The following is a 230686-nucleotide window of genomic DNA, read 5'->3' as shown; positions in this document are numbered from 1 at the left end:
TCAATGATGTGAATTTTCAGTTCATTTTTGGGAAAAATCAAACTCACTTCCCGAGCCGGTTTAGGTTCTGCAAAATGTTTCAATTTCAGTGCATCTTTTGTCGGCAAATCTAAAGTGTGTAAATAGGGAAGCAGTGTAGTACCCAATCCTTCATCGGCCAATTTTATTAAAGTTTCGAAGCTTCCGCTTTCAATTTGAAAATGTGATTTTTCATCATGTCCCAAATTTTTACACAGATTCAGAATTCCGTCTCTGAAACAATGACCATCTTGTAGTAGTAAAATTTCATTTACATTCAAATCACTGACTTCAATTTCTTTTTTGTGAAATGATTGATGGTTTTCCGGAATGTAAGCAACAAAAGGTTCGTAATACAATACAATTTCTTTAATTTTTTCATCTTCCAAAGGCGTTACGGCAATGGCAGCATCCAAATGTCCGTTTTTTAGTTTGGTAATAATCTCCGCTGTGTTTAATTCTTCAATAATCAGTTTGACTTTCGGGTATTTTTTGATGAAATTATTTAAAAACATAGGTAACAAAGTCGGCATTACAGTTGGGATAATCGCTAAGCGGAATTCACCACCGATAAACCCTTTTTGCTGGTCAACTATATCCTGAATTCTATCGGCTTCATTGACAATGTTTTTCGATTGATTAACGATTTTTTGCCCAATTTCAGTAAGTTGAATGGGTTTCTTGGTTCGGTCAAAAATTTGAACGGCTAACTCTTCTTCAATCTTTTGGATTTGCATGCTGAGCGTAGGTTGTGTTACAAAACATTTCTCTGCAGCCAAAGTGAAGTTTTTGTGTTCGGCCACTGCCAAAACATATTTTAATTGCGTAATAGTCATAATATAATGAAATTTGATACAAAGATAAAAACTATAAGTTAAAACTATGGTGATGAAGCCTTTATATTTCCTGATTTTTTGGGTTAAAAATTCTGTTAAAATTTTTATAATAATCGATTTTTGGCTCGAATGAATAACTACTTTTGTAATATGAGATTTATAGCAGGTTTTATATTAGCAATATTTGTCACTTTCCTTTCAACACCAACAGTGGTTACGTTGATAAAGAAAAGCGCTGATATCTCTGTTTTTTATAGTTTTGCTGAAGAAGAAATTCATAAAGACATCAAAGAAGTCAAGGCTTTAAAGCAATGTTTTGATTATCCTTTTACTGAATCAGAGCTCAACTCAGATTCGATAATAATTTCCGAAAACTTGTCTAGACATGACAATGTTTCCGAAGAAATATTCTCTCCGCCGCCCGAGTTGGTTTAATACATCCGTTTGGTTTCGCAAATGCGAGACTTTTTATGTATTAAATTAATTTATTGGTATGACAAAAAAAATCAATCTTTTTGCAAACCTTAAGTCTGATTTCGCATCAGGTTTAGTGGTTTTTCTGGTGGCGTTGCCATTGTGTTTGGGTATTGCTTTGGCCTCAGGTGCTCCGCTTTTTTCAGGTATTATTTCGGGTATAGTCGGCGGAATCGTTGTCGGTTATTTGAGTACTTCTCATTTGAGTGTATCGGGTCCGGCTGCAGGTTTGACCGCAATCGTTTTAACAGCCATAACTGATTTGGGTGCTTTTAATATTTTTTTGACTGCTGTCTTTATAGCCGGTTTGATGCAGTTGGCTTTAGGATTTTTGAAAGCAGGTACAATTTCAAATTATTTTCCCAACAATGTTATCGAAGGGATGTTGGCTGGTATCGGAGTAATCATTTTTCTTAAACAAATTCCTCACGCCTTTGGGTATGACAAGGATTTTGAAGGCGATGAATCATTTGTACAACCTGATGGTCAAAATACTTTTTCAGAACTCTTTTCAATAGTCGACCACATTCAATTGGGATCATTGACTATTACTTTAATTTCTCTTGCCATTTTAATCGGATGGAATAAAGTAGCATTTCTGCAAAAAATAAAGTTAGTTCCGGCTGCTTTGGTCGCTGTTATTGTTGGAATTGTTTTGAATGAGATTTTTATACGAAGTGGAAGTAGTTTGGCGATAGGTGGTGATCATTTAGTCAAACTCCCTGTTCCAAAAACTATTGAAGAATTCCAAAGCATTTTTGTTTTACCTGATTTTACGGCCTTTGCCAATGTCAAGGTTTGGATAGTAGGGGCAACCATAGCTGTTGTTGCATCTATTGAAACCTTATTGTGTATTGAAGCAGCCGACAGGATGGATGTTCAAAAGCGATACACTGATACAAATGTTGAGTTAAAAGCGCAAGGTATTGGGAATGTAGTGAGTTCATTATTAGGTGGTCTGCCTATGACATCGGTTGTAGTGCGTACATCAGCCAATAATGCGGCCGGCGCCAAATCGAAAATGTCTGCCATTATTCATGGAGCACTTTTATTAATCAGTGTTTTGACCATACCGGTTTTGTTGAATAAAATTCCGCTGGCTACTTTGGCAGCAGTCTTGTTGTTGGTTGGCTACAAATTAGCCAATCCCAAAACCATTAAACATTTTTGGAAGAAAGACAAAATATACCAGTTTATTCCTTTTATCCTGACTTTTGTGGCAGTAGTATTTACCGATTTACTAAAAGGTGTTGCTTTGGGAATGATAGTGAACATTATTTTTGTATTAATCGGAAATTCAAAACGCGCCTTCAAATTTGTAAAAGAAGAATATCATGAAGGTGATGTTATTCATATCGAATTGGCTCAAGAAGTTTCTTTCTTGAATAAAGCGGCGATTAAATCAACCTTAAATGAATTACCTGAAAATTCAAAAGTAATTATCAATGCTACAGATACAGTATATATAGCTCACGATATTTTAGACTTAATAAAAGAGTTTAAAGCAACGCGGGCTGTTGACGAAAATATTAAAGTAAAGTTGAAAGGATTCAAAAAAGGGTACCAATTGGAAAATAGTGACAATTTTGCAAATACCGTAACTGTTGAGCAAAAATATGATGCTATGAAGCGTAAAATGATTAACGTAGAAAAATAAAAAATAGAGCAATGAAAACATTAAATAAAGAATTACAAGCATCAATTACACCCAGAAAAGCACTTGAATTATTAAAAAACGGAAATGAGCGATTTGTCAGCAATCTTCGCGCTCACAGAAATTTACTGGAGCAAGTTAATGATACTCGCGACGGTCAGTGGCCGTTTGCTACCATCTTAAGTTGCATCGACAGTAGAACGTCGGCTGAACTTATCTTTGACCAAGGTTTAGGAGATGTTTTTTCGGTAAGAATAGCCGGAAACATTGTCAATACCGACATATTGGGCAGTATGGAGTTTGCTTGTAAAGTAGCCGGTTCCAAACTCATTGTGGTTTTAGGTCACTCTAAATGCGGTGCCGTAAAAGGTGCGTGCGATCATGTTGAAATGGGCAATTTGACCGAACTACTTTCAAAAATTCAGCCTGCGGTTTATCAGGAAAAAGACACTGAACAGAATCGCAATGCGTCTAACCCTTTATTTGTAGAAAATGTTGCTGAAATCAATGTGAAACGCAATGTTAAAAACATCATTGAGCGCAGTTTTATTTTGGAACAAATGATTGAAAACGGCGAAATTGGTATAGTTGGCGCCATGCATAATATTGAAACCGGTGAAGTAACTTTTTATAAAGACAGTCAATACATCAAAGATGAGTTGAATCCAAATTTTTCAGTAGCCGAACTGAGACATTAAAAATCGAAATACTTGGTTAAAATCTTTATAAAAACTATGCTTTTCACTACATTTGATTCAAACTTTTAGAATGGACGATTTTTATAAAAAGATACTGGATAACAATAAAAAATGGGTGGAAACACAGTTGGCCATCGATGCTGATTATTTCAAGGATCTTTCCAAAGGACAAAATCCACCGCTTTTGTGGATAGGATGTTCTGACAGCCGAGTTCCGGCCAACGAGATTATAGGTGCGAAACCCGGAGAAGTATTTGTGCACAGAAATATAGCCAATATGGTTATACACAGTGATATGAATATGCTCAGTGTATTGGATTATGCGGTTAATGTTTTAAAAGTCAAGCATATTATTGTTTGTGGACATTACGGTTGCGGTGGTGTTAAAGCCGCCATGGGTAACCAATCTATCGGGTTGATTGACAATTGGATCAGACACATCAAAGATATTTATCGTTTACATGAAGATTATTTGAATTCTTTTCAAGACGAAGACGAGCGTTTTAACAGATTTGTAGAAATCAATGCGCAGGAGCAAGTTTTCGATTTGGCTAAAACTTCCATAGTTCAAAATGCTTGGAAAAAAGGTCAGGAGTTAACGCTTCACGGTTGGGCTTACGGTTTAAATTCAGGTTACGTTACCGATTTAGGTGTAAACATGACTTCCAGTGACGATTTAGACGAAGTTTATCGATTAAAATTTACCAATTAGTATTTGTCATACTATAATTTAATACCTCAAAAAGCAGCCAGTTTTGGTTGCTTTTTTTTTAATCTTCAATATTCTCATTAAAAGCCGATGGCAACATGGTTGGGATAAATTTTATCAAAATAGGCAAAAGCAAACCACCACCGGGCAAAAGGAATATGGTTAGTGAAGGGATTGTCTTGCAGATATCGAGGATTTGTTTTTTTATTTTTTTCTTTTCCTCTTTGTCTAAATCTTTGTGGGTTGACTTAGCCAAAAGTTGCATTAATTCCTTACTCTGTGAAATCTCTTTCAGTAACCTGGACTTGTTGCGGTTAATCAAAATAGCAACGCTTTCGGTTGTTTGATCGTAAAAGTGTTTTACCGGATTGGAGAAATTGAAATACGGAATTTCATCTTTATATTTTACAATAAAATTATTAATGAAATCAATACTTTCCAAGATAATTTCATCAGGTATTTTTATTATTTCTCCCAACTTAAATAAAAAGTATCGCTCTTCATTTTCCACCTTTTCATCGCTCCACAAGCTTATACCGGCCAAATCAATAACATAGTATTTTTCAAGGCTATTGGAAAGGTAACTTAAATCTAAATCTTCAATAGAAGTAATAGAAGTTGAGCCGAATTTATTGTAGCGAACTGAAGATTCAAACAGTTTGGCCAACAAATCATCATGTTGTGAAATACCCGTTTTGGCTTTTAGCGAAAGCGAAATAATACTGATAACAAGGTCTTCAATTTTGTTGAAATATTTTTCGGGGATATTGTCTTTTTCTAGGTGCTGTTTGAAGGCCAAAACATCTATAAACAGTAATGCATTAGTAATTACATGAGAAAAGTTTTTACTGAACATGTCCTCATTGGTTTGCACTCTGTCGTGGATGATTTTCTCCAATTTGCTCGAAGGTGAACTCGATTCTAAAACTTTTTTCAAAGGATTAAACCCTTTTGGAATCATAGTATTATAAAAGGCAACCGTTTCGTTAATAAAGTCAGCCGCATTGTCATTTTGCTTGGTCAAACGATACATCTGATACAGTGTATTGAGCATACCGATTTTTGACAATTCTTGAGGCAAACGCTCTTCAGTTTCAATCGCAATCGAAGTATCAAAGCCAACCACGTGACCAAAAATAAATCCGGTAGCCCTGGTTCGGATGTAGAAATCCCTTTCGTTTTGCGCAAACGAATGGTTTGACAGCTTTTGCTCTGCAAAGAACTTGTCTATCCAACCGTGAACTGATGGGTTAATCATTTAACTGTTAATTATAGGCACAAAACTAAATCATTTTTATTTGTGATAAGTAATGAATTTGTTACCAAATTTAAAATGTACCTCGTGCTTTGATATTTTTTTCGCAAAGCGATATTATTTCGGCAATACGGGCTTTTCGGGTTTCTTCTCTTTTGGCTTGATTGAGCCAATACAAATAGCTTTTTCTATAAGAAGGACTGAAATTATTGTAGTTGTTGAAGGCAACAGAATTTTGATCAAAAGCCAATTTTAAATCTTCGGGCATGATATGGTTTTCCACATGATCCAGCGATTCCCAGGATCCGTTTTGTTTGGCTATTTCAATTTTGCGCAAGCCACTTTCATGCATCAAATTCTCTGCTATGAGTTTTTCTATATAGGTTTTGTTGAGTTTGCTCCATACACTTTTGTCTTTTCGGGGCGTAAACATTTGGCGCCGGCGTTCATCGTCTAATTTCTTTACTGTAGAATCAATCCAACCGTAACAAATGGCTACTTGCACGGCTTCTTCCCAACGCATGCTTTCGGCTTCGCTGGTTACTTTGTAAAAAATGAGATAAACACCTGTTGAAGAGTGGTGATTATGATGCAACCATTCGCGCCATTCTTGAGCATTTTTAAAGTAAAGATGTTCTTTTTCTTCCAAAGACAATTATTTTATGATAGCCGAACAAGCTAACCTAGCTCCCGCATTTCCGGTAGGTTGAGAGACATAATCATCGGCTTTTTCGTGAACAATTACCGCTTTTCCTAAAATATCTTTTGTAGCATCTCCACAATCTACACACCATTCATTGGTTTTAAATAACACTGTGGCATCGCCATTTTCATTGGCATAAAAGTTATCCATATCCCCTTTGTGATGTTCGGCTTCTGTCCATCGACCGTGTTTTTTAAACGTTGGATTCCAATGTCCGCCGGTTGAAGTCGCATCAGCTGCAGAGCAATCTGACTTTTCATGAATGTGAATGGCATGCACTCCGGGTTTCAAACCACTGAAATTAGCCGTGAAAGTTACTTCCCCTTTTTTCTCTGTGAAAGTACCATTACCTCTAACATTACTGCCGCTTTTAGATTCAAAAATGATATTGACTGTTTTGCTTTTATCATTAGTTGATGAACTTTTACAACCTAAAATCAGCAATCCGACTGCTAAAATTCCTAAGACTATTTTTTTCATAACATTTTCTTTTAAGAGAGATAAAAGTACGCAATTACCAAGCACAATCCCTCTAAAATTAGGTTAAAGTTTATTTAGACTTTTCGCCTACGAAATAATCAGTTTGCGATTTAAATAATACATTGAAAGTAGTTAAACTACCGTAAATACGAGTAATGTATTGTTGCAATTCGACTTTTTCGATTTCTTCTAAGTTGCTGGCATTTATTTTTTGTTCCATCACACGAAGTCTGTCGCGCAGCATCACAATTTTGTGGAAAAAAGTATCAATCGGCACATCTTTGGCGGCTAATCCGGGTTGTCCGGGTTCTAGTTTCATGTTGCCGCCTTTCCATTTGTCGCCAATAGCCACCGGTTCGCCTAAACCGTTCCATTTTTTTAAGATCGATAATAAACTTTGTTCTACATCGTAAAAACTAACGGTGTCCACTTCGTTTTCGGCGTGTTCTATGACTTCAAATTCACTGTCGATGGCAATGGTTTCTAAACCGTTTTCTATAAAAGTTACCCAATAATCCTTGGATGATACATTGGTTACCACACCTTTACCGTATTCGGCGTGGTTGATTCTGGAGCCTATTCCGAGTAGTTTCATAAGATTAAATTTTGAGCCACTAAAATAGCGATTTGCCTTAAATAAAAAAACCATCCGACGAATCAGATGGTTTCAACACAATTAACTTAACTAAAAATCTAAAAACAATAGCTATTTTCCGCCACTAACTTGGCAGTAATAGTTTCTCTTAAGCCCACTATATTAGGCATATTGGTGTATTTAGTGAATCGGCGTAATCCCATGAGCATCATGCGTTGTTCGTCGCCTTCGGCAAAAGAAATAATGCTTTCTTTTCCTTTTTGAGTCACGACGTCTACAGCTTTGTATAAGTATAGTTTAGCCATCGCAATTTGCTCGGTTACTTTGGTTTCACCTTCTTTCTTAGCCAATTTTTCTGTTCTTAAAATGGTACTTTCTGCAATATAAATTTCGATTAACATATCGGCAGCAGCCATTAATAGTTGTTGGTGTGCGTCTAAATCCATACCGTATTTTTGCACCGCAGCTCCGGCTACCATTAAGAAGGCTTTTTTCAATTTGGCCACCATTTCTTTTTCTTCAGAAAATAATTCCGAATAATCAGGAGTGTCGAAGGATGGAATACCCATTAATTCTTCCTGCACTTTCATGGCCGGTCCCAATAAATCCACATGGCCTTTCATGGCTTTTTTGATTAGCATTCCTACCGATAGCATTCGGTTGATTTCATTGGTTCCTTCGTAAATACGGGCTATACGGGCATCACGCCAAGCGCTTTCCATTGGCGTATCTTCAGAGAATCCCATTCCACCATAAATTTGAATGCCTTCGTCAGCACAATTTTGAACGTCTTCAGAAACGGCTACTTTTAGAATCGAACATTCGATAGCGAATTCTTCAACGCCTTTTAATTCGGCTTCTTGATGTGAAGCACCTTCCACTTCGCGAATTTTGATGCGGTTTTCAATGTCTTTTGCAGCGCGATAAGTAGCACTTTCTCCGGCATAAGCGGAAGTAGCCATTTCGGCTAATTTATAACGAATCGCTCCAAAACTGGAGATTGGTGTATTGAACTGTATTCTTTCGTTGGCATAATTTACGGCATTGGAAGTCACACGACGTTGCGCATCCAAACAAGCGGCAGCCAATTTGATACGACCAACATTCAACGCATTCATAGCAATCTTGAAACCTTCGCCACGTCCGGCCAACATATTTTCCACGGGAACTTTAGTGTCCGCAAAGAAAACTTGGCGAGTAGAAGAGGCACGAATGCCTAGTTTGTGTTCTTCTTCGTTCATCGTGATTCCGTTACTTGGGTCATTTTCTACAATGAAACCGGTGATGTTTTTATCGTCTTCGATACGAGCAAAAACGATAAATAGGGAACAAAATCCGGCGTTGGAAATCCACATTTTTTGTCCGGTGATGCTGTAATATTTGCCATCTTCGGAAAGTACGGCTTTGGTCTTTCCTGAGTTGGCATCAGATCCTGCGCCCGGTTCGGTTAAGCAGTAAGCGCCAAACCATTCGCCGGAAGCTAATTTAGGGACGTATTTCTGTTTTTGTTCCTCAGTTCCGTATAGAGTAATTGGCATGGTTCCAATTCCGGTATGCGCACCAAAAGCCGTTGAGAACGAACCGGTAGCGCCCGAAATATAATCGCAAACCAAACAAGTATCCACGAATCCCATGCCCATTCCGCCATAAGCTTCAGGAACGGCTACGCTTAGAAAGCCCATTTCACCTGCTTTGCGCATCATTTCTTCAGTGAAAGCGTAATCTTTCTTTTCGAAACGGTCTTTGTTGGGCCAAATTTCTTTGTCGACGAATTCTTTGACAGAATCACGCATCATGATTTGTTCTTCCGAGAAATCTTCGGGAGTGAAGATGTCTTCGCATTTGGTTTCTTTTACGAGGAATTGACCTCCACGAGTGATATCGCTCATTTTATTATTTTTTAGTTTGTTGATTATAATATTTCATAAATACCCGCTGCACCTTGTCCGGTTCCGACACACATTGATACGATTCCATACTTGTCACCTCGGCGTTTCATTTCGTCAAATAATTGTACAGAAAGTTTGGCACCGGTACAACCAAGCGGATGACCTAAAGCAATGGCGCCACCATTGACGTTTACGATATCTGGATTGATGCCTAATTCTCTTGTAACCGCTAAAGCTTGAGAAGCAAAAGCCTCGTTTAATTCGATTAAATTGATATCATTTAAAGTCAAGCCAGCTTGTTTCAAGGCTTTTGGAATGGCTTTAACCGGACCGATACCCATGATTCTAGGTTCAACACCGGCTGCGGCATAACTTACCATTCGGGCAATAGGAGTAAGGTTTAGTTCTTTAACCATTTCTTCGCTCATGATTAAGACAAAAGCAGCACCATCACTCATTTGAGAAGAGTTACCGGCGGTTACACTTCCATCAGCAGCGAATACCGGGCGCAACTTACCTAAAGCTGCAGCATTGGTATCGGCTCTTGGTCCTTCGTCTTTGGTTACAGTGTATGATTTGGTTTCTTTTTTACCATTTTCATTGATGAACGTTTGTTCGATAGTAATAGGCACAATTTGTTTGTCGAATTTGCCTTCGGCTTGTGCTTTGATGGCTTTTAAGTGCGAATTTAGGGCGAACTCATCTTGGTCTTCACGCGACACATTGAATTGTTTGGCTACAGCTTCTGCCGTTAAACCCATTCCCCAATAGTAATCTTCGTGACCTTCGGCTGCAACACTGTAATCCGGTGTTGGTTTGTAGCCGCCCATCGGAATGAAAGACATGCTTTCGGCACCGCCTGCGATGATGCAATCCGCCATTCCGCTTTGGATTTTGGAAGTTGCCATCGCGATGGTTTCCAGTCCGGAAGCGCAATAACGGTTCACGGTTACACCGGGAACATCGGTCACTTTTAATCCCATTAATGAAATCAAGCGGGCTACGTTTAATCCCTGTTCAGCTTCAGGCATAGCGTTACCCACCATGACGTCGTCTATTCTGGATTTATCGAAATCAGGCAGTTCATTCATCATGTACTGAATGGTTTCTGCGGCTAATTCATCCGGTCTTTTGAAACGGAAAACTCCCTTTGGGGCTTTACCTACCGCGGTTCTGTATGCTTTTACTATATAGGCTGTTTTCATTTGATTAGTTTCTTAAAGGTTTTCCTTTGGTTAACATGAATTGGATACGCTCCAATGTTTTTCTTTCGGTGCAAAGCGATAAAAATGCTTCTCGTTCAATGTCTAACAAGTATTGTTCAGAGACTAAAGTTGGTTCCGATAAATCACCACCAGCCATTACGTAAGCCAATTTATTAGCAATTTTTTGATCGTGTTCCGAAATGTATTTTCCGGCTACCATTTGGTCGGTTCCCACTAAGAACATTCCTAAGGCTTGCTTACCAAGAACTTTTACATCTTTTCTTGGGATAGGTTGGGTGTAACCGGCTTCGGCCATTAGCAAAGCGTGTTTCTTGGCTTCGGCTATTTGACGGTCTTTATTGACCACTACGATGTCTTTTCCTTTTTGCAAAACACCCATATCAAACGCTTCGTAAGCCGATGTGGCTACTTTGGCCATCGCAACGGTTAGGAAATATTCCTGCAAAGTATTCAACTCTACATCGTTTTTTCGGAAGAGGTCGGAAGCGCGTAACGTCATTTCTTTTGAACCACCACCGCCGGGAATCACGCCGACACCGAATTCTACTAAACCAATATAGGTTTCAGCTGCGGCCACTACTTTATCAGCATGCATGGTCATTTCGCAACCACCGCCCAATGTCATGCCATGTGGCGCAACTATAACCGGAATAGCCGAGTAGCGACAACGCATCATGGTGTCTTGGAACATTTTGATGGCCATGTTGAGTTCGTCATATTCTTGTTCAACCGCCATCATGAAGATCATTCCGATATTGGCACCCACAGAGAAATTGGCACCTTGATTTCCAATGACCAATCCGTTGTATTGCTTTTCAGCAAGGTCGATGGCTTTGTTGATTCCGACTAAAACATCACCGCCGATGGTGTTCATTTTCGACTGAAATTCAAGGTTTAAGATACCATCACCTAAATCATGAATTACAGCACCACTGTTGCTCCAAACCTTCTTGCTTTCGCGAATGTTGTTTAGAATAATGAAACTGTCTTGACCCGGAACTTTGGTTTGTGATTTGGTTTGGCTATTGTAATAATAAGTCGCGCCTTCTTTCACTGTATAAAAACTTGTACTGCCTGAAGCCAACATTTCACCAACCCAAGCAGCCGGTTTTAACCCTTCGGCTTCCATGAGTTCAATTCCTTTTTGAACTCCAATAGCGTCCCAGATTTCGAATGGTCCGTTTTCCCAACCGAATCCGGCTTTCATGGCGTCGTCTATTTTGTAGAAATCATCTGTGATTTCTGGAACACGGTTAGAGACATAAGCAAACATGGCTGAGAAATTCTTTCTGTAGAATTCACCGGCTTTGTCTTTACCTTTGACTAAAACCTTGAATCGGTCTATTGGTTTGTCGATGGTTTTAGTCAATTCTAAAGTACCGAAAGCGGCTTTTTTTGCTGCTCTGTATTCTAAAGTATTTAAATCGAGTGACAGAATTTCTTTGCCTTCTTTTTTGTAGAATCCTTGTCCGGTTTTACTACCGAGCCATTTATTTTCCATCATCTTGTTGATGAAATCAGGCAATTTGAATAAGTCGTGTGCTTCGTCGTTTGGACAATTTTCATAGATTCCGTTGGCTACGTGTACCAAAGTATCTAAACCAACGACATCAACGGTACGGAAAGTAGCCGATTTTGGCCGACCAATAACCGGACCGGTTAATTTATCAACTTCTTCTATGGTTAAGTCCATTTCTTTGACCAAATGGAATAAACTTTGAATTCCAAAAATACCGATACGATTTCCAATGAATGCCGGAGTATCTTTGGCTACAACCGAAGTTTTTCCTAAATATTTAGAGCCATAGTCAAACAAGAAGTCTAGCACTTCGTTGGAAGTTTTTGGTCCCGGAATGATTTCGAATAACTTTAAATATCTTGCCGGATTGAAGAAATGTGTTCCGCAAAAATGTGCTTGGAAATCTTCGCTTCGGCCTTCGCTCATAAACTTAATTGGAATACCCGAAGTGTTTGAAGTAACTAAAGTTCCCGGTTTTCTGTATTGGTCTATTTGCTCGAATACTAATTTCTTGATGTCTAAACGTTCCACTACTACTTCGATAATCCAATCATAGTTGGCAATCTTAGCCATGTCATCGGTAGTGTTACCGGTCGTGATTCGGGAAGCAAACTTCTGACTGTAAATAGGCGATGGGTTCGATTTCAAGGCATTGGCTAAATGATCATTTACCAATCGGTTGCGAACCACTTTACTCTCAAGCGTCAATCCTTTCTTTTCTTCGGCTTCGGTTAAAGCATTTGGCACAATGTCCAAAAGCAAAACCTCAACCCCAATGTTAGCAAAATGGCAAGCAATTCCGGAACCCATGATTCCTGAACCAACGACAGCCACTTTTTTGATTATTCGTTTCATTTTAAAACTGTTTATAGTTTGTTGTTTGTTTTTAGAATACTTTTTTCTCCGAAATCAAATCATTAATCGTTTCAGCAACTTCCATAAAGTGTTGGAGCTTTTCCTCGGAAACATTTTGCTTTACTACTTCATTGAACTTTAATACCGTGATTTTGGATTGCTCTCTCATTTGTTTACCTAAATCAGTCAGATAGATGAGTACACCTCGACCGTCTTCAGGATTTTTTTTTCGGATGATTAGTCCTTTATCTTCTAAGGTTTTTAATGTTCTGGTTAAACTGGTAGCTTCCATTCCCATACGTGAACTGATAAAGGTGGAAGGAGTTCCTTCTTCTTTATCGATACTCAGTAGTGCAAAACCTATGGCCATTGAGCCTTCAAACTTCGAGGCTTCTTCATTGTACATGCGGGCAACTGCTTGCCAAGTTGCACGAAGAATATAATCTATAGTTTTATCTTTCATACCTAAAAATTTACTATAACGATTTCAAAGATAATAAAAAATATTATGCACGCATACTAATTATTAAAAAAAATTACATTTTAACAATTTGCTGGATAAACTTAGAAGATGATTTTAGAAGAAACTTATTGCTTCAACGATGTTGTGGTAGGATTCTTTCTCTAATGACTACACTTTCAAAAGACCTCGAAACCCGCGAGCAGCGTAGTAAGACTGAGCACCATTGTGGTATATAAAAATGTGATTGTATCTGAAATCAGCAAAGATCGCTCCGCCTAATTTCCTGATGGCTTCGGGAGTTTGTATCCAACTGGAAGTTTTGGAGTCAAAGTTTCCCAATTGTTGTAAATTGCGGTATTGTTCTTCGGTTAAAAGGCTTATGCCCATAGCGGTAGCCATATCTTGAGCGTTGTGCTTTGGTGGGAAATCTTTTCGATTGACTTGTGCTTCTCGGTCATAACAAGTGCTTCGACGGCCTTTTGGACTTTCTGTCGAGCAGTCAACAAAAAGGAATTCTTGGGTTTCTTTGTCATAGCCAACCACGTCGGGTTCGCCACCGGTATTTTCCATTTCATTTAGTGACCAAAGTTTTTGGGGTTGTTCCAATAGTTTGGTTTGCACTGTTGTCCAATCTAATCCCGCATGGCGGTTTTTGTTTTTCTCAAAACGGGTTTTTAAGGTATTGAGTAATGTCTCTTTTTCCTCTGTTGATAATTTGTATTCGTTACCTGTTTTCATTGGATTTTATTTTTGCTTCAACGAATTGGCTATCATTCCTTCGAGTACTTTAAGGTCAATGTCTTCTAGCTTATTGATATATAAACAACCTACACCGGTTTTATGTTTGCCCAGTTTTTTTAGAGCGGCTGTATGTTCTTTTATGCCAATGCTGATATACAAAGATAAATTGGCTTTACGAGGTGAAAATCCTATGAGTAGCCAATCGACCTCTCTTCCGGTTGTTGGACTTTTGTAGCGCTTGTTGCCAAACCCAATGATAGAATTGCTCCACAAGACCGGTTCTTCACCGCTGGCGGCTTTCATCATTTCTAAAAGTACAAAACTGTCCTTGCGCTTTTGTTCATCGGGAACCGCATTGATAAAATCAGTTACGCTGGCCACGGTAGGTTTGGTTTTGATTTCAACGAGTTTTGATTTTTTTTCTGCCATGATAAAACGTGTTTTAGTCGATTAGGTAGGCTTTTTTGATTAAATCCAATTTAGGATAGGTTTGGTAAAAAAGGTCTCGGTTTCTATACAAATTAGGATTGCTCATCGGCTCTTCGCCGTAGCCGGAGTATAAATCGTCAACTACTTCCATGCCTTTGATTACTTTTCCCAAGGGCGTAAAACCTTTTGCTCCTTCAAAGGTAAGAGTGTCGAGAGAAGTATTGTCTTCCAAATTGATGAAAATTTCCAAATCGCGTGTATCTTTTCCGCTTCGGGCAAAACTTAAGGTGCCACGGGTATTGGAATGTTTTACAGCTTCATCTGGTATGGTAACCGATTTCCATTGTTTCATTTGTTCTGAATCGGTGTTGCCAAATTGGGCTACAAAATTGGGAACTACTCTGTAAAAAATGGCATTGTCATAATAACCGTGTTTGAGCAGTTGGTATAATCTGTCAGCCGCTTTAGGCGACCAACTTCTTTTGATTTCCATTTCAAAGTCGCCTTTGGTGGTTTCGAACTTGGCTTTGAAAATTTCGGGAGCCTGTTCTTGTGTCCAAGCAGTGTTGAATGGTTCTTTCTTGCAGCCCATAGCAATTATTAACAGTAATAACATTAGGACAAACCGCATAAGCTTAGATTGTTGTTTTGATTTGGTAAAGTTATTACAAAAGTTTGTGCTGTTTGATACCACAAAAAAAAACTACTCTTGAGGAAAAGTAGTTTTGTTTTATTAGCAGGTGCTTTTGGGTGCAAACAGTTTTAGAAAGCACTAAGTTTGAACAATGAAAAGAGGTTGTCACATCAAGGTATAACCAATTCAAATAAAATCATTTGGGCAATTACTAATTCTTGAGGACAATATTTCAAGCCTTATGATTTCATAAGTAACCCTTAATTTGACCAACCTCTTTTCAACATTCAAGAACTAAATTTTAAAAGTTGATAACTCCGATATTAGTACTTGCTCCGGCTTCAACAACTATATCTGTTTGAGTTACCGGAAGTAATGGTGATAATGGTGTTATGATAACGGTATAGGTTCCCGGAGGCAAACCTGATATTCTGAAGTTTCCTTCGGCATCAACGGTACTGGTATACACCACTAAACTGTTGGTAGAGGTTGCACTCACAGAAGCCAAAGTACCTACAGGAGCAATGCTACCCGTAATATTTCCGGATATTGCAGCTACTACTGTTCTCAATACCGGTTTCAATTTGTACGTGCCGTTTCCGGTTTGGATTACTGAGGCATTGGCGTCAAAATCTATCAAAATGCTGTTGTCAATATCGGCTACTAAATCTTGGTTAATTAATAATTTCAACCCTGATTGTTCAGCACTTGGTGTGCTGAGCGGATAAGTTTGACCATCAACAACTACGGTGTTGTTCGGTCCTAATATTAATCGGATTTGATTGACTCTTGAATCGGTCAAAGTACTGGTTGCTATTAGCGTATCAGCACCATTGGCATAATCCAGAAGATTGTAAACTCCTGCATTGGTATTTAAAAGTACGGTTTGTCCGTTACTTCCTTTTACTTCAACCGCTTGGATGTCAACATTTACCTCGCTAAATGGTCCCGGATCATCAGTCATGCGAACTTTGTAAGCATAACTTCCTGAGGAAGAATTGTCATTGCTACAAGCGTTAAAAGTAATTGCTGTTGCAATGAGTGTTAGTGCTAAAACGATCTTTTTCATAATAAAGTATTTAAATTAATTTGTAGATTAATATCAATACAAATTTCTATCATTTAAATTGTTTAACTGTTATAGAATATCCATTTTATGTTTCATAATTTTCATTTTTATAAAAGCAAAATCAACAATAGAATAATGATAATAATGGCGCCAACCGAAAGATATACTCCTTGACCGCTGGCTTTAAGGGTTGATTTAATCTCTTTAACTTCTTTTCGCAACGCTCTTTTTTCTACTCTGGTCAGATTGGATTTGTCCATGGCCTTGATTTCTTCCAAACGTCTGATTAGTAATTCTGCTTTTGCTTTGGCTTCTGCATCATTTGCTGGAGAATTGGTTGCTGTAATTGTATTGGTTGGTTCTGTGGTATTTGATAATACCGGTGCAGTAATCGCTAAGGCACATAGTAATAATGCCATTCTGAATTTTGTGATTGTTTTCATGATTTCTAATTGTTATTTAAGATTCGTCTTTGGTGGTTTTGATTAAGTTTATGCCGGGAATAAAAAAGAGTAAGCCTAATGCGGAATATATGATAAGCTCTTTAATATCTCTTGTGCTTCCGTCTTCACTCAAAAACAGTTGTGCAGCATATATCAGACTTGTAATTCCCAGTAGGGTGAGCACCGCCCCAAAAATTCTTTTAAGATTCATAATTTTAAAATTTAAGTTTTTTTAAATTATTATTGAATTCTAATGCAAAACTCTTTTTATAATTTATTTTAACAAAGTTGGCCGTTTTTATTAGCTTTTGCATTACAGAATTTATTTTTTTAATTGTATAATTCACACGCTGTGGAGGTTATTAAAAAAAAAACGCCCGAGAAACAAATCCCGGGCGTTTTTACACTATGAAAATTGAATACTTACATTATTTCATTTTTCCGTTAACTACTGCAATTACGGCACCGACTACTGAAGCAATTACGATTGAAACTAAAACATCTACTGCAACCATTTGCCAGTTAATGGTTTCACTGTACATACTGTAAAAGAAATTCATTGACAGCGACATAAACAAAGCAATTCCAATGGCTAATTTAACACCGGGAACGCATTTGCTGATCCCTTCGCCTTGATTGAAGATGAAAGACATCATAAAACCAAAGCACATGCAGCCTAAGAAAATAAAAGTAATGTTTTCTGCTCCGGCACCTTCAGGTTTAGGAAAGAAGTCTTTCAGAAGCATTCCGTACAATAGCCAACCCATCAGAAAATCGGCAATACCACCAACGATACCTCCGACAATAAAGTTTTTTACATTCATAATTAATAGTTATTGGTTAATACAATAAAAATATTAATATATTGAGAATGTAATAAATTAATAAGGTTTTAATTATCAACTTTTTAACGAAGAGAAATGTTAATAACGTTTTTGGTAATTATTTAACTTTTTTCTTTTGAAAAGTGCCGTTATCAACGTCTTTTAAAAATTGAATAACACCCGGAAAATAGTGTTCTTGGTCATCGTATTGCGAACAGTGACTGCCTTTCGGACAATACAAAAATCTTCCGTTTTGGACTTCATTGGCAATCCATTCCATGTGCTTCGGATCCATAGTATCGTATTGGGCTCCGATAGAAAGTGTTGGAACCGTTAATGTTTTTAGTTTAGTCGTAATGTCCCAATCTTTTAAAGTAGCGTCACCGGTTATGCCGAATTCACTAGGTCCTTGCATATAAACATACACCTTCGGATTTAAATGTTTGAAAGCCCTGTTGATTGACTCAGGCCATTGGGCTACCGGAAATCTTAGGATGTGTTCGGTGTAATAATGATTCAGCAACAACTCCATGTATTTTGGATTGCTGTAGTCTTTGTTTTTTTCGAATTCTTTAATCTGGGTGAATACTTTTGGATCCAATTGCGGTCCGAGGACTTCTTCGGCATACTTATTATAAGCCGGTGCGCTCGCCATCATATTCGATATGATAAGACCTTTTAGGTTTTTTTGGTATTTCAAAGCATATTCCATCGCTAAGATTCCGCCCCAAGATTGTCCTAATAAATAAAAGTTGGTGTTGTCCAGTTTCAAAGCTTTACGTACTTGTTCTACTTCTTCTACAAAGCGTTCTGTAGTCCAAAGTCTGTTGTCGTCGGGTTGGTCGCTGTAATAAGAACCCAATTGGTCATAATAAATGTATTCAATACTTTCCTGTGGAAAATAGCCGTCAAAGCTCTCAAAAAACTCATGTGTTCCGCCCGGACCGCCGTGAAGCAACAGTACTTTTATCTTCGGGTTGTTGCCAACTCTTTTAGTCCAAACCTTAAATTCACCAATAGGAGTAGAGATGGGAATCATTTTGATGCCACCGGTAAATTGGTCGTCTCTTTGTGAAAAATCGAGATAGTTTTCTTTTACAGTATCTACCGTTTTACTTTCCTTACAACCTGAAAATAAAACAATAGTTAATAATAAGCTGAGTAATAGTTTTATCTTCATAGTTGAATAATTTAAAATTAATTATAAATTTTTTGGTACAAGTCTTTGTATTTTTCCATTACAATTTTACGCTTTAATTTGAGCGTAGGCGTAAGGTGACCACCATCAATTGACCAAATATCAGGTGTCAATTCAAAGCGTTTGATTTTTTCCCAATTCCCGAATTTTTCATTGATGGTTTCTACTTCTTTTTCGATACGCGCAATGACCTCAGGATTTGAAGCAATTTCCGCATGGGTTGTGCCAATATTTAAACTCTTTCTTTTGGCCCATTCCTGGATAAAGTCGAAACTAGGTTGGATAAAGGCAGCCGGCATTTTTTCGCCATCACCAATTACCATAATTTGTTCGATGAATAAAGATTGCTTCATGGCATTTTCAATCAACTGTGGCGCAATGTATTTTCCGCCCGAGGTTTTGAACATTTCTTTCTTACGATCGGTGATTCTCAAGAAACCGTCTTTGTCTACCTCACCAATGTCACCGGTGTGGAAATAACCGTCTTTGATGACTTCATCAGTCAATTGTTGGTCTTTATAATAACCCATCATCACATTCGGTCCTTTGCAAAGGATTTCTCCGTCAGCGGCAATTTTGACTTCAACATTATTAATCACTCTACCAACAGTTCCCACTTTAAAACCGCCATTTCGTTGGTCGTTAACCGAAATTACCGGAGAGGTTTCTGTTAGTCCGTAACCTTCCATCACCGGCATTCCTGCGGCGGCAAATACTCTGATTAAGCGGTGTTGTAAAGCGGCACTTCCCGAAACCATTACGTTTAAGTTGCCACCCAATCCTTCTTGCCATTTGCTGAAGATTAATTTTCGCGCTATTTTTAATTGGAATTCATACCACCAACCATTGGCACCGTAAGGTTCGTAACGCAAGCCTAAATCAATCGCCCAGAAGAACAGTTTCTTTTTGATGCCCGTTAAATCTTCTCCTTTGGCAATGATTTTATCATATACTTTTTCCAATAATCTTGGCACCACAGAAAAAACGGTTGGTTTTACTTCTTTGATGTTATCCGATAACTTTTCAATCGATTCTGCGAAGTAAATAGAAACCGAATAATATTGATAGATGTACAAAATTACCCGTTCAAAAATGTGGCAAATTGGTAAGAAACTTAAAGCGACACTAGTGCCTTCTTCAAAAGGAATACGCGGTGAACTGTCGAGTACATTTGAGACGATATTGTTATGCGATAACATAACGCCTTTTGGTTTACCGGTTGTTCCCGAAGTGTAGATTATTGTGGCTAACTCTTCCGGTTTTACATTGTTTTTTCGGTCTTCAACAACATCTTGGTTGCTTTGGTCTTCGCCTAAATCTAACAGCGTTTTCCAGTTTTTGCAGCCTGCAATTTCGTTAAAAGAATAAATGTCTTCCAACAAAGGAATTTCATTTTTAACCGACATTAATTTTTGATAAACTACATCATCTGAAACGAAACAATATTTTGATTCTGAGTGGTTTAATATATAGGCATAATCTTCTGCTGAAATCGTTGGATAAATCGGTACGGTTTGGGCACCAATTTGCAAAACGCCGACATCCATGATGTTCCATTCGGTTCTGTTATTGGAGGAAATAATGGCAATTTTGTCATTCTTTTGTATATTCAATCGCAACAAAGCTCTGGAAACCGCATTGGCTTTGTCAATATATTCTTGTGTAGAAGTGGAAACCCATTGGCCATCGTATTTGGTTACAAGACAATGAGGCATATTGTTCTTTTCGAGCTGGTAGTAAGCAAAATCAAAAAGTCGGGTGATTTTAGTCATTTGTTCATTAATTTGATGCAAATTAAGGATTATTGTTATTAATCACAATATTAATTTAAAATATAGCGGCTCCTACTATTGAATTCTGTAGTTTTGCATCGTTTGAACTTTTTACCGCATGAAAAAATTCCCCAGAATAGCCGAATATAAAGTAATGGCCATTAGAATATTATTGGCTTATCTCTTTTATTTTATTGCCCGAATCTTGTTTTATGTCTACAATCAAAGTTTAATAGAGATAAACAGTGTATTCGATTTTATAAAAATATGTTATCACGGTGTAGCCTTTGATACCACTACAATTTTGTACACCAATGCTTTGTTTATTATAGTATCGGTATTTCCGGCGGTTATCAATACCAAGAAAGCCTATCAAAAAGTATTGTTTTATCTTTACTTTGTGACCAATTTATTGATGTATTCCGCCAATTTTGTCGACTTTATTTATTACCGCTTTACCTTCAGCCGAAGCACCAGAGCGTCCTTGGATACTTTGGAAAACGAAAGCAATAAAATGGCGTTACTCTTCAATTTTATGCTGAATTATTGGCATGTATTCTTCTTGTTTTTTGCCTTGGCTTACCTTTGGATTTTATTGTACAAGCGAACTAAAATTCAACACCACGACCAAAAACCAACCCTTAAATATTTTGCTACTTCTACAGCTGCTTTTTTATTGATTATCACACTTTGTGTTGGTGGAATCAGAGGCGATTTTAAGAAAAGCACCCGACCAATCAATATGTTGGATGCAAGTCGCTATGTACAAAATGCCGGTCAGGCCGATGTGGTTTTGAACACGCCTTTTGCCATCATTCGAACTTGGAATGCCAACACGTTTAAGAAAGTCAATTTTCTTCCCAAAGCAACAGTTGACAGTTTATTAGTGCCAATCAAACAATACAAAAACAATCCTCCGACCAAGCCGAATATTGTGGTGTTTATTTTAGAAAGCTTTGCCCGTGAATACAATGGTGCGTTTAATAAAGACACCAAAATCTCGGACTATGAAAGTTATACGCCCTTTGTAGATTCGTTGGCCCAACATAGTTTAATTTATACCAATGCTTACGCCAATGGCTGGAAGTCCATTCACGGAATGTCTTCGGTTATTGCCGGAATTCCGTCGTTTAAAGATGCTTTTACTTCTTCGCCTTATCCGAAGCAAAAAATAGAATCATTGGTTTCAACCTTAGAAAATCAAGGGTATAATACGTCGTTTTTTCATGGCGCGCCCAACGGTTCGATGGGATTTTTAGGGTTTGCCAATATTTTGGGTTATGATCATTATTATGGAAAGAATGAATACAATAATGACGCCGACTTTGATGGTGTTTGGGGTATTTGGGACGAACCTTTCTTTCAATTTTTTAATAAAACGTTGACACAGAAAAAAGAACCTTTTATGGCAACGTTGTTTTCGGTTTCTTCACACCAACCTTATAAAGTTCCGGAAAAGTTTGAAGGTAAATTTCCTAAAGGAAAAGTCAATATCAACCAGTGCATAGGTTATACTGATTATGCTTTGAAGCGTTTCTTTGCCGAAGCCAAAAAGCAATCTTGGTACAAAAACACCATTTTTGTTTTGGTTGCCGATCACGGAAATACCATTGCTTATGATGAGTATAAAAAGGAGTTTAACAAGCATACGGTTCCGATTTTGTTTTTTACGCCAAGCGAAAAATACGTTGGTGTGAATGACGATTGGGCACAACAAATAGATATTTACCCAACCTTATTGGACATGATTGGTTACCAAAAACCTTTCAGAAGTTGGGGTAGAAGCTTAATCAGCGACAAACAAGTGGCTCCTTTTGCGGTGCGACACAGTGCCAATGTGTACCAATTTATGAGCGGCAATTACATTTGTACGATGGATGATAAGAAAGCCGTAGGGTTTTATGATAAAAATGACAAAGGCATGAAAAAGAATCTCATAGGTAAGCGAAATGCCGAAATGGATGCTTTAGAGTTAAAATGTAAGGCGTTCATTCAAGACTATATGGAAAGAGTAGTAGATAAGCGATTGACAACGGTGAAATAACAAAAAAAGCGACTGAAAAGTCGCTTTTTTTATAATTCATAATTCGTAATTGACAATTCGTAATTCTTTACAACTTGTTCATATTCTCCGCTAAGGTCTCAATAAACTTTGAAATCGGGCCTTTGATCATCATGGCCATCATCGGGTTGAATTCGCCTTCAAAGACCAATTGCACGCCGGTTGAATTATCAGCAACAGCTTCTAAATTTGCTGTTAAAGTGAAAGGCAATTTATCACTGGCAGCAGCCAGGTTTACTTTAGAATGCGGTACGCCTTCTTTCAATCGCAATTTGATTTCGGGCATGCCTTTTAAACCAAAATTGAAAATATCATCACCCAATACTTCAAACTTAGCAATGTTTTCGGGCATTAATTTCTCGAAGTTTTTGACATCGGATAAAGCGTTGTATAAATATTCGGCAGATTTTGCTACCGTAACTTTTGGGCTTTCTAAGTTCATTTGGTTATTCGGTTATTTGGTTATTTGGTAATTCGTAATTCCTAATTCATTTAAACGTTCCACGTAGAAGGACTTTTACGCCATTCTTGTAGTGTTGCCAACTCTTTTTCGGTGATATAGTTTTTGGCCACTGCCAAATGTAATAAATGCTCGTAATCGGCTAAGGTATTTAACGTAACGTTGGCATTTTTGAAATTTTCTACGGCTACATCAAAACCATAAGTAAAGATGGCAACCATTCCTTTAACATGCGCGCCGGATTCTTTTAAAGCTTCTACCGCCAACAAACTGCTGTTTCCTGTACTGATTAAATCTTCGACGACTACTACGTTTTGTCCTTTTTGTAAAAAGCCTTCCACTTGGTTTTGTCTGCCGTGTTTTTTGGGTTCGGGACGCACGTATACAAAGGGCAATCCCATGTATTCGGCCACGAGCATTCCGATGCCAATGGCTCCGGTGGCTACGCCGGCAATGACGTCGGGTTTACCAAATTCTTTTTCAATATGCTTGGAAAATTCTTCGCGCACAAAATTTCTTATCGCCGGAAACGATAGAATTAATCGGTTGTCGCAGTAAATTGGAGAGTGCCATCCTGAAGCCCATGTAAAAGGATTTTTAGGATTCAATTTAATTGCATTTATTTGTAAAAGCAATTCGGCTGTTTTTTCGGCTGTGTCTTTATTAAAAATCATAGTACAAATGTATAAAGTTTTTGTCAACGATAAACCACTTTTTTTAACCAATGAAGTCGCTAAGGAAACCGATTTTCAGTTGTTTTTATTGGAAAGTGTTGATATTGAGCAAGTCATCATCAAAATGTTCCAAAACAAAATTCAGAAAGCCTATTTGTATTATCCCGATGAAAAAGCCATCCTAAAAAAAGTAAAGGAAAAAATTCCCGTTTGCAAAGCCGGTGGCGGATTGGTTTATAACAAAGCCGGAGACGTTTTGTTCATTTTTAGAAACGGAAAATGGGATTTGCCCAAAGGCGGTATCGAAAAAGGAGAGGAGATTGAAGATACGGCTACCCGTGAAGTAGAAGAAGAAACCGGCGTTAACAACTTAAAGATTACCCACAAACTCCAAAAAACCTATCACGTTTTCAAACGCAACGGGAAGTATAAATTAAAAGTGACGCATTGGTTTGAAATGCGCACCGATTTTGTTGGTACCCCAAAACCCCAAGCCAACGAAGGCATCGAAAAAGTAGCGTGGCTCAACCCCGAGCAGATTAAAGAAGCACTGAAAAATTCGTATGAAAATATCAAATTGTTGTTTGAAGAAGAGAAGCTTTTGAAGTAGTGGTCAGTTGGCAGTGGTCAGTGTTCAGTGGTCAGTGTTCAGTGGTCAGTGTTCAGTGGTCAGTGTTCAGTGTTCAGTGATCAGTGTTCAGTGATTTGTTGAGTTCTTCTTGTTTTGCTTTTATAAGTTTTTCTTCCACTTGTAATACGAGTTGTTTTATTTCGTGAGCCATCAAAACAGCTTCGTCGTATTTTGCGGCTTTTTCTTCGGCTTTGTCTTTCATTCTTTTCAGTAGTTCAGGATGCTCTTCTTTTTTGTGGGTATGCTGGTCCAAATAATCGAGTAATTGAAATCTCGCGACCACAAAGGCTTGTTTTTTTTTGATTTTATTAATTTTTCTTTCTATTGTTTGCTTTTGGTAATCATTTTCTTTGAGTAATTTCTCGAGTGTTTCTTTCGTTTTATCTTGTTGTTGGGTGGAAAGCTCATGAACTTTCAATGCTTTGTTGTTTTTGTTTTGTACATGTTCCAGCATTTTACTCATAAGCTCATAGGCATCGGTCGGCAAATTCCTATCGCCTGTTTCGTACATCGACCATTGGCTGGCATTGATGCCCAAGAGTATGGCCATTTCAAGTTGGGTAGCGCCTAATAATTTACTGATGGTGATTTCGTCTTGCATGTTTAAAGCGTTTTAAAGATTTTTAATGCAAGCAAAAATGTTGCCATTATCCTTTGTGTGAATTTTTGTTTGCGTTTATCCTTTCACACGCTTTGGTGTGAATTTTTATTTTGAAGACCATTTTCACACAGCCTAGACATAAAATAGTATGTTCAGCGATTGTTTATTGTGGGAAAAGTGTTAAGTTTGGAATATAGGAATGGTAAGTCGATTGTGGGTTATTATTCTTAATATACAAGTTGGCAGAAATTATGAAAAACGTGGTCGTAAAAGCAATCTTAATTTTGGTTTCCTATTCAGGATATTGCCAAGAAAAGATTTTTTACGAAAAAATTGCTTTTGAATTTTATAAAGATTCGATCATGAATCAATCAAAAGAAAAAATCAAATTGCAGAAGAAATTAGAGCGTGGAGCTTTTGATCCTAATTGGTTTCCTCGTTGCGAAAAAGAAATTAAAATAAAGGAAATTGATACAGTTTTCGATAACCGTTCTAATCAATTTGAATTGCCAAATCTTACAGATAATAAATTCAAGATAAAAAATCGATTTAGAAATACAGAATATGTTTGTTTAGATAAAGCAGTGTTACTTAATAAAACTACTGTGTTAGTTAATATTAATGAAGTTTATAAGCATCGTGGAATTTATTATCATATTTTATTGGATTTAAAAGGTAAAATATTACGATACTGTAAAGGTGGATATACAGAATAACTTTTGCTAACAGCAGTTTGGCACAAAAGCTTGGTAAGTTCTCACCTGAATCCTAGCGGATTCCCCAAAAAAAACCTTTTGTACTCAAAATAATTAATCTTAAATTTATAGTTACTCACACCAAACCACGGCACGTTATGGGCAAGTTAAGAGCAACCTAATTGCTTCAAAATGAAAAATATGTACTTTATAATATTGTTTATAGCATCTCAAATTTCTTATTCACAAAAGGAAATTGAGCAAATAGCTTTTGATTATTTTATTGAAAATATTATTACTACTAATTATCCAAAACTTGGTAAAATTAAATTTAGTGGTTATACACAAACTGACACATCAGGATTATCTGGTGGAGGAGAGTGTTTTACTGATTATGAATTTGACTTTATACACAAAAACGGTTTCAAGCCTGATGACAAAATAATCCAAATTGAAAATGATTCTCAAAAGTTTATTGATTTAAAGCCAAAAAGGGAAAGAAAACAAAAAGTCAAAATATTCGTTTATCAAGGGCTGAAATTAAAAGATGGATATTTTGTTGCAATAAAAACAGAAGATGCTGAAGGAGGCTATCTATATTACTTATTTTTTGACAATAGTCATAATTACATAAAACATTGTAATGAAGGGTTTATAACCTGTCGCTAACTCCATTTTTGTTCAATCGCTTATTTATTTTCTGATTTTATTCAGTAACCCTAAAAACCGGATACTGCAAATGCGCTTTCTCATAAAGCGGGGAGTTTTTGTAAACCCAATCCAGTTGGGCGTCGGGATTTTCGGCAAAGGCTTTGTCTTCTTTTATTTTTTGGGCCAATTGCGCTCTGAGTTCGGGATGTTGCTTTAAGTATTCGGCGGCGGTATCTTCAAACACATAATCGGAATAGCCTTCTTTTTGTTGGAGTATGGTATCAAAGAAATTCCAATTGAAAAAACTGTCCACCGCTTCAGGCTCCAAAGTTTCCAATAAATACTTCACGCCGGCTTGGTTCGTTTGGAACAGGTAATCGCCTTGGCGAAATCGCACTTCATCAATACTCGTCGAAACAACGGTATTGTTGTGGGGATAATGGCCTTCGTAAGCGGTTTTAGCGGTTTTGAAGTCTTCAATTCGGTAGCGTTCTACTTTGATAACCGTGTCTTGGGCGAATCTGGTAAAAGCTAATTTGTTTTCTTTTAATAATTCGATGACTTTCCATTGGCCTTGCGGAATGACATAAGCTTTGGGAATGCTTATGGCTTTGGTTGGTTTATACGTTCCGTAAAACGAAATCTCTTTTTGATACGGTTTGTTTCTATCGTAATACAATCGTTGCCCATTGGTTACCTCACTTTTTTTATAACCGCTTTCGTAACCCAAGAATGTCATTTTTTCAACCTTACTGCTGTCAATAGTCCATCGAATAGGATAGGAGTGATTTGCTTTGTATTGTTCAAGATTTTGCGCTCTTTTGTTTTTGATGCGCGCCACATTTTTATCGGCGTAATTGATGGTTGAAACCATGAAATCATAAGTTACTTTAACCCTTTCTGCATAAGGTTTCAGCATGTGTGTTTCCACTACATAACCGATGGTGTTAAAGAGCGATGTATAACCGGTAGCGTATCGAGGCGTATCGCTGAACTGCGCAAAACCATCAGCCGGAGTGCCGTGCCAAACGTTGACATACGGTGTGCTTTCGACTTTCTTTAGTTGTAAATCTTTCACGATAGCCGGAGTCATTTCGGTTTTGACAAATTCACCTAAATTATTTCCCAATCTTTTGGGTTCGGTCATAATATACGTGAGTTTGTATTGGTAATCGGCGCCATTGCTCACGTGATTGTCGATAAAAATATCGGGACAGAAAAAGTGATGAAAGATTTGGGTAAAAGTTTGGGTATTTCGGGTATCGCTTTTGATGAAGTCGCGATTTAAATCGAAGTTGCGCGCATTTCCCCTGAAACCGTATGTTTCCGGACCGTTTTGGTTGGCTCTCGAGGTTGAATTTCGGTTGAGCAATCCACCAATATTATAAACCGGAATCGCAATAACCACCACATTTTTAGGAACGGTAATTCTCTTTAAGGCCAAATCGCGAAACAATTGCATAGAAGCATCAATCCCATCCGTTTCGCCGGCGTGTATTCCGTTATTGATGAGTAGAAAAATTTTCTCCGATTGGGATTGGTAATCAAAAGTTTTATCGGTGTCAAAGATTACAACACTCAATGGTTCGCCGCTATCGGTTAATCCGAAAGTTTGGGTTTTTATCGTTTCGAAATCGGCATCGAGTTGGTTGTAAAACCGCATGACTTCTGCATAATCGGCCGATTGATTGCCATTGCCTTTTTCAAAAAAAGTCGGATAAGAATTGTTTTTTTGGGCCAAGGAAGTCAACGAAATCAGTAATAAAAGCGAAAGTACTTTCATTACTTTTCTTTTTTAACGACCACACTATCCGGAACCAAAACGGTATAGTCGCCGCCATTTCTAATGACATCGCGTACTATACTCGAGGAAATATAAGAAGTTTTAGAAGCAGTCAGTAAAAAGACCGTTTCTATTTGGGAAAGTTTTCTGTTGGTATGGGCAATGGCTTTTTCGAACTCAAAGTCGGCCGGATTTCTCAACCCACGCAAGATAAACTGTGCGTCTAATTTTCGGCACAAATCTATGGTCAAGCCTTCATAAGTAATCACCGAAACACGGGGTTCGTTTTTAAAAGCTTCTTCAATAAAGCTTTTTCGTTCTTCCAGAGAGAACATGTATTTTTTATCGGCGTTGATACCAATGGCAACCACTACTTCGTCAAAAAGCGAGATACCTCTTTTAATAATATCAAAATGCCCTAACGTTATGGGGTCAAATGAACCGGGAAACACTGCTTTTCTTTTCATTCTTTACGAGTTATGGAGTATATTTCATCTTTATCAAAAAGACGGATAACCTCCTGTTTAGAATATTTTGCTCTTGTATTGGTGTAATTTTCTGGTGTATCAATATCGTCCGTTTCATAAGGAAGATACGCATTATAATCATTGATCGTTACAAAAACACTATCTTTCGTCACCTTATCAATTCGATAAGTGGTGTAATAACCATTCGACATTTTTACATTGTAAACATCGCCTTCGATAGGATTCTCCAAATAAATTTTGGAATTATCTTTACTGTTAAAATAAATATTAATGCCCCAAATTAATGCTCCTGCCAATATAATGCTTCCGGTGTAAGTCCAAAACGGTGCCTTAAAGGTATTCTCTTTTTTTATCTTTTCAATTTCAATTTTGACAGTTGGTTCCAAATGTTTGGGCTCAATCACTTTATCACAATGGTCACAATACGTCAATATTTCTTTGTCTACCGGAAACAATGGAATCAAAGTCACGTAAGTGTATCTTCCATATAAATCATAATTCAAATCAGTGTTGGCGTAGCAAAAGGGACAAATGAAATTATCAATCTTGCCTTGTTTTGATTCATATGATTTTGTACCGAGTATAAAAAGCATTTGTTATTTATTTAGAGCCAATTCCAAAGCGTTTGTAAACAAATCCGTCAATGAAATCCCTGCTTCTTTGGCTTGTTGCGGAATCAAACTTTCGGTGGTTAAACCCGGAATGGTATTCATTTCTAACATGTGCGGTTCTCCGTTTACAATGATAAACTCACTGCGAGAGAAGCCGCTCATTTTTAAAACTTCATAAGCTTTTTTGGCCACAGCCGAAACCTTCTCGGTCATTTCGGGTGAAATTCGGGCCGGCGTGATTTCCTGTGATTTGCCTAAATACTTGGCTTCATAATCAAAGAAATCATTTTCAGAAACGATTTCTGTGATAGGTAGAACGGTTATTTTTCCTTTATAATTAATCACACCTACAGAAACTTCGGTTCCGTCTAAGAAACTTTCTATGATGATTTCGTTGTCTTCTTTATAGGCGTTTACAATAGCGTAAGCCAATTCGTCTTTGGTTTTGACTTTAGAAATACCAAAACTCGACCCCGATTTGTTGGGTTTCACAAAGCAAGGTAAGCCAACGGTTTTTAAAATCGCTTCTTCGTTAATTTCATCGCCTTGATTTAAGTAATAGGAGGTCGCTGTTTTGATGCCATACGGTTTTAATACCGATAATAAATCACGTTTGTTAAAAGTTAAAGCTGCTTGGTAATAATCACATGAACTTTGCGGAATACCGAGTAATTCAAAGTAAGCTTGCATCAAACCGTCTTCTCCGGGCGTACCGTGAATGGCATTGAATACTACATCAAAATTGATTTTTTCACCGTTTACAGTAGTTGAAAAGTCATTTCGGTCTATGGGAAATTCGTTGTCGTTGGCATCTACATACACCCATTTGTCTTTAAAAATATGAATGCGATAGCCTTGGTATTTATTTTGGTCTAAAAATTGATAAACCACATTGCCGCTTTTAAGTGAGATTTGATATTCGCTGGAATATCCGCCCATAATGATGGCTACTTTTTTCATTAGTAGATGGAGTTAGGTTGGTGTTTTAGTGATAACAAAATTATCATTTTTTTCTTAGATACGGCTATGCCTTTAGATTTTTAGACTTCTTAGATTTTTAGATTGTTAGACTTTTAGATTTTATTCTTTCTAACTGTCTAACAGCGAAGCGCTTCTAAACGCCTAAAAGGCGTGTCTAATTATCTAAGAGCTAAGCGTTTCTAAACGCCTGAAAGGCGTATCTAAAAATCTAATAGCGAAGCGTATCTTTTTATATCTTTGCTCAAATAAAATTTTTCTATGAGTTTACGCCAATATTTAACCAGTCGGGTCTTCTTTGCCCAAATGCTCGCCGCCATGGCCATTTTTGCAATTATTGCGTATTTATTTTTCCATTGGATTACTTACACGACTAATCACGGCCAGGAAATCACTGTGCCCGATTTGGGAAAATTGTCAGTAGAACAGGCAGAAGAGAAATTGGATGCCCTGGATTTAGACTATATTATTTTAGATACTGTAGACTTTAAGCCCGAGTTTCCTAAACTTACCATCGTGGAGCAAGAACCTAAAGCCGGAGCAAAGGTAAAAGAAGGCCGAAAGATTTATATTAAAATCAACGCTTCAAAATACACTATGGTAGTTGTTCCCGATTTAATCGAAAAAACGTATCGCCAAGCGGTTCCGACTTTGGAAGCGGTTGGTTTAAAAGAAGGAACGATTACGTATAAACCTTATTTAGGGAAAGACATGGTTTTGGAAATTAGAATGAATGGTAAAAAAATAAAAGCCGGTGATAAAGTGTTGAAATCTTCCAAAATCGACTTGGTTTTAGGAGACGGAAAAGTTGTTTTTGATGATACTACTATTGATTCAACTGCTGTTGATTCTACTGATATAATGCCTGTTGATGAGTAATACCAACGATACTTTCGAATTAGAAGAAGAATTGTTCGAACACCACCGATTTGTTTCTCCCAAAGGACAATCGTTATTGCGTGTCGATAAATTCCTGATGCAATTGATTGAAAATGCCACCCGAAACAAAATACAAAATGCCGCTGAAAAGGGCAATATTTGGGTGAATGATGTACCGGTAAAATCCAATTACCGAGTGAAGCCTTTTGATGTGGTTCGCGTCATGCTGGAACATCCGCCATTTCAAAACCATATTATCCCCGAAGATATTCCGCTGGATATAGTATACGAAGATGATGCTTTATTGGTAATCAATAAACCGCCCGGATTGGTAGTACATCCCGGACATGGCAATTACACCGGAACTTTGGTCAATGCTTTGGCCTTTCATTTTGATAATTTACCGATGAATTCCAGCGAACGTCCAGGATTGGTGCATCGCATTGATAAAAATACTTCCGGTCTTTTGGTGGTTGCCAAAACCGAAGCTGCTATGACACACTTGGCCAAACAGTTTGAAGACAAGACATCGGAACGCGAATATATCGCTTTGGTTTGGGGTAATGTAAAAGAAGAGGAAGGAACGATAGAAGGCAATATTTCCCGTCATTTGAAAGATCGAATGCAGATGGCCGTTTTTCCGGAAGGAGATGTAGGAAAGCATGCCGTAACGCATTATAAGGTTTTGGAACGATTTGGTTACGTAACTTTAGTTTCCTGCAAATTGGAAACCGGAAGAACGCATCAAATTCGTGTACACATGAAATACATTGGTCACACTTTATTCAATGACGCACGTTATGGCGGCGATTTGATTTTGAAAGGAACGACTTTTACCAAGTACAAACAGTTTATAGACAATTGTTTTAAAACCTTGCCAAGACAAGCACTACACGCTAAAACTTTAGGTTTTGAGCATCCGACTACGAAAGAGTTTATGCGTTTTGATACCGAACTTCCAGAGGATATGAAGGAATGCATTGAAAAGTGGCGAAACTACGCTAAGTCACATAACGAAGTCAACGAAGAACAATAAAAAAAGTCCCGATAATTCGGGACTTTTTTATTTATGTTATAAATCATCTTCAATGGGTTTTTCGGCCATAAAGACATAATAAATGCCGACTAAGATAAAAGGAATACTCAACCATTGTCCGGTACTGAAGAGTCCGAAACTTTCTTCAATTCCGCCTTGACTTTCTTTTACATATTCTACCACAAATCTAACAGACCAAAGTAGAATCAGGAAATAACCAAATAGTAAGCCTTGTTTTTCTGCCGTTTTGGTTTTCCAATACAAAAAGAAAAGCAGCAAGAACACAAATACATACAAACCGGCTTCATACAACTGGGTTGGATGTTTTGCGGGAACTTTGTCTAACAAAGCCGCGTATTGCGGATTGTGAACTAACGCATCATATGCTTCATTCACATTGTTAATTTTGGTAGCATTAACTACCTCTTTAGAGGAATAGTAATCTCTTACAAATCGGATTCCGAAAGAAGAATCGGTCACTTTACCTACGATTTCAGAATTGAAAAAATTTCCGATTCTGACAAAAACAGCACCGCAAGCCACCGGAATAACTACGCGGTCTAAAACCCAAAGAATGGGTCTTTTGATGATTTTTTTGCTGTAAAAGTACATGGTGATTATAATCGCAATAGCAGCTCCATGACTGGCTAAACCTCTGAATCCGGTAAATTCAAATTGGGGTTCAAATTTGAATGGCAGTAAAATTTCGGATGGATTATTTTTAAAATATTCCCAATCATAGAAGAAAACCTGACCCAATCTCGCCCCAAGCAAAGTGGCAATGACAGTCCAAATAAACAATGTATCCAGCTTGTCTATAGATTCATTCTCTTTGTTGTAAATGTGCTTCATGATATACCATCCTAAACCGAAGGCAATTACAAACATTAAGCTGTAATAGCGAACAGTAAAAAAGCCTAAATCAATACCTTCTGAGGGATTCCAAATCATAATCGGAAGAATTTTGGGGTTAAGTTATAGGGTAAAAATAGTGAATTGTTTGGAACTGAAAAAAAATTAACTCTTCTTTAGTGCTAGCATTTCTTCTCCGGTACAGGATCATAACCGCTTTTTCCCCAAGGATGGCAACTTGCAATCCTTTTTACACCCAAATAAAATCCGTAAAACGGACCGTGAATTTTTAGGGCTTCTATGAAATAAACGGAGCAAGTGGGTTGAAACCTACAACTCGCCGGCAACAAAGGAGATAAGACAATCTTGTAAAAGTAGATGAGCAATAGGAGTGGCGCTATTACAATTTTTTTCAACATTTTATTGAATGGTAAAACTGGTTCCTTCTTTTCCGTCTTTTAATTGAATTCCTAAGGCCAACAATTGGTCGCGGATTTGGTCAGAAAGGGCAAAGTTTTTATTGGCGCGAGCTTCCAAACGCATAGTGATTAACATTTCTACAACACCTTCTAACTTATCCGAATTATTGGCCACCAGCTTTTCATTTCTGATACCCAATATCTCAAAGACAAAACTGTTTAAGGTGCTTGAAAGTGTTTCTATGTCTTCGGCGTTTAAGCTTTCTTTTCCGTCATTAACCAAATTGACAAACTTTATTCCTTCGAATAAATGGGCAATTAAAATAGGCGTATTGAAATCATCATTCATAGCATCGTAACATTGCTGTTTCCATGTGGCAATATCCAATGTTGATACTGGTTTGGCTTGTAATTCTTTGACTATATCCAAACCTTCCATTAATCGGTTGAACCCTTTTTCAGCGGCTACAATTCCGTCATTGGTAAAATCTAAAATACTGCGGTAATGCGCTTGCATCATAAAGAAACGCGCAACATTAGGGGAAAAAGCTTTGCTCAAAAACGGACTTCCGCCGTTGTATATTTCGTCCGGTAGAATATTGTTTCCGGTTGATTTCGACATCTTTTTGCCATTGAGGGTCAACATATTGGCGTGCATCCAATAGTTCACCGGACTGTGACCGGTACAAGCTTCGTTTTGGGCAATTTCACATTCGTGGTGCGGGAATTTCAAATCCATTCCGCCACCGTGAATATCAAACGTTTCACCTAAATATTTAGTGCTCATGGCTGTACATTCCAAATGCCAACCCGGAAAACCAATGCCCCAAGGCGAAGGCCAACGCATGATATGCTCGGGTTCGGCTTTTTTCCAAAGGGCAAAATCTTGTGGATTTTTCTTGTCGCTTTGACCATCTGTATCACGGGTATTGGCTAACATTTCGTCAATGTTACGACCGCTTAACTTACCGTAATGATTGGTTTCGTTAAATTTTACCACGTCAAAATAGACGGAGCCATTGGTTTCGTAAGCAAATCCTTTGTCAATAATTTGCTTTACAATTTCAATTTGTTCAATGATATGTCCGGTTGCCGTAGGTTCAATGCTTGGCGGTAAAAAGTTGAATTGATTCAAAACATCATGAAAATCAACGGTATAACGCTGTACAATTTCCATGGGTTCCAATTGTTCTACTCGGGCTTTTTTAGCAATCTTATCTTCGCCATCATCTACATCATCCACAATATGTCCAACATCGGTAATGTTGCGAACATAACGAACTTTATAACCTAAATGTAATAAATACCTAAAAATCATATCAAATGACATGAACGTACGCACGTTGCCCAAATGTACATTGCTGTATACGGTAGGTCCGCAAACATACATGCCAACATTACCGGGGTGAACAGGTTTAAAAAGTTCCTTTTCTCCCGAAAGAGAGTTGTATATTTTTAAGGTATGATTTTTATAAAGTTGCATTTTTTTTATTTTTTTGGAGCCCTGCCTGCCGGCAGGCAGGTATTTCCCGCTTTTCGCGCTACATGGTAGCAAGCTGCAATCGGGGCTATTAAAAATTAGTTTCTAATCTGATATAATCTAAAAATTCACGTTTGGTAATTTCATCTTTGAATTTCCCGCCAAACTCTGAAGTTACAGTACTGCTTTCAATATCTCGAATACCTCTGGAGTTTACGCACAAATGTTTGGCATCAATCACACAAGCTACGTCTTCAGTGCCTAACACTTTTTGTAATTCTTGTACAATTTGCATTGTCAAGCGTTCTTGTACTTGTGGTCTTTTAGCAAAATAATCTACTATGCGATTCATTTTAGATAAACCAACAACAGTTCCATTGGAAATGTAGGCCACGTGAGCACGACCAACAATAGGGAGTAAATGGTGTTCACAAGTAGAATAAACAGTGATGTTTTTTTCGACCAACATTTCACCGTATTTGTAATTGTTTTTGAAAGTTGAAGAACTGGGTTTTTTGCTTGGATTCAAGCCACCGAAAATTTCTTTGACAAACATTTTAGCCACTCTGTTCGGAGTGCCTTTTAAACTGTCGTCTGACAAGTCCATACCAAGCGTGATTAGGATACTTTCAACATCTTTTTTGATTAATTCTATCTTTTTATCATCCGGCAAATCAAAGGCATCATTTCTCACCGGATTTTGGGCGCTGGTAGCGATATGATTTTCACCTAAATCGTCGTTAGTCAGTTCGTTATTTGTCATTAATTTCGCTATTAATTGGGGTTAAAAATTGAAGAGACAAAGATAAATAATTATAATTAATTTGTAGCCAATAGTGTTAATATTTGAAAATATTTCACATTTAACACAATTATTTCTTAAAATTATGTAAATTTCGCTCCTAATAAAATAGTCATCTGTAATGAGAAAAAATTACATCTTCCTGCTTCTAATAAGCTTATTTTCAATCAGTACTGCTTTTTCACAAGGAGCTTCATGTGCCGGATCCGATGCCTTTTGTGCCGGTGGTGCGGGATTAACTTTTCAAAATTCAACCGGAACAACAACTGAAACCGGAATTAACTATGAGTGCTTAGGATCTCAACCTAATCCGGCTTGGTTTTACATGCAAATTAGTCAAGCGGGAGATTTGAATTTTTTCATTTCTCAAACTTCAAATGGAGGGAATCCTATTGACGTTGACTTTATTGTTTGGGGTCCATTTCCGGGACCGATTGATCCTTCAGCGCCCTTTCCGTACTGCGGGCCAACGAATCTTAATCCAACCACAAGTGTAGATTGTAGTTTTTCTGCAGCAGCTACAGAAAATTTCGATTTAATCAACGCACAAGTAGGTCAGATATTCGTTGTTTTATTGACTAACTTTAGTGGTCAAGCAGGGCAAATTTCATTAACACAAACCGGTGGAAATGGTGCTACTGATTGTAACATCGTATGTCCGTTATCTCTAGAGGATCAAGTAATATGTGTTGGAGGTCAAGCGATATTAACGGCAACTATTAGTGGCGCAACTACTTACCAATGGTCGGGGCCAAGCGGGCCGATTCCGGGTAATGTTCAATCCATTGTAGTTACGCAACCGGGAACTTATACTGTTGTTGTTAACAAACCGGGCTGTGTAGCCAATGCAACAGCGAGTGCAACAGTTTCTTATTATGCGCCACCGGCTATCAATCCACCTGCTAATTTGGAGGAATGTTCTAATATAACTACGTTCAATTTAAATGATGCGACAGCCAACTTATTTAACGGTACCGGACTAAATCCGGGTGATTTTGAGTTGTCTATACATGATTCAGCGGCTAATGCTCAAGATATTATCAATCCCATAAATAATACAAGTACCTATCCCGGCCCGGCCGGAGGTGCAGGTGCTTGTACAACTTTATATCTTTCGGTAACCGATAATGGTCCAACATCTAGTGGATGTGTATCTGTGTTTCCTTTTACGATTTGTTATATAAGTTGTTCAGCTGACCCTGAGCAACCGGATGACTTAACATTGTGTGAAAGCAGTTTTGGTAGTGGTTCGGCGGTCTTCAATTTTGTGCCTCAAACACCAGTAGTCTTAGGAGCGAATTCTGCGGCAGATTATACTGTAACTTATCATTTATCTCAAAATGATGCCGATTTAGATCAAGGTGCTATAACTCCGATTAACGCTTTTACCGGAACTAACGGGCAAATAATTTATGTTAGAATGGAAGAGAATGCCAACCCACTGACATTCGGAACTACTTCTTTCCAATTGTTTGTTAATCCATTACCAACAGCTACGATATCTGGTACTGCTACGATATGTTCAGGTACTAATACAGTAATTACTTTTAACGGTACACCAAATGCTCAAGTAACTTACACTGTTGATGGTGGAGCAAATCAGAACATCGTTTTGAACGGAGCAGGGACCAATACAGTTACTACTCCCAATCTTACGGCTAATTCGACTTACACCTTAGTAAGTGTGTTGAATCCAGCAACAAACTGTACTCGTAATTTGACGGGTTCTGTAATCGTAACGGTGAGACCTTTGCCAACTGCTACTGTTTCTGGTACTACATCGGTTTGTCAAAATGCTTCAAGTCCGAGTATCACATTTACGGGAGCTAACGGAACATCTCCTTATACCTTTACGTATTCAATAAATAATGTTGTTCAACCGGACATTACAACTGTTGCCGGAAATAGCGTTTCTGTTGTTGCGCCAACCGGAACAACCGGAACTTTTGTTTATTCTTTGATTAACGTTCAAAGTTCAGGTACTCCGGCTTGTTCTCAAAATCAAACGGGTTCTGCAACTATTACAGTCAATCCTTTGCCAACAGCTACTATTACAGGTACAGTGGCTACATGTTTGGATTTTCCTTCCCCACAAGTAGTGTTGACTGGTGCTAATGGTACCGCTCCATACACATTTGTTTATTCTATTAATAATATTCCTCAGCCTGCTGTTCAAACTAGTGGCGGTAATTCAGTTATTATTGATGCTCCGACAGATGTTGCCGGTACTTTTACTTATGAATTAATAAGTGTTCAAGATGGTAGTGCTAATACGTGTTTTCAAGCACAAACGGGTTCTGTTGTGATTACCGTAAATACAGCACCAATTATCAATACACCAACGGATTACGTGGTTTGTGATGATAGTAACAACAATGATGGTTTTTATTGTAATTTCGATTTGAATACTATAATCAACCAAGTGAATGGGGGAAATCCTAATATTGTAGTTACTTTCCATGAAACGTTGACCAATTCACAAACCGGTGCTAATCCATTGGTTAGTCCGTATTGTAATATTGATCCGGGAATTCAAACCATTTATGTAAGAGCTTACAACAACGGTTCGCCGGCATGTTATAGTAATACCACATTTAATTTAATTGTCAACCCACTACCATTAGCCAATCCGGTGATTACGGATTATGAGTTGTGTGATTACGACAATCCCGGTGATGGTCTTGAAGTGTTTACTTTGAATAGTAAAGATGCAGAGATTGCCAATGGTCAGACCAATGTTACCATAGGATATTATTTGACTCAGAGTGATGCTGAGACCCAAACTAGTCCGCTACCGAACTTGTATACTAATATCAGCAATCCACAAGAGATTTGGATAAACATCAGTAATAACACTACCGGTTGTAATACTATTAGTTCGTTTAATTTGGTGGTAAATCCAGTTCCACCGGCAACTACACCGGATACCATTTTCCAATGTAGCAATGGAGTAACAAATCAAGCCTTATTTGATTTAACGATTAATGAAGGAGTTGTTACCAATGGCAATGTTTCAGGGTTAACAATAACTTATTATACTAGTTTACTTGATGCTCAAAATGAAAATAGTGCCAATTCAATACAAGATCCGTTGGCTTATTTAGGAACCGACAATGAGATAGTTTACATCAGAGTTGAAGATAATGATACCGGTTGTTACGCTATAACGACGCAATTATTAAGAGTAACTCAAGGTCCTCTTGCCGTTACTCCACCAGCGTTGCATTATTGTGATCCTAATAATGACGGATTTGGGGTGTTTGATTTAGAAAGTGCCAGTGTGGCGATTATGGGAGGATCTGCTGTTGCAGGAGTTTCTGTTAGTTATTACGAAACCCAGACCGATGCTTTGATAGGCGCAGCACCATCACTTGCGAGTCCTTATGACAATATCAATCCATGGACACAGACGATTTATGTCAGAGTGTTTTATACCTTGACCGGTTGTGCCAATTATGTTGAATTACAATTAATAGTTGACCCAACCCCTGAGGCGACTGAGCCGGATGATTATGCGCTTTGTGATTACACAGGCCAGACTGGTTTTGAGAGTTTTGATTTAACTACAACGATACCACAGGTTTTAGGGTCTATTGATCCTACTACGGTTACGGTTACTTTCCATACGACTTTTGCCAATGCGCAAGACGATGCTAATGCTATTGGCGGTGTGACGAATTACATCAACCAAACGCAGTGGAACCAAACAGTGTATGTTAGAGTAGAATTTAATACCACAGGTTGTTATGACATAGTGGAGTTAGACTTGATAGTGAATCCGCTACCGAATGCTACCCAGCCTAATTATGCTCAATACACTTTGTGTGATTACAATGGCTCGATAGGTTTTGAGACTTTTGATTTGGCTTCTCAAGTAGCTGCTGTTTTATTAGGTCAGACGGGAATGTCGGTAACTTTCTATCCGAGTTTGACAGATGCAGAGAATGATACCAATGCGATCAATGTTTCTCATCCTGATTTACAGTATCCGAACCAAATTATTTATGTACAGACTTTAGGTATTCGTATCACCAATAGCATCACCGGATGTTACAGCATCTCTACGATGGATATCAGAGTAGTTCCATTGCCAACACCAATTCCGCCAACAGCGCCTTTCACGATTTGTGATGAGAATCAAGATGGCTTTTCCGGATTTGATTTGACGAGCTTAACAACGGACATTTTACAAGGTGCACCCTATATTTTGACTTTCCATGAGACCTTAACCGATGCACAACAGGGTAATACCCCAATTGACACGAGTGTTCTTTATAACAATATCAATCCTTTTGTACAAATATTATACGTAAGAGCGGTTGACCCTTTAACGGGATGTTGGAGCGTTATTCCAATAGAACTAAACGTTAACCCAAGTCCAATAGCCCCGGTTGATTTAGATGATATTGTAGTTTGTGATGATGATAACAATACCCAAGATGCCATTACCAGTATTGATTTGACTGTCAATACAGCTAGTATCTTGGCCCAACAACCTTTGGCTGCAAGTAATTATACTGTTGAGTATTACACCTCTCAAACGGCTGCTCAGGATGGAATTGCCCCGATTATCAATGTGACCAATTATACGGCTATGAACAACCAAACTATTTGGGTTAGAGTAGAAGATAATACCACGGGTTGTTTCAATATAGGTTCATTTGATGTTATCATCAATATTCCATTGTTACTAACCACACCTGCACCACTGAGTGTTTGTGATAATGATACCGATCCGAATAATCAATACCACAGTTTTGATTTAACGGTAAAAGATGCTGAGATCACCCAAGGATTATCAGGTTATACAGTAACGTATTACCCATCATTATCAGAAGCCCAAGCCGGAGGAGCAACCACCATAACAGATTTTACGGCTTATACCAATATATTTCCGGCGGTTCAAACCTTAGGCGTTTTGGTAACCAGCGCAGCGGGTTGTCAAAGCATTACGACTTTAGACATTAGAGTATTACCGGTACCAACACCGAACACCGACCCGAATCCTTTAGCACCACTATGTGATGACAACAATCCGGGAGATATGGTTGAAGTTTTTGATGTAACGGTAAATGCGGCTTATATCATTAACGGCGCCACGAATGTTACCTTGACTTACTATACCAATGAGGCAGATGCTCATGCTGCTCAGTTCCCGATAGCCGACCCGACTCAGGCTTTGGTAGGCGATAATGTTTGGATTAGAGTAGAGAACAACCAAGTGGATTATTTGGGTAATAACTGTTATGTATTGGTGGAACAACCCTTAACGGTTAATCCTTTACCTGAAGTCATCCAACCTTTGGCACCATACAGAATGTGTGATGACAATACCGACGGTATTGCACAGTTTGATTTGACCAACCCAATCTTGGCCACCGCCATTTTGGGTGCGAACCAAAGCCCGGCTGATTTTACCATTACGTATTACCTCACGGCAGCAGGAGCCAATCCGTTTACCAATACGGGAGAGACACCACTGGTGTCACCATATACTAATATTACGGCAGATGCTCAAGATATTTACATCAGAGTAGTGAACAATGCTACAGGTTGTGTTAATGCAACGGGAGTACTGACTTTGGCAGTGGAGGAATATGCTACGGCAACAGGAGCGCAAGAGTTTTCACAATGTGATGATTACAACGACCCATATGATGGGGTATTCCAATTGGATTTAACGCAATTCAACACGGCTATTCTCAACGGACAAGACCCGGCTGTTTTCTTGATTAGTTACTACCACAGTCAGGCTGATGCAGAGGCAGGGATTAATGCTATCCCACTGGCGGAAGCACAAGCTTATATTACCCAACCCGATACGGATCAGATTTGGGTTAAGGTAGAGAACAGCAGCAATAGCATTGTACCATTCTGTTATGCACTGACCACTATTGATATAGAGATAGAGCGTTACCCTAATCCGGTTATTGATACCCAGAATGATGTCACTACGATATGTGTTGACTTCACCACGGGAGAAGTGGTAAGACCACTAGTTTTAGAGAGTGGTATTGTCAACGCTTCGGATTATACTTTTGAGTGGTATGAGGATGGCAACTTAATTGTAGGTGCTACGGGTTCAACGTATACGGTAAACACTTCTTCACCAACGGGTGCTACCAGAAACTACCATGTACGAGTGATAAGCAATAGTGATTTATTGTGTGAGACTACCTCGGCAGACTTCCCGGTGATACAATCAGGACAGGCGGTTATAGCATCAGGGACAGTAGGTTATACGGTAACCAATGCCTTTACGGATAGTCAAATTATTACGGTTACTGTTGAAGGTTGGGGAACGTATGAATACAGTTTGGATGACGGCCCAAGACAATCGAGCAATATCTTTGAAGGGGTTTCTTTAGGTGAGCATGTGATACATGTTTGGGATACCGAAGGAGGAGTAGCGTTTAGTTGTGAAGAGCTGACGATAGATCAAGTGATGGTGATAGATTACCCACGTTATTTTACACCAAACGGAGACGGTATCCACGATGCTTGGAATATTGTTGGATTATCAAATTTTGCGGAGCAAACCACGATATACATTTTTGATCGTTACGGTAAGTTGTTGAAACAATTGAGTGCGAGTGACCAAAGCGAAGGATGGGACGGAACTTTTAACGGTAAACCGCTACCATCTACAGATTACTGGTTCACGGTAGATTTTCCTGAAGAAGGCAAGATGAAGCAGTTTAAAGCACACTTCTCTTTGAAACGATAATGATATACTTAATTAAAAAGCCACTCAATAGAGTGGCTTTTTAATTAATGGATTCCCGCATGTGCGGGAATGACAATGGACTGAAGAAAAGGAAGCGTCTAATTAGCCCCGATTGCAGCGGCACCTTGTAGAGCGGAAAGCGGGAGCAGGAGTGTAAGAAAGCAGTATGGTGTGCTCCTGAAAATAAAAAAAAACGCCTCAATAAATTGAAGCGTTTTCTGTGGAGTCGGGGAGAGTGGCTTCGCCCATCTCCGGTATTCCAAAATTGCAAATGCAATTTGCTGCCTTTGTAAGGCAGGCATCTTTAAACCAAAAAATCTGCTCAAGTAAACTTGGCAGATTTTTTAGATTAAAGTTGCGCACAAACTGCGCTTGATGTGGAGTCGGGGAGAGTCGAACTCCCGTCCAAACAAGCAACTAAAGAGCTTTCTACACGTTTAGTCTTTGATTGGGTTTTCGACAGTAGGCTATGCCAAAGACAGCGGCCTAATGCTTAGCTCTATCAGTGTCAGAAAGGATTCAGAACATTACCTTTCCTAGGTTTACTTTTACGGTTCCCCTAAACCAGCCGCCATAAACCAAGGCTTCTGAGGAGAATCCAGCTTTCCGACCTTGTCGGAACTAGGCAAATCTTACTATAATTCAGATTAAGCAGCTAAAGCGTAATTATTTTCGCCGTTTATAAGTTTGTACCCATGGATTTACGAGCAATTGGTACCTTGCTCGACGTGCTTACTGTTCAATTCGACTTGCTGTCAAAACCAGTCGACCCCAGTTTGTTTTCTGATTAACAAAAATCAGACCACAAAAGTAAGTATTTATTCGTCACTATCATTCAACTTGAATGGATAATCCCCAAACAGAGAGGCTAGTTTTTTGGATTGGTAAGTTTTCTTGGTGTATTTGTTGGAAAGGGTGATTATGGTTACTTTTTCTTTTCTCAAATTGATAAAAGAAGAAGTGTTCCCATGCCACCATCCGTTGTGAAAAAAGAAAGGTTCGCCTTCTTCATATTCTACCATTCGTATTCCGAGACCGTAATTTTTGAGTCCTTTGCTTTCGTAACTATAGCCTTTGTAAACTTTTTTAAGTAAATCAGGATTCAAAAAGAAAGGAGCATAGCGAGCGGTGTCAAATTTTAAAATGTCTCTTGGGGTTGAATAAATATTTTTATCGCCATAAATACCGTCTAAATAATCGGTTCCGATTTCAACGTTATTGCCCTTATAGGACGGTACTATATTTTCACGGTCTTTTTCAAATTCACAAACATAGGTATTGGTCATGCCTAAAGGTGCAAAAATCATTTCTTTCATGGCTTCCGGGTATTTTAGACCGGTGACTTTTTCAATAATGAGAGCCAACATGGCATAATTGGTATTACAATAACTAAAATGAGTATCGGTTTTGGTTTCCAAAGGAATCTCTTTTTCCACCATAACTTTGACGATATCTTCATTAGTTAATATTTTTTTTCGGTCCCAATTGTTGTTTTCATATGTAAAATAGGCATAGTTTTTCATGCCGCTTCTATGGTTTAAAAGCGTTTGTACGGTTACGTCCGGATAGGGAAATCCCTCAATTAAAGTCGCTGCTTTTTGGTCTAACTTCAGTTTTTTGGCATCTATTAACATCAATACAGCCGTAGCCGTAAGGACTTTGCTTACAGAGGCAATATGCAAAGGTGTATCTTTGGTGATTTTTTCCTCGGTTTTTTTGTTGGCATACCCCATGTAATTTTCGTAGATGATTTGACCGTTTTTGGCGACTAAGAAACTTACGTTATCATTCTTTTCAGACCAAATTTTTTCAAAAAAACGGGCTGAACCGTATTTCTTATCATTGATGAATGCAGTAGAAAGTTTGGGTAATGGTTCCTGTAACGGTTGCATCACGGGTAATCCTTTCTCGTTAATTTTAATGATGCCTTCCTCTGTTTTCTCTTGTTTTGAACATGAAGTTGTTATCAAAAACAAGGAGTAAAATAGTAGTATATAGTGGGATTTTTTAATTTTCATTTTTGAGACTTATGGAAACACAAATATACTTATTCAAGTCAGTAGAAGCGTTAATTTTTCCCAAAGCTATCAACAGTTTTTTCACAATTTTTATTTTTACTAAAAAGTTTTGAAAACGTTTTCGTTACTACTACTTTTGGGGCAGAAAAATCTACAGCATGAAATTCGGAATTATTAAAGAAAGAAAAAATCCGCCCGACAGAAGAGTTGTTTTTACCCCGGAAGAACTGGTAAGACTAAAAAGAGAGCATCCTGAAGCCATTGTTAAAGTGGAAAGTTCAGAGATTAGGATTTTTAATGATGAAGACTATAAAAAACTCGGAATTGAAGTAGCGGATGACATTTCAGATTGTGATGTTTTCTTTGGAGTAAAGGAAATTCCTGTAGATTATTTGATTCCGAATAAAAAATACTTTTTCTTTTCGCATACGATTAAAAAGCAAGTGCACAATCGCAAATTGTTACAAGCAATTTTGGCCAAGAACATCGAATTATATGACCACGAAACGATTGTAGATTCAAGCAACAGAAGACTAATCGGTTTTGGCCGTTATGCCGGTATTGTTGGTGCTTACAACGGCTTGAGAGCCTTTGGAATCAAATATGAATTGTTTAATTTGCCAAAGGCAGAAACGTTAAACAGTAAAGAAGATTTAATTGTTCGTTTAAAAAGACAAACGTTACCCAATATCAAGATTGTTTTAACCGGCCACGGAAAAGTAGGCATGGGTGCCAAAGAAATTCTCGATGGCATCAAAATCAAACAGGTTTCTGTTGAGGACTTTTTGAACAAAGTTTATTCACAACCGGTGTACACACAGATTGATGTTTTAGATTACAATAAGCGTTTAGACGGACAGGTTTTAGACAACAATGATTTCTATAAAAACCCTCAAGAATATACTTCCGATTTTGAGCGTTTTACTAAGGTTGCCGATGTTTTTATGGCCGGACATTTTCACGGCAACAATGCCCCTGATATATTGACACAAGACATGCTAAAAGCCGCTGATTGCAAAATAAAAGTGGTGGCCGATATTTCTTGCGATGTTGACGGACCGATTGCTTGTACTCTCAAAGCTTCGACTATTGCGGAACCCTTCTTTGGTTATTTGCCATTCGAAAACAAAGAAGTTCCTTATACGCATCCGGGATCTGTTATGGTAATGTCTGTGGATAATTTGCCTTGTGAATTGCCTAAAGATGCCAGCGAAGGTTTTGGTGAAATGTTTATGCAACACGTGATTCCGGCTTTCTTTAATGGTGATAAAGATGGCATACTCCAACGTGCTAAGATTACCGAAAACGGTAAATTGACACCCAGGTTTTCCTATTTGCAAGACTACGTTGACGGAAATTAATTTTTAATTAGTACCAAAAGGCATAAGTTTTTTTATTTTTGGCTGTAAATCTGCTCAAAGTGAGAAATATAATTGCCTTTTTCTTTTTGCTGTACTGTTCTTTTGTCAATGCACAAGAGTTACTGCCTTTTGTAGAAAACTTTACCAAGAGCAATTACAACGGCGATAACCAAGTTTGGAGCATCACTCAAGGCAACGATAACGCATTTTATTTTGCCAATAATCACTATTTACTTCGTTATAACGGTGTTCGTTGGGAAAAATACAGTTTGCCAAACAAAACAATTATCCGTTCTGTTTTTGCCGATGGAGATAAAATTTACTCAGGTTCTTATAACGAATTCGGCTATTGGAAAAGAATCAACGGTTTGTTGCATTATACTTCACTTTCCAAAAACAAGAATTTTTTCACCGGAAAGTCTATCAATGAAGAAATTTGGAAGATTTTCAAACACGATGGTAAAATTTACTTTCAGTCCTTTAATGAACTTTACGTTTTAGAAAAAGGGATAATAAAAAAAATCAGTATTCCTTTTCAAATCTCCTATTGTTTTGTAGTTGACAATATAATTTATGTCGCTTCGGTTAAAGATGGGGTTTTTGTTTTTGAAAATAATCATTTCAGAAAAATTGACGCTTGGCAATTGCTCGAAAATAATATCATTCATTCCATTGATAAGACTAATGGAAAAATGATGTTTTTTACTCAAAAGAATGGCGTTTTTATTGAAGAAAATAAGGTTTTAAAACCTTGGGCACATCCTTTAAATGATTTGCTTAAAAAGGAAATTATTATTTCGGCCAAAGCCATTTCAAATAAAAGTTTAATCATCGGAACAGCATTTCAGGGAGTTTACATTGTTGATTTATCTACTAACAGTTACAACAATGTTTGCCGAAAAAACGCCCTGAAAAACAACTCTGTTCTATGTATTGGTCTTGATAAAGAAAATGATTTGTGGCTTGGATTAGACAATGGTATTTCCCATATTGAAGTCAATTCACCATACCGAATTTTTTCTGATAATTCAGGGGTTTTAGGCTCTGTTTATACCTTAGCGCCTATGAACGACGGTTTATTATTGGGATCGAATCACGGGGTTTTTAAATACCATGATAAATCGTTGACTTTGTTGTCCAATTCTCAAGGACAAGTTTGGGACATGTTGCCCGTTGAAAACAAATGTTTAATTGGTCACAACGACGGAACTTATGTTTACCAAAACGGTGCTTTGACTAAAGTTAATGATGTAAATGGCGGTTGGAAATTCCTCAAAAGTAATTTTCACAACAACTATTTTTTGGCCAATTATTCGGGGATTGTTATTTATGAAAACCCTAATGATTTCAAAAGTTATAAGTATTTTTCAAACCTGACAAAGCCCATAAAAAATATCATTCAAAATAAACCTAATGAACTATGGGCAGTTGACAATTACAGAAGCTTGTATCGAATCCTTTTTGACGATAAGTTTGTGGTTAAGAAAGTTGAAAACGTTACCCGAAAAAACAAAATTCTCAATGATTACGGTATAAAGATGGTCAGCTTTAATAATGAAGCTTTATTTTATATCAACTCAAAATGGTACGGATACAATGCTATTTCAGACAAGCTTGAATTGAATACTTTTTTTAATAAGTCATTTTCTAATATTTCGGAATTAATCACCATCAACGATGAAAATTTTATTGTTTTAAAAGATAAGTCGCTCTACTTAATCAACCGAAACAAAAACAAATTTATTTGGCATCTTATTCCGGAGAAATATTATGAAGGCAAGATCATCAATCAAGACACTAAGGTTTTTAAGAACGGTGATGAATTTTTACTGAATTTAGACGACGGTTTTTTTGCTTTTAAACCTCAAAAATCAAAGTTATTGCCTGAGGTAAAAAGTATCAAAATAGAAGCTTTTGTCGATGGTAATTTTATCAAAAAATCAAGTACTATAGACTATAATAAATCGATTAGTTTAGATGTGATTTCTGCCTACTATGGTTATAACGAATTGGAATTGTTTTACAAACTTGATGAAGCAAACTCTTATATTCCGTTGCAAAGTCCCAATATTATCCTAAGCAATTTGTCAAGCGGCAGTCATGAGTTTGAGGTTTTTTACAATGACGGAGAAAAGTTTTTGCCATTATCTGAGTTTACTTTTAGAGTCGCCATGCCTTGGTATATTTCGTTTTGGATGATACTGATTTATTTGTCGATTATTTCATTGATATTTTACCTGTATTACAAATGGAATAAAATTAGATACATCGAAAAATTAAAGCTCAAGGAGGAAGAACTCAAGCACCAAAAAGAAATCCTGAAGTTAGAAATGGACGCACAAACCAAATTAAAATCTCAGGAATATGACAAACATATCTTGGAAGTACAGATACAGGCAAAGGCTTCTGAAGTTGCCGGAAAGTCGCTATCCATTGCCAAGCAATCGGAAATGATTGAAAGTATACAAAAACTGCTTGAAAAAGACAATGATATTGTTTCGCTTAAAAACAATATTAAGAAAACTATTAAACTTAATTCTATTAATAAAAAGGAATGGGAAACTTTTGAGAACAATCTTTACAAAAGCCATGAAGATTTTATAAAAAGGCTTACCTCAAGGTATCCTAAACTATCTTCTAAAGATATAAAGTTATGTATTTATCTGAAAATGAGTTTGTCATCTAAGGAGATCGCGCCTTTAATGAATATTTCCTTCAGAGGTGTAGAACTTCACCGTTACCGATTAAGGAAAAAGCTTGACTTACAGCAGGATATCAATCTTTCCTCTTTTATGAATATGGTATAATCAAAAGCATTTTTTTTCATTATCTGTATTTTTTTTCTTTATATTTTGCTGATTTGTTATTCGGTGTTACTTCATCAATAGTACATCATTTGCCTTTTTAGTTGAGAAGTTATTTGTATTTTTTTAACTTTTTAATTTATTGAAAAACAATTATTTAAAAAATAAAAATGAAAAAATGATGTAGTTTTGTAGTATTTAATTAACTTCAACTATAACGATGTAATAGATAAATTTGTTGAAGTATTAACTCATCCTAAACAATTTATGAAAAACATTTATGTACTACTCTCGTTACTGTTTTTCCCAATCTTTGCGTTTTCACAAACCATTGAAGGGAAAATAGTTGATGAAAAAGGTATTGCGCTCATTGGAGCCAACATTACCAATACCACCATGAATTCAAGTACGATTTCTGACATGGAAGGTGCATTTAAAATCAAGGCTAATGCCGGTGACAAAATTAATGTCGCCATGATTGGATTTGAAACCAAGACCGTAGAAGCAACTCCTGGGATGCAGGTGACTTTAAAAGAGGAAGTCAGCCAGCTTCAAGATGTTGTAATCATTGGATACGGTACCCGAAAAAAAATCGACAACACTTCGGTTATTACTTCTTTAAAAGCAGATGAGATAACTAAGACTAAGGTTTTAAATGCTTCTCAAGCTATTCAAGGTAAAGCAGCCGGAGTTCAAGTTATTGCCTCAGATTCTCCGGGTTCAACCCCCAGCGTAATTATTCGTGGACTTGGAACAGCAATTGGAGGTAGAACACCGCTTTTTGTGGTTGATGGTATGCCGGCGGATAACATCAACAATATCAATGCAAACGATATTGTATCCTATGAAATTCTAAAAGACGCAACTGCCAAAGCTATATATGGTAACAGAGCAGCCAATGGTGTTATCATCATTGAAACCAAAAAAGGTAAAGTTGGTAAATTGGCCGTTGAAGTCGAAATGTTTACCGGTTTCAGAAGTCCTTTAAGCGTGGTGAAAATGGCAGGTAGTAATAAGTTTTCTTATTATACCAATATGGCATTGGGTTCAACCACATTCTCTCAAGATCAACCGGTTAACACAGATTGGTTTAAAGAAATTACCAGAACAGGTCAATACTCTCAAAGTAATGTTTCCCTTTCGGGAGGAAGTGAAAACATTAAGTACTTTTTCAGTGCTGGTTATTACGACGAAGAAGCCATTCTTAACGGAATGGATTACAGCAGATTAACATTCAGAAACAATAATGAATATAAGATTTCAAACAAAATCAAGTTATCTCAGAATTTCAGTGTATCGTATGCTAAAGTAAATCCTAAACCATTTTCAGCTTTTACCAATGCTTATAAACAATCACCAATCGTTCCGGTTTATTTTCCATCAGGACAATATGGGGTATCTTTTGTAGGCGATGACGGTTTTGCTTCTCCAACAGGTTCTTCATTCAATAATGTTGGTAATCCAGTTGCACAGCTTGATTTCTTTGATGAGCAACAAAAAAGCATAACGCTCCAAGGAGGATTGAAATTAGATATTGATATTATGAAAGGCTTAAAATATTCTTCTGTTTTTAACGGAGAATATTATACTTGGAAAGGTTACAATTATGAAGACACCAAAAATATCTGGTTGGCTGCCGATCCGACACGTGAAGAAGCGGATTATCCATCGACATCAAATGTTAATTTGTTAACCAGATCTAATGATAGTTATTTTAACTGGAACTTGTCTAATTATCTTACTTACAATAAGTTGTTTGACAATGTTCATGATGTTGAATTAACCGGTGGTATTGAAGCCTCAAGCAGAGGACCAAGAAGTTTCAGTAAAGTGGTTAGAAGAAATGTAAATGCTAATTCTAATTATTGGTCATTAAACGGAGTTGATTATGCTTCTAATGTAATAAGTTACAATGATGTTTTATACAATGAGGTAAAATTAGCTTCTTATTTTGGACGTATACAATACAAGTTGATGAATAAATACTTATTGACTGCTACGGTAAGACGTGACGGTTCTTCTCAATTCGGTGAAGATTACCGCTGGGGAACTTTTCCTTCTGTAGGATTAGGTTGGATTATAACCAACGAAGATTTCGCCAAAAATTTGAAAGGGGTTGATTTGTTAAAATTAAGAGGCGGTTGGGGTAAACTCGGTAACCAAAATGTGCCTTTAAACAGTCAGGCTTTTTCTTCTGGTTTAGATTATTATATTCCGAATTACTTAACCGGAATTACAGTTGATTCTCAAGTAGATCCAAGTCTTTCTTGGGAAGTTACCGAAGAAACCTCTGTTGGTTTGGATTTCGGATTTTTAAGCAACAGATTAACCGGAACATTTGATGTTTACAATAAAAACACAAACAACCTAATTCTTTACACAAGACCTTACATCACTGCCGGTTCCAGTCAACAATCGCCGGCTCATGTGGGAGAAGTATCTAACAAAGGATTTGAACTTTCTCTAAAATGGAATGATAAAATAAATGATAATTGGACTTACTATGTAAGTGGTAATTTTTCAAACAACAAAAATGCTCTCGAAAGGTTAAATAGCTCTAATCTTCCTGATATTCAAGGTGGCGGACTCGGTAACGGGCAATACACTAAGTTGTTGGGTGAATCATCAGTAGGAAAACCATTGGGAAGTTTCTATTTGTATGACTATGCAGGATATGATCCAACTAATGGTCAAATGCTATATTACAAAGCCGACGGAACAACCACTACTCAAGGCGGATTGGAAGAAGCAGACAGAAAATATTTTGGCTCTGTTTTGGCGAAATCAATGTACGGATTATCATTAGGTTTTACATATAAAAATTTCGATGTCTCTATGGACAGCTACGGAACTTTAGGGTCTAAAGTGTATAATGGTAAAAAAGCCCAACGTTTTTCAGGGGAAAACATTGAAAACTCTTTGGCCTCTGATTTTTGGACACCGACTAATACGAATGCCGGAAATCCCGGTGCTTTCAATCAAGTTCCTGTGGCATCAACTTACTATCTTGAATCAGGTGATTTCTGGAGAATTAATAACATAACAATCGGATACAAATTACCAAAAACATTCGATGCTATTTCTTCTGCCAGAATTTATTTTAACGCCATTAACCCTTTTATCACTAAAAAATTCTCAGGCTTTTCTCCCGAATTAAACGGAGATGGAAATCCTTACGGAAGCCAAGGCGTAGAGTTAGATGCGTATCCAACGCTTAAATCATTTGTTTTTGGTATTAACCTTAAATTCTAAATTATTATGAAAAAAGTATATTTATCTGTCTTTGTTTTATCGGCGCTGTTTTTCAACGGTTGTTCAGACGACTTTTTGGAGGTAGACCAAACCGAGACCATATCAACAGCAGACTTGGCGCTATTCAATAACGATGAAGGTGCCAAAAGTTTTGTCACTTCAATCTATTCCAAGTTTTTAGATTGGAACATGTCTTCTTTTTCTTGGAACGGAATGTCAAGCATTGCTTCAGATGATGCTGATAAAGGTTCCTCTCCCGGCGATACGGGAACCGATAAGGATTTAATGGATGCATTGACTTACAATGCTTCAAGTCTTTCGGTGCAAGAAGTTTTTGAAGCCTATTATCAAGGAATCAACCGTTGTAATCAGGCTTTGTATTACATTCCGCAATTGAACAATGCGGATGAAAATTTAAGAGCTCGTCTTATCGGAGAAGCCAAATTCTTAAGAGCTTTCATGTATTTTACTTTAGTAAAAAGTTATGGTGGAGTGCCAATCGTTGACCATATTCCGAATCCTTCTTCAGAAGCCGATCGAGTGATGCAACTAACTCGTAAAACTAAGGCCGAAGTCTATGCCTTTATTGAGCAAGATTTAAATGATGCTATTGCTGCTTTACCGGATAGAGGATCTTATGCTCCAAGTGAAAGAAGCAGAGCTTCTGTTGGTGCTGCAAGAGCGCTATTGGCAAAAGTTTCTCTTTACCAAGAAAAATGGCAAGAGGTAATCAACAACTGTGATGCCGTAACCGGATATTCATTGGCTACAGATTATGCCTCTCAATACAGAGTGTCAGGCGAATTTGATAGCGAATCTATTTTCGAAATCTCAGGAATTGGTTCTTCGCCGGCTAAAGGAATTCAAGGATATTCAGCTTCTCAAGGTGCTCGTGGCGCCGGAGGCTGGGGTTGGGGTTTCAACACACCTTCTGAAAGTTTGGCCAACGCCTATGAACCGGGTGATACAAGAAGAGAAGCAACCATTATTTTTGCCGGTGCTACTTTATACGATGGACGCTATGTTCCGTTAACGGTAGAAAATCCAAGATACAATATGAAAGCTTATTCTTCTGCCTTTACTGATGGCTGGGAAACCGATGTCAATATAAAATACCTTCGCTATGCTGAAGTTTTATTGATGAAAGCAGAAGCTTTGAACGAATTGGGACAAACTTCAAATGCGATTCCATTAGTAAACCAAATCAGAAACAGAGCCGGATTAGGTAATACCACTGCTACGTCTCAAGCTGATGTGAGATTGGCAATTTGGAAAGAAAGAAGACTTGAACTGGCTTTTGAGCACGATCGCTTTTTTGATTTGGTAAGAACAGGTCAAGCTGAAGCTGCTTTTGCAGCTGACGGAAAAACGTTTGTGGTAGGAAGACACGAAGTGTTCCCATTACCGCAAAAGTTCATTAATGAAGCTGATGGTTTATCAGCTCAAAATCCTAATTACTAATTATTAAAAAATTAATTATGAAGAATAGAAATAAAATACTGTACTTGTGTCTGTCGGTATTAGCGGCGCAGTTTTTTATCAGTTGTAATCAGGATAGTATTGACGAAACCAATACGGCCATTCCTTATGAACCAATTGGCGGTTATGAGAATTCAGATGATATTGCGGCAGATAACTTGATTGTTAAATGTAGTTTTGAAGACAATATTACCGATTCAAAATCGGGGATAAGTGATGGTAACGGAACCAATGTTACTTATGAAAACGGGGTAAAAGGAAAAGCCTATAAAGGTTCTTCTTCAGCTTTTATCGGATACAATACCGTTTCTCCTGCCTTGGCTAATGTAAAAAGCATTACTGTCTCTGCATGGATTAAAACCGATCCTCATACCGGTGGCGCTCAATGTTTATTTATGTTGCCTAAAACTTCCGATTTTTGGGGTAATATTTTTACCCTTATTGAAGGAACTGGTCCGGCCGATACCATGTTAATTAAAAATCATTTGCAAAAAGATGTGACGCCAAGCATTCCATGGTCTGGCCAATGGTTAGTTCATGATGGTTCCAATGTCTTGACAAACATGTTTGGCAACTGGAAACATTTGGTTTGGACTTACGATGCCGCTACGTCAACTTACAGTATGTACGTTAATGGTCAAAATTTGAATTTACCTAATTCGATAGCCAAAAGATATACCAACGATCCTGCTGCTGGAGGCGTACCTTATGGCGATTTAGCCAATTCTGATGTTTCAAAATTTGTAATAGGCGGATTCCAGCAACATTTAGGAGCGCCTTGGGGTGCTGCCGATGGTTGGATGTTACATTACTCAGGTTTGCTAGATGAATTCAGAATTTATGACAAAGCTTTGTCTGATAACGATGTGCGTTCTTTATATCTTTTAGAGAACGATAACAGATAATATAATTAAATAAAATTGCCCCATCTAAATATACACCCGGTTTAGTGACTGGGTGTATATTTTAAAAAACTAAAATTATGAATAAAAGCATATCGTTTTTTTGGATAGGACTTTTGTTTTGTTGTTGTTCTTCTTCAACACCAAGTGAAAGTTCAACAGGAACACCTTTACCAACAACGACTCAAACACCACTCACGGATACCGAATTGCTTGACAAAGTTCAAAGAGATTCGTTTAAATATTTTTGGGATATGGCTCATCCTGTTTCAAAATTAGCCAGAGAGCGATACTTGGTTGATGATCCAAATTATGATGCCAATATTGTAACTACCGGCGGTTCAGGTTTTGGATTGATGACCATTTTGGTTGGTATAGAAAGAGGTTTTGTACAGCGTTCAGAAGCTGTTTCTCGACTAACCACAGCATTAAATTTTTTAGAAACTGCTGACAGATTTCACGGCGCTTGGCCACATTGGATGGACGGAATTACCGGAAATGTTATTCCTTTCGGGAATGTTGATAATGGCGGCGATTTGGTTGAAACTGCTTTCTTGTGTCAGGGATTAATTTGTATTAGAGAATATTTTAAAAACGGTAATAGCACCGAACAAGCATTGGCTCAGAAAGCCGACTTGCTTTGGAAAGGAGTAGAATGGAATTGGTATACTAAAGGTGAAAATGCTCTTTATTGGCATTGGTCACCCAATTACGGTTGGCAAATGAATTTTAAATTAGAAGGTTACAACGAATGTATACTAACTTATATAATGGCTGCCGCCTCTCCCGATTATACTGTGCCGGCAACAGCTTATCATCAGGCATGGGCCAGAAACGGTCAAATTGTTAATAGCGCTTCCCAGTACGGATATCCGGTTATTTTTAATCACAATGGAGCCAACGGTAATGTTGGACCTTTATTTTGGGCTCATTATTCTTACTTGGGTCTCGACCCCAGAGGTTTGACCGACCAATATGCCAACTATTGGAATCTCAATGTAAATCATTCCAAAATTATTAATAAATATTGTATAGCAAACCCACAAGGTTGGGACGGTTATTCTGAAAAATGTTGGGGATTGACAGCCAGTTATTCCCGAAACAATGATGGTTCTACCGGTTACTCAGCACATCAACCCAATAATGATTTAGGGGTTATTTCACCTACTGCAGCACTTTCCTCATTTCCGTATACACCGGATGAGTCGTTCAAATTTTTACGATACTTGTACAATGAAAAAAGAGATCGTTATGTTGGGCTTGCCGGCCCGTATGATGCTTTTTCGCCTCATCACGATTGGGTAACAAAACGTTATTTAGCCATAGATCAAGGGACAATAGCTCCCATGGTTGAAAATTACAGAACCGGATTGCTTTGGAATTTATTCATGCAAGCGCCGGAAATAAAAACCGGATTGCAAAGCTTAGGTTTTGCTTCCACGCAACACGGATTTTGATATGCATAGTTTTGGTAAAATTTTAATAACGGTATTGGCTATAACTTTTACAATGGTAAGCGATGCTCAGGAAACATCAGGTAGCTTCTCGACGCAAATAACAACAAGCTATACTTATGGTTTTTTGTTGCACAAGCCACAAAATACGAAAATCAAAAAACCATTGATTGTCTTTTTACACGGTTCCGGCGAAAGAGGAAATGATCTTGAAAAGCTAAAAGTTCACGGCCCGTTAAAATATATAAAGAACCATGAATTAGACAGTTATATTTTGGCTCCGCAGTGTGTTGAAAATGGTAATTGGGAAGCAGAATCATTATACCAACTCATTCAAAAAGTGTGTAAAGAAAATGCTATTGACACAAATCGAATATATTTAACCGGACTCAGTATGGGAGGTTGGGGAGCGTGGGATTTAGCATTGGCACATCCTGAGTTTTTTGCTGCATTAGTACCAACGGCAAGTTTTGTGAATCTCATGCAGGAAGATGAAGCTTGTAGGCTAAAAGACATTCCGATTAGAGCATTTCATGGTTTGCAAGATGACGTTGTCAGTTTAGAAACAATTACCGAAGTTTACAAGAAATTAAAAGAATGCAATACCGATGTTAAGTTAACCATTTTTGAAGATGCCGATCACGACAGTTGGTCTAAAGTATACGATAACAAAGAGATTTATGATTGGATGTTACAACAGAATAAAAAATAATACAACCCAAAATGAAAATTAAAGTTACCATAATTATATTACTAATAACAAGTTTAACTTTTGCCCAAAAAACAAAAAAAGGTAAACCCGCAACGATAGCTCCTAAAGAGATATTTATTCCGGAGTTACTAGCCAAAATGACATTAGAGGAAAAGATAGGACAATTAAATTTACCAACCTCCGGTGATATCACAACCGGACAGGCCAACAGCTCTAATATTGCCAAAAAGATAGAAGAAGGTAAAGTCGGCGGATTGTTCAATATTAAATCTGTTCAAAAAATAAAAGAAGTTCAAAAAATTGCCGTAGAAAAAAGCCGTTTAAAAATCCCACTAATCTTCGGTATGGATGTGATTCATGGCTATGAAACTGTTTTTCCTATTCCATTAGGACTTTCCTGCTCTTGGGATATGCCTTTAATCCAACAAACCGCAAGAATTGCCGCTAATGAAGCCACTGCGGATGGTATTAACTGGACCTTTTCACCTATGGTAGATTTGTCAAGAGATCCTCGTTGGGGAAGGGTTTCTGAAGGAAGTGGTGAAGATACTTTTTTAGGCAGCGAAATTGCCAAAGCCATGGTAAATGGTTATCAAAATAACAATCTGAAAGCCAATAATTCTATGTTGGCTTGTGTAAAACATTTTGCCTTATATGGTGCACCAGAAGGCGGTAGAGATTACAACACGGTTGATATGAGTCATATCAGAATGTATAATGAATATTTTCCTCCTTATAAAGCCGCTATTGATGCCGGTGTTGGTTCGGTTATGGCATCTTTTAATGAAGTTGACGGAATTCCGGCTACCGGAAACAAATGGTTGATGACGGATGTACTAAGAAACCAATGGAAATTCGGTGGATTTGTCGTAACCGATTACACAGGAATCAGTGAAATGACTGACCACGGAATGGGTGACTTGCAAAATAGTTCTTCTTTAGCCTTAAAAGCCGGTATCGACATGGATATGGTAAGCGAAGGATTTCTGTCAACCTTAAAAAAATCATATGAGGAAGGTAAAATTTCAATGACTGATATTGACAAGGCTGTGACCCGAATTCTTGAGGCAAAATATGATTTGGGTTTATTTGAAAATCCATATAAAAATTGTGATATTGAATTAGCTAAAAAAGTTATCTTTTCTAAAGAAAGCAGAGATTTTGCCCGTAAGGTAGCCGCTGAATCTATGGTTTTGTTAAAAAATGACAATAACATATTGCCCTTAAAAAAATCAGGTACAATAGCGCTTTTCGGACCGCTTTTCGACAATAAAGCCAACATGCCCGGTACTTGGAGTGTGGCCGCTAATTTCGATAAACCGATAACCATTTTAGAAGGATTGAAAAGTACTGTTGGGAATAGTGTCAACATACTTTCCGCCAGAGGTTGTAATTTCCTTTCAACAGCCGCCGAAGAAAAAATCAATATCAATCCTCATAATCCAAAATCGTATGTTAGAGACAACAGAACCGATGAAGAATTGATAGCGGAAGCGCTTGAAGTAGCCAAAAAATCAGATGTTTTGGTTGCTGTTTTGGGAGAAGGTGCCGAAATGAGTGGCGAATGTAGTAGTCGTACCAGTATTGAATTGCCCATTGTTCAAAAACGATTACTCAACGAATTACTTAAAACAGGAAAACCGGTAGTCTTGGTTTTATTCACCGGAAGACCTCTGGTTTTAGTGGAAGAAAGCCAAAAAGTATCGACCATCTTAAACGTCTGGTTTCCGGGTAGTGAAGCCGGTTTGGCCATTTCGGATGTCCTTTTCGGTGATGTCAACCCTTCCGGGAAATTAACTGCTACTTGGCCAAGAAATGTTGGGCAAATCCCAATCTATTACAACCATAAAAATACCGGTAGACCACTAGCTAACACCGAAGGAAAGTTTGAAAAATTCCGGTCTAATTATTTAGATGTAAGAAATGAACCTTTATATCCGTTCGGTTTCGGATTGAGTTATACTTCTTTTGCGTATTCAAATTTGACAGCTTCATCGTCTCAAATAAAAGCGAATGAAAAACTAATCGTTTCAGTTGATGTTACCAATACAGGCAATTTTGACGGTAAAGAAGTAGTACAATTGTACATCAGAGACTTGGTAGGTTCTGTAACACGACCGGTTAAAGAACTCAAAGGGTTTAAGAAAATATTTCTTAAAAAAGGAGAGAAGCAAACGGTTGTTTTTGAACTTTCTATAGAAGATTTAAAATTCTATAATGCTGATTTAAAACATGCAGCTGAAGCCGGAGAATTTGAAGTTTTCGTAGGAACTAACTCTGACACTACTGATAAAATAAAATTTAATTTGGTTGATTAATTTTTGTGTTTGTTAAACCCTTCGGACGGCTGCTGAAGGGTTTTTTATCTACCAACTAATTCCTATATTTAGCCAAAATATAATCCATGAAAAAATACATAACCATTGCTCTAGTATTGTTGGCTTTTTCGGTAAAAGCACAAACTGTACAATCGCCTTCTAAAGAATTAACACTCGATTTTAAATTGACAGAAAACGGAAGGCCATCTTATACCTTAACTTATAAAACCAAACCCGTAATTTCGAAAAGTCTATTGGGAATTTATCTTAAAGGCGATTCTGATTTGGCCACCAATTTTAAAATTGACAGTATAGGAAATTTTACTTTCAATGAAAGATGGAAACCTGTTCTGGGTGAGCAATCTAGTATAGAAAATCATTATAACCAAATGACAATTGCTTTGTCTCAAACCACCACCAAAAGAAGAGTAAACATCGTTTTCAAGGTTTATGATGAAGGAATGGCATTTAGATATGAATTTCCGAAACAACCCAATTTAAATTATTTCATCATCTCCGATGAGAAGTCGGAATTCAATTTAATCGGAAATCACAAAGCCTTTTGGATTCCCGGAGATTTTGATAGCCAAGAATATACTTATAATGAGACATTATTATCGGAGGTTGATACAGAAAAGCTAGACCTCAATAATGGTATCGGTTTAAAAAGAATTTTTGGTAAGTATGGGGTACAATCGCCATTGATGATGAAAACTTCAGACGGATTGTATTTGAATATTTTTGAAGCTGCGGTGGTAAATTATCCGGTAATGCATTTAGATTTAGATACCAAAACATTCGCTTTAACTTCTCATTTGGTGCCAAACGCTATTGGTGACAAAGCCTATTTACAAGCATCATGTGTTACACCATGGAGAACTGTTATGGTGAGTGATGATGCTCGTGAAATTGTAAGTTCTAAAATGATTTTAAACTTAAATGAACCTTCAAAAATTACTGATACTTCTTGGATTAAACCGATGAAATATGTTGGAGTTTGGTGGGAAATGCATGTAGGAAAATCTACTTGGGATTATGCCGGAAGTCAAAATGCACAAAATACCGAATCTAAAGAGTTAATTGCCAGTGGCAAACACGGAGCCACTACTGAAAATACAAAACGCTATATCGATTTTGCAGCCAAACACGGTTTTGACGGTGTTTTAGTCGAAGGTTGGAACGTTGGTTGGGAAGATTGGTTTGGCAATTGGAAAGAAGACGTGTTCGATTTTACCACACCTTACCCGGATTATAATTTGGCCGAAATTAACGCTTACGCCAAATCCAAAGGTGTTAAGATGATTATGCACCACGAAACTTCAGGTTCGGTAGCCAATTATGAAAGACATTTAGACAGAGCTCTGGAATTAATGAAAAAATATGATTATCCTGCCGCCAAATCGGGCTATGTAGGTAGAATCATCCCGCGTGGTGAATTTCATGATGGACAAACGATGGTCAATCATTTCAACTTTGTTGCTCGAAGATTTGCTGATTATAGAATGATGGTCAACTCACACGAAAGTTCTCGCCCGACAGGTTACCACAGAACTTATCCGAATTATATTGCGGCCGAAGCTGCGCGCGGAAATGAATTCAACGCTTGGAGTAACGGAAATCCGCCAATGCATGAAACCATTTTGCCGTTTACAAGATTATTGGGCGGACCAATGGATTATACTCCCGGTATTTTTGAAATTAAAATGAGCCATTACGACAAAACCAAAAAAGAGCAAGTGCATACTACTTTGGCCAAACAATTGGCTTTGTATGTAACTATGTATTCTCCGTTACAAATGGCCGCCGATTTACCGGAAAACTACGAGAAATATCCGGATGCTTTTCAGTTTATCAAAGACGTAGCCTCCGATTGGCAAGAATCAAAATACCTTGAAGCTGAACCGGGAGATTATTTAACGGTTGCCCGTAAAGACAAAAAATCAGAAAACTGGTTTTTAGGCGCAGTTACCGATGAAAACGCCAGAAATACTGAAATTAAATTGGATTTCCTTTCTCCGAATAAAAAATACAAAGCCATCATTTACCAAGACGGAAAAACGGCTCATTGGGAGAAAAACCCAATCAACTACGAAATCAAAACCATGACGGTGACTTCTAAAACCAGGCTGAAATTAGTTTTGGCTGCCGGTGGCGGAACGGCTGTTAGTTTTGTGCCAATTAATTAAAAAATCACTTTAGATGAAACATCGGATTGCCTTACTATTGCTGTTATTGAGTTCAAATTATGGAATCGCCCAACAAAAAACGTATTGCAATCCGATTAATATTGACTACGGTTATTGCCCTATTCCCAATTTTGTAAACCAAGGAAAACATCGCGCGACTGCCGATCCTGTGATTACTTTCTTCAAAGGCGAATACTATCTTTTTTCGACCAATCAATGGGGTTATTGGCACAGTAAAGACATGTCGGATTGGAAGTTTATATCGAAGAAGTTTCTTCGTCCCGAACACAAAGTTTATGATGAATTGTGTGCACCATCGTTGTCTTATGTCAATGATACTTTATTGGTCGTAGGCTCAACACACGGTAAAGATTTCCCGCTTTGGATGAGTACCAATCCGCAGAAAGGCGAGTGGAAGGAGCTGATTCATAAATCAGAAGCAGCCGCTTGGGATCCGCAGATTTTTTGGGACAAAGAAAAAGACGAAGTCTATGAATATTACGGTTCGAGCAATTTATATCCGTTGTACGGAATGAAACTCAATCGTAAAACTTTCCAACCTGAAGGAGAAAGAATTCCGGTTTTGGCTTTAAACGATGACGAGCATGGCTGGGAAAGGTTTGGTGAATACAACGACAACACTTTTCTGCAACCCTTTACCGAAGGAGCATTTATGACCAAACACAACGGTAAATATTATCTCCAATACGGCGCGCCCGGAACCGAATTTAGCGGTTATGCCGATGGTGTTTATGTTGGGGACCATCCGCTAGGACCTTTTGAATACCAATCGCATAACCCGTTTTCTTATAAACCGGGCGGATTTGCTCGTGGCGCCGGACATGGAGCGACTTTTACAGATGCCAACAATCAGTATTGGCATATTTCTACCATTGGCATTTGTGTCAAGAACAATTTTGAACGCCGTTTAGGGATTTGGCCTGCCGGATTTGATAAAAATGATATTTTGTATTCTAACACTGCTTATGGTGATTATCCAACGTTTTTACCTTCGGAAAATAAAGACCATTTAAGCGAGAGCTTTGCCGGTTGGATGTTGCTGAATTATAACAAACCTGTTCAAGTCTCTTCAACACTGGGTGGATTTCAGGCGAACCTTTCCGTAGATGAAGATATTAAAACCTATTGGTCGGCCAAAACCGCTAATAAAGGAGAATACCTTATTTCGGATTTGGGCGAAAAAAGTACCATTAACGCCATTCAAATTAATTATGCCGATCAGGATGCAGAGATTATGGGCAAACCCGAAACTACATTGGGACACAAATACATCATTTTTACCTCCAATGACGGCAAAAAGTGGAACGTTCTAATCGATAAAAGCAAAAGTACTAAAGATGTGCCGCATGAATATATTGAACTGTCAACTCCGGTTTCAGCTCGTTATTTAAAACTGGAGAATATCGGAATGCCAACGGGCAAATTTGCGATCAGCGGTTTTAGGGTTTTTGGCAAAGGAAATGGAGAAAAGCCAAGTGAAGTAAAAGGATTTGTACCGTTGCGTTCGGGTCCAAAAGTAAAAGGTGAACGCAGAAATGTTTGGTTCAAATGGCAACAAGAACAAAACGCAGACGGTTATGTAATTTACTTTGGCAAATCGGCCGATAAATTATACGGTTCAATTATGGTGTATGGTAAAACTGAATACTACTTCAACGGTTTGGATAAATCCGATGTTTATTATTTCCAGATTGAAGCTTTCAACAATAATGGTATCGGACCCAAGAGCGAAATCAAAAAAGCAGATTAAGTTTAGTTATTAACAAGCGCAAACGTTGTAATTTTCTTGAAAGATTCGCAAAAGTGAGGTTAAGAAAACGATTTCGTTAATAACTAATTTTACAGCCATCATTAGTGTTTTACTTATAAATGTATATTTATCCAATGAAGTAAGGCTTAATTTATCGAAATGATAATTTAACAGCCTTATTTTTATGTAAACAATAACTATTAACAACCAAACCAAAAACTATAATTATGAGTACACAAAATCTAAAGACCAATTGGGCACAGTTTATTCCACTAGTCACCGTATTTTTCTTCTGGGGATTTGTTGCCGCGAGTAACGATATTTTAATTCCCGTTTTTAAGAAAGCTTTTGATTTAACCCAAGGGGAAAGTCAGTTGGTATCTGTAGCTTTTTATGTAGCTTACACTGTTGGGTCTATTATTTATATGATTATTTCGTATTTGACAAAAGGCGACTTGATTAATAGAATTGGATATAAAAATTCTTTGGCATTAGGTCTTGTGATTTCAGCTTTAGGAACATTATTATTTTATCCTGCGGCAAATACCGGTTCGTTTCCATTGATGCTTTCCGGATTATTTATCGTGGCGCTTGGTTTTTCATTACAGCAAACAGTGGCGAATCCTTTGGCTATTGCTTTGGGACCAATAACGACCGGTTCACAACGTTTAACCATGGCAGGAGGAATTAACAATCTTGGGACTACTATTGGACCGCTGATTGTAAGTTTTGCTATTTTTGGTTCGGCCATTTCAGGCGATACTGAAATGAGTATTGAAAGTGTAAAAACTCCTTATTTGGTTCTTGGCGTAGCTTTCTTATTAGTTGCTGTTTTATTAAAGTTTTCTTCCTTACCGGACAAACCGGCAGCGGTTGTTGAAGTTGAAGGAGAAGCGAACAACACCAGAAGTTCGGCTCTTAAATATCCACAATTGATTTTGGGTATGATTGGCATTTTTGTTTATGTTGGAGTAGAAGTTTCTACAGCCAGTAACTTACCTGCATATATGGAAGGCGATTTAGGATTTGCTACCAAAGATATCGCTCCTTTTATTTCGTTGTACTGGGCTAGTTTGATGATTGGTCGTTGGACTGGAGCCGTTGAAGCTTTTACAGATAATATGAATACCCAAAAAATACTGAGATTTATTGCTCCTTATTTGGCTTTTGCTGTTTTCTTAGGAGTAAATAAATTTATGGATCACGATTTAACACCATTCTATGTTTATGCTTTAATTATTTTAGTATTGATATTTGCAGATATGGCGAGTAAAGGAAATCCTGCGAGAATGTTGTTGATTTTCTCTGTTTTAGGTATCGCAGCTTTACTAGTAGGAATGGCTACTGATGGTATGGTAAGTGTTTATGCTTTTACTAGTGTTGGTTTATTCTGCAGTACACTTTGGCCATGTATTTTTACCTTAGCTATTAGTGGTTTAGGAAAACATACCAGTCAAGGAAGTAGTTTCTTGATTATGATGATTATGGGCGGCGGATTGGTAAGTTGGTTACAAGGTTATGTAGCCGATTTAACTACGATTCATGCAAGTTATATAGTAGGTGTTTTGTGCTTTGCTTATTTGGCATTTTATGCATGGAAAGTAAGCGGAATATTAAGAAGCCAAGGAATTGATTTTGATAAAAAAGTGAGTGGTGGACACTAATCCAAACAAATAATTATAAAATCAAAAATCCCGCATCGTGAAAACTTTGCGGGATTTTTTTCATCAAAACCTAACCAAAACAACTAACTATTTATTTTTTATCCTCAATCTTGGCCTTTGTGCCATCAGCTTTGTAGTAGTAATAATCATCATCATTTCTTGGGTTGTTTGTAGCATAATCGTTGTCATAATCATAGTTGTTTTGGTAAACATACCCCTGATTTCTAAAACCTTTAATGCTTCCAACCATGTTTACAATATCACCTCTGCGGTTGTAGATAATACTCATTCCTCCAATTTGTGTTAATGCATATCTGTTGTATCTCATATAAACCGTTCCAATTCGGCTGACTCTGTCTCGGCTGTCGTAGTTGATAAAAGTGTTACCAACTCGTCTTACTCTGCCAAAACTATCATGTTCAATTCGAGTTCCGTAATTTACAGTGCCTCTGGCTGCTGTAGCTTTTGTTCCTCTTTTTCCGGCAGTTCGGTAATAATAATCACCTTCGCTGTCTTGTGGACGAGTGTTAAAATCAAAGTCTCCATTTGGAAAAACAAAAAACTCAATGCCTCTTTCCACAAATGAGATTGGCTCATCAAAGCTAAATCTCGTTCTTACTTCTGTTGCATTCACTACGTTTCCAACCAGTAAAACAGTAGCTACTAAAAGGGTAATTTTTTTCATAATCAATACAAATTTGAGTTTTGCTTACTCTTTCGATTTTCAGCGTCTTCGAACAGTTATTATTGCTGTTGTAAGGTACATTTCAATACGTGTGCCAAAGCCCGTAAATAAATTCTTAAGGTTTGATTAAGATGGTCTAATTGTCATTAATACAAGGCCTTACGAATCATTTATTTGTCTTGCATTTTGTTTTTATACTATTGAATATGTTTAAAATTTTAGTACATTTGCTAACGAATTTTCAAACTAATCAACTTTATTTTATTAAAATTTCAATGAAAAACCTACTATTTTCATTATCCTTTTTGTTCTTAATATCAAATGGCTATGGTCAAACTTATGTGCCTTTTTACGGAACTGTAGTTGAACAAGTTTCAGAAACTAATGTTTTGACCAACCTAACCGAATTTGAAAATTTAGGCATAAAAAGGAGAGGAACAACCGCTTTGCAAAACACACTCGACTGGTTGAAAGCCGAATATTTAAGTTACGGTTATACGGCTGCACAAATACAAGAATACAGCTTTACAAACGCCGGTACGACTTGTAAAAATTTAGTGGTGACTAAAGTGGGAACACTTTATCCCGATAAGTTTGTGATTATTTGCGGACATTATGATACCATAACCGGAAAAGGAACCAATGACAACGGAAGCGGTGTAGTTACTATTTTTGAAGTCGCACGGTTGTTGCAAAATATTCCAACAGAATATTCGATAAAATTTATCAATTTCAGTGGTGAAGAAGATGGTTTGGTGGGAAGCCAAAACTTTGTTTCTTCAGTAGTCAATGCCACGAATCCTAAAATGGATATTCGTTTGGTTTTTAATATTGATGAAGTAGGCGGAAGAGCTGATATGACCAATGATACCATTACTTGTGAGCGAGATACCGGAAGCCCAACGTCCAATAATGCCGCATCCAATGCTTTCACCAACCAGTTGATTACTTGTACCCAATTGTATTCTCCTTTAAACACTTATTTGTCTTATGCTTATGCTTCAGATTATATGCCGTTTGAAGATAACAATGAAGTGATTACCGGTTTTTTTGAAAGAAATGAAACGCCGCATCGCCACACTTCAACCGATTTATTGGTCAATATGGATCCGCATTATGTTTATAACATTGCCAAAGCCGCTACCGGTGCGATGTTGAATTTTGCTGTGGCTTCCACAACATTGGCAACTAATGATTTGTCCAATGAGTATCAAGTGAGTTTTTATCCGAGTCCGGCCAAGGATTTTTTGAATATTAGTTTAGGAACATTAACCGATAGCCATTATACTTTTACATTGGTCGATTTACAAGGAAAAAGTGTTATCAATAAACAAATTGAAAATGCACAACTCATAGAAACTGTTTCTTTAACAGGATTGTCAAAAGGAATATATTTGGCAGTTTTGGAAACAGCGAAGAATAGGATATCCAAAAAAATAATAATAGAATAATCAAAAGCCTTCCGTTGGAAGGCTTTTTTTATAGTTTGTCTTTTAGGTATTCGGCAGTAATTGATTTTTTATTTTTCACAAGCTCTTCCGGAGTTCCGAAGGCCAATAATTGACCACCGTTTTCTCCACCTTCCGGACCTAAATCAATAATCCAATCGGCACATTTGATTAAGTCGAGATTATGCTCAATCACTATAATCGAGTGTCCTTTTTCAATCAAAGCATCAAACGAAGCTAATAGTTTTTTGATGTCATGGAAATGCAATCCGGTCGTGGGTTCGTCAAAAACAAATAATGCTTTTTCTTTGGTTACACCTTTTACTAAAAATGAAGCCAACTTAATACGCTGCGCTTCTCCGCCTGAAAGGGTAGAAGAAGATTGTCCCAATTGTACATAGCCTAAACCAACATCTTGTAAAGGTTGCAGTTTTTGAATGATTTTATTTTGCTTGTGCTCTGAAAAAAATGCAATTGAATCATCGATGGTCATCGTTAGGATATCATCAATGTTTTTGCCTTCAAAAGCAACTTCTAAAACTTCCTTTTTAAAGCGTTTACCACCACAAGTATCACAAGGTAAAGAAACGTCGGCCATGAATACCATTTCTACATTTATAGAACCTTCACCTTTACAAGTTTCACATCTTCCGCCGTCAACATTGAAAGAGAAATGCTTGGCTTGATAACCTCTAACTTTAGAGAGTTTTTCCTTGGCATACAAATCACGAATGTCATCATAAGCCTTGATATAAGTCACCGGATTCGAGCGTGAACTTCTTCCAATTGGGTTTTGGTCTACGTATTCGATGTGTTTAATGTGTGAAAAACTTCCGGTCAATTCGCTGAACTGTCCGGCTTTGTCACCGATGCCTTCCAGCTTTTTTTGCATCGCCGGAAATAAAATCTTTTTGACGAGCGTACTTTTTCCACTTCCTGAAACTCCGGTAATTACCGTTAGACTTTCCAAGGGAAAAGCTACATCAATGTTTTGCAAATTGTTTTCGCGTGCGCCTTTAATTTCGATGAAGTTGTTTGATTTCCTGCGTTTTTTTGGAACCGAAATCTTTAATTGTCCGTTTAAATATTTAGCGGTTAATGAATCTGCGTGCAAGATTTCATCAAAAGTGCCTTCGGCGACCAATTCACCACCAAAAGTTCCGGCTTCCGGACCAATATCGATGATTCTGTCGGCCGCTTTCATGATATCTTCATCGTGTTCAACCACAATAACGGTATTACCTAAATCGCGAAGATTTTTTAATACTTTGATTAATCGCTCTGTGTCTTTTGGGTGCAGACCAATGCTTGGTTCATCTAGAATATACATTGAACCAACCAAACTACTTCCCAGTGAAGTCGCTAAGTTAATTCGTTGTGATTCACCGCCGGAAAGCGTGGCAGAGTTTCTGTTCAAGGTCAAATAATCGAGACCAACATCACTTAAAAAGGCCAATCGGTTATTGATTTCTATTAAAAGCCGTTTAGCGACTTTAGCATCGTAATCCGACAGTTTCAAATCAGAAAAGAATGGTATCAATCTTTTGATAGACATATCAACCAATTCCGAAATTGTTATACCACCTACAGTAATATAATTGGCTTCTTTTCTTAATCTTTTTCCCTTACAGGTACTACATTTAGTTTTTCCACGATAGCGTGAGAGCATGACGCGGTTTTGTATTTTATAATTCTTTTCTTCTAACTCTTGGAAAAAATCATCCAAACCGGTGAAAAAATTATTCCCTTTCCAAACCAAATCTTTTTGTGCTTCAGTCAATTCAAAATAAGGTTTGTGAATAGGAAAATCAAATTTGTAAGCATGGTTAACCAATTGATCACGATACCAACTCATGCTTTCTCCACGCCATGGGAAAATAGCATTTTCAAATATAGAAAGTGAAGTGTTTGGTATAACCAATTCTTCATCGATACCTATAATATTACCATATCCTTCACATGTTGGGCAAGCGCCATATGGATTATTAAAACTAAATAAATGAATGTTAGGCTCTAAAAATGTCATGCCGTCCAACTCAAAATTAGAGCTGAATTCTAAGCGCTTATTGGTTTCCAATTCTTGCAAATAGCAAATTCCTTTACCCTCAAAAAAAGCAGTTTGAACGGCATCGGCCAAACGATTATAAAAGTCTTCATCTTCAGAAGTTTCAGCACTAAGCACAATCCTGTCGATGATTAGTAAAATGTCTTTATTGTCTAAAGAATGTTGGTCGATTTGATCCAAACGAACCATTTCATTATCAACCAAAATACGAGCAAAACCCTGTTGGAGTAATACTTTTAGTTTGTCTTCCAGTTGTCTTCCTTTTTCCAGATGAATAGGAGAAAGCAATAACCATTTGGAGTTTAGATCAAATTGTTTAACAGCATTTACGACATCAGTAACAGTATCTTTTTTGACTTCATTACCAGAAATTGGAGAAAAAGTTTTTCCAATTCTAGCGAAAAGTAATTTCAAATAATCATAAATTTCTGTGGAAGTACCAACGGTAGAACGTGCATTGGTTGTATTTACTTTCTGTTCAATAGCAATTGCAGGAGCAATGCCTTTGATATATTCTACTTTAGGTTTGTCTAATCGGCCTAAAAACTGACGTGCATATGAAGACAAACTTTCTACATATCGACGTTGTCCTTCTGCATAAAGTGTATCAAAGGCTAAACTAGATTTTCCTGAACCTGACAAACCGGTTATAACTACCAATTCATTACGAGGTATGACCACATCTAAATCTTTAAGATTGTGAATTTGAGCACCTTTAATTAGGATGTTTTTCTTGGGTTCTAGTGTAGCAATTTCTGTACTTTTCATAGCAAAAAAAGAATGTTTGCAAAGTTAATCAATTCTGAATTGAGAAATGGCAACGATAGGTTTACATTTTTTTAGTTTTTTATATTGATGGATTAAAAATGAAACGATATTTTTACCTATTGATAATAACCAACTTAATTATATGTTTCAACATAAGGCACCTTTAAAAACAATTTTGATTTCACTACTGTTTGTTATCCAACTCACAGCTCAGGAATTACCTCCAATTGTAAAATATGAATCAACAGTTTATGGTGCTGGTAATCAAAACTGGATGGTTGCTCAGGACCACAATCAGTTTATTTATTTTGCTAACAACGAAGGATTACTTGAATTTAATGGTTCAAATTGGTCTCTTTATAAATCACCAAATGAGACCATTATGCGCTCTGTAAAAGTTGTTAATGATAGAATTTATACCGGTTGCTACATGGAGTTTGGTTTTTGGAAAAGATATGCCAATGGTAATTTGAAGTATACATCATTAAGTAAAAAAATAAAAAGTAAATTAATTGAAGACGAACATTTTTGGAACATTATTAATTTAGATAAATGGGTTTTATTCCAATCGTTTAAACGAATTTATGTTTATAATTCAAAAGACGACAGTTTTCAGTTTATTGACAATCATCACTATATTTTCAAATGTTATAAGATTAACAATTCTGTTTATTTTCAGACTGTTGGTAAAGGATTGTATGAAGTGGTTAATGGCAAAAGTATATTGATATGTGATGATGAGAGGATAAAAACCAATAGAATTGTTGAAATATACAAGCACAAAGACGGATTGCTGTTTCAGACAGAAAGAGCCGGTGTTTTCAAGTTGGAAGATAAAACACTAACTCCTTTTTATTTTGAATCGGATAGCGAATTGAAGCCTAATTCAATTTTTTGTGCCAAAATGTTGTCAGATGGTGGTTTTGCATTGGGAACCATATCAAACGGTATCTATATTCTTGATAAACAAGGTAAAATAAAACACCATATAACGCAGAATAGTGGTTTAGGAAATAATACGATACTATCGTTGAATGAAGATGCTGACAATAATTTATGGTTGGGATTGGATAACGGGATTGATTGTATCAATCTTCAGTCGCCTATTAAAAGTTATAAAGATGATTCTGGATTTTTAGGCACTGTTTACGCTTCAATTAAATTTAAAGATAAGATTTATGTTGGCACCAATCAAGGTTTGTTTTGTAAAAGTGTAGGAATCAATGAAAGCTTTCGTTTGGTTAATGGAACGAAAGGACAAGTTTGGACACTCTTTGAGCATGATAATCAATTATTTTGCGGCCATGATTTAGGTACTTTTTTAATTGGTCCAACAAACATTAGCTTAATTTATAAACAATCTGGGACATGGAAATTTAATAGTCCACCTAATAATCCAAATTTGATTTTACAAGGAAATTATAACGGTATTTCGGTTATAGAGAAAAAAGGGAATAATTGGGTTTTTAGAAATAAAATCGATGGATTTGATATTTCATCGCGCTATTTTGAATTGACAAATAAAAACGAAATCTATGTTGGGCACGAATATAAAGGCGTTATAAGAGTATTGTCAACAGATAATTATTTTAGTGCCAAAAAATTTGATGTATTAAAAACACCAAGTAAAGGTAAACACATTAGTTTAACCAAATATAATGGTACAATATTTTACGGAGGTAGGAGTGGAATATTTAAACTAGATTTAAAAACAGGTCAATTTGTAAAAGACATTAGTTTGAGCAGTGTCTTAAATAATGATGAGTATGTTTCAGGTAAACTCAATGTCGATAAGTCAAATAAAATGTGGTTTTTTACCAAAAACTACATTTACTATTTTACTTCAGGAAATTTTGATAAAGAGCTAAAAAAACACAAAATCCCTATTCCAATTACTATAATCAATCCTATGATTGGATATGAAAATATAACACAAATATCTGATAATGAATATTTTGTTGGAAAAACAGACGGCTATTTTATTATTAACTTGACCGATTTTAAAGTTAAAAGTCATAATATCATAATGACAAGTGTAAGTGTTAATAAATTAGGCGGGTCACTTGTTAATCTTCCCATTTCTCAACCCGGAGAATTGTCACATGATGAAAACAATCTTATTTTCAATTACACTATTCCGCAATACAATCGATTTATTGATGTGGAATACCAATACATGCTTGAAGGGCAACGGGGACAATGGAGTGAATGGAGCACTAAGCCAAGTATCAACTTTAAAAATCTTGAACCTGGAGATTTTGTATTTAAGGTTAGAGCTAAAATTGCCAACTCTTCTCCAGAAAATATTGTAGAATATAGATTTACCGTATTGAAGCCATGGTATTTAACAAATTTGGCTTGGTTCATTTATGCTTTATTGCTTATAGCAATGGCTTATTATATTAATAAAGCTTATAGAAATTACTATAGAAAAAATGAAGAAAAACTTATTGAAGAAAATAATTTGTTATTGGAAATCAATGCTTTAGAAAACGAACAGCAATTAATGAAACTCAAAAACGAGCAACTTTCTCACGATGTAGATTCCAAAAACAGAGAATTAGCTGTTTCTAAAATGAGTTTAATTAAGAAAACAGAATTACTAAATATTATTAAAGAAGATTTGAAGAAATCTTCTGACGAGAATAGTGGTAGAAATATAAAATCTGTAATTTCTACTATTAATAGAAACATTACTCAAGATAATTCTTGGGATGTTTTTAAAGAAGCATTTGATAATGTAGACAATGATTTCCTTAAAAAAATAAAAGCATTACATCCTAGTTTGACACCAAGTGATTTGAAACTTTGTGCCTATTTAAGGATCAATTTATCCTCAAAGGAGATTGCGCCCATTTTGAATATTTCTATACGAAGTATGGAGATAAAACGATATCGTTTGCGTAAAAAACTCAATTTATCGCATGATGAAGGTTTAGCCGACTACATTTTGAGTATTTAACTATATATTATTTAGTTAAAAATACCTTAACATTTCCTTATCAACAACCTTTTCGTAAGCCTTTTGTGAGGCTTTTTTTTGTATAGGTATTAATTTGTTTCAGGCTATTTTGTTGGCTATTTGTCAAATTCATATTTATTAATCTCAAAAATTTCATTATGTATATTTTTTGTTAAGGTTAATTATCTATATGATATTTTTTAAATAAATAATTTAACATCATCTTAAGAAGGCATATAATATGTCTTGTATAATTAACCAAAACCAATATAATATTAATCGCTTATGAATTTAAAGCTATTTTCTGAAAAAAATAGGAAAAACATTTTCCTTTTTTCTATGTTTTTTGCCTTTATTGTATCAGCTCAGGCTCAAAAAACAGTAACCGGAACTGTTAACTCAGGAGGATTACCTTTGCCGGGAGCAAATGTTAAGGCAAAAGGGACATCGGTTGAAACTTCTGCCGATATTGATGGTAAATTTACCATTAATGTATCCAATGATGTGACCACTTTAATAGTGTCATATATTGGTTATACCACCAAAGAAGTTGCTATAACAAGTGGTAACATGATTGTTGAACTTGAAGAGCAAAGTAACAACTTAGAGGAGGTTGTTATCAACGTGGGGTATGGTACCCAAAAGAAAAGTGTAGTAACTGGAGCAATTTCTAAAGTAACAGCCAAAGATTTAGAAAATGTCCCTAATGGTAGAGTTGAGCAAGCTTTACAAGGAAGAACAGCGGGAGTTACCATTGCGATGAACGCCGGACAACCTGGAGCAGGTTCAACAGTTAGAGTAAGAGGTATTACCACGCTTAATGACAATAATCCTTTATGGGTTATTGATGGAGTTGCAGTTGATCCCGGTGCTTTAGGGGCATTGAACCAATCTGACATCGAATCTATTGAAGTTCTAAAAGATGCTGCGAGTGCGGCTATTTATGGAGCACAATCTGCAGCAGGGGTTATATTAGTAACTACTAAAAAAGGAAAGTCTGGGAAACTAACTGTAAATTATAATGGTTTTGAAGGAGTTTCATCCCCTGAAAGAACATTAAATTTGTTAAACGCTACTCAATATGGTGCAATCATGAATGAGCGCTATGTAAATGGAGGCGGAATCGGAAACATACCTTACCCTGATTTGGGTATTTTAGGTAAAGGAACTGATTGGCAAAAAGCCATTTTTAATGATAATGCTCGTCGTTATTTACATGAAGTGAGTTTGTCTGGTGGTGGCGAAGTTTCTAATTATTACTTTTCATTTGGTACGCAAAGTCAAGAAGGTATTGTAATGCCAGAAATTTCAAGCTATCAGAAAAAAAATATTCGTTTAAATTCAACACACAAAGTTAAAGATTGGCTTACTATTGGACAAACCATAGGGTATACACATCAAAAATCTGTGGGTATTGGAAATACGAATAGTGAATATGGAGGGCCTTTGGCTTCAGCTATCAACTTAGATCCAATTACTCCAATTATTGAAACAGATCCAATTTTAGCTAATGGTGTTACATATAGTAATCCTTATGTAATTAGAGATGGAAATGGAAATCCTTATGGAATATCGAGTGTGGTTGGTCAAGAAATGACAAATCCTTTGGCTTATGCAAAAACAAGAGGTGGTCAATACAATTGGTCAGATGATTTCATCGGAAATGTTTTTGCTGAAGTTAAACTAATGAAAGATTTGAAATTAAGATCTACTTTAGGTGCTAAACTAGCTTATTGGGGAGGTCAAGGTTTTACCCCATTATTTTATTTGAGCCCAACAGTTAATAATACGACATTAAACAATATTTCAAGAATTGAAAATAGAGCGTTTAACTGGAATACTGAAAATACTTTAACTTATTCTAAAAGTATAAAAGAACACAACTTCACCGTTTTATTGGGTCAAGGAGCTTATAAAAATAATGAGTTCTACAAAGTAACCAGTGCTACACATTTCGGTTTAAGTACAAACGACTATACTGAAGCTTCTTTTAATGATGGCACTGTAACACAAGATAATAAAGTAGGATATGCTTATGATGTTCCTGCTGTAATTACTACTTCAATATTTGGACGTTTAAGTTATGACTACAAAGAAAAATATTTGTTTAGCGGATTGATTAGAAGAGACGGTTCTTCACAATTTGGCCCTAATAACAAATATGGAACATTCCCATCTCTATCTTTAGGTTGGGTTCCGACTAAAGAAGAATTTTGGAAAGAAAACAAAATTTTAAATTCACTTAAGTTGCGTTTTAGTTATGGTGTAACTGGAAACAGTAGAATTCCAAACTTTGCCTATCAAGCTATAATTGAAGGAGGACGAAACTACAGTTTTGGTAGTAATGGTGTAGTGACATCTGGTTCAACTCCGGGGAGAATTGCTAACCCAGAATTAAAATGGGAGGAAACGACACAAACAAATTTAGGTTTTGACGCCAAATTATTAAACGACTTTACTTTCACGTTTGATTGGTACAAAAAGAAAACTTCAGGTATTCTTCTAGATCCTGAATTACCGGGATATGTTGGAAATGAAGCACCACCATTCCAAAACATCGGAGAAATGAATAATACCGGTTTGGAATTTGAATTGGGCTATAAAAAAAGAATAAAAGATTTCAACTTATCTGTGAATGCCAACTTGGCTACTATTAAAAATGAAGTAGACTATTTAGGACCTGTAGCTTATTATAATGGTCCAGGATTCCAATCAATGGGTCCTGTAACCAGAACTCAAGTGGGTCAAGCTTATAATTCATTTTATGGATATCAAACGGCAGGTATTTTCCAAAATCAAGAAGAAATTAATGCATACACTAATGCATCTGGTGGTTTGATTCAGCCAAATGCTGTTCCCGGTGATTTCAGATGGAAAGATGTTAATGGTGACGGAACCATAACTGCAGATGATAAAAAATTCTTAGGCAGTCCACTACCTAAAATGACTTTTGGTTTTACTGTTAACATGGATTACAAAGGATTTGACATGATGATTTTTGCTCAAGGAGCTGCCGGAAACAAAATTTTCCAAGGATTACGTCGTTTAGATATCGGAAATGCTAACTATTCTACAGAAGTGTTGAGCAGATGGACAGGAGAAGGAACTTCCAATTCATATCCAAGATTATCTAGTAGTGATAATAATGGAAACTTTACAAACATGTCAGATTTTTATTTAGAAGATGGTGATTACCTTAGATTTAAAGTTGTTCAACTCGGATATACTTTACCTGCAACGATGGTCAATAAAATCGGAATGCAAAAAGTTCGCTTATATATTACCGGTGAAAACTTATTAACTTTAACTAAATATACTGGTTATGATCCGGAAATTGGAGGAGATGTTTTTGGTATCGATAGAGGATATTATCCACAAGCTCGTACTTTTATGTTTGGTGCTAACTTACAATTTTAAAAAAAAATAAAATGAAAAGAAATATTAAAATTTTAGCGTTAACTGCTTTAACTTCATTCATGGTTATTTCATGTAGTGAAGAATTTTTAGAGGTAGATCCTAGCGGATTAAATGTTGAAGCCAATTATTATAGAAATGAAACTGAAGCTTTTGCAGGTTTAGTTGGTGTCTATGATATGGTAAGAAAAAATTCTGGAGGTTTTGAAAATATGATTACCATGTTTAATGCCGGTTCTGATGATCACTATGCTGGTGGTGGTAGTTCATCGGATGGTGCTGGAATTCAGTCCTTCTCTAATTACACCATCAATACCAATACCATTCCAAGAAGTTTTTGGAGTGATTATTATAGAGGTATTTACAGAGCCAATTTAATGTTGGTTAAATTACCGGGTGTTCCGATGGATGAAACAACTAAGGCAAGATTTGCTGCAGAAACTAAAGTATTGAGAGCTTATTATTATTTTAATTTAGTTAGAATGTTTAAAAACATTCCACTTATTTTAGAACCGCTTTCTCCATCACAATATTATTCAGTGACTCAAGCTGATCCTGCAGAGGTATATGCTCAAATAGAATCTGATATTACCAGTTCTATTGCCGACTTGCCTCAAACTGTAAATGCATCAACTGATGGTGGTAGATTGACTCAAGGTTCTGCGCGTGCAATCTTAGGTAAGGTATATCTATATCAAGGTAAAAATTCAGAAGCAGCTGCTGAGTTTGCTCAAGTTAATGGTACTCCGGGCGGAGTTAGTCAATATGGTTATAGTTTGTTGACAAACTACAACGACTTATGGAATTTCTCAAATAAATTCAATGCAGAATCTGTATTTGAAGTTGCCCATTCAGCACAAGGTTCTTATTGGGGAATTTGGGGAGGTAATGCTGACGAAGGTAATACGGTAAATGTTATGGTAGGTCCTAGAAGTTATGTAAGATTGAATAGTGCTTTTGCACCAGATCTTCCATCAGGATGGAGTTTTAATGTATTTACAGAAGATTTCTACACTTTCATGCAAGGTGATCCAAGATTTGATGCAACCGTATTTGATTTAAAAGCTTTACAACAAGCTGGTCATGCAGATTTTATTGGTGGTTATCAAGATACAGGATATTTTCTTAATAAGTTTTTACCAAAACAAGCAGACGTATACTCTGGTCCTGGTGATGCCGTGTTAAATTACAGACAAAACACTTATGCTATCAGATTAGCAGATACTTATTTAATGGAAGTTGAAGCTTTAGGCGCGACAGGAACTAGAGCACAAGCTTTATTGGATGCAGTAAGAGCCAGAGTAGGACTTCCATCAATTCCGGTTTCAATGACTGCTCTTAAAAATGAGAGAAGAAGAGAGTTAGCCGGTGAGGGTCACAGATGGTTTGATCTTGTTCGTTGGGGTGACGCTCCGACAGTTTTAGCCAGTAGAGGATTTGTAGCCGGTAAAAATGAAATTTTACCAATTCCAGCATCAGAATTAGCAGGCACACAAATAGTTCAAAATCCTAATTATGTTAATTAAAATTAAAAATAATATGAAAAAAATAATTTTAAGTTTTACAATCCTATCTCTTTTGGCTGTAACAAGTTGCAGTGTGCCGGATGGTATTGATTCGAATTTATCAGCTTTAAATTCTGCCGGTTCGGCAAATTTTGATAGAATATTTGATATCAGCACTGATAATTCAGGTCTTGTTAAAGTAACTCCTTTAGGTGAAGGTGTTTCTAAATCAATAGTTACATTAGGTCACGGAGATTCTGGTGAGATTACTTTATATCCCGGACAAAGTACTACACATAGTTATCCGGAAGGAAGCTATACTGTGACTATTGTATCTTATGATATTGCAGGGCAAGCAACTACCAATACTTATCCTTTAGAGGTTACTTATGTTGCTCCAATGAATATCAATGCTACGCAAAGTTTTGCAGGTACAACATTAAACTTAACCGCCACCGCAGACTATGCCAACGGAATGTTGGTTACTTGGGGTGATGGTGGTGCTAATGAAGTTCCTACAGTAATGTCAGGAAGTTTAGGAAGTACATTTACAGCTCCTGCGCATACATATGCACCTGGTGTTTATACGCTAACAGTTACTGCTTTGAGCGGTGGTGCAGCGACAACATCGGCCACTTATCCGATTACCGTATTTGCGCCTTATTCACTTCCGATTACTTACGAAAGTCCGATTCAAAATTACAGTATCGGAGGAACTTTTGGAGGTGTTAGTGTAGCTGTTGTTCCCAACCCGTTTCCGGGAGGTCTTAATACCAGTAATACGGTATGGAGATATACAAAACCTTCAGGCGCTGCTTCTTGGAGCGGTACTTGGACGCCTTTGTCAACTCCAAACGGCACTCCAATCAATATAGATAATGGAAACAAAATCAAAGTGTTAGTATATTCAACAGAGGTAGGAAAAAAGCTTAATGTTGAAATTGAGCAAGGATCAAATGGAGTGCCAAATCAAATTTTAAAAGTAGCTTCTACAGTAGCTAATCAATGGGAAGAACTCGTTTTTGATTTTGGACCACTTGGTATTCCAGCCGGTACAACTTTTAACCAATTAGTTTTCCGTTATAATGACGTTGCTGATGGATCTGGTGAAGTTATTTACATTGATAATGTTAGACAAACAAATTAAAAAATTATGAAAAACAATTTTAAATATTTATCAGTAGCTTTTCTTAGTATTGCCTCTTTATTTGTAGGATGTCAAGACGATGATTATTCTATGGGAGATTTAACCGCTCCTACAGGTTTAGCTATTCAAACAGAAGTAGTAGGTCAAGATGCCTCAAATCCTAATGGAGATGGTTCAGGTAAAGTGAATATCACAGTTAGTGCTAACGACGCAATGTCTTTTAAAATTGGTTACAATGAAGTAACCGATTTAATGGCTCCGGTAGAATTTTCAAGTGTACCAAGTACAATTCAAAATAGTATTTCAACCGGTACTATTCAAAAGAAATTCACTTCACTTGGATTACATACTTATAGAATAACTGTTGTTGCTTATGGAAGAGGTGGAACTTCAACCACTGCAACAGCTGATGTAGAAGTAGTGAGTAATTTTGCACCGGATCCTTCAATTGTAACTTATCTAACTAATGATTCATCTAAAGCATGGAAAGTTGACAAAAGTGTTCCGGGTCACTTTGGAGTTGGACCATGGACAGGTGCTGTATCACCAATATGGTGGTCAGCTGCCATAGACGAAAAAGTACTTTGTTGTAACTGTTTCTATACTTCAACTTTTACATTCACAAGAGTAACTTCTTCCAATTCATTTACCATTCAAGCAGCGACACCTGATGGTGCTTTCACTAAAACAGGTTCATTGGCATCTATACCGGGAATTCCGGGCTCAGGTGACGAAGGTTGTTATAGCTATGGTGGCGGAACGACACCGTTTTCATTTATTCCTTCAAGTTCAGGTATTGCTTCAGATACACCATCTACCCAAACCAGTATAATGCTGTCAGGTAGTACGACATTCATTGGTTATGGTTCATTACAGAAAGAGTACGAGATAATGGTTATAACACCTACTTATATGTACTTGAGAGTTCAAGGAACCGAAACAGGAAACGCTTGGTACTTAAAACTTATACCGGCTTTATAATACATCCGGTAATTTATACCAACAGGAATTATTCATGTTTGATTCCTGTTGGTTTCTTAATTCAATTTTATTATTCATTTTTTAATAGTGTCATTTTGAAATATTATCTTCAACCAAAGGGATTTGGTTTTCTATATCGTTTATCTTCCGTTTTAGTTGCTTTCTTTTTTCTCAGTTGTAGTAGTGGAGGAAGCGGAAGTAATGACAATGATACCAAGCCGACAAATTTGGTAATCAATACCGAAATTGTAGGTTCAAATTCTTCGAATCCTAATGGTAACGGTAGCGGATTAGTAAATTTTACAGTTTCTGCAAATAATGCTACCTCTTACAGAATTTTAATTGGTACCGATGTTATTAACACCACTACCGGTGTATTTGACTATACATTTACCCAATCAGGGACCAATAATTACACTATTTATGTGTCTGCCTATAATGGCGCTGAGTTCATATCATCATCAGTTACTATTACAGTTTTTGTTACTACCACTATGGCTTGGTCTGATGAGTTTAATACGGACGGTCCGCCGGATAGCTCAAAATGGAGCTATGAAACCGGTGCCGGGGGTTGGGGCAATAATGAATTACAACATTATACTAATCGCCCCGAAAATGTGATTGTCCAAGGTGGTGTTTTGAAAATTAATCTTATTAAAGAACCTTACAACGGAAGTAATTATACTTCTGCCAGAATTGTTACTAAAAACAAATATGAGTTCAAATACGGGCGAGTAGATATAAGAGCCAAACTTCCTGCAGGTGGTGGCACTTGGCCGGCACTGTGGATGCTGGGCTCTGATATTAATACCAATCCTTGGCCGGCTTGTGGTGAAATTGATATCATGGAGCATGTTGGGAATAATCTCAATAGAATCTATGGTACTTTACATCATCCCGGACATTCGGGTGGTAATGCTGACGGAGGCAACGTACTCATCAGCAATGCGACTACCCAATTCCATATTTATTCTTGTGAATGGTCGGCAAGCACGATTAAATTCTATGTGGATAATGTCTTGTTTTATACATTCAATAATAATAGTGGTTTACCTTTCAACAAACCATTTTTCTTTATTTTCAATTGTGCTATGGGAGGAAATTTTGGCGGAGCTGTTGATCCCAATTTTACTTCGGCTACACTTGAAGTAGATTACGTTCATGTTTATCATTAATATTTTGTTTAGGTTAGAAGTCCATAAATAGCTTCTATTATATTTTTAATAGAAGCTGTAATGGGCGATTTTAAATTTCTTCTATTGGCGATAAACAATTAAAAAAAATATTTCGATTCTATTAAAAGCCCATTGGCAAAATCTGCATAGTCTTTAAAATAATGATAAAACTTACTAAAATAAAAACACTTTTTTTTGCATCGTTTTTGAGCATGCTCACCAGTTGTGCTCAATCTTCGGATGAGTCAACACCAGACGCAGAACCAACACCAACTGTAAACGATGTTACTTTTTGGCTGACAAAAGGAAACGGAACCGTTAAATTAGAAAAGCAAACTACTGTACTCGGGTTTAATACAAGTAATAATATTTATCCGAATATTGAAGTAAATGATGGTCAAATCTTTCAAACCGTTGATGGTTTTGGATATACCTTAACCGGTGGAAGTGTTCAGGTAATTAACCAATTATCTGCTTCTAAAAAACAAGAACTCTTGCAAGAACTATTTGGTTCTTCAGCCAATTCAATTGGAGTCAATTATTTAAGAATAAGTATTGGGGCTTCTGATCTGAACAGCACGGTTTTCTCGTATGATGATATGCCTTCCGGACAAACAGATGTCAATCTGACTAATTTCAGTTTGAGTCCTGATGCTCAGTTAATACAATTATTAAAAGATATATTACAAATCAATTCAAACATTAAAATTATGGCCACACCGTGGTCGCCACCGGTATGGATGAAAGACAACGGAAGTTCCATAGGTGGAAGTTTGCTGCCACAATATTACAGTGTTTATGCCCAATATTTTGTAAAATACATACAAGCTATGCAAGCAGAAGGGATTGTGATTGACGCTATAACACCACAAAATGAACCTTTACACCCGGGAAATAATCCAAGTATGTTAATGTTGGCTACAGAGCAAGCTAATTTCATCAAAAACAATTTGGGTCCAGCGTTTCAAGCCGCCGGAATTACTACTAAAATTGTAGCTTATGACCACAATTGCGATAATCCGCAATATCCTATGACTGTTTTATCAGATTCCGGAGCGAATCCGTTTATTGATGGTTCTGCATTCCATTTATATGCAGGAGATATTTCGGCATTGAGTACGGTTCGCAATGCTTTTCCCAATAAAAACTTGTACTTCACAGAACAATATACCTCTTCAACAGGAAGCTTTGACGGGGATTTAAAATGGCATTTAAAGAATGTTATAGTTGGATCTATGCGCAATTGGAGTAAAACCGCATTGGAATGGAACTTGGCCAATGATGCTACTTTCGGTCCACATACAAATGGTGGCTGTACCACTTGTAAAGGAGCCATAACGGTAACAGGAAATTTTAGTTACGAACGCAATGTGGCTTACTATATCATTGCCCATGCCTCCAAATTTGTCCCGGCAGGTTCGGTCAGAATTGCATCCACACAATCCGGAAGTTTGTACAATGTAGCTTTCAAAACACCTCAAGGGAAAAAAGTTTTAATTGTTTTAAATGACGGTACTTCACCGGCAGTATTTAATATCAAATACAATGCAAAATGGGTTGCCGTATCACTGGAATCCGGTTCTGTTGGAACATTCGTTTGGTAACAAATTAATAAAAAGACATAAAATGAAAAAAATAATATTATTGGTGTTGCTCGTTTCGGTTTCTGCCTTTGCTCAAAAAAAGCAAAAATCAAAACCGCTACCTTTTTCAACAAAAAATAAAACAGTTACTGTCTACACTTCTGCTGACAGTACCAATTTAAGATTATCTATAACCGATAATCTAAAGTTTCAAGAGTTAAAACAACCCCTAGAATCTCAAATTTGCATTTTTGTTAATCCTGATAAAACCTTTCAAACTTTTGTTGGAATTGGAGGAGCTATTACAGATGCCAGTGCTGAAGTATTTGCCAAATTATCCCCTGAAAAACAACAAGAGTTTTTGAACGCTTATTTTTCTAAAGAGAACGGTATCGGTTACACTTTGTTGAGAACCAATATGAACAGTTGTGATTTTAGCTCTGATTCTTATACTTATATTCAAGACGGTGATAAAGATTTAAAGACTTTTGATATTCAGCACGACAAACAATTCAAACTACCATTGATTAAGAAAGCTATGGCAATGATTGGTAGTAAAGCTTCGTTTTATATAAGCCCATGGTCACCGCCGGCTTTTATGAAGGATAACAACAATATGCTGTTCGGTGGAAAATTATTGCCTGAATACCATCAAGCTTGGGCAAATTACTATGTAAAATATATCAATGCTTTACAAAAGGAAGGTATTCCGGTTTGGGGTTTGACAATTCAAAATGAACCAATGGCCAAGCAAATTTGGGAATCATGTATTTTCTCTGCAGAAGATGAAAGAGATTTTCTTAAAAATTATTTGGGACCAACATTACAAAAAGCTGGCTTAGGCGATAAAAAAATCACCGTTTGGGATCATAACAGAGATTTATTACTCCATAGAGCAAATACGATCCTTGAAGACTCTGAAGCCAGTAAATACGTTTGGGGAATTGGTTTTCATTGGTACGAAAGTTGGAGCGGAGGCGAACAGATGTATGAAAATGTTGGTAAGGTAAACGAATTATATCCATCCAAAAAATTAATGTTTACTGAAGGTTGTGTTGAAAAATTTGATGCCAATAAATACCAATTGTGGAAAAACGGACAGCGTTACGGAAAATCAATGATAAACGATTTCAATAACGGAACTGTAGCTTGGACCGACTGGAATATTTTATTAGACCAAAATGGTGGGCCGAATCACGTGAAGAATTTTTGTTTTGCACCAATTCATGGTGATACCAATAGAGGCGAATTAATTTATACACCTAGTTATTTTTTCATCGGACATTTTTCAAAATTTATTGATAAAGGTGCCAAAAGAGTCAGTAGTTCTGCGAGTAGAAGTCAACTTCTAACAACTTCCTTTATCAACAATGACGGTAAGGTTGTTACAGTGGTAATGAATCAAAGTAATTTGAAAATAAAATATAATCTGTGTATTGGAACTTCAGCAACAGAAGTAACTATTTTACCCAATGCAATTCAAACATTGGTCTACTAAATACAAATTTTTCCGTTTAATCATTACAACTAAAAAATGCAATTGTTTAAGAAAATTAGCATCGTCTTTTTATTATTGTCGTTGTCTTCATTTGGTCAGGGATTTTTACACCGGGACGGACAAAAAATAGTAGATGGTCATGGGAATAATATATTACTTCGCGGATTAGGAATAGGCGGATTAATGGTTCAGGAAGGTTATATGCTCAAAACAGCTGATTTTGCTGGACCACAGCATCAAATCAAAGAAAAAATAAACGATTTGATAGGGGCAAAAAACACAGAAGAATTCTATCAAGCTTATAAAAGAAATGGTCTTACCAAAAGAGATGTAGATTCATTAGCCGCATGGGGATTTAATTCTATTAGGTTGCCAATGCATTACGATTTGTATACATTACCGATTGAAAATGAACCTATAGCCGGACTAAATACTTGGTTACTTGAAGGATTTCAAATGACAGATGACTTGTTAAATTGGTGTGAGGCCAATAAAATGTACCTCATATTAGACCTTCACGCGGCTCCGGGCGGACAAGGGAAAGATGCCAATATTTCTGATTATGATGAAACCAAGCCATCGCTTTGGGAAAGTACGGCCAATCAAGATAAGATGGTAGCTTTTTGGAAAAAATTAGCAGAGCGCTATAAAGATAGCTCGTGGATTGGCGGTTATGATATTATCAATGAACCGAATTGGAATTTTTCAGGAACCAATAAAAATGGTTGTGATGAAACCAAAAATGAACCTTTACGAGCGTTGCAAATGCGTATCACTAAAGCCATTCGTGAAGTCGATACCAATCACTTGATTATTATTGAAGGCAACTGTTGGGGCAATAACTACAAAGGAATGTTCCCGCTTTGGGACGACAATATGGCGTTGAGTTTCCACAAATACTGGAGTCATAACGATATGGCAAATATTCAGGAGATTATAAATTATAGAAAAGAATTAAATGTTCCGATTTGGCTAGGTGAAACCGGTGAAAATTCTAATGTTTGGTTCAAAGATGTTATCACTTTGATTGAATCCAATAATATCGGTTGGGCTTTTTGGCCAATGAAAAAAATTGAAAACATCGCCGGAGTTACTTCTGTAAAAGGTACAGAAGGCTATGACAGACTTTTGCAATATTGGAAAGACGGAAAGAATAAACCCTCAGTCGAAGAAGCGAAATATACTTTGATGCAAATTGCTGAGAATTTTAAAATGGAAAATGTTATCGTTAAACCCGATGTCATCGACGCCATGTTTCGACAAATACAAACTAATGAAACTAAAGTCTATAAAAAACATAAATTACCTGGGAAAGTATTCGCATCTGAATATGATTTAGGCCAAATTAACCATGCTTATTACGATAACGATGTCGCCAATTATTGGGTTTCTAATGGTGGAAAAAGAACCGAATGGAACAGCGGAAATCAAATGCGAAATGATGGCGTAGACATTCAAAAATGTGACGACACAGTAACCAATGGATATGCAGTTAGTTATATTGAACAAGGTGAATGGATGCAATATACAATTGTATTAGATAGCACTAAAAGTTTTGAAATTAGCATAAGATATGCTTCAGAAAAAACAGGCGGGAAACTTTATTTATCGGATGAAAAAGGAAACAAACTTTCAAAAGTTATTTCACTTCCGGCTACTGGTGGTAATTCCAAATGGACGACTTTACCACTAGACACTATAAAACTGAAAAAAGGAATCAACAAAGTTAGGGTTTACTTCGAAATGGGAAGCTTTAATTTCAACTATCTGGAATTCAAATAGAAAGAATACAGAGTCCAACAAAAAACTTTATAATGAAAAAAATATTAGTAACGTTATTTTTAGCGGTTTCACTGCTTGGCTATTCCCAACAAAAATCTATTGATCAAAAGGTACAAGAGTTGTTGGAAAAAATGACTTTAGAAGAAAAAATAGGTCAGTTGAACCAATACACAGGTGACAATACTGCAACCGGACCATTAACTATTAATCCAAACAAACAGCAAGAAATTAAAGAAGGAAAAATAGGTTCGATGCTTAATGTTATTGGGTATAATTATACCCGACAATACCAGGAATTAGCTATGCAGTCGCGTTTAAAAATTCCATTGATTTTTGGTATGGATGTCATACACGGACATAAAACAACATTTCCATTACCGCTTGCTGAAGCTGCAAGTTGGGATTTAAAATTGATAGAACTTTCCGCTCGAATTGCCGCCACAGAAGCAGCAGCTTCAGGAATTCATTGGACATTTGCACCAATGGTTGACATTTCGCGTGACCCAAGATGGGGAAGAGTGATGGAGGGCGCAGGAGAAGATACTTTTTTAGGATCGCTTATTGCTTATGCCCGTGTTAAAGGTTTTCAAGGAAACAAAATAGGAGATATAAATTCAGTGATGGCTTGTGCCAAGCATTTCGCAGCCTATGGTGCTGCCGTTGGAGGTAGAGATTACAATTCAGTGGATATGAGCGACAGGATGTTGTGGGAGACTTATTTACCTCCTTTCAAAGCGACCGTTGATGCCGGAGTAGCCACTTTTATGAATTCATTTAACGATATCAATGGCATTCCGGCTACAGCAAATAAATATATTCAGCGCGATATTTTAAAAGGAAAATGGAACTTCAATGGATTTGTAGTATCCGATTGGGGATCAATTGGTGAAATGATTACACATGGCTATTGCAAAGATGACAAAGAAGCTGCAGAGAAAGCTTTGATAGCAGGATGTGATATGGATATGGAAAGTAACACTTATCGTTTTCATTTGGCACAATTAATCAATGAAAATAAAGTTCCAATGAGTATTGTGGATGAAGCTGTGAAACGTATACTTTATAAGAAATTTGAATTAGGCTTATTCGATGACCCTTTTAAATACTGCAATAAAGAACGACAAGATAAAGAACTTAATAATCCTGAGCATACCAGAATAGCCAGAGAAATTGCTGCCAAAAGTATTGTTTTACTTAAAAATGAGAAAAATATTTTACCTTTATCCAAAGACACAAAGACCATAGCAATTATTGGTCCTATGGTAAAACCAAAACGAATTAATCACGGTTTTTGGGCTGTTGACTTAAAAGATGTGGATTCAACTTATATTGTTTCGCAATGGGAAGGATTGAAAAATAAAATAGGAAAAAAAACCAAACTGCTTTATGCCAGAGGTTGTGGTGTAGAGGATACAAGCAAAGCAGGTTTTCAAGAAGCAATTGATGTAGCCAATCAAGCAGATGTGGTGATTTTAAGTATAGGTGAGCGTTGGAATATGAGTGGGGAAGCCAAAAGTCGTAGCAACATAAATTTACCTGGAGTTCAAGAAGATTTGATTAAAGAATTGCAGAAGACGGGCAAGCCTATAGTGGTTTTGATAAACGCCGGAAGACCATTAATTTTCAATTGGACAGCCGATAATATGCCAACTATAGTATACACTTGGTGGCTGGGATCAGAAGCCGGAAATGCGATTGCAGACGTACTTTTCGGAGATTACAATCCATCCGGAAAACTACCAATGACATTTCCGCGAGAAGTTGGACAAATACCAATCTATTACAATCATTTTAACACTGGAAGACCATCGATTAATGAAGATAAAATTTATAAATCGTCTTATATTGATTTGCCAAACACACCTAAGTTTCCTTTTGGTTACGGATTGAGCTATACGACTTTTAAATATGCTGAATTAAAGTTATCTAAGCAAAAAATTAAACTTAATGAGGATATTGAAGTGACAATGACTTTAACCAATACAGGAAAATGCGCTGGAGAAGAAGTGGTTCAGTTGTATCTTCAGGATAAATTTGGCTCTGTAGTTCGACCAATCATTGAATTGAAAGATTTCCAAAAAGTTAAATTGGAAGCTGGTGAAAGCAAAACCTTAAAGTTTGTTATCAATAATGATAAATTATCATTTTACAATCAAGCCTTGGAATTTAAATCAGAACCTGGAGAATTTAATTTAATGATAGGCACTTCTTCAGCGGATATTAGATTAAGGAGTACTTTTGAATTAATTCATTAATCTCTTTTGAAACTCTTAATATCAATTCTACTTTGGTTCTAACTTAGTATTCTTATGCTTTTATGGGAAGAATTGATTTTTTTTACAGTTAATTAATTCGGTAAAGAATTAGTAACAATGTCAAGAGGAATACATCTTGATTTGCTCATAGGTCCATTTTTCAATATCATAATAAAAGGCTCATTTTTTTATGGAATATATTTTTTTTGAGTTAATTTTATTAAAAATAGCCATTTTCCTGTTGGCTTGAATCAAAATACGAGCTGAATTAATACAACATTACCACAACATTTTGTTCTTTTAACATTTGTTGATATCTGATATTTAATAATAAGTATTAACCTTGTAATTAAGTATTTCAATAGATTACGAAAGATTTCTGGCTGTATAGTTTTTATATAGTCACACAAAACTTTTCACTGTGAACATTAAATTAACTTTACAATAAATTTTAAATAAATTAATTATGAAAAAAATTACTTTCCTATTATCTATTCTTTTTTGTTCTTTATCCTTTTCGCAGAATATTGTTACAAATGGAGATTTTAGTAATGGTCTCAATTCTTGGTCAACGTTTGTGGCCGATTGGATTCCTGTAGCGGCTACAATCAATGCAACTAACAATGAGGCAAATATAGTAAACATTACTGGTGCAGGCGGGGCAACTTGGCACGTACAACTTAATCAAGTCTTGACACCTACACAAATTTCTTCACTAACTGTAGGACAATCCTACAAAATTACTTTTGATGCAAGAGGTTCAAGTGCTCGTCAATTAAAATTGTATTTTGGAGAAGATGGTGGTGGTTTTGTTGCTATACATCAGCAAGATTTCAACTTGACAACGACCATGACTAATTATGAAGCAACATTTACATTAGGACAAACTTTTGGAACTATGAAACTAGGTTTTGAAGGAGGTTTAAGTAATGTTGATTTTTTTATAGATAATGTAACTCTACAGCAAGTAGTTACGCCGCCTACACAATTAGATTTAGTGTTAGGATTTGAAACTACAGAAACAGGTGGTATTAATGGCGCTCCTTTTGGAAATGGTCCAGCTCCAGTAGTTCAAACTGGTATAGGTTCTAATACTTCACAAGTGTTAAGAATAGATGGTAATCCTACAGGTGAGCCATGGCAAGGGATTAATTTAACTTTAACTTCATTAGTTAATTTAACTGCAACTAAAACGATGACTATGGATGTGTATTCTGATACTCCAATCACATTTTTAGTAAAAGTGACTGGTGGTGTTGGTGGCCCAGCTGTAGTTGCAGCCTCTGCTTCACATCCGGGTGGTAGTACTTGGCAAACAGTTTCCTTTACATTCAACACGTCGTTGGATGGTCAGCCTGCACCGGCAAATGGTACATATGGCGGTTTTGTAATACATACTTATTGGGCTCCCGGTGCTGTTGGGTTTTTTAATCCAACTGTTCCTACTCCGGCACGCACTTTTTATGTAGATAATATTAGAGGTCCGTTAGGAACTCCACCGGTTATTCCTGCTCCAACTGTTGCTGCACCAACACCACCAAACAGAGCAGCTTCTGACGTAAGATCTATTTTTAGTGATGCCTATGCTCCTGTTACTGCAATTGGCTATACTGGCGATGACAATTCATACAATACTTCATGGTGTCCGGCTACTACTTCTTTGGTACAAGTTGAGGGAAATAATACTAATAGAATTACTGGTCTAGGATGTGAGGGTATCGGATTTTTGGCAGGAAGATTTGATGCTACAGGATTTACTCATTTTCACATGGATATTTGGACACCTACAGCAACTCAAGATAAAGTTTTTAGTTTTAAATTTTCTAACTGGAATGGGACCAACGGAGAAACTAATGCTTGGGAGTACACTGCAACTAATGCCAATGTTTTGACAAGTGGAGCAGAAGGAACATGGATTTCAATAGATTTACCTTTTTCTGCGCCAACTTTTAATTGTGTAAACACACCTCCAGGTAATGCTTGTCCGGGTGTAACTGATTTTGCGCAGTTCGTAATGACGTCAAATTTAGATATCGTTTATTATGATAATCTTTATTTACACAAAAACACTGTTTTATCAACCAATGATTTTGAAACTCCAAAAGCAAGAATATATCCTAATCCTGTGACTGATATTTTAAATATTGAATCAGAAATGGCAATCGAAAAAGTTACAGTGTATAATGTTTTAGGTCAAGAAGTTATTTCAAAATCGCCTAATACTGAGTCAGTAGCTTTGGATGTTGCTAGTCTTCAAGCTGGGGTTTATGTGATAAAAACGGCTATCAATGGAAATATTTCTTCAACAAGATTTATTAAAGAATAATTTTAAGTTAATTAATTTTGAAAGCACGGAATTTATTTCGTGCTTTTCTATTTATAGTAAACTGTTGAAATATTAATTGATTAAAATAATTGTAATTCTCTTAATTAGAATTCGTAATATTGTGTAAATATGACTTCCAAAAAATCATTCAATAATAGATTTTTCACCTTAGCAATACTGGTATTGTTTACCAATTTTATGATTGCTCAAGACTTGCCGCCCATTGTAAAATACAACTCTACAACCTACAGTGCCGGTAATCAAAATTGGATGATTTCACAAGACAAAAATCACTTTGTATATTTTGCAAACAATGAAGGATTACTTGAATTTAATGGTTCGAATTGGGTTCTTTATCAATCACCAAATGAAACCATAATTCGTTCTGTAAAAGTTATTGGAGATAAAATATATACAGGTTGCTACATGGAATTTGGGTATTGGATCAGAGAAAAAAATGGTAGACTTAAGTATACTTCTTTGAGTCATAAAATCAAGTCAAAAATTAATGTAGACGAACAGTTTTGGAACATTTTAAATTATGATCAATGGGTTATTTTTCAGTCCTTAGATCGAATTTATATTTATGACACTGTAACAAGTGCCTTTAAAATAGTAAACCCAAATACCCGTATTTTAAAATCTTTTAAAACTGAAAGTTCAATATATTATCAAACAGTTAACTTTGATTTATTTGAAATTGAAAATGGTACCAGTAAGTTGGTTTCCAATAATTCTATTCTTAAAAACAACAAAATAGTAAACGTGTTTGCTATAGATGAAGGCTTGTTGATTCATACACAGTTTGATGGGTTTTACAAACTGACTAATGGTAATTTGGTCAAGTTTAATACTGAAGCCGATTCAGAAATTGCCGCAAGTAGTGTCTATAGTAGTCAAATGATTGCCAATGGTAGTTTTGCAGTTGGAACCATATCCAATGGTATTTTTATTTTGACAAAAGAAGGTAAAGTAAAATATCATATTACACAAGGAAAGGGATTGAGTAATAATACCGTATTGTCAATATATGAAGATATTGACAATAATCTATGGCTTGGATTAGATAATGGTATCAATTGTATCAATTTAAAATCTCCAATAAAAAGTTTTTCGGATGATTCCGGTAATTTAGGAACTGTTTATGCTTCAATTATTTATAAGGGTTTCTTGTATTTAGGAACTAATCAAGGATTGTTCTATAAAAATTATTTAACTGAAAGTCAGTTTAAATTTGTTAAAGGGACCAAAGGCCAAGTGTGGTCGCTGTTTGTTCATGATGGCGTTTTGTTTTGTGGTCATGATTCTGGGACTTATATCATTGACAATGATAACTCAAAACTTATTTTTTCAGAATCAGGGACATGGAAATTAGATTTAATTCCCAATAAAAAGAATTTATTACTACAGGGGAATTATTATGGAATGTCGGTTTTAGAAAAAGTCAATAACGAATGGAAATTCAGAAATAAGATTTCCGGGTTTAACTATTCTTCTAAATATTTTGTAACAACAAAGTCAAATGAGGTTTATGTGAGTCATGAATACAAAGGGATATTTCGTTTTCAATTAGATTCACAAATACGTAAAGGCTCTGATTTATATACTTACAAGTATCCAAACAAAGGAAAAAATGCTGGGTTATCAAAGTTTAATAATGCCATTTACTATGCATTCAAAGATGGAATTTTTAAGTTAAATCAGAAAACTAAGCAATTTGAAAAAGACGACACATTAAGTCAAGTTTTTAATAATAATGAATACTCTTCAGGGAAGTTAATTATAGATAATTCTAATAAATTATGGCTTTTTTCAAAAAACTACATCAATTATTTCACTGTCAATAAGTTAAATTCTGAACTTAAAAAGAATGTAATTTCAATACCGTCTTCAATTACCAATACGATGCTTGGTTATGAGAATATAACTCAATTGTCCAATTCGGAATATATAATAGGCACTACTGATGGTTATTACACTTTTAATATTGATGAATTGAATTTTAAAAATAATCGAGTTGCAATATCAAATATCAGTATTAACAAATTAAATGGGTTTTTGAAAAACACTTCAATAACAGATTCCGGTGCATTTTCACATGATGAAAATAACATTACATTTAGTTTTACTGTTCCAATATATAATAAATACGTAATTGCTGAATATCAATATTTATTGGAAGGTTTTCAAGACCAATGGAGTGATTGGAGTTCAAAACCCACTATTAATTTCAAAAATCTATCTCCTGGAGATTATAAGTTTAAGGTTAGATCTAAATTAGTTAATTCACAATCAGAAAATGTTGCTGTTTATTCGTTTACTATTTCAAAACCATGGTACAGTACAAACTTCGCTATTATTATTTATTTTCTTTTAATTTGTTTAATGGCCTATTATATCAATAAAGCTTATGTAAACTATTATTCTAAACAAAAGCAAAAACTGATAGATGAGAATAATCTTTTGTTAGAAATAAAAGAATTAGAAAACGAACAGCAATTGATGAAATTAAGAAATGAGCAACTCTCATTAGATGTTAATGAAAAGAGTAGAGAGTTGGCTTTATCTACTATGAGCTTGATTAAGAAAGATGAGTTACTGGCATTAATCAGAGAAGATTTGAAAAAATCATCAGACGAAGCTAGCTCCAGAAGTGTTAAAACGATATTATCTTCAACCATAAACAAAAACGTTTCCGCAGATAAAGCATGGAATGTGTTTAAAGAGGCATTTGATTCAGCTGATAATGATTTTTTAAAGAAAGTAAAACAAGCATATCCGGCATTAACACCAAACGATTTAAGATTATGCGCTTATTTAAGGTTGAATTTATCCTCAAAAGAAATTGCTCCTTTATTGAATATTTCTGTACGAAGTGTTGAAATTAAACGATATCGTTTGCGTAAAAAAATGGATTTGCCACATGAAACGGGTCTTGTGGAGTACATTCTATCCATATAAGAATATTTTAAACAACTTTTTGACTATACATCAACTATACAAAATGCGTTTAATTATTAAATGTTTTTTTGTTACTGCTATATAAATTACTAGTGTTTGCGTAGAAAATCATTTTTTTACTCACAAAATGCACGATGTATAGTTTCTATAATCTTATATTTTTAATTAGAATTATAAAATCAGTAATTTTACTAAATGTCAAATTTTGTCAATTTTTTTATTGATGTAATAATAAAAATCAAGTAAAATTATATAATATGTAATTTAAATAGCTTTACAATATCACTCACTAATTTAAAAAATCAAATTTTCAATTATAACCAAAACAATTATCAAAAATGAAAAACTTAATTTTATTATTAACCATTATGATTTTTTCTCCCTCAGTTTTTTCGCAGGCCAATAAAGTGGTCATCGTTAACAATAGTGATGGGATTAAATTTGTAGTTGATGGTAAAGATTTTATTGTAAATGGAATGAACTGGGACTATTTTCCAATAGGAACTAATTATTCATACAGCCTTTGGAATCAATCGGATGATTTTGTTAAAGAAGCATTGGATGAAGAAATGGGTCTGCTCAAAAATATGGGGGTAAATACCATAAGAGTGTATTCGGGTATGCCCAAAAAGTGGATTGAATATGTTTATGATAATTATGGAATTTTCACCATGTTAAATCATTCATTTGGACGTTATGGTTTAACATTAGATGGTGTTTGGACACCAAATACTGAATATTCAAATCCCAAAACACGCGATTTGTTAATGAAAGAAGTCAAACAAATGGCTTCTGATTATAAAGACACGAGAGGTTTGTTGTTGTTTTTGTTAGGTAACGAGAACAATTATGGTCTTTTTTGGGATGGTGCAGAAACTGAAGATATTCCAATCAAAGACAGAAAGTCTACCATAAGAGCCCAATCGATGTACAAATTATTCAATGAGGCTGGTGTTGCTATGAAATCTATTGATGCTTCACATCCTATCGCGATTTGTAATGGAGATTTATTATTTCTTGATATCGTAGCACAAGAATGTAAAGATATTGACATCTTTGGTACCAATGTTTACAGAGGTGTCTCTTTTGGGGATTTATTTGATCGTGTAAAAAAAGAATACGGAAAGCCGGTATTGTTTACAGAGTTCGGTGCCGATGCCTTCAATGTTCTAAGTAATGAAGAAGATCAAAAAGCTCAATCTTTTTATCTTAAAGGTAACTGGAAAGAAATATATGCCAATGCTTCAGGGCAAGGAAAAGCCGGAAATTCACTGGGTGGTTTTACTTTTCAGTTCAGTGACGGATGGTGGAAATTTGGTCAAACTAAAAATCTAGACTTACATGATTCCAATGCATCATGGTCTAACGGTGGATATCAAAAAGATTTTACTGAAGGTCAAAATAATATGAATGAAGAATGGTTCGGTATTTGTGCCAAAGGGCCAACAGATGAAAAAGGCCATTACCAACTTTACCCACGTGCTGCCTATTATGTTCTAAAAGAAATTCATCAATTGAATCCTTTTGCTGCCGGAACAACATTATCCTCAATTGACAGTCATTTTGATAAATCTCAGATTATGGATGCTGTTTTGAGAGCTAGAGGAGATAAAGCTGCTTTAGGAGGTAATGATAGTGAAGTGCTGAAAATTAGTAATTTAAGAGCAGAATTCACTACTTTTAATACAGGAGGAAGTCTAATTACTACACCTGAGAATGCTGACCCTGATGCAGTTAATTACCCTAATAGATTAGGTTTTGATCACATGCAGTCCTATTTTATTGGTGTTGAAGGTAATCCGGCACCTAACATGAAAGCAAACGTAAACGTCAATGTTTTAGGACGTGTTGCTGAAAACCCAATAAATGAAATATTTTATGAAAACAGAGGGCGTACACAAATTGTTGATACTCCCGAAGGACCGGCATTAATTTCGGATGCCAATAGAGTGCAAGTTTACAATGCCTCTTACAGTTGGAATCAAAAAGATTTTGATTTGAGAGGGTTTTATAGAACAGGGCATTACCATTGGGGTTATGAAGGTGACTTCTTTGCCTTGTATTCAGAAGCAAATTACGGACCTAATTTAGACATTTATAACGGTGAAACCTTAGGTTTTGAACTAGATGGTAAAAGAAGTTTAAGTGGTTTCAAAGCAGCTTTTGGTCCGCAACTATGGTGGGCAGCTAACCCTGCAGTGCTTTTGAAGTACACCAAAAAAATAGGCAAGTTTGATGCTACCGCTGTTTATCATGAGGATATTGCCAATGCTAATAATATCCAAACCTCTATTTTCGTTCCTCAGCCTAAAACCCGCAGAGCTACACTAGCTTTCAAGACAAAATTTGGTGCATTAGGTATTGAATTTGGTGGAATTTGGGGAGGTCAGCCACTTAAAGGTAGAGTTTTCCAATACGCTGTCGAAACCACTCCGGACAATTATACCGTTTATGATGATAAAATAAACTCGAACGATAATTGGGGAGGAAAGGCAAAATTGACTTTTTCAAAAGGTAAATTCAATGTATATACCCAAGGTGCTATAATGGGATTAGTTGCCAATGGAGGAGCAGATAATGTTCAAACGTTCACCGGTTGGAGATTAAAAGATAGTGGAAGTGGAAATCAAATGAACTTTTTAGCCGGTTTTACTTATAATGTTAATTCCAATTTACAAATCGCACCAAACTTTTTATGGCAAAAACCTTTGGTTGATGCTATGCCAAATGGTATCGATGCACCGGGAAGATTGCGTAATATTTTGGAAGATCCATTTATCGTTAGAGCAAACAGAGAAACCGTTGGAGGAGAATTGTTAATCACTTGGGATCCAACTCCGGCAACATGGATGTATGAATGGAATAATGATATGTTAGAAGATGCAAAATTTGCAGTAAGTACAGGTTTCGTATTTAGACACTTACCAACCAATCAAGATGCCGCTATCGGATTTTTAGCTAATCGTACAGCTTTTGCTTTTGAAAGATCTGCACCGGCTCAAGATTTATGGGAATCAAATACCAGAATAGTTTCAAAATTAAGTACTGATTTAGGGTTTATAGCCAATGTCTATTTCGGAAACGGACAAGCAAACGGTGATTCAGACAGAACTATTAACAGAGCAGGAGGTGATTTGAGATTAATTTACAGAAAGGTTAAAGTAACAAGTTCAATCAAGTTCAATGATTGGGGACCATTTGATTATCACCGAGATTTCAACTTGACTTATCCATTACAAACTTCATTGGATATTTCAACTTCTGTCGGAAAACCTAGTTGGTTTATATTACCTGATACCAGAATCGGTATTATGGGTATTTGGCGTTCGCTAAATCAATATTCGCCACGATATTTACCAACCTATGTACCGGCCAATACTTACCCTGCGGTACCGCCAACAAGTCCTGTAGGATTTCCAAATGGTTCAGAGTGGGAAATAAGAACATACATTCACATAAATATTGGAAAATAATTTTAAAAAAAATTAAAAATGAAAAATAGAAAGATTAATTATTTAAAAAAGTCACTGCTATTGTTAATCGTTATGATTACTACGGTTAATTGTGATCGTGAATTATCTGATGATGCAACATTGTCCGGTTTCTCAAAAAACGGAGAAATTTTTACAGATAATTTTATTGGTTTGGGAAGTAATTTCTATTTCCCTTATGGAGATTCTAAATTCACAGCTTTCTCCGTTGATACTGAAGAAGCCTACAAAGGTAATGCTTCTATTCGTTTTGATGTGCCAAATGCTAATGATCCGCAAGGAAGTTATGCCGGTGGTATTTTCAGGATTGATGGTGCCGGTCGTGATTTATCAGGATATGATGCATTAACGTTTTGGGCAAAAGCGTCTCAAGGGGTAACTGTTGCTGAATTTGGTTTTGGCGAAGATTTTTTCCCAAATCAATTCATCACTACTATGAGAAATGTAAGTGTAGGTACTGCTTGGACAAAATATATTATCCCAATTCCTGATGCTTCAAGACTTTTACAAGAGCGTGGTATGTTTAGATACGCAGCCGGATCAAACGGAACTAACGGTGCGGGATATACTATTTGGATTGATGAGTTAAGATTCGAAAAATTAGGCACTATTGCCCACGGACAAGCGTCAATAATGAACGGTAATAATCAAGCGGTTACTACTTTTGTTGGGGTTACTTCTAATGTTGATGGAGTTATTGCCACTTTTAACTTACCAACCGGGGTAGACCAAGCGGTATCAATTAGCCCTTCTTATTTAGAATTTTCTTCTTCAAATCCTGCAGTAGCAACTGTAGATGAAGCAGGAGTAGTTACTTCTTTGAGTGCAGGAACTACTGTAATAACCGCAACTATGAATGGTGTTCCCGCTACAGGTAGTTTAACAATAAATTGTGTTGGAACTTTTGTTCACGCACCTACACCGACAAGAAATCAGGCAAATGTGATATCCATTTTTTCTGATGCTTACACTAATGTTCCTGTAAACTATTATAATGGTTACTGGCAACCTTGGCAAACAACCGTTTCAAATGATTTCTCTGTGTTAGGGGATAATATTTTGAATTATACCATCTTCAATTTTGTTGGAATTGAATTCAGTAATCCTACCATAAATGCCAACAGTATGACTGGTATACATTTAGATGTATTCATTCCAGGACCGATTGCTCCGGGCAGACAATTAAGAGTTATTGTTGTCGATTTTGGTGCCGATGGTGCCTTTGGAGGAGGTAATGATACCAGACATTCAACCACTTTTACAGCTCCAACTTTAGTATCACAAGCTTGGATTCCTATAGAAATTCCTTTTTCCGCCATGCCTCTTTTACAAAGTAGATCACATTTAGCGCAAATTATATTAGAAGGTGGCGATGGTTCGGTTTTATATGCAGACAACATCTATTTCTATAACTAATTAGATTTTATTTAAAAACAATTAAATTTCATATGATGATTAAATTAATAAAAAGAAGTTGTCTTTTAACGGGTATAGCCCTACTGATTATAGGATGTTCAACGGATGAAAAGCAAACTGTAACAACCATGAATCAATTAGTTATGCAAGACGAATTTGACTCAAATGGTGCACCAAATCCTGATTTGTGGAGCTACAACATTGGCACCGGAAATAATGGATGGGGTAATAATGAACTACAGTATTACACGGATAGACCTGAAAATATTGTGGTTGAAAACGGAATGCTGAAAATTACAGCCATTCAAGAGCTATACATGGGCGCCGGTTATACCTCGGCCAGAATTTTGACCAAAGGAAAATTTGAAAAAAAATACGGAAGATTTGAAGCCCGTATCAAATTACCATGGGGTAAAGGAATTTGGCCTGCATTTTGGTTGCTGGGAGCAAATTCTGATACGGTTATATGGCCACAATGTGGTGAAATTGATATCATGGAATATTTAGGCAACAACCCAACAACAGTTTTCGGTACAGTGCACGGACCGGGTTATTCAGGTGCCGAATCCATCTCTAAAAGCTATTCATTACTTAATAACAGGTTTGATAATGACTTTCATGTTTTTGGTATTGAATGGGGCGAAAACTACATCAATTATTATGTGGACGACGTTTTATACAATCAAATCACTCCTGAAGATGTGCCCGGAGAATGGGTTTTTAATGAGCCTTTTTACATTATTCTTAATATGGCAGTAGGTGGAAATTTACCGGGTACTCCAAATAGCCAAACCGTATTTCCTCAAACAATGTTAGTTGATTACATAAGAGTATATGAATAAATCTTATAAAAGCAACTAGACTTTTTATATAAAGGTCTAGTTGTTTTTATTGATGCGATTGGACAAAAAAACAAAGAACTCTTTTTGATTATTATGATTAACAAACAAACCACATTAGGTGATAATGAGATTGATAATAAAAAGGTATCTATGGATATCGTTTTGTTAGATGGGGAAAAATTTTATAAAATAGCCAATAATGATGCCATGCGACCATTCTTCATGAGTGTCGTGAGTGATTCCAATCATTGGTTGTTTATTTCTAGTAATGGTGGTATTTCTGCCGGAAGAAAGAATGCTGAATACGCCTTATTTCCTTATTACACTGATGACAAAATAACAGAATTTGCAGATATTACCGGAAGTAAATCTATTTTCCAAATTCATACTAAAGATCAAACCTATATCTGGGAACCGTTTTCTGAACGATTTAATGACAAGTATAATCTTAGCCGAAATCTCTACAAGAACAGTTACGGAAACAAAATCATTTTTGAAGAAATTCACCTTGATTTACAACTGACTTTCAGATACCAATGGAGTAGTAGCAACTTGTTTGGCTTTGTTAAAACCTCAAAATTAATCAACAATTCAAATACGGATTATACTATTACACTTTTAGATGGTATTCAAAATGTTTTGCCACAAGGAGTTAACAGTGATTTACAAGCAACAACTAGTAATTTAGTAGATGCCTACAAGCGAAATGAACTTCATACTGAAAGCGGATTAGGAATTTTTGCACTAAGTGCTATAATAGTTGATAAAGCCGAACCAAGTGAAGCCTTAAAAGCCAACATCGCTTGGTCATTGGGTTTCGAAAAGCCAACCTATTTACTTTCATCTTTACAACTTGCTGCCTTCAGAAAAGGACAAAATATTAAGCAAGAAACCGATGTGAAAGGTGAAAAAGGCGCTTATTTTATTTCTTCAGATGTCGTTTTACAATCCAATTCGTCCAAAGAATGGAAGATTGTAGCCAACGTTAACCAAAATCAATCGCAAGTAATTGCGCTGGCGGAGGCCATTTGTAATGATGAAAATCTTGATCGCAAAGTGGTTGAAGATGTCCAATTAGGAACGCAAAACTTAATTGCACTTAACGCTACTGCCGACGGATTACAATTTACAGCCGACAATCGCAAAGATACCCGTCATTTTTCTAATGTGTTGTTTAACATTATGCGTGGTGGTATTTTTGATAATAATTACCAAATTGACAAAAGCGATTTTGTAAACTATATCGCCAAAGCCAATAAAACCGTTTCAAAAAATCAAGCTTCTTTTTTAAGTAGTTTACCGGAAACCTTTGGTTATTCTTATCTGCAACAACAAGTCGCATCAAATGAGGATGCCGATTTATTGCGCTTGTGTACCGAGTATCTACCGCTTAAATTCAGCAGACGTCACGGTGATCCAAGTCGCCCATGGAATAAATTTTCTATCAATACAACAAGTGAAATTGATGGTTCAAAAATTCTTGACTACCAAGGAAACTGGCGCGATATTTTTCAGAATTGGGAAGCTTTAGCGTATGCTTATCCTGATTTTATTGATGGAATGATTCACAAATTTCTGAATGCTTCCACATTTGATGGATACAATCCTTATCGGGTAACCAAAGATGGTTTTGATTGGGAAACCATCGAACCTGACAATCCATGGTCTTACATTGGATATTGGGGCGATCATCAAATTATATACCTGTTAAAATTTTTAGAGTTTATCGAGAAATACCAACCCGGTAAATTAAATAGCTATTTTGACAAAGAATGTTTTGTATATGCAGCCGTTCCTTATACGATTAAGTCGTATCAAGAGATTTTGCAAAATCCCAAAGATACCATTTTATTCAACCATGAATGGGATGCCAAAATAAATACCAGAAGAAACCAAAATGGAGCCGATGGCGCTTTGTTAAGAGATAATAATGACGAAATCTATCATGTCAATTTAATCGAAAAGATTTTGGCTACGGTTTTGGCAAAAATGTCCAATTTCATTCCCGAAGCCGGTATTTGGATGAATACCCAACGACCTGAATGGAATGATGCCAATAATGCTTTAGTTGGCAATGGTGTTTCTATGGTAACTTTGTATTACTTGAGAAGATTTTTGAAATTTTTCCAACAATTACTCGAAAACTCTAATCAGGAAACGATCAAAATTTCAAACGAAATGGTTGAGTTTTATCATGCTATTCGAGAAAGCTTGATTGCCTTTCAACCTTTACTGTCTAAGTCTATTGACGACAAAAGCAGAAAACAAATATTAGATGCTTTAGGACAAGCGGCTTCAGATTATCGTTACCAAGTGTACAATAGCGGTTTTTGGGGTAAAAAACGAACCCATTCTATGGATGGTTTGAAGAAGTTTACCCAAGTAAGCATCGATTTTATAGAACATTCTATTAAAGCCAATCAAAGAGAAGACAAATTGTATCATGCTTATAATTTGATGTCAGTAGCAAATGAAGGTGTATCAATTTCCTATTTACCCGAAATGCTCGAAGGACAAGTTGCCGTTTTAAGTTCAGGATTTCTTAATGGTAAAGAATCATTAGAAGTCTTGGACGCTTTGAAAAATAGTGCTTTGTACAGACCTGATCAAAACAGTTATATTTTATATCCTAACAAAGAGCTTCCTAAGTTTTTAGAAAAAAACACCGTTCATAAAGATAAGGTTCAAAAGTCAGTTTTACTGAAAAAACTTTTGGATGATAACAACTTCCAAATCATCAATCAAGACATCAAAGGGAATTACCATTTCAACGGCAATTTTCACAATGCTAATGATGTAAAAGAAGCGCTTATCCAATTAGGAAATCGTCAAGATTATAAATCATTAGTGGATAGTGAAACCGAATTAGTCCTGCAAATTTTTGAAGATGTCTTCAATCACAAAGCATTCACAGGACGTTCAGGTACTTTTTACGGGTATGAAGGTTTAGGTTCTATCTATTGGCATATGGTTTCTAAATTGCATGTTGCTGTATTAGAAGTTATTGAAACAGCTGTGGAGTCTAATGAAAATCAAACCATAATTAAATCATTAATTACCCATTTTGATGCCGTTGGAGCCGGAATCGGTGTGCACAAGTCGCCTCAAGTTTATGGCGCTTTTCCAACCGATCCTTATTCGCATACACCATTTAGCAAAGGAGCACAACAACCGGGAATGACCGGACAAGTGAAAGAAGATATTCTGACCCGAATAGGAGAATTAGGCGTAAAACTGAAAGACGGTCTATTGCATTTCGAACCTAATTTTCTACTTAGAAATGAGTTTTTAACACAAGAAATTGAGGCTACTTTTATTTTAGTCGACGGTACGAAGAAGAATTTAACTATTCCAAAAGACAGTATGGCCTTCACGGTTTGTCAAGTGCCGGTTATTTACAAAATAGCTGCTGCAAATCATATAGAATTGTATAACGCAAATGGTTCAACAGAAAGACTGGATTCGCTAGAATTAAGCAAAGAGCAAAGCACAAAAATATTCCACAGAACTGGTGAGATTTCACAAGTTGTGGTGTATTTGGATGAAAATAATTTGAGATAATGAACAAGTTAATTTACATCATACTACTCTTGTTTATATCATGTAATCAAAAAAACACTAGCAATTTAGTTTCAAACGAAATGACCGCAGAAAAAATATTAGGAAATGTTAAGTACCAAGCTATTTGTTATGGCGGATACCGAACCCAAACAAGGGAAACGCAACCCACAATAGCCGAAATAAAAGAGGATTTAAAGTTGCTTTCGGCTTTAAATATTAAAATTATCAGAACCTACAACGTTCATTATGAAGAGGTTTCTAATGTGTTAAAAGCCATAACTGAGCTAAAAAAGGAGATTGAAGGTTTCGAAATGTATGTCATGTTAGGCGCTTGGATTGATTGTAAAAATGCTTGGACAAATTTGCCTCCAATTCACCACGAAGAAAGCCAGCGCAATGCTGTCGAAATTAAGGAAGCTGTCCGTTTGACCAATCAATATCCTGATATTGTGAAAATTATTGCAGTAGGAAATGAAGCTATGGTAAAATGGGCTACGAGTTATTATGTGACACCTGATATCATTTTAAAATGGGTGAATCATTTACAAAACTTGAAAAAGGAATCTAAATTACCCAAAGACGTTTGGATAACCTCTTCAGACAATTTTGCCTCTTGGGGCGGAGGAGGAAAAGAGTATCATGTTGAAGATTTAAACCAGTTGATTAAAGCGGTTGATTACATTTCGATGCACACTTATCCAATGCATGACACTCATTACAATCCTGTTTTTTGGGGCGTAAAGGAAAGTGAAATGTGTTTGTCTGAAAAAGGAAAAATAGATGCAGCCATGCTTAGAGCGAGAGATTATGCAGTTCAACAATACGATAGTGTGGTCAATTATATGAAATCAATTGGCGTAAATAAACCGGTTCATATTGGTGAAACGGGCTGGGCTTCAATGTCCAATGAGCATTATGGCAATGATGGTTCTAAAGCAACTGATGAGTACAAGTCGGCTCAGTTTTATAATTTAATGCGAGAATGGTCTAATAATAATAAAATCTCGTGTTTCTATTTTGAAGCTTTTGATGAGAATTGGAAAGATAGTGCAAATCCGATGGGTTCAGAAAATCATTTTGGATTAATCAATTTGCAATCGCAAGCCAAGTATGCCCTTTGGAAAGAGGTTGATAAAGGAACTTTCAATGGTTTAACCCGAAATGGAAAACCCATCAAAAAGACCTTCAATGGTGACGAAAAAACATTATGGTTGGAGGTAAAAACACCAACATCGATTTTAAAAAATTAAGCGTGCAAAAGATTCAGTGTAAAATAACCAATGTTAAATTTTTGATACTAGCGTGTAGTATGGCCTTTTCATTGCAAAGCTGTAAAGTAACTGATAAACTAAAGGTAGAAGTCTATGAAACTTCCGCACAAGGTCACTCGTTAAAAAAAATCACTGAATTTACTCAAAATGACAAACCGCTAATTATCAAATTAAATCCGGAAGAAAAATTCCAAACCATCACCGGTTTTGGCGGCTCATTTACTGAAGCTTCGGCCTATTTGTTAAACAAATTAAGTCAAGCCAATCGAAAAAAAATACTCGATGCCTATTTTAGTGAAGAGGGTGCCAATTATTCTTTAACAAGAACACACATTGCTTCTTGTGATTTTTCTTTGAGCAATTATACCTACGCTAAAGTCGAAAACGATTTAAAATTAGAGCATTTTACTATTGAAGACGACAAAGAAGATCTCATTCCGATGATTCTCGATGCTAAAGCCATTTCTAAAGAAGGTTTTAAGATTATCGCTTCGCCTTGGACTTCTCCACCATGGATGAAAGACAATAAAAAATATGTAGGTGGAAAATTATTGCCCGAATTCAATGATGCCTTTGCTTTGTATTTTTCTAAATATTTATATGCTTACAAAAAAGAAGGAATTGATATTTGGGGGGTTACCGTTATCAACGAGCCACACGGCAATGGAAACAACTGGGAAAGCACCCTTTTTTCTCCGGAAGAAATGACTTTGTTTGTCCAAAATCATCTTGGACCAAAATTAGAAAAAGACGGTTGGGCTGACGTTAAAATTTTTGGCTACGATCAAAATAGAGCCGGTTTGCCGGAATGGGTTGATGCCATGTTTAAAAATGAAGCAACCTCAAAGTACTTCGCCGGAACGGCTATACATTGGTATGAAAGTACCTATGAGTATTTCGCCAAAGAACTGCAATACGCCCACAACAAAGCGCCCAACAAATACCTAATCGAAACCGAAGGCTGCGTTGACTCTGAAGTACCACATTGGAACGATGATGCTTGGTATTGGAAAAAAGAAGCTACAGATTGGGGTTGGGATTGGGCCAGTGAAAAAGAAAAATATTTGCATCCGAAATACGCTCCGGTTAACCGCTATGCTAATGATATCATTGGTTGCCTCAATAATTGGGTCGATGGTTGGGTCGATTGGAATATGGTTTTAGACCGTCAAGGCGGCCCCAATTGGTTTAAAAATTGGTGTGTTGCACCGGTGATCGTTGATGATAAAAACGATGAAGTTTATTTCACTCCTTTATATTATGTGATGGCTCATTTCAGTAAGTTCATGCGTCCAGGAGCCGTAAAAATTGGATGTACAATTGACAGCAATGAGGTTGTAGCCACAGCCGTTAAAAATCCTGATGGCTCTATTGCTGTTGCCGTTTTTAATCCAACAGAAACCAAGCAATCAATTGAAATTAATATAAGTAATAAAAATGCTTTAATCTCAATTGATGCAAAAGCATTACAAACTATCATAATCAAGCAAAACTAACCATATAATTTAAAACTATAATTGTTATGTCAAACACTACTTCAACTTCGTCAGGAAAAGTTCCCATGGGTCAAAAAATTGCCTTTGGATTAGGTATGCTTGCCAACCAAATGTTTCCTGCAATGATTGGCATTTTCACAGTTGTATTAGTAGAAAAATTGGGATTTAGTGGTTTGTTACTCGGTTTAACTTATTTTATTCCAAAGTTTTATGACGCTTTATTTGATCTTATAATGGGATATGTTAGCGATAATACAAAATCGAAATGGGGTAGAAGAAGACAATATGTTTTAGCAGGAGCGATTATATTAGGAATTTCATTTGCATTAATGTGGCAATTGTATGCCGAAAACGGCGTTACTTACAATTTTTGGTACTTTTTAGTTATTTCATTGATTTTTTATTCCGGATTGACCATTTTTAGTATTCCTTACGTAGCGATGGGGTACGAAATGAGTGATGATTTCCACGAGCGAACCAATATTATGGCGACTTCACAACTTATCGGTCAGTTAGCTTGGGTAGTTGCACCTTGGTTTTGGGTGATAATGGCAGATCAAACCTTATTTCCATCAAGTGAAATTGCGGTAAGAACTTTGGCGGTGTATGTTGCAATTGGATGTGCGATTTTAGCGGCAATTCCAGCATTTTTTATTCCAAGTAAATCAACACTTAACGAAAATTACAGCCCGATTGATTTTAAAGGAATCTTGGGAAGTTTTGGAGAAATCAAAGAAGGTTTGAAAGCTTCGATAGAAATAAAACCCTTCAGAAAAATTTGTATTGCCACTTTTTTAATATTTAATGCTTTTCAGACTACAGCCGGATTTTCTTACTTCATCATCAAATATTATTTATTTAAAGGAAATGAAGATGGTTTCGGATTATGGCCTACTTTATTTGGTAGTGTAGGTGCTATTATCACTACAATTGCGGTTATTCCTGTCGTGGCAAGAATATCGAGAATAATGGGGAAAAAGAAAGCGTTTTTGATCTCTCAAGGGATTTCTGTAGTGGGTTACATTTTACTTTATTTATTGTTTGTTCCGGGAAAACCGTATCTGTTTCTTTTTGCATTGCCGTTTTTCTCATTCGGAATTGGTAGTTTATTTACCTTAATGATGTCGATGACTTCAGATGTAATTGATATTGATGAACTCAATACCGGTAAAAGAAGAGAAGGAAGTTTAGGCGCAATTTATTGGTGGATGGTAAAATTCGGAACTGCAGTTGCAGGATTATTAAGTGGTTTGATTCTTTCTTTGGTCGCTTTTCAATCTAATGCAGCTACACAAACCGACGACACCATGTTTTGGTTGCGAATTTTCTTTGTCGGAATTCCGATTTTAGGAACATTATCCGCTATTTGGATAATGAAAGATTATGATGTAGATGAAGCCAAAGCCAGAGAAGTGAGAGCTCTTTTGGAAAAAAGAAAAGAAAAACCAAAAATTCAATCTTCCGCATATCTTTCCGGTAAGTTGTCGTCATTACTAAAAAATAATAGTTTAAATACCATTAAAGGAACTGATTTTAGCACGGTAAGTGAGACTGAGATAAAAGAACAATATCAAGAAATTTTAAATAATGGTTTGCATGGCGTTTGCTTTAGTCCGTATACCGATGGGCAGCAAATTGGAGATGTTTTATCGTTCGACCAAATCAAAAGAAGATTAGATATTATTGCTCCTCATACCCAATGGATTCGTTCATTTTCCTGTACGGAAGGTAATGAGTTAATTCCCGAAATCGCTCGCCAAAAAGGTTTAAAAACCATAGTAGGAGCTTGGATTAGTGATGATAAAGACAGAAATGAAAGAGAAATACAATCCTTAATCAAATTGGCAAAAGCCGGTTTAGTGGATATGGCAGCAGTTGGTAACGAAGTGTTACACCGTAATGAAATCTCTGAACAAGAACTAATTTCTTATATAAAAAGGGTAAAGCAAGCATTGCCAAATATTTCTGTGAGTTATGTAGATGCTTATTACCAGTTTTTAGACCGACCTAATCTCGTGTCCAATTGTGATGTGCTTTTGGTTAATTTTTATCCGTTTTGGGAAGGTGCAAACAATGATTATGCAGCTTCTTATTTGCAAAACATGATGGAAGTTACACAATCTGTAGCCAATGGAAAGAAAATTATCATTTCAGAAACCGGTTGGCCAAGTAGAGGGGAAACCGTTGACCAAGCAGTTCCTTCAGAAATGAATGCTGTAAAATATTTTGTGGCATCTCACGAATGGGCTAAAAATAATAATGTTGAATTGTTTTATTTTTCATCCTTTGATGAATCATGGAAAGCCAATCAAGAAGGAACCGTCGGAACAGCCTGGGGAATTTGGGATAAAAACGAAAAATTAAAGTTTGAACTTAAACTAAATTAATATGTCATATAGAGAAGGTCATTATTTTTCTTTAGATAATTTTTCGGAAACGAATCAAAATAGTTACGAACATAAAAGCATCGATTTTTCTGAAATCTCTTTACCAAAATTAAAAAATATTTGGAGAGAAACTTTAGAAAATGGTATGCATGGAATTTGCTTCAGTTTATATGAAGACGGACAAAAACCAGGTGATGTTATTACCGCAGAACAAGTAAATAGACGCATTCAAATTTTAAAACCCTATTCCAAATGGATTCGTTCTTTTTCCTGTATTGAAGGCAACGAACATATTCCAAGAATTGCGCACCAAAACGGGATGCAAACATTGGTTGGAGCTTGGCTTGGTGACGATTTAGAAAAAAATGAAAAGGAAATAGAAGCATTAATAGAATTAGCCAATGAAGGTTGTGTAGATATAGCAGCCGTTGGAAATGAAGTCATGTACAGAGGTGATTTAACGGAAGAACAATTATTGGCCTATATCCATCGCGTCAAGGAAGCCTTACCTAATGTTCCAGTGGGATATGTTGATGCTTACTATGAATTCTCTCATCGACCAAACATAACCGAAGCTTGCGATGTAATTTTAACCAATTGTTATCCCTATTGGGAAGGTTGTCCTATAGAGCATTCATTTCACCACATGGTTAGTATGTTTGAATCGGCTAAGCATGCCGGAAATGGTAAACGTGTAATCATTACTGAAACAGGCTGGCCAAGCGAAGGCGGATTTCTAAAAGGCGCCGTTGCCTCTAATGAAAATGCAATCAAGTATTTCATTGAAACTCAAAATTGGTCAAAACATAATAGCATCGAAATTTTCTATTTTTCCTCATTTGATGAATCTTGGAAAGTCGGTCCGGAAGGCGATGTTGGGGCTTTTTGGGGTTTATGGGATAAAAATGAAAAACTGAAATTTTAAAAATTTGCCCTTTTATAAGGTTAAAAGTTTGATAAGCTTTTTTAAAACTAATCAAAAAAATAGCTAATCATGATATCGAAGATTATTTCATCAGTTCGCCTTTCAGGCTCGGGTCACAAATACCCGAAAAACAATAATAAACACATGAGTAAAAAAAATACTCTATTTCAAATTTTTCTAACTCTTTTTCTCTCTATTCCATTTGGGTATTCACAAGTTGATGTGGTTTATACCAATTTAGTATGGTCGGATGAGTTTGACAATAATGGTGCTGTGAATTCAAGTAAATGGCATCATCAAACTCAGTTACCGGCAGGTGGAAGTTGGTTTAATGGAGAAGTGCAGCATTATACGGATCAATTAACAAACTCTTTTGTCAATAGTGGTTTTCTGAATATAGTAGCTAAAAAAGAGCCATACACAAGCCAGGGAATAACCAAACAATATACTTCAGCCCGTTTAAATTCGAAGTTTTCGTTTTTATATGGTCGTGTTGATGTTAGAGCAAAAATTCCAACCAACCAAGGTACTTGGCCCGCCATTTGGATGCTCGGTAAAAATGTGAATGAAGATGGTGGTTTTTTTGACAGCCAGTTCGGGACTACCAATTGGCCGGCTTGTGGTGAGATTGATATTATGGAACACGGGATAACACCTTCCCAACCTGTTAATTATATTCAGAGCGCATTGCATACACCTTCATCCTTTGGTAATACTACAAATATTGGTGGTACTATAGCGAATAATTTAGGGAATGACTTTCATGTGTATTCTATGAATTGGTCTCCTTTTCAAATTTCTTTTCTGTTGGATGGAGTAGTATTTTACACCTACAATCCTGCAGTGAAAACACCAAGTAATTGGCCGTTTAATGCAGAACAATACCTTTTGTTGAATATTGCTATGGGAGGAGTTGCAGGAGCGATACCCTCAAATTTCACACAAGCGGCAATGGAAATTGATTATGTTAGAGTATATCAAAATACGCTTGTTGACACTCAAGCACCAACCAACTTCACCGCTTCAATAGGTACAGTAACCAGTTCAACAATAGAATTATTATTGAATGCAGAAGACAACTCAGGGAATGTTAATTATAACATTACTTATAGTGGTGGAACAATAGCTTTGGCTAATCCCTCCGGAGTTCCCAGGTCGGTTATAGTTCCTAATTTAATGCCTAATACTAATTATACTTTTTCAGTGACAGCCAGCGATTTGGCAGGGAATACTTTTGTTGCCAATCCAATAGTTCTCAATGCTACTACCTCTGGAGTTATTGGGTGTTCAGGTACGGATACAGAAGCTCAAGCAGGTACTTTCTCTATAGGATATAATTATGCATTTGAAACCATAGGTACCGATGTTAAAATCACTTTTGAAATGTTGGATACCGATAAAGTTGGTGTAGTAGCCTTTTTGTGGAGACAAAGTCCTTTTACAGAATATCAAATGACGAATGTATCAGGAAATATATTTACCAAAACCATCACCGGACAAACTATTGGTTCAACTATTAGTTATGCGGTTAAGTTTGCCTACGCCGGTGGATTGTCTGTCACAAGATTTTTTTCCTATGTGGTGGGAAGTAATTGTGCTTTAGATATACCAACATCCTCTGAATTAAGTCAGTTATGTTATCCTAATCCTGTTGAAGGTATTTTGCATTTGCAGTTGCAGGACCATCATAATCAAATTTCATTGACCGATATTTTAGGAAAAAAGCACTTCGAAATGGTAGTTAGTGCAAGAGAAGACATCAATATGAGTGATTTAAAACCTGGAATTTATTTTCTCAGAATTCAAAACTCTCGTGGAATTCAACATTTAAAAATAGTGAAGAAGTAGCTTCAAAGAACAACTCTAAATATCCTTTTTATAAAAGCGGGATTTAAATCCCTAAATATACCCTTAATTTTTTGAGGGTATTTGCCTATTGGAAATAGTATTCTTCTTTTAAAAACAACTTTTTTTAGTTTTTATTTGTTTTTTAAATAAATTTTATGTTAAATTTGATTTATAATTAACATTCAAAACCGATTTGCCTATACAAAACAATTACTTTTTAGATTAAAAACTCTTTTTTAAACCCTACACTAAAAGGTATTGTTATGGCTAAATCTCAACTTCCTGATGCTATATTAGTTGATAAATACGTTGCCGGCGATGAAAACGCTCTGGCTATTTTAATCAACAGGCACCAATCAAAAATTTATGGGTATATCTATTCCAAAGTTTCGGATAGAGATGTGACAGAAGATATTTTCCAGGAAACCTTCTTCAAAGTGATTCATACACTCAAATCAAAAAAGTATTATAACGAAGAAGGCAAGTTCTTGTCATGGGTTTTGCGTATTGCCAGTAATCTGATTATTGACAAATACCGCAATGACAAAAAAATGCCATTGAATCGCGACACGGATGAACTATTAATTTTCTCCAGAATTACTGATGACTCCTTGAATATCGAACGCAAATTAATTAAAAATCAAGTAGAAATCGATATCAAAACCATCATCGAAAAATTACCTCATGATCAAAAAGAAGTCATCATGATGCGCTATTTTTTAGATATGAGTTTCAAAGAAATAGCTGATTTCACCGGTGTTAGCGTTAATACCACTTTAGGCAGAATGCGTTATGCCATTACGAACATGAGAAAGGTAATTGAAAAAAATAAAATTTATTTACCTTCATAGGCAATAAAAAGTAAATTCTTGCGTTACTATATAAACATCCAAAACAAACTGATTTTTATATATGGCAAAACTTTACTCTAAAAGAAAATTAGCTCCCAAAAAAATGTTACCTAAAAAAGAAACCATACGTTTAATACTTCAATATTCTTGTGCATTGAATATTATTAAAGTAGGCAACATGAACTTCGAATCAATAGCTAATTAAGAAACATCCCGGTATTATTATCGGGATGTTTTTTTATGGTATTCAGCCAAAACCTCTTTTCGACCAATGGTTTTGGTAATGATGTCTTTTTCTAAATCCCAACCGCGAGCCGGTGAATATTCTCTTCCATACCAAATAATTTGCAGATGTAATTCGTTCCACAATTCTTTTGGAAAAATGGCTTTAGCATCTTTTTCGGTTTGTTGTACATTTTTGCCATTTGTTAAATTCCATCGGTACATCAAACGGTGAATATGCGTATCAACCGGAAAAGCAGGTACGCCAAAAGCTTGCGACATAACAACACTGGCAGTTTTGTGACCAACAGCCGGTAATCGTTCTAATGCTTCAAAACTCTGTGGTACTTCACCATGGTGTTCTTCGATTAAAATTTGAGATAAACCGTAAATGCCCTTTGACTTCATCGGCGATAAGCCACAAGGGCGAATGATTTCTTTAATTTCTTCCACCGAAAGTTTTACCATATCATACGGATTATCCGCTTTAGCGAATAGGAGTGGCGTAATTTGATTCACGCGAACATCGGTACATTGTGCCGAAAGCAAAACGGCAATCAGCAAAGTATAAGGATCTTTGTGGTCAAGCGGAATAGGGATTTCGGGGTAAAGTTCTTTTAACGTATTTATAACGAATGTTGCACGTTCTTGTTTGGTCATTTTAACTAAATTTGATTCGTAAAAATACTAAAATAAACTTAGCAACTTTAAAAATGACAACACTACAAAAAGGCGATAAAGCACCCAATTTTTCCGGAAATGACCAAGATGGTAACCAACACAATTTAGCCGATTATAAAGGCCAAAAGTTGGTAGTATTCTTTTACCCAAAAGCTGATACACCGGGCTGCACAGCCGAAGCTTGTGACTTGAGAGATAATTTTGAACGTTTCAAAGCCAATAATTATGCTTTGCTTGGTGTTAGTGCCGATAGTGCTAAAGCCCAGAGTAAATTTAAAAACAAGTATGAATTTCCTTTTCCGCTACTGGCCGATGAAGACAAATCAGTAATTACAGCATTTGGCGTTTGGGGACCCAAAAAGTTCATGGGAAGAGAATATGACGGTATTCACAGAACCACATTTATCATCAATGAAGAAGGTCTAATTGACGAAGTAATCACGGACGTTAAAACTAAAGCTCACGCTTCCCAGATATTGAAGTAACACTATTTAGTTGTTTTTTTTGTAAAACTGAAATAATCTATTTTGAGTGTAGTAATTCAGAGTATCATTGTCTGTTGTTGGTTTATTCAGTTCAATAAAATAAAAATCTGAATAATAGTATAGTATAGACTTGAACCGAACCGTTTCGTTTTTTAGTTTCATTGTAAAATAATAAAGTTCGTCTTTGTCAAACCAACCTTGGTAATACTTGTAACCTTCATTTCGCTTGTGCTCTTCCTCAGCTTCGGCACTGTAGTGATTGTTGATGTCAAAGCTTAGATGAAACCCGAGCTCATTGTTGGTCACAATTCTTTCTGATAGTTTAATTTTTTCATTTTTTATTTTGGGATCACCGGCCAACAACATGCTTACGGTAAAATCAAAATTATTAGTTCCGATTTTAATTTCTTTAGCAATGGCAGCCGCGTGTTCATTTTTGGCAATACAATAGTCGTTTTTGTTGTTTTTAAAATAAATTAATCCCGTTTGATAACTGCCGGTAAAATGCTTTAAAACCGTTAGCTCATTTTTTATTTTTTTAAAACCAACAGAGTCTATTTCGTTTAGAACTTCTTTTTTTCCGGTGGTAATATCGATGATAAAAGCATTGTCAATTTTGTTGCTAAGGTTGTCGTCTTTATCCGTATAATATACTTCTTGGGCAATAAAAAGTTTTTGTTGCTTTTCGTCATAATCCCAGTAAACATCTCGTTCCAACTTAACAGAGTATATTTTTTTTAGTGAACTTGTAAATAAAGCAATACTAACCGAATCAAAAGTTGCTGAATCCTTTACATATTCTACCACCACTTGATTAAATTTCTTACTGGAGTAGAAATTCCTAACATACATACTGTCAATGGGTTTATTGACAAATTTTTCAGCCGAAGTGATGTGAGGAAAAAAAGGTACTTCAGGATACTTGTCTTTCTGAGTAGATTCGTAACCATTGTCAAACATAATGTTTCTAATGATTAAATAAACCGCTAAACAGACAATGGCCATGATTGGTAAGACAATCTTCAAAACTTTTTTCATACAATCAAATATAAAAAAAATCCGAACTGTTTTACAATTCGGATTTTGTAACGTGGGCTACGATTTTTGTATCGCAGTATTTATGCTTTTTCTAAGACTTTGTTAGGATCATAACCAAACAATTGGTGTTGCTTGATTATTTCTGAAATTCCTTTTGGTAATAAGTTTTCCCAACCCGGAGTACCATTGCTAATCATCTTTAATACTTCACGAGAGAAGATTTTTAAGTGGTCTTTGTCAAATTCAGTGATATCAACCACTTTTCCGTTATAGGCAAAGAACTTATATAACTCTTTCATGCGCGGATGCACTTTCAGATTTTGAGAGTTGATGATTTCTCCGTTTTCTCCTTCCATCGGATACAAGAATACTTTTAAATCTCGGTAGAATAATTTACCGAAAGCTTCCAAAATCCCGCCACTTAAATGACGATAGTATTTTTCATCAAAAATATCGACTAAGTTATTCACTCCCATAGCCAATCCCATACGAGCTTTCGTATAGTTGGAGAAATATTCCACCACTTTATAATACTCCTGGAAGTTAGAAATCATTACCGTTTGACCTAATGAACAAAGTAATTCGGCTCTGTCCATAAAATCTCTTTCGTCAATTTCACCTTCAGAACGCAAGTTAGACAGTGTGATTTCAAAAATAACCAACGTATTTTCTTTAGAGACTTTGCTTTCTTCTAGGAACATTTTCAATGATTTCTCATACATGTCCATATTCACCTGCGTTACCGGACGGAAACTTCCTCTAAGCGCTAAAATATTTTTCTTGTAAAGTATAGATGCCGGCAATATATTTTTACCATCAGGACCAAACATCACCGCATCGGTCATGCCGTTTTTAACCAACTGTAAACTCATCAAACGGTTGTCAACGTTGGCAAAACGCGGACCGGAGAAGTTGATGGTATCAATCTCCAATTGGTCTTTGTCTAGATGGTCATACAAATAGCGCAATAACTTTTTCGGGTCATTGTATTTGTAGTAAGCACCATAAATCAAGTTTACACCCAAAACCCCTAAGGTTTCTTGTTGCAAACGGGCATCGGTTTCTTTAAAACGAATATGAAGTGTAATTTCATTATAATCTTCATCCGGTTCTACTTGATACTTTATGCCGACCCAACCGTGACCTTTGAACTGCTTGGCAAAGTCAATAGTAGCAACGGTATTGGCAAAACTGAAGAATATTTTATTAGGATGTTTGTCTCTTTTTAAACGTTTTTCAATCAGTTCTACTTCATGGTTCAACATTTTTTTCAAACGGCTTTCTGTCACATAACGACCATCATCTTCAATACCGTAAATCGCATCACTGAAATCTTTATCGTAGGCCGACATTGCCTTAGCGATAGTACCCGATGAACCTCCGGCTCTGAAAAAATGCCTAACGGTTTCTTGTCCGGCTCCGATTTCTGCAAATGTTCCGTAAATATTTTCATTTAGGTTGATTCGCAATGCCTTATCTTTGATAGCAGGAACTTGTTCGATGGCTTTGTCGCCTTTCAATTTTATAATAGAAACAATATTGTCCATAGTGTAGCGTAAGTATTCTTTGCAAAGTTAGTAAAATAGCTATTTTATAAAAAGATAATTAAGTCTATTTTTGTATTTAATTACTTTTAAAGTCAGATTCAAAAATTACACATCAAAAACCGTGCTATTATGCAAGTTTATTTTCTCGGAACCGGTACTTCTCAAGGCATTCCTGTTATTGGAAGTAATCATCCGGTTTGTAAAAGTGAAGATATTAAAGACAAGCGTTTAAGGGTTTCAGTTTGGATTAGAGTCGATGAGACTTCTTTTGTCATTGATTGTGGTCCCGATTTCAGACAACAAATGCTGACTTCGGGTTGTGTTCAGTTAGATGCCGTATTGTTTACCCATGAACATGCCGATCATACAATGGGTTTAGATGATATTCGCCCTTTTTTCTTCCGACAAAAAAAAGACATTCCGATTTTTGCACATCAAAGGGTTTTAGATAATTTGATAAAGCGTTTCGATTATATTTTTGAAACTGAAAACAAATATCCGGGAGCACCGGGTGTAGAAATATTTGAAGTCAAAAATGATCAAGATTTTTTGGTGAATGATGTCAAAATTACACCCATCAAAGTCAATCACGGAAACCTACCTGTTTTTGGGTATCGAATTCAAGATTTTGTATATTTAACGGATGTGAAAACGATAGATGATGCTGAGATTGAAAAAATTAAAGGCGTAAAAGTATTGGTAGTGAATGCTTTGCGGGAAGAACCACACCATTCGCATTTTAATTTGCAGGAAGCGTTAGATTTTATACATTTGGTACAACCCGAAAAAGCTTATTTGACACACATTAGTCATCTTATGGGATTTCATGAAGAAGTCCAAAAAAAGTTGCCGTCAAATGTGTTTTTAGCCTACGATAATTTGAAAATTACAATCTAAATATTATGAAGAAATCATTGTTTTTATACTTGTTTATCATAGCCGTTTTGATGAATATTTTTACCTATAAATATTTTACTTCAAAAGAAGCTGCCCAAAAGATACCGAAAACAGAGCAAGACAGTAAGAAGCTGAATGATAGTATTACCAAACTGTCAGACCAACTTTATGAGGCCAATTATTTTTCTTTGGAAGCCAATGACAGAGCATTGAATTATTTAAACCAAAATGACATCAAGGCTTTCACCGAGAAAGTAACCCAAGCCCTTTTGGCCTATAACGATGATCCCGCCGGTAATAAGTTTACGGACCAAGTTACTATGGGAGAACAAAAATTCATAATCAATAAAGTAAAATTATTAAACCACAGATGGATTATTGCCAACTACAGCAATGGCAAACTTTGGGGTGAAGTGATGTTGAAGTATTTTGTTAATGATGATCAAACCGTTTCTTTTGAAATCATGAATTCCTACTTATACCCGGAACAATTAAACTAGAAATTAAGGCATGAAAAAACTCTCTATACTCTTAATCGCCTCAATCGTACTGTTTTCTTGTAAGTTAACAGACCAAAATAATAATGAATCGGAGGAAGAAAATCTTCCTTTGGCATCCAAAGATTCTTCGGTAGTGAATGACAAAGATGAACATGGTTGTTTGGCCACTGCCGGTTATATTTGGTCCAAAATGAATAAGGAATGTGTTAAAGGTTATACGGGAATCCAACTCAATCCGGCGGAAAAACCCGAAAATGAAGACGAAACTTTAAGTGCATTTGTACTTTTTAGTGAAGACTTAAATCAGGCGGAAGTCTTTTTACCCAATGAAGCCAATTCTATTGTATTAACCCGATTGGCAGAAGGCAAACCCTGGGTTTTTGAGGATTGGCAACTCGTACCGTGGAAAGGGTATGTTTTGAAAAAAGGTGCCGATGTCAAATTTTCAGGCGATGGGCAAATGGGCAAAAAAATCACCGGAAGCGATACACAAGAATAAAAAAAATCCCGAGAAATCGGGATTTTTTTATTGTGATAACCAATGTTTGAAATCAAAGAAGTTCTGAGGTGCAACTCCGTGACCAACCATGTATTCTTTAAAGACTATTTCTACACCCAACACTTGTAACATCGGTATTGATTTTCGAGCCCATTCTACCGGAATCACTTGGTCTACTGTTCCGTGTGAGGCAAATATTTTCAGCTTACTAAAATCATTTTCGGTATAATCATCTACTGCAATTTCGGGGTTAAAATAACCGCTCATCGCCACAACTCGTTGTACTTTTTCGGGATATGACAAAGCCACTGCATAGCTCAAAATACAACCTTGGCTAAAACCAATAAGGGTTACATCGTCTGAATCAATTGGATATTCGGCAATTAATTCATCAATAAAATTGGCAATAATATCTCTGGATGCTCTGGCTTGACCAATATCAGAAAACTTGTTCTCATCGGCATCAAAATTGATGGCATACCAAGCATAACTACCGTACATCATATCAAATGGTGCGCGGGCCGAAATCACATAATATTCTTCGGGCAATTCGTTAGCAAAGGAAAACAAATCTTCTTCATTACTGCCATAACCGTGAAGTAATAGGAGTAAAGGATTCTTGTCTTTTTTGATTTTTGGTTCTCGGACCAAATGATGCAGTGATAAACTCATTACAAACTTTTAAATGTTTTTTGAAATAAACTCCCAAGAATAGGAAGATTGGTGGTTTTGCCCATAGCGGCAGAGAAGATCCCGTACATTGCTAACACTGAAATGAAAACCCACATCGAAGCGGCAATCATAAAGTTTTCAAAGTGACTGATGGATACGCCCAATAGAATAAAGGTTATGGTTAATCCTAAACCTTGTCTGAGGTGAAATGACGCATAAGGATTCTTATTTTCGCTATTCATAGAAATAGCAATCAGCGGTCCGAAAAGCAAAATATAACTGATAATAGCAATGGTTTTGCCTTCTTTTATGGTTTGATTATCCATGGTTTATAACTAATTTTCCTTGGTTGTAAATTCCTAAAACTTTGCCTTTCATAGCTTGTCCCAAGAACGCGGAATTTTTAGATTTTGACATTATATTTTCTTTGCCAAATGTCCAATTATTATCAATTTGGAATAAACTAAAATTAGCTTTATTGTTTTTATTAATTTCTTGACTTTCAATATTTAAAATAGATTTACCGAAAGTCAATTTTTCAATTATTTTATCCAAAGGTAATACGGTTAACAATGCTCCAAAAGCACTTTCTAAACCAATCGTTCCGCTTTTAGCCAAATCAAATTCCATCTTTTTATGCTCGATGTCCATCGGATTATGGTCAGTCGTAATGCAGTCAATCGTATTGTCTAAAATACCCGCGATTAAAGCTTGTCTGTCGGCTTCGGTTCGCAGTGGAGGTGAAACTTTATAACGGGTATCAAAACCATCCAGTTTTTCATCTGTTAAAACCAAATGATGTACGGCAACGCTACAAGTCACTTTTAAACCTTTCGCTTTAGCTTCTTTGATTAATGCTACTGATTTTGCCGTTGAAATCGTTGGAATGTGTAATTTTCCGGCGGTATATTCAAGTAAAAACAAGTTTCTGGCCACCATCAATTCTTCCGCTAAGTTGGGAATTCCTTTTAAGCCTAATCTTGTCGAGACTATTCCTTCATTGGCCACGCCATTACCTTTTATATTTTCATCTTGAGCAAAAGCAATCACTAAACCGTCAAAATCCTGTACATATTGCAATCCTATTTTCAGCAGATTCGCATTCGCCAAACTTTTACCATAATCCCCGAAAGCTACTGCTCCGGCGTTTTTCATGTCGAACAGTTCGGCTAAATCTTTGCCTTCGCTGTTTTTAGTCAATGCGCCGATTGGAAATAACTCTGTAGCAAAATTAACAGCTTTCTGTTTGACAAAATGAACCTGTGATTGGTTGTCAATTATCGGATTCGAATTGGGTTGCAAAGCGATTCCGGTAAAGCCGCTTTTAGCAGCGACATCCAATCCGTTGGCGATGGTTTCTCTGTCTTCAAATCCCGGTTCGCCAAGGGAAACACTAGTGTCAAACCAACCTTGTGAAAGGTGTAAACCTTCTTGTTGGTATTCTGAATGTGTATCCGAATTAGGAATTGCAGTGCCTATTTCTTCGATGATCCCTTGTGTAATTTTCAGGTCAACGATTTGATGGTGAAACGGACTTTTGGGGTCAACAATTTTGGCTTTTCGGATGATTAGGTTCATTTTACAAATTTTTGAATGAGTAGTTCTAATGCTAAAAAGAATAGTGTAAGCAGCACAAACCATTTCCAGATTTGTGTATCGGTTCGATCGGTTTGAATCGAATTAAAAACCGTTTCTATATCGTCAATTTCTTTGAAACCAACTGCTATGTCTGTATTTACCAAACTCAGATTGCTTTCGGTTCGCGAATAATTAAAACTGATATTTTGTATCGAATTCGTTCCGTTAAAGATACCAAAATTTCCGGCTTCTTGCGGGTTTTCATTAAAACTCATTTTGACTTTGGTATTCAGTAACTGTTGCACCGGAATAAAACTTTCTGTAGTATTTTTGACTGTCAGAATTTCATCTTTCGACAATAAGGCATCGACTACAAACGGTTGATCTTCACCAATAATTAAAGCATTTACGCCTGTTTTCTGACTGTTTTGCGCCATATTGTAAAAGGTGGGTACAATTAAAGGGGAATTCTGAAAATTACTGTTGGTTTTGTTAATCGGTGCTGCAAAAATATAAACGGATGACAAAGGATTTGCAATCGAAGTCAAAAATGCACTTTGGTCTTCGTAACTCAATACGGAGGGCGAATTGCTGTTAATTCCAAAAGCCGCTTTGGTCGACGGATACTGAAAATTATCCACTTTTTTTTCAAAAACATTGCTGAACAACGGATGATTGAAATTAATCTTGGTTACCTTCTTATCGCTATTTGTAATCGCTTTAAATTGAATGGAACCAAAGTTGGCCAAAAACGAATTCACCCCAGTTACATTGCTTTCCTGAGCCGGAATAAGGACAAGGTTTCCGCCTTTGTTTACAAATGATTTCAGTGTAGTTTGTAACGCTTGAGGAATGTCTTTTAGTTCATTCAACACAATGGCGTCCTGCTTTTCTATTAAGTTGTAATCCAAATTGGGTAACGGAAAATTGGTATAAGCAAATTCATCATTGGTATAAATTCTGGTCAAGAAATTGCTTTTATCGGTATTGCCAATACTGATTACATTGGTTTTACTGGGTTTGGAAATACTGAAATAATAAGTATTGTCATAAGCCAAACCTTTATCAGTAATCGAAACATAGCCGTGGAAATCTTCCTTCGGAATGGTAAATTTAATGGTTTCAGTTGTGCTTTTGAAATCGATTAAAGTCTTTGCTGTCAATTTGTTTTGGTTGTACAAGGCAATCGGAACCGCTGGAATATCTTCGTCATTGGCAGATAATTTTACGCCAATTTCATAAAAACTATCTAAAGTTTGCTGAATGTAAACACTGTCAATAGAAACGTTGTTTTTTTGTTCGGCTTCAGGCAAAATAAAGTACACATTATCTTCTTTTTTGAAGCTTTTTGATGCATTGGCATTAATATCGACGGCATCAGTAATTACAATGATATCTTTGTTGAAAGCTGATTTTCTCGCATTGACTTTGGCAATTAAATTGTCCAATCGGAAAGGTGTTGCGCTGTATTTTAGATCTTGTAAATCCTTTTGAATCGATTTGATATCGGTATTCCAATAGGTTTCAGAATTGGTAATCAAAGAAAAATTCTGAGCTTCCGGAGTATGTTCTAATAAATCCTGAACGGCACGCTTAAGCAATTCCCCTTTTTGTCCTTTGGCTTGCATGCTGTAGGAATTGTCTAAGATGATGTACATCTCGTTTGTAGCTTTTAGGCTTTCTTTAGCCGTGAAAAAAGGTTGGGCAAAAGCTAAAATCAAACAGGCGAGAAGTAATAAACGGGTAAAAAGCAACAACCATTTTTTGATGGTGGAACTCTTACGGGTTTGAATGGAAAGCTCTTTTAGGAATTGTACATTGGTGAAGTATTCTTTCTTAAAACGTCGCAATTGAAACAAATGCACTAAAATTGGAATGACCAATAAGAAGAGAAAATATAGAATTTCCGGGTGTTTAAATTGCATTACGAATTACGATTTACCTCATTGGTTTATATACGTTTGGATTCGGTGAATCTACGATTGGTCAAAAATAGTACTTTTTATCATTTGGCGAAGCCGAATTTTAAAGAAATTTAAACACTAAAATTATTTCTTTTTACGCTTTGCCGCTCTGTTTTTAAGAATATTTCTATTGACTGAAGTACCGGTTTTCTTTTTGGTTTTGGATGGTCCGCCTAAGTTTACTTTTTTATTTTTTTCCTTCTTTTCATGGAAAGAAGCGCCACCTTCTAACTTAGGTTTTTTGAGTAAGAATTTCATCTGCTTCTTCTTGTCTTTTTCAAACTCAAGCAATCGTTCCGCAATGACAATGTTTTCCGGCATAGCTAGAAACTTGATTTCTTTTTCCATCAAAACTTCGGCCTCTATCATGACTTCTTCTTCTCTTGGACTGATCAAGCTAATGGCAATCCCCGATTTGTCAGCACGACCGGTTCGACCGATACGGTGAATGTATTGTTCAGGAATTTCTGGAAACTCAACGTTGATAACATGCGTAATGTTTGAAATATCCAAACCTCTAGCCATAACATCGGTAGTTACGATGCCTCGAATTTCTCCGGCTTGAAATGTTGCCATGGTTTGCAAACGGTAATTCTGTGATTTGTTGGAGTGAATGGTTCCGAATTGCCCGGGATAAATTTCCTCTAATTTGTCTGAAAGTAAATCAGCTGTTTTTTTATTGTTAACAAAAAGCAATACGCGTTCGTAAGCTTCGTCTTTTAGCAATTCGATAATCAAATTGACTTTGGTCAAAAAGTTTGGCACTTTGTAACCTAATTGTTCTATTTGTTCCAATGGTGTACCGCTTGGTGCCAAAGAAACTTCTTCCGGAAATTCAAAATATTCTTCGAGCATTTCATCTACTTCATCGGTCATGGTAGCCGAAAATAAGATGTTCTGGCGTTTGGTTTTAATCATTGCCAAAATAGAAGTCACTTGAGCACGGAAACCTAAATTCAGGATTTCGTCAAATTCATCAATTACTAACTTTTGTAAACTGTCAAAACGAATGACATTGTCCAAAGCTAAGTCCATTATTCTTCCCGGCGTACCAACCAAAACATCAATGCCTTGATAGACGGCTGTTTTTTGCGTATTGATATTTACACCACCATAAACGCCAAGGGTTCTTACCGACATGAATTGACTCAATTTTTCGACTTCGGCAGCAACTTGTACAACCAATTCACGCGTTGGCACCAATATGACTACTCGCGGTGTGTCTGTGGCAACAAACTTCCATTGTTTGAGTATCGGCAAAAGATAGGCAAAGGTTTTTCCTGTACCGGTTTGGGCAATTCCCATGACATCACGACCCGACATGATCACCGGGAATGCTCTTTCTTGAATTGGAGTAGGTGTAGTTAATCCTAATTCATCAATAGCTTTTTGTAATGATTTTGGAAGATTAAATTGCTCAAAAGTGCTCATAGCTTGCTTAATTTCGGGCAAAGGTAAGGAATTCTATTTTGGGAATATTTAAGGACACGGATTTTTGCTAATTGACAAATAATCAAACTTTTAGTATTGACTTTCTTACTGCAAGAATATTTTAGTATATTTATAAAAAAATAGACTGCTTTTGATTTAAGATTGCCTCCTCAATTACGCTTTTAGTTTTAACCTACAGCTTTGATTTATTAAGTAACCTGATTACAAAACACAGCTATAGATGTCCAGAATATACATCCATCTTTTCAGTAGATACAATAACTAAGCTGCAAGCCTTGCTTGCGGCTGTTTTTTTGTCTGTAGTAGTAAATATTATTTAACCAATTTAAAAACTAAAAGAATGAAAAAAATGATCTCTTTGAAAGCCCTTTGTATGGTAATGCTTTTCGCTTCGGTCGATATGATGGGCCAAAGTAATGTAAAAATAATTGAAGGTCTTTATGCTGCTTTTGCTGTTGGTGACATTCCGAAAGTTCTTGCCGGTTTGGATGAAAAAGTAGTGTGGAACGAAGCGGAAGGAAATAAGTATGCTGATGGCAATCCGTACATTGGGCCCGAAGCCGTTTTGAATGGCGTTTTTGCCCGAATTGGGGCAGAACATGAGTATTTCAAATTGGCGGATATTCAATTGCATGAAATGGCTAACAATAAAGTCTTGTCTACTTTGCGATACCAAGCCAAGTTAAAAAGTAACGGAGCAACCTATGATGTACAAGTAGCACATCTTTGGACACTAAAAGACGGCAAAGTAATAGCTTTTCAACAGTATTTGGATACTAAGAAAGTGGCTGAGGCAATGGCTAAATAAGCAAGAGATGACTCCAACGATAGACATTTACATTAAAAAAGACAGCAATTTACCATCGCTATCTGATAATACTTTTTTAAGGTATTTCAATTTCATTGCACTCTATTTTGCTCAAGGCATTCCGGAAGGAATGTTGTTTTACGGTATTCCGGCTTGGATGGCGATGAACGGCAAATCTCCCGGAGAAATTGCCGGTTTTGCTGTGGCTTGCGGACTACCATGGAGTTTTAAGTTTATCGTTGCTCCCATGATGGATCGTTATACTTATTTACCAATGGGACGCAAAAGACCTTGGGTTATTTTGGGTCAATTAGGATTAATATGCAGTTGTATATATTTGGCTTATGTGCCCGACCCGTTAAATAATCTAAACCAATTGATGATAGCCGGTTTTGTTGTATCCTTCTTTGGAGCGTTTCAAGATGTTGCTACTGACGGAATGGCAATTGATGTAATTCCGGTTGACCAACAAGCCAGAGCGAATGGTTTGATGTGGGGTTCAAAAATCATTGCTATATCTGTTACACTAGTCTTAGGAACATGGGTGTTAAACCAGTACAATTTTACTGTTTCCATACTTATTCTAGCCTTGATGATAGGTCTTATAATGTTGGTCCCCATTTTTTTAAGAGAAAGAAAAGGGGAAAAATTTGTTCCATGGACTACAGGTTTACCATCCACAGAATCGAAGCAATTACAATTAACCAGTTTTTCATCTATTTTCAAATCACTTATTACTGTTTTTAGTTTGCGTAACTCCCTGATTTTTGCCTTAATGGTATTTATTGAACAAGGAGCTCACAATTACATCGCTACTTTATTACCTATTTTTACGGTTAAGGAATTGGGTTGGTCTAATATAGATTATTCACAATTCTATTCAACTGCTAAATTAATTGGTGGCATAGGCGGGATGCTTTTAGGCGGTATTTTGATTGATAAATTTGGTAAAAAGCCAATGTTAAATATCTATTTTTTCGGTATGGTACTTACCACAGCCGGATTGGCATTTTTAAAATCGTATTGGACAAGCATTACTTTTATCTACAGTTATATGATAATTTATAATGTACTTTATACATTTTCATGCATTGGTGTTTTCGCTATTGCCATGCAATGTTGTTGGAAGAAAGTATCCGCAAGCCAATTCACCTTATACATGACAATTTCAAATATTGGACGGATTTTTTTTGCAGCTTTAATTGGACCAATTAATGAAAATTTTAGTTGGGAAATATCCTTGTTTGCGTTTGCGATAATGATATCGTTTTCTTGGTTTTTATTACAGTTTTTGAATATAAATAAACAAGTTGAAAGTATAGAAAATTTAGAAAAAACAGATTTTAATAATCAAAACCCAGTGTTAAATCATCAATAAAAATTAGTAGCATGAAAAAAAAATTAAACTTAGTATTATTAATTTCTAGCCAATTACTGATTGCTCAAACCTACATTACTAATGTCACGATTGCTGATGTAGAAAGGCAAAAATTAATACCCAATCAAACTGTGGTGATTACCAAAGATTTGATTTCTAACATTCAACCAAGTAAAAAAATTAAAATCCCTGCAAACGCTAATATAATCGATGCAAAGGGAAAATATTTATTTCCGGGATTGGTTGATGCTCATATCCATTTCTTTCAAAATGGAGGTTTATATACTCGTCCTGATGCGATTGATTTCAGAAATGAAAAACCATACAATAAAGAAGTCGATTTGGCTCACCAAACCATGGAAGATAAGTTGAGACGCTATTTGCAAAATGGCATTACAACGGTTATTGATGTTGGAGCTTCTTATAGTTTTTTAAAGCAGAGAAAAGATTTTTCAGAAAAAGATTTTGCACCAACTATTTATATGACTGGGCCTTTAGCTACCACATTTGAGCCAACAGTTTATAATGATTTGAAAGATGAAGAACCATTTAATTTGGTAAAAAGTATTGAGGATGGTATTAAAATGGTCCAAAATCAATTGCCTTTACAACCTGATTTTATCAAAATTTGGTATATAACTGATAGAGATAAAGTGGAAGCCAGTGCCAGAAAAAATTTGCCCATTATTAAAGCAATTATAGATGAAGCCCACAAACATAAACTCAAAGTTGCAGTGCATGCAACCGAGAGAATAACTGCACAACTGTCTGTTGAAAGTGGTTGCGATTTTTTAGTGCATAGTGTTGATGATGAATTATTGAAGGATGATTTTGTACAACTGCTCAAGAAAAAGAAAACCATACTCTGTCCAACTTTAATTGTTCATAATGGTTATATCAATACTTTTGGACAAAAACTTCAATTTACTAACCATGATTTGTTAAAGTCAAACCCGTTTCAATTGGGTTCGCTTCTTGATTTGAGACATCTGCCGGATACTTTAATGATTAATAATTACAAAAGAAGTATCAATAATGCTGAATATATGGCCATTGTAGATAAAGAAAATGCAATTTGCCGTCAAAATCTAAAATTGTTATCAGATGCCGGAGTATTAATAGCCACCGGTACTGATGCTGGTAATATAGGTACTTTGCATGCATCATCATATTTATCAGAATTAAAAGCCATGTCCGCAAGTGGCCTCACAAATTGGCAAATCATACAGGCGTCAACAATTAACGGCGCCAAAGTACTCAATAAAGAAAATGAATTTGGAACTATTGCCATCGGTAAAAAAGCCAACTTGATATTATTGGAAGGGAATCCAATTGAAAATCTGGAATATTTAACCAAAATTAATCAAGTAGTCAATCGAGGTATATTTTTTAGTCCTACTGAAGTAATTCCTGATACTCCGGAAGCATTAGCCCAACGTCAACTAAATGCATACAATTTGAAAAACATTGAAGCATTTTTGGAACCATATGCTGATGATGTTGAAATATATAATTACCCAAATACACTGCAGTCAAAAGGCAAGGAAAACATGCGTAAAGAATATTCAGAGATGTTCGATAAAGTTCCAAACTTGCATTGTCAATTGGTTGAAAGAATTGTTCAAGGCAATATCGTTATTGATAAAGAACGTGTTCAATTTGGAAAACAATTTATTGAAGCTGTAGCGATATACCACATCGAAAACGGTAAAATTAAACGTGTTTATTTTATTCAATAATTGATTTTAATGATTGATGGAAAACAATATTATAATTCCCAATAAATTTTTCATTAATAAATAAAACTGACACTTAGTAATTGCAATATATTTGATTTTATACCTACAATAAAAAATAAACCCTCATTATAACTTAATGAGGGTTTATTATATAAATTAATTTAAAGATTATCTCTTTACTATACGAAGTGTTTTTACTACTTCATCTTGGGTGATGATTACGTTGTAAACACCACTTGGATATTGGTCTCCTAAGAAGCCTTTTTTCAATTCTGTCACTGAAGCGGTTCTTTGATCAACCAATCTTCCAACCATATCATATACTTTTATGCCAACTGTTGACTCGCTTGAAGTCTCTAAAGCTATGCTAAAACTGGTTGTAAACGGATTTGGATAAACCGTAGCTTCAAACTCTGAACCTACCATAGCCGGTGTCGATTTTGCAGCAAATGCCGGAGTGGTCACCGCACAGTCTTTTCCGTATGGTCCAAATTCTCCATTCATTTGAACAGATACTTTAATTACATAAGTCGTCTGTGGTAAAAGGCCTGTAAATTGGTTTAATCTTACATAATTTGCCGGACTGTCTACAAACTCGCTGTATATTGGTACTGCCGGAGTGGCTGACATTTCATCAAACAATTCCAATCGGAAACGGTATTGGGTCGCTCCTGTTACAACATCTGCATAAATGTATTGATTCATCGCAGGCGTAAAGTCTAATAAATTACATTGTGCATCAACTACACCAGTAGTAGGGAATCCAGGTGTATAAACTGAACAGGCTGTTTGACTCCAATCAGACCATTGTTGAGTACCGTAACTATTTACTCTGTAACGAACATCGATACTATACTCTTTGCCTAATCCGATATATAAATTGGTTAACATAGTCAATCTAAAGTATGGTACTATTCTTTGAATGGTCTCTTGAGTAACGGTTACCGGCGCATCGTCAACATTTAGTATACGAGTAACTCTAAATTCATAAAGATTTGCGCTTCCTATACCAACTGTTGAATATACATAAGCATTTATTGAAGCCAATTCTTGACCACATTGTGAACTTACTACTTGAACCAATGGCATGCTTGGCGTTGTTACATCACATTGGGTGCTATAATCTGATCTGATTTCACTTCCATAGCTGTTGTATCCGTAACGCACTCTAACTTTGTATAGGGTACCGTAAGTTACAGGCATAGATAATGAACTCAATCTGAAGTATGGGACATTAGTACTGTAAACCTGTGTATGTGTTAGTACATTGTTTTCATAACGTTCTACTTCAAAATCAACAATCTGTGCATTGTTGTACATCGTGCTGTTGTTGGCATAGATGTATGAATTGATAGTAGCTAAGGTTTGGTTACACTGGGTAGTTACCACTTGAGAAACTAATGGAATAACCGGAGCCGCAGGCGTTGTAAATGTTGCCGTATTACCGTTATATGGTTGCTCTTCTCCGTTAACAATTGCAGTAGCCTGAACTTCATATGTTGCTGAATATGCAGCAATAGACAATTCTGAAATTGCAAATGTGCGCGATGCTCTTTCAAACTCTACAGGTGCAGCAGCCGGTGATGTTCTGGTTACTCTGAATTTGTGTATAACCGAAGCACCTGAATAAGGCGATGTATTAGTTGCTATTGAACATGTAATAGGAGTAGTCATCGCAGCCAAAGCTCCACTTGGAGTGGTAACATTAACTACAACAGGAGCATGACCATCAAATAAATTATTATTACAGTTTTCATCGATACTATTGAAATTGATTTCAGGAGCACTAGGATTAATAGCTGCAACACTATCATTACAATCAGTATTATTAGTTACATAACCCGGTTCTGAGGCATTACAAGATATTATTGAAATAGCTGCATTTCCGTAACCGTCATTATCAGCATCACGATAATAGGTAAGATTATCAACTATTGTAACTGTAGCTGTTCCGGTTTGTAATTGAGAACATGCAGTAGAACTGCTGTCTTGAACACTCACTAAAGTATATGTGAATACACCCGCAGATGTAGTTTGAGCAGTTAAAGTAGCTGTATTTCCTATGCTAACAATGGTTTGGTTAGCACCTCCATTTACTTTATAAGTAAACGTATAAGGCGCAGTTCCATTCGCACCAGTAAATGTTACAGTAGGTGATGCAGAATTTCTACACAATGTCACTGTTCCAGATATACTAGCTGTTGGTAACGGATTTACAATAGCTGATACTGTAGCGCTTGATTTACAACCGTTAGTATTGGTAAGTTCCAAAGTATAAGTGCCAATAGCAGCAGTGGATACATTAGCTATTGATGGATTTTGTACTGAAGAAGTAAAGCCATTTGGTCCTGTCCATGCAAATGAATAAGATGCTGGAATAAATGTGATACTTTGACCATTTGTTAAAGCTGCAGAATTAGATGACACCTGAAGGGCTGAACTTGAACTGTATTGAATTCCTATGGTTGCAGAAGCACCTGAATCATAAGATGTATTACCAAAGATAACATCAGGGTAAACAAAATGTATTTGACCATTTGTTAAATTCAACTGAACTTGGAATGTAATACCACCTGTAGTGAAGTCATTGTGTGTAATATTGGTAAATTGAATGATAAATAAGTTACCAACCGTTTGTGTCTTAATGGTTGGACTGGTTTGAACATCCAAATCATCCCAATATGGGGCTAACAATACATTACCAGCAGTATTTGATGCATTAGGTAATGCAGCGTTTGTAGCAGATATGTCATTTGTTGTTGAACCAAAAACAATTGCTCCGTTTGTTCCAACTCTCGCAGTCGTATAGGCTGTACCATTAAATGTAAATGAAGGAATAGTGATATTATTTTCATTATCATCTGTCAAAGTTCCAATTGAAGTACCGGTAGTTTCAATATCTACAAAACTTACACCGCTATTATTAAACAAACTGTATCCTTGTTGTGGCGCCACAGCTGCGGTTAAATTTAATTGAGCACTCTCACATACCGGTGAATTAGAACTTAATACAGGTGCTGCAGGTAAAGCATTAATTGTTACTGTTGCCGTACCGGATTGTGTTTGAGAACAACCCGTGGTACTTGAGTCTTGAACACTTACCAAGGTGTATATATAAGAACCAACAGTGTTTGTAGGTATGGTTAATGAGACGCTATTGCCACTTGTTGTCGTAATGGTTTGATTAGAACCTCCATTAAGTTTGTATGTAAATGTATATGGAGCTGTACCGGCTGATCCTGTAAATGTTACTGAAGGTGCAGTTGCATTTTGACACAATGAAGTAGTTCCTGAAATACTTGCTGTTGGCAATGGATTAATTGACAATACCGCTTCAGTACTTGTCGTACTTAAAGAGGTACATGTAGAAACTACAACATCATAATTACCGGCGCTTGCTAATGTCAAACCGGTTAATGATAATGTACTAGAAGTCGCTCCAGAGATTCCAGTCCCATTTACTAAGTTGACTCCATTTTTTCTCCATTGGTAAGTCATTGCTGTAGTACTTGTAGCCGATACACTAAACGAAGCTGAACCTCCTTGACATGAAGTTGTAGCTGCTGTTGGTTGTAATGTAATAGTTGGTGAGGCAGTTTGTACATTAACTAATACAGAAGACGTAGCAGTACAACCACTTGCAGAAGTAGCAGTCACATTATAGGTGGTAGCACTAGATGGTGTTGCTGTAGGATTTTGAATGCTAGATGTAAATCCTGATGGTGTAGAAGTCCAAGCATAAGTGATATTACCTAAAGCATTTCCTGATAAGGAAATATTATCTACAGCTGGAGCTGAAAAAGGAGATGCTCCATCAGATTTATACGTAAATACCAAACGAACTGTAGTACCTGATAAAGAATTTGGTAAAGTCACTGATTGCTGTGTATAATTAGCATATGCAGTAGTAGTATTTGAATATACTTGTGTATACCCTGTTGTTGGAGTTGTACCTGCTACAGGTGTTCTTGAAGTAGTGGTAGTATATACATACAAATAATCAAATGTACTGTCAACGATAGCCATTTTTAAGAAAAAGCTCAATGAAATATCTGTCATTCCGGCTGGGATTGCTATATCTCTGTAAAAATGATTTACTGAAGCATTGGCAGTAGCAATATTATTAGTACCAACATATGCAGCATTAGTTCCTGATTGTGTTCCCGCTGCACTTCCAACAAACCAATTGTTGTTTGTACCGTTAACTACAGTCCAGCCATTAAGAGGGAAAGTAGCACCAGACTCAAACCCACCTTCTACAGCTGGATTTATTAAAGATACAATATTGGGAACAACCTGAGTAACAACAGAGTTTAATTGAACGGTACTTCCTGGACAAGAAAGAGCTGTTGCATTAGTAGCCGCAACTGTAATAGTGGCACCCACATTTACAGTAGTAGTAGCTGAATTAGTACATCCAAAAACGTCAGTACCTGTTACAGTATAAGTTGTATTCGTGCTTGGAGTTGCTACAACTGTACTACCGGTTACGGTATCCAAACTACCATTGTTAGGCGACCAAGAATAAGTAGCAGCACCACCAGTTGTTAAAGTCACACCGGTTCCAGGGGAACAATAAATTGCTGATGTAGGGGAAACTGTCACAGTTGGTTGGTTGATTACAATATTTGCAGCACTTGATTCAACATCTGGACATTTATCTAGTCCGCTTCCGGCACCTGTAATGAAGGCTTTGTAGAAATAACTTCCAACAGGAGTTGATGCCGAAGTGGTTACAGCTAAGTTATAATTATTTGCAGAAGGGTTTGTTGCATCATAGGTAGTACCTGCAGGTAAGCTTCCTAATGTGTTCCATGGACCTGTTGCCGATGTTGCATATTTCCATACCAAATTGCTTACATTACCTTGAGTGATAATAGTCAGGTTAGTAGTTGTATTTACTTTACAGAGGTTTATTGGTGCAGTTGCCAAATCTTGTGCAAATGAAACAGGTACATTAACAGTTAATGTTGCTACATTACTATCTAAGAAGAAGTCCAATTGACATTTAAACCTATAACCATTATTAGTAACAGTAATACCAGAAACATTAAGAGTTTTAGCATTCAAATCATCTGGAGCAGCCACATCAAATGTAAGACCGGTTGTGGCGTCAAATCCATCTACAATATCTGTATAACTAGCACCATCATCAGTACTTACTTGCCATTGGATATTGTATGGTTCATCACCCGTTGTTGCAATTGTAAATGAAGTACTTGTAGCACCACATAAGTTTACACTGCTTGGTTGGGTTAAGAAACCTGTATTGGTTACATTTAAAACACCAACTAATGGTGTCAAAGTAGCACATGGTGCTAAACCGGTAACTAAACATCTGTATTGGAAAGTGTCAAATGCAAGTGTAATATTGGTTACAGTTAATATATCGGTGTTTTCACCTGAATAATTTGGATTTACAGCATCAATATTAACCCACCCGTTTATGTTGTCGTTTACTTGCCACTGATAAGTTACTGTTCCGGTAGTTACTACTTCAAAAGTAGTATCTTGACCCGGAGAAACTGTTCTTGAATCTGTAGCAGAAACAATTGTACCCGGTTGGTTTACTGTAACGGTCACTTGTTGTGTACTTTGACAAGCCGGTGTTGTATCATTACTTGTAGCTGTTACATTATAAGTAGTTGTAACAATTGGGCTAACATTTCTTGGATTTCCTGCTAATGTAGCGCCACCACCAACCGGTGACCAAGAATAGGAATTACTTCCTGATGAAACAGCAGTTAATGTTCCTGTTTGACCATTACAAATTGTAATTGGGCTAACAGTAAATGAAGGTAAAGGTGTAATAGTAACGGTTGATGAGCCTACAGATGTACAACCACCATTATTGGCGGTCGCTGTATAGGTAACAGTTGTGCTTGGTGAACTTGGTTTTGCATAAACAGTTGAGAAGGATCCCGATCCAATTAATCCATTAACACCATCATTAACAGATGCTGCAGCAGCAGAAGTGTAAAGATTTCCTGCTGAGGCTGTCCATTCAATAGAAGGACTGCTGTTGTATGTATAATAAACAGTAACTGAAGAACTGTTTAAAGTTCCTGAAATAATAGCAGCATCATCATAAGCCGTTACGGTCCATGCTCCATTAGGAACTGTAAATAGATCCGAGAAAGTTTGTGTAAGATTAGCTCCAAAAGAACTACCTGCAATCAAAGAACCACTTGCAGTAGCATTGGCTTTATAGGTTCCGGTTATAGGAGTTGCTGTAGTAGACAATACTGCAGCATTAGGGTCAGAGGTTATTACTACATTAGAATACACTCCAGTAGTGGTAGGTCCTTGGTCGGCGGCTAATGCAATAACTTTACCGTTTGGTGCTGTCAATACTACTTCCGCATCTTGTAAATAACCATGATTTAGGGTAAACGTCACATCAACTTTGGTAATCGTAGCTCCTACAGGAATACCAGAAATAGTGGAAACTTGAGAAACACCGGTGGTTGAAACATCCGGAATACTTGAATTTGTTGTTGGAGATGTGGCAGAGACAGAAGCTGAGCTATTCACACTTCCACCGATTGCATTTAATGTAACAACAGTACCACTACATATAGTGCTAGTGCTAGGAGAAATAGAAACAGTACTTGGTGTTTCAACAACCGTCACAGTTACTGTACCCTGATTAGCTGTACATCCGTTAGCGTCAGTTCCATTAACCGTGTACACTGTTGTTTGGGTTGGGTTAACGGTTGGTGTAGCAGAAGTTGAAGTGAAACCAACAGGATTTGAGGTCCATGAATATGTAGCTCCACCAGTTGCGTTCAAAGTGGTTCCCGAACCACCGCTACAAATAGTTGATTGTGTAGCAGTAGCAGAAAGAGTCGCCGGAGTGTTGATAGTTACAGTGATTAAGTTAGAATTCGCTGTAGAACTGTCTGTTCCACAAGTAACGCGTAACCAGTAGTAAGAAGTTGTACTAACTACTCCAATAGTCAATGCTGAAGGGCTTACCTGTCCGGAAACGGCTGTTCCTGCATTTGGATAATCAGCAGCCATTGTAGAAGAATACCATTGATAAGTAGTGCCTGAACCTACTGAATAACCGCTGGCAGCAATACTTGGAGTTCCTGAAGTACAGAATTGAGTAGAGCCGGTTGCAGTACCGCCATTTGCAGTAACACAAGCAGGGATAGTGAATTCATCAGCTCCTAAATCAGGAGTAATAAGATTTCTAGTCTCTCCATCAATGTCAGTGGTAACAGTGGCTATAGGCGTTCCCAAATTGTCTAATCCGACACTGGCAGGACTAATATGCAAGTCTGTAGCCGAAGTAAAGACCGGAAGAATATTTACTGAAGCGGCATCTTTACCTGTGGCAGTTTGCCAAGCGGTTAGTGTGGTTTGATCTGCAGTAGTATTATTGGCTAGTACGCTACCAGTACCTCCGCCAACATATAAATCATTGTAATCAGATGTCAATGTTGTTAGTGAGGCAATTGTTCTGAAGGCATAGTGTTTACCTGTTCCGCCATTGCGGGTATTACTTAAAATATTATTTTTAAAGTTAGTGGTTGCAGCAGTAGAATAATAATAAGCTGCAGAATTACTTGCACCTGATACATTACCTGAAACCGATATGGTATTGTTGTAGATGTCAATAACTCTTCCCGAACCAACTTCATCAAAAATTCCATAGGCGGTCAGTGGTGCAATAGCATCAATTGTAATCATGTTATTAGTTATGGTGCCGGTTGGACCTGCAGACAACATATTAACGAGATGTATACCATATACCGTTGATGTAGACGTTGTTTTTAAATCGTAAATTTTGTTAGCATTAAAGGTAAATCCTTCTAAGGTGTTCGTGCGTATACTTATACCGGTAATTGCAGTAGTTTGTGTCGCTACTTCATAAATATTATTTCCGGTATATAAAGCACCGACAGAACCACCACCGTCTCTAATTCCTGTATTAGAAAAATTGAAGATGTTATTATTTGTTATAACAGTCCCCGAATTTTTAGTAGCAGTTGAAGTTGTTGATCCACTATTAAATATACCAACAGCTGTTGCCGTAGCACCCCCGGAGATATCATTATTGTGGATTGTATTATTATCATTACCGGTTGTAACTGCTAAAGCGCCAATCCAAATTACACCATTAGAAGTAGAAGTGCTTACCCCATTTAAAATAGTGTTTTTAATAGTATTGTTAGTTGCGTCTGTATTCAGATATATAACCGCACCTCCGGTATTTGTATTGCTGATGGTCAAATCTTTCGTAGTACCATTAACGGTATTCGAACCATCAATAGTCACATATTTAGCACCATTCAAATTGAATAGGGCAGTGGCATTATTGCCTGTAATGGTTTTTACAACACCATTTCCTGGCTTGATGGTCACAGTATTTGTGGCACTCACTCCGGCAACTGTTCCCATAGTTATTGGGAAGGTTTCGGTAGCCGCATAATCACTTTGTAATTCAAAAACAACAGCACCGCTAACGCCACGAAGCGTTAAATCTGTGTTGGCGGTAGTAAGGGAAGTAAAGTTAGGGAATACTTGTGAGGCTCCAATCAAATAAGTACCAGACATTGGACTAACAATAACTCTGGATCCAGCCGGTGCTGTAACAGATGGTGTACGAGTAATACCATTTACAATTACATTGGTAATTTCTGCATCTGCTACGTTGTTTGTAGTAGCAGCACCTGAAATATCATATGTTAACCAGAAATAACTGGTTCCATTAGGTAAAGCTTGTGATCCGGTAACAGTGTGTGAACCGTTAGGAACTGCAACTGTACTGCCATATTGTGTAGTAGTAGCAAAGGTATTGCTGGTTCCCGTATAGTAAATTTTTGCATTACTGATATCGGCAACATTTGTTGTCCCGTTGGTATCGAATGTTAACGATGTTAAGGTTCCGGTACTTGCTGAAGTAACCACTTGTAAACCAATTACTTGTTGGTTTACAGCACCTGCTAAAACATTGTTTGTATTTTGGGTAACTGTTGATGAAATGTAAGGATCTGTAATAGTTAATGTTCCGGTGATTTCATCGTTTGTACTAATTGAGTCACCTGCTAATTCTGCTTTGGCATAAATAGTGTACGAACCGGCTGTGGCAACTGTAACAGAAGGGAAACTAACCGTGGTTGTGGCCAATGAGCTTAAAGAAGCAACAATAGCAGTTTGGTTGTAAACTTCAGTCAAACCGGCATCAAGAATACGGTAACGAACAGTAACATTAGTTTGGTCAAGTACTCCGGCATTCGAAAATGATGCTTGAGGAATAAAGGCTACACCTACAGTCTTAGAACCGGCATTCAACGGATCAATAAAGGCCGTTGCTGCAAAATCATTGTTCACCGGAACGATGAAGTTGCCTTCATCAGCACCTACATCAGGTGTTGTACCATTTCTGTTATCCCCATCAAAATCGGTAGTGATTCCAGAAATAGGTGTTCCCGTTGATTCAACGTAAGAAGTAAGTGTGGTATTAATATGCAAATCAGTATTGGATACAAATTGCGGATTTTGACTAAATGAGTTAACATCCTTACCGGTGGCTGTTCTCCATGCAGCAATGGTAGTTCTGTCAGAACTTAAATATCCTAAAACTCCTTGTGTTCCACTTACATAATAATCATTGTTATTTATGTTTGCAAAAGCGGTATTGGCTGCGGTACTGTATATAGCATATGACTTAGGAGAATTAGTCGTAGCTGTCTGAGTATTAACTAAAATGTTATTGCGTATATCAAGATTTGCAGCTGAAGCGTTATTAATCATAATAGCTGAAGAGACAGATGTTGGTTTTGTTGCAGCCACAGCATCTCTGTCACCACTCAAATTGATGCTATTATAATAAATGTTGAAACCGGTTCCGGCACTAGTGTAAATACCGGATGCAGAGAATGCGTTACCGCTGGTACCGTTATTTATTATACTATATAAGTTGTTGTTGTCAATAGTAATATTAGCATTGTTTCCAGTGGCTAAACCTATCCCGGAAACTCTGTTGGTTCCATTATTAATCAAATCATGAATTGAGTTTCTCGTGATTCTTGTATTAGTAACACCAGCTCCCAGACTTATTGCATCAAAACTAGAACCTTGCGTTATTCCTAAAACTTCATTCAAAGAAATGGTGGCGGAATTCGCTTGTACAAGATTAATGGCATTCGTATTTATTGCACTTGCAGAAACTAAAGTACCTAGAGTATTTTGAGTAATTAGCAAGTTATCAGTCACGCCAGTTGCATTAGCGCTTGAGAAAATGGCAATATTAGCAAATGTTATTAAATTGTTTTGAATACTGGTATTGTCATTATCATCACCGGCACTACCTGGTGTTGAACCACCTAAAGCAATAGCGTAGCTCGAAGTTTTAGTTCCTGTGTTTATTATAGAATTTTTAATGGTATTGTTAGTAGCACCTGAACCTGTTCCCAAACTGATTAAAGCAATTGCAGTTGGAGAAGTAGTCGAAGTGTTGGTAATTGTCAAACTTCTATCAGTTCCTGTACCTCCAATTGAACCATCAATCGTTATTCTATCAGCACCATTTAACTTGATTAAGGCCGCTGAGTTTAGAGAACCTGAAATTACCCTTGCCGAACCGGTTGGATAAAGTTTTAAAGTATACGGACTAACAAAAGCATTTAAGGCGTTTGCTCCTGTTTCAGCAGTTAAATCACTTCCTATTTGTAATTCTAAATTTCCATTTACAATGGAACTGTTAATGGTTGCAAATGCACCTCCTGCATTGGTTAATGAACTAAAATCACAACCTGAAGCACAAACTGTTTTGACACCAGAAATCCCTGCCAAAGCAGTATAGGTGCTTGGCGTGGTAGGAGGAGTGCTCACGGCTGGTGGATTTGCGGTAAACCCTGTTGCACCTGCCGAAGGGAATACCGATATATTCGGAGTAGAAGCTAAATCTTGAGCCACTACATAATAAGAAACCACATCATTTCCATTGGTGGCAGCAGCTCCAAAAGTAAATGTATATTGGTTAGAACCTATAGACACACCAGTTACAGCAGTATATGCCCCTGAATTAACTTTATAATACAATACCGGCAAACCAATTCCTGAAGTGGCAACACTACTACCTGTATCTGTAATGGTAGCTGTTAATGTTTGATCAGTATTGGTAAAACCATTGCTCAAAGCAGTATATGTAATGATAGGAGAGGCAGCATCTTGTCCGGTAAAGTTTCCGGCATCAGCACCAATATCTACTGGAGTCAAACCTGAACGGGTTTGATTGTCGAAATCCTCAATCACACCAACATCAAATCCATTAGCTTCCGCTAATGTTACAAGAGTTGGATTAATATGTAAGTCATTATTGGCAGTATCTAAAAATTGAGGATCAGTTTCAAAACTAGCGGCATCTTGACCGGTAGCGGTTCTCCAATCAGAAATAGTTGTTCTTGAGACCGCGTTGAATCTTCCTATGGCTCCACCGGTACCATTCACAAAGAAGATGTTGTTATTGGTAGTTAAACCGGTTGGGTTAACAGTTGTTCCACCCACTTGAACAGCAAAATGTGCCCCTGTTCCTGATACATTCGAACGACTGTTTACAAAAATATTATTTCTGTAGGCTCTTGTATTTGTTGTTACAGTACTGTTAAAAGCAAAAGTATTTACAGTTCCTGAGACGACAGCACTTCCGCCAATATAAATACTGTTATGATAAAAATTGTTGTTTCCAAAAGCTTCATTCACTCCATTAATTTGAGCACTATTGGTAAGTCCATTACCCAAAGCAATCATGTTGTTTTGGTATGTAGTGGTTCCTGTTCCTGCATAAATACCACTTATTACAGCTGTATTGGATGGTGAGGATAGTGAATGAATATAGTTCTTGGCTATGATATTGGTACCTGTTGTTGGTCCATTATTTAATATACCGGTAACTAAAACAGCACCAGCATTTGAATTACTCAATGTATGGATAGTGTTGCTTGAGACAATTAGTGGAGTAGTAGTTGAAGTATTTGAAATACCAATTACAGAAGCTGAAGTAGTAGTACCAGTAGCTAAAGCTGCAGTAGATAAGTTCCTTACGGTATTACCTGTAATGGTATTCGTTCCTGCACTTGATTGGACACCAAATACAAAATTACTCGAAACTGATGACGAAGGTAGTTGGGCATTGTTCAGATTGCTAACAGTATTATTCGTAATCGAAATAGTTGCAGAACTGGTGTTGTTGATACCACCTAGTGCTCCAACTGTGGTATTGGTTGAACCTGTGCTTGTTACTATACTTGCTCCTGAAGTACTACCAATAGTGTTATTATTGACAGTACAAGTGGTAGAAGTTACAACTCTAATACCGGTAAACCCTGTAGAAACAGTTGAAGCTGAACCCAATGCTGTAATTGAACCTATAGTGTTATTTGAAATATTATGTACAGAACCACCATCAATAAAAATACCGGTGCTTACACCACTTGAAGAGCTAATAGTTATAGTTATATTATTAGTACCTGTTGTACTACCGATAGTGTTTCCAGTAATATTTCCAACGTTAACATTCCCGGCACCAACATAAATACCACACCATGGACCACCAACTGTAGTTGAACCACTTGTTGAGGCAAAACTAAATCCGGAAATGGTATTACCTTGGATGCTTGAAGCCGCTGTGGTACCTACTGAAACACTGATTCCTCTATAACGGTTAGCTATTGTACCAGCAAGGGTGTAAGTAGCCACTGGAGTTGGACCTCCGGTTAAAGCAGCCACACCACCAATTTGGTTGGAACTAATGTCAAAATTGTTACCACTTGAGTTACTAACATTAATACCAGTATGCGTATTACTAATAGTAAATGTTCTTGTTGCAGTTTGGAAAATACGGTTTCCTGTAATGGTAAAATCCGTATTACTGCTTGAAATCAAAATACCATTGGTAGCTGAACCTGCATTAAAAAAGTCATAGATATTATTGTTGGAAATTGTATTGTTATTGTTTGTATTGGTTGTACCAATAGCATAAATACCATTATATACGGTACCTGAACCATTAATGTTGTTCAATGTAATGGTATTATTATCATTACCGGTTACATTAGGTGTGCCTCCTAAGATATTAACAACACCGGATGTTGTAGAGCCATATGCTGCTTTCAAGTTGGCATATTGAACAGTGTTATTAGTAGCATCATTAATAAATCTAATTGCTGTACCACCGATTGCAGAACTTGTATTTTCTATGGTAAGGTTAGTTGAAGCCAAAGCGCCAGAGCCTCCCGGGCGACCATCAATAATCCAATATTTACCACCATTAATGTCAATGGTAGCAGTTGTATTAGAAGAAGTAATGGTCTTTCCACTAACTCCTGTAGCCGAGCGTATAGTGATAGTGTTTGTAGGATTAGCACCAGGAACTAAACCTAAAACGATAGGATATGAAGCTTCCGTTGTATAACCACTGGCAATCTCTAATATTGTAGGTTGCGAAATTCCACAAGTCATTAAATCTGCAACTGCTGCGTTAATGTTTGTATAAGAAACCCCGGAAACATTAGCAGCTCCATTGATACTTATAATGGCGTTTATACTCGCGCAAGAAGCCGTAGTTGCACTAAATGTAGTGGCAGTGGCACTGTAAACTGGACCTCCACCACAAGAGGTATTGTTATATGAAAACACCCAATAGTAATAAGTAGTATTTGGTGTCAATCCTGTTGATGTCCAAGAACCTGCAGTAGTATTTACATACTCTATATAACCAATGGCATTGCTACCAACGGTATAAGTAGTGGCTGTAACCGGAACCGGTTGAACATTGGTAGTGGTTCTCACTACTAAATACCCTGTCGGCGCTACAGCAGCGGCTGTAAAACTTCCGGGGATGGTATTCAAACCGGGAGTTCCGGCATTGGCAGAAGCTGCCAAAGAAGTTGGAGTAGCACATGCGCCTACTATTCTGAAATTATCCATTCCGACATCAGAAGATGACGACCAGTTACCTCTATTTTCAATACGGACAACTCCTGTTGGAGAAGTTAAATTGCCTAAATCAACAGATCTGGTAGTCCATGTTCCTGAAGTTGTAAACGTTGTTGGAGTTCCAAAAGTAGCGCCACCATCAGTTGATACAGAAATGTATACAACATTGGAAGAAGTTCCATATAAATCTAAAAGAACAGTTTTGGACCCTGTTGCAGAAGAAAAATCAACATAATAATCCATGAATGAGTTCGCTTGACCACCAACAAAAAAGTTATGGAATCTTGCAACACTTCCAGAGTCCGGTGATGAAATTGTAACTGATCCACTTGAATTACTGCCCCATCCATTACCTGCTCCTGACACAACATCGTTTCTTCTAACCGATCTATCTCCATATGAAGGCCAGGTTCTCCAACTTGCTGCACTAGGTAAATCGCCGGTACTGTATCCATTAGCCCAAGAAGCATCAAAATTTTCAGTTACAGGTATTGTAGCATAAGTTGGAGCCGCCAAGGCAGCAAACGGAGTAAAAGTATAGGTTTGTCCTGCTACCGGTGAGCTCGCTGTTGCTGTAGTACTAAAACGCATTGTCAGATTTGATGAAGCTGTACCGGCTGTATTACTAACCGTTGGTGCAGTCCAGGTTGTTGCTGCAATTCCGGATAAATTCTTCCAATCCCAATGAGAAGCACCTCTTAAACCCACTTGAGGAGAAGTAGTTGCAGCAGAAACTGTTGGGGTATTATAAACTAAATTTATGACATTAGTTGTTTGAGTCAAACGTATTTGAAAAGTGATTCGATCTGAACCTGCTTGACCTGTTCTGGCTAAATCAGTATACTGGATAATAAAATCACTACCGGAAGTACCGTAACTGATATCAGGGGCTGCACCGGAAACAGTTGATGCCACCAAATCCATTCCAAAAGCGGAAATAGCTCCATCATAACTGTTTGCTGCAGTGTTACTATCACTAGTTAATGAGATAGGCGTTACATTCCCTGCCGCAGGAGCGTTTGATGCCTGATTGGCAAAGGCAATAAATCCATTGTTAGAGATGTAAAGGCTGGAATAACTTTTGCCATTGTAGGTAAAAGCCCAAGGCAAAGTAATCGCAGTAGAAACCGTATTGGTTGCAATTGCAGTTCCGCTTTGCCAAGAGGTTCCTCCGCTTAAAGGAGTATAACTTCCCGAACTTGCGGCGAAAGTGTAGTTCGCTACTTGGGAATTGGCATTAAAAGCACCAAGCATAATCACCATCATCAACAAGGCTCGATGAACGTGATTTTGCGAAGTTTTTTTTTGGTTAGCAAAACTTGATTTTACATCAAAAAAAGTCACAACAGACTCTACAAACAATGTTAATTTATTGTTTGTACCAGGGTAATTTACATGCATAAAAAAAGTGGTATTTGTGATTAATACGAAATGCGAATGTAACTGATAAGCATTCAGAGGATAAAATTTAAATTTATTTTATCGATGAATGACATCTTTTTTAGGACAAAATTTAAAATTCCAGGGTAATTTTCATTTAATAACAAAAAAAAGACTACATAAAATTTTGTTGATAAGTCAGCTTTTTTGTTAAAATCTTAAAAAGTACATATTTTTTAAAACCCTTCAAAAACGCCTAGACCGAATAGTGCAAAATCGTATTTTACTGGATCGTTTTTATCCAATTTTCTAAGTTCATTGTCAAGTTCGACAACAGCCTTAAAATCGTTTTGTTTGCGTGTGAGTAAACCCAGTTTTCTGGCTACATTTCCGGAGTGTACATCCAGCGGGCAGGAGAGAGCCGACATGGGTATTTTTTTCCATATACCAAGGTCTACACCGTTATTGTCTCTTCGAACCATCCATCTTAAAAACATGTTGATGCGTTTGGCAGCCGAACCTTGTAACGGATCTGAAAGGTGTTTTTTTGACCTTTCAAAATTCGTACATTCAAAAAACTTCTTTTTGAATAAGTGAATGTTGGTTTGAAGATTTAAAATTGACGCCTCATTATGGTTGTAAAATGCGTTTTCTAAGCCGTTATGATTTGTATAAATATGATTTAATCCTACAACAAAAGTTTTAAAATCGGTTCCGTTAAAAGTGCGGTGAACAAATGTTTCCAGATTGTCTAAATGATGCTCTTGATGGCTCATCACAAAATCATACGGAGAATTGCCCATCAAATCCATCATGCGTTTGGCATTGTTGATAATCATTTTGCGGTTTCCCCAAGCTATGGTTGCCGCTAAAAAACCGGCAATTTCAATGTCTTCTTTCAAAGAAAATTGATGCGGAATCTGAATAGGATCACTTTCGATAAAGTTGGGATGGTTGTACAACGCTACCTTTTCATCCAGGAATTCTTTGAGTTCGGCTTTAGTCATTGGCTTTCGTTTTTTTGGCATAAAAACCTTCGCTTAATATCTTGCCACGCAATTGAGGAATGACATGGAAATGGGTTTCAAAATATTCCAATTGTTCTTGATTTACACAAGGTAAAGTTCCGTTTCCGGTTATCCAAAATAAATCAGTTTTGGTAGGCGAGTAGTAGTTGAGATTTTCTTTTGAAACTTTATTATAACCTAGTTTTTCTTTTGTGTTTGGTTTCGGATGAATGACATTCTTTATTTGAAACGTACTGTTTTCGGCTAATAATTTGTTCTGTGTCAAAGCACTGAATGACATTGGCACAAAAATCAAAACAGCAACTAACAGTAAACTCAAACTAAGTAAACCCATGATAAGTTTCTTTTTGGTGACTATAATCGAGAGGAAAATAAGTCCGAAGAAAATCGTGAAATAAACATAAAAGCGATACTGAGGCGAACTAAAAGTAAGTAATATCAATAAGGCAATAAAAGCAAAGTAAACATCACGAATCTTTTGTTTTGGATAATATTTTGAAATGATGAAAGGTGAAATTAGCAACAAGAATACAGTTGTCAATCCAATAATACTGTCAATTCCGTTGTGCAAAAAATATTGCTTGAGGAAGTCTAAAAACGAAGCCTTTTCAAAAGACCCAAATCCCATATAAAACGAATGCATCATTTCTCCTCCAAAAAAATAATTTATGATTTCTAATGGCACCACATAATTTGCTCCTGAATAAGGCAAAACGGTCAACGGATAAAAAGGATAGCCGGTCAGTATACTATTTTTAATAACAAAAAGAAATAAAACCAATCCGCCCAAAAGCCGAATCTGAACAAGTTGGCTTCTCAATACACTCCTATTTTTTATCAAAAGAATGAATGGTAAAACCAATAGTACGACAGCCGTGATTTTGATATAAACCGCAAAGAGCACCAAAACGGTTAAGAGGTTAAACTTTTCTAAAACATTCTCTTTTTGAGAATCCAAATAAATTGAAAACACTATAAATCCAATCAAATAAACCGGTAAATCTGGCGATGGAGCACTAACGAATTGAAATAGAAATACATAAGTTAATGGCAATAAACCAAAAACCAAATCCAATCGATTGCCGTGAGTAAAATAGGAGTGAAGTTTTTGAATTGCCCAAAAGTTTACCACTAGCAACAAATATCCGTTCAAATCATTAAAGTTGTCATACAAAAACGAAAACGAGTAAACGCTTTGTGTGATATGCCAACCGCTGGTTTGTCCGAGAAACAAGTGCAAATTAGCCAAACCGGGAACAAAACCGTATTCGTTGAGCCATTTGATGGTTTGAAGGTAATAAGTTTCGTTGTCTGCAATAAAAGGCAAAGTGGCGCTTTGGGCTAAAATTAAAACACTGCTGAAACTTAAAAGCACTTTTACCAATACTGAAAAATCTGAAAACTGTGTTCGTGTGCTTTTGATAATCTCATTTAAATCGGCTTTAAAATAAAACCCAAGAACCATTGAAGTTATCAGCAAAAAAGTATGAAATGCTATGTTTATCGGACCAAATATTGCCCAAGAGCTTGCTAAAAGCGTCACACCGAATAAGCCCAGAATTCCGGTAATGACTATGCTGAAAGATCTAATCTGAAAAAATTTGGCAAACCCTATTCCTAAAGTGATGGAAGTGAAAAAAACATACAGCCAACTAATTAGAATAAGCGCCATAACATCAAACGATTAAGCCGTCTTTCATGACTAATTTTCTATCGGCCATATTGGCTAATTCTTCGTTGTGCGTCACAATGACAAAGGTTTGCCCAAATTCTTCCCTGAGCTTAAAAAATAATTGGTGCAAATTCTCAGCCGAAACGGTATCCAAATTCCCTGAAGGTTCATCGGCAAAAATTACCGCCGGTTTGTTTATCAAGGCACGAGCAACAGCAACACGTTGTTGTTCACCACCCGAAAGTTCGTTGGGCTTGTGATGACTTCTTTCTGACAAGCCTAAATAATCCAGTAAACGTTTGGCTTCAACTTCGGTTTCCTTCTTTTCTTTGCCTGCGATATAGGCCGGAATACACACATTTTCTAAAGCCGTAAATTCGGGTAATAATTGGTGAAATTGGAAGATAAAACCCAAGTGCAAATTTCTAAACTTAGATAAAGCTTTGTCATTCATTTTCAGGATGTTTTCACCATTAATTTCTAATGAAGTGGCATCAGATTTTGAAGCATTATCCAGCGTTCCGAGGATTTGCAGTAGGGTTGTTTTTCCGGCGCCTGACGCACCAACAATGGAAACAATCTCTCCTTTTTTTATGTGCAAATCCACACCTTTTAAAACGTGTAAACTGTCGTAATATTTATGAATCTTTTTGGCAATTATCATCAAGTGAATTTTTCACAAAGTAACAAAGTATTTTGTTTTAAAAATTGATATCGATTTTTTTTATGCTTGAATAAATGATAAAGTTGTGTTAAGAAAATTATTTTGTTTAATTATTAACTACATTTGTTAAACAAAAAAAATTAATTCTTATGAACACAGCCATTGAAAAAGAATTATTTGAACTGATAGGCGACAATCATCAAATGACTTCTGCAGAAACACCACTTCGTCCTGATGCCTTCGATAAATCAGAAGAAGAAAAGAAAAAAGTCATCGAGCATCATTTCTATCAAATCATGGAGGAAATGGGTTTAGACATGACAGACGATAGTTTGAGAGGAACGCCTCATCGTGTTGCCAAAATGTTTATTGACGAAATTTTCTCCGGACTTAACCCGGCCAACAAACCAAAAATTTCGGTTTTTGACAACTCTTATCAATATGACAAGATGTTGGTGGAAGCCGATATCAGTTTTAATTCCACTTGTGAACACCATTTTTTGCCTATCATAGGCAAAGCCCATATTGGTTATGTTTCCAGCGGTAAAGTAATTGGTTTATCAAAATTGAACCGAATTGTTGATTATTATTCGCGCAGACCACAAGTACAGGAGCGATTAATCATGCAGATTTTTAACGAATTAAAATCGGTTTTAGATACCGATAGTGTAATTGTGGTGATGGAAGCCAAGCATTTATGCGTTTCCAGCAGAGGAATTGAAGACGAAACCAGTTACACTTCTACCATTCAATACGGCGGTATTTTCAATGACAAAGACAATAGAAATGATTTCTTTAATTTAATAAAAGAGAAATAGCATTTTAGTTAAGTTGAGTATTTTGGTAAAAAGTCCTGAGTGTTAATTTACTCGGGGCTTTTTTTATCGGGAACCAAAAAACCCAATCCCATACTTTTCAACATCTTCTTTTCAAAAGCCCAAAAGAAAGTAAACTGCCCGAAAATAAATCCGAAACTAACCAACAAAACCTGATAAATAGGGAAGATGAGAATGATATATAAAGGATAATAAATCCAATTAGAAACATCGCCTTTTACGATGCCGAACAATTCCAAAACCGGTTTGGAAAGATAAGCCGAAGTAGAACCCGTAACCGCAAAAACGACCAAAATAACAAAGACTTGCCAATTTGATTTGATGTTCCAGCGTTCTTTAAAACTTGCCATAGGGTGATTTTCTACAAAGATAAACGATTATTGTTTCGGAACAAATCCGGCCAACTGTTGATTGTAACGGTTTTGAAAGTAAATAAAATAATTGTAAATCAAATAGTTGACTTCGTATCCATAATGAATATTTGGCTCATAATTTATTTGCATTTCGTATAAATTCGGATTGTACTGCATCGGCAACATCGCTCTTCGATTCCATTCTGCTACGTAGATTCGGTTTTTTATTTCAAAATAACTCTCTTCAAAATAACCTCTGGGTCTGGCTCTTCCGGCAAGCCATGAACTAAAACCGGGATCTATAATAATCACTTCATATTCCAAACTGTCATTGGCAATTTTAACCGTATCCGAAACTTTGGCCATGCTATTATCATTCGCACCAACAATTGTTTTAGAACTGTTACAGCCTATAATAACCAATAGTAGAAACCCAATTGATACTAAAGTTTTCATCGCTTCAATTTTTCATAAAATTACACAAAACGCCTCAAACATTGTATTGTCAATATGTTAAAATAAAAAAGCCACACTTTTCAGTATGGCTCCAATTATATTTTTTAGGATTTAAACTTTCTCAGCTTTCAACAAACTAATAATTTGCTCAGCCAATTCGGTTCCGATTCTATCTTGTGCTTCCAAAGTCGCCGCACCAATATGAGGCGTTAACGAAATCTTAGTATGCATAAGGATTTGGATTTCCGGAGTCGGTTCGTTTTCAAAAACGTCTAAACCGGCAAATAATACTTTGTCATTATCCAAAGCTTCTACCAAAGCTACTTCATCAATCACACCACCACGAGCACAGTTTACAATCCCAACGCCGTCTTTCATCAATTCAAATTCTTCTTTACCAATCACATAACCGTCTTGAGCCGGAACGTGAAGTGTAATAAAATCAGAATGTTTGATAACATCTTCCAAAGGCTCGGTTTCAAATTCTACATTGATAAACTGACCATTATAGAAATCAACTTTTACTTCCGCTTTGTCAACAAATTTATCAGCAGCAATTACTTTCATCCCAAGACCTAAGGCCATTTTGGCGACAGCCTGACCAATTCTTCCAAATCCAATAATACCCAAAGTTTTACCTCTTAATTCGATGCCGTTCGCATAAGCTTTTTTCAAACCGTCGAAGTTGGTATCGCCTTCCAAAGGCATATTTCTGTTGGCATCATGTAAAAATCTAACGCCTGTAAATAAGTGTGCAAACACCAATTCGGCCACACTTTCCGAAGAAGAAGCCGGTGTGTTAATCACATGAATGCCTTTGCTGCGAGCATAATCCACATCAATATTGTCCATTCCAACGCCACCGCGACCAATGATTTTCAATCCCGGACAAGCATCAATAATGTCTTTTCTAACTTTAGTCGCACTGCGAACCAAAACCACCGAAATGTTGTTGGCATTCACATAATTGGCAACTTGCTCTTGTGCTACTTTGGTGGTGATTACTTCAAAACCACCTTTTTCTAAAGCCAGAATGCCGCTTTTTGAAATTCCGTCGTTGGCTAATACTTTCATTATTATAAATTGTGAATTTTAAATTTTAAATTGTTTTTTTAGGAGCTTAATCCGGCTTTCCGCGCTACACGGTAGCTCGCTTCAATCCGGGCTATTATTTCTCTGCTAACTGAGATTGATTGTTGTAAACGACCTCTAATTCTTTCATCACATCGACTAAAACCTGTACACTTTCCAAAGGCAAAGCATTGTACATCGAAGCTCGGTAACCACCAACAGAACGATGACCAGGCAATCCAGAAATTCCGGCTGCTTTCCACATTTTGTCAAACGTTTCCTGATGCTCAGGATTGACCAATAGGAAAGTGGCATTCATAAAACTTCTGTCAGCAGGATTGGCGGTGCCAATGAACAACGGATTTCTGTCGATTTCGCTGTAAAGCAAATTGGCTTTGGCTTCGTTTACTTTTTCAATCGCTGCTATGCCGCCTTGGTTTTTCAACCATTGCAATGTCAGCAAACAAGTGTAAACCGCAAAAACGGCCGGAGTATTGTACATGCTTTCCGCCTTAATGTGTTTTTCATAATCTAAAATACTCGGAATCGTTCTGCCTGATTTCCCAAGGATTTCTTCTTTCACCACAACCAATGTTGCTCCCGCGGCACCCATATTTTTCTGAGCTCCGGCATAAATTAAGTCGAATTGAGAGAAGTCTAAACTGCGCGAAAAGATATCCGAACTCATATCACAAACTACCGGTACATCAGTTTTTGGGAATGACTTCATTTGTGTTCCAAAAATGGTATTGTTACTCGTACAGTGAAAGTAACTCGCATCAGTAGGAATCGTATAATCGGTTGGAATATGATTGTAATTTTGCTCTTTTGACGAAGCTACCACTACGGTTTCTCCAAACAATTTGGCTTCTTTAATGGCGTTGTTGGCCCAAGTTCCGGTATCTAAATAAGCGGCTTTGCCATCAACTTTCATTAAGTTGTAGGGAACCATTAGGAACTCTAAACTCGCACCACCTTGTAAAAACAAAGCTTGATAACCTTTGCCTTCCAAACCTAGAAGTTCTAAGACCAAAGCTCTGGCTTCTTCCATAACGGCAACGAAATCTTTGCTTCGGTGTGAAATCTCTAATAAGGACAAACCTGAATGGTTAAAATCCAAAACGGCTTGAGCCGATTTTTCAAAAACTTCTTGTGGCAATATGCAAGGTCCGGCGCTGTAGTTGTGTTTTTTCATGATCAATTTCCAAAAAATTAAAGTGCAAATTTCGGAAATAGGGCTAAAATAACCGGTTAAAATTCCGCAATAATAAGGCTATGTTATTAACGAAAACGTTTTAGTTTATAACATTTATTAGGAATCTTTCAATCAGATTTGCAATAAAAATTCTAATGTATCTACATTATCTGCATAATCCCAAAGCTCCGGTTGTTGGGTTTTACCAAAAGGTATACTTTTCGGTATAGCATTTTTAGAAACAACACACTGAATCTGCTCGGCATCGTTTTCCAATTGCTTTCTGAGGTCTTCTATATTTTCATAGAATTCATAAAAAACCGAAGAAATAGGCGAGGCGTAGCTCGTATCTTCTTTTAAAGTTAAAAACTCGTTATCCAATAACTTAAAGTTACTCATTAAGAAAACGGCTTTGTTATAGTCGTAGTTGTTGGAATATTTTTCGTAAAAAATCACGTCTTTGTATTCGTAAATTGCTTGAAAGAAGGGTTGGAAATCGTAATCTTTCGGAACAAATAATTTGGAAACATTTCGGCAACCCAAACCAAAATATCTAAAAATGTCTTCTCCTAATTGTACCAAATCTTCCCGCCTTTCCTCTCCAGTTAAAACCGCAACTGAGTTTCGATTTTTGCGAATGATACTCGGTTTGTCTTTAAAATAAAACTCAAAATAACGAGCCGTGTTGTTACTTCCGGTAGCGATTACGGCATCGAAGTTTTCTAATTTACCATCGGTAAAAGTGATAAAGTTTTCAATTTCGGAATTGACCGCAATTAAATATTGGGCCAAAAATTTGATTAAATGTTGGTCATTGGAAGAAGTCTTTACCAAAACTTTATGTCCGGAAATCAATACGGATAGAAAATCGTGAAAACCAACCAACGGAATATTTCCGGCGAGTATAAGACCAACGGTTTTTGGCTGTACTTTAGAGAAATCGTAATTTGATAACCATTGGTTCAAATTCTCTTCCTGTAAAGCTTTCGCCCAAGATTGAACCGAATGATAAACCTGCTCAGGTGTAAACCAACCATTGTGTGATTGCGACAAATGAATTAAATCCACAAAACTATCGAAGAACAAGTCATTGTGTAAAACTGTCTCGTTTTTACTGTTTTCTTCCAAAGAAAATTGGTTTAAAAACTTTCCTAATTCAACAAAACATTTTTTTTTCTCGATTTGTAACATCAGTAGCTTGTTTATGAATGGTTTTGATTGTAATTTTGCGCAAAATTAATTAAAAATTAGCTATGGCAATCATAATAACAGACGAATGTATCAACTGTGGTGCATGTGAACCCGAATGTCCAAATACTGCTATTTACGAAGGTGCTGACGATTGGCGTTATAAAGACGGAACCAAGTTAAGAGGCAAAGTTGTTTTACCCGATGGAAGCGAAGTTGATGCAGATGCAGCTCAAACACCTCTATCGGATGATATTTATTATATAGTTCCCGGTAAATGTACCGAATGTAAAGGTTTTCACGAAGAACCGCAATGTGCAGCCGTTTGTCCGGTGGATTGTTGCGTACCCGATGATAATCATGTGGAAAGTGAAGAAACGTTACTCAACAGACAGTCTTTTTTACACAACGAATAATATTGTAAACCTCAATTTTTTTGAGGTTTTTTTTATGCTTAAAAACAAAAACCCGAACACAAGTGCCCGGGCTTTCCCAACAAAACATGAAATATAGTGAGACTTCACAACAATTAATTTGTCAAGAACTACTTGGTCTGTTTTGACTTCATCAGCCTTTCCTTTTTCATTCAAATAGCCAACAGAGAGTAGATTCTTGTTTTTATCAATATAATTGTTATCGGAAGTTTTTTTGAAAGTGCATTACTATAGTCGAATACTACCAATAAACTTAGATTGTCTCTTATCATGATTACTTTAACAAGTGGTAACAATACAAAGTTAACCTCCGAAAAGAGAGAAACTGTTACATGATTTTTTTTAATTGTTACAAAATATGCATAAAAAATCCCGAGAAAGAATCTCGGGATTGAAAATAAAGTTATGCTGGTTTTTAGAATTTGAAATTCATACGAGCGTAGTAGTACGCACCGCCAAATCCCATTTGTACCGCATCCCAATAACCACCGGCTTCAACCCAGTCGTCTTGTTGGTCAGGATAAACGTTGAATAAGTTATTGCTTCCAACACTCAACTTAGTATTTTTTGAAAGGTTGAATCCTAAAGTCAAGTCGGTCACAATTTTAGCACCGTAAGTATCAGTAGCCGCTTTGATTTGGTTGGCAAAAGTGCCGTAATCAGCAACGTCTTCGTACATTTGGTAATCCAATAATCTAACTTCACTAAAACGAGTAAATGCCAATCCGGCATCAAACCATTTGCGTGCGTAGTTCAGGTTTAAAGCAAATTTGTTTTCCGGTGCCGAAGCCAAAAGGAAAGCTTTTTCTCTTTCACCGAAGAAAGTTTGTTCATCTAAAGTACCGTTGTTTACTTTATCCACTTTCATATCATTGATATTACCCACTAAAGTAGCGCCAAAAGAATTGTCCCCAAATTTCTTTTTCCAAGAAATTACCACATCCAAACCGGTAGTTTTAGTGTCAACACCGTTCACAAAAAATTGCGCTTGGTCAACACCTATGTTTAAAGCCGAAGCATCAAAATATCCGGTCAATACGATTCTGTCGGTTACATTAACCATGTAACCGTCAATGGTTGCAGTGAAATCTCCGTAAGAAGCTGTAAATCCTAATGAACCGTTAATGGCTTTTTCTTCGTTTAATTTACCAATACCAAAAGCTTGGGTTACCGGGCTGTTATTAGGAGACAATAAAATCTCAGATGCACCGCTTGAAGAGAAATTGGTAAATCGCAAATTGTAATAAATCTGTGCCAAAGATGGCGCTCTGAATCCGGAACTGATTGAACCTCTCAAGTTGATGTTGCCGCCGGTTTTTAATCGGGCGGCTAATTTTCCGTTTAAAGTACTTCCAAAATCGCTATAACTTTCAAAACGCAAAGCAGAAGAAACCATAAAGTTATCATTCACATCCAATTCACCATCGGCATAAAGCGAAACATTCGAACGACTTCTGTTTACTTCATTCGCCGGACTGTAACCGGGAAATCCTTGTGAACCACCCGGTCTAGGCTCTCCGGTATTTGGATCATTAGGAATGGTTTGATTCAGAGGATCAGTAATCGGTTGACCGTTAACATCATAAGTAGCATACGAACCTTCTTCTCCCGCAAAAATGGTGAATTGCTCAGTGCGGTATTCTCCACCAAAAGCTAAGTTAAAACCATTTAATACCGAATCATAGTTTTTAGACAAATCTAAATTGATGGTATTTTGGCTTAATGTATGACCACCGGCATCAAACTCGGTTGGCGAAGCTTCTTCCAATGAAGCATTCAATGTACCTTTAATATAGTAGTGGAATAAATTTTTACCAAAAGTATTGCTGATGTCCAAATTCCAACCGCTAGCTGTTTTCGTTCTGAATCCGGCCGAAACCGAATTGTCAATAATTAAAGAGGTGATTCTGGGTGTAAATCCGTTAGGATAAATATCGGTTACAATTCTCGGAGAAGGATTGTTTCTGGTAAAGGCATAAGCATCAGTATCTCTGAAATTTCTCCCGCCAAAAACATAAAACTTGGTGTTGTCCGAAACCGGAATGGCGGCATTCACAAAGAAATTAAAACTCTCTATTGAAGCTTCTCCAAAACCTCTTCTGAAATCAAATCCCGGGCGCAATGTTTTTTCCTTATTCAAATACTCTGCGGTAAAGTTGGCAAAACCACCTTTGTCCCCAATTTTCGTTCCGTAATTAGTAGTCAATTTAACTGAATTTCCATCAAAACTCTTCCCATCGGCAATCTTATTTCCATCGGCATTAGTATCCAGGAAATTGTCACCGGTATTGGCTGTACCGGCCGGAAAATCTCCATCAGCATTAGTACTGTACATACCATAAGTTATGGTTCCGGTGAGTTCATCGACATTGTCATTCAAAACGATATTGATTACCCCTGCAATGGCATCCGACCCATATTGTGCCGCAGCACCATCTCGAAGAATCTCAATTCGTTTAATCGCTGCTGCAGGAATCGCATTCAAATCGGTTCCGGTATTCCCACGACCACGGGTACCGAAAAGATTGATTAGTGAAGATTGGTGTCTTCGTTTGCCGTTAATCAAAACCAAAGTTTGATCGGGTCCCATTCCTCTTAAAGTAGCCGGATCAACATGGTCAGCTCCGTCAGAACCCGATTGCTTGTTGGCATTAAAAGAAGGCGCAGCATACTGAAGCAATTCATTGATTTCAATTTTACCACTTTGGGTAGTAACGCTTTTAACATCAATGATGTCAATAGGAACGGCTGAATTCACTACTGTTCTTTTAGAATTCCTCGAACCTACAATTTTGATTTCTTGGAGTTCATTGGCCTTCGTGGAGTCTTTTTGTGTGCCATTCGGATTGTCTTGGGCTGCAAGGTAACCGAATTGCAATGAAAATAATAAAAGAGTAATTTTTTTCATAAGTTGGTTGGTTAGTGTTAATGAAATGCAATATAATATTTTTTTGGAGTTGTTTTAACATTACAGATAAAACCATTTCAACAAATTAACTAACATTTTAGTAACTTTTATATTTAAAGTAAAATTTCACTAAATTTGTTCAAACCCAAACTAAGCATGAAGCAATATTACCTGCTGTTTTTATTGGTTTTAAGTTTTTCAATTCACGGTCAAACGGTTGAAAAGTCATTGGTGCTCAGAGATGCTGAGACCAATCTTCCCATTGAAGACGTTACGGTTTATATTTTAAAAACTAAACAGTCTTTGTTGAGCAATACTGAAGGAAAAGTAACCTTTATGCTTAACGGTTCTTCAAACATTCAGGTTACTCATTCTTCCTACATTAAAGTAACAGTGCGTTCTTCTGCTTTGCAAAAAACAGACAACACGATTTACTTGAAAAGAAACATCAATGATTTAGATGAAATCATTGTAACCAAGCAACATCCCCAAAAAATATTAAAAAATTTAGTGGATAATTCAGCTAAAAGACTAACTGTTCCGGCGAGATTAAAAGTATACTCCAGAGAGTTTTTTAAAATGGATGGTAATTATACTTATTACAATGACGGTTTGATGAATTTTCAATTGTTTGGTAAAAACAAAAATTTCAAGAGTACCATTTTAGTGGAGCAAAACCGGTCTTTCGGACTGGTATTCGACCAAATTAATTCTGATGTATTGGGGTATAACCTTAATGATATCATGCAGAATTATTACAATTTCAAATATTTGGGTCCAATATTAGAAACGGGTGCAAAGAAAAAATATGATTTCCTCATCAAAGCCTATTCTGCCAATCAAGATTACAATGTACTTATCGTAACCCCATTGGATAATAACAAGGATTTGAAAGATGATTTTAAAATTATTTACGATTGGAAAAAGAAGTTAATCATTGAGGTAAATACATCTGTTTCACCAATGACCATTGCCGGCGTAAAGGAGAAAAAAGCCGTTGGTTCTAAAAATATCTACAAGTCATTATTCAAATCAATTTACCGATTGGACGGTGAAAATTATTATTTAGTTAGCTCTAAAGAAGAAATTGGTTTTGAGCGAATTGACAAAAATAAAACTACTGATATCGAAGTTCGAAATTACTTTGTAACGACCAATTTCAGCAACCAAAATTACAGCTACAAAGACAGTGAAGTTTTTAAAGACAAAACACTCTACAACAAGAAAAACACTATCCTTTCCGACTATTGGAATATCTCCGGATTGACCGCCACCGAAGAAGAACAAGCCATCATTGAGCAGTTAGCCGACCGCACGAATTAGCTTCCGCATTATTGCCATTTTATCTGCTTTGTTACTTGATTTTATTACGCTATATTTGCACACTTTTAAAACAAAAATCAACTGTTAGCTTTAAACCGTTAACTGTAAACTTATAAAAATGAAAGCAGGAATTGTAGGATTACCCAATGTTGGAAAATCAACCTTATTTAATTGTTTGTCAAACGCGAAAGCACAAAGCGCGAACTTTCCGTTTTGTACTATCGAACCTAATATTGGAGTGGTTAACGTTCCTGATCCGAGAATCAACAAACTGGAAGAATTGGTAAAACCGGAGCGCGTTCAAATGGCAACCGTTGATATCGTTGACATCGCCGGATTGGTAAAAGGAGCAAGTAAAGGCGAAGGTTTAGGGAATCAATTCTTGGCCAACATCAGAGAATGTAACGCGATTATTCATGTGTTGCGTTGTTTTGATAATGACAATATTGTTCACGTTGACGGCAATGTAAACCCAATCCGAGATAAAGAAACCATCGATATCGAATTGCAGTTGAAAGACCTGGAAACTGTTGAAAAACGTTTGGAAAAAGTCAACCGTGCTGCCAAAACCGGTAACAAAGAAGCCCAAGTGGAGAAAGCTTTTTTAGACCGAATCCGCGAAGCTTTATTACAAGCCAAATCAGCCAGAACCGTTGTGCCTCAAAACGCCGACGAAGAAGCTTTGATGGAAGATTTTCAACTAATCACAACCAAACCGGTTTTATACGTTTGTAACGTAGACGAAGAATCGGCCGCTACCGGAAATGCTTATGTAGACCAAGTACGCGAATTGGTAAAGGATGAAAACGCTGAAGTAATTGTCTTGGCTGTTGGTACCGAAGCTGATATTACCGAATTGGAAACCTACGAAGAGCGTCAAATGTTCTTGGAAGATTTAGGGTTAACCGAACCGGGAAGTTCGGTTTTGATTCGTGCCGCTTATAAATTATTAAAACAACAAACCTATTTCACTGCCGGAGTAAAAGAAGTTCGCGCTTGGACTATCAACATCGGAGATACAGCACCCAAAGCCGCCGGCGTAATCCACACCGATTTTGAAAAAGGATTTATTCGCGCCGAAGTAATAGCTTACGAAGATTTTGCGCACTACGGTTCAGAAGCTAAAGTAAAAGAAGCCGGAAAACTCAGAGTAGAAGGTAAGGATTACATCGTAAAAGACGGTGATGTAATGCATTTCCGTTTTAACGTTTAGTCGGCCTTTATGAAAAAAACAATTTATACTTTATTGCTAGTCGCTTTTTTGACTGGAAACGGTTTTGCGCAAAGCAAATTAAAAGTTGGTTTTAACGGAGGCTTGACTTATTCAAGTTTTCGTGGTAATCCTCAAATAGAAACCTTAGATGCCGGTGTAGATTTTTTGGTTGGTGTTTCATTTGAATATCAATTAAAAGACAGATTGTCACTAGTAGCCAATATCAACTACGATAGAAAAACAGCAACTGATAACCCTTATTTGGAAATCATTGAAAACCCGGATGATCCCGGATTTTACGGCAGAGTGAAAATCAAATTTCAAAACCAATTTATATCACTTCCAATTCTTGTCAAATATAAATTTGGCACTAATGACAGTTTTTATGTAAATGGCGGCCCTTTTTTGAGTTATATGTTCAAATCAGAACTTTCTAATGATTATGATAACGTGACTTCTGATGAAACCGATAATTATAAAACCCTTGATTTTGGTTTGACAATCGGTTTGGGAAAAACATTCAAACTCAAAAACGGCAATGGTATTTCAGTTGAAATTCGAGAGAATTTGGGTCTAAGTGATATCAGTGATGTTCCAATCGTTGGTGACGGTTCCATTAAAACCAATTCACTCAACCTAATTTGCAATTATTCTTTTGATTTAAAATAACAATGAAAGCCGCTAAGTAGTTAGCGGTTTTTTTATTAAATTTTGTCAATATCATTATTGATAACTTCTGATTTTTGCACTTTTATTTCCATTCGAATTCCACTATATTAGCTGAAAATCGTTAGCTTTAAAATGGCCGAACAAAATCAATATACCGAAGACAATATTCGTTCACTCGATTGGAAAGAACACATCCGAATGCGTCCCGGAATGTATATCGGAAAACTCGGCGATGGTTCTTCGCCCGATGACGGTATTTACATCTTACTCAAAGAAGTAATCGATAACTGTATCGATGAATTTGTAATGGGCGCCGGAAAAGTGATTGAAGTTACTATTAAAGACAAAATGGTAACCGTTCGCGATTACGGTCGTGGTATTCCTTTGGGGAAAGTAGTTGATGTGGTTTCCAAAATGAATACCGGTGGAAAATACGATTCCAAAGCCTTCAAAAAGTCTGTTGGTTTGAATGGAGTCGGTACCAAAGCGGTAAATGCATTGTCCAATTACTTTCGGGTGGAATCGGTTCGGGATAACCAACAAAAAGCGGCCGAGTTCTCTGCCGGAAATCTTACCGTTGAAGAAGACGTTCAGGAATCCACCAAACGCAAAGGAACCAAAGTAGCTTTCGTTGCCGATGAGGCAATTTTTAAGAATTATAAATACCGAAACGAGTATGTGATTCGCATGCTCAAAAACTATTGTTATCTGAATACCGGTTTGACCATTTACTACAATGGCGAAAAATTCTATTCCGATAACGGATTAAAAGATTTATTAGAAGAAACCATTACGGAGGAAGACATGCAATATCCAATCATCCATTTGTTGGGTGACGATATCGAAGTGGCATTAACCCACAGTAAATCGCAATATTCCGAAGAATACCATTCGTTTGTGAATGGACAAAACACCACCCAAGGAGGAACGCATTTAGGGGCTTTCCGCGAAGCGATTGTCAAAACCATCAAAGAGTTTTACAACAAACCTTTCGAAGCGTCTGATATTCGCAAATCGATAGTGTCGGCGGTTTCCATCAAAGTGGAAGAACCGGTTTTTGAATCACAAACCAAAACCAAATTGGGTTCCACCGAAATTGGTCCGAAAGGTCCATCAGTGCGTACGTTTGTCAATGATTTTATCAAAACCAAACTCGACAACTTTTTGCATAAAAATCCTGAAGTAGCCGATTTGTTATTGCGCAAAATCCTTCAGGCGGAAAGAGAACGTAAAGAGCTTTCAGGAATTAGAAAATTAGCCAAAGACAGAGCCAAAAAAGCGAGTCTGCACAATAAAAAACTACGCGATTGCCGAGTTCACTTAACCGATGCCAAAAACCCACGAAGTTTAGAAAGCACGCTTTTCATTACTGAAGGAGATTCTGCTTCAGGTTCGATTACCAAGTCGCGTGATGTGAATACACAAGCCGTGTTCAGTTTGCGCGGAAAGCCTTTGAATTCGTATGGTATGACCAAAAAGATTGTGTACGAAAACGAAGAGTTCAACTTACTTCAAGCGGCATTAGACATCGAAGAAGACATGGGCGATTTGCGTTACAACAATATCGTAATCGCCACCGATGCCGATGTCGATGGAATGCACATTCGCTTGTTGCTAATCACATTCTTTTTGCAGTTTTTCCCGGAGCTAATCAAAGACGGACACTTATACATTTTGCAAACACCGTTATTCCGTGTGCGAAACAAAAAAGAAACCATCTATTGTTACAGCGAAGAAGAAAGGGTAAACGCTATCGAAAAGCTAAAACCTAAACCCGAAATCACGCGATTCAAGGGATTAGGAGAAATATCGCCTGATGAGTTCAAACACTTTATAGGACAAGATATTCGCCTTGATCCGGTGATGTTAGACAAAGCCACATCGATTGAAACCTTACTCGAATTCTACATGGGCAAAAATACTCCTGACCGACAAGATTTTATTATCAATAATTTGAAAGTAGAATTGGATGTGGTGGAGAAAAATTAATTTATTTACATGAACACGAAAACCATACTTATAGTTGTAGTTGTTTTTATCTTTAGCTTTTCGGCTACATTTTTCATCATCAAAAGTAATGATCATAAAGAATGTAAAACAGTACAAATAAAAACTAAGCAGACAAACGGCATTTTAGTAGAATCACAAAAACATATTTGTAAAGAAAAATATTCTTTTTAAAATATAAAAGATACTGAAATAAATTCAGCATAAATGAAAGACGAAGAAGACGATATCATCCCTAACGAAGACGACAACAACGAAGAGTTGAACGAGTCAACGAATGAGGAAACTGCAGAAGAAGGTTTTGAAGACGTAATTCGACCTTCCACCGGCAGCCATTTCTACGAAAACGACGAAAACCCGGAAGACACCATTACCAAAGTTACAGGCATGTACAAAGATTGGTTTTTGGACTATGCTTCCTATGTAATTTTGGAGCGTGCGGTTCCGGCTATCGAAGACGGATTCAAACCGGTGCAACGTCGTATCATGCACTCGATGAAAGAACTCGATGATGGCCGTTACAACAAAGTGGCGAACATCGTTGGGCACACCATGCAGTACCATCCACACGGAGATGCGAGTATTGGTGATGCGATGGTTCAAATCGGGCAGAAGGATTTGATTATCGACATGCAAGGAAACTGGGGAAACATACTCACGGGCGACAGCGCTGCGGCTTCGCGTTATATTGAAGCTCGTATTTCTAAATTTGGCCACGATGTTTTATATTCACCCAAAATTACCCAATGGGGAATGTCTTATGACGGTCGACGTGCCGAACCGATTAATCTTCCGGTAAAATTCCCTCTATTGTTAGCCCAAGGCGCCGAAGGAATTGCCGTAGGTTTATCGACTAAAATATTACCCCACAACTTTAATGAATTGATAGAGTGTTCTATCAAAGTTTTAAAGAACAAGCCATTTACTTTATATCCTGATTTCCCGACTGCGGGTATTGCGGATGTGTCGAATTACAATGATGGTATGCGTGGCGGACGTGTTCGTGTGCGTGCCAAGATTGGTCAACTCGACAAGCAAACCTTAGTGATTACCCAAATTCCGTTTTCAACCAATACTTCAACACTGATTGACAGTATACTGAAAGCCAATGAAAAAGGAAAAATAAAAATCAAAAAAATTGAAGACAACACCGCCGCCGAAGTTGAGATTTTAATCCATCTTCCGCCGGGCGTTTCTCCCGACAAAACCATTGATGCACTGTACGCGTTTACGGCTTGTGAAACTTCAGTAGCCCCGTTGGGTTGTGTGATTGAAAACCACAAACCGTTGTTCATCGGTGTTTCGGATATGTTGAAAATTTCTACACATCGCACGGTGGATTTGCTCAAACGCGAACTGGAAATTCAGTTAGACGAATTAGAAAACAAATGGCATTTTGCGACTTTGGAAAAAATCTTCATTCGTGAAGAAATGTACATCGACTTCAAATTGTACTCCGACAGAGAATCGCTTTACGTTTATATGTACGACCGTTTCAAGCCATTCTTGAAATCGTTTGTCAGAGAAATTAATGATGACGATTTGCAAAAGCTAACGCAAATTCCGATGATTCGTATCACGCGTTTCGACTCAGACAAAGCGGATGATGCGATTGCCAAGCTGGAAGCCGAAATGGAAGAGGTTAAACATCATTTAGATCATATCATCGACTATACGATTGATTTCTTCCAAAAGCTAAAAGACAAATACGGTAAAGGACGCGAACGTCAAACGGAGTTGAGAAGTTTTGATACCATTGAAGCTACAAAAGTGGTGTTGAGAAATACCAAACTTTATGTCAATAGGGAAGAAGGTTTCTTTGGCACCGGATTGAAAAAAGACGAATACGTGGCCGATTGTTCCGACATCGATGATGTAATCGTGTTTTTGCGTGACGGGAAAATGATGGTAGCTAAAGTGGATGACAAAAAATTCGTGGGCAAAGACATTATCCACATTGCGGTTTTTGATAAAAATGACAAGCGCACCATTTACAATATGATGTACCGCGATGGTAAAAACGGCTCAACTTTTATCAAGCGTTTTAACGTATCGGGAATTACTAGAGACAAGTTTTATGATTTAACCCAAGAAAAAGCCGGAAGTCAAGTCTTATATTTTTCAGCAAATCCGAATGGAGAAGCGGAAACGGTTACGATTTTATTGCGCCAAATCGGTAGCGTGAAAAAACTGAAATGGGATGTAGATTTCTCCGATATTGCCATCAAGGGAAGAGCTTCGCGTGGTAACACGGTAACCAAATATCCAATCAAGAAAATAGAACTCAAAGAAAAAGGAATTTCTACCTTGCGTCCGCGTAAAGTGTGGTTTGACGATACGGTTCAACGATTGAATGTGGACGGAAGAGGTGAGCTGTTAGGCGAATTCAGACCGAATGACCGTTTGCTGATCATCAACCAAAGCGGAAAACTAAAAACGATTATTCCTGAGTTGACCACGCATTTTGATGAAGACATGATTGTTCTGGAAAAATGGCATCCGAAAAAACCGATTTCGGCCATTTATTATGACGGAGAAAAAGACCGTTATTTTGTCAAACGCTTCTTGGTAGAAAACGAAAACAAAGAAGAAATCTTTATCACGGAACATGAGAAATCTCAATTAGAAGTCGTTTCCACTGATTGGCGACCGATGGCGGAAATTGTTTTTGCCAAAGTGAAAGGAGTTCAAAAAGAAACGATTAAGGTTGACTTAGAACAGTTCATTGCAGTGAAAGGTATCAAAGCGATTGGAAACCAATTGACGACAGATAAGCTAAAACAGGTCAATTTATTAGAACCATTGCCATTTGAAGAACCGGAAGAAATTCAACCTGAAGAGGTAGAAGTCACTGGCGAAGACAATGTTTCTGATGATATTCAAACGGAAACCGATGATGACGGACAAATAACACTATCATTAGAATAAACAGTAACTCCCGACTAAAAGCGGGAGTTTTCGTTTTTAGATATTACTACTTTTGATAGCCCAATAATTGGCCAACCATTGGTAAGCCACAAAGCATAAAAGAAAGATAATGCTAAAGCCATTGTACAATTGGCCATCCATAAAAGTGACATAAATCGCCAACAGACCAATAGTTCCCATAAGTACAGAAAAGTATAAAGGCGCATTTTTGTATTTAGAAATATCAAACATTCGGCCCAATGGAACCATCATGATAAAACCAAATGCAGCTATCGAGAAGAAGTTTTCGTTTTTAGTAACAAAATAAGCAATTAGTCCGGCTAAAAAAAGACAAAAACTAATACCAACAAAATTAGAACTCTTGATCTCATCTTTATCAAGCATGTATTTACCGTAAGGATTTATTCTGAAAAGCAAGTTGCTGATAGGAACGATTACCCAAGTGGAAAAAGCAAAGACAGCCAAAAGAAAAACAATTGGCGTGAGATAGGGTTGTAAAGTAGTATTGGTGTTGGCCATTGTTCGCAAAACTTTTTGAACCACATAAAAACCGATAATAAAAATCCATTGATTTTTACCCGATAAGTTTTGCATAAAGAATGCATACTTAAGATAACCTCGATAAATAATGTTCTTGGCCTTGAGCGCTTCAACCATTCCGCCTTGAGCATACTCGTTATTAGGGTTCGATTTTAACGCTTCTCTGAAGTGTTCCAGCGCTTTGTTGTGTTCTCCTTTTTCTAATAAATTCCAGCCATAGTTAGAGTGAGTAAAGGAGTTTTCAGGATCTTCTCTCAATGCTCCGGTTATAGTTTCGTGTGATTCTTCTTTTCGTCCCAATTTCATCAGTGCCGTACTTCTGATATTAAGGCCTAAAATGTTTTCTGGATCTAATGCTAAAGCTTCGTCGGCATAGTGCAAGGCCATTTCAAAATCCTTTTTAAGCAATTTGAATTGTGCCAATTTGGCCCTGAAATCGGCTTCTTCAGGATCAATTTCGATGGCAGTCATTAGCAAAGGTTCGACTTCGGAATATTTTTCGGAAGCCAATTTGATACAGGCTTTAAAATAATAATAAAATCCTGCATCAGGATAAAGAGCAATGGACTTATCGATTAATTGATCAGCTTCTTGGTACTGTTCCTTTTGGTAATGGATATTGGACAACAGATAATACAGATAAGGTTCATCAGCATTTTCCTTGATTAAATCGAATATTTCTTTTTGGGCTTCATTAAATTTTTGGCTGTGAATTAATAACTGAACCCTTTCTAATCGTTCTTCAAACATCTATTTTTTGATTTTTAAATATTTTAATATATCGTTGTATAATCCGGTATCGTTGGCATATAGTGCGTAATTTTTGGCCGTAGTAAACCATTCTTGTGTACTGGGTTTGTGCTTGTCAATGGCATTTGCCAAATCTTTAGTCGTTAGTGGTTTCGGAATGCCGTCTATAAATGATTGCTCTAATTTAGCCTCAATAGCCAAGTCGATAATGGCCTCAATATCGGCTCCGGAATAATTGTCGAGTTTTTTAGATAACGCTTTATAATCAATGTTTTCAATTGGTTTACCCTGAAGTTTTATCTCCAATATCGTTTGTTTTGCACCTTCATCGGGTGGCGGAATAAAAATGATTCGGTCAAATCTTCCCGGACGTCTGAAAGCGGTATCTAAATTCCATGGTGTATTTGTGGCACCAATGACCAATATACCTTCATTGTCACTATTCATTCCGTCTAATTCCAATAAAAACTGATTAATTAAATGTCGCGAAGAAGATTGCCGCATGTCGCTTCTGCTGGCGCCTAAGGCATCGATTTCATCAAAAAACAATACACAAGGTTTGTTCTGTCGCGCAATTTCAAAAATACTGTGAAGGTTTTTTTCACTGTTACCTATCCACATGTCGAGAATATCATTTAACCCAACGGTAAAAAATTTGGATTGGATTTGACCGGCTGTGGCTTTGGCAATAAATGTTTTGCCACAACCCGGCGGTCCGTAAAGTAAAATACCACCACCGATTTTTTTGCCGTAAGACTTATACAATTCTTCGTGTACTAAAGGTTTGATGATTTTTAAATCGATTTCCTTTTTGATTTCTTCCATGCCGCCAACATCGTTGAAATTGATATCGGATGACTGCAAAAAATGATTTGAAATCATCTGTGCTCTTTCAGATTCAGATTCATCTTGATCCTCGTCAAGATCATAAACATCATGAGTCAATCGCAATTGTCCGTCTAAAAAATCATCCTTATAGCTTGGATTGAGTTGCAAAGCTCGTTGGTAAACCTTCTGGGCTTTGACAATCGAATTTTCTTCAATCAATATTTTGGCAAATAAAAGTAAAGAATCAAAATGTTCTTCCTGATCCAAAATGTCTTCAAGTATTACGATGGATTTTGAATATTCTTTTTTGGCAAAATAAACTTGTGCCAATCCGAACTTGTATTGAATAGAAGCAGATAGTCTGACCAATTCAATGAATTGATTTTCCGCTTCATCGAATCGTTTGAGTTTTAGTAAAGTGTCTGCCAAGTGAAATCTCAGAGGCAAATTATCAGGAGAAAATTTTAAAGCCTCAATCAGACTGTTAACGGTAGAATTATCCATTATATTTTGATATTATAGGTTAGCAATTTATAAAAAAATCCCGTCTTTTAAACGGGATTTAAATATTTATCTGGCTTTTTTGCCTGTCATTATTCTTAATACTTCTTTTTGCGCATTTTCATATTGATGAATTCTACGGCCAACGAGAAGGCAATGGCAAAATACAAATAGCCTTTGGGTACTGTTCCAACGTGTTGTCCTGCCAATGAAGCTTCAGACAAGTGCATACTTTCGGTAATCAACATAAATCCGATTAGAATTAAAAACGCTAACCCTAATACCTGTATTGACGGATTGGCATTCACAAAATTCCCAACCGGAACGGCAAATAGCATCATCACGCCTACAGAAATCACAACAGCTGTAACCATAATCGTTAACGCACCTTCGACACCATTAGTCATTCCGACAGCGGTTAAAATACTATCCACAGAGAAAATTAAATCGATTAAAAGAATTTGTACAATCACATTGCTGAATGATTTGGCGGCCGAAGTTTTTAAATCTTTTTCTTCTTCGCCTTTATGATCCACTTTTTCGTGAATTTCTTTGGTGCTTTTGTAAATTAGGAAAATACCACCAAGCAATAAAATTAAAGCTTGACCGGTGAAATTGGCGCTAAACCAACCCCAATCAAAACTAAAAAGCGGTTTTTTCATAGCAATCAAGAGCGTAATTCCAAACAGTAAACCGATACGCATAAACATGGCCAAGAACAAACCAATTTGAGTAGCTTTCTTGCGTTTTTCAACCGGTAATTTTCCGGTAACGATAGAGATAAAAATAATGTTGTCGATTCCTAAAACAATTTCTAAAAAGGTTAAAGTTAAAAGCGCTATCCAAGCATCGGGATTTAAAAATACTTCCATGGGTTAAATTAAGTTTGTATCGGTTAAACGGGATTATTTTATTTTTGTTACAGTGCCGCGTTGTTTTTTGGCATCGCCTACAAAAGAGTAGTCAAAAGTATAACTATTCTCGTCAGTAGCCAAAATAGTCATGCTGATGGCTTTTTTTTCGTTCATCGTTTTGGGATGCAATTTTTGCAGTACGAATTCGCAGTCGTTTACCCAACGCACCGAAGCCGTGTCGGTTTTCCCATTAAAAGTTTCAATTTGCAATGTTTCCGTCCTGGTAAAGGTTGAAGTGTGTTTTTTGCCATTAATCTCTTGTGTAAATTCAAAAGTACCGGTCTTAAAATCTTCACACTTGCGTTCCTTTTGCGAGCAGGAGGCTAAGGTTAAAACGAGTAGGAGTAGTGTTGTTTTTTTCATTTTTATTAGGAGCTATTTCCGGCTTTCCGCGCTACCCCGAATTCTCGGGGGTAGCCAGCTGCAATCCGGGCTAGGTTTTACTTTAATCGATTCAATTCGTCATCCGTAAAGTTCTTGATACTTTTGTCTTGAGCAAATTTGTCGGCATTATAAGCGTTAGATTTATTTTTAGGAATGGAGAGCGAATTCCATTCGGTGCTTTTGAGCATTTTGGCATAAAATACAATTTGCCCAATGTGATACGGATAATGGGCCAATTGACGATTAACAGCTTCCACTACGGTATGTCCTTCGTTTCGAATATAAACAATGTTTGCTAATTGTTCAGGTGTCAAAGCATTGATAGCGTTGAAAAAACAATCCCAACCTTTTTGCCACAAAGCCATCAATTCTGTTTTATTAGAAATCAATTCTTCAAATTCACGGTCACGGTTTCTCCATTCTTTTTCGCCATCGCTGGTAAGAAAATCTGTAAAGCGCGAGAGCATATTGCCGGCCAAATGTTGGATAATCATCGCAATCGAATTGGTATCTTCATTTACTGTAGCAAACAATTGCTCCGGTTCGAGTTGGTCAATGGCTTTTTCTGCTATCGTTTTGTAATACAAAAATTGCTTTTGTATGCTTGCTAAATAATTATTTTCTATCATGGTCAAAAAGCGCATCAGTTAAGGTTTTTATTCCTTTAAACATAAAATATACGGCCAATCCGCTCAAAAAAAGTCCGACCGCCAAAACCAGCCAATGCCAAACATTTTGCTTGTTGATAAAGGCATTGTAAATCACACTCGGCCCAATAAACATCAAAGGTAAAGCGTAAAGCATCAATTTGATTCCTTTGTCGAGAAGTTGCTTATTAACAGACATGATTTAAAATTTTAATTGAAATCCAATACCATTTTGATTGGCAATAGCATTGAGATTTACGGTAGTATTGGTGGCGCCTAATTTCAATTCTTTGTGTTCCGAATTGTAAATAGAAACCGCTTCTTCATAACGTTTCTTTCTTCCCGAAAGCACCGGAATCGAGATAACGATTGAGCCAACGCCGACATAAGTCATCTCAGTAGGGTATTTTTTATCCGAAAATAATCCAATCGCTAAATCACCTACGGTTAATCCGATACCAAATCCTAATAAAAATCCACCCAAAGCTTCCTTTGATTTGGCTTGTTTGTAAAGTGCTGCGGCCTTAACATTGGTGGCAAATAAATTTCGGGCTTCTCTGCTGTCAATTCGATTTCCTCCGAGATAGAATCTTCCTTTCTCCATTGTGATTTGCTGACTGTAAGACAACATTGAGAGAAATAATAGCGCTAGGGTAAGTGTTTTTTTCATACTTAGTATTTACGATTTAATCCAAGCCGACAACAATTGTTTGTCGGATGACAGTTTGCCGGCAATTCGGTATTTTGATTTTATTAGTAAACTCGACTCTATAAATTTTTCTTTCACCACTTTAAAAGGCCTTGCTCCGCTTGAATGGATAAAATAATTGCCTTCGTCAGATAAGTATAAAAAACCGGTGTGATTGTCTAAACCAACTACATAAATCCCGTTGCCTTTGTCTTTGAGCGTTTGTTCAAATTCGTGAATATTTTTATTCGAAAAGCGATAGATGTTTTCTTCTGAAACTAATTTTTTAATCATCTCTTCAGAAGCACATTGTGCCAATTTTACTCGGTTAATATCAACACCAATGTCTCTTAATGTAGTGGTCACAAAATACCCGCAAGCAATACTTCCGCTGTTGGGTTTTTGGGTGGTTCCGTTAAAATCCCAATCAGTGCCGTACCAATAAGGAAATATTTTGTTTGCCAGTTGATTGGTGAATGTCCTTCCTATTTCGGCTGTGCTTTTTCCTTTCAATTGACTTCTGATTATTTTGATACTGTCAAGTGTTTTCGGATAGTCTTCTGCCTCTAATTCTGACTCATAAGTTACGACAGATGCGCGAACAGAATTGCGATAGGCATAAATACCGATTACCGCAGTAAAGACTAAAAGAAATACTATTTTGACTATTTTCTTCATGCTATCTATTATAGGCTTCAACTGCTTTTCTGACGCTGCCGTGTTTTTCTAACAATAGTGAAGCTTCTTCATAACTCACCGGAATTTCACCCATAATCATTCGAACGCCTCGGTCAACGAGTTTAACGTTGCTCAATTGCATATCGACCATTTTATTGCCTTTTACGCGACCTAATTGGATCATCGTTGCTGTCGAAATCATATTTAAAACCAATTTTTGAGCCGTTCCGGCTTTCATGCGTGAACTTCCGGTTACGAATTCGGGACCAACTACCACCACAACCGGAAATTGTGCCGTCAAGGCTAACGGACTTCCTTCGTTGCAAGTAATACAACCGGTGATGATATTGTTTTCATGACATTTTTCCAAACCGCCAATCACATAAGGTGTAGTTCCTGAAGCTGCAATTCCTATTACAACATCATTTTGGGAGATGTTTTCGGCAACCAAATCTTTCCAGGCTTGGTCTTTGTCGTCTTCCGCAAACTCGACCGCTTTGCGAATGGCTTTGTCTCCACCGGCAATGATACCGTTGACCAAATCAAATGGCACACCAAAGGTTGGCGGACATTCTGAAGCATCTACAATACCCAATCTTCCCGAAGTTCCGGCACCGATGTAAAACAACCTGCCGCCAAGTTTCATTTTGGCTACAATTTGAGTGACCAAAGTTTCAATCTGCGGTAAGGCTTTTTCCACTGCCAATGGCACAGTTTTGTCTTCGTTGTTGATGTTGGCCAGCAAGTCGTGAACCGACATTTGTTCGAGACTTTCGTAGTGTGAGGATTGTTCGGTGGTTTTGGTGAAAGACATGTTTGAGTGACTAAAGTTGTGAGTGGCTAAGTTACTAAGTTAATAAATACATTCATTCCTAACAATTATATTTTTGCTTTCGAATTCTTGCTTCATTTCAAGCCAAGTTTTATCAGATAAACTACCGGCAGGAAATACCACAGATTCAAAATTCTTTGTAATTAGCCGAAGTTTGTTGGGTTGTTTGCTTTGGGTTTCAAATACGATTTCATGAATGTTTTCAATCTTGTATACTTTTTTTATCCAAAAAAAATAATGATTTCTTACAACTAAAAAGTTTTTTGAGATTTCAAAATAATACATCATAAAAGAGTTCATAATAAACCAAAAAAAACACAATGTGAATAGCGCAATTTCACTATTAACGTTATGTTTTTTCTTTGAACTCGCAAATATTATAAATATAAAAACGATTAATGACCACATCAATAAGCCTCTAAACGAAAATATAGGGTTTCCTTTGTAAGGAATAAATAATTCATTTTCATAATCTATTGATAGACTATTTTCATTCACCTTGAAAAAGGATTCGTTTTTGTTGATTGCGATATCCCGAATAAAGCATTTCATTTCGGGCGAGTTCGAGTATAAATCGTCAAAAATATAAATGGTTTTTAAGTTTTTAAATGATAATGTTGCACATTCACTTGGAGTATTAAAAAACAAACTTCTTTTTCCGGTTAAATTTATTTCGGTTATTTCATCCCATTTATAGAACTCATTTTTATGACTAATTCCATTTTTATTTAGAACTATTTTGGACGATTTTTTTATCCATACATAATTGAAATAGATTGTTAAAGCTAGAAAAGCCAAAAAGCCCAAATAACCAAAAATATTATTGTCTCTTTTACTGGCAAACATAAATAGAGTTCCAATACCTAACAAAAAGAGGCTCATAAAAATGAGTGCTAAAAAAAATTTATACGGATGCCTTTTAGATACTATTTCCATAAACTTAAACAAAACAAGCCAACAATATCCCTAAAATAATCATCGAAATTTTGGCGATATTAAATTTATGTCCTTCGCTGCTTTCAAATATAATTGTCGAAGAGATATGAAACAGAATTCCAATAACCACGGCAGTGATTTCGGTGTAATATTGAGTAATCGATGGTGCCGAATCGGAAACAAATGTTCCTAAAGGCGTCATGAAGGCAAACGAAATCATAAAGACAAACAAAGCTGTTTTATTCAATTCCGCATTGAGGAAAAAAGTCGTTAAGATGATAGCGATAGGTAAGTGGTGAATGGCAATTCCGTAAGCCAAATCGTGGTGATGCCCAACCGGAAATCCTTCCAAAAAAGCATGAATACACAAACTGATAAACAGTAACCAAGGCATTTGTCTGATTTTGTCATGACCGTGAACGTGACCGTGTTCGGCGCCTTTGGAGAAAAATTCCAAAATGATTTGGAACAAAATCCCGACCATAATAAAAATACCCACATTGTGGTTGTGACTTTCATATACTTCCGGCAACAAATCCATTACGGTAATCGATAGTAAAAACGAACCGCTGAATGCTAATAACAGCTTGAGATTGTTCTTCTTTTTAGGCTTAATAATCAATGCAATTGCATAACCTAAAAGAACTGATAATAAAGGAAGTATGTAATTCATTTTTGTTGTTGATTTGTTGATTTGTCAATTTGGTGATTTGTAAAAAACCAAATAACCGAATAACCAAATAACCGAAGAAACTATTTGAAAATCATGATTAATCTTTCGCTGGTATTCTTGTGGAATTTTTTTAATTTATAATCCCCAAAAGTATCTAATAAATAAATCCCGGCTTCATTCATCATCCGTTGAAAATCCTCTAAAGTATAGGCTTTTACCTTTTCTTCAAAATGAAATTTTTCACCATTGGCTTCAAAATCGATTTCTTTGATGATAAAATGATTGGCCTCATAACGTTTGATATGAAAAGTAATCCCGTCAACTTCTTTGGTTTCCTCGGGAATTAAATTTTCTAAAACCGTGTAAACATTCATAAAATCAATTACGGCAAAACCGTATTCTGAAAGACTTTCTTTGATAGCAATCAAGGTTTGCAAATTGTCTTCCTCGTTTTCAAAATAGCCGAAACTGGTAAACAAATTAAAAATAGCATCAAACTTTTCTTCAAAAGGTTCACGTTTGTCATGCACTACAAAGTGCAATGTTTCATTGGCATTTTTATTGGCTTCATTGATGCTGTTTTCTGATAAATCGGCACCAATTACGTCATAACCCAATTGGTTTAAATAAATCGAGTGACGGCCTTTGCCACAAGCTAAATCAAGGACTTTGGCTTTCTCCGGCAAGTTTAAATAATGGGTGAGATTGTCCATGAAAATTTGTGCTTCACGGTAATTTCGGTCTTTGTATAAAATGTGGTAATACGGTGTATCAAACCAGGAAGCGTACCAATTTTCGGATTTACAATTTGCAGTATCTGACATTTATTCTTTTCAAATGAATTCTTCACCCGCAAAATTAGTGTATTTTTGCCGAAGAAAGTGAAAACCTTTCCGATTTCCTTTTGTGACTTGTTTAACCACAAAGGCACACCAGAAAAACAAAAGATGCAAAGGAATTTAACTTTTGTGTCTTTTGTGGTAAAAATTATAATTGAAAATGGAGAATTTTAAAATGGTAGCCAAAACCTTTTTTGGTTTTGAAGAAATATTGGTTAAAGAATTACAGCAATTAGGTGCTCAAGACGTTGAAATGGGTACGCGTGCCGTAAGTTTTAAAGGAGATAAAGGTTTTATGTATAAGGCCAATTTATCGTTGCGGACTGCTTTGAAAATCTTAAAACCAATCTACCATTTCCGAGCTTTTAACGACCAAAGTTTGTACAAAGGCATTCAAGGCATTGATTGGAGTAAGTATATGAATGCTAATCAGACTTTTGTAATTGATACTACGATTCACTCGGATCACTTTAAGCATTCTCAGTTTGTTTCACAAAAGGCCAAAGACGCAATTGTAGACCAATTCAGAGATAAATTCGGACAACGGCCGAGCATAGATAAAGACTTTCCGGATTTAAGAATTAATATCCATATCGATCGTGACCAATGTTCGGTTTCATTAGACACTTCGGGTGCTTCTTTACATCACAGAGGTTACAGAACCGCTACCAATATCGCTCCGATAAACGAGGTTTTAGCGGCAGGAATGTTATTATTATCAGGTTGGGACGGAAGTTCTGATTTTTTAGATCCGATGTGTGGTTCCGGAACAATTTTGGCGGAAGCAGCCATGATTGCGTGTAATATTCCGGCGAATATCAACCGAAAAGAATTTGCTTTTGAAAAATGGAACGATTGGGACAACGATTTGTTTGACCAAATTATCGATGCGTTGATGAAACGCACTAAAGAATTCCACCATAATATCATTGGTTACGACAAAGCGCCAAGTGCGGTTCAAAAAGCGAAAGATAATATTATCAATGCCAATTTAGACGAGTATGTAACGATTAGTCAGGCGAATTTTTTTGACACTAAAAAAGAAACGGGCGGACCATTACACATGGTTTTCAATCCGCCTTACGGTGAGCGCTTGGACATTGATTTGGAGCGTTTTTACCGTGAACTAGGCGATACTTTAAAGAACAATTATCCTAACACTAACGCTTGGTTTATTACGGCTAATTTAGAAGCTTTGAAGTTTGTAGGCTTACGTCCATCCAGAAAAATCAAACTCTTTAACGGAAGTTTGGAAGCCCGTTTGGTAAAATACGAAATGTATGAAGGCAGCAAACGGACCAAATTTCAGCAATAAATTTAACCGTTTCTTTTAGCGATTTCCTCTTTTATTTTTTTAATGTTGGTGAAGTTAACAATCAGCATTGGCAAAAACGCCAACGGAATAACCGTGAAGACATTAAAACCTTTACTAATGGTTAAAAACAGGCCTATTCCAAACTGAATCGCAATAACTACAGCCAACATAATCGAGGCTGTTTTAGTGGTTTTGGCTCTTTTTTCCAGTTCTTCGATCGTTAATGTTGAAAGGTCGATTTCTTTTTTCATGATTTTACTATTTTAGATTCTTTCTCTATAGTATTGATGATAGTCTTCACATTAGCCGCATCAATTCGTTTGGCTTTGATGACTTTGTTTTTATCTAAAACATAAATCACCGGAGTAGAGTAGACGTCGTATTTTTCAATAGCGTTGTTGTAATGCGCACCATCATAAAGGTTGATAAACGGCAATTGGTTATCGGCTATGTATTTGAGGTATTTTTCTCCTTCGTGTTGCATATAAACGCTGTAAACTTTGACATCTTTCTTTTCTTGAAGCAATTCGTTATAGGCTTTGACCAATACCGGAATTTCCTTTTGACAATGTCCGCAATCGACATCCCAAAAAACCAAGATAGTATAATCAGCTTTCAACTCGCTGAGTTTGACCCACATTTTATTGACTTCGTTGACATTTTTGTAAAAAACTTTGGTCATTTCGTCACTGTTTTTGGCGTCTTCAAATCCCATCGCTTTCATTTTACTGAAATCTTCGGCCCGAATCATCGACAAATCAATGGCTTTAGCACCAACCAATAAAGGTTTTAGTTTATCGGCGCGTTTGATAATTCTGTTTACCACATCCTGATCGTCATAGATACCGTTGGCTTTTCCGGTTTTGAAATACTTATCGGAAAGATGAACAAAAACTTTATCAAAACCCATAAGCTTGGAAGATTCGTAAGTGTAAGTCAGGTGTGCTAAAGTCAATTTGAAAAGCAAACTTTCCGGTTTCATTTTGAGTAGCAATTTGTCAATTTCAACCGCTACAGAATCCGGATGAGTGACGACTACTTTGTCAAAATAGGTTTTCATTTTGCTGAATAAAAACGGATTGCGCATAATGGCATCTTCTTTTAAATCAACATTTCTCCAAAAATTATTTTTATAATACCGGTATACCGCAGTACTGTCAGGCCTTCCGTTTGCTGCCGTCGGAACGTTTTTGAGTGTCTTCTCTGTTTTTAGATTTATCACCTTCGCAATATAACTGCCTTGGTGTTTGGCGATAAAATTTTCTTCGTAGTTTGCAATGTTTTGCTCTAATTCGATTTGCTTTTTATTGAGTTCCAGAGAATCTTTTTTAGTAGCCAAAACATGCTGCTGTTTGTATTCAAAAAAAGCTTTGTTCTGTTCCCCTAGAAACTTGAGATAAGTAAAAAATTCATTTTGCCTTTCTGAATTGAGAGCAGTTAATTCTTTGTTGATATTGAGTCCGGCTTCACTTTTTAATTGAAGCTTCTGAGTATCATCATCTATAAAAAAATCGAAAAGAATGGTTTTTTGTTGACTGACCAAAGAATAAATACCGGTATCCAACTTAGTTTTACCGCTAAAAACAATCCGTCCGTTTTTGATAGTGGTACAAGTATCTTTGATTAAAGTTTTATCAAATCGATAAAAAGTCAGGTAAGCCAAAGTGTCATTGCAATTTTTTAAATCGATGGTGATTTCGTAGCCGTTTTGGGCTGTAGCATAAAAGGAAGTGCAATAAAAAATAAATGCCACCAGTAATTTCTTCATAAACAAGAGCTTTGTTTTTTTGTTATCCAAAAATAATCTATTTTTTATATAAAAACCAGCCCGTTTTTTAAAGTTTCCTTAAAAAACAAAAACACCCTAAGCAGAGTGTTTTTTTTAATGTTTCTTTAAATGACTTATTAAGACTAAAACTCGTCAAAAAGCACTATGCCTTTTCTTTCAAGATTATTTTTAATTAAAAGAGTCGGCAAATTATATTGAGTTGACAAATCGGCTATCGATATCCCCGAAAAGAATAATTCAACTAAAGTATCTAAAATTACCGGGTTTATTTCCTCATTATAATTGGGTTCAAAATCTTGACCAACTAAGCTTCTCTTAGAGCGATGAAGTGTGTCAATAATAACATCAATGTCATTACTGGGGAATTCTAATTGACTGATTTCTTGATTGTTTTGAGAAACTTGTTTGAGCACTACCGTTTTATCGGTCTTCTTCTCATTTTTTAAATCAATGGTGTAGTGATAAACATTACTCATGGTTAAGGTAATTTTAAATTAATGTAAATTTGGGTATGACAAAAATAGTGATTATGTTTTAAATGAAATGTTAATTAACAAAAACATCCCGACTAATTGCGGGATGTTCAGCATTTTTAAACCGAAAAATACGATTAAATGTCTCATTTAGCGTGAGTTTCAATATGATGCAATAATTGAGATTTTAAAGTTTCAAGATATTGTTTGAGTTCGGTAGTATGTACTTTTTTAGAAGAGGTTTCGCTCAAAGACAATGGTGTCTCGTTTAAATACTTATATAATTCGGGATATTTGGTTTCAATTTCAGTGGTCAATTGAATAATATCCTGCATGAGTTCATTTAGTGTTTTCATAGTTATTACCATTAAATTTGAAAATCATTTACTTTGTTTCAAAACAAAGTGGTATCATAAAAATACAAAAAATAAGGATTTGGGAATTTGAAGATTTGAGTATCTTTGGCACACTAAACAAAAAATCATGACCAACAAGACAAAAGCCCTATTGTACAACTTGATTTGTTTCGCCACCATTTTTATTTTGGTTCGATTTCTTTTGGTGCTTTATAGTAACCTAAGCGGACTTTGGTTGCCGATTACAGCTTTTATTATTGGTACTATTTTGGCTCCAAAATTTCAAGCGGTTAAAACCCAAAACGGTGAAAAGATTTTTATGAAATGGATTTTTATCAAAGGGATAAAGCAACTTTAACTTACTTCTTTTGGGCTTTTTTAGCCTTTTCTTCTGCTTTGTCTTTGGCTTTTACCGTCGATTTGTATAGCGGAATAAAATAGGAAACCGTGTAGTTGAATCCAACCCCGAAGTCACCATTATAAGTTCTGTTGAAGCCCGGAATATATAGGTTTTCAAAGTTATTAGGTTGTTTTTGAGTAACCAATCGATTTAACCTGAAACTAAAGCCAACGAAGACATTGTTGAATACTTCAGCTTTCATTCCGGCTACTACTTCTATCCATTGCGCTGATAATCCTTTGAAAGGTTGGTTTGGATAAACGGTTGGTGCCACTCCGAAATAACTGTTGTTCGGATCATAAATTTGGTAACTGTTCAAATTTTGGCTAAAACTACTGATTCCGTAGCGCAAACCAACGGAAATGATATTCTCCATATCGAGCCAATTCTGATAACTGTTGTAATCAAAACCTATTTTTAAATAAGTGCCTTTGGTAGTAAAATTGACTTGGTCGTCATCAACGGTTTTGTCTTCATTCCCGATTTCAGCCGCCAGATAATGCTTGCGAGTCAAACGATAATCACCAACCAATTCCAAACCGCGATAGTCTTTTTCATAAAATGATCTCGAGAGTTTGAACAAATCCACTCCAAGTCGCAAACCGTAACGTTCCGTTTTAGGAGGAATACTGTCTTTCTTGGCGGTGGTTTTTACTTGTGCATTGCCTGTCAATGAAAGTAACACCGTCAGGACTATACTAAAAGTAAATTTTGATATGTACTTCATCTTCAGTTTCAATATTATTGGTTTGTATGTTGATGCTTTGAATCCATTCTAAATCGGGTGTTTCAGCATCTGTGAGCAGAACACCATTACCCGAGTTAAGCTCAAAGATTGTTTTATAACCACAAGCCCTGGAAACAAAAACAGTGTTTCGGGTATAATTAAATTCGAGATAATCCAAGTTGGCCACACCCGGTGTAGTGCTGGTACTGTTTAAGATCAATCCGTACTTGGTAACATCTTCAGTGGTTTTTAACGGTAATTCAACCACACTCACGGCGTTGAAAGTCTTTAACGGATTGGTTAGTCCGAAACCGGTAACTTTTAAGTTGGTTACATTTTTTAAATTCGCCGGATTGGAAGCGTCGTAAAATTCGAGAATCAATCGCGGTGTGGTTTCATCTACACAAATATCATCTTTTTCACAACCGGAGAAGGAAAGGGTAAGTAGTAATAGTAATAATATCTTTTTCATAGCGGCAAATCGTAATTCGTAATTACTAATTCGTAATTCTTTTATCTTCTTTCCAAAAGTACAACATTTTCCACGTGATGGGTTTGCGGAAACATATCTACCGGACGAACGCGTGTTACTTTGTATTTTTCATCCATCAAAGCCAAGTCTCGTGCTTGTGTTGCTGAATTACAACTTACGTAAACTACTTTATCCGGAGCGATTTTCAGGATTTGTTCTACCACGTCTTTGTGCATGCCATCTCTTGGCGGATCAGTGATGATAACATCCGGTTGTCCGTGTTGGGCGATGAAGTCATCGTTGAATACGTTTTTCATATCTCCAACGAAGAACTCACAGTTGGTGATACTATTGCGTTTGGCATTTTCTTTGGCATCAAAAATAGCTTCCGGAACGGCTTCTACTCCAATTACTTTTTTTGCTTGTTTGGAAACGAATTGAGCAATAGTTCCGGTTCCGGTGTATAAATCGTAAACCACTTCATTACCGGTTAACCCTGCAAATTCTCTCGTGATTTTGTATAATTCGTAAGCTTGGTCGGAATTGGTTTGGTAAAATGATTTGGCATTAATACTAAAATGCAAACCTTCCATTTCTTCCAAAATGTAATCTCTGCCTTTGAACAGTTTAATATCTTGGTCATACAGCGTATCATTGGCTTTGCCATTAATCACATATTGCAAAGAAGTAATTTGCGGAAATGTTTCATAGATATGGTTTAGCAATAGTTCTCGCTGTGTTTTGTCTTCTTTATAAAACTGAATCAGCACCATGATTTCACCGGTAGAAGCAGTGCGAATCATCAAGGTTCGCAACAAACCGGTATGATTTCTGGCATTGAAGAATTCTAAATCATTTTCAGTAGCAAAACGCTTGATTTCATTGCGAATCGCATTGGATGGATCTTCTTGTAAATGACATTTCTCGATGTCTAATATTTTGTCCCACATGCGTGGAATATGAAAACCTAAAGCATTTTTATTGTCAAATTCAACTCCGGATTGAATCTCGGCATCGGTCATCCAACGCGTGTCGGAGAACCCAAACTCCATTTTGTTTCTGTAAAAGAATTGTTTTTCCGAACCTAAAATCGGCTCAAATTCAGGCAACTCAATTTTACCAATGCGTTTCAGATTATTAAACACTTCTTGGTTTTTATAAAACAACTGTTTTTCATAGTTCATGTTCTGCCATTTGCAACCGCCACAAGCGCCAAAGTGTTGGCAAACCGGCTCAACTCTATCCGAAGAATATTCATGAAATTTAATGGCTTTGCCTTCAAAATAGGCTTTGCGTTTTTTAAGTGTTTGCACGTCTACCACATCGCCGGGAACGACATTGGGTATAAAAATGATTTGACCTTCCGGAGCTTTAGCCACTGATACGCCTTTGGCACCGGCATCTAAAACAGTAATCTTTTCAAAAATGACTTTGTTGGTTTGTTTTCTTCCCATAGCGCAAAAATAAACTATTGGGCAAAACTGAATAGACATTTAAGAAAAAAATATAAATTAGTGAAAAATTAAAATCATGCATAGGCATTTAGCTTTACTCCGCGGCATCAATGTCTCGGGACACAAAATGATAAATATGGTGGCTTTGAAAAAAGCACTTGAAGGCATTGGCTTTACCAATGTGGTGACATATATACAATCGGGAAATGTGTTTGTGGATACAGAGGAAGAAAGTCCGGGGAAAGTTGGTTTCCTAATCAAGCAGGAAATTTTCAAAGAATTTGGTCATGATGTTCCCGTGATTGTCATTGGCAAAGAAGATTTACAAGCGTGTTTGGACCGAAATTTATTTCTCAACGATGAAGGCGTTGATTTAAAGAAACTCTATGTTTCCTTTATCTCTTCAGAATTGCCGGAGAATATGATTACCCAACTCAACTTAAACTTTATCAAGCCCGATGAAATTCAACTCGACGGTAAAAGAATTTACTTGAAATATGACGTTTCACCGGCCAAAACCAGACTGGATAACAAATGGATAGAGAAGAGTATGAATGTGGTTTCTACGACGCGCAATTGGAATACCGTAAATAAACTGTTGGAAATGTTTAATGGTCATTAACATTGTTTAAATTTGTTGGAAAGGAGTAAAATTTAAAGCATTGTCATGGGTTCAAAAGTCAGTTTTAAAAGCGCTATTTCGGGAGTAGACTTTCCGGAGAAAGAAAGGGTGTACGGACACCAAATCAGGCAAACGGTTTTAAACCTAATCCAAAAAGACCATCCGGATTTTAAACATAATGATTGTATCTCGAATAGTGAATTAAACATTTACCGAGAAAAATACATTTCAAAATACCTCCAAACCGAAGTAGGCGAATTGTCTGAACTCCAAGAAAAGGTTTTGAAATCATTGTCCAACGGAAAATCTTTGGTAAGTAAAGTTGAATATGAGAAAGACAATCGAACTTTCGGTCAAAAAATTGCCGATAAAGTGGCCGATTTTGGCGGAAGCTGGACGTTTATCATTTCATTCTTCGTTTTTATTTTAATTTGGATTGGTTCCAACGTGTATATTTTACTCAACAAAGGTTTTGATCCTTATCCGTTTATTTTATTGAACTTGATTCTCTCTTGTTTGGCTGCCTTACAAGCTCCGATTATTATGATGAGCCAAAACCGTCAGGAAGAAAAAGATCGAGCACGAGCCAAGAAAGACTATATGATTAACCTAAAATCAGAGCTTGAAATCAGATTGATTGATGACAAATTAGACCATTTAATCCAGCACCAACAACAAGAATTGATAGAAATACAAAAGGTTCAGATTGAGATGATGAATGATATCTTGGAAAGAATTAAAAAATAATTCGTAATTATATTTTACTTTTGTTCAACATATGGATGATTTCTCTCCAAAAGAAGGAATAACATTTTAAATAATTAATCTGCAGTGAGCGTAGATTAAAATTCAAATTACAATGTCAGTTTTAGAAAAATTAACTTCAGCCGATGCCATTAACTTAGAAGACCAATACGGAGCCCATAATTATCATCCGTTACCGGTAGTGCTGAATAGAGGAGAAGGAGTTTATGTTTGGGATGTGGAAGGCAAAAAATACTATGATTTCCTTTCGGCTTATTCTGCCGTAAACCAAGGTCATTGCCACCCGAAAATTATCGGAGCCATGATAGAACAAGCCCAAGCTTTGACGCTAACTTCTCGTGCTTTTTACAATGATAAGTTAGGTATTTACGAAGAATACATTACCAAATATTTTGGTTTTGATAAAGTGTTGCCCATGAATACTGGTGCCGAAGCAGTGGAAACCGCTTTAAAAATTTGTAGAAAATGGGCTTATGAGAAAAAAGGGATTCCCGAAAATGAAGCTCAAATCATTGTTTGCGACGGTAATTTCCACGGAAGAACCACTACAATCATTTCGTTTTCCAATGATGAAAATGCCCGTAAAAATTTTGGTCCTTATACCGCCGGATTTATCAAAATAGCTTACGACGATTTAGAGGCTTTGGAAAAAGCCATAACGTCTTCTAAAAATATTGCCGGTTTCTTAGTCGAGCCAATCCAAGGCGAAGCAGGTGTTTATGTGCCGAGTGAAGATTATTTGGCGAAAGCCAAAGCCTTGTGCAAAGCCAATAATGTTTTATTTATTGCCGATGAAGTGCAAACCGGTATTGCCAGAACAGGATCATTATTAGCAGTTTGCGGTAATTGTACTTGTGAGAATCAATGTGAAAAACAAAGCAGTTATGTCACTCCTGATGTTTTGATTTTAGGCAAAGCCGTTTCAGGTGGTGTTTATCCGGTATCTGCCGTTTTGGCCAATAATGACATTATGAATGTCATCAAACCCGGTCAACATGGTTCTACTTTTGGTGGTAATCCAATTGCAGCAGCGGTTGCAATGGCCGCATTGGAGGTTGTAAGTGAAGAACATTTGGCGCAAAATGCTCGAAGATTGGGGAAAATTTTCCGAACAGAATTAGCAAAATATATTGAAACCAGTAACATTGCCACTTTAGTTCGTGGAAAAGGTTTGCTCAATGCAATAGTAATTAATGATACGGAAGACAGCGACACGGCATGGAATATCTGTATGAAATTGGCCGAAAACGGTTTACTGGCCAAACCAACACATGGCAATATAATCCGTTTTGCACCGCCGTTGGTAATGACTGAAACGCAATTGTCAGATTGTGTATCAATCATCATTAGTACTTTAAAGCAATTTGAAAAATAGACAATTAAACTTATAACCAACCAAACCTTTTTATTATGGAAGAAAATCAAAATTTCGGCTTACAATTACAAAATGAAGCTAAGGATTATTTGAGAGAAAGTGCCAAATGGTCAATGTTCTTAGCCATTTTAGGCTTTATCGGAATCGGATTTATGGCATTGATGGCTATTTTGATGACATCTGCTATGTCAATGATGCCGGATGATGTTCCGGGTCCGTTTGGAGCCATCAAAGGTTTTATTTCAATAATTTATCTGGTCTTTGCTATTTTGTATTTGTTCCCGATTTATTATTTGTACAAATATGCCGATAATGCTAAGAAAGCAGTTAATTTCAACAATTCAGAAATGTTGACCACCGCTTTCAGCAATTTAAAATCACACCACAAATTCTTAGGGATTTCGGCTATCGTTATTATTTCGTTATACATTTTAGCGGCAGTTGTTATGGTAATAGGATTTAGTGCTATGAGATAATAAGCATTAATTTAAAACAACTAAAAGCATCTTCTCCGGAAGGTGCTTTTTTCATGGCGTTTGCCAATAAAGTTTACTATTTTTGAAGTTTAAGTCTATCCCATGAAAAAACTTGTCTTTCCCTTTATGATTGTAGCCATTATAGTGGGTTTTTACGAACAAACTAAGGCTAAGCCCAATGTTTTTATTTTGGTATTAGCAGTTATAGTATTTATGTATGGCGTGATGAAAATGAGCGCCAAAACACCGAGCAAACATTCGGAAACTGAAGAAGAACATGATAACTAAAGGCGATAAAGTTTCGGTGCTTGACGATGCCATTGACGGCGTTGTAATTGATGTAAAAGGTAATGAAATTACTATTGAAACCAATGAGGGTTTTAATTTAACTTTTAAAAGCAGTGAACTGATAAAAGTTGGCAATACCGGAGAAATGAATTTTAGTTTTAATAAAAATCAGGTCATCTCCGAAAAAGAAATTCCAAAACCTAACTATACCAATACAGAAAAGAAATCCAGAAAGGAAGTACCGGTGCCCGAGTTTGATTTACACATCGAGAAGTTGGTTAAGAACTACAAATCAATGAGCAACTTTGACATCCTGACCAAACAAACGGAAACGGCCAAACACCATATAGAATTTGCCATCAAAAACAGAATCCCCAAGATTGTTTTTATCCATGGTGTAGGCGAAGGAATTTTAAAATCGGAGCTCGACTTTATGTTGGGCCGATATGAGAACGTTTCTTTTCAGGATGCCAACTATCAAAAATACGGTTCCGGTGCCACCGAAGTGTACTTTAAGCAAAATATCAAATAAAAAAAGTCCCGATTCTCTTATCGGGACTTTTTTTTTTAAAACTAACCAATTATATTTAATCTAAAACTCAACTTCAATTTAATTAGGCTACGCTGCTTTCTTGAGCACTTACTTTTTTCAAAATTGATCTGATTAAAACACTGTTTGTGTTGATACCAGAATTGATTAAAGCTTTTTTGCTGAAGCTAACATTTGATTTGCTTCCTGCAGTTTTGTTTGTTCCCATAAACCATACTGCAAAATCCATAGAAGCAACAGTAGTTTCAGTAGCGATAACAATAGAATCATTTTTAGAAATTGAAACCTCAGTCGTAACAGCTACAGAAGTAACTTCTGCTTTAGCTTGACCAAAAACACCATTGCTTGATAATACTAATAATACGAATAAAACAAATAATCTAACGTTGGTTACATTTTTTTGAGCTACTGTGTTATTGGTTGTTTTCATAAGTGTGTTTTAATTTGTTTCTTATTTCTTGGTCAAAACTACTTCAAGACTATTCTCGACTGAAATTTTTTCGATAACTAACCCCAAAAGTCGTTTAATCGACAAAATCAATGAATTCGGGGGTTTTCAGCGTTTTTATCGTGCAGTTAATCTATGAAATGTTAAAAAAACATGCATTTCATCGATGAAAAACCAAAAATTTCTATGAACTGCACACTCCAAATCACAAACCTTTGTGCAAATGCCAAAAAATGGCAAAATCTTCCTAAATTAGCTTCGGATTAAATTATTTACCCTCAAAATGAAAGTCGAACAAAAAGGCCACACTACTATTATTAAAGATACGCTTGGACAAACAGCAGAATTTTTAATGAAAGTCACGCACGAACACAATACCTACAAGAACAGTAACCTCATATTGGATTTAACCCACGATAAGAATTTGTCGTTGGAAGATGTAAAGTCTTTTACCGAGCTGATTAAATTGCATAAAAAACAAAAGAAGTCTATAGTATTGGTAACCGACAACGTTAATTTTAATGCCGTGCCTAAAAGTATTATCTTGGTACCAACTATTCTGGAAGCACACGATATTATAGAGATGGAGGAAATTGAGCGCGATTTAGGATTTTAAATCATTATGAGATTAACCATATTGGGTTGCTATGCAGCCACGCCCAGAACCATAACCAATCCAACTTCACAAGTTTTAGAAATTCGAAACCGAATGTTCTTAATAGACTGTGGCGAAGGTACTCAGGTGCAACTGCGCAAAAACAAACTCAAGTTTTCCAAAATCAACCACATTTTTATTTCGCATTTGCATGGCGACCATTTTTACGGATTGGTTGGCTTGATTTCTACCTTTATGTTATTGAATCGTCAAACCGATTTACATGTTTACGGACCCAAAGGCATCAAAGAAATTATCTTATTACAATTGCGCTATTCCAATTCCTTTACCGGTTACAATCTGTATTTCCATGAATTGGAGTCGAAGGAAAGTGAAGTGATTTTTGAAGACGAAAAAGTCATTGTCAAAACCATTCCGCTAAAACACCGCGTTTACACCAACGGTTATTTGTTTCAAGAAAAACCCAAAGAACGAAAACTCAATGTAGAAGCGGTTGAAAAATATAAAATAGATACCGCATACTTCAGAAAAATAAAATACGGCGGTGATATTACTTTGGATAATGGAACTGTAATTCCCAATGCCGAGTTGTCATTCGACCCCGAACCTACCAAAAACTACGCCTTTTGTAGCGATACGATGTATGACGAAACCTTAATTCCGCTCATCCAAGACGTTGATGTTTTGTACCATGAAACCACTTTTCTGGAAAGTGAAGCTAATAAAGCCGAGAAAACCATGCACAGCACCGCCAAAGAAGCCGCAAGAATCGCCAAGTTGGCCAATGTCAAACAATTGCTTCTCGGTCATTACAGCACACGTTACAGCAGTATTGAGTTATTTAAGCAAGAAGCCGAAACCATTTTCCCAAACGTACTTTTAGGTGATGATGGGAAAGTATTCGATTTTGATTAAGGTTAGGAGCGAAGGGTTTGGGATTTATCGGTGATGGCAATTCCCGCTTTCCGTTCTGCACGGCGCCACTTCAATCGGGGCTAAAAAGTTATCCATTTTTTAATCTGAAAACTTAGTAACTTAGCAACTTCAAACTATTGCAGCCATGGAAGACTTAAGCCATTACAGAAAATCATACGAGAAGAGTGAACTATTGGAAACCAACATTCCTGAAGATCCTATCAATCTTTTCCACAAATGGTTTTATGAAACAGAGGAACTTGGAGGCGTAGAAGAGGTCAATGCCATGACAGTAGCTACCATAGGACTTGACGGATTTCCCAAGAGTAGAGTAGTGCTGCTCAAAAAATTCAATGAAGAAGGCTTCATTTTTTACACCAATTACAATTCCGAAAAAGGGAAAGCCATACTCAACAATCCGAATATTTGTTTGTCCTTCTTTTGGCACAGCCAGGAAAGACAAGTTATTATTAAAGGTATTGCCGAGAAAACCTCGGAAATCATTTCCGATAACTATTTTGATTCAAGACCTGATGGCAGTAAGCTTGGCGCGATAGTTTCCTCTCAAAGCGAAACCATTCCGTCACGAGAATATTTAGACAATAAATTAAAGGAACTAGAAAAAGAGTTCGATGGCAAACCCATTCCAAGACCCGATTATTGGGGTGGTTTTTTAGTTCGGCCGGTAGAAGTAGAGTTTTGGCAAGGCAGGCCAAACCGCTTGCACGACAGAATCAGATACAAGTTGTTAGAAGATTATAATTGGAAAATAGATCGACTTTCTCCTTAAATTTTATAAATAAAGACTGAAATTATGTAAACCACTCTTCGGAGTGGTTTTTTAGTTTTGTAATGTTTGATAAAAGCATCGACGAAATGCATTTAAGTAGGAAAATATCTTATTATAATTATAAAAATATGCATTTTGTCGATTTTATTTGTGTTTTAATCGATGATTTTGCTAATATTGTCTAACCAAATCAAACAATACGTTCTTACATTACAATATATAAAGTGTTTGCCCCACATCTACTTTATTAAAAACTGTCAATATTAATCGAAATAAAGTGTTTGCCCCACATCTACTTTATTAAAAAAACTTAACCTACTACTATGAAAGCAAAAATGTTTAGAGCATTGTTGCCGTTAGCAATCGTGTTCACTATGGTATCTTGTTCTTCTGATACAGAAGAAACCACCGCAGCCGACAAACAAGTTGTAACTACTTACAATTACAACGAAACCGAATCAAAATTAGTTGTACTAATCAATGATTATCGCGCAAGTTTGGGACTCAATACCCTTGAAGTAATCAATCATATCTCTTACAAATCAGAAGAGCATAACTTTTATATGATTGAAAACAATGTGTTCAACCACGATTATTTCCAACAACGTTCTGATAATTTAATCAGAGTATTAGGTGCTGAAAGAGTTAGCGAGAATATCGCTTACAATTATCAAACGGCTGAAGGTGCTTTTGCCGCTTGGCTAAGCAGCCCGGGACACAAAGCCAACATAGAAGGTGATTACACACACTTAGGAATATCAGTTACCATCAATCCGGAAACCGGAAGAAAATATTACACCAACATGTTTATGAAAAAATAGTTTGATTATTGTTTTGTTTGATTTTGACAGATCTCTAAAAACCCGGCTCTAAACCGGGTTTTTTAGTTATTTAAATCCTAATCTGTTTTTTAATTTTAAAAACAACAGCGCAATGGCATAAGCATCATCAGAAGCCGAAGTTTTTTCGCTCAAAGGAAGTTTGTAATGTTTGACCAAATCATCAATAGAAAAAGACTTATTGGTGATATCCATAAGCTTTTGATGCATAATCTCAATGTCTAAAGCTTCGTTTTTTAATTTACCGCAATCCATTTTTTCGAGTGCTTCATTGATGAGTTCAATATCAAAATGAATGCGATGACCCACTAAAACCGAATTCCCAATATATTCAATTAAAGATTGAATAGCATTGTATTCGGCTAGTTTAGGCAGTTTACTTTCGATTAAAAATTCATTAGACAAACCATTGTCATGAAGGTATTTGTATTGCAAAATCACTACTTCAAAATGGTCACCCACAATGATAACATCATTCACAACAGCTATGGCGCCAAAAGACAGTATCACATCTTTCTTCGGATTTAAGCCTGTAGTTTCTGTACTTAAAATGACATACCTATTTGATTTGGATTCAAACTTAGACAAGTAGGCTTTCCAAAATTCAGGGTGTTCTTTATTGATGTTTTTAATCCAATCCAGCATATCAGGAGAATTGTGTTAATTGAAATTTGTCTTTAATCAAATCCTCTAATTCACGCATAGGAGCAAGCGCATTTTTGAGTTTCTCGCGGTCTACTTTAGTCAACTCTTCAATATTAATGTAATCGCCGTTACTGTCGTTTTTTAATCCTTCAAGGGTTCTGAATTTTGACAATATCAAAAAGGCATCGGCACAATTCAAGTAAATTTCTGAGAATTTAGGATCAATCAAAGCCAATTGTTTAAAACGCGAATAGGTGTTGTTGATACCACGCAAATTCAAACTTACGGCAAACAATCGAGCACCATCAACTAAAGGCATAATCGCTTTGTTTTTAATGTCGAATTTACCTTTGTGTTCGCCTTCTTCTTCCAAATTAAATTTTTTAAAGAAATTGAGCGGAGGATTTTTGCGCAAAGCATCATTGCCTAAATAATCAAAGAAAAGGGCGTTATTCTTGGTGTTTTTAAAGATTAAATCGGAAATTGCATCTTCAATTTTGCCTTCTCCAAAAGCAATCTCATAATCAAAAAAGATACTGCTGATATCATTTGATTTTTCGCCGGGTGTTTTCATCCAATTATTATATTGCTTCATCCAATCACTGAGCGATTTACACCAAAGCATGTTGCTGGCCATGTGACCATTAGGGCAGAATTGGTAACCCACTTTTTCCAATATGGCAGTGGTTCTTTTAGCCAATTTCAAGAAATAATCCTTAACATCTCTGTATTTTTCGGGTGCTACATCTTCAAAAATTAAAATACTGTCTTGATCGGTCAATAATAATTGTTCTTTTCTGCCTTGACTTCCTATACTCAACCAAGCAAATCTTGATGGAGGCGAACCCAGGTCCAAAATAGCCAACTCAACAGAACGCTTGATTATGGCGGTTATAATTTCACCGGTGATATTATAAATATGTGGTAGCGGAATATTTTTAGCAATGGAAGTCTGAATCAAATCGGTAAGTTTTTCACGAACCATTTTTAATTCTTTAGGCGATAGGGAACGCTTGATTTCTTTGATTAAAACCCCCGGATTATTAGCTTGTGCTACAATTAAGTCGTGCTCGGAAATGATTCCTTTTACTTCAGATTTATCAGAACCGTCAAGCGTTACGCACAAATGGCTGACATTGTATTTCAACAACAACAATTGTGCTTCAGCCACAGAAACATTTTCGGGGACAGTGATAACCGGAGCCGACATTATTTTGTCAACGCTAGTTGAAATAGGGAATCGTCCATTGGCAATTTTTGTTCTAAAGTCGGTATCAGTTACAATACCAATAGGATAGTTGTTTTCTAAAATAATGGCACTGTCAATAAGATTTTCAGTCATTAACTGTGCGGCATCTTTAACAGCAGTATTTGCAGCTATTTTCAGTGGTGTTTTATTGTAGGCTAACGATTGAAAATATTGAATCTCGTTAGATTGATTCTCAGTATAAACGTTGTCAGTTATTAGTTTGCCACGATTTTCTTTATCAAAAGGATTGCGTGTATTGGTGGCGAAACTTTCCAATAGAAAGTCGAGTACTTGCGGATTCTGAGCTACAAATGGTTTGAAAACATTAATAGGAATAGCGTAAACAATACTGTCTTCACGCGCTTTGGCGGTCATCATGTAATTGTTTTTGGCGAAAAACGGACGCAATCCGAAAACATCTCCGGCATAACATTTATTGAGTAAAGTTTCTTCAGCATCGGCAATGACAGAAAGGTTAATCACACCGGAAGCCACTACATAAAAACTATCATGCAGTTTATCATCAATTTGAAATAAAACTTTGTGTTTGTCTAAATTGACAACACCAATGCTGGTAGTCACTTGAATCAATTCATCATGACGCAAATAATTAAACGGCGGATATTCTTTTAAAAAGTTGGCAATATTTTCAGCAATAGAATTACTCATGTAGCTAATTTTAAAATAAATAAATCATTATTTATACCTGACAAAAATAATAAAGCTTTAGGCAAGTTACTGTCAATTGTTAAAAACATTTGAAAACTAAAAAGGAGTGGTTTTATTCCGGATATTAAAATATTCTATTTTACATAATATAAATTATAGTTCTAATAAAATACGTTTTAAATTCATTGTAATTCATGACCTAAATAACTTATATTCAGAACTATAAAATCCCTTACTTCAATTTTATGTTTTAAAAATTAAGCTCTCTGAATTTTTTTCCTATGGCCAAACTTAATTTGGTTTTATAATCATCAATCAACCATTCTCGATAATTTTTACTTGTTTTTCCCAAGCAATTTACAAAACGCTTGACACGGCTTTCGATATCATCGGACAATAATTTAGATAACATTCGAGCGCCATTTAAATCCGTTGAATTTTCAACACACATTAAAGCATGTTGGTTGATGGATTTTTCTAAGACTTCTTTGGAACGCAAATTTAAAGCGGTATTCTTTTTGAATTCCTCTTCAATATCCATGGTAACCTCGGCAGTTTTAGCAAACATTTTGCGAATAGCCTCAGGCATGGTGTACTTAAAATTGAATTCAATTTCGGCATCGTCGCGCAAGCTTTCCAAATAATATTCAGGGGATTTAAAAATATGCTGCCAATCAACCGGATCATTCCACAGACCAAATCGTAACGCATTGTTTCCTAAATCGATAACTGTGAATTCGTCTTTGTTTGGTAATTTGCGAGAACCACGACCAATCATTTGAAAATACAATGTCAATGATTTTGTAGCGCGATTCAGGATAATGCTTTCCACTGTAGGTTCATCAAATCCGGTGGTTAAGATACCCACAGAGGTTAAAATAGCATCCGGTGTTTTTTTAAACCAATGCAAAATTTCCTTTCTATCTTCGGTTGACGTAGTGTTATCGAGATGTTTTATAGGAAATCCAGCTTCTTTAAAAGTATCATATACATAGAGTGATGTATTGATTCCATTATTAAAAATCAGTGTTTTTTTGCCCAAAGATTTTTCGGTATAAGCATGCAATAATTTCTCTTGCATTACCATATTCATATACAGATCATCTGAAGATTTTACGGTATAATCACCATTAATTCCCACTTTAAGCGAAGTCAAACCCACATCATAACTATATGTGGTTGCTTTAGCCAAAAAACCTTTGTCTATAAGTGATTGAATGGTATCGCCTACAATTAATTCATCATAATTTTGATGCATAGGCAACTTAATATTCGAACTCAAAGGTGTCGCAGTAACTCCTAAAATAAAGGATTTCTTGAATTGACTGAATAATTTTCGGAACGAATTGTAATGGGCTTCATCAATAATTACCAAACCTACATTGTCAATCATTAATTTCTCATCATTCAAACGATTTTTGAGCGTTTCCACCATAGCCACAAAACAAGAATATTCATCTTGATCGGGTAATTCTTTGATGTTGCTGTTGATGATTTTATTTTTTACATCAAAGCCTTTCAGCATTTTAGACGTTTGCTTGCAAAGCTCAATTCGATGGGTTAAAACCACTACTTTCTTGTCGTGTTGAGATAAATAACGGCGTACAATCTCGGAAAAAATCACTGTCTTTCCTCCACCGGTTGGCAGTTGATATAAGAGATGATGATCACTTGGCGCGTTGTCCAATCGGTCAAAAATTTTGTCAATATCGCCCTTCTGGTAACCGTAAAGTTCCTTTTTTTCTTCTACTTCGACATTAAAATCTTTCTGAGACATAGCGATTTGTACAATTTTGCAAAAGTACAGCTAAAAAAGAGTTATCCCGTCATTAAATTTTCTAAATAATAAAAAATTAATATTCGAGTCGTTCAACAACAGCAACAAACCCATAGAAATTAACCCATTGTTGGTTAATGCTTTCCTCTTTTACAGCCACTACTCTACTTTGAAAATCAGTCAAAATACCCTTTTCAATCATAAAACTTACGGCTTGTTGGTAAGATGTCAGCATGCTTTTGAAAAACAATTCTTGTTTCACCACTCTTTCCGCCGAGAAAGTCTGGGCAATTTCAATGTTGTAAAGCATCAAATCGGCAATGATAAAAGAATCAACGCCAAGCGATATGAAATGTTTGATGAACTTTTGAGCCACAGAGCGACGCATTTTGGCCTTTTTACCTTTTACAGGAAAATATTCGTTGGAGATTTTGAATTTGGCTTCACGAACCAGCTTGTCTTCATTGGGATTAAAAGCAAAATCGTAATAAACTTTTACATCACTGAACTTCTCATAAAGTTCAATGATTTGTTCTTCGAGCTGTTCTTTGGAAAGTTCAGTTAAATATTTTTTCAAATCTCTTTTACTCATGGTACAATATATAAGAACAAAAGTAACCGCTTTTTGATGGGTTTAAAATGTTATTACTTAATTTTGCGGATAAATTCTGAAAAACATGACTAAATTTTTTAAGTTCATTGCTATTGCTGAAGGCATTTCCTATCTTGTTTTGTTCTTTAATATGCTGGTTATCAAACCCTCTGATATAGATTTATACAAAACCTTATTATTTCCAATAGGAATGGCACATGGTGTATTGTTTATTGGTTATGTTATTTTGGCTTTTGCTATTTATAAAAATCAAAATTGGAGTCTTAAAGAATTGGCTATAGTGCAATTGGCTTCACTTTTACCCTTTGCCACTTTTTATGTGGAGAAAAAATATGTAAAAAATGCATAAAATCGTCGAAAAAATATTTGGTTGGAGTTATCCGCTGTTCAAGAAATGGGATTTTGGCGAAACGCTTTCTTCTTATTTGAGTTTGGCCATCAATATTATTATCTTAGTTTTTATCGCCTACACTATATTTTTGGTCTTCAGATATGCTTTGGTAAGAATCATGATTATCATCGCCCGAAGAACCAAAACCCGATTTGATGATTTATTGGTTTCCAACAAAACCGCAAAATATACCGCCCATTTAATTCCGTTGTTGTTCATTTATAAATCGGTACCGATTATTTTAGAAAACTTTGTCTATTGGGAAGGTATTTTTGGCAAATTGGTAGGCATTTACATAGTGTTATTGAGCTTATGGATTATCAAAACCATACTCAATGCGTTCCGAGATCATTTAAAATCAAATCCATCCTATAGTGATAAGCCTATTGACAGTTACATTCAGGTAATCATGATAGTGCTTTGGACATTTGGTTTTATCATTATCATTTCCAAAGTTTTTGACATCAGTACCAATGCCATGTTGGGAACTTTTGGAGCCGTTTCGGCTATCATTATTTTGATTTTCAGAGATACTATCCTGGGCTTTGTAGCCAGTGTACAAGTTTCTTTAAACGATATGGTGCGTATTGGTGATTGGATTACTTTTGATAAATTTGGTGCCGATGGTGATGTAATCGAAATTAATTTAGCTACTGTAAAAGTTCGAAATTTTGACAATACTACGACTACGATTCCAACTTACAGCATGATTTCTGATTCGTTCCGAAACTGGCGCGGTATGTTAGATTCTAACGGAAGAAGAATTAAAAGACACATCCTAATCAAAGCCAACAGCATTCGGTTTTTGAATGAAAATGAATTGGAGGAGTTGAAGAAAATACAATTGGTAACCCATTACATTGAGCATCGTCAAACCGAAATTGATAAGTTTAACAAATCACACCACATTGATAAATCATTGTTAATCAACGGCAGAAACATGACCAACTTTGGTTTGTTCCGAAAATACATCACCCAATATTTAAGTCAATATCCGGGTCTGAATAAGGATATGATTTTGTTGTGTCGTCAGTTACAACCAACACCGCAAGGAATTCCGTTAGAAATTTATACATTCTCCAACGATAAAAGATTCGAAAACTATGAATACATCATGGCCGATATCTTTGACCACATCTTTGCTTCGATTCCGTATTTTGATTTAGAGATTTATGAAATGCCTTCCGGGAAAAACGACTTTGTAGATTAATAATCGGTTAATCTATCCTGAACATACTCGATTTGAGTTTTTCCGTGTGGTTTGGGTTTTCCGTCCGTTCCAAGACTCACCATGGTAATTGAATCAATCGTAATAATGATTTCTCGGGTCATCATATTTCTCACCTGACAAGTCAAAGTCAGCGATGATTTTCCGAATTTCACTACGTCTATTCCAATTTCAACAATATCACCTTGTTTGGCTGAACTCCTGAAATTAATTTCCGACATATGTTTAGTCACAATTTTCGGATTTTCTAATTGAATGATCGAATACAAGGCCAATTCTTCGTCAATCCAAGCTAAAAGCCTGCCGCCGAATAATGTACTGTTTGGATTTAAGTCCTCAGGTTTTACCCATTTTCTGGTATGAAATCTCATAAGAAATAATTTACTGTAACAAAATTATTGAATTTAGCTCGGACAAATACATTTTTGGCAATTCATTAACCGAAATCGTTTTCAAGAGTTAAGGTCGCCTTGATTTATTGTAAAGATTCCGTGAAAACTATTTCACTTTGTCCATAAAAGGGTAAAAAAGTTGATTATTAATTGTAAACATCTATATTTGCATACATTTAACATTTAATTGTGTATTAAATTTTTCAAGTATGAAACAAAACCTACTAACTCTATTCGCATTCTTATCCCTTTTTTCGGCCAATGCACAAGTTGCAGTTGACACTACCGGAATCATTGGCGATAGCTATAACAAATGGTCTATTGAACTTTCAGTCGGACAAGGCAAAGGTGTAAAACCTTATGCTGATGGTTATTTTTCCAGTAATCCCGATAAAGTTTTTGGCGGATTACAATTAAATACTTTTGGGATTGGTGCCCGATATATGATTAGCCCGAAATTTGGTGTAAAATTTGATTTTAACTACGAAAATTTTAAAAATCAAAGCGGTAGCGAAAGTTTAGAGTTTGAAATGCTTCAATACAGATCTTCTGTTCAAGGTGTTGTAAATGCTGTTCGATTATTCGGAATTGAAGAAGCAGCCGGCAGATTCGGATTGCTTTTACACGGAGGTCTCAATTTTGCTTACATGCAACCACAAACTGTAGCTCCGGGTCATAACAAAGGAAGACACGAATGGAACGGTGGTTTGATTGTAGGTTTTTCTCCGCAATTCAGACTAACAAATTCTTTGGCTCTATTTGCTGATTTAAGTACTATGAATTACTACAGACAACATTTTAACTGGGATGGTTCTTATGCTGAAGGCACGAATAACCTTTCCGGTCAACAAGTTTCGATGACATTTGGATTGTCTTATTCTTTCGGTAATGAAAAAATCCATGGAGATTGGGCCATTATTCAAGATAAAAAAGACAAAGAAATAGCAGAATTAAACAACAGAATCGGTGAAATCGAAACGTTGATGAACGATACCGATAAAGATGGTGTTCCTGATTATTTAGATGTTGAAAATAATTCTATCGCAGGCGTTGCTGTAGATACTAAAGGAAGAATGGTTGATAAAAATACCAATGGTGTTCCTGACGAGTTAGAAAAATACATAGACAGTTCGATTACCAATAATAACAACAGTAACAATACTACTCTTTCTAAAAATATGTTAGAACAGTTGATTAACGAAGGTTATATTGCGGTTTATTTTGATAAAAACGTTTCACAACCTAATGCTGCTTCAACAGATAACATCGGATTTGTATTGAATTATTTGCGAACTAACCCAACAGCTTCTTTGGAGATTTCAGGATATGCTGACGAGGTTGGAAATAATGCTAAAAACGAAAAGTTAGCCGCAAACAGAGCAGAAAATGTAAAAGCAATCTTAGTTAAAGCCGGAATCAATCCTTCAAGATTAAACGCTAAAGGAGCCGGAATTGACAGTTCGGTTGACAAGAATTCAGAGTACGCTCGCCGCTTAGTTCGCAAGGCTGTATTCAAGATAACTAATTAACAATTAATTATTGATAACTATAAAATGACCTCTGTTTAACGACAGAGGTTTTTTTATAACTTTAAAAGAAAAAATGGAAGACAGAGATAATAACGTTCTAGAATTAAGAGGAGAATCTTTAGGAACAATTACCAATCAGTCCTCGCTTGAGGAAGTTTTTCAAAATAAAACCCTTCGCCCAATTTTAAAGTTACAAAATGATTTGTTCATTCAGGTTTTTATCAATTACGCTATGAAACAAAAGAATGTTTTCTTTACGCTAACTCCCGAAAAGAAAATGGCCTATGTGGAGAATGTAATCCAAAGAGACATCAAATTCAGAAATTCACTAAAAGGAATGGTAATCGCCTTTTTCACTTTAGATGAATATGCCGAATACATTCAAAATTCTTCCAACCTGAACAAGCGCATGATGAACATGCTGATCGAAAGATTGAAAAGTCAAATCCAATTAATCACTGTTGAGGCATAATTTGACTCATTTTTTGTAAACAATAGAATTTTTAACGATTGTTTGTCCCTGTTTTTACCATTACAGGGCTTATTATTCTTGATAATAATTAAATTCCCTATTTGTATTTTGTCTTTTTTTTGGATAATTTTCAATAACTAAATATCAATAAATATTTTATCGTAAAACTTGATTAGTTTCAAAGTTTTACACATTTTACAATGAATTTTTCATTATAATTGTTAAAACGAATAACAATTATGAAAGAGGAATATTTTAAGTGGTATTCGCCTAACCTAAGCCGTGAAATCCAAATGCTTGTTTTCGGACATGCCGGATATCCGGTTATCCTCTTCCCTACTTCTATGGGAAGTTTTCACGAAAATAAAGACCAAGGTTTAATCGAAAGTGCTCGTTGGTATATTGAACAAGGTTTAATCCAATTTTTTTGCCCGGACAGTATTGATAAAGATAGTTTTTACAACAAAAACATCCATCCGGTGCATCGCATCCAAAATCACGTTTGGTACGATAAAATGATTTGCCACGAAATTGTAGAACGGGTTAAGAATAATACTTACGCCGGTAAAGTAGCGGTTGCCGGTTGTAGTTTTGGTGGATATCATGCCGCCAACTTTGCTTTCAAACATCCCGGTTATGTTAGCCATATGTTTTCGCTTAGCGGTGCCTTTTCTATCAAAAGTTTTATGGATGGGCATTGGGATGATAATGTGTTTTACAACAGTCCTGAAGACTATTTACATGGTTTAAATGACAGTGAATTATGGAATATGGACATTATTTTAGGAACTTCCAATTGGGATATTTGTTTTGATGCCAATTTAAAACTAAGCAAAATCCTTTCCCAAAGAGACATTCCACATTGGTTAGACATTCGTCAAGACCGAGAACACGATTGGCCGGTTTGGCGCGAAATGTTTCCGCATTACCTGTCCAGAATCAAGTTTTTTTAAAATCAATAAATCAATTAAGACAAAACAACAAATACAAGAGTTATGAAGAAGATTGGAATTTTATTCGGGATGGAAGATACTTTTCCCTACGCATTCATTGAAAGAGTCAATGCTAAAAACGAAAAAGGCATTATAGCGGAAGCCGTAACCATAGATAAAGTGGTCCAAAATAAAGGCGGAGAATATGCTGTCATCATCGACAGAATCTCTCAAGATGTTCCCTTTTATCGCGCTTTTCTTAAAAATGCCGCTTTAACCGGAACCAACGTAATTAATAACCCGTTTTGGTGGAGTGCCGACGACAAGTTCTTTAACAACTGCTTAGCCGATACCCTCGGCGTTCCGTTGCCTAACACCGTTATTCTGCCTTCTGCCGAACATCCGACTGACACCACATCCAAATCGTTCAGAAATCTTAAATATCCGATGGATTGGGAAGGAATCTTTGACTACATCGGTTTTCCGGCTTACATGAAACCTTATGCCGGTGGTGGTTGGAAAAATGTTTACCGCTTAGAAAACAAAGAAGAATTCTTTGAAAAACATCGTGAAACCGGACAATTGGTAATGCTTTTACAAGAAGAAATTGTTTTCCAAGATTATTATCGCGTGTATTGTTTAGGCGGAAAAGCCGTAAGAATCATGCCTTATGAACCCAGAAATCCACACCATTTAAGATATGTAGTCGAAAATCCGAACACCGATAAAAAATTAATGGCCACTATCAAAGATTACACGCTTCGCCTTTGCAAAGGTTTAGGTTATGATTTCAATACTGTTGAATTTGCGGTTCGTGACGGCATTCCGTACGCCATCGACTTTGGGAATCCGGCTCCTGATGCTGAATATACTTCGGTTGGCGCCGAAAACTTTGAATGGGTGGTTGAAGAAGCGGCCAAAATGGCTATAGCTTTCGCTAAAAAACAAAAACCTGGCAAAGTCAATCTGACTTGGGGAGATTTTATTAAAAACGCTGCCGCAGAGAAATAATAGCTTTCCTTATAATTTAAAAGTGAAATAATGACGAAGAAATTACCTGTATTTACCCTAGGCGTAGAAGAAGAATACCAAATCATAGACCCACAAACCCGTGATTTACGATCGCATTTGTCTAAAATTGTTGATGGTGCCAAAATTATTTTAAATGAACAGGTAAAAGCCGAAATGCACCAATCGGTCGTGGAAGTCGGAACCAATATTTGCAAAAACGTCAAAGAAGCCAAAGCCGAAATCAAGTTCTTGCGCAGTAAAATTGTAGAGCTGGCAGCCAAACAAAACCTCGTAGTCGGCGGTGCCGGAACACACCCGTTTTCACGTTGGCAGGACCAACCAATAACTGACGATCCAAGATACCATCACATTGTAAACGAATTGCAAGATGCTGCTCGTTCCAATTTGATTTTTGGGATGCATTGTCATGTCGGAATTGAGAATCGTGAAATTGGTTTACAATTAATGAATCAAGCGACTTATTTCTTGCCGCATATTTTTGCATTGTCAACCAATTCACCTTTCTGGGAAGGTCGAAATACCGGTTATAAATCATTCAGAACTAAAGTATTCGATAAGTTTCCCAGAACCGGTTTGCCCGAATATTTCGATAGCGTTCAAGCCTATGATAACTACTTGGAAACGCTTGTTAAAACCAAATGCATCGACAATCCGAAGAAAATATGGTGGGATTTGCGTTTACACCCTTTTTACGATACCATTGAATTTCGCATCACCGATATGAGCTTGACTGTTGATGAAGCCATGTGTATTGTAGCTATAATTCAGGCGGTTGTGGCTAAATTGTACAAATTAACCATGGCCAACACCAGTTTTAATATCTATAGAATTGCTTTGATTAAAGAAAATAAATTTCGTGCCGCACGTTACGGCGTTGAAGGCAATATGATTGATTTTGGTTTGCAACAAGAAGTCAATACCAAAAGCTTAATCCTTGAATTGCTTGAGTTTATCGATGATGTTGTCGATGAATTAGGCAGTCGAGACGAAATCAACTATGTTCACACTATACTAAATGAAGGCACCGGAGCCGATAAACAATTGGCCGTTTTTAATCAAACTCAGGATTTAACGAAAGTGGTGGATATGATTACGTCAGAATTTACCAGAGGATTGTAATTTCAAGAGATTTGTTAATTGAATTGTTATTAACTGAACACTAATTACGGAACACTGACCACTATTTGTTTAAATTTGCATTACCAAATTGTAAAAAAATGAGCCACCAAATTCGCATAGCGATTCTAGATATGTACAACGGCGAACCTAACCAAGGAATGCGTTGTATTGTAGATATTATCAACAGATTTAATCAAATAGCAACGTTTCAGGTTTTTGATGTCAGAGGTAAATCGGAGTTTCCTGATATACAGAAATATGATATTTTTATCTCTACCGGCGGACCGGGAAATCCTCTGGAAGGCGATGGTTGGGATTTGAAATGGTATGATTTTGTAGATGCATTGTGGAACTGGAACAAAGAGCAAAAAGTCAAAAAGCACATGTTGTTTATTTGTCATTCGTTTCAAATGGCTTGTCATCACTTTGGTTTGGCTACTATTAATAAAAGAAAAGCGACTTCTTTCGGCGTAATGACCATTCACAAAACCGAGGCGGGAAGCAATGATCCCATTTTAGAAGGTTTGAACAATCCATTTTATGCCATTGACAGCCGCGATTACCAAGTGGTTCAGCCGAAACTCAGTATTTTCAGTAAAAAAGGCGCCATGATTATCGCCTTAGAAAAAATCAGAACCCATGTAGAATACGAACGCGCTATTATGGGTGTTCGTTTTTCGGATGAATTTGTTGGTTTACAATTCCATCCCGAAGCGGATGCCATGAGCTTTATAGCCAATTTAAAAAACAAAGAAAGACGAGAACACATCATTGCCATGAAAGGTAAGACCAAGTTTCGAGACATGTTGGAAGACTTATTGGATGAAGATAAAATTTATAAAACCAACGAAACCATTATCCCGAATTTCTTGCGCATTGCCATCAATGATTTAATGAAGTACAGAAAATCGCTTTCTAATTAGATTTATAAAATGAATCCAAAATACCGCCAACTTTTCAACGACAACTTTACCGTGGCCAAATACGACGCCATGCAAGACGATATCAATTCAGATTTCGATTATAAGGTAACGTTCCGAATTGGTGAAACTCCTTTTTTTATTTCGAATGAGTTAAAAGCTCAGTTGTTAGAAGGTTGTCAAGAAGTTATTCATTTCATTCAAAAGGACGATTTTAAATCGCTTACAAACAAAGCTTTAGATTTAAATCGAAAAGTACCGAATGAAGATGATCACACAACTTTTCTGGCGATTGATTTTGGTATCTGTGAAGAAGACGGCGAAATTGTTCCCAAGCTGATTGAAGTGCAAGGCTTTCCATCGTTATTTAATTTTCAGAGTCATTTGTCCCAAAAATTTGTCAACCACTACCCTTTCCTATCTGAATTGACACCGTTTCTAAGCGGTTTGAATCACGAAAGTTATTTGAAATTGATTGAGAATGTTATTTGTAACGATTTGCCAAAAGAGAATGTAATTCTTCTTGAAATTGAGCCCGAAAAGCAAAATACCAAGATTGATTTTTATTATTGTCAAAGCGATCTGGGCATTCCTGTAGTTTGCGTAACCGATTTGTTTGAAAAAGACAACCAACTTTTTTACAAGAATAATACAGGCAATGATATTCAAGTGAAACGAATTTACAATCGCGTGATTTTTGACGAATTGGATTTGCGAACCGACTTGCAGTTGAATTTTGATTTTTCAAAAGCATACGACGTAGAATGGGCCGGCCATCCGAATTGGTTTTTCAGAATCAGTAAGTTTATTTTGCCATACTTGAAAGGAAAATATTTTATAGAAACCACTTTGCTGTCTGACTTAAAAGAAATCCCAACCGATTTGGAAAATTATGTTTTGAAACCATTGTTTTCTTTCTCAGGCAGCGGTGTGATTTTCCATGTAAAGCGTGAAGATATTGAAGCGGTGAAAGAAAAAGACTTGTATATCCTTCAGAAAAAAGTCAATTACAAACCCATCATACAATCGCCAGACGGCAAAGTAAAAGCGGAAGTTCGTTTGCTTGCCGTTTGGAAAAAAGACGCACCTTCTCCTACTCTGGTGACCAATTTGGTTCGATTAAGTCGAGGTGAAATGATAGGCGTGAAATTCAATAAAGACAAGGATTGGGTTGGCGGAACCGTAGGAATGTTTGAGCGAGATTAACTCAAATATTTTTTCTTTACTTCTAAAAAAGTCTTGGATGTAGTCACTAATTCGTTTGCGATTTCCTTTCGCAAAGTATCCAAATCCTCATATTTTAAGTACTTTGCCCAATCTTCTTGTGTCAAGACTTCTTTGATGGTTCTGATGGTTTTGGCGGTTTCTTTGGCGTTTCGCAATACTACTTTTTCGTTGGCTTCAGCCGTATTTTTATGGTAAAAATTAACTTCGGTTGTTTCCCAATTCACTTTAATAAAAAACAATTTGGAAGTATCATCATTAGAATAAAAATCGGTCCAATGCGCAAAAGCAACGGTTATATTTTGGTTTTTAAATTCGGTCAACGGAATCAAACGCCAATGACAATTGGCCACTCTTCCCCAATGATTGGAAATTCGGTACAAACCTTCAGCCGTAAAAATGTATTGGCTTCCTGATTGACTGGTATAATTGATTTTTAAATCTTTGATTTCAGCAAAAGGCACTTCTTTCCAAATACAGAAAGTGTGAGAGTGGAAATTGAGTTTGGTGTAGGTTTTATTGGCCACAAATATTGTTTTAAAATGGTTCTCGATACATTCCGATTGCATCGAACACTCGAACTGACGAATACAACAATTTTAGTGTATTCGTGGTTAGAATTTTAATGCAATTTCTTAACCGCTTCTTGTTGGGCTACTGTAGCAAAATCTCTAATCAATCTTTCAGCGTAATCATCCAGCAATTGTCTTACCCGTGCATGTTTATCGCTTTTTACTACCAATCCGGCATGGTATTCTAAAGGCACTCGGAAGCAAACTTCGCCATCATCAAAACCGGATAAATCAGGATGTTCAAATTTGGATAAAGTCAGCACAATTCCGGCATACTCTTTCTTGATGGTTGGCAGTTTGTATTCTTTGCCTTTGACCAGAGCATCTTCAATTTTGGCCCATTCAGCCCAAAGATTTACACCGCAAGCCGCATCAACCATTTCAGCTAAATGCGCGCCGCCAACCCGTGATGCTGTCTCCAAAAAGTAAATTTTACCATCATCATTGCATTTGATAAACTCAGTATGATTGGCGCCATGCTGCATACCAAAAGCTTTCAAAACTTGTTCGTTTTGCTTTTTTATTTCTTTATCATCTTTAGAATCATAAGGAATATTGGCACTTCTGAAAATACCGCCGCCTTGAGAGATTTCCATAGGTGTGGCCAAGTACTGAGACGTGATAGAAAACAACGTTTTACCGTGCCAATTCAATCCGTCACAGTGGTAAACCGCACCGGGTTTGAATTGTTCTACTAAATATTTTATTCGATTGTCTTCCAAGCCGTGTATTTTTTCCCAAAGTTCTTCTTTGGAATGGACTTTCATAATTCCCGAAGCCGAAGCTTCCGAACGTGGTTTTAAAACCCATGGTGGTGAAATGGTATCAGCAAATTCGTTGATTTCTTCATCATTGAATAGCGGACTAAAAGCAGGAATCGGAATGCCGGCATCTTTGGCTCTCATTCTCATGGCCAACTTGTCTCGGAAATACCTGCCGGTGGTTTGTCCCATTCCTGAAATCCTTAGATTTTCTCTTAAGTAAGCCGCTTTTTCAACATCAAAATCATCCAGGGCAACGATGCTGTCAATTTTTCTCTCTCGCATTAAACTCGCTACACCGGCTAACAACTCTTCTAAATTCCAATCTACATCTTGTCCGGGCATAAAATAGATTTCGTCTATATAATCAAACGCCCAAGGTTTGTCGCGTAACTTTTCCGAAGTCACTAAATAAACTTTATTGCCTTGTTTCTTTAAATTGATTAAGAAATCATTTCCTTTGAAATAATTAGAAATACAGATGAAATTCTTGATTGGATTTTCCATACGCTATAGATTTTCAATAAATTTAGTGATTAAATGCACGCCATATGCCGTTGCATGCTTGGTTTTGGCAAACTCGCTATCGCCAAAAGCTACGCCTGCAATATCCAAATGTGCCCACGATTTATGGTCTTCGGTAAAATATTCTAAAAACTTAGCTGCAGAGATTGCACCGGCTACCGGTTTTCCGGAATAGTTTTTTACATCGGCAATTTCACTGTCGATATCTGACTTGTAAGCATCCCAAAGCGGTAACTGCCACAAACGTTCCCCTATTGCATCGCCTGATTGTTGTAGTTTTTGGGACAACTCTTGATTGTTGGTAAACAATCCGGCGCATTCGTAGCCCAGAGTTCCTACGACACTTCCGGTTAAGGTGGCCAAATCGATTACGGTTTCGGGTTGGTAATTTTTAATTAAATACGATAAGCCATCCACCAGTATCAATCGACCTTCGGCATCGGTATCAATGATTTCTATAGAATGTCCGGCATAACTTTGAATAACATCACTAGGCATAAAAGAGTGCGCATCGACTGAATTCTCACACGCAGGTACAATCGCAGTAACGCGATAAGGCAATTGCAAATCGGAAACCAATTGCATGGCACCCAAAACCGCTGCAGCTCCGGCCATATCACATTTCATTTGTACCATTCCGGCTGTTTTGATATTTAATCCTCCGGTGTCGAATGTAATTCCTTTGCCTACCAAACCGATGTGCTTTTTGGCTTTCTCGGGTTTGTAATCCATAATGATGAATTGCGGTTCATTGGCACTGCCTTTCCCAACAGAAAGAAAAGAATGTAAACCTATTTCTGTCGATTTTTCTTTCCCGAAAACAGTTACATCGAAACCGTATTTTTTACCGGCTTGGGTTGCCCAATCGGCTAAGTATTTCGGGTTGACTTTGTTAGGCGGTAAATCAACTAAGTTGAAGGTTTCCAATTGAGCATTGGCTATCTTGATTCCTTTATTGATTGCTTCTTCAATCTCGCCTTTTGCAATGTATTTCAATTCAAAATTTTCGTTGGCAAAAGGATGCGCTTCGTTTTTCTTGTAATGACCTAAATCATAAGTACCTAAAATCAGCCCTGAAACAGCCGCTTCAACTTCGTCAGCCTTAAATTGATCCGGAAATACCAGAGCTACAGTTTGACCAAAAACTTCCTTTTGCTTGGAAGCGATTCTTCGGAAAATTGTTTTAATCGATTTGTAATCAATCTCTTTTCCCAAGCCGATAAAAATATGAGTACAATCGTATTTGTCTACCAAATAATGGGTGTCTTTTTTGCCGTAAAACACTTTGGACGAAACAGTGACGCCATGGTATTCAATCGGAACAATACTTTTAGCATTCGTTTCGTATACCGGAATTAAGATGGTTCCGATAAATGCGTCAAGGGTTTTTATTTGTTTTGTCTTCATAATTAATTTATTCTTCTTTAGTACTGAAATAAAGCCATTCAATCGCTTTAGGGAATTCGTCACTCCAATATCTTTCGTTGTGCTTGCCTTCCATATTGATGCTTAGGCGTACTTTCATCTTATCGGCGAACCCTTCTTTTTTTAATAATCGTTTTTTAAAGTTCTTGACGTGATCAATCATGGTGGCACTTTCATCGCCTCCGGCGTAAAGATAAATTCGGGTGTCTTGCGGTTCATCCATGTCCAAGAACGACAGTTTTATTTTGGGCACAACCCATAGCGATGGCGAGAAAATCATGAGTTTACCAAAGATTTCCGGATACATAATCCCCGAAAAAATACTGACCAATCCGCCCATAGAACTACCTCCTATTCCGGTGTGTTCGCGCTCGGGTTTGGTTCTGAAATTGGCATCTACAAAAGGTTTTAAAGTTTCGGTCATAAAGCGAATGTACTTTTTGCCTTCGCCTGTGCCCAAAACCGTGTTGCCGACATTGTATTCTTTGATGCGCTCTTTTTCGGCGTGTTCGACAGCGATGATAATGATTTTTCCAATCTTATATTCGGCCATTACGGCGAGCTTTTTATCGATTTCCCAGTTGCCGTATTTGGCTTTTTCGTTAAATAAATTCTGAGCATCTTGTAAATATAAAACAGGATAAGTTTCGGTTGTTTTTTCGTAGTCATGAGGCAATAGTGCCCATACTCGACGCGTTTTATTCAATTGCGGAATTTCAAACTCTTCGGAAATTAAATGGACTTTAGGTAAAAACTTGGATTTAAAGGGCAACCAATTGTGACGCCATTTGGCTACGTGCTCTTTGCGAACGCCATTGTGTTGTTTGCAACTTCTGTTTTCGGTTCTGTTCCCAAATTTGTCTATCTCTACTTCGCTCCAATCGCCTCTGGTGAATTTGTATAACAGTTCATCGGGATACGTGAAATCGTGGGCAAACTTGTAATGGTACAAACCTTGACCCACGCGTTCCATTTCAAATTTTTTGTCTTGGGTTTCCCAATTGTTGAAGTTTCCGGAAATATACACCGGTCTTTCGTCGTCTTCGTCGGTGGTTAAAATAATATTGAGTTGGGGTTCAATAATTTTCTTAAGGGTTAAATCTTCCGCTACATGGTCTTCGGCTCTGCGCATGCTAAATTTCATTTTACATAAAACGTAAATATACTTTATTGTCGCTTGTTGACAAAGCCTTTTTCAAAAATTAGCAGATAATCGATAATGCGTATTTTTTTTTGAAATATCTTAATTAATATCGATTAAAAATAAAAAAACCTAACAGAATTGACTGTTAGGTTTGAGTACAACGGCAATGAATATGTTTAATCTTCTTCATGCTCACCACCGGTTTCAGGAGCAGCAATTTCCGGAGATGCAGCATTGGCTCTGATTTCGGTATGACGAACTTCTCCGCCTGAAGTACCAACTTCTTTTACCAATACAGTTGTAACAATAGTTAACAATAAAGTAATCCAGGTAAATAGTGTGGCTTTAGAATGTTTTTTAAGATTAGCTATCAATGATAATAAAGCAAATGCTCCGGTTACATAAAGCACCAATATAAACTTCTCAGCTAATTCTTCGTGTTCATGGATAATTTCTTTGCCTACACTTGGCATATCTTCTACCAATTCTTCTGCGCCTTCACCGGTTGACATGGCGGCAAATCCAAAGACGGCGGAGACAATCAGTAGTACAAAAGCGGTGTTCTTTACGGCATTGTTTTTTAAGACAATCCCGGCAATTAAAATTCCCAATCCAAAAATCGTCCCGATGATGGGAAAATGGTTGACTAACAGGTGTAAATGAGCGTCGTTCATAGTTTATATGGTTTTAATTTAGTGTTAAAAGTAAACTTAATTATTTATTTAGAATATGACATTTATCAACTTGACTATTCTTTATTGAAGCCCAAAATTACTTTGGTTCCTTTGTTTTCTTTACTTTCGATTTGCAACTCTATTTGCAATAAGAGCGATAGTCTTTTTACGATTGACAATCCCAAACCGGTTCCTTTAATATCGGGATGTTCGTTAGATTTAGAACGGTAAAACTGATCGAATATTTTTTGTAAATCTTCTTCGGCTATACCAATACCATTATCGGAAACAGAGCAAAGCAATTTGTCTTCGGTTTCTATGATCTCAAAATTAATGGAGCCATTGGGTTTGGAATATTTCACGGCATTGGTCAGAATATTATTTACGATGATGCAAAGCAAATAAGAATCGGTGTTGACGTAGAAATCTTTGGAGAAATTGGCGATACATTTTAGCTTCTTTTCCCCTATTATGGTGCTATTCCTTGAGATTACTTCTAAGAAAACGGCGTTGAGTGATACTTTTTCAATTTTGAGCGTTTGTTTTTGGTTTTCAAAACGTGCCAATAAAAGCAGTTCATCTACCAAGTGATTCAAGCGATTTACCTCGCTGATGCAAAAGTCTATTTTCTCTTTATATTCTTCAGGATTACGAGGTTTGCGCACCAATACTTCTAATGTTCCTTTAATAACGGCCAGCGGAGTTCTGAGTTCGTGAGAAGCATCAGAAGTAAATTGTTTTTCGCGTTCAATGGCGTTTTCTACCCTATCGAGCAGGTTGTTGATGGTTTGGGATAAGATAAATAATTCATCACGGTTTTGAGGCAGCGGTATTCTCGATTTTAAATTGTCTTTAGTGATTACATTTGAAGTTTCTATGATAGAACTTATCGGCTTAATACTTCTACCGGCTATGAATCGGGCAATGAGAAACAAAATAATTAAGATAATCGGATAAGCCACTAACAAGATGATAAATAAGTTATGCAATACCATAGCCGAATCTTCTAAAGACATCGCCACGATAAGATAACCAATAATTTTGGTGCCTTGGTAAAGCGGTACTTGAATTTGACGAACGGCAATATTCTCGAGTTTGGTGTCAAACAATTCGTTTACCGGTGCAGTGGCTTTGTAGGTCAATTGTTTTTGCTTCAGATTAGGCGATTTCTCTACCATGGCACCCAATTCGTCTACAAACTGTATAAAAGCCGGACTGACTTCTACTTTGTTAAACTGACTCGTTTTCCACTCTTCTTCTTCGATTAGGAGTACACAGTTTTCTATGACTTCAATTTCTTTTAAATGCTTGGCAACTTCGGTTTTGATTTCGTTGTTTACCCTGACATAGACACTGAACCTAACGATGGAGTAAATCACAAAGAACACCACCAAAATCAACAAGGCAGTGGTGATGATATAATTAGAAGCGATTCTGTTTTTAAAAGAAAACTGTTGCATTTTATAATTCGTCATTAGCAATATACCCTACGCCGCGAATGGTTTTGATATAGTCTTCGTCGACTTTTAGGTTGAGTTTTTTTCGGATAGCGTTCATGAATACATCAATTACGCCGGTGTCGTATTCAAAATGAATGTCCCACACGTCTTGAATGATTTGGGTTCTGGAACAGACAGTACCTTTGTTTTTAACCAGATAGTGCAACAAATCAAACTCTTTTTGGGTTAGGGAAACTTCTTTTTTGTTAACCGTTACTTGGTGTTTTTGGAGGTTAATTTCCACCGGACCTAAAGTTAAGATTTCATTCTCGGGTTGGTCGCGCAACTGTACTTTGATGCGTTCTACGAGTTCGTCAAAGCTGAAAGGTTTTTTGATGTAGTCATTGGCTCCGGCTTTGAGACCTTCAACGGTTTCTTGCACGGTATCTTTCGCGGTTAGAAAGATGATAGGTGTCTTGGTATTTTGAGTTCTGATGGCTTTACAAACTTCCAAACCGGTCATTTTGGGCAACATCCAATCTAACAAAACCAAATCAAACTTGGTGCTTTGAAAAAGCTCTAAACCTGCTTTTCCGTTATTGGCCGCCGACACTTGGTAGCCTTCTTCTTCTAAGCCTTGTTTGAGAAACTGTACTATGCCGTCTTCGTCCTCTACTATCAGAATGTGTTTCATATCATTGGGTTTGTAGTGCTAATGTACTGCTTTTTATGTTTTGGCGATAGTGAAGGTTTTGTTTTTAAGGGAAAATTAATTTGGAAACCGTTTGATTGATTACAAAGTGTAGCCCATAATTTCTATTGCTGTGTTGTTGCACTCTCCCTGCACTTTGATAGGGAGTAGTAGTTTTTTAAAAAGCTTTGACATGGCTTAACATAACTTATCTATGACTTATCTATGGCTTATCCATGACGTTTATATGACGTATATATGACGTATATATGACGTTACTATGACGCAGTAGTTATATGAATATTAGAGTTTAAAACTACATTTATAAGAAAATTATGTTAATAACTTCACTATAATTCCCTACTGATGGGGATGGGTTGATGGTGGGGAATTTTGTAAATTTGGAATACTGCTGAAAATAATGATACATATCGGCACGTTAGCAGCAACATTCACTCGTTTATCTTAAAAAATGAAATTGGCACTCATAAAAATATTATTATTGTTTTGTTGCTTAAGTTATTCTCAAAACAGCATTGTAAATCTCGACAGTATAAATTGGGAAAAAGAAAATGTCAACTGGGAAAAAAATATATTTTCTGAGCCAGAATTTGTAAATAAGCTTGAAGTATCAAAAAGTGACAATAGCATGAATCTTTATGCGTCAATGCAAAAGGAATGCAGAATTTTTGGCTACCAAAAACCAAACAAAAATTCCAAGAAAATGATATTACTATCAATTTGGACTTTTGACGTAGAAGATAATCCAAGTAATTGTCCATTTGGCTCATATTACGAAACAAGTTCCATGGATATGGAATTAAAGTATCTTGGAAAAGAAAATTCTTTTGTAAAAGCAGCACTAATAAAAGATCAAAAGCAAATAGCAATTGTTTACTTTGAAAAGAAATGGGTAGAATTTGTTAACTATTAATCTAAAATACGGCTGCTAACAGCAGTTTGTGATAATTGCGTGGCTTGGGATTATTTAGAGTTTTCTCCGAAAATTCAAAGCCAAGTTTTGTACTTGGAATCATTAATAATAAATCTTCGCAGCTATTGCAATCTGCGGCACATTAGAGACAATAGTAAAACGACACAAAGGAACAAATAATGAGTTACGATTTATACTTTTATAAGAGAAAAACTTCTGATTTGACAGAAAGTCAAATCGCTGAATATTTAACTAAAAACTTGACTTCAACAAATGAAAGTGACACACAATGGTTTGTTGAAGACGAAGATACGGAGGCATATTTTTCGCTTAGCCAAAATGAACCTGAAACTGATGAAGAAAGTATTGAGTTGTTTGAAAACTTTGCTGAATTTGAAAATACTCATTTCACTTTCAATCTTAATTATTTGAGACCTGACTTTTTCGGACAGTTTGCATTTGAATTTGTGGACAAATTCATTAAAGACCTTGATTTATTTGTTCTCAATCCACAATCAACTATTGACCCAGACAATCCAATAAAGCCAAAAGACAATGAACTTTATGAAAATTGGTCAGAAACGAATTCAAGAAATTCAGCGATTTTTTTTAAAGAATATGAACTTGAATTTTATCCAATAGAGAAATCAAATGACTTTTATAACTATAATCACAACAAGTTAGCATTACAAGAAAAGTTAGGCGACAATTATTACGTTCCAAAACTTTATCTTTTTAAAAGAAAAACTGACGGACAAATAATTACACTTTGCACTTGGACAGAACATATTCCAAATGTTTTTCCACCTGTTGACTATTTCCTACTGACAAAAAAATACAAGAAATTGTTTCGGACAATTGAAGAAGTTGGGCTTATAAGTTCAGACACATTTAAAGAAAGATTTGGAAATTTTCTCGAAAATTTTGATTTCAAAAACTGTAGAATTATTCATCCTGACAAAGCGGAAAAAGTTAAAGACATTTTCAACACAACAAAAATTGAGTATAAACTTGCTGACTTTGCAGAGAGAGTTCAAATTGACAAATTAGTAAACGCGAAACCGAATGAATAAAAACTACCGGTGCTAACAGCAGCTTGTGATAATTGCGTGGCTTGGGATTATTTAGAGTTTTCTCCGACCCCGAAGTTTCGGGGCAAAAAGTAGTTTTTTATTTTGAATCAACAGTGATAAATTATCCCAACAGTTACAAGCGGTGGCACGTTAGCAGTAATGCCAATAGAAATTGCAAACATAAAATATATGAAAAAATTTATATTCTTACTTTTAATAATTGCGGGCTGTAATAAACCGAAAGAAGAAAACATGGTAGCTTTAAAAGAAAGTTTATCAGTTAAAAAGGATTCGAAAAAGTTTTACGATTCTGATGAAATTGATCATTATTATTTAGACATTTCAGAAGAAAAAGTAATGAAACTAGCTCGAGTAAAAAATAAAAATGAAGAACAAGAGGACTTTATAAGTTTACTAGTTAGTCATTATCCAGATTCGATTACTGAACCAAACTTTGAAATTAAATTACATAAATATAAATTTAAAAAGACTGAACTAAACGAAACAAAGAAAAAGGAAGTGGAAAATATCTTTAGTAAAAAGGATTCGATTCAAACCGAATTTTCTTCTTGCCTGCCTTATTATCGTGACATTTTTATTTTTAAAAAGAACGATTCAATTATTGGAATTGCTAAAGTTTGCTTTGGTTGTGGTGTTTCAAGATTTTTGGGTTCGGAAGTTGACACAGATGGTTTCGGATTATACAGTGAATTAAACAAATTGAAGAAAATCATACGAGAAAAATAAAGCACTACTGCTAACAGCAGTTTGTAACTACTGCGAGCTTGGGCTTGCTCCGAATTTTCTCTGAAAATTAAAAGCCAAGTTTCATACTTGGAATTATTAGTAATAAATCGTCGCAGCTTTTGCAAGCGGCAACACATTATAGGGTATTTTAGAATGACGACAGAGACCAATATCAACAGACAGACATTTTGGACATTTTCAATTTTGATAATATTTCTTTGTGGAATATTTTCAGTGTTGAATTTGTACGACTTTTATTTGATTGGTATTCTCAACCAAACAGATGGTTATCCATTTGGTGGAGAAGGTTCAACTCCATATTATTACAAGTCATCAAGACTTTACTCAATAGTAAATCTCGTTTGGGGTTTACTTTTCTTTACAATGCTTATACTTGTCTCATGGAGAACAATCAAAGGCAATAGAAAAAATATTTTTTGGTTTTATGGTCTAACTATTTTACTCGTAATTGTACATATTTTTCACGGACAAATTGGAACTTAGAGGTGTTTATAAAAAGTGGAAAAATTGAAATAAGCAGTAAATAAAAAACGCCCTATAACTGCGGTTTTGCGCTATTGCTGGTTTTTGTTGAATACAACTTAAAAACTTTATCTAAGCAGACAGTACGCAGTTCGCTAACATCGTAACAGACTAATCGCTGCAAAATGTGACAGCCAATTTTCACCACTTTTGTTTATCCGGCAGAAATAAAAAAAGCTTTCAAAAATCTGAAAGCTTATCGTTTTGAAAAATTAACCGGTTAATTAATTTCTATCAATCTTTTTGGTTTCGGTAATGCTTCCTCACGTTTAGGCAACGATAGGGTTAACACACCGCTTTCATAGCTGGCCTTGATTGCATCATAATTAACCGTCTCAGGAAGATTAAATGTTCTTTTGAATGAGGTTGACGAAAACTCTTTTCGAGAGTAGTGCTCATTATTGACCTCGTTTTCAAATTGTTTTTCACAAGAAATGTTCAAAGTCTTTTGACTAATTTCCACTTTAAAATCCTCCTTTTTAAACCCGGGAGCACAAACTTCTAATGTAAAGTTTACATCATTTTCTTTGATGTTTACGGCAGGCAATGCACTGTTAAAATCTTGGCTGCCTCCATTCCAATCAGTTCTAAAAATTTCATCTAAAAGAGATGGAAAAGCTAAATTGTTTTTTCTTTTCACTAGATCCATGATACATAAAATTTAAAGTTAAACGATTCAAATTTTACAAAATAAATGCCAATGGTTTCTCGAGGACAAAAATGCCTGTTTTACACTCTGAAAAATGTCATCTTGACAGAATCGAAATGATTTAGCTGAAAAATTTTCACCTTGTAAATTTGTAAAACTAACCATAACAGCCGTTTGGCGTAATAGCCGATTTGCAAACGAGTGAAGCGACTGCCTGAGGAATCTGTGCTACTCTATCCCAACAAAACTGTCAACATCCTATTTATCCATCACAAACTTAAACGCTACCGAAACAATGTCGGCACTCAAAGTATCACTGCGTTCGTAATGGTTGTATCTGAAGTCTACATTTTTCAAGCCAAATTTCCAAATATGGGTTTTGGTAAAGATGTCTAAGTAAGTTGCTCCTACTCCGTACTGATTGGCGTTAAAAGTGGACAAATCATAATCTGACGTATAATACTTTTCGGTGGAAACATGGGTTTCAAAAGGCGCAAAATATTTAGATTCGGTTTGAGTATAATAACGATACATTGGGTAAACGGTGAAGTGATCATTTAACTTAATCGGCACTTCTATATTTGCCGTATGGGCTTGAATTCCCCAATCATCAGTATAAAAACGATAGTAAGTACGCAATTTAAAATGCTCATTGATGTAATAATTTAATCGGGCACCAATAGGCAATTTAAAACGAGTGTTAGGTAAACGTTCTATGTCATCAGCCAAACGATACACTCCAACGTTCTGTGGTGTTTCATAAACCGAAATGTATTGTGGTTGACCTATATAATAATTTTCTTTATCGGCAAAATAAATACGATGGTACGGTGTTGACAATAATCCTTGTTGTTTTAAAATATCAAAGAATATAGAGCCCTGTAATTTTTTGGTTACTATTTGAGAAAAAGAAAACGACACCGAATAAGAGTTACGGTTCACCGATTTGATTTCTTCAAACTGAGAAGGCAAATACCCGTTAGAAGCTACGCCGTTTTGATTATAAACGGTAACACCGCTGAAGTAACCATTGTTCAAAAAGTTGTTGCCGTACTGATTGTATTCGTGTAATTCTGTTGGCAATATTGGTCGCCATTGGTCCAGATAAACATTGGCTTTCAAACTCAGCTCTGTATTTTTTTCGTTAAACAATTTAGCCAAGCCGCCACCAAAACCAATGGAAGTGTAATCGTACTCATTAGAAAAAGACACATCGGCATTCCATATAAAGTTTCGGTCATCTGAACTGTGACTGTAATTGATGGTCACACTCGCCAAAGCATCTTGGGCCGAAGCACCGGAAGAAGCCAACCAAGGCGTACCATAAGGAGAACCGGCTTTGTCATCATCGTCATCATCGTCGTCATCTCCGCCCGAAGCACCACTGCTGTTAAACGGATTAATATTACTGGAAGAAGCCGATGTATAAGCCGATAAACCGGCATCAACGGTCAGTACGTCATCGGCATTCATTGGCATGGTAATCACGATATTGGAAGCCAAATCGGTTAGTTTTTCAGAACCCATTCCACCGGAAACCGAAGAATGAACTCCGTCTTGTTTATAGTAACTGATTAAGAAATCGACTTCGGTGGCATCAAGAACTCTTTTTTTGAATACGGTTGTACTGTCTTTTTCCTGAGCAAAAGAACGGTAACCACCGAGTAAGGCTAATAGAAAGATATATTTTTTCATTTTAAATTTTAATTACAACCACAACCTCCGCCTGTTTTACCACCGTTAGCACCGGCAGCCGCTTCACGGTAAACCTGAAAGGTTACTTCATAGCGTTCGGCAGTTTTGGCTGATAATTTCATTTCGGTGTCGTTGATATATTCTTTTTCATATTCTTTCACCACAGTGCAAGAAGACATGAAAACAATCAGTGTTAGTAATCCAAGTATTTTAGTCATGTTGGTATTTTTTTAAATCTATATTGTTTGACGTTGAAATTTTGCCTTCTTCATCTACCATAATACAGCCTACGCCCGGTAATTGGTTTACCAAGTTCATCCCGGCATCTTTTCCCATTACGAATACGCCGGTCGCCAAAGCATCGGCCAGTTCGGTAGTTTTAGCAAAAACACTCACACTGATTAATCCGGTAGCCGGATAACCGGTACGCGTGTCAATAATGTGAGAATAGCGTTTGCCGTTGAAGGTGACGTATTTCTCATAACTGCCTGAGGTTTCTACGGCAGTATCTTCTAGCGGAAAAGTGGCGAATATTTTGTTTTTGTTTATGGGGTTTTTAATCCCAACTTTCCATTGTTCCCCATTGGGTTGTTTGCCCCAAGTACTGATATCGCCTGAAACATTAACCAATCCGGCGACACAACCTTTAGAAAGCAATAAAGCTTTGATTTTATCGGCTATATAACCTTGACCAATGCCACCCATGCCCAGTTTCATGCCTTCGAGTTTTAGGAAAACAGTTTGTTTTTCTTTGTCGATTACAATATTCTCATACCCTACTTTCTCCACCGATTTCTTGATGGCTTCCGGTGAAGGCATTTCTTTCATGCTGCCGTCAAACTTCCAAATTCTATCCATAGAGGCATAACTGATATCAAAAGCGCCATCCGTCAGTTTAGAGATTTTGATGGAACGTTCAATCAATTCGATTAATTCTAAAGGCACTTTCACCGGTTGTTTTCCGGCATTTTGATTGATCTGGGATAAAGGCGTAGTTGGTATCCAATCTGAAATCAAATTTTCAATGCGTTTGACTTCGGCTATGGCCATATCTTCATACAAATTGGCTTGCACCGTATCATTGGCTACGACCGTAATTTCAAACGGACTGCCCAGCAAACTCACTTTTCGTTTGTGAATCAGTTGGGCATTGGCACTAAAACCAACAGTAAGAAATACTATTAAAAGTAATCGGTTCATGTTTATTTGATAAGCGCTTGTAATTCGGCTATGTATTTTTCGGCGGTTTGGTTTTCGTATCCTTTTCGGGCGATTACTTTTCCTGTTTTGTCTAAAATCACTACAAAAGGAAAGAAACCTTCTTTGTTGTATTTTTCGGCCAAAGCCAAATTAGCCGCTCTGAGTTCCTCCGGTAAGACATTGGCTTTCTTTTTGGGAAAATCTGCGCGCAACAATACAAATTTACCTTCGGCATAGGTTTTAAAATCAGGTGATTGCCATACATTTCTATCTAACTTGATACAAGGCGCACACCAATCGGAACCGGAAAATACCAATAGGATGTTTTTGTTTTCTTTTTCGGCGGTAGCTTTGGCTTCTTCAAAATTAGTAGTCCAGTTTTGAGCAAAACTGTTAGCGGTAAACAATACAAAGGCGATTAAAAATATACGTTTCATGATTGACTTTTTATCTATAGAAAGTTGGGCTTCATTTACCCTACCCGATGCAGTAAAATTATATTTTATTCGGTTCATTTTAACAAGAACTTTTTTCTTAAGCGAATATTAATTTAGGGTATTTCTGCTATAAAATGTTACAATACCAAATGTAATTAACCACACCATTCTTTATGGATTATTTCAAAAAACACTCTCCCATTATTAGTTTGCTACTCTTATTTATCATTACCAATATTATCCTCAGATTGGTGTTGCTTTTTCATCCTATTACCCAATCCGGTTTCAGCCTCTTGGAAGTCATTAGCATTTTTGGTTTCGGTTTGATTTCGGACTTATTGGTGTTTGTCATCGGTAGTGTCTTTTTATGGTTTTACTTGTTGTTTTTATCTAACACCAAGTATGATAAACCTTGGGGTTATTTGATTTTTGGCGGATTGGCTTTACTGTTGTGCTATGTTTCTTTTTTCAACACTATACTCAATGAATACGGTGGTTCACTGCCCGAAATAGGCATTGGTTTTATGGCATTAAAAACGGTTTTCTTCGGATTATTATTGTTTTTGCCAAAGTACCGAAAGCCATTGCGATTGGTATTGTTTTCTATTGCGGTTTTCCTCTTTGTTCTAATTATCATTCAGAATGCCGTTAGTGAGTTTTTCTTTTGGAATGAATTTGGAGTGCGTTACAACTTTATAGCCGTAGATTATTTGGTTTATACCAACACCGTGATTGGCAATATTATGGAATCCTATCCGGTCGTTCCTTTATTTGCCGGTGTCGGACTAATTACGGCTGTAATTACTTATTTCGTTGTAAAACGCTCCCAACCTTTTTTAAATCACTTGCCCAACCTTAGAGCAAAAGTCTTAGGTTTAGGTGTTTATACTATACTATTATTGGGTTCATTATTTATTGTTCCGATAATGGCCGAACAAGAAAACAATGCGAATGTTTATGTCAATGAGCTTGAAGCTAACGGTCTGTATAAGTTTTACACTGCCTTTTTCAACAATGAATTGGCCTTTGATAAATTCTATAAAACCATCCCTAAATCAGAAGCCTTTGCCCTATTGCAAAAACAATTAGGAGCAATTAAAGGCGAAAGTACCTTGCGAGCCGTTCCCGGTGATTCAACAGAACTGCACAAGAATGTGGTTTTGATTACGGTTGAAAGTCTGAGCGAAGATTTCATGACAGAATATGGCAATGAAAGGCACATTACGCCTTTCTTAGATTCTTTAGCAGACAAGAGTTTGCAATTCACCAATCTTTATGCGGTAGGAAACAGAACCGTTCGCGGATTAGAAGCCGTAACGTTATGTTTGCCACCAAGTGCCGCAGAAAGCGTAGTCAAACGAGTAGACAACAAAAACAAATATTCTACCGGACATGTTTTTAAACAAAAAGGTTATGCGGTAAAATACTTGTATGGCGGCGATGCTTTCTTTGACAATATGGGTGACTTTTTCGGAGGAAACGGCTATGAGATTATAGACAAAAACAGTTTTTTGCCCGAAGAGATTACGTTTGCCAATATTTGGGGAGTTTGCGATGAAGACATGTATAAAAAAGCCATCCGGGAAATGAACCGCGAAGCCCAACAAAACAAACCTTTCTTTAACCACATTATGACGGTGAGTAACCATCGCCCATTTACTTATCCTGAAGGGAAGATTGATATTTCAGGAAGCGCTAAGTCGAGAAACGGTGGCGTAAAGTATACTGATTATGCTTTGAAGCAATTCTTTAAAATGGCCGAAGAGCAACCTTGGTTCAAGAATACCGTATTTGTCATCTTAGCTGATCATTGTGCTTCAAGTTCCGGTAAAACCGAATTGCCGTTAGAGAAATACCGTATTCCCGCGATGGTTTATGCACCCGGATTTATTCAGCCTAAACATGTTACTACTTTGATGTCGCAGATTGATGTCATGCCAACGCTATTTGGTTTACTAAACTTTAGTTACGACAGTAAATTTTACGGACAAGATGTATTTAATTCAAACTATCAACCGAGAGCTTTTGTAGCTACTTATCAAGATTTAGGACTGATTAAAGACAATATACTTACAGTTATTTCACCGGTTAAGAAAGTCAAGCAATTTCAACTAATACCCCAAATGAAGCCTAAGATTAAGTCGGAATTCCAAACCCATTTTGAAGAAAAACCAATGACCGTTTTAAAACAAGATTTAGTAAACGAAACTATAAGCTATTACCAAACTTCGGCTTATTTGTTAAAGCATAAAAAATTAAATCGCTAAACTCAAAAAAAAAGTCCCTCAAATGAGAGACTTTTAATTTATTATTTACAAGCTTCGAGTGCTTCTGCGAAAGACAAAATGCTCTCGAGATTGTTTTTGAATTCCTTTTTTTCAACCCTTTCTAAAAGTGTTGGGCAGCCTTTGGCCATTTCTTCAAAGCGCTTTTTGGGTCCGAGCATCCAGCCGGCTGAGGCATTGGATTTACCTTCGGATTCATTGGCCATTTTAAGAATTACCTCACCGTTAAAATATTGGTAAACACTGATTTTATTACCTACATACATTTCTTTGGCAAACTTTTTAGAAGCCGATGCCATAGTCATACCGCCATTGTCTACTGATACACGGAAGGCTACAGTAGCATATTCTTCTCCATTGCTCAAAATCAAACGAGAAACCTCATTGGCTTTGAAATTTCTTTCTGAAAATTTGCCTTGAAAGTCTTTAACAGTTACCGTAACTGCTTCACTTAAATTCATAGTTCTGCTTTTGTGCATATAGCCGGCAATAGTATCTTTTTTAATAGTAAGCATATAAGCCAAGATATAGTTTTGATCGGTTTCAATACTATAAGGCGCATTGGTTACCGGCGCACTCGACGTATTGTTAGAATACACCGGTTGTTTTTCTTCAAAAACAAAGTTTTTAGTATCTACTGTAAAGTGTCGGTTGGTAATTTGATTGGCTTTGAAAAGCGTAAGCAATTCGTTGTTGGCTTTCAACATCGATTCACCGTCAAATTTGTCATAATCATTGGCAATTAACTTTTGGCAATATTCATTAGACTTTGCCGGTTTGTCTAGCAAACTGTAAATCTTAGCCAAGTTAAAATAAGCACTGTATCTTATTTTACGGTGTGCTTTTTCGTCTTGGTTGTATTTGGTTGGTAATGATTCGAAATAAGCGATTGCGTCTTTAACCTCGGCTTCAATATCAGCGGTTGGTTCGGCAAAATTCATTCGGTCGAAAGCATTTTTTACCGTTAAATACGCATTGTACTCGGCCAATTGTTCCGGGTGTTTTTTGTTGGCCAATATCCACAATTTATCCATACCCGATTTCACCGGATAACCAAATTCATCGTTTAATTCGTTATTCAAAGTATTGACTACTTCATTAGTAAAATTGTTTCTGATTAAATTATAAATACCGTACTGAAAACTTTCGGCTTGCGAATAGCTCTCATATTCTTGACTCTTCGCCGTTTTTTGGCCTGAAAAATTGATTACTTTATTTACTTTTCCGTCATTGCTGACTACTTTGGCATTACCGTCTTGGGTATAAGAATACTCTACCGTGTAATAGTATTTGTTGGTTACTCTACCGTTCTTGTCTTTAGAAGAACTGGTTCTGCTGGTAATGTCTTTTTTGGTAATGGCCGGGTTTTGCAACATGACTTCTACACTTAAGTAGCCGTTTTTTTCTTTCTTTTCAAAGCCCGAGATGGTTACTTGGTTTTCGATAAAAAATTTCGATTTACTGTATTGCAAATTGCGATCAACATTAGTTACAAAAGAATAGGTCCTGTTCTTTTTTTCTAGAATGGGTTTAGCCGGTAAAGCCACATAAGAATAATTAATGTCAAATGGGTCTAAATCTGTGGATTGCGCAACAACAGTTAAACCGAATAGCATAAAAATGGCTAAAAGTGATTTCTTCATGTTTTTAAAATTTTGCCAAATATAGGCGAATTTTAATTTACTGAACCTGTTTGTTTAACGGAATTTGGTATGATCTTTTAAGCCAATTTATTTACTTCCTTACTTTTTCAATACATTTACTGTATTGATTCTAATCCAAAATTAAAACCCATCGAATATGAGAATTTTTATGCCTATTGTTTTTATAGTACTTTTTGTATTATATGTTTTGTATTTGGCTGTAATCAAAAAGGAACTCAAGCAAAATTTAAGCAAAGTAGTTTATCCGGGGTTGTTTTTTATAGTTGTTTGGGCCTTGCTTTATTTCGTTTTACTGTAACAAACTTTAAATGTTCTTTTGTATAAATTGTTTTTGCTATACTTTTACCATTCAAAAAAACTTTATCACCATGACTAAGCGAATTTCCGTTGCCCTTCTTTTTTTATTTTTAACCACTACTTCTTTCGCCCAAAACAATTACGCCAAATTAGACAGTTTGTTTGCGCTCTTGGAAAGCAATAACAAGTTCATGGGAAGTGTGGCCATCAGTGAAGGCGGAAAAATACTTTACAGTAAATCTGTCGGAGTAACCGATATGTACACCAGAAAAAGAGCTACAGTCGCAACCAAATACAGAATAGGCTCTATCTCCAAAATGTTTACTTCCGCAATGATTTTTAAAGCGGTAGAAGAAAAAAAAATAACGCTGGACCAAACTATAGAAGCTTATTTTCCTTCGGTGCCCAATGCTAAGAAAATAACCATTTCTAACTTGTTGAACCACCGAAGTGGTATTTATAACATAACCAATAGTGGTGATTATTGGACGTATTACACCCAACCCAAAACCGAAGCAGAAATGGTAGCCATTATCGCCAAAAACAAAAGCGATTTTGAACCCGACAGCAAAGCGGATTACAGCAATTCTAATTATATTTTATTAAGTTATATTTTAGAAAAGGTTTACAAAAAAACATATGGTGAAATCTTGACCGAAAAAATCACCAAACCGTTGAATTTAAAAAACACTTATTTGGGTAACCGAATTAGTTTAGGAAAAAATGAATGTTATTCGTTTTCGTATAAAGAAGAATGGGTAACCGAGAAAGAAACCGATCCTTCAATTCCGATTGGTGCCGGCGCTATAGTTTCCAACCCGACTGATTTAGCCATTTTTATCGAAAATTTATTTGCCGGAAAGATTATTTCCAAAAAGAGTTTAGACCAAATGACCACTATCAAAGACAATTATGGAATGGGTATTTTTCAACTTCCGTTTGATAAAAGAAAAGGATTTGGTCATACCGGCGGAATCGATGGTTTTAGTTCATCATTGGGCTACTTTCCCGATAGTAATGTATCGGTCGCTTTAACTTCAAACGGCAATAATTTTGACAACAATCAAATTATGATTGCCTTGTTGAGTACCTATTATGCCATACCTTTTGAAATGCCATCGTTCAAAACAGTTGCCTTAACAGAAGAAGAATTAGATAAATACCTGGGCAATTATGCCAGTGAGGAATTGGCAATGACCATTAAAGTAACCCGAAAAGCAGATAAGCTCTTCGCTCAAGCCACCGGTCAAGATGAATTTCCTTTAGACGCTACTAAGGCAGATACTTTTGAGTTTTTAGCCGCCGGAATCAAAATAAAATTTGCTTTAGCCGACAAACAAATGACCTTACTCCAAGGTGGTAAAAGTTATCTTTTTAGGAAAATTTAAGTTGGCAACAATAGTCTGAACCGGAATTATAATTACATTTAATCTATGTTTAGACACCAAGGCAAAGCACGGACTTTTTTGCACAACCTGCGACTGGCAGCTTTATTATCATTGGTGGCCGGCATCGTAAATATCACTGGTGTTTTGGCTTTAAAAACGCTTACTACGAACGTCACCGGACATTTTGCCTACTTTGCCGAAGAGATCATGCGCAAGGATTATTCAATTGCGATTACTTTTTTGGTATTTACCTTATGCTTTTTATTGGGTTCGTTTACCGCAAATACTATCGTAGAAATTGTTTTGCAACGGAAACCCCGATTGGCTCATGTGGTTCCCATTGCTTTAGAGATTGTCATACTAACGGGTGTGGCTTTGTTCTTTGGCACTTCAAGTATTTATGAGATTCATGGAAAAATCGAAGCTTTTCTATTGTTGTTTGCAATGGGAATTCAAAATTCATTAGTAACCAAAGTATCCCAATCTACAGTGAGAACAACGCACCTAACCGGTTTGTTTACCGATTTAGGAATTGAACTTTCCCAATTGTTCTTTTACAAAAAACCCGAGCAACAGACCAAGCTAAAAACCAATATTTACCTGAGATTATCCATTATCTCTTTCTTTTTTATCGGTTGTGTTTTGGGTGGATTTACTTATGGTTATCTCCAAATTAAAACCTTACTGATCGCTTCATTTGTATTGATAATTGCCTTGTTTTACGATTATCTTCGATTGAAATTTTTTACCATAACCCGAATGACTCACTAATTATGTGGCAATTTAATCGAACCTATTTTCTGCTGACAGTGTTGTTGTTTGCTACGGAAGTTTGTATTGCTTTATTTGTCCATGACAACTTTGTTAGGCCTTATCTTGGCGATGTTTTAGTCGTAATCCTGATTTACTGTTTTGTAAAATCGTTTCTGAAAGTAGCGGTAACCAAAGCTTGTATCGGTGTTTTGCTGTTTGCTTTTGGTGTTGAAATAATGCAATATTTTTTGATCGTTGAAAAGCTCAATTTACAAGATAACAGATTGGCGCGAACCGTAATTGGGACTTCTTTTGCTTGGGAAGATATTTTGGCTTATATCGCCGGAATTGTTATTGTAATCGTTTCGGAAAAGTTTTTTTCGAAAAAACAAACACTACAATAAACCATTGTATTTGCGGATAAACCATTCGGCTGACAGCGATAAGGCAATTAAAACCAACAACCAAATCCAATCTACCAAAGGCGATTTCTTGGTGATGGTTTTTTGAATGGCTTGGTAACTTTCATCTTCCGACAATTGCTTAATCAAACTATCCACTTGATTCGCCAAAAAAGCTTTCCCCTGGGTTTGGGTAGCCAATTGGTTCAACTTGTTCCAATCCGGATTGACGAATTGTTTTTCGATATCAAAATCCAAGACTTCAAACCCACTGCTATAAGAAGCATTCGAATTCAATTCCTTCACCGTAAACTTATAATTCCCAGCGGCTAAACCGTCTAAATTCACTTGGAAAGCGTTGGTCGTTCTAAGTAAATCATAGTTTTTGACTTGCTTGGTTTTAGTATTGGTCACCGAAATCGTCAATCTTGCCTTTTCGTCTAATTCGTAGTTTTTATTGAAATATTGCGCGGTAATTTCAATGCCTTCACCTGAGTTGTAGAAACGCTCGTGGTTGACAAGTAGAGACTTTCGGGCGTTGTTGGAAGCTAAATACTGTATGGTTTTGTCTAAGAAGATATCAAAATCAACAAAGTCTTTTTTGACCAAAAAGTAATCCGCACGCCATTTCCAAATGTTTTCTCCGAATAAATAAGCCGAGCGTTTGCCTTGCTCTTCATTGAAAGTCAACAAAGGCTGATTGGTGGCGATATTGCGAATGGTGGATGATAATAAGGTGTTTGTATTTCCTTTAGCAGTAATGGTTCCGAATGGATTTTCCAACGGCGGAAATTGCTCGAAACCGATATTATCCAAAGCAAACAAATTAAATTGGCTATCAAACGAAGCCAAATAATCTTCTTTTTGCGAACTCATTTTAAAGCTAAACTGGCTTTGATTTTGGTTTAAGAAGTTGAAATCAGTGTCATTCCCGGTGATAATCCACGAGTTAATTTTGGCATTAGTATTCTTCTCAAAAATCGATTTAAAAGCAACGGTTGGTTGGTACAGAATTAAAATATTATAGTTCTCTAAACTACTGACTTGGTTAGGCTTAAGAATGGTTACTTTTCGTTGGGCATTAGTCTCAATACTGCGTTTTATGGCACCCAAATCAGGATGCGCCATGTCTGAAATTAAAGCAACTTCGGTCTTTTGATCAATAACTTCTACCGCAAAATTCTTGGTATTGTTATAAGTGTTTTTCTCTTGCTCTTTAGACGAAACAGTGGCTTTCAAAATTTGCAATCCAACGCTGTTCGCCGGTAGTAAAACATTTAATGTGGCTGATTTCTTTGAAGGTGAAAAAGCCACCGTTTGTTCATTTAAAACCGAATTGCCTTGGGTAATCTTAAATGAAGCATTAATGCTCTTGGTTCCCGAATAATTCAAGAATACTTCCACCGGATATTTGTTTTTGTGGAAAGCGTATTTGTTAACGTTGAGCTGAGTTACTCTCAAATCCAAATAAGTAGTCGTATCGCCTACTACCAATGGATACACTTTATTATTGGAATTAAACCCGAAAACATAATCTTCACCCGATGTTTGGTTTCCGTCAGAGATTAGAATCGTGGGAAACGTTTGGTTTTTATAGATGTTCTTCAGGTTTTTGGCCACAACATCAATATTCGATTGTGTGCCTTTAAAATCTATCGTATCCGATGGCAGGAAGTCTGCATCAAACTGATACGCCTGCACTTCAAACTTATCGTTTAAAGCATCATTATCTTTTAGTTTCTCAAACAATTCCAGCGCTTGCTTATCCGACTTCAAATCGGCCATCGAAGCCGAATTGTCAATCACTATAGGCAAAGGCGTTTTAACCGTTTCCACCGTTTTGCGCGTAATGATTGGATTTATCAACAATAGCAACAAGCCAAAGACTGAAAAGAAACGCAAAAAAGCCAAAAGCAACGTCACTTTCGACTTGCTTTTGGCCTTGTATAAATATTGGTAAAATGACACAGCAAACGCTATTCCTAAAGAAAGCAATATCAATAAAACAGTGTTTGTCGTCATATTTTTAGTGTTCAGTGATCAGTGGTCAGTGGTCAGTATTCAGATTAACGCCAAACTTATTGGGATTTAATATCATAAAATTAATAAGCTTTCCGACTTCAATACTATAATTAATGAGTTCGTCGTAAGCTATTTGATTAATGTAATTGCATTTAAAAGCAAATTCTAACCAAACTTGAGTTTCCGAATTCTCAGCATCACTATCGGTTAGTTTGCTATGAAAACTTTTGGGATAAATTCTTTTTCTGTAAGCTTCGGCTATATTGGACGGAACGCTTCTTGATGACCGTCTGATTTGATCCGTTAATGAATAGGTTTCTTCTTTTGGAAAAGACTTAGAAATTTCAAAAATACGCATAGCTAATTCAAATGATTTTTGATAAGCCAATAAGTCTTGAAATGTCATAGTTAAAAATATATTTTACAAAAACTGATCACTGAATACTTACCACTGCCTACTAAGTCAGCATTCCTCCGCAAACATTCAATACTTGTCCGCTAACGTAAGCACTCATATCCGAAGCGAAGAACAAACAAGCATTCGCAACATCTTCCGGAGTTCCGCCTCGTTTTAACGGAATAGAATCTCTCCAGCCTTGTACTACATCATCGTTTAATTTGGCGGTCATTTCGGTTTCGATGAATCCCGGCGCAATCGCGTTGCAACGGATATTTCTCGACCCTAATTCTAAGGCTACCGATTTGGTAAATCCAATCATACCGGCTTTTGATGCGGCATAGTTGGCCTGACCTGCATTACCTTTAACACCAACGACAGAACTCATGTTTACAATAGAACCTTTGCGGTTTTTTAACATGATTTTCTGAACGGCTTTGGTCATATTGAAAACTGATTTCAAATTGATTTCGATTACTTTATCAAAATCCTCTTCACTCATACGCATTAAAAGGTTGTCTTTGGTGATTCCGGCGTTGTTGATTAATACGTCAACGTTTCCGAAATCGGCCATAACATCGTCTACTAATTTTTGCGCTTCGTTGAAATCGGCTGCGTTTGATTTGTATCCTTTGGCTTTGATGCCTAAAGCAGTTAATTCGTTTTCCAATGCCAAAGCACTTTCGGCAGAAGAACTATAAGTAAAAGCCACATTGGCTCCGTGTTGGGCAAAAACTTTAGCGATACCGCTTCCGATTCCTCTACTTGCGCCGGTGATGATGGCTACTTTTCCTTCTAGTAATTTCATATGCTTAATTATTTCGTTTAAAAATTCTGTTACAAATATAAACTAATAAAAATCTTTAAAAAACAAGTTGTAAAAAAACCCGAATAGTTTTTGATATTCGGGTTTGTATATTTCAAAATCCTATGTATTAATTCTTGACAAACTTACTATTGAAGATTCCTTTGTCAGAGACAATTTTTATGATATAAGTTCCTTTTGAAAGTCGGGAAATATCTATAGCTGAATCATTTGATACCGCTTTAATCTGTTGAACCGATTGTCCTAATAAATTATAAACTGTGACCTCTTTTACCAAAATATCGTTTTTAACTTTAAGGTTTAAAACATCGTGAACCGGATTAGGGTACAAAGCATAATAATCTGAAAAAGATAAACTAGGAGTATCTAAAACTACGGTAGAATAGAATTCGTCTAAGATAAATGAATTGTTATTTGGCGTTTCATCAATTAATGAAGATGAAACTGTAGCTTCATAATGAAGCATATCGCCTTCATTTAAAGTGGTACCGAAATTCATATAAAAAATTATTTCAATGGTTCTTGACTCAAAAGGTTTCAAATCTGAAAAATCCCAGTTCAATAGGTTTGTCGATGCTGCTGCTGTTGGAACAGAAGACAGATAATCTTGTTGGTTATCATTAAAAGTCAAACTAACATTTCCTGATTGTGTATTTGTACCAACGTTTTTATAGGTTAATAAATAATAATACTGATAGGCATTTGATGCTACATTTGTTCTTATCAATGTAACTTCCAAATCTGGATGTGAACCATTTGGAGTGACACAAAAGTTTTGGACTAATGGTGTTGTTGTGCTCGTAAGCGATAGTGTTTGGGTACTTGGTGACACCAAAAAATAAGCCGGATTGGCCAATTGCGGCGTGATGGTTATTGTCGTAGACTGAGAAGCTGTATTGAATACTCCGCTGTTATTAGAATAAATATTTGCGGTGTTAGTACCATCTGAAAAAGCAAACTGTAATTCAGGATAGATTACGTCATTAGAATCACATCCGTCATTTAATTCATCATAACGTGATGTTCCCTGAATACCATAAACAGGATTTCCGGGAACAAAAGAACAAAAGGTGTTTGCAAAACAATTAGTGTAACCGTATTGGGTAATTTTATTTTGTATATCCGACATTTGCATTTCATCGGCACAAACATACTGCAGATTTGGATTCACCGAAAAATCAACCGATGATTCCACAAAATTATTCCTAAGCCCTAATTGGATTAAATTATTGTTGGAACAATTTAAATTGTAAAGATTGGTAACATTACTAGCATCCAGGTTTGTTAATAAATTATTTTGACAATAAAGGGAGTGAATATTGTTCGCATTGCCAAGTGTCAATTGGGTTAACTGATTATCAAAACATTGCAAAAGAGACATTGCAGTCATTCCAGTTACGTCTAAACTTGTTAATTGATTTCCCCGGCAGCTAAACGATTGCACTTGAGAAAGACCAGCAACATTCAATGAAGTAATATGATTGTAAGCCAGTGCTAAATTTGTAAGTTGTGTCAATGAAGTTAAATCAAGATTAGGGATATTGTTTCCGTAGATTTGGAGTTCACTTAGGTTAGCAAAATTCTCAATACCAACAAGGCTGGTGATGTTGGCATTATATAGCCATAATTTGGTCACCATCAGGGCTTCTGAAACCTGAATCTCACCATCATTATTAGTATCTATTTTCACAAAAAGGTTGCCCGGTATAGATGCAGTACCACTGGCAATTTGCAAACCCGGTGCAGCTGCTAATAATCTTGCTTTAAAATTAGCATCTGGGAAGTTAATTATCTGTGCCTTGCAGAAACATGCAACCATAAAAAAAACGAAAGTGAAAGTAATTTTTTTCATTTGTATGGAATTTGATAATAAATGTAAGCAATTTCATTAATATAAAAAAATGTTTCCTTTTTTAAACCTTTTCCTTTTTATTAAGTCATAGCAATCAACTAACCAACCAAAACCAATTTTATGCTTAAAAAAATCGCCGCCGTTGTAGTCGTTGCCCTCTCCTATTCTTGTGGCAGTGACGATTCTTCCGAATATGTAGAAATTGACCCTTATGCCAATATAACCGCAACATTTGGAAGCAATATCAATCCTAATAACTTGGCCAATTACGCCAATCAAACCATTCCCAATTACATCACTAAAGACAATACTGCCGGAAATTTTATTACGGATAAAGGCGCTACTTTGGGTCGGGTGTTGTTTTATGACAAAAATTTGTCTTCTAACAATACTATTTCTTGTTCGAGTTGTCACCAACAGGCCAATGCTTTTGGAGATACCAGTATTGCCAGTACCGGTGTAAACGGTACGACAGGCCGACATTCAATGCGTTTAATCAATACCCGTTTTGCCAATGAAGTAAGATTCTTTTGGGATGAACGTGCTGTAAATTTGGAAACCCAAACTACGATGCCTATCAAGGATCACGGAGAAATGGGATTTAGCGGTACTAATGGCGACGAACCTTTTAGCGGTTTAATTACTAAACTTAGCAACATTGGTTACTATAAAGAGTTGTTCCAATTTGTTTATGGTAGTGAGGAAATTACTGAAGGTAAAATACAATTGGCTTTGGCGCAATTCATCAGAAGCATACAATCATTTGACAGCAAATATGATGTTGGCAGAGCGCAAGCGGCTAATGAAGGACAACCGTTTGTTAATTTTACCCCGCAAGAAAACCAAGGGAAGCAGTTGTTTTTAGCACCACCTGTTTTTGATGCTACCGGTAACAGAACCGGAGGTGGTTTGGGTTGCGCCGGTTGTCACGCTGCGCCGGAATTCGACATTAATCCGATATCAGGTAATAACGGAATCATTGGTCGTATTAATGCGCCGGGAATTGACATTACCAATACTCGAGCACCATCATTACGTGATTTGGTTAAAGTTGACGGAACCACAAACGGTCCGATGATGCATACAGGAGTGATAACCACTTTACAGGCTGCTGTCGGTCATTACGGCACTATTAATTTAGCACCGGGCAATACCAATTTGGATGTCAAATTAAGGCCGAATGGTTTTGGACAACAATTGCATTTAACCGCACCCGAAGTCAATGCAGTGATTGCTTTCTTGAGGACTTTATCTGGAACTAATGTTTACACTGATCCGAAATGGGCCAATCCGTTTCCGAATTAATATAACATTTATTGTAGAGATGCGATGCATCGCGTCTCTACAATTGTTTTTCTACCCCACTACCCTCAATTAAACTTTTTAGCAAGGCTTCTTCTGCTTGTAATACTTGCAGTTGTAAATTAAGTTTCATCAATTCTTTTGGACCGTTTTTATCAAGGCTCTTTTGGACTTTTTCTTTTAAGATTACTATGGCTCCGGGATGCAGTGCTTCTTCATTAACCTGTTCTTTTAAATAATCAATCAGTTGGAGTAGTTTTAATGCTGTTTGACAAGCTTCTTCCATATTGGGTAGCTTTCTAATGATACCCAACTGATAATATTTACAATCGTCTAAGGCTTTCGCGAGAAATTTTTCTTTTTCTTCCTCTAGCTTTGGAAAATCCTTTGCTTCAGGTGCTTTGGCAGTAGCCATGAAAAATTCTATTGCTGTTAATCTTTTTGAAGCGATGCTTGGTAATTCTCTTGATTCCAACTCATATAGTGCCAATTGCAAACGTTTAGTCTTTAATATCATTGCCATTTCTTCTTGAGTCAGATTTAATTCATTTCTGAGGTAGGCTCTTTTTTTTTCCATTTGTAACAAGTTTATGTGTAACAATCATAATTGTTACATTTTTTTTGTTACATGTAGAGAACAAATAAGGTGCCAAAGCAAAAAAGCCCCGATTTCTCGAGGCTTTTCATTTATATATAAAGTTGAGGAATCAATTATCCCATCACTTCTTTTACTTTTTTACCAATCTCAGCAGGAGAATCTACTACGTGGATACCACATTCTCTCATGATTCGTTTTTTGGCTTCCGCTGTATCGTCAGAACCACCAACGATTGCACCGGCGTGACCCATTGTACGTCCTTTTGGAGCTGTTTCTCCGGCGATAAAACCAACTACCGGTTTGCGGTTTCCGTCTGCTTTAATCCATTTAGCTGCATCGGCTTCTAACTGTCCTCCGATTTCACCTATCATGATAATGCATTCGGTTTCAGGGTCATTCATCAACAATTCAACGGCTTCTTTGGTTGTAGTTCCAATTATTGGATCTCCACCAATTCCGATAGCGGTTGTAATCCCTAACCCTTGTTTTACTACTTGGTCTGCCGCTTCATAAGTTAAAGTTCCCGATTTAGAAACAATCCCCACTTTTCCTTTTTTGAAAACGAAACCAGGCATGATCCCTACTTTAGCTTCTTCAGGGGTAATTACTCCCGGACAGTTTGGTCCTACCAAACGACAGTCTTTTCCTTTTACAAAATTATACGCTTTAATCATATCGGCCACCGGAATACCTTCAGTAATCGCAATGATTACTTTGATTCCTGCATCGGCAGCTTCCATAATAGCATCGGCAGCAAAGGCCGGTGGTACAAAAATGATAGAAGTATCAGCTCCGGCTTGTTCTACCGCATCTTTAACCGTATTAAAAACCGGACGGTCTAAATGGGTTGAACCACCTTTCCCGGGTGTAACACCACCAACTACATTGGTGCCGTATTCAATCATTTGCGAAGCGTGAAAGGTGCCTTCACTTCCGGTAAATCCTTGTACTATTATTTTTGAATTTTTATTAACTAAAACGCTCATGTTTGTGTTTGTTTATTTGTGTTTATTTTTTGTGATGCAAAAGTATGAAATAGTATTCAGTGTTCAATATGCAGTATTCAGATTTTTGCAAAATTACTATAGTTGACTCATCTGATAGCCACGGTATAATTTATCATCTTTGACTTCCCAAACGACCATGAAGTGCGCCAACATCATTTCCTCTCTGGGATTTTCAATGGTTTTTACATAGTGTGCATAACGAACAGCAACCGTATTACCGTTGGCAACGATATGTGAGATTCTTGATTTGGAACGAAGATAGGCTTTGCTCAACTCTGTACTCAATTCAACGATTTGACTTTGGTGAAGTTTCAAAAAACCTTTGGTACTGTGCCATTCCAAAACAACATCAGGATGCAGTAAAGCTTTCACTTTATCCGCGTCTAATATTACATCCGATTTGTAAAATTCTTGAACGATAGCTTTAGCGCCCATACTTTATTTAAGTTTATTTAAAATTTCAGGTATTTTTTTGATGTAGGCAAACTGCTTCATCTTCTCACGAGCTTCATCTATCGGAGTTCCCGAATAGGTTTTTCCGCCTTCAATAGATTTACTTACACCGGTTTGGCCCAGCACTACTGCTTTGGCACCTATGGTAATGCCGCTGGTAGTGCCCACTTGCCCCCAAAGTGTCACTTCATCTTCAATGACTACACAGCCGGCAATTCCGGTTTGAGCCGCAATCAGACATTTTTTACCGATAATCGTATCGTGTCCTACGTGGACTTGGTTATCAATTTTAGTTCCCGCACCAATTGTGGTATCGCCTGTAACGCCTTTATCGATGGTACATAACGCTCCTATGCCTACATTATCCTCAATAATCACTCTTCCACCGGAAAGCAATTGGTCAAAACCTTCCGGACGCTTTTTGTAATAAAAAGCATCAGCACCCAAAATGGTTCCCGAGTGAATGATCACATTGTCACCAATAACCGTGTTGTCATACACAATTACATTAGCATGCAACAAACAGTTTTTACCAATAGTTACGTGGTGACCGATAAAACAATTCGGTTGAATGACTGTTCCTTCTCCTATTTGAGCAGAAGCCGATACGCTTGTATTGGCCGCTACAAAAGGTCTGAAATGCTTAGTCAATTTATTGAAATCTCTAAAAGGATCATCAGAAATCAACAAGGCTTTGCCTTCCGGACAATCGACTTCTTTGTTGATTAAAACAATAGTCGCTGCCGATTGTAAAGCTTTGTCGTAATATTTCGGATGGTCTACAAAAACAATATCACCCGGTTCAACCACGTGTATCTCATTCATGCCATGAACCGCAAAATCATCAGCACCAACGTATTGGCAATTGATGATTTCAGCAATTTCTTTGAGTGTATGTATTCTTGGAAACTTCATTTGTTTTAATTTGAAAATTTGAAAATTTGGTAATCTGAAAATGAAGACAGTAATCTTCAAATCATTTAATCTTCAAATTAATTACACTCTTTCCATGTATTTACCCGTAGCTGTATCGATTTTGATTTTATCTCCTTCATTGATAAACAAAGGAACATTTACAGCTGCCCCGGTTTCTACTTTGGCCGGTTTAGTGGCGTTGGTGGCGGTATTTCCTTTAACGCCGGGCTCAGTATAAGTTACTTCTAATACGATAGAAGCCGGCATATCAACAGATAACGGCAAATCGGTTTCTGTATTGATTTGTACCATAACGTTGGTTCCTTCTTTTAA

Annotated in this window: 185 protein-coding genes and 1 other RNA gene (2 of these 186 only partly in view); 88 read left to right on the top strand and 98 right to left on the bottom strand. The window is 36.5% G+C overall.

Features of this window, described 5'->3' with window-relative positions; translation table 11 throughout:
* Positions 1-854, bottom strand: the 5' portion of a protein-coding gene (locus tag P7V56_RS09700; RefSeq protein ID WP_171221640.1) for a LysR substrate-binding domain-containing protein. It extends 88 nt beyond the left edge of the window; only the first 854 of its 942 coding nucleotides appear in the window; it begins with the start codon at positions 852-854; the stop codon falls past the left edge of the window.
* Positions 855-1004: 150 nt separating this feature from the next.
* Here P7V56_RS09700 and P7V56_RS09695 point away from each other — a divergent pair, with 150 nt between their 5' ends.
* The 4 genes from P7V56_RS09695 (at position 1005) to can (ending at position 4392) form a co-directional block, all read left to right on the top strand.
* Positions 1005-1289, top strand: coding sequence for a hypothetical protein (locus tag P7V56_RS09695; RefSeq protein ID WP_171221639.1), 285 nt, complete (start codon positions 1005-1007; stop codon positions 1287-1289).
* A 58-nt stretch (positions 1290-1347) separates the two neighbouring features.
* Positions 1348-2985: a SulP family inorganic anion transporter gene (locus P7V56_RS09690; protein ID WP_171221638.1), complete on the top strand. Its 1638-nt coding sequence runs from the start codon at positions 1348-1350 to the stop codon at positions 2983-2985.
* Positions 2986-2996: 11 nt separating this feature from the next.
* Positions 2997-3680: a carbonic anhydrase family protein gene (locus tag P7V56_RS09685; RefSeq protein ID WP_171221637.1), complete on the top strand. Its 684-nt coding sequence runs from the start codon at positions 2997-2999 to the stop codon at positions 3678-3680.
* A gap of 70 nt (positions 3681-3750) precedes the next feature.
* Positions 3751-4392: a carbonate dehydratase gene (can, locus tag P7V56_RS09680; protein ID WP_171221636.1), complete on the top strand. Its 642-nt coding sequence runs from the start codon at positions 3751-3753 to the stop codon at positions 4390-4392.
* 58 nt (positions 4393-4450) lie between these two features.
* Here can and P7V56_RS09675 read toward each other — a convergent pair whose 3' ends face one another.
* The 17 genes from P7V56_RS09675 to P7V56_RS09595 form a co-directional block, all read right to left on the bottom strand.
* On the bottom strand, positions 4451-5647 hold the full coding sequence (locus P7V56_RS09675) for an LETM1-related biofilm-associated protein (RefSeq protein ID WP_171221635.1): 1197 nt from the start codon (positions 5645-5647) through the stop codon (positions 4451-4453).
* Between the two features lie 70 nt (positions 5648-5717).
* Positions 5718-6293 carry a YdeI/OmpD-associated family protein gene (locus P7V56_RS09670; RefSeq protein ID WP_171221634.1) on the bottom strand — a complete coding sequence of 192 codons (576 nt, stop codon included), beginning with the start codon at positions 6291-6293 and terminating at the stop codon, positions 5718-5720.
* 6 nt (positions 6294-6299) lie between these two features.
* The gene (locus tag P7V56_RS09665) at positions 6300-6827 is read right to left on the bottom strand and encodes a superoxide dismutase family protein (protein WP_171221633.1); all 528 of its coding nucleotides are present in this window, start codon (positions 6825-6827) and stop codon (positions 6300-6302) included.
* A 70-nt stretch (positions 6828-6897) separates the two neighbouring features.
* Entirely contained in the window at positions 6898-7422 is a 525-nt protein-coding gene (locus tag P7V56_RS09660; RefSeq protein WP_171221632.1) for a DUF8685 domain-containing protein, read from the bottom strand.
* Between the two features lie 98 nt (positions 7423-7520).
* A complete protein-coding gene (locus P7V56_RS09655) occupies positions 7521-9311 on the bottom strand; it encodes an acyl-CoA dehydrogenase FadE (RefSeq protein ID WP_171221631.1) in 1791 nt (596 codons plus the stop codon).
* Between the two features lie 23 nt (positions 9312-9334).
* Complete coding sequence (locus P7V56_RS09650; protein ID WP_171221630.1) at positions 9335-10516, bottom strand: acetyl-CoA C-acyltransferase; 1182 nt, start codon at positions 10514-10516, stop codon at positions 9335-9337.
* Between the two features lie 4 nt (positions 10517-10520).
* Positions 10521-12911, bottom strand: a complete 2391-nt coding sequence (locus tag P7V56_RS09645; RefSeq protein ID WP_171221629.1) for a 3-hydroxyacyl-CoA dehydrogenase/enoyl-CoA hydratase family protein — start codon at positions 12909-12911, stop codon at positions 10521-10523.
* A 31-nt stretch (positions 12912-12942) separates the two neighbouring features.
* A complete protein-coding gene (locus P7V56_RS09640) occupies positions 12943-13374 on the bottom strand; it encodes a MarR family winged helix-turn-helix transcriptional regulator (RefSeq protein WP_171221628.1) in 432 nt (143 codons plus the stop codon).
* 168 nt (positions 13375-13542) lie between these two features.
* On the bottom strand, positions 13543-14112 hold the full coding sequence (locus P7V56_RS09635) for a DUF4256 domain-containing protein (RefSeq protein WP_171221627.1): 570 nt from the start codon (positions 14110-14112) through the stop codon (positions 13543-13545).
* A 6-nt stretch (positions 14113-14118) separates the two neighbouring features.
* Positions 14119-14544: a DUF1801 domain-containing protein gene (locus tag P7V56_RS09630; protein WP_171221626.1), complete on the bottom strand. Its 426-nt coding sequence runs from the start codon at positions 14542-14544 to the stop codon at positions 14119-14121.
* A gap of 13 nt (positions 14545-14557) precedes the next feature.
* Positions 14558-15136: a peptidylprolyl isomerase gene (locus P7V56_RS09625; RefSeq protein WP_171221625.1), complete on the bottom strand. Its 579-nt coding sequence runs from the start codon at positions 15134-15136 to the stop codon at positions 14558-14560.
* A 343-nt stretch (positions 15137-15479) separates the two neighbouring features.
* Entirely contained in the window at positions 15480-16247 is a 768-nt protein-coding gene (locus P7V56_RS09620; protein WP_171221624.1) for a DUF4382 domain-containing protein, read from the bottom strand.
* 107 nt (positions 16248-16354) lie between these two features.
* Positions 16355-16690 carry a hypothetical protein gene (locus P7V56_RS09615; RefSeq protein ID WP_171221623.1) on the bottom strand — a complete coding sequence of 112 codons (336 nt, stop codon included), beginning with the start codon at positions 16688-16690 and terminating at the stop codon, positions 16355-16357.
* 16 nt (positions 16691-16706) lie between these two features.
* Positions 16707-16901, bottom strand: a complete 195-nt coding sequence (locus tag P7V56_RS09610; protein ID WP_171221622.1) for a hypothetical protein — start codon at positions 16899-16901, stop codon at positions 16707-16709.
* A 217-nt stretch (positions 16902-17118) separates the two neighbouring features.
* On the bottom strand, positions 17119-17514 hold the full coding sequence (locus P7V56_RS09605) for a hypothetical protein (protein WP_171221621.1): 396 nt from the start codon (positions 17512-17514) through the stop codon (positions 17119-17121).
* Positions 17515-17632: 118 nt separating this feature from the next.
* On the bottom strand, positions 17633-18694 hold the full coding sequence (locus tag P7V56_RS09600) for a proline iminopeptidase-family hydrolase (RefSeq protein ID WP_171221620.1): 1062 nt from the start codon (positions 18692-18694) through the stop codon (positions 17633-17635).
* Between the two features lie 17 nt (positions 18695-18711).
* On the bottom strand, positions 18712-20484 hold the full coding sequence (locus tag P7V56_RS09595; RefSeq protein WP_171221619.1) for an AMP-dependent synthetase/ligase: 1773 nt from the start codon (positions 20482-20484) through the stop codon (positions 18712-18714).
* Between the two features lie 118 nt (positions 20485-20602).
* Between P7V56_RS09595 and P7V56_RS09590 the strand changes: the two genes are divergently transcribed.
* Positions 20603-22528: an LTA synthase family protein gene (locus P7V56_RS09590; RefSeq protein ID WP_171221618.1), complete on the top strand. Its 1926-nt coding sequence runs from the start codon at positions 20603-20605 to the stop codon at positions 22526-22528.
* Positions 22529-22595: 67 nt separating this feature from the next.
* Here the strand turns inward: P7V56_RS09590 and P7V56_RS09585 are convergent, their stop codons facing one another.
* Entirely contained in the window at positions 22596-22988 is a 393-nt protein-coding gene (locus P7V56_RS09585) for an SRPBCC family protein (protein WP_171221617.1), read from the bottom strand.
* A 50-nt stretch (positions 22989-23038) separates the two neighbouring features.
* Positions 23039-23680, bottom strand: coding sequence for an orotate phosphoribosyltransferase (gene pyrE / locus P7V56_RS09580; protein ID WP_171221616.1), 642 nt, complete (start codon positions 23678-23680; stop codon positions 23039-23041).
* Between the two features lie 7 nt (positions 23681-23687).
* On the opposite strand from pyrE, the gene P7V56_RS09575 reads away from it, so the two are divergent.
* On the top strand, positions 23688-24290 hold the full coding sequence (locus tag P7V56_RS09575; RefSeq protein WP_171221615.1) for an NUDIX hydrolase: 603 nt from the start codon (positions 23688-23690) through the stop codon (positions 24288-24290).
* Between the two features lie 73 nt (positions 24291-24363).
* Here P7V56_RS09575 and P7V56_RS09570 read toward each other — a convergent pair whose 3' ends face one another.
* A complete protein-coding gene (locus P7V56_RS09570) occupies positions 24364-24912 on the bottom strand; it encodes a helix-turn-helix domain-containing protein (RefSeq protein WP_171221614.1) in 549 nt (182 codons plus the stop codon).
* Between the two features lie 239 nt (positions 24913-25151).
* Between P7V56_RS09570 and P7V56_RS09565 the strand changes: the two genes are divergently transcribed.
* Positions 25152-25628 carry a hypothetical protein gene (locus tag P7V56_RS09565; protein ID WP_304986218.1) on the top strand — a complete coding sequence of 159 codons (477 nt, stop codon included), beginning with the start codon at positions 25152-25154 and terminating at the stop codon, positions 25626-25628.
* 171 nt (positions 25629-25799) lie between these two features.
* A complete protein-coding gene (locus tag P7V56_RS09560) occupies positions 25800-26276 on the top strand; it encodes a hypothetical protein (RefSeq protein ID WP_171221612.1) in 477 nt (158 codons plus the stop codon).
* A 37-nt stretch (positions 26277-26313) separates the two neighbouring features.
* On the opposite strand, the gene P7V56_RS09555 is transcribed toward P7V56_RS09560, so the two are convergent.
* Genes P7V56_RS09555 through P7V56_RS09540 form a run of 4 tightly spaced genes read right to left on the bottom strand, consistent with a single transcriptional unit; the run spans position 26314 to position 30100 of the window.
* The gene (locus P7V56_RS09555) at positions 26314-28041 is read right to left on the bottom strand and encodes a M14 family metallopeptidase (protein WP_171221611.1); all 1728 of its coding nucleotides are present in this window, start codon (positions 28039-28041) and stop codon (positions 26314-26316) included.
* On the bottom strand, positions 28041-28508 hold the full coding sequence (gene coaD / locus P7V56_RS09550; protein ID WP_171221610.1) for a pantetheine-phosphate adenylyltransferase: 468 nt from the start codon (positions 28506-28508) through the stop codon (positions 28041-28043). Before coaD ends, P7V56_RS09555 begins: the two co-directional genes overlap by 1 nt.
* A complete protein-coding gene (locus tag P7V56_RS09545; protein ID WP_171221609.1) occupies positions 28505-29122 on the bottom strand; it encodes a hypothetical protein in 618 nt (205 codons plus the stop codon). The genes coaD and P7V56_RS09545 overlap by 4 nt, the downstream gene beginning before the upstream one ends.
* 3 nt (positions 29123-29125) lie before the next feature.
* Positions 29126-30100, bottom strand: coding sequence for a D-alanine--D-alanine ligase (locus tag P7V56_RS09540; protein ID WP_171221608.1), 975 nt, complete (start codon positions 30098-30100; stop codon positions 29126-29128).
* Positions 30101-30379: 279 nt separating this feature from the next.
* Here P7V56_RS09540 and P7V56_RS09535 point away from each other — a divergent pair, with 279 nt between their 5' ends.
* Both P7V56_RS09535 and P7V56_RS09530 read left to right on the top strand, forming a co-directional pair.
* Positions 30380-30997: a PASTA domain-containing protein gene (locus P7V56_RS09535; protein ID WP_171221607.1), complete on the top strand. Its 618-nt coding sequence runs from the start codon at positions 30380-30382 to the stop codon at positions 30995-30997.
* A complete protein-coding gene (locus P7V56_RS09530) occupies positions 30990-32033 on the top strand; it encodes an RluA family pseudouridine synthase (protein ID WP_171221606.1) in 1044 nt (347 codons plus the stop codon). Before P7V56_RS09535 ends, P7V56_RS09530 begins: the two co-directional genes overlap by 8 nt.
* A gap of 36 nt (positions 32034-32069) precedes the next feature.
* Here P7V56_RS09530 and lgt read toward each other — a convergent pair whose 3' ends face one another.
* From lgt to folE (P7V56_RS09510), 4 genes are all read right to left on the bottom strand, one after another.
* Positions 32070-32984: a prolipoprotein diacylglyceryl transferase gene (gene lgt, locus P7V56_RS09525; RefSeq protein ID WP_171221605.1), complete on the bottom strand. Its 915-nt coding sequence runs from the start codon at positions 32982-32984 to the stop codon at positions 32070-32072.
* An 83-nt stretch (positions 32985-33067) separates the two neighbouring features.
* The gene (gene yidD / locus P7V56_RS09520; RefSeq protein WP_171221604.1) at positions 33068-33304 is read right to left on the bottom strand and encodes a membrane protein insertion efficiency factor YidD; all 237 of its coding nucleotides are present in this window, start codon (positions 33302-33304) and stop codon (positions 33068-33070) included.
* 1 nt (position 33305) lies between these two features.
* On the bottom strand, positions 33306-34787 hold the full coding sequence (gene cysS / locus P7V56_RS09515; protein WP_171221603.1) for a cysteine--tRNA ligase: 1482 nt from the start codon (positions 34785-34787) through the stop codon (positions 33306-33308).
* Positions 34788-34875: 88 nt separating this feature from the next.
* Positions 34876-35547, bottom strand: coding sequence for a GTP cyclohydrolase I FolE (gene folE / locus P7V56_RS09510; RefSeq protein ID WP_171221602.1), 672 nt, complete (start codon positions 35545-35547; stop codon positions 34876-34878).
* 160 nt (positions 35548-35707) lie between these two features.
* On the opposite strand from folE (P7V56_RS09510), the gene P7V56_RS09505 reads away from it, so the two are divergent.
* On the top strand, positions 35708-42313 hold the full coding sequence (locus P7V56_RS09505; protein WP_304986217.1) for an FIDD domain-containing protein: 6606 nt from the start codon (positions 35708-35710) through the stop codon (positions 42311-42313).
* Between the two features lie 375 nt (positions 42314-42688).
* Here P7V56_RS09505 and ssrA read toward each other — a convergent pair.
* Positions 42689-43086, bottom strand: a transfer-messenger RNA (tmRNA) gene (ssrA, locus tag P7V56_RS09500).
* A gap of 45 nt (positions 43087-43131) precedes the next feature.
* A complete protein-coding gene (locus P7V56_RS09495; protein ID WP_171222993.1) occupies positions 43132-44331 on the bottom strand; it encodes a serine hydrolase domain-containing protein in 1200 nt (399 codons plus the stop codon).
* A 158-nt stretch (positions 44332-44489) separates the two neighbouring features.
* Here P7V56_RS09495 and P7V56_RS09490 point away from each other — a divergent pair, with 158 nt between their 5' ends.
* From P7V56_RS09490 to P7V56_RS09440, 11 genes are all read left to right on the top strand, one after another.
* Positions 44490-45692, top strand: coding sequence for an NAD(P)-dependent oxidoreductase (locus tag P7V56_RS09490; RefSeq protein ID WP_171222994.1), 1203 nt, complete (start codon positions 44490-44492; stop codon positions 45690-45692).
* Between the two features lie 59 nt (positions 45693-45751).
* Positions 45752-48499 carry a helix-turn-helix and ligand-binding sensor domain-containing protein gene (locus tag P7V56_RS09485; protein WP_171222995.1) on the top strand — a complete coding sequence of 916 codons (2748 nt, stop codon included), beginning with the start codon at positions 45752-45754 and terminating at the stop codon, positions 48497-48499.
* Positions 48500-48763: 264 nt separating this feature from the next.
* Complete coding sequence (locus P7V56_RS09480) at positions 48764-51748, top strand: SusC/RagA family TonB-linked outer membrane protein (RefSeq protein WP_171222996.1); 2985 nt, start codon at positions 48764-48766, stop codon at positions 51746-51748.
* A 6-nt stretch (positions 51749-51754) separates the two neighbouring features.
* Positions 51755-53209 carry a RagB/SusD family nutrient uptake outer membrane protein gene (locus tag P7V56_RS09475; RefSeq protein WP_171222997.1) on the top strand — a complete coding sequence of 485 codons (1455 nt, stop codon included), beginning with the start codon at positions 51755-51757 and terminating at the stop codon, positions 53207-53209.
* A 17-nt stretch (positions 53210-53226) separates the two neighbouring features.
* On the top strand, positions 53227-54132 hold the full coding sequence (locus tag P7V56_RS09470) for a LamG domain-containing protein (RefSeq protein ID WP_171222998.1): 906 nt from the start codon (positions 53227-53229) through the stop codon (positions 54130-54132).
* A gap of 77 nt (positions 54133-54209) precedes the next feature.
* A complete protein-coding gene (locus P7V56_RS09465; RefSeq protein WP_171222999.1) occupies positions 54210-55586 on the top strand; it encodes a glucoamylase family protein in 1377 nt (458 codons plus the stop codon).
* Between the two features lies 1 nt (position 55587).
* Positions 55588-56295 carry a carboxylesterase family protein gene (locus P7V56_RS09460; protein WP_304986216.1) on the top strand — a complete coding sequence of 236 codons (708 nt, stop codon included), beginning with the start codon at positions 55588-55590 and terminating at the stop codon, positions 56293-56295.
* A gap of 11 nt (positions 56296-56306) precedes the next feature.
* Positions 56307-58613, top strand: coding sequence for a beta-glucosidase BglX (bglX, locus tag P7V56_RS09455; RefSeq protein ID WP_171223000.1), 2307 nt, complete (start codon positions 56307-56309; stop codon positions 58611-58613).
* Between the two features lie 86 nt (positions 58614-58699).
* Positions 58700-60799 carry a glycoside hydrolase family 97 protein gene (locus tag P7V56_RS09450; protein ID WP_171223001.1) on the top strand — a complete coding sequence of 700 codons (2100 nt, stop codon included), beginning with the start codon at positions 58700-58702 and terminating at the stop codon, positions 60797-60799.
* 13 nt (positions 60800-60812) lie between these two features.
* A complete protein-coding gene (locus P7V56_RS09445; RefSeq protein WP_171223002.1) occupies positions 60813-62570 on the top strand; it encodes a family 43 glycosylhydrolase in 1758 nt (585 codons plus the stop codon).
* Between the two features lie 227 nt (positions 62571-62797).
* On the top strand, positions 62798-64234 hold the full coding sequence (locus P7V56_RS09440) for an MFS transporter (RefSeq protein ID WP_171223003.1): 1437 nt from the start codon (positions 62798-62800) through the stop codon (positions 64232-64234).
* Between the two features lie 91 nt (positions 64235-64325).
* Here P7V56_RS09440 and P7V56_RS09435 read toward each other — a convergent pair whose 3' ends face one another.
* Entirely contained in the window at positions 64326-64919 is a 594-nt protein-coding gene (locus P7V56_RS09435; protein WP_171223004.1) for a hypothetical protein, read from the bottom strand.
* Between the two features lie 275 nt (positions 64920-65194).
* On the opposite strand from P7V56_RS09435, the gene P7V56_RS09430 reads away from it, so the two are divergent.
* Complete coding sequence (locus tag P7V56_RS09430; RefSeq protein ID WP_171223005.1) at positions 65195-66370, top strand: M28 family peptidase; 1176 nt, start codon at positions 65195-65197, stop codon at positions 66368-66370.
* 28 nt (positions 66371-66398) lie between these two features.
* Here the strand turns inward: P7V56_RS09430 and uvrA are convergent, their stop codons facing one another.
* Complete coding sequence (uvrA, locus tag P7V56_RS09425) at positions 66399-69200, bottom strand: excinuclease ABC subunit UvrA (protein ID WP_171223006.1); 2802 nt, start codon at positions 69198-69200, stop codon at positions 66399-66401.
* Positions 69201-69342: 142 nt separating this feature from the next.
* Here uvrA and P7V56_RS09420 point away from each other — a divergent pair, with 142 nt between their 5' ends.
* The 22 genes from P7V56_RS09420 (at position 69343) to P7V56_RS09315 (ending at position 110877) form a co-directional block, all read left to right on the top strand.
* Positions 69343-72162 (top strand): triple tyrosine motif-containing protein, encoded by a 2820-nt coding sequence (locus P7V56_RS09420; protein ID WP_171223007.1) that lies wholly within the window; start codon positions 69343-69345, stop codon positions 72160-72162.
* 339 nt (positions 72163-72501) lie between these two features.
* Positions 72502-75579 (top strand): SusC/RagA family TonB-linked outer membrane protein, encoded by a 3078-nt coding sequence (locus tag P7V56_RS09415; protein WP_171223008.1) that lies wholly within the window; start codon positions 72502-72504, stop codon positions 75577-75579.
* 11 nt (positions 75580-75590) lie between these two features.
* A complete protein-coding gene (locus tag P7V56_RS09410) occupies positions 75591-77102 on the top strand; it encodes a RagB/SusD family nutrient uptake outer membrane protein (RefSeq protein WP_171223009.1) in 1512 nt (503 codons plus the stop codon).
* A 13-nt stretch (positions 77103-77115) separates the two neighbouring features.
* Positions 77116-78228: a hypothetical protein gene (locus P7V56_RS09405; RefSeq protein WP_171223010.1), complete on the top strand. Its 1113-nt coding sequence runs from the start codon at positions 77116-77118 to the stop codon at positions 78226-78228.
* A gap of 6 nt (positions 78229-78234) precedes the next feature.
* Positions 78235-79209 (top strand): hypothetical protein, encoded by a 975-nt coding sequence (locus P7V56_RS09400; RefSeq protein WP_171223011.1) that lies wholly within the window; start codon positions 78235-78237, stop codon positions 79207-79209.
* A gap of 95 nt (positions 79210-79304) precedes the next feature.
* The gene (locus P7V56_RS09395) at positions 79305-80384 is read left to right on the top strand and encodes a glycoside hydrolase family 16 protein (protein WP_171223012.1); all 1080 of its coding nucleotides are present in this window, start codon (positions 79305-79307) and stop codon (positions 80382-80384) included.
* A gap of 161 nt (positions 80385-80545) precedes the next feature.
* Positions 80546-81988, top strand: coding sequence for a glycoside hydrolase family 30 protein (locus P7V56_RS09390; protein WP_240976688.1), 1443 nt, complete (start codon positions 80546-80548; stop codon positions 81986-81988).
* Between the two features lie 22 nt (positions 81989-82010).
* On the top strand, positions 82011-83465 hold the full coding sequence (locus tag P7V56_RS09385) for a glycoside hydrolase family 30 protein (RefSeq protein ID WP_171223013.1): 1455 nt from the start codon (positions 82011-82013) through the stop codon (positions 83463-83465).
* A gap of 36 nt (positions 83466-83501) precedes the next feature.
* A complete protein-coding gene (locus P7V56_RS09380; RefSeq protein ID WP_171223014.1) occupies positions 83502-85247 on the top strand; it encodes a cellulase family glycosylhydrolase in 1746 nt (581 codons plus the stop codon).
* 32 nt (positions 85248-85279) lie between these two features.
* Positions 85280-87502: a glycoside hydrolase family 3 N-terminal domain-containing protein gene (locus P7V56_RS09375; protein WP_171223015.1), complete on the top strand. Its 2223-nt coding sequence runs from the start codon at positions 85280-85282 to the stop codon at positions 87500-87502.
* 466 nt (positions 87503-87968) lie between these two features.
* Entirely contained in the window at positions 87969-89828 is a 1860-nt protein-coding gene (locus P7V56_RS09370) for a T9SS type A sorting domain-containing protein (protein WP_171223016.1), read from the top strand.
* Between the two features lie 129 nt (positions 89829-89957).
* On the top strand, positions 89958-92789 hold the full coding sequence (locus tag P7V56_RS09365) for a helix-turn-helix and ligand-binding sensor domain-containing protein (RefSeq protein WP_240976692.1): 2832 nt from the start codon (positions 89958-89960) through the stop codon (positions 92787-92789).
* Positions 92790-93127: 338 nt separating this feature from the next.
* Positions 93128-96262: a glycoside hydrolase 5 family protein gene (locus tag P7V56_RS09360; RefSeq protein ID WP_171223017.1), complete on the top strand. Its 3135-nt coding sequence runs from the start codon at positions 93128-93130 to the stop codon at positions 96260-96262.
* An 18-nt stretch (positions 96263-96280) separates the two neighbouring features.
* Positions 96281-97696 carry an Ig-like domain-containing protein gene (locus P7V56_RS09355; protein ID WP_171223018.1) on the top strand — a complete coding sequence of 472 codons (1416 nt, stop codon included), beginning with the start codon at positions 96281-96283 and terminating at the stop codon, positions 97694-97696.
* 35 nt (positions 97697-97731) lie between these two features.
* Positions 97732-98538: a glycoside hydrolase family 16 protein gene (locus P7V56_RS09350; protein WP_171223019.1), complete on the top strand. Its 807-nt coding sequence runs from the start codon at positions 97732-97734 to the stop codon at positions 98536-98538.
* A 93-nt stretch (positions 98539-98631) separates the two neighbouring features.
* Complete coding sequence (locus tag P7V56_RS09345) at positions 98632-102099, top strand: 1,3-beta-D-glucan phosphorylase, GH149 family (protein ID WP_171223020.1); 3468 nt, start codon at positions 98632-98634, stop codon at positions 102097-102099.
* Positions 102099-103349, top strand: coding sequence for a glycoside hydrolase family 17 protein (locus P7V56_RS09340; RefSeq protein WP_171223021.1), 1251 nt, complete (start codon positions 102099-102101; stop codon positions 103347-103349). The genes P7V56_RS09345 and P7V56_RS09340 overlap by 1 nt, the downstream gene beginning before the upstream one ends.
* Positions 103350-103408: 59 nt before the next feature.
* Positions 103409-104866, top strand: a complete 1458-nt coding sequence (locus P7V56_RS09335; RefSeq protein ID WP_171223022.1) for a glycoside hydrolase family 30 protein — start codon at positions 103409-103411, stop codon at positions 104864-104866.
* Positions 104867-104892: 26 nt separating this feature from the next.
* Positions 104893-107253, top strand: a complete 2361-nt coding sequence (locus P7V56_RS09330; RefSeq protein WP_171223023.1) for an MFS transporter — start codon at positions 104893-104895, stop codon at positions 107251-107253.
* Between the two features lies 1 nt (position 107254).
* Positions 107255-108178, top strand: a complete 924-nt coding sequence (locus P7V56_RS09325) for a glycoside hydrolase family 17 protein (protein ID WP_171223024.1) — start codon at positions 107255-107257, stop codon at positions 108176-108178.
* Between the two features lie 69 nt (positions 108179-108247).
* Positions 108248-110026, top strand: coding sequence for a family 16 glycosylhydrolase (locus P7V56_RS09320; protein WP_171223025.1), 1779 nt, complete (start codon positions 108248-108250; stop codon positions 110024-110026).
* A gap of 263 nt (positions 110027-110289) precedes the next feature.
* Positions 110290-110877, top strand: a complete 588-nt coding sequence (locus P7V56_RS09315; protein WP_171223026.1) for an RNA polymerase sigma factor — start codon at positions 110290-110292, stop codon at positions 110875-110877.
* 222 nt (positions 110878-111099) lie between these two features.
* Here P7V56_RS09315 and P7V56_RS09310 read toward each other — a convergent pair whose 3' ends face one another.
* Positions 111100-111759 (bottom strand): endonuclease III domain-containing protein, encoded by a 660-nt coding sequence (locus P7V56_RS09310; RefSeq protein WP_171223027.1) that lies wholly within the window; start codon positions 111757-111759, stop codon positions 111100-111102.
* Between the two features lie 53 nt (positions 111760-111812).
* On the opposite strand from P7V56_RS09310, the gene bcp reads away from it, so the two are divergent.
* Entirely contained in the window at positions 111813-112265 is a 453-nt protein-coding gene (bcp, locus tag P7V56_RS09305) for a thioredoxin-dependent thiol peroxidase (protein WP_171223028.1), read from the top strand.
* Positions 112266-112271: 6 nt separating this feature from the next.
* Here bcp and P7V56_RS09300 read toward each other — a convergent pair whose 3' ends face one another.
* Entirely contained in the window at positions 112272-113303 is a 1032-nt protein-coding gene (locus tag P7V56_RS09300; RefSeq protein ID WP_171223029.1) for a hypothetical protein, read from the bottom strand.
* Positions 113304-113383: 80 nt separating this feature from the next.
* Positions 113384-114850 (bottom strand): TonB-dependent receptor, encoded by a 1467-nt coding sequence (locus P7V56_RS09295; protein WP_205959392.1) that lies wholly within the window; start codon positions 114848-114850, stop codon positions 113384-113386.
* A 129-nt stretch (positions 114851-114979) separates the two neighbouring features.
* Here P7V56_RS09295 and P7V56_RS09290 point away from each other — a divergent pair, with 129 nt between their 5' ends.
* The 3 genes from P7V56_RS09290 to P7V56_RS09280 are packed head-to-tail and all read left to right on the top strand — an operon-like array spanning position 114980 to position 116746.
* Entirely contained in the window at positions 114980-115747 is a 768-nt protein-coding gene (locus P7V56_RS09290) for an MBL fold metallo-hydrolase (protein WP_171223030.1), read from the top strand.
* A 5-nt stretch (positions 115748-115752) separates the two neighbouring features.
* Complete coding sequence (locus P7V56_RS09285) at positions 115753-116247, top strand: hypothetical protein (RefSeq protein WP_171223031.1); 495 nt, start codon at positions 115753-115755, stop codon at positions 116245-116247.
* 10 nt (positions 116248-116257) lie between these two features.
* The gene (locus P7V56_RS09280) at positions 116258-116746 is read left to right on the top strand and encodes a hypothetical protein (RefSeq protein WP_171223032.1); all 489 of its coding nucleotides are present in this window, start codon (positions 116258-116260) and stop codon (positions 116744-116746) included.
* A gap of 27 nt (positions 116747-116773) precedes the next feature.
* Here P7V56_RS09280 and P7V56_RS09275 read toward each other — a convergent pair whose 3' ends face one another.
* The 5 genes from P7V56_RS09275 to P7V56_RS09255 form a co-directional block, all read right to left on the bottom strand.
* A complete protein-coding gene (locus tag P7V56_RS09275; RefSeq protein ID WP_171223033.1) occupies positions 116774-117418 on the bottom strand; it encodes an alpha/beta hydrolase in 645 nt (214 codons plus the stop codon).
* On the bottom strand, positions 117418-117744 hold the full coding sequence (locus tag P7V56_RS09270; RefSeq protein ID WP_171223034.1) for a hypothetical protein: 327 nt from the start codon (positions 117742-117744) through the stop codon (positions 117418-117420). The genes P7V56_RS09275 and P7V56_RS09270 overlap by 1 nt, the downstream gene beginning before the upstream one ends.
* Positions 117737-118996, bottom strand: a complete 1260-nt coding sequence (locus P7V56_RS09265; RefSeq protein ID WP_171223035.1) for a dihydroorotase — start codon at positions 118994-118996, stop codon at positions 117737-117739. The genes P7V56_RS09270 and P7V56_RS09265 overlap by 8 nt, the downstream gene beginning before the upstream one ends.
* Positions 118993-120921: a vWA domain-containing protein gene (locus P7V56_RS09260; protein WP_171223036.1), complete on the bottom strand. Its 1929-nt coding sequence runs from the start codon at positions 120919-120921 to the stop codon at positions 118993-118995. Before P7V56_RS09260 ends, P7V56_RS09265 begins: the two co-directional genes overlap by 4 nt.
* 123 nt (positions 120922-121044) lie before the next feature.
* Positions 121045-122391: a DEAD/DEAH box helicase gene (locus P7V56_RS09255; protein ID WP_171223037.1), complete on the bottom strand. Its 1347-nt coding sequence runs from the start codon at positions 122389-122391 to the stop codon at positions 121045-121047.
* Between the two features lie 361 nt (positions 122392-122752).
* Between P7V56_RS09255 and P7V56_RS09250 the strand changes: the two genes are divergently transcribed.
* Genes P7V56_RS09250 through P7V56_RS09240 form a run of 3 tightly spaced genes read left to right on the top strand, consistent with a single transcriptional unit; the run spans position 122753 to position 126337 of the window.
* Positions 122753-123220: a nuclear transport factor 2 family protein gene (locus tag P7V56_RS09250; protein ID WP_205959393.1), complete on the top strand. Its 468-nt coding sequence runs from the start codon at positions 122753-122755 to the stop codon at positions 123218-123220.
* A gap of 7 nt (positions 123221-123227) precedes the next feature.
* Entirely contained in the window at positions 123228-124598 is a 1371-nt protein-coding gene (locus tag P7V56_RS09245; RefSeq protein ID WP_171223038.1) for an MFS transporter, read from the top strand.
* Between the two features lie 11 nt (positions 124599-124609).
* Entirely contained in the window at positions 124610-126337 is a 1728-nt protein-coding gene (locus P7V56_RS09240; protein ID WP_171223039.1) for an amidohydrolase family protein, read from the top strand.
* A 168-nt stretch (positions 126338-126505) separates the two neighbouring features.
* Here the strand turns inward: P7V56_RS09240 and P7V56_RS09235 are convergent, their stop codons facing one another.
* The 4 genes from P7V56_RS09235 to P7V56_RS09220 form a co-directional block, all read right to left on the bottom strand.
* Positions 126506-141688 carry a BNR-repeat neuraminidase N-terminal domain-containing protein gene (locus P7V56_RS09235; protein WP_171223040.1) on the bottom strand — a complete coding sequence of 5061 codons (15183 nt, stop codon included), beginning with the start codon at positions 141686-141688 and terminating at the stop codon, positions 126506-126508.
* Positions 141689-141903: 215 nt separating this feature from the next.
* A complete protein-coding gene (locus P7V56_RS09230) occupies positions 141904-142674 on the bottom strand; it encodes a TIGR02757 family protein (RefSeq protein ID WP_171223041.1) in 771 nt (256 codons plus the stop codon).
* On the bottom strand, positions 142667-144367 hold the full coding sequence (locus P7V56_RS09225; RefSeq protein WP_171223042.1) for a DUF8201 family protein: 1701 nt from the start codon (positions 144365-144367) through the stop codon (positions 142667-142669). The genes P7V56_RS09230 and P7V56_RS09225 overlap by 8 nt, the downstream gene beginning before the upstream one ends.
* 4 nt (positions 144368-144371) lie before the next feature.
* Positions 144372-145031 (bottom strand): ABC transporter ATP-binding protein, encoded by a 660-nt coding sequence (locus P7V56_RS09220; protein WP_171223043.1) that lies wholly within the window; start codon positions 145029-145031, stop codon positions 144372-144374.
* A gap of 149 nt (positions 145032-145180) precedes the next feature.
* Between P7V56_RS09220 and folE (P7V56_RS09215) the strand changes: the two genes are divergently transcribed.
* The gene (gene folE, locus P7V56_RS09215) at positions 145181-145849 is read left to right on the top strand and encodes a GTP cyclohydrolase I FolE (RefSeq protein WP_171223044.1); all 669 of its coding nucleotides are present in this window, start codon (positions 145181-145183) and stop codon (positions 145847-145849) included.
* A gap of 47 nt (positions 145850-145896) precedes the next feature.
* On the opposite strand, the gene P7V56_RS09210 is transcribed toward folE (P7V56_RS09215), so the two are convergent.
* The 5 genes from P7V56_RS09210 to P7V56_RS09190 form a co-directional block, all read right to left on the bottom strand.
* On the bottom strand, positions 145897-146217 hold the full coding sequence (locus P7V56_RS09210) for a DUF6787 family protein (protein ID WP_171223045.1): 321 nt from the start codon (positions 146215-146217) through the stop codon (positions 145897-145899).
* Between the two features lie 27 nt (positions 146218-146244).
* Positions 146245-146676 carry a DUF6146 family protein gene (locus P7V56_RS09205; RefSeq protein ID WP_171223046.1) on the bottom strand — a complete coding sequence of 144 codons (432 nt, stop codon included), beginning with the start codon at positions 146674-146676 and terminating at the stop codon, positions 146245-146247.
* Positions 146677-146787: 111 nt separating this feature from the next.
* On the bottom strand, positions 146788-147750 hold the full coding sequence (locus tag P7V56_RS09200) for a D-2-hydroxyacid dehydrogenase (protein WP_171223047.1): 963 nt from the start codon (positions 147748-147750) through the stop codon (positions 146788-146790).
* A 94-nt stretch (positions 147751-147844) separates the two neighbouring features.
* Positions 147845-148942 (bottom strand): 3-phosphoserine/phosphohydroxythreonine transaminase, encoded by a 1098-nt coding sequence (gene serC, locus P7V56_RS09195; protein ID WP_171223048.1) that lies wholly within the window; start codon positions 148940-148942, stop codon positions 147845-147847.
* Between the two features lie 132 nt (positions 148943-149074).
* Positions 149075-150133, bottom strand: a complete 1059-nt coding sequence (locus P7V56_RS09190) for an acyl-CoA reductase (protein ID WP_171223049.1) — start codon at positions 150131-150133, stop codon at positions 149075-149077.
* Between the two features lie 62 nt (positions 150134-150195).
* Between P7V56_RS09190 and P7V56_RS09185 the strand changes: the two genes are divergently transcribed.
* On the top strand, positions 150196-150546 hold the full coding sequence (locus P7V56_RS09185; RefSeq protein WP_171223050.1) for a 4Fe-4S dicluster domain-containing protein: 351 nt from the start codon (positions 150196-150198) through the stop codon (positions 150544-150546).
* Between the two features lie 433 nt (positions 150547-150979).
* Here the strand turns inward: P7V56_RS09185 and P7V56_RS09180 are convergent, their stop codons facing one another.
* Positions 150980-153472 carry a TonB-dependent receptor plug domain-containing protein gene (locus P7V56_RS09180; protein WP_171223051.1) on the bottom strand — a complete coding sequence of 831 codons (2493 nt, stop codon included), beginning with the start codon at positions 153470-153472 and terminating at the stop codon, positions 150980-150982.
* Positions 153473-153628: 156 nt separating this feature from the next.
* On the opposite strand from P7V56_RS09180, the gene P7V56_RS09175 reads away from it, so the two are divergent.
* From P7V56_RS09175 to P7V56_RS09155, 5 genes are all read left to right on the top strand, one after another.
* Entirely contained in the window at positions 153629-154795 is a 1167-nt protein-coding gene (locus P7V56_RS09175; RefSeq protein ID WP_171223052.1) for a hypothetical protein, read from the top strand.
* Positions 154796-154913: 118 nt separating this feature from the next.
* Complete coding sequence (gene ychF, locus P7V56_RS09170; RefSeq protein WP_171223053.1) at positions 154914-156008, top strand: redox-regulated ATPase YchF; 1095 nt, start codon at positions 154914-154916, stop codon at positions 156006-156008.
* Positions 156009-156017: 9 nt separating this feature from the next.
* Complete coding sequence (locus P7V56_RS09165; RefSeq protein WP_171223054.1) at positions 156018-156677, top strand: porin family protein; 660 nt, start codon at positions 156018-156020, stop codon at positions 156675-156677.
* A 132-nt stretch (positions 156678-156809) separates the two neighbouring features.
* Positions 156810-158666, top strand: a complete 1857-nt coding sequence (locus P7V56_RS09160) for a DNA topoisomerase IV subunit B (protein ID WP_171223055.1) — start codon at positions 156810-156812, stop codon at positions 158664-158666.
* A gap of 225 nt (positions 158667-158891) precedes the next feature.
* Positions 158892-161612: a DNA gyrase/topoisomerase IV subunit A gene (locus P7V56_RS09155; protein ID WP_171223056.1), complete on the top strand. Its 2721-nt coding sequence runs from the start codon at positions 158892-158894 to the stop codon at positions 161610-161612.
* Positions 161613-161648: 36 nt separating this feature from the next.
* Here P7V56_RS09155 and P7V56_RS09150 read toward each other — a convergent pair whose 3' ends face one another.
* The 12 genes from P7V56_RS09150 to P7V56_RS09095 form a co-directional block, all read right to left on the bottom strand.
* A complete protein-coding gene (locus P7V56_RS09150) occupies positions 161649-162902 on the bottom strand; it encodes a tetratricopeptide repeat protein (RefSeq protein WP_171223057.1) in 1254 nt (417 codons plus the stop codon).
* Positions 162903-164234, bottom strand: coding sequence for an ATP-binding protein (locus P7V56_RS09145; RefSeq protein WP_171223058.1), 1332 nt, complete (start codon positions 164232-164234; stop codon positions 162903-162905).
* A gap of 95 nt (positions 164235-164329) precedes the next feature.
* Positions 164330-165103, bottom strand: coding sequence for a TerC family protein (locus P7V56_RS09140; protein WP_171223059.1), 774 nt, complete (start codon positions 165101-165103; stop codon positions 164330-164332).
* Positions 165104-165136: 33 nt separating this feature from the next.
* Positions 165137-165508: a DNA topoisomerase IV gene (locus P7V56_RS09135; RefSeq protein WP_171223060.1), complete on the bottom strand. Its 372-nt coding sequence runs from the start codon at positions 165506-165508 to the stop codon at positions 165137-165139.
* Positions 165509-165585: 77 nt separating this feature from the next.
* A complete protein-coding gene (locus P7V56_RS09130) occupies positions 165586-166173 on the bottom strand; it encodes a DUF1572 family protein (protein ID WP_240976694.1) in 588 nt (195 codons plus the stop codon).
* On the bottom strand, positions 166145-166375 hold the full coding sequence (locus tag P7V56_RS09125) for a DUF6095 family protein (protein WP_171223061.1): 231 nt from the start codon (positions 166373-166375) through the stop codon (positions 166145-166147). Before P7V56_RS09125 ends, P7V56_RS09130 begins: the two co-directional genes overlap by 29 nt.
* Positions 166376-166378: 3 nt before the next feature.
* Entirely contained in the window at positions 166379-166846 is a 468-nt protein-coding gene (locus tag P7V56_RS09120; protein ID WP_171223062.1) for a hypothetical protein, read from the bottom strand.
* 9 nt (positions 166847-166855) lie between these two features.
* Positions 166856-167542 (bottom strand): hypothetical protein, encoded by a 687-nt coding sequence (locus P7V56_RS09115; protein WP_171223063.1) that lies wholly within the window; start codon positions 167540-167542, stop codon positions 166856-166858.
* A 1-nt stretch (position 167543) separates the two neighbouring features.
* A complete protein-coding gene (gene murQ, locus P7V56_RS09110; RefSeq protein ID WP_171223064.1) occupies positions 167544-168356 on the bottom strand; it encodes an N-acetylmuramic acid 6-phosphate etherase in 813 nt (270 codons plus the stop codon).
* Positions 168357-168395: 39 nt separating this feature from the next.
* The gene (locus tag P7V56_RS09105; RefSeq protein ID WP_171223065.1) at positions 168396-169310 is read right to left on the bottom strand and encodes a hypothetical protein; all 915 of its coding nucleotides are present in this window, start codon (positions 169308-169310) and stop codon (positions 168396-168398) included.
* A gap of 4 nt (positions 169311-169314) precedes the next feature.
* Positions 169315-169983, bottom strand: a complete 669-nt coding sequence (locus tag P7V56_RS09100; protein ID WP_171223066.1) for a ZIP family metal transporter — start codon at positions 169981-169983, stop codon at positions 169315-169317.
* 80 nt (positions 169984-170063) lie between these two features.
* Positions 170064-170807: a class I SAM-dependent methyltransferase gene (locus P7V56_RS09095; protein ID WP_171223067.1), complete on the bottom strand. Its 744-nt coding sequence runs from the start codon at positions 170805-170807 to the stop codon at positions 170064-170066.
* Positions 170808-170982: 175 nt separating this feature from the next.
* Here P7V56_RS09095 and P7V56_RS09090 point away from each other — a divergent pair, with 175 nt between their 5' ends.
* Complete coding sequence (locus P7V56_RS09090; protein WP_171223068.1) at positions 170983-172137, top strand: THUMP domain-containing class I SAM-dependent RNA methyltransferase; 1155 nt, start codon at positions 170983-170985, stop codon at positions 172135-172137.
* Between the two features lie 2 nt (positions 172138-172139).
* Here P7V56_RS09090 and P7V56_RS09085 read toward each other — a convergent pair whose 3' ends face one another.
* The 4 genes from P7V56_RS09085 to P7V56_RS09070 all read right to left on the bottom strand — a co-directional run bounded on the left by P7V56_RS09085 (position 172140) and on the right by P7V56_RS09070 (position 174755).
* Complete coding sequence (locus P7V56_RS09085) at positions 172140-172388, bottom strand: redox-active disulfide protein 2 (protein WP_171223069.1); 249 nt, start codon at positions 172386-172388, stop codon at positions 172140-172142.
* Positions 172385-173905 (bottom strand): TlpA family protein disulfide reductase, encoded by a 1521-nt coding sequence (locus tag P7V56_RS09080; protein WP_171223070.1) that lies wholly within the window; start codon positions 173903-173905, stop codon positions 172385-172387. The genes P7V56_RS09085 and P7V56_RS09080 overlap by 4 nt, the downstream gene beginning before the upstream one ends.
* 143 nt (positions 173906-174048) lie before the next feature.
* Positions 174049-174402 carry a hypothetical protein gene (locus tag P7V56_RS09075; RefSeq protein ID WP_171223071.1) on the bottom strand — a complete coding sequence of 118 codons (354 nt, stop codon included), beginning with the start codon at positions 174400-174402 and terminating at the stop codon, positions 174049-174051.
* Positions 174403-174545: 143 nt separating this feature from the next.
* Positions 174546-174755 (bottom strand): hypothetical protein, encoded by a 210-nt coding sequence (locus tag P7V56_RS09070; protein WP_171223072.1) that lies wholly within the window; start codon positions 174753-174755, stop codon positions 174546-174548.
* A 127-nt stretch (positions 174756-174882) separates the two neighbouring features.
* Between P7V56_RS09070 and P7V56_RS09065 the strand changes: the two genes are divergently transcribed.
* Complete coding sequence (locus P7V56_RS09065) at positions 174883-175113, top strand: hypothetical protein (protein WP_171223073.1); 231 nt, start codon at positions 174883-174885, stop codon at positions 175111-175113.
* Between the two features lies 1 nt (position 175114).
* Here the strand turns inward: P7V56_RS09065 and P7V56_RS09060 are convergent, their stop codons facing one another.
* The 3 genes from P7V56_RS09060 to rlmD are packed head-to-tail and all read right to left on the bottom strand — an operon-like array spanning position 175115 to position 177808.
* The gene (locus tag P7V56_RS09060) at positions 175115-175882 is read right to left on the bottom strand and encodes a DUF6048 family protein (RefSeq protein WP_171223074.1); all 768 of its coding nucleotides are present in this window, start codon (positions 175880-175882) and stop codon (positions 175115-175117) included.
* Positions 175854-176354: a DUF6452 family protein gene (locus P7V56_RS09055; protein WP_171223075.1), complete on the bottom strand. Its 501-nt coding sequence runs from the start codon at positions 176352-176354 to the stop codon at positions 175854-175856. The genes P7V56_RS09060 and P7V56_RS09055 overlap by 29 nt, the downstream gene beginning before the upstream one ends.
* Positions 176355-176395: 41 nt before the next feature.
* The gene (rlmD, locus tag P7V56_RS09050; RefSeq protein ID WP_171223076.1) at positions 176396-177808 is read right to left on the bottom strand and encodes a 23S rRNA (uracil(1939)-C(5))-methyltransferase RlmD; all 1413 of its coding nucleotides are present in this window, start codon (positions 177806-177808) and stop codon (positions 176396-176398) included.
* A gap of 76 nt (positions 177809-177884) precedes the next feature.
* Between rlmD and P7V56_RS09045 the strand changes: the two genes are divergently transcribed.
* From P7V56_RS09045 to P7V56_RS09020, 6 genes are all read left to right on the top strand, one after another.
* Positions 177885-178430, top strand: coding sequence for a DUF1697 domain-containing protein (locus P7V56_RS09045; RefSeq protein ID WP_171223077.1), 546 nt, complete (start codon positions 177885-177887; stop codon positions 178428-178430).
* A gap of 45 nt (positions 178431-178475) precedes the next feature.
* Complete coding sequence (locus tag P7V56_RS09040) at positions 178476-179177, top strand: DUF1003 domain-containing protein (protein ID WP_171223078.1); 702 nt, start codon at positions 178476-178478, stop codon at positions 179175-179177.
* A 112-nt stretch (positions 179178-179289) separates the two neighbouring features.
* Positions 179290-180570, top strand: a complete 1281-nt coding sequence (rocD, locus tag P7V56_RS09035) for an ornithine--oxo-acid transaminase (RefSeq protein ID WP_171223079.1) — start codon at positions 179290-179292, stop codon at positions 180568-180570.
* Positions 180571-180605: 35 nt separating this feature from the next.
* Positions 180606-181046 (top strand): DUF5362 family protein, encoded by a 441-nt coding sequence (locus tag P7V56_RS09030; protein ID WP_171223080.1) that lies wholly within the window; start codon positions 180606-180608, stop codon positions 181044-181046.
* A gap of 102 nt (positions 181047-181148) precedes the next feature.
* Positions 181149-181334 carry a hypothetical protein gene (locus tag P7V56_RS09025; RefSeq protein ID WP_171223081.1) on the top strand — a complete coding sequence of 62 codons (186 nt, stop codon included), beginning with the start codon at positions 181149-181151 and terminating at the stop codon, positions 181332-181334.
* Complete coding sequence (locus P7V56_RS09020) at positions 181324-181866, top strand: DUF8465 domain-containing protein (RefSeq protein ID WP_171223082.1); 543 nt, start codon at positions 181324-181326, stop codon at positions 181864-181866. Before P7V56_RS09025 ends, P7V56_RS09020 begins: the two co-directional genes overlap by 11 nt.
* 82 nt (positions 181867-181948) lie before the next feature.
* On the opposite strand, the gene P7V56_RS09015 is transcribed toward P7V56_RS09020, so the two are convergent.
* Positions 181949-182314 carry a hypothetical protein gene (locus tag P7V56_RS09015; RefSeq protein ID WP_171223083.1) on the bottom strand — a complete coding sequence of 122 codons (366 nt, stop codon included), beginning with the start codon at positions 182312-182314 and terminating at the stop codon, positions 181949-181951.
* A gap of 301 nt (positions 182315-182615) precedes the next feature.
* Between P7V56_RS09015 and P7V56_RS09010 the strand changes: the two genes are divergently transcribed.
* The 4 genes from P7V56_RS09010 (at position 182616) to P7V56_RS08995 (ending at position 185474) form a co-directional block, all read left to right on the top strand.
* Positions 182616-182948 carry a ribonuclease Z gene (locus tag P7V56_RS09010; RefSeq protein ID WP_171223084.1) on the top strand — a complete coding sequence of 111 codons (333 nt, stop codon included), beginning with the start codon at positions 182616-182618 and terminating at the stop codon, positions 182946-182948.
* A 6-nt stretch (positions 182949-182954) separates the two neighbouring features.
* Complete coding sequence (locus P7V56_RS09005) at positions 182955-183863, top strand: ribonuclease Z (RefSeq protein ID WP_171223085.1); 909 nt, start codon at positions 182955-182957, stop codon at positions 183861-183863.
* Between the two features lie 145 nt (positions 183864-184008).
* On the top strand, positions 184009-184653 hold the full coding sequence (gene pdxH / locus P7V56_RS09000; RefSeq protein ID WP_171223086.1) for a pyridoxamine 5'-phosphate oxidase: 645 nt from the start codon (positions 184009-184011) through the stop codon (positions 184651-184653).
* 323 nt (positions 184654-184976) lie between these two features.
* The gene (locus P7V56_RS08995; protein WP_304986211.1) at positions 184977-185474 is read left to right on the top strand and encodes a CAP domain-containing protein; all 498 of its coding nucleotides are present in this window, start codon (positions 184977-184979) and stop codon (positions 185472-185474) included.
* A 66-nt stretch (positions 185475-185540) separates the two neighbouring features.
* Here P7V56_RS08995 and P7V56_RS08990 read toward each other — a convergent pair whose 3' ends face one another.
* The 4 genes from P7V56_RS08990 to P7V56_RS08975 all read right to left on the bottom strand — a co-directional run bounded on the left by P7V56_RS08990 (position 185541) and on the right by P7V56_RS08975 (position 190424).
* On the bottom strand, positions 185541-186137 hold the full coding sequence (locus tag P7V56_RS08990) for a 3'-5' exonuclease (RefSeq protein ID WP_171223324.1): 597 nt from the start codon (positions 186135-186137) through the stop codon (positions 185541-185543).
* 1 nt (position 186138) lies between these two features.
* The gene (locus tag P7V56_RS08985) at positions 186139-188055 is read right to left on the bottom strand and encodes a DUF294 nucleotidyltransferase-like domain-containing protein (RefSeq protein ID WP_171223323.1); all 1917 of its coding nucleotides are present in this window, start codon (positions 188053-188055) and stop codon (positions 186139-186141) included.
* 250 nt (positions 188056-188305) lie between these two features.
* Positions 188306-189832, bottom strand: a complete 1527-nt coding sequence (locus P7V56_RS08980) for a DEAD/DEAH box helicase (RefSeq protein WP_171223322.1) — start codon at positions 189830-189832, stop codon at positions 188306-188308.
* Between the two features lie 76 nt (positions 189833-189908).
* The gene (locus tag P7V56_RS08975; RefSeq protein ID WP_171223321.1) at positions 189909-190424 is read right to left on the bottom strand and encodes a DUF6155 family protein; all 516 of its coding nucleotides are present in this window, start codon (positions 190422-190424) and stop codon (positions 189909-189911) included.
* An 85-nt stretch (positions 190425-190509) separates the two neighbouring features.
* Between P7V56_RS08975 and P7V56_RS08970 the strand changes: the two genes are divergently transcribed.
* Entirely contained in the window at positions 190510-190794 is a 285-nt protein-coding gene (locus P7V56_RS08970; protein ID WP_171223320.1) for a DUF3817 domain-containing protein, read from the top strand.
* Complete coding sequence (locus P7V56_RS08965) at positions 190787-192046, top strand: mechanosensitive ion channel family protein (protein WP_171223319.1); 1260 nt, start codon at positions 190787-190789, stop codon at positions 192044-192046. Before P7V56_RS08970 ends, P7V56_RS08965 begins: the two co-directional genes overlap by 8 nt.
* On the opposite strand, the gene P7V56_RS08960 is transcribed toward P7V56_RS08965, so the two are convergent.
* Positions 192043-192435, bottom strand: coding sequence for an acyl-CoA thioesterase (locus P7V56_RS08960; RefSeq protein ID WP_171223318.1), 393 nt, complete (start codon positions 192433-192435; stop codon positions 192043-192045). The genes P7V56_RS08965 and P7V56_RS08960 overlap by 4 nt on opposite strands.
* 230 nt (positions 192436-192665) lie before the next feature.
* Here P7V56_RS08960 and P7V56_RS08955 point away from each other — a divergent pair, with 230 nt between their 5' ends.
* The 7 genes from P7V56_RS08955 to P7V56_RS08925 all read left to right on the top strand — a co-directional run bounded on the left by P7V56_RS08955 (position 192666) and on the right by P7V56_RS08925 (position 199666).
* Positions 192666-193985: an OmpA family protein gene (locus P7V56_RS08955; RefSeq protein ID WP_171223317.1), complete on the top strand. Its 1320-nt coding sequence runs from the start codon at positions 192666-192668 to the stop codon at positions 193983-193985.
* A gap of 73 nt (positions 193986-194058) precedes the next feature.
* Positions 194059-194457, top strand: a complete 399-nt coding sequence (locus P7V56_RS08950; RefSeq protein WP_171223316.1) for a glyoxalase — start codon at positions 194059-194061, stop codon at positions 194455-194457.
* A 239-nt stretch (positions 194458-194696) separates the two neighbouring features.
* Complete coding sequence (locus P7V56_RS08945; RefSeq protein WP_171223315.1) at positions 194697-195410, top strand: esterase family protein; 714 nt, start codon at positions 194697-194699, stop codon at positions 195408-195410.
* Between the two features lie 42 nt (positions 195411-195452).
* Entirely contained in the window at positions 195453-196400 is a 948-nt protein-coding gene (locus P7V56_RS08940) for an ATP-grasp domain-containing protein (RefSeq protein WP_171223314.1), read from the top strand.
* A 30-nt stretch (positions 196401-196430) separates the two neighbouring features.
* Positions 196431-197540, top strand: coding sequence for a carboxylate-amine ligase (locus P7V56_RS08935; protein ID WP_171223313.1), 1110 nt, complete (start codon positions 196431-196433; stop codon positions 197538-197540).
* 98 nt (positions 197541-197638) lie between these two features.
* A complete protein-coding gene (locus tag P7V56_RS08930) occupies positions 197639-198463 on the top strand; it encodes a type 1 glutamine amidotransferase (protein WP_171223312.1) in 825 nt (274 codons plus the stop codon).
* 9 nt (positions 198464-198472) lie between these two features.
* A complete protein-coding gene (locus tag P7V56_RS08925) occupies positions 198473-199666 on the top strand; it encodes a hypothetical protein (RefSeq protein WP_171223311.1) in 1194 nt (397 codons plus the stop codon).
* On the opposite strand, the gene P7V56_RS08920 is transcribed toward P7V56_RS08925, so the two are convergent.
* The 7 genes from P7V56_RS08920 to P7V56_RS08890 all read right to left on the bottom strand — a co-directional run bounded on the left by P7V56_RS08920 (position 199663) and on the right by P7V56_RS08890 (position 206918).
* Positions 199663-200211, bottom strand: a complete 549-nt coding sequence (locus P7V56_RS08920) for a hypothetical protein (protein ID WP_171223310.1) — start codon at positions 200209-200211, stop codon at positions 199663-199665. The two genes, P7V56_RS08925 and P7V56_RS08920, sit on opposite strands and share 4 nt — an antisense overlap.
* 95 nt (positions 200212-200306) lie before the next feature.
* Positions 200307-201524 (bottom strand): ATP-grasp domain-containing protein, encoded by a 1218-nt coding sequence (locus P7V56_RS08915; protein WP_171223309.1) that lies wholly within the window; start codon positions 201522-201524, stop codon positions 200307-200309.
* Positions 201525-201527: 3 nt separating this feature from the next.
* Complete coding sequence (locus P7V56_RS08910) at positions 201528-202949, bottom strand: leucyl aminopeptidase family protein (protein WP_171223308.1); 1422 nt, start codon at positions 202947-202949, stop codon at positions 201528-201530.
* A 7-nt stretch (positions 202950-202956) separates the two neighbouring features.
* Positions 202957-204099: an alpha/beta hydrolase gene (locus P7V56_RS08905; protein WP_205959402.1), complete on the bottom strand. Its 1143-nt coding sequence runs from the start codon at positions 204097-204099 to the stop codon at positions 202957-202959.
* 188 nt (positions 204100-204287) lie between these two features.
* Positions 204288-204785, bottom strand: coding sequence for a DUF2231 domain-containing protein (locus P7V56_RS08900; protein ID WP_171223306.1), 498 nt, complete (start codon positions 204783-204785; stop codon positions 204288-204290).
* Between the two features lie 74 nt (positions 204786-204859).
* The gene (locus tag P7V56_RS08895) at positions 204860-206260 is read right to left on the bottom strand and encodes a sensor histidine kinase (protein ID WP_240976707.1); all 1401 of its coding nucleotides are present in this window, start codon (positions 206258-206260) and stop codon (positions 204860-204862) included.
* Complete coding sequence (locus tag P7V56_RS08890) at positions 206247-206918, bottom strand: response regulator transcription factor (protein ID WP_171223305.1); 672 nt, start codon at positions 206916-206918, stop codon at positions 206247-206249. The genes P7V56_RS08895 and P7V56_RS08890 overlap by 14 nt, the downstream gene beginning before the upstream one ends.
* Before the next feature lie 469 nt (positions 206919-207387).
* Between P7V56_RS08890 and P7V56_RS08885 the strand changes: the two genes are divergently transcribed.
* The 3 genes from P7V56_RS08885 to P7V56_RS08875 all read left to right on the top strand — a co-directional run bounded on the left by P7V56_RS08885 (position 207388) and on the right by P7V56_RS08875 (position 209669).
* Positions 207388-207849 (top strand): hypothetical protein, encoded by a 462-nt coding sequence (locus P7V56_RS08885; RefSeq protein ID WP_171223304.1) that lies wholly within the window; start codon positions 207388-207390, stop codon positions 207847-207849.
* A gap of 179 nt (positions 207850-208028) precedes the next feature.
* Positions 208029-208922 (top strand): hypothetical protein, encoded by an 894-nt coding sequence (locus tag P7V56_RS08880; protein ID WP_171223303.1) that lies wholly within the window; start codon positions 208029-208031, stop codon positions 208920-208922.
* A 189-nt stretch (positions 208923-209111) separates the two neighbouring features.
* A complete protein-coding gene (locus tag P7V56_RS08875; protein WP_171223302.1) occupies positions 209112-209669 on the top strand; it encodes a hypothetical protein in 558 nt (185 codons plus the stop codon).
* A 763-nt stretch (positions 209670-210432) separates the two neighbouring features.
* Here the strand turns inward: P7V56_RS08875 and P7V56_RS08870 are convergent.
* The 5 genes from P7V56_RS08870 to P7V56_RS08850 form a co-directional block, all read right to left on the bottom strand.
* Complete coding sequence (locus tag P7V56_RS08870) at positions 210433-210861, bottom strand: Hsp20/alpha crystallin family protein (protein ID WP_171223301.1); 429 nt, start codon at positions 210859-210861, stop codon at positions 210433-210435.
* 258 nt (positions 210862-211119) lie between these two features.
* Positions 211120-212556: a DUF3570 domain-containing protein gene (locus P7V56_RS08865; protein WP_171223300.1), complete on the bottom strand. Its 1437-nt coding sequence runs from the start codon at positions 212554-212556 to the stop codon at positions 211120-211122.
* 8 nt (positions 212557-212564) lie between these two features.
* Positions 212565-212774 carry a DUF4266 domain-containing protein gene (locus P7V56_RS08860; RefSeq protein WP_171223299.1) on the bottom strand — a complete coding sequence of 70 codons (210 nt, stop codon included), beginning with the start codon at positions 212772-212774 and terminating at the stop codon, positions 212565-212567.
* Complete coding sequence (locus P7V56_RS08855; protein WP_171223298.1) at positions 212767-213756, bottom strand: FAD:protein FMN transferase; 990 nt, start codon at positions 213754-213756, stop codon at positions 212767-212769. The genes P7V56_RS08860 and P7V56_RS08855 overlap by 8 nt, the downstream gene beginning before the upstream one ends.
* 2 nt (positions 213757-213758) lie before the next feature.
* Entirely contained in the window at positions 213759-214193 is a 435-nt protein-coding gene (locus tag P7V56_RS08850) for a thioredoxin family protein (RefSeq protein ID WP_171223297.1), read from the bottom strand.
* Between the two features lie 173 nt (positions 214194-214366).
* Here P7V56_RS08850 and P7V56_RS08845 point away from each other — a divergent pair, with 173 nt between their 5' ends.
* Complete coding sequence (locus P7V56_RS08845) at positions 214367-216460, top strand: LTA synthase family protein (RefSeq protein WP_171223296.1); 2094 nt, start codon at positions 214367-214369, stop codon at positions 216458-216460.
* A 41-nt stretch (positions 216461-216501) separates the two neighbouring features.
* Here P7V56_RS08845 and P7V56_RS08840 read toward each other — a convergent pair whose 3' ends face one another.
* Positions 216502-218121, bottom strand: coding sequence for a hypothetical protein (locus P7V56_RS08840; protein ID WP_171223295.1), 1620 nt, complete (start codon positions 218119-218121; stop codon positions 216502-216504).
* A 389-nt stretch (positions 218122-218510) separates the two neighbouring features.
* Here P7V56_RS08840 and P7V56_RS08835 point away from each other — a divergent pair, with 389 nt between their 5' ends.
* The 3 genes from P7V56_RS08835 to P7V56_RS08825 are packed head-to-tail and all read left to right on the top strand — an operon-like array spanning position 218511 to position 220984.
* The gene (locus P7V56_RS08835; protein WP_171223294.1) at positions 218511-219827 is read left to right on the top strand and encodes a serine hydrolase domain-containing protein; all 1317 of its coding nucleotides are present in this window, start codon (positions 218511-218513) and stop codon (positions 219825-219827) included.
* A 45-nt stretch (positions 219828-219872) separates the two neighbouring features.
* Positions 219873-220598, top strand: coding sequence for a YoaK family protein (locus tag P7V56_RS08830; protein ID WP_171223293.1), 726 nt, complete (start codon positions 219873-219875; stop codon positions 220596-220598).
* A 2-nt stretch (positions 220599-220600) separates the two neighbouring features.
* On the top strand, positions 220601-220984 hold the full coding sequence (locus P7V56_RS08825; RefSeq protein WP_171223292.1) for a ribosomal maturation YjgA family protein: 384 nt from the start codon (positions 220601-220603) through the stop codon (positions 220982-220984).
* Here the strand turns inward: P7V56_RS08825 and P7V56_RS08820 are convergent.
* The 4 genes from P7V56_RS08820 to P7V56_RS08805 form a co-directional block, all read right to left on the bottom strand.
* Positions 220976-223003 carry a hypothetical protein gene (locus P7V56_RS08820; RefSeq protein WP_171223291.1) on the bottom strand — a complete coding sequence of 676 codons (2028 nt, stop codon included), beginning with the start codon at positions 223001-223003 and terminating at the stop codon, positions 220976-220978. The genes P7V56_RS08825 and P7V56_RS08820 overlap by 9 nt on opposite strands.
* 25 nt (positions 223004-223028) lie before the next feature.
* Positions 223029-223409, bottom strand: a complete 381-nt coding sequence (locus tag P7V56_RS08815) for a four helix bundle protein (protein ID WP_171223290.1) — start codon at positions 223407-223409, stop codon at positions 223029-223031.
* A gap of 52 nt (positions 223410-223461) precedes the next feature.
* Positions 223462-224208 carry a 3-oxoacyl-[acyl-carrier-protein] reductase gene (gene fabG, locus P7V56_RS08810; RefSeq protein WP_171223289.1) on the bottom strand — a complete coding sequence of 249 codons (747 nt, stop codon included), beginning with the start codon at positions 224206-224208 and terminating at the stop codon, positions 223462-223464.
* 127 nt (positions 224209-224335) lie between these two features.
* Positions 224336-226078 carry a T9SS type A sorting domain-containing protein gene (locus P7V56_RS08805; protein ID WP_171223288.1) on the bottom strand — a complete coding sequence of 581 codons (1743 nt, stop codon included), beginning with the start codon at positions 226076-226078 and terminating at the stop codon, positions 224336-224338.
* A 120-nt stretch (positions 226079-226198) separates the two neighbouring features.
* Here P7V56_RS08805 and P7V56_RS08800 point away from each other — a divergent pair, with 120 nt between their 5' ends.
* The gene (locus tag P7V56_RS08800; RefSeq protein ID WP_171223287.1) at positions 226199-227383 is read left to right on the top strand and encodes a cytochrome-c peroxidase; all 1185 of its coding nucleotides are present in this window, start codon (positions 226199-226201) and stop codon (positions 227381-227383) included.
* 37 nt (positions 227384-227420) lie between these two features.
* Here the strand turns inward: P7V56_RS08800 and P7V56_RS08795 are convergent, their stop codons facing one another.
* The 5 genes from P7V56_RS08795 to efp form a co-directional block, all read right to left on the bottom strand.
* A complete protein-coding gene (locus tag P7V56_RS08795) occupies positions 227421-227957 on the bottom strand; it encodes a hypothetical protein (RefSeq protein WP_171223286.1) in 537 nt (178 codons plus the stop codon).
* Positions 227958-228091: 134 nt separating this feature from the next.
* Positions 228092-228964 (bottom strand): succinate--CoA ligase subunit alpha, encoded by an 873-nt coding sequence (gene sucD, locus P7V56_RS08790; protein WP_171223285.1) that lies wholly within the window; start codon positions 228962-228964, stop codon positions 228092-228094.
* Between the two features lie 96 nt (positions 228965-229060).
* Positions 229061-229420 (bottom strand): nuclear transport factor 2 family protein, encoded by a 360-nt coding sequence (locus tag P7V56_RS08785; RefSeq protein ID WP_171223284.1) that lies wholly within the window; start codon positions 229418-229420, stop codon positions 229061-229063.
* Between the two features lie 3 nt (positions 229421-229423).
* Complete coding sequence (locus P7V56_RS08780) at positions 229424-230353, bottom strand: UDP-3-O-(3-hydroxymyristoyl)glucosamine N-acyltransferase (protein ID WP_171223283.1); 930 nt, start codon at positions 230351-230353, stop codon at positions 229424-229426.
* Positions 230354-230434: 81 nt separating this feature from the next.
* A protein-coding gene (efp, locus tag P7V56_RS08775) for an elongation factor P (protein WP_171223282.1) crosses the window boundary here: on the bottom strand, positions 230435-230686 show its final stretch. It continues 309 nt past the right edge of the window; only the last 252 of its 561 coding nucleotides appear in the window; its start codon lies beyond the right edge, outside the window; its stop codon occupies positions 230435-230437.

The sequence above is a fragment of the Flavobacterium sp. IMCC34852 genome (assembly GCF_030643905.1).
Taxonomy (GTDB): Bacteria; Bacteroidota; Bacteroidia; order Flavobacteriales; family Flavobacteriaceae; genus Flavobacterium; species Flavobacterium rivulicola.
This window is presented reverse-complemented; position numbering and strand designations above follow the sequence as displayed.

Excerpts from the sequence above, each read along its gene's own strand:
- P7V56_RS09695 (WP_171221639.1), top strand. The coding sequence starts at position 1,005 with ATGAGATTTATAGCAGGTTTTATATTAGCAATATTTGTCACTTTCCTT.
- P7V56_RS09690 (WP_171221638.1), top strand. The coding sequence starts at position 1,348 with ATGACAAAAAAAATCAATCTTTTTGCAAACCTTAAGTCTGATTTCGCA.
- P7V56_RS09685 (WP_171221637.1), top strand. The coding sequence starts at position 2,997 with ATGAAAACATTAAATAAAGAATTACAAGCATCAATTACACCCAGAAAA.
- can (WP_171221636.1), top strand. The coding sequence starts at position 3,751 with ATGGACGATTTTTATAAAAAGATACTGGATAACAATAAAAAATGGGTG.
- P7V56_RS09675 (WP_171221635.1), bottom strand. The coding sequence starts at position 5,647 with ATGATTAACCCATCAGTTCACGGTTGGATAGACAAGTTCTTTGCAGAG.
- P7V56_RS09665 (WP_171221633.1), bottom strand. The coding sequence starts at position 6,827 with ATGAAAAAAATAGTCTTAGGAATTTTAGCAGTCGGATTGCTGATTTTA.
- P7V56_RS09660 (WP_171221632.1), bottom strand. The coding sequence starts at position 7,422 with ATGAAACTACTCGGAATAGGCTCCAGAATCAACCACGCCGAATACGGT.
- P7V56_RS09655 (WP_171221631.1), bottom strand. The coding sequence starts at position 9,311 with ATGAGCGATATCACTCGTGGAGGTCAATTCCTCGTAAAAGAAACCAAA.
- P7V56_RS09650 (WP_171221630.1), bottom strand. The coding sequence starts at position 10,516 with ATGAAAACAGCCTATATAGTAAAAGCATACAGAACCGCGGTAGGTAAA.
- P7V56_RS09645 (WP_171221629.1), bottom strand. The coding sequence starts at position 12,911 with ATGAAACGAATAATCAAAAAAGTGGCTGTCGTTGGTTCAGGAATCATG.
- P7V56_RS09640 (WP_171221628.1), bottom strand. The coding sequence starts at position 13,374 with ATGAAAGATAAAACTATAGATTATATTCTTCGTGCAACTTGGCAAGCA.
- P7V56_RS09635 (WP_171221627.1), bottom strand. The coding sequence starts at position 14,112 with ATGAAAACAGGTAACGAATACAAATTATCAACAGAGGAAAAAGAGACA.
- P7V56_RS09630 (WP_171221626.1), bottom strand. The coding sequence starts at position 14,544 with ATGGCAGAAAAAAAATCAAAACTCGTTGAAATCAAAACCAAACCTACC.
- P7V56_RS09625 (WP_171221625.1), bottom strand. The coding sequence starts at position 15,136 with ATGGGCTGCAAGAAAGAACCATTCAACACTGCTTGGACACAAGAACAG.
- P7V56_RS09620 (WP_171221624.1), bottom strand. The coding sequence starts at position 16,247 with ATGAAAAAGATCGTTTTAGCACTAACACTCATTGCAACAGCAATTACT.
- P7V56_RS09615 (WP_171221623.1), bottom strand. The coding sequence starts at position 16,690 with ATGAAAACAATCACAAAATTCAGAATGGCATTATTACTATGTGCCTTA.
- P7V56_RS09610 (WP_171221622.1), bottom strand. The coding sequence starts at position 16,901 with ATGAATCTTAAAAGAATTTTTGGGGCGGTGCTCACCCTACTGGGAATT.
- P7V56_RS09605 (WP_171221621.1), bottom strand. The coding sequence starts at position 17,514 with ATGAATGTAAAAAACTTTATTGTCGGAGGTATCGTTGGTGGTATTGCC.
- P7V56_RS09600 (WP_171221620.1), bottom strand. The coding sequence starts at position 18,694 with ATGAAGATAAAACTATTACTCAGCTTATTATTAACTATTGTTTTATTT.
- P7V56_RS09595 (WP_171221619.1), bottom strand. The coding sequence starts at position 20,484 with ATGACTAAAATCACCCGACTTTTTGATTTTGCTTACTACCAGCTCGAA.
- P7V56_RS09590 (WP_171221618.1), top strand. The coding sequence starts at position 20,603 with ATGAAAAAATTCCCCAGAATAGCCGAATATAAAGTAATGGCCATTAGA.
- P7V56_RS09585 (WP_171221617.1), bottom strand. The coding sequence starts at position 22,988 with ATGAACTTAGAAAGCCCAAAAGTTACGGTAGCAAAATCTGCCGAATAT.
- pyrE (WP_171221616.1), bottom strand. The coding sequence starts at position 23,680 with ATGATTTTTAATAAAGACACAGCCGAAAAAACAGCCGAATTGCTTTTA.
- P7V56_RS09575 (WP_171221615.1), top strand. The coding sequence starts at position 23,688 with ATGTATAAAGTTTTTGTCAACGATAAACCACTTTTTTTAACCAATGAA.
- P7V56_RS09570 (WP_171221614.1), bottom strand. The coding sequence starts at position 24,912 with ATGCAAGACGAAATCACCATCAGTAAATTATTAGGCGCTACCCAACTT.
- P7V56_RS09560 (WP_171221612.1), top strand. The coding sequence starts at position 25,800 with ATGAAAAATATGTACTTTATAATATTGTTTATAGCATCTCAAATTTCT.
- P7V56_RS09555 (WP_171221611.1), bottom strand. The coding sequence starts at position 28,041 with ATGAAAGTACTTTCGCTTTTATTACTGATTTCGTTGACTTCCTTGGCC.
- coaD (WP_171221610.1), bottom strand. The coding sequence starts at position 28,508 with ATGAAAAGAAAAGCAGTGTTTCCCGGTTCATTTGACCCCATAACGTTA.
- P7V56_RS09545 (WP_171221609.1), bottom strand. The coding sequence starts at position 29,122 with ATGCTTTTTATACTCGGTACAAAATCATATGAATCAAAACAAGGCAAG.
- P7V56_RS09540 (WP_171221608.1), bottom strand. The coding sequence starts at position 30,100 with ATGAAAAAAGTAGCCATCATTATGGGCGGATATTCCAGCGAATATCAA.
- P7V56_RS09535 (WP_171221607.1), top strand. The coding sequence starts at position 30,380 with ATGAGTTTACGCCAATATTTAACCAGTCGGGTCTTCTTTGCCCAAATG.
- P7V56_RS09530 (WP_171221606.1), top strand. The coding sequence starts at position 30,990 with ATGAGTAATACCAACGATACTTTCGAATTAGAAGAAGAATTGTTCGAA.
- lgt (WP_171221605.1), bottom strand. The coding sequence starts at position 32,984 with ATGATTTGGAATCCCTCAGAAGGTATTGATTTAGGCTTTTTTACTGTT.
- yidD (WP_171221604.1), bottom strand. The coding sequence starts at position 33,304 with ATGTTGAAAAAAATTGTAATAGCGCCACTCCTATTGCTCATCTACTTT.
- cysS (WP_171221603.1), bottom strand. The coding sequence starts at position 34,787 with ATGCAACTTTATAAAAATCATACCTTAAAAATATACAACTCTCTTTCG.
- folE (WP_171221602.1), bottom strand. The coding sequence starts at position 35,547 with ATGACAAATAACGAACTGACTAACGACGATTTAGGTGAAAATCATATC.
- P7V56_RS09505 (WP_304986217.1), top strand. The coding sequence starts at position 35,708 with ATGAGAAAAAATTACATCTTCCTGCTTCTAATAAGCTTATTTTCAATC.
- P7V56_RS09495 (WP_171222993.1), bottom strand. The coding sequence starts at position 44,331 with ATGAAAATTAAAAAATCCCACTATATACTACTATTTTACTCCTTGTTT.
- P7V56_RS09490 (WP_171222994.1), top strand. The coding sequence starts at position 44,490 with ATGAAATTCGGAATTATTAAAGAAAGAAAAAATCCGCCCGACAGAAGA.
- P7V56_RS09480 (WP_171222996.1), top strand. The coding sequence starts at position 48,764 with ATGAAAAACATTTATGTACTACTCTCGTTACTGTTTTTCCCAATCTTT.
- P7V56_RS09475 (WP_171222997.1), top strand. The coding sequence starts at position 51,755 with ATGAAAAAAGTATATTTATCTGTCTTTGTTTTATCGGCGCTGTTTTTC.
- P7V56_RS09470 (WP_171222998.1), top strand. The coding sequence starts at position 53,227 with ATGAAGAATAGAAATAAAATACTGTACTTGTGTCTGTCGGTATTAGCG.
- P7V56_RS09465 (WP_171222999.1), top strand. The coding sequence starts at position 54,210 with ATGAATAAAAGCATATCGTTTTTTTGGATAGGACTTTTGTTTTGTTGT.
- P7V56_RS09460 (WP_304986216.1), top strand. The coding sequence starts at position 55,588 with ATGCATAGTTTTGGTAAAATTTTAATAACGGTATTGGCTATAACTTTT.
- bglX (WP_171223000.1), top strand. The coding sequence starts at position 56,307 with ATGAAAATTAAAGTTACCATAATTATATTACTAATAACAAGTTTAACT.
- P7V56_RS09450 (WP_171223001.1), top strand. The coding sequence starts at position 58,700 with ATGAAAAAATACATAACCATTGCTCTAGTATTGTTGGCTTTTTCGGTA.
- P7V56_RS09445 (WP_171223002.1), top strand. The coding sequence starts at position 60,813 with ATGAAACATCGGATTGCCTTACTATTGCTGTTATTGAGTTCAAATTAT.
- P7V56_RS09440 (WP_171223003.1), top strand. The coding sequence starts at position 62,798 with ATGAGTACACAAAATCTAAAGACCAATTGGGCACAGTTTATTCCACTA.
- P7V56_RS09435 (WP_171223004.1), bottom strand. The coding sequence starts at position 64,919 with ATGAAAAAAATTACCCTTTTAGTAGCTACTGTTTTACTGGTTGGAAAC.
- P7V56_RS09430 (WP_171223005.1), top strand. The coding sequence starts at position 65,195 with ATGAAAAACCTACTATTTTCATTATCCTTTTTGTTCTTAATATCAAAT.
- uvrA (WP_171223006.1), bottom strand. The coding sequence starts at position 69,200 with ATGAAAAGTACAGAAATTGCTACACTAGAACCCAAGAAAAACATCCTA.
- P7V56_RS09420 (WP_171223007.1), top strand. The coding sequence starts at position 69,343 with ATGTTTCAACATAAGGCACCTTTAAAAACAATTTTGATTTCACTACTG.
- P7V56_RS09415 (WP_171223008.1), top strand. The coding sequence starts at position 72,502 with ATGTTTTTTGCCTTTATTGTATCAGCTCAGGCTCAAAAAACAGTAACC.
- P7V56_RS09410 (WP_171223009.1), top strand. The coding sequence starts at position 75,591 with ATGAAAAGAAATATTAAAATTTTAGCGTTAACTGCTTTAACTTCATTC.
- P7V56_RS09405 (WP_171223010.1), top strand. The coding sequence starts at position 77,116 with ATGAAAAAAATAATTTTAAGTTTTACAATCCTATCTCTTTTGGCTGTA.
- P7V56_RS09400 (WP_171223011.1), top strand. The coding sequence starts at position 78,235 with ATGAAAAACAATTTTAAATATTTATCAGTAGCTTTTCTTAGTATTGCC.
- P7V56_RS09390 (WP_240976688.1), top strand. The coding sequence starts at position 80,546 with ATGATAAAACTTACTAAAATAAAAACACTTTTTTTTGCATCGTTTTTG.
- P7V56_RS09385 (WP_171223013.1), top strand. The coding sequence starts at position 82,011 with ATGAAAAAAATAATATTATTGGTGTTGCTCGTTTCGGTTTCTGCCTTT.
- P7V56_RS09380 (WP_171223014.1), top strand. The coding sequence starts at position 83,502 with ATGCAATTGTTTAAGAAAATTAGCATCGTCTTTTTATTATTGTCGTTG.
- P7V56_RS09375 (WP_171223015.1), top strand. The coding sequence starts at position 85,280 with ATGAAAAAAATATTAGTAACGTTATTTTTAGCGGTTTCACTGCTTGGC.
- P7V56_RS09370 (WP_171223016.1), top strand. The coding sequence starts at position 87,969 with ATGAAAAAAATTACTTTCCTATTATCTATTCTTTTTTGTTCTTTATCC.
- P7V56_RS09365 (WP_240976692.1), top strand. The coding sequence starts at position 89,958 with ATGACTTCCAAAAAATCATTCAATAATAGATTTTTCACCTTAGCAATA.
- P7V56_RS09360 (WP_171223017.1), top strand. The coding sequence starts at position 93,128 with ATGAAAAACTTAATTTTATTATTAACCATTATGATTTTTTCTCCCTCA.
- P7V56_RS09355 (WP_171223018.1), top strand. The coding sequence starts at position 96,281 with ATGAAAAATAGAAAGATTAATTATTTAAAAAAGTCACTGCTATTGTTA.
- P7V56_RS09350 (WP_171223019.1), top strand. The coding sequence starts at position 97,732 with ATGATTAAATTAATAAAAAGAAGTTGTCTTTTAACGGGTATAGCCCTA.
- P7V56_RS09345 (WP_171223020.1), top strand. The coding sequence starts at position 98,632 with ATGATTAACAAACAAACCACATTAGGTGATAATGAGATTGATAATAAA.
- P7V56_RS09340 (WP_171223021.1), top strand. The coding sequence starts at position 102,099 with ATGAACAAGTTAATTTACATCATACTACTCTTGTTTATATCATGTAAT.
- P7V56_RS09335 (WP_171223022.1), top strand. The coding sequence starts at position 103,409 with ATGGCCTTTTCATTGCAAAGCTGTAAAGTAACTGATAAACTAAAGGTA.
- P7V56_RS09330 (WP_171223023.1), top strand. The coding sequence starts at position 104,893 with ATGTCAAACACTACTTCAACTTCGTCAGGAAAAGTTCCCATGGGTCAA.
- P7V56_RS09325 (WP_171223024.1), top strand. The coding sequence starts at position 107,255 with ATGTCATATAGAGAAGGTCATTATTTTTCTTTAGATAATTTTTCGGAA.
- P7V56_RS09320 (WP_171223025.1), top strand. The coding sequence starts at position 108,248 with ATGATATCGAAGATTATTTCATCAGTTCGCCTTTCAGGCTCGGGTCAC.
- P7V56_RS09315 (WP_171223026.1), top strand. The coding sequence starts at position 110,290 with ATGGCTAAATCTCAACTTCCTGATGCTATATTAGTTGATAAATACGTT.
- P7V56_RS09310 (WP_171223027.1), bottom strand. The coding sequence starts at position 111,759 with ATGACCAAACAAGAACGTGCAACATTCGTTATAAATACGTTAAAAGAA.
- bcp (WP_171223028.1), top strand. The coding sequence starts at position 111,813 with ATGACAACACTACAAAAAGGCGATAAAGCACCCAATTTTTCCGGAAAT.
- P7V56_RS09300 (WP_171223029.1), bottom strand. The coding sequence starts at position 113,303 with ATGAAAAAAGTTTTGAAGATTGTCTTACCAATCATGGCCATTGTCTGT.
- P7V56_RS09295 (WP_205959392.1), bottom strand. The coding sequence starts at position 114,850 with ATGGACAATATTGTTTCTATTATAAAATTGAAAGGCGACAAAGCCATC.
- P7V56_RS09290 (WP_171223030.1), top strand. The coding sequence starts at position 114,980 with ATGCAAGTTTATTTTCTCGGAACCGGTACTTCTCAAGGCATTCCTGTT.
- P7V56_RS09285 (WP_171223031.1), top strand. The coding sequence starts at position 115,753 with ATGAAGAAATCATTGTTTTTATACTTGTTTATCATAGCCGTTTTGATG.
- P7V56_RS09280 (WP_171223032.1), top strand. The coding sequence starts at position 116,258 with ATGAAAAAACTCTCTATACTCTTAATCGCCTCAATCGTACTGTTTTCT.
- P7V56_RS09275 (WP_171223033.1), bottom strand. The coding sequence starts at position 117,418 with ATGAGTTTATCACTGCATCATTTGGTCCGAGAACCAAAAATCAAAAAA.
- P7V56_RS09270 (WP_171223034.1), bottom strand. The coding sequence starts at position 117,744 with ATGGATAATCAAACCATAAAAGAAGGCAAAACCATTGCTATTATCAGT.
- P7V56_RS09265 (WP_171223035.1), bottom strand. The coding sequence starts at position 118,996 with ATGAACCTAATCATCCGAAAAGCCAAAATTGTTGACCCCAAAAGTCCG.
- P7V56_RS09260 (WP_171223036.1), bottom strand. The coding sequence starts at position 120,921 with ATGCAATTTAAACACCCGGAAATTCTATATTTTCTCTTCTTATTGGTC.
- P7V56_RS09255 (WP_171223037.1), bottom strand. The coding sequence starts at position 122,391 with ATGAGCACTTTTGAGCAATTTAATCTTCCAAAATCATTACAAAAAGCT.
- P7V56_RS09250 (WP_205959393.1), top strand. The coding sequence starts at position 122,753 with ATGAAAAAAATGATCTCTTTGAAAGCCCTTTGTATGGTAATGCTTTTC.
- P7V56_RS09245 (WP_171223038.1), top strand. The coding sequence starts at position 123,228 with ATGACTCCAACGATAGACATTTACATTAAAAAAGACAGCAATTTACCA.
- P7V56_RS09240 (WP_171223039.1), top strand. The coding sequence starts at position 124,610 with ATGAAAAAAAAATTAAACTTAGTATTATTAATTTCTAGCCAATTACTG.
- P7V56_RS09235 (WP_171223040.1), bottom strand. The coding sequence starts at position 141,688 with ATGCATGTAAATTACCCTGGTACAAACAATAAATTAACATTGTTTGTA.
- P7V56_RS09230 (WP_171223041.1), bottom strand. The coding sequence starts at position 142,674 with ATGACTAAAGCCGAACTCAAAGAATTCCTGGATGAAAAGGTAGCGTTG.
- P7V56_RS09225 (WP_171223042.1), bottom strand. The coding sequence starts at position 144,367 with ATGGCGCTTATTCTAATTAGTTGGCTGTATGTTTTTTTCACTTCCATC.
- P7V56_RS09220 (WP_171223043.1), bottom strand. The coding sequence starts at position 145,031 with ATGATAATTGCCAAAAAGATTCATAAATATTACGACAGTTTACACGTT.
- folE (WP_171223044.1), top strand. The coding sequence starts at position 145,181 with ATGAACACAGCCATTGAAAAAGAATTATTTGAACTGATAGGCGACAAT.
- P7V56_RS09210 (WP_171223045.1), bottom strand. The coding sequence starts at position 146,217 with ATGGCAAGTTTTAAAGAACGCTGGAACATCAAATCAAATTGGCAAGTC.
- P7V56_RS09205 (WP_171223046.1), bottom strand. The coding sequence starts at position 146,676 with ATGAAAACTTTAGTATCAATTGGGTTTCTACTATTGGTTATTATAGGC.
- P7V56_RS09200 (WP_171223047.1), bottom strand. The coding sequence starts at position 147,750 with ATGAAAGTATTAGCCAACGACGGAATTTCAAAAAGCGGCATTCTGGCT.
- serC (WP_171223048.1), bottom strand. The coding sequence starts at position 148,942 with ATGAAAAAACACAACTACAGCGCCGGACCTTGCATATTGCCACAAGAA.
- P7V56_RS09190 (WP_171223049.1), bottom strand. The coding sequence starts at position 150,133 with ATGTTACAAATCGAGAAAAAAAAATGTTTTGTTGAATTAGGAAAGTTT.
- P7V56_RS09185 (WP_171223050.1), top strand. The coding sequence starts at position 150,196 with ATGGCAATCATAATAACAGACGAATGTATCAACTGTGGTGCATGTGAA.
- P7V56_RS09180 (WP_171223051.1), bottom strand. The coding sequence starts at position 153,472 with ATGAAAAAAATTACTCTTTTATTATTTTCATTGCAATTCGGTTACCTT.
- P7V56_RS09175 (WP_171223052.1), top strand. The coding sequence starts at position 153,629 with ATGAAGCAATATTACCTGCTGTTTTTATTGGTTTTAAGTTTTTCAATT.
- ychF (WP_171223053.1), top strand. The coding sequence starts at position 154,914 with ATGAAAGCAGGAATTGTAGGATTACCCAATGTTGGAAAATCAACCTTA.
- P7V56_RS09165 (WP_171223054.1), top strand. The coding sequence starts at position 156,018 with ATGAAAAAAACAATTTATACTTTATTGCTAGTCGCTTTTTTGACTGGA.
- P7V56_RS09160 (WP_171223055.1), top strand. The coding sequence starts at position 156,810 with ATGGCCGAACAAAATCAATATACCGAAGACAATATTCGTTCACTCGAT.
- P7V56_RS09155 (WP_171223056.1), top strand. The coding sequence starts at position 158,892 with ATGAAAGACGAAGAAGACGATATCATCCCTAACGAAGACGACAACAAC.
- P7V56_RS09150 (WP_171223057.1), bottom strand. The coding sequence starts at position 162,902 with ATGTTTGAAGAACGATTAGAAAGGGTTCAGTTATTAATTCACAGCCAA.
- P7V56_RS09145 (WP_171223058.1), bottom strand. The coding sequence starts at position 164,234 with ATGGATAATTCTACCGTTAACAGTCTGATTGAGGCTTTAAAATTTTCT.
- P7V56_RS09140 (WP_171223059.1), bottom strand. The coding sequence starts at position 165,103 with ATGGAAGTATTTTTAAATCCCGATGCTTGGATAGCGCTTTTAACTTTA.
- P7V56_RS09135 (WP_171223060.1), bottom strand. The coding sequence starts at position 165,508 with ATGAAAAAAACAACACTACTCCTACTCGTTTTAACCTTAGCCTCCTGC.
- P7V56_RS09130 (WP_240976694.1), bottom strand. The coding sequence starts at position 166,173 with ATGCGCTTTTTGACCATGATAGAAAATAATTATTTAGCAAGCATACAA.
- P7V56_RS09125 (WP_171223061.1), bottom strand. The coding sequence starts at position 166,375 with ATGTCTGTTAATAAGCAACTTCTCGACAAAGGAATCAAATTGATGCTT.
- P7V56_RS09120 (WP_171223062.1), bottom strand. The coding sequence starts at position 166,846 with ATGAAAAAAACACTTACCCTAGCGCTATTATTTCTCTCAATGTTGTCT.
- P7V56_RS09115 (WP_171223063.1), bottom strand. The coding sequence starts at position 167,542 with ATGAAGAAAATAGTCAAAATAGTATTTCTTTTAGTCTTTACTGCGGTA.
- murQ (WP_171223064.1), bottom strand. The coding sequence starts at position 168,356 with ATGTCTTTCACCAAAACCACCGAACAATCCTCACACTACGAAAGTCTC.
- P7V56_RS09105 (WP_171223065.1), bottom strand. The coding sequence starts at position 169,310 with ATGGAAATAGTATCTAAAAGGCATCCGTATAAATTTTTTTTAGCACTC.
- P7V56_RS09100 (WP_171223066.1), bottom strand. The coding sequence starts at position 169,983 with ATGAATTACATACTTCCTTTATTATCAGTTCTTTTAGGTTATGCAATT.
- P7V56_RS09095 (WP_171223067.1), bottom strand. The coding sequence starts at position 170,807 with ATGTCAGATACTGCAAATTGTAAATCCGAAAATTGGTACGCTTCCTGG.
- P7V56_RS09090 (WP_171223068.1), top strand. The coding sequence starts at position 170,983 with ATGGAGAATTTTAAAATGGTAGCCAAAACCTTTTTTGGTTTTGAAGAA.
- P7V56_RS09085 (WP_171223069.1), bottom strand. The coding sequence starts at position 172,388 with ATGAAAAAAGAAATCGACCTTTCAACATTAACGATCGAAGAACTGGAA.
- P7V56_RS09080 (WP_171223070.1), bottom strand. The coding sequence starts at position 173,905 with ATGAAGAAATTACTGGTGGCATTTATTTTTTATTGCACTTCCTTTTAT.
- P7V56_RS09075 (WP_171223071.1), bottom strand. The coding sequence starts at position 174,402 with ATGAGTAATGTTTATCACTACACCATTGATTTAAAAAATGAGAAGAAG.
- P7V56_RS09070 (WP_171223072.1), bottom strand. The coding sequence starts at position 174,755 with ATGAAAACACTAAATGAACTCATGCAGGATATTATTCAATTGACCACT.
- P7V56_RS09065 (WP_171223073.1), top strand. The coding sequence starts at position 174,883 with ATGACCAACAAGACAAAAGCCCTATTGTACAACTTGATTTGTTTCGCC.
- P7V56_RS09060 (WP_171223074.1), bottom strand. The coding sequence starts at position 175,882 with ATGAAGTACATATCAAAATTTACTTTTAGTATAGTCCTGACGGTGTTA.
- P7V56_RS09055 (WP_171223075.1), bottom strand. The coding sequence starts at position 176,354 with ATGAAAAAGATATTATTACTATTACTACTTACCCTTTCCTTCTCCGGT.
- rlmD (WP_171223076.1), bottom strand. The coding sequence starts at position 177,808 with ATGGGAAGAAAACAAACCAACAAAGTCATTTTTGAAAAGATTACTGTT.
- P7V56_RS09045 (WP_171223077.1), top strand. The coding sequence starts at position 177,885 with ATGCATAGGCATTTAGCTTTACTCCGCGGCATCAATGTCTCGGGACAC.
- P7V56_RS09040 (WP_171223078.1), top strand. The coding sequence starts at position 178,476 with ATGGGTTCAAAAGTCAGTTTTAAAAGCGCTATTTCGGGAGTAGACTTT.
- rocD (WP_171223079.1), top strand. The coding sequence starts at position 179,290 with ATGTCAGTTTTAGAAAAATTAACTTCAGCCGATGCCATTAACTTAGAA.
- P7V56_RS09030 (WP_171223080.1), top strand. The coding sequence starts at position 180,606 with ATGGAAGAAAATCAAAATTTCGGCTTACAATTACAAAATGAAGCTAAG.
- P7V56_RS09025 (WP_171223081.1), top strand. The coding sequence starts at position 181,149 with ATGAAAAAACTTGTCTTTCCCTTTATGATTGTAGCCATTATAGTGGGT.
- P7V56_RS09020 (WP_171223082.1), top strand. The coding sequence starts at position 181,324 with ATGATAACTAAAGGCGATAAAGTTTCGGTGCTTGACGATGCCATTGAC.
- P7V56_RS09015 (WP_171223083.1), bottom strand. The coding sequence starts at position 182,314 with ATGAAAACAACCAATAACACAGTAGCTCAAAAAAATGTAACCAACGTT.
- P7V56_RS09010 (WP_171223084.1), top strand. The coding sequence starts at position 182,616 with ATGAAAGTCGAACAAAAAGGCCACACTACTATTATTAAAGATACGCTT.
- P7V56_RS09005 (WP_171223085.1), top strand. The coding sequence starts at position 182,955 with ATGAGATTAACCATATTGGGTTGCTATGCAGCCACGCCCAGAACCATA.
- pdxH (WP_171223086.1), top strand. The coding sequence starts at position 184,009 with ATGGAAGACTTAAGCCATTACAGAAAATCATACGAGAAGAGTGAACTA.
- P7V56_RS08995 (WP_304986211.1), top strand. The coding sequence starts at position 184,977 with ATGAAAGCAAAAATGTTTAGAGCATTGTTGCCGTTAGCAATCGTGTTC.
- P7V56_RS08990 (WP_171223324.1), bottom strand. The coding sequence starts at position 186,137 with ATGCTGGATTGGATTAAAAACATCAATAAAGAACACCCTGAATTTTGG.
- P7V56_RS08985 (WP_171223323.1), bottom strand. The coding sequence starts at position 188,055 with ATGAGTAATTCTATTGCTGAAAATATTGCCAACTTTTTAAAAGAATAT.
- P7V56_RS08980 (WP_171223322.1), bottom strand. The coding sequence starts at position 189,832 with ATGTCTCAGAAAGATTTTAATGTCGAAGTAGAAGAAAAAAAGGAACTT.
- P7V56_RS08975 (WP_171223321.1), bottom strand. The coding sequence starts at position 190,424 with ATGAGTAAAAGAGATTTGAAAAAATATTTAACTGAACTTTCCAAAGAA.
- P7V56_RS08970 (WP_171223320.1), top strand. The coding sequence starts at position 190,510 with ATGACTAAATTTTTTAAGTTCATTGCTATTGCTGAAGGCATTTCCTAT.
- P7V56_RS08965 (WP_171223319.1), top strand. The coding sequence starts at position 190,787 with ATGCATAAAATCGTCGAAAAAATATTTGGTTGGAGTTATCCGCTGTTC.
- P7V56_RS08960 (WP_171223318.1), bottom strand. The coding sequence starts at position 192,435 with ATGAGATTTCATACCAGAAAATGGGTAAAACCTGAGGACTTAAATCCA.
- P7V56_RS08955 (WP_171223317.1), top strand. The coding sequence starts at position 192,666 with ATGAAACAAAACCTACTAACTCTATTCGCATTCTTATCCCTTTTTTCG.
- P7V56_RS08950 (WP_171223316.1), top strand. The coding sequence starts at position 194,059 with ATGGAAGACAGAGATAATAACGTTCTAGAATTAAGAGGAGAATCTTTA.
- P7V56_RS08945 (WP_171223315.1), top strand. The coding sequence starts at position 194,697 with ATGAAAGAGGAATATTTTAAGTGGTATTCGCCTAACCTAAGCCGTGAA.
- P7V56_RS08940 (WP_171223314.1), top strand. The coding sequence starts at position 195,453 with ATGAAGAAGATTGGAATTTTATTCGGGATGGAAGATACTTTTCCCTAC.
- P7V56_RS08935 (WP_171223313.1), top strand. The coding sequence starts at position 196,431 with ATGACGAAGAAATTACCTGTATTTACCCTAGGCGTAGAAGAAGAATAC.
- P7V56_RS08930 (WP_171223312.1), top strand. The coding sequence starts at position 197,639 with ATGAGCCACCAAATTCGCATAGCGATTCTAGATATGTACAACGGCGAA.
- P7V56_RS08925 (WP_171223311.1), top strand. The coding sequence starts at position 198,473 with ATGAATCCAAAATACCGCCAACTTTTCAACGACAACTTTACCGTGGCC.
- P7V56_RS08915 (WP_171223309.1), bottom strand. The coding sequence starts at position 201,524 with ATGGAAAATCCAATCAAGAATTTCATCTGTATTTCTAATTATTTCAAA.
- P7V56_RS08910 (WP_171223308.1), bottom strand. The coding sequence starts at position 202,949 with ATGAAGACAAAACAAATAAAAACCCTTGACGCATTTATCGGAACCATC.
- P7V56_RS08905 (WP_205959402.1), bottom strand. The coding sequence starts at position 204,099 with ATGCGCAGAGCCGAAGACCATGTAGCGGAAGATTTAACCCTTAAGAAA.
- P7V56_RS08900 (WP_171223306.1), bottom strand. The coding sequence starts at position 204,785 with ATGAACGACGCTCATTTACACCTGTTAGTCAACCATTTTCCCATCATC.
- P7V56_RS08895 (WP_240976707.1), bottom strand. The coding sequence starts at position 206,260 with ATGACGAATTATAAAATGCAACAGTTTTCTTTTAAAAACAGAATCGCT.
- P7V56_RS08890 (WP_171223305.1), bottom strand. The coding sequence starts at position 206,918 with ATGAAACACATTCTGATAGTAGAGGACGAAGACGGCATAGTACAGTTT.
- P7V56_RS08885 (WP_171223304.1), top strand. The coding sequence starts at position 207,388 with ATGAAATTGGCACTCATAAAAATATTATTATTGTTTTGTTGCTTAAGT.
- P7V56_RS08880 (WP_171223303.1), top strand. The coding sequence starts at position 208,029 with ATGAGTTACGATTTATACTTTTATAAGAGAAAAACTTCTGATTTGACA.
- P7V56_RS08875 (WP_171223302.1), top strand. The coding sequence starts at position 209,112 with ATGAAAAAATTTATATTCTTACTTTTAATAATTGCGGGCTGTAATAAA.
- P7V56_RS08870 (WP_171223301.1), bottom strand. The coding sequence starts at position 210,861 with ATGGATCTAGTGAAAAGAAAAAACAATTTAGCTTTTCCATCTCTTTTA.
- P7V56_RS08865 (WP_171223300.1), bottom strand. The coding sequence starts at position 212,556 with ATGAAAAAATATATCTTTCTATTAGCCTTACTCGGTGGTTACCGTTCT.
- P7V56_RS08860 (WP_171223299.1), bottom strand. The coding sequence starts at position 212,774 with ATGACTAAAATACTTGGATTACTAACACTGATTGTTTTCATGTCTTCT.
- P7V56_RS08855 (WP_171223298.1), bottom strand. The coding sequence starts at position 213,756 with ATGAACCGATTACTTTTAATAGTATTTCTTACTGTTGGTTTTAGTGCC.
- P7V56_RS08850 (WP_171223297.1), bottom strand. The coding sequence starts at position 214,193 with ATGAAACGTATATTTTTAATCGCCTTTGTATTGTTTACCGCTAACAGT.
- P7V56_RS08845 (WP_171223296.1), top strand. The coding sequence starts at position 214,367 with ATGGATTATTTCAAAAAACACTCTCCCATTATTAGTTTGCTACTCTTA.
- P7V56_RS08840 (WP_171223295.1), bottom strand. The coding sequence starts at position 218,121 with ATGAAGAAATCACTTTTAGCCATTTTTATGCTATTCGGTTTAACTGTT.
- P7V56_RS08835 (WP_171223294.1), top strand. The coding sequence starts at position 218,511 with ATGACTAAGCGAATTTCCGTTGCCCTTCTTTTTTTATTTTTAACCACT.
- P7V56_RS08830 (WP_171223293.1), top strand. The coding sequence starts at position 219,873 with ATGTTTAGACACCAAGGCAAAGCACGGACTTTTTTGCACAACCTGCGA.
- P7V56_RS08825 (WP_171223292.1), top strand. The coding sequence starts at position 220,601 with ATGTGGCAATTTAATCGAACCTATTTTCTGCTGACAGTGTTGTTGTTT.
- P7V56_RS08820 (WP_171223291.1), bottom strand. The coding sequence starts at position 223,003 with ATGACGACAAACACTGTTTTATTGATATTGCTTTCTTTAGGAATAGCG.
- P7V56_RS08815 (WP_171223290.1), bottom strand. The coding sequence starts at position 223,409 with ATGACATTTCAAGACTTATTGGCTTATCAAAAATCATTTGAATTAGCT.
- fabG (WP_171223289.1), bottom strand. The coding sequence starts at position 224,208 with ATGAAATTACTAGAAGGAAAAGTAGCCATCATCACCGGCGCAAGTAGA.
- P7V56_RS08805 (WP_171223288.1), bottom strand. The coding sequence starts at position 226,078 with ATGAAAAAAATTACTTTCACTTTCGTTTTTTTTATGGTTGCATGTTTC.
- P7V56_RS08800 (WP_171223287.1), top strand. The coding sequence starts at position 226,199 with ATGCTTAAAAAAATCGCCGCCGTTGTAGTCGTTGCCCTCTCCTATTCT.
- P7V56_RS08795 (WP_171223286.1), bottom strand. The coding sequence starts at position 227,957 with ATGGAAAAAAAAAGAGCCTACCTCAGAAATGAATTAAATCTGACTCAA.
- sucD (WP_171223285.1), bottom strand. The coding sequence starts at position 228,964 with ATGAGCGTTTTAGTTAATAAAAATTCAAAAATAATAGTACAAGGATTT.
- P7V56_RS08785 (WP_171223284.1), bottom strand. The coding sequence starts at position 229,420 with ATGGGCGCTAAAGCTATCGTTCAAGAATTTTACAAATCGGATGTAATA.
- P7V56_RS08780 (WP_171223283.1), bottom strand. The coding sequence starts at position 230,353 with ATGAAGTTTCCAAGAATACATACACTCAAAGAAATTGCTGAAATCATC.